We start from the raw sequence: 230686 nt of genomic DNA, 5'->3' as shown, positions 1-230686 counted from the left end.
GGCGGAGCGTTCGCCAGGTCTCATGATCGCGATCTATGCCGTGTTGAAGGCGGGCGGCGCCTACTTGCCGATCTCGCCCGCGCTGCCCGCGGCGCGGATCGCGCACATGCTGGCGGACAGCGGCGCTTGCGCGCTGCTCGCGCACGAGGTGCACGCGGGCCTGACTTCGGATTTTGCAGGAACGATCTTCCTGCTGGACGAGGACATGATGCTTGAGGGGGCGGAGCAGGTTGGCCTAGCGGATGCAACGGAACGGGTCACCGATTCGCGCGGCTTGGCTTATGTCATCTACACGTCCGGTTCGACCGGCCAGCCGAAGGGCGTCATGGTCGAGCACCGCTCGATCGTCAACCGGCTGAACTGGATGCAGTCCCGGTACCCGATCGGACCTTCCGACGTCATCTTGCAGAAGACGCCGATCACCTTCGACGTCTCTGTATGGGAGCTGCTCTGGTGGAGCATGGCGGGTGCATCGGTGTACCTGCTCGAGCCCGGCGGCGAGAAGGATCCTTCGCAGCTGCTGGACGCCATCGAATCGGCGCACGTAACGACGCTGCACTTCGTTCCGTCCATGCTGACGATGTTCGCGGAATACGCGGAGCGGGCGGATGCGGCCGAACGGCTTCGCTCGGTGAAGCAGGCGTTCGCTAGCGGCGAGGCGCTGCAGCCCGCGCAGGCGGAGGCGTTCTACCGGTTATTCCCGCATGCGCGTCTGGCGAATTTGTACGGCCCGACCGAAGCGGCGGTCGACGTGACCTATTACGATTGCGAACCGGGAGCGCAAGCGAGCTCCATTCCGATCGGGAAGCCGATCGATAATATTCGGCTGTACATTCTCGGTCCCCACGGCGAGCTTCGGCCGATCGGCGTGCCGGGGGAGCTGTGCATCGCGGGGGTTGGCGTGGCCCGCGGATATGCGAATCGTCCGGAGCTGACGCAAGCGAAGTTCGCATCGCATCCGATCGCGGGCGACGGGCAGCTGTACAGGACCGGAGATTTGGCGAAATGGCGTCCGGATGGGAATATCGACTATTTGGGACGCATCGACAATCAGGTGAAAATCCGCGGCCAGCGGCTGGAGTTGGGCGAGATCGAATATCGCCTCCTGCAGCATCCGCGCGTTCGGGAAGCGGTCGTGCTGGCGCGACCGGACCGCGAAGGCGGCTTATGCTTATGCGGCTATTACGCATCGGACCAAGATTTCTCCGTACAGGAGCTGCGCGCGCAATTGGCAACTGATATGCCCGACTATATGGTGCCATCGTACTTCGTTCGCGTGCCGTATATGCCCGTGACGGCGAACGGGAAGCTGGACCGCGCCGCGCTCCCGGCGCCGGAGACGAATTCGGCGCCGTCCGGCCGGCATGTCGAGCCGGGCAGCGAGCTGGAGAAGCGGCTGGCCGCAATCTGGGGCGAGCTGCTGAATATTTCGCGCGTCGGCGTGCATGATCAGTTCTTCGAGATCGGCGGCAATTCGCTGCTGCTCATCCGGGCGCATGCCCGAATCGACGAGCTGTATCCGAAGCTCGTCAAAGTGACGGATCTGTTCGCCTATCCGACGATCGCCGAGCTGGCGGCTTTCATGGAGATGACCCTATCCAAGACGGCGCTGCGGGAGCTGCCGCTGCTGTCGGTGCCGGCGGCGTTCATGGCGGCAGCCGGCGGCGCGCGGCAGCAGGAACGCGCTTTCCGGTTCTCGCTCGAAGCCGAATTGGCCGAAGGGCTAAGGCGGATGGCGGCAGCGGAAGAGACGGAAGAAGAGACCGTGCTGCTCGCGCTGTTCGCGTACGTGCTGGCCAGCCTGAGCAAGCAGCCGGCCGTGCCGGTTCAGGCGGCGCTCGGAAGCGACGGCTCGGCCGTTTCGCTGCAGCTGGATATTCGCCAAGCGGCGGATTTCGGCGCGCTCGTCCGCTTGACGCGCGGGGCGCTTCGAGACGACTCGGGCAGCCATCCGCGTTACCAGCTGGCCGCGCTCGAGTCGCTCCATATCGACAAGGCGGAAAGCGAGGTGCTGCCGCTATTTCTCCGGAGAAACGGCGGCGACAACGATGCGCTCCGTCAATTCGACCTGCGGCTCTCCTATGAAGCGGCGTCTGCGAACGGTCAGCTCGCCTTTACGCTGGCGTTCAACGACAAGCGGCTGCATCAAGACGGCGTTCGCGCGATGATCGACAATTACGTGAAGCTGGCGCGAATCGTCACGCAGGCGGCGCTCGCACGGAGCGAGACCGGCAGCTCGTCCGAACGGGACTGATTGCAACACAGTATTGTTTACAGGATTGTGTCTTAGGACGGACTTCAATACCCACTGAAGCTTTGTCCGTCAGGACAAAAGCGTGCCCCGCTCAAGCCCAATCCGCCGACCGCGCACAAGTGAGACGGCACGAAAAAGGGAGTCCAGAGGGCAAAGCCCTTTGGTTCCCCTCAGCGGAGGGGGAAGGGGGGAGGGAGCAACAAAAGTCGGATCAAAAGGGCGGAGCCCTCTTAACCTGGCGGAGAGGGAAGGGGGAGGCAGCAACAAGTCATCTTGTATTTCTACGGAGCGAAACTACTATCGCCGCTAAAAACGGCGCAGCCGATTCGCCTTGCCTGACAGCATTGACTTAGAGGGGGGAGTTCGGATCGCGGCGCATCCGCGGCCGGACGCACGTCCTCCTCCATCCAAAGGAGCGGACGCACGTGAAAAAATATGTCCAGCTATTCGGCAATTTGCTTGTTTATTTCGGGGTCTATACGGCGGTCTCGCTCATTCACAACCTGGTCATCGTTCCGATGTTCCCGGCCTATAACGACATCTTGTGGCGCAACGTCCCGGTATGGATCACGATCAACTTCGCGATTACGGCGGCGCTGCTGCTCGGTTTTATCGGCATCAAGAAGGCGGTTCGCAAGGATGGCCGAACGGACAACGTCATCGCGATGAGCCGGTTCGCCAATCTGTCGCGGGAGAATTGGATCGCGCTCACGATTCTGGGCCTCGCGATCGGCATCTTCTATTTGTCGATCTTGAAGCTGTCGTTCGTCGCCTCGGCCTTCCCGGGCTTCGAGGAATACGTCACGCTGTTCATGCGTTCGGATAGTTTCGTGCTGACGTTTCTCGCGCTCGTCGTCATCGGCCCGCTGTTCGAGGAGGTGCTTTTCCGCGGCGTCATCTTCAACCTGCTGCGGCGGACGCTGCCGATCTGGGCGACGTTCCTCGCGCAGGCCGTGCTTTACGCGTACGCGCAGCCGAATCCGTCGGTGCAGGCGATCGCTTTTTTTCTGGCCATCATCTACAGCTTCGTCTACTTGCGGACCGGGTCGATCTGGTCGACGATCTGGGTGTCCGCGGTCATGAACGCATTTATTTTCACGACGAAGCAGTTCGGACTGCATGAGGTGTTCGGGGACTTCCGCGACGCGACGCTGTTCTTCAGCGCGCTGCTCAGCCTGTTCTTCATGGTGTACACGGTGTACGTCATCTGGAGAGGGCATGGCGCGATGCGCTACAACGTCATGGTCGGCAATCTCGTCCTGTGGGTGTTCCTCTACTTCATCATCTACATCCCTTCGCTGCTGTTGTGGAACAACCAGCTGCTGTCCATCAAGTCGATCGAGCCGTTCCTGCGGGAGAACAACGTGCTCGGCTTCGTCATCTACGATCTGATCGCGCTCGCGGTCTACTATATCGTGATGCGCGCCCTGCACAAGGAAAGCTTGATTAAAGTAAGCAACTTCAGCGCGATTTCCGTCAAATCCGGAGTGTTGATCGGCCTGCTCGGTATCGCGATGGGCGTTTGGGTGCAAAGTTTCTTCAAAATCCCTTACATTGCGGAGGCATTCCCGCAGTTCGAGGGGCTGTTCTCGTATTTGACGACCGCGACGTTCGTCATTCTCGTCATCTTCCTGCTCATCCACTCCGTGTACAAAGAGGTGTTCTTCCGCGCCCTCGTCTACAACGTGCTGCGCACGGAGATGAACATGACGCTGTCGATCCTCATGTGCGGCGTTATCTACGGCGGACTGTTCTTTAACTGGGACATCCCGATGACCGTCTACGCGCTGGCCGGCGCGCTCATCTTCAGCGCGATGTTCGAATGGTACCGCTCGATTTGGGCGCCGATCATCAACGAGTTTCTGCTGTTCTTCACGTACTACTGGTTCCGCAAATTGGATATTCCGTACGGCACGCTGCTCATCGTTCTGCTTGTCGTCAGCTCGGTCGCGATTATCGGCTTGGTGGCGTATTTGTACCGGCATCGGGAGCGCGGCACGGGCGCGTCGACGGACGAGGCGAAGAAGAGCCGTGGGAGAGCCGCGGAGCAGAAAGCGGCAGTATCGATGGAAATGGGGGGCTGACCGATGCTCGACCTGGATATGTTGTCGTGGGACCGCGAACAGAACGAAGCCGCCCGGATCGAGGAGGTCTCGCTCAAGGACATCGCGATTATCGGCATCTCCGCGCAGCTGCCGGAAGCCGAGGACGCGGAGCGGTTTTGGGAAAAGCTGCGGGAGGGCAAAGACTGCATCGCCCCTTTCCCGGCCTCGCGGAGACAAGATGCGGAGGCCTACCTTAGACGCGCAGGCTTGTCGGAAGAAAAGGTCTCGTATTATGACGGCGCGTTCCTGGGCGAGATCGATAAATTCGACCATGCCTTCTTCCGGCTGTCGCCGAAGGAAGCGAGCCTGATGACGCCGAACCAGCGGCTCTTCCTGGAACAAGCATGGCGGGCGATCGAGGACGCGGGGTACGGCGGCGGACTGCTGGACGGCAGCCGCACGGGCGTGTACGTCGGCTTCAACAACGACACGATGCACGATTACAAAAGCCTCATCGCCGACGTCGATCCCGAGCTGCTATCGCTGGCGGTGCCCGGCAATCTCTCTTCGGTCATCGCGGGACGGATTTCGTACCTGCTCAACCTAAGAGGGCCGGCCGTCTGCATCGACACCGCTTGTTCCTCCTCGCTCGTCGCGCTTCATGCGGCCTGTCAGGCGCTGCGCGGCGGCGAATGCGACATGGCGATCGCCGGCAGCGTGAAGATCGCGCTGCTGCCTTTCGCTCACGAGGTCAAGATCGGCATCGAGGCGTCCGATTGGCGGGCGCGGACATTCGACGACCGCGCGGACGGCACCGGCGCCGGTGAAGGCGTCGTGGCGATGATGCTCAAGCCGCTCGCCCGCGCGCTTGAGGATGGCGACGCGGTGTACGCGGTGATCAAAGGGAGCGCCGTCAATCAGGACGGCAGTTCGGTCGGCTTGACCGCGCCGAACGTCCGCGCGCAGGAGGACGTCATCGTCCGGGCGTGGGAGGATGCGAACGTCGATCCGCTGACGATCTCCTACATCGAAGCCCATGGCACGGGCACCAAGCTGGGCGATCCGATCGAGGTCGAGGGCATTAACCGGGCGTTCGGCCGGTACACCGACCGGAGGCAGTTCGTGGCCGTCGGTTCGTTGAAGACGAACATCGGCCATCTCGACCACGCCGCGGGCATCGCGGGCGTGCTCAAGGCGGTGCTCGCGATGCGCCATCGGCAGATCCCCGCCTCGCTTCATTTCGTCACGCCGAATAAACAGATCGACTTCGCCGATTCGCCGGTATACGTGAACGCGGAGCTCGCCGACTGGGAGACGAACGGTCAGCCGCGCCGCTGCGGCGTGAGCGCGTTCGGGATGAGCGGCACGAACTGCCACGTGGTGCTGGAGGAGGCTCCGGATCGGGAAGACCGCCGGGAAGGGCTGACCCGAACGGAGTCGTCAGCCGAGCGGGAGACTCGCGAGGGAGTACGGTTCGTCTTTCCCCTCTCGGCCAAGAGCGAGGCGGCGCTCGACGGCCTGATCCGCGCCTATTTGGAACCGTCTGCTCGGCTTGAAGGCGTGTCAATCGCGGATGCGGCACATACGGCGCAGACCGGACGCTGGCACTACCGGTTCCGTGTGGCGATCGTGTGCGACTCGATCGAGACGCTGCTTACGAAGCTGCGCCGCTTGACCCAAACGGGGCTGCGAACGGATAAATCGGCTGGCCTCTATTATGGCGCTTCCGAGACGAGGGAGAGCGAGATCCGTCAGGCGGAAGGGTTGCTGCCGGATGAACTGGCGGCGCAATATGCGGACGGGATGCGGATCGATTGGAAGCGGCTGAACGCGGACGTGAAGCGGAATCGGGTGCATCTGCCGGCCTATGCGTTCGAACGGACGCGCTGTTGGCTGGATCTGGCCCCTTCGGCGTCGACCGGCGTGCTCGCGTTGGCGGACGGACAGGAAGATCGTTATACGCAGACCGAACGTGTCATCGCGGCCGTCTGGGCGGAGACGCTCGGAATTGAGACGCTCGATGTGCAGGAAAGCTATTTCGCGCTGGGCGGCGATTCGATTCTGGCGATCAAAATCGTCAACCGGCTGCGGCAGGAGCATGGAATGACAATGCTCGAGGCCGCGCATCTGATGCAGTACGACACGGTGGCCGATTTGGCGAAGTACGTGGAAATCCGCGGCGGCGGTAAGCCGATTCGCGCGGCAGACGGACGGCAGACGGGCATCGCCGCTCGTCAAATCGACGGCACGTCAACCGACGCCCGCGCCGTCGTGACCATACCTGAGCAGGCCAAGCGGCTCTACTATCCGCTGACTCCTTCGCAGCGAAGGGTGTTCGTGCAGGAACAGCGCGGCGCGTCCGGCACCGGCTACAATATGCCGCTCGCGTTCGCGATTACCGGCGAACTCGAGCCCGAACGGCTGCTACAGGCGGCCAGCCTTCTCGTGCGCCGGCACGAAGCGTTCCGTACCCGGTTCGATTGGCACGACGGGGAACCGGTTCAAATCGTCCAGGAAGCGGCCGAGGCGGACCTGCTGAAGGCGCAGGCGGGCAGCGCGGAAGAAGCGGACGGGATTGCGCGAGGCTGGATCCGGCCGTTCGACATCGGCCGCGCGCCGCTGCTGCGGGTTGGATTAATTCAGCTTCCGGAGGGGGAGCAGCTGCTGTTCCTCGATCTGCACCATCTGATCGGCGACGGCGCTTCGATCGGCATCGTCATGAACGATTTGCTGCGACTGTACCAAGGCAATGAGCTGGAGTCCAATCCGCTGCCGGTCCGTTATACCGACTTTGCCGTTTGGTATCAGGGCTGGATGGCGAGCGAGGAGGCGAAGCGGCGGGCCGACTATTGGCGGGAGAGCCTGGAAGCTCCCTTGCCCTTGCTTCGGCTGCCGCTCGACCGCAATCGGCATGTCGTCACGCGCGCCTATGCGGGCGATACGATCCCATTCGCGGTATCGGCGGAGTTGACGCAGGCGCTCGCAGGGCTGGCGGGCGGACAGCAGCTAACGCTTAATTCGCTTCTGTTCGGACTCTTCTCGCTGCTCGTCAGCCAATACGCGGGCCAGACGGAGGCGATGATCGGCACGGTCGCGGCCGGACGGCCGCTGCCGGAGCTCGAAGGGCTCGTCGGCATGTTCATTCATTATTTGCCGGTGCGCGTCCGAACCGGAGACCGCGAGACGCTGGCAGATTACTTGCAGGCGACGAACCGGTCGCTGCGGGAGGCGCTCGCGCACGAATACCCGTACGACGCGATGATTCGCCAGCTCGCCGGGAAGACGGACCCTACTCGCAACCCGTTCTATGACGCGATGTTTATCTATCACAACGAGAGCGGATTGAATGCGCTGCAGACCGGCAGTCTCGAGGCAGCCGGGCTGCGCGTCGCCGACTATCCGCTGCCGCAGGAAGTGTCGCCGCTGGATGTGAAACTGGATGCCTATCCGCAGCCGGACGGCTCGATCAAGTTCGCGTTCAACTACAGCACGGAGCTGTTCGACCGCGGTACGATGGAGCGTTTCGGCCGCCTTTGGATGACGCTGCTCTGGCGTCTGGCGGAGGAGCGGGACGCGCTGCTTGCCTTCCCGTTGTCCGAACTCGCGTTGTGGTCCTCGGAAGAAGAGGAGGCCCTGCGCGCCAAACGCGACAACAACGATGTGCCGACCGCAGGGATTGCGCCTGCGCTAGAGCCGGAATCGAAGCCTCTGCGCCTACTCATCGGCGCGACTTTCACGGCTGATGGCATCGGCAGGCATATCGAGGAATGGACGGAGCGCTTCGGCATTGATCTGCACGCGGAGTATGCGCCTTACAATCAGGTGTTCCAGCAGCTGTTGGACGGCGGGAGCGAATTGGCCGCCAACGATGGGGTGAATGTGATTTTCGTCCGGTTCGAGGATTGGCTGGGCGAAGCCCGGACGAGCGCGGCGGCGGGCATTCGGAAGCTCCAATCGCTGTATGACGAACTGATCGAAGCCATTGGCCGGGCGCCGAAACGGGTGCCGATCGGCGTGGCCGTCTTCCCGGTTACGCCGCACTTGGGCATCCCGGGCGAGCTGGCCGTCGCCATTCGGGAGACGCAAGCGAGGCTGCTGCTCGAAGTCGAAGGGATGGAGCGCGTGTTCGCCGTCGACTGCACGCGGGCGGCCGATGACTATGGCATCGCGGAACCGTTCGACGCGGTGAAGGAAGCGGCTGCGCACATGCCGTTCAGCGAAGCGTTCGAGGCGGCGATCGGCGCGACCGTCGCGCGCCGCATCGTCGCTTGGCGTCGCCCGCCGTTCAAGGTGCTCGCGCTAGACTGCGACAATACGATTTGGAAAGGCGTGTGCGGCGAGGACGGCGCGCTCGGCGTGGCGATTACGGAACCATTCCAGGCGGTGCAGCGCCAGGCGCTCGCGCTTCATGATGCCGGCGTGCTGATCGCGCTGTGCAGCAAGAACAACGAAGCCGACGTCTGGGAAGTGTTCGACCGCCATCCGGATATGCTGCTGCGGAGGGAGCATATCGTGCACGCGGCCGTGAACTGGCGGCCGAAGCCGGATAATATCCGGGCGCTGGCCAAGCAGCTTAATCTCGGGCTAGACAGCTTCATTTTCCTCGACGATAGTCCGGTCGAATGCGCGGCCATGATAAGCGAGCTGCCGGAAGTGCTGACGCTCCGGCTGCCGGATGACCCGGCGCGCATCCCTTCTTATCTACGGCACGTCTGGGCGTTCGACCGCTGGAAGACGTCCGAAGAGGATCGGATGCGGACACGGTTGTACAGATCGGAGTCGCAGAGGCAGGAAGCGAAGGAGCAGGCTTCTTCGGTGGATGATTTCCTGAGGAGCTTGAGTCTCGAGATGAGCGTAAGCCCGATCGTGCCGGCACAGCTCGGCCGAATCGCGCAGCTGACGCAGCGTACGAACCAATTCAACTTGAATCCGGTCCGACGTACGGAAGCGGAGCTCGCGCGGTGGCTGAGCGAGCCGAAAGTCGCAGGCTGGGCGATCGAAGCGCGCGACCGGTTCGGCGATTATGGACTTGTCGGCGCGCTGGTCGCGGAGTCGCGGGACGAGACGCTGCGCATCCAGGCGTTCATGCTAAGCTGCCGCGTGCTGGGACGCCGCGCGGAAGACGCGGCTATCGCGAGCGTGGCGCAGTATGCCGCGGATAAAGGACTTCGCCGTCTAGAGGCGTGGTTTGCCCGGAGCGCGAAGAACGATCCGATGCTGGCCTACTTGGAGCGCGGGGGATGGACTCGCGGGCGCGAAGAAGGCGGCATGACGGTGTTCGCTTACGCGATCGACGACGTCCCGGCTGCGCCGGCGTTCATCGCGCTGTCCGAAGCATCGCTCTCGGTAAGCGGCGGCCTGGCTCGGTCTGAGCGACCTTCGCAAGGGCGAGGAGACCATTCCGCCGATTCCACGAGCGCTGCCGACTCGGCGGCATCGGCTGCCTTGCTTGAGTTAGCCGCAACGCAGGTCGATCCGCGTGTCTTCGGGGAACCGGGACCGTGGCATGCCGAGCCTATCGACTCGGCAGGACTGCTGCACGCAGCCTATTATGGGCCGCTGCGTCATCATACGGAGCGCTCGCTGCTAGAGCTAGCCGCGGCGCGTCCGTCGGCGTCATCGGCCGGCGTTCGAGGCGAAGATGCGCCAACCGCCGATTACGCATCGCCCATAGGGGAGACGGAGGGAACGCTCGCGGAGCTATGCCGAGAGCTGCTCGGCCGCCCGTTCGTCGGCGCGACCGACGATTTCTTCGCGCTTGGAGCCAGCTCGCTGGATGCGGCGGCATATATGTCCCGCATTTACAAGCGGCTTGGCGTCCAAGTGTCGTTCAAGGAGCTGTTCGAATTCCCGACGGTGCGAGAGCTGGCTCGACGGCTCGACGGCCGGGCCGAAGAGGCGGGGACGGAGTCGGCAGTCGAGCCGACGCCGGCGGTTGTAATGGACCTCTACCCGGTTAATTCCGCGCAGAAACGGTTGATGATGATCACGCAGCAGCCCGGCGGGGAGAAGGCGCTCTATAATGTGCCTGGCGCCGTGAAGCTGACCGGGCCGCTCGATTGGCTTCGTCTGGACGAAGCGCTGCGGGGTCTGGTCGCCCGGCATGAGGCGCTGCGTACCGTCTTCGAGTGGAAGGACGGAGCGCCCGTCCAGCGGGTGCGTCCGGAAGCGCAGCTCGACATCGAGCTGTACGAGGCGGAAGACGAGGAGGCGATCGCGGATATCGCGCGCGAATTCGTCCGTTCTTTCGATCTCGGGCAAGCGCCGCTCGCCAGATCCGGCGTCGTGCGCTTAGGCAGCGGAGGGACTCGCCACTTGCTGCTATTCGATCTTCACCATCTGATCGCCGACGGCGCTTCGATGCAGGTCATCATCGAAGATTTCGCGGCGCTCTATGCGGGCGTGCGTTTGCCGGAGCTTGCGCTTCATGCGAAGGAATTCGCCGCGCGCGAGCAAACATCGCTCACGGCCGCGCGGAAGCGGGATCTGGAGCGGTACTGGTCGGAGACGGTCTACGCCGAGGAGCCGCCGGCGCTTCAGCTGCCGACGGACTATCCGCGCCCCGCACTCCAGCGTTATGAAGGCGCGCGTCATTACGAGATGTGGGATGCGGATCTGGTCGCGCTGGCGAGAGGACTTGCCGCCGAGACCGGAGCGACGCTCTTCATGGTGCTGCTAGCCGCGTTCAACGTATTATTGGCCAAATACGCGGGCCAAGAAGATATCGTCGTCGGCACGCCGGCCGCGGGACGGACGCATCCAGGCGCGGAGCGCGTCGTCGGCATGTTCGCCGGCACGCTCGCGCTTCGGAACCGGCCGCGCGGAGACCTATCGTTCAAGGCATTCGTCGCCGCTGTTAAGGCGCATACGATCGAAGCCTTCGAGCATCAGGACTATCCATTCGAGGAGCTGGTCCGGCAGCTGGATCTGCCGCCCGATTCGAGCCGGCATCCGCTCTTCTCGGTCATGTTCGTGCTGCAACGCAGGCAGCGCGCCTCCCTTCTGGAAGGGAACCTGTTCGCCGAGCCGCACGATCTGCCGCAGCGGCTCTCCCGCTTCGATCTGACGCTCGATGCGGCGGAACGCGAGGAAGGGCTGCTGCTGGGCTGGGAGTATGCCGCGAGCTTATTCCGCCCGGAAACGGTGAAGCGCATGGCGGGGCACTTCGCTCATATTATCCGGCAAGCTGCCGCCGATCCCGGGCTGCCGATCGCCCGTCTTGAACTGCTGACCGAGGCGGAATCGCGGCAGCTGCGTAGTTTCCAGCCGGCGGAGCCGGATTATGATCGGACGCTCACGCTCTCTCGCGCCTTCGAGCGGCAGGCCGCGTTAACGCCGGACCGTATTGCAGTCGTCAGCGGCGGCCGCGAGGTCCGCTATGCCGAGCTGAACGCTTGCGCGAATGAGCTGGCCGCGCGATTAGGGGCCATGGATGTGCAGGTTGGCAGCAGCCGCGTCGCCATCCTGATGGACCGTTCCTGGCAAATGGTCGCGACGGTTCTGGCCGTCTTGAAAGCCGGCGCCGCCTATGTCGCGATCGATCCGGAATATCCGCAGGATCGCGTTCGCTACATGTTGGAAGACAGCGAGGCCATACTGCTCGTCGCGGAGGAACGGTATTGGGCGCGCTTCGGTTGGAGCGGCAAACGGTTGTCTGCCGAGGATTTCTTCGGCGAAGGCGACCCGGGTTCACGCCCAGATCCGGGTAATCCGGAAGCTGTCGGCAGTCCGCAGGATCTCGCCTACATCATCTATACGTCCGGGTCGACAGGCGCGCCGAAAGGCGTCATGGTCCCGCACCTGGGCATGCTCAACCTGGAACAGTTCTTCAAGCATGACTTGGGTATTCGCCCTGAGGACCGCATCGTTCAATTCGCGAGCGCATCGTTCGACGCATCGGTATGGGAGACGTTCATGGCGCTGCTGACGGGCGCCTCGTTATCCATCGCGGCCAAAGAAACGATCGCGAGCTTCTCGCGGTTCGAGCGCTTCCTGAACGAGCAAGGCATCACGGTCGCGACGCTGCCGCCTACTTATGCGATCGGCCTTACGCCTTCGCGGCTGCCATCGCTTCGCCTGATCGTGACGGCAGGGTCGGCCGCTTCGCCGGAGCAGGTTCGCAAGTGGACGCCTCATGCGGCGTACGTTAATGCTTACGGGCCGACGGAGACGACGATCTGCGCGACGTGGTGGCAGGCGGACGCTCGCGTCGTCCAGCAGGAGGGAAAGGTGTCCGGCGCCGAGTCAGGCATTAGCGCCGAGGCTTCAGGCGAAGCTTCGGTGCCGATTGGCCGGGCGCTGCCAAATATGCGGGCTTATATCGTGAACGCATCGGGGCAGCTTCAACCGATCGGCGTGCCGGGAGAGTTGTGGATCGGCGGCGACGGCATCGCGCGGGGCTATCACGGGAAGCCGGAGCTGACGGCCGAGAAGTTCATCGCGAGCCCGTTCCGCGCAGGCGAACGGGTGTACAAGACGGGTGATCTGGCCAAGTGGCTCCCGAGCGGCCACATCGAATATTTGGGCCGAGCCGATCATCAGATCAAGCTGCGCGGCTTCCGTATCGAGCTCGGCGAGATCGAACAGGCGCTTCGCGCCTATCCGGGCGTACGCGAGGCCGCGGTTATCGTGCGGCGCAGCGAAGCGTTGGGCGAGCATCTATGCGCTTACTATACGGCGGAAGCAGATGCTGTCCTTAAGCCAGCCGAGATCCAGTCATACGCGGCGGCGAAGCTGCCGGCGTACATGGTGCCGGCATTCGCCGTGCCGCTCGCGGCCATGCCGCTGACGCCGAACGGCAAGGTGGACGCCAAGTCGCTGCCGGAGCCTGACGCGGGAACGGAAGTCAATGAGCAGCCGCATCTTCCGCCATCAACGGAGACCGAAGCCGTGCTCGCGTCGATGTGGGAGACGTTGCTGGGCGTATCGAGCCCGGGCGTCGACCGGTCCTTCTTCGAGCTCGGCGGTCATTCGCTGAAGGCGGCGGAGCTGCTCGCCGCCATTCATGAGCGATTCGGCGCCGACCTGGCATACAGGCAAATTTTCGAATCGCCTACGATTCGGGAGCTTGCGGCTGTTATCGATCGGCAGGAAAGCCGCGGAGGGCCGGAGCAGATCACTTCCGTTCCTCGCGGCGACCTGCATCCGCTCTCGGCAGGGCAACGCCGGATCTATCTGGAGAGTCAGCTGCCGGGCGCCGAATATGCGAGCCATATGCCGAGCGCGCTTCTCGCGGAAGGCAAGTTGGATGCGGAGCGGGCGGAAGCGGCGCTGGCCGCGGTCATCGGCCGCCACGAAACGCTGCGAACGAGCTTCGTCATGCACGAAGGGATGCCCGCTCAGCGCGTTTCGGCGGCGGTCGATTTCCGGCTGGAACGCCTGGAATCCGCGCATGACGCGATGGACGTCGATGACTGGATGAGCCGGTTCGTGAGGCCTTTCGACCTGACGGCCGCGCCGCTGCTGCGCGCCGGCATCGTCCGGCTTGCGCCGGAGCGCCATCTCCTGCTCTTCGACATGCATCATATCGTATCGGACGGCTTGTCGATCGGGAATCTCGTTCGCGAGTTCGCGCTACTATACGAAGGCGGGGAGCTTCCGAAGCTTCGCATTCAATATATCGACTACGCGGCATGGCAAGAGGAGCGGTTCGCCGCGCGCCGGGAGAAGCTCGAGAGATACTGGCTCGAAGCGTTGGCCGGAGAGCTTCCGGTGCTGCGGCTGCCGGAGGATTACGCGCGCCGCTCGTCCCGGAGCCGAGACGGCGGTTCGGTCGCCTTTGAGCTGGGCCGAGATTTGGGAGATCGGCTGAGCATCCTTGCCGCCGAGCGCGGCTGCACTGTGTACATGGTTCTCCTTGCCGGGTTCGCCGCGCTCCTCACCCGGTATTCGGGCCAAGAGGATCTCGTCATCGGCACGCCGGTGTCCGGACGGGAACATCGGGATGCCGCGTCGCTGATCGGCATGTTCGCCGGCACGGTGCCGCTGCGCTGCCGCCCGTCCGGCGGAATCGCGTTCGCGCGTTTCTTGGACGATACGAGAACCCGGGTGCTGGAAGCGTTCGAGCACGGAGACTATCCGTTCGAGCTGCTCGCCGAACGGCTGGCGGTCCGCCGCGAACCGGGGCGTCACCCGATTTTCGACGTCATGTTCGCCATGCAGGATCCGGACCTGCTCGCCTCGTCCATGTCGGACTTGACGCTCAAGCCTTGCGAGCTTGCGCGGCGAGGCGCCAGGTTCGACGTCACGCTCGACTTTTATAAAGAAGACGGCGTCTGGAAAGGCGCGTTCGTCTATGCAGAAGCGCTGTATGCGCAAGGCACGATCGAGAAGATGAAAAACCGGTATCTCGCTTTGCTCGGCTCCGTCGCCGAATCGCCGGACCTTCCGCTCCAAGATATTCCGCTTGGCGGGAATGAGCCGGATGATGCCGGCCAAGCGTGGGAGTCGCTTGATTTTGCGTTCTAGAGACAATTCCTATCAATCGGGGTGTGATGTTCATGAGAACGGTATTCGAGAAAGAACGCGCGTATTGGAGCGGACGGTTTACGGAGGCGGATTCGCTGGCGGCGCTGCCTTGGGGCAAGCCGGCGGCGAGCTTGACGGACGGGGCAGGCGGCGGAAACTCGGCAGGCTCGCAGATCGTCCGGACGTTTCCGCGGGAGACGGGGGAGCGGCTGACGGCCATTGCCAAGGGCTCGCCTTCGGCGCTCTATCTGCTGCTTCTAACCGGCCTCCAAAGCTTATTCTACAAATATACGCACGACGAGACCGTTATACTGGGCGTCCCCGCAACCGCCGGACCGGACTTCGATCGCGCGGATAACGGCATCCTGCTCGTGAAGACGATGTCGACCGGTTCCAGCACGCTCCGGACGCTGCTGCATGCGACGAAACAGGCTGTCGGCGAGGCAATGGCGCATCGCGGCATACCGTTCCGGGAAATGGCGGAAGGATTGGCTTACCGATCGGATGAGAGCGGCCGGCCGATTATTCCGACGATCGCCTCGCTGGGCGAGCTCCATCCGTCCGCTGCGGCGGCCGAATTCGGCTTCGACCTTCATTTCCGGTTCGAACGCAGCGGCGAGGACCTGAAAGTTCGGCTTACGTACAATGAACGGCGCTATGAGAAAGATCAGCTGTCGACGGCGCTGGGCCATCTGTTTCACTTGTATGACGCGCTCGCCCGGAACCCGGACCAAGCGCTTGACGCGATCGAAGCGATGCCGCCGGCGGAAGTCGCGATGATGCGCATCGGCTGGAACGACACGGATACGCCTTACGAGCGCGGTCATACGATCCATCGGCTGTTCGAACGGCAGGCGGAACGAACGCCCGATGCGACGGCGGTGGCTTTCGGCGGCGCGCGGTTGACGTACCGCGAGCTGAACGAGCGGGCCAATCGCCTTGCCCGGACGCTCCTTCAAGCGGGCGCGGGACCCGACAAGCTCGTCTTGGTCATGGCGGACCGCGGCCTTGATCTCGTGGTCGGCTTGCTCGCCGTCTTGAAGTCGGGCGGCGCCTATGTGCCGATCGATCCGGAATTTCCCGAGGCGCGCATCCGTCACATGATCGAGGACTCCGGCGCGGAGCTGCTCGTGGCGCATCGGGAGCTTGCTTCAACCGTCGCGTTCGACGGCGCCTGTATCCTGCTGGATGATCCGGATGCATACGCTGCGGACGGCGCCGATCCGGAGGCGATGTCCGGCGCCGATGACCTCGCGTACGTCATCTACACGTCCGGCTCCACGGGCAAGCCGAAGGGCGTCATGATCGAACATCGGGCCGTCCATAATTTCTTCGTCGGCATGGCGGACCGCATCCCGTTCGAGCCGGGCGCCGCGATATTGTCGGTCACGACCTATTCGTTCGATATCTTCGTGCTGGAGACGCTGCTGCCGTTGACGCTGGGCATGACGGTCGCCATCGCGGACAAGGAGCAGCAGGCCGACCCCGGCTTGCTCGCGGCGTGGATCGCGTCGCAGAACGTCCGCATCGCGCAAATGACCCCTTCTCGCATGAGTTTGCTGTTGGCGGACTCTCAAGGACGCGGGGCGGTCGCCGGGCTGGGCTGCATCCTGCTCGGCGGCGAAGCGCTTCCCGCGCCGCTGCTGGCCGAGCTGCGAGAATCGACGCAAGCCCGCGTCTTCAACATGTACGGGCCGACGGAGACGACCGTATGGTCTGCCTTGCATGAGGCTGAGGGCGATGACGATACCCGCATCGGGAAACCGATCGCGAATACGCAGATCTATATTATAGGGCCGACCGGGCAGCTGATGCCGACCGGGACGGCCGGCGAGCTGTGCATTGCCGGCGACGGGCTGGCGCGAGGCTATTGGCGGCGGGAAGACTTGACGGCCGAGAAATTCGTGCCGCATCCGTTCGCGATCGGCGAGCGGATGTACCGCACCGGCGATTTGGCAAGATGGAAGCCGGACGGCACGCTCGAATGCCTGGGCCGGCTGGATCAGCAGGTCAAAATCCGGGGATACCGGGTGGAGCCGGGCGACATCGAAGCCCAGCTTCTCGCGTTGGACGGAGTACGCGAAGCGGCTGTCGTCGCCCGCGCGGACGAGGGGGGGACGAACTCGCTGTACGCCTACTACGCGTCGGCGACCGACATTCCCCTCGCGCGGCTTCGGGCGCATCTAGGCGAACGGCTGCCATCGTATATGGTGCCGTCCGGGTTCATGCGGCTGGATCGGCTGCCGCACACGCCGAACGGCAAGCTGGACCGCAAAGCGCTGCCGGCGATCGAGGCGTCCGCGCCATCGCATCCGGCATCTGTCCCGTTAACCGCCGAGCAAGCGCGGCTTGCGGACATCTGGAGAGACATTCTGCGCGTGCCGAACGTCGCGGCCACGGATCATTTCTTCGAGATCGGCGGCCATTCGTTACGCGCAGCGGCACTGCTGCAGCGCATCTACGAGCAGACGGGCGCGGCGCTGACGTTCCGCGACGTGTTCGACCATCCGACGCTCGCGGAGATGGCGGACGTCATTGCCAAGGCCTCGCGCGGCGGAGGAACCGTTATTCCGGCCGCGGAGCCGGCTGACTATTATCCTTCCACATCCGCGCAGCGACGGCTATACGTACTCAGCCATCTGGACGGGGCCGCGGCCGGTTATAACATCCCGATGGCGCTGCGCATTAATGGGCCGCTGAAGCGGGAACGGCTGGAGTACGCGTTCGGCGAGCTAATCCGGCGGCACGAGGCGCTGCGCACGAGCTTCGATACCGTGCAGGGAGAACTCGTGCAGCGGATCCAGCCGGAGGCCCGGCTGATCGTTGAATATGCCGCTGCGAGCGAGGAAGAAGCCAGAGAGCGGGCGCTCGCGTTCGTCCGGCCGTTCGACTTGCGCCGCGCGCCGCTGCTGCGCGTCGGCGTCGTCGAGCTTGCGAGCGAGCGGCATCTGCTGCTCATCGACGTGCATCACATGGTGGCGGACGGCGTATCGATCAATCTGCTGGTAGAAGAGTTTACGCGTATCTATGCGGGGGAACCGCTGGCGCCGCTCCGCGTGCAATATAAGGATTACGCCGTATGGCGGCAACGGCAGGAGCAGACCGAAGCGTATGCGGCGCACGAGCGGTTCTGGCTCGAGACGTTCGCGGGGGAGCTGCCTGTGCTGGATTTGCCCACCGATTACGCCAGGCCTGCGCTGCAACGGTTCGAGGGCGATCTGATCCGGTTCGAGATCGGGGAAGCGTTGACCGCGCGCCTGGTGACCTTCGCGGCCGAGAGGCAGGCGACGCTGTATATGGTCATGCTGGCAGCATTCTCCGCGCTGCTTGCCCGCTACAGCGGAGCGGAGGACGTCGTCGTCGGCTCGCCGGTCTCGGGACGGACGAGCGGCGACACGCAGCGCGTCATCGGCATGTTCGTCAATACGCTGGCGATGCGCAGCTATCCGGCCGCGCGCAAGCCGTTCGCCGACTACTTGCAGGAAGTGAAGGCGATGGCGCTCGGCGCTTACGAGCATCAGCACTATCCGTTCGAGGAGCTGGTCGGCCGGCTTCGGCTGGCGCGCGACTTCAGCCGCAATCCGCTGTTCGACACGGCGTTCGCGCTGCAGAACATGGAGGGCCCGCTGCCGGCGTGGAGCGGGTTCGAGGCCGAAGATTACCCGTTGTCCCACGCGGTGGCGAAGTTCGATCTGGCCTTGACCGCGATTCCGACGGAAGGGCGCCTCGCCTGTATGCTCGAGTACAGCCGTTCCTTGTTCGAATCCGAGACGGCGGAACGGCTGGCGGCCCATTACGCGAACCTGCTGCAGGCGATCGTCGACAATCCGGAACAGGCGATCGGCTCGCTTAATTATATGAGCGAGGCCGAGACAAGGCGGATCGTGGAGACGTTCAACGCGACGGAAGCCGATTATGACCGGGCGCAGACGTTGGCGGGCTTGTTCGAGCGGCGTGCGCGGCTCGAGCCGGAGGCGGTCGCGGTCGTATGCGAGGGTCGAGAGTGGACGTACGGGAAGGTGAATGAGCGGGCGAACCAATTGGCCCGCCTGCTGCAGATAAGAGGCGTCGGAGCGGAGACGCTTGTCGCGGTCATCCTCGAACGTTCCGTCGACATGATCGTCGGCGTGCTTGGCATTTCGAAGGCGGGCGGCGCTTACGTGCCGTTCGAGCCGCAATTCCCGAGGGAGCGGATCGAAGGCATCATGCGCCGTTCGAGCATCGCGTATGTCATTTCGCAGACCGAAGCCTTCCGCCCGTTCGAGGCGTTCAAATGGACGCTTCCGCAGCTGCGCGACATTATCTTGTTGGATGAAGAAAAGCCGCACGCGGAGCCTGAGCGAATCGACGCCGAGCAGGTGAGAGCGTTATGGGATTACGTCGCCCGCAGCGCGGAAGGCCGGGTGCAGGAAGGCGGTTTCGTTAGCAGCTATACGGGCGAGGCGTTCCGCGAGGAAGAGGTCGATCGCTATGTCCGTCACGTGACCGGCTTGATTAAGCCGCATCTTGACGCTTCGTCCCGCGTGCTCGAAATCGGCTGCGGGGCGGGTCTCATCATGTTCGAGCTGGCCGGAGGCGTCGCCTCGTATGTGGGCATGGATCCTTCCCCGCATACGCAGCAGCGCAACCGCGAGCGTTTGGCGAGCGGCGGATATCCATCCGTTTCGCTGATAGAAGGGTTCGCGCACGAGACGCAAGGCTTGACGGACGCCAGCTTCGACGCGATCGTCATCGCCAGCGCGGCGCAATTTTTCCCGGGGTACAGGTATTTGGAGGCGGTCATCGCGGAATGCCGGCGTATGTTGGCGCCCGGCGGGCTGCTCGTCATCGCTGACGTGCCGGACGAGGAGCGCAAGGAGACGTTCCGGCAGTCGCTCGCGGATTTCGCGCGCGAGCATCATGGGACGTACGAGCCGACGTACAACATGGATAAATTGTTGTACGCAAGCCGCGGCTTCTTCGAATACGCGGCAAGCGCGGCAGGGGGACTGAGCGTAGAGCCGGCCATTGAACGCCGGACGGACGATTTCCCGAACGAGCTGCAGTATCGGTTTGATATTATCATGCAAAGAACAGACTTGGCGGTCGCACAGCCGGCGCCAAACGTGCGGGAATGGACGGGTTGGCATCTTGGCGGATACGAAACGGCCGATCCCGCCTGCCCGTCGACGGCGGATCAGCTTGCCTACGTCATCTTCACCTCCGGTTCGACGGGGACGCCGAAAGGCGTCATGGTGAAGCACCGGCCGGTCGTCAACCTGATCGAATGGGTCAACAACACGTACGGCGTCGACGGCCGGGACCGGGTACTGTTTATGACGTCGCTCTGCTTCGACCTGTCGGTATACGATATTTTCGGCTTCCTGGCCGCCGGGGCGTCGGTCCGGATCGCCACGAGGGCGGAAATTCGCAATCCGAACGCGCTTGCCGCCATCTTGCGGGATGAGCCGGTCACGTTCTGGGATTCCGCGCCGGCTGCGCTCCAGCAGCTCATGCCGACGCTTGCGGCGATGGGCGAGGCGGCAGGCGCTTCCCGTCTGCGGCTCGTCTTCCTGAGCGGCGACTGGATTCCCGTCACGCTGCCGGAACGGCTTCGGCAGGTCATTCCGTCCGCGCGCGTCATCGCCCTTGGCGGCGCGACGGAGGCGACGGTCTGGTCGAATTATTACCCCGTCGGCGACGTGCAGCCTCATTGGGCGAGCATCCCGTACGGGAAACCGATCCAGAACGCGCGCTACTACATTCTGAACGACGCGCTTATGCCTTGTCCGATCGGCGTCAAAGGCGCGTTGTATATCGGAGGCGAAGTGCTCGCATCCGGCTACATGCACCAGCCGGAGCTGACGGCGGAGCGGTTCATCGACAACCCGTTCCACGACGGGAAGCTGTATTGGACGGGGGACATGGCCCGCTGGCTGGACGACGGGAACATCGAATTCATGGGCCGGGTGGATCATCAAGTCAAAATTCGCGGCTATCGCATCGAGCTTGGCGAGATTCACGCGCAGCTGATCAAGCATGCGGCCGTCCGCGAGGCGGTCGTGCTCGACCGGCCCGATCCGCACGGCGCGAAATGCATCTGCGCTTACTACGTTTCGGAGTCCGGCCTATCGCCGGCAGAGCTTCGCGCTTATGCGGCCAGATGGCTGCCTTCCTATATGCTGCCGTCGTATTTCGTGCCGATTGAAGGCATCCCGCTGACCGCCAACGGCAAGGTCGATCGCGCCGCACTCCCCGAGCCGAACGCGGCGGTCTTGCTTGCCGCGGCGGACTACGCGGAGCCGCGCACGGACGCCGAGCGGGCGCTCGCCGACATCTGGGCGGAGCTGCTGGGCATAGAGCGGATCGGCATTCACGACGACTTCATGGCGCTCGGCGGCGATTCGATGAAGGCGATCCAGGCTGCCGCCAAGCTGGAGGAGCGCGGCTATCGGATCGATATCGAGCATCTGTTCCGCTACACCCGGATCGCGGAGGCGGGCGCCTACGCGCAGCCGATCGCGGAAGCGCCGGCCGAGCCGGCCGAGCTACCGTCGCTCCTGCCGGTACAGCCGCGTTACATCGATTTCCTGTATTGCACCGAGATGGAGGTCGTCGCCGTCGCCGACTGGCACGGCCGGGGATCGGCCGGCATGTTCGCCGATACGTGGACGTTCGGCTATACGCCGAATGCTTCGCCTCGGCTTGGCGCATGCCTAAGCGAGCTTCAACGCTTCGATCCGCTGCTGCTCGAGCGGTATCACGGTCTGGCGCTGGAGGATCGTACGATCGCCGATTTCGAGCTAGCCGCCGCGGACGTACTGGAGCAAATCCGCCAAGGCAATCCCGTACTGACAGCGGTCAAGGCGAACGCCATTCCTTGGGACGGCGGCTTCGGCAACCCGGACAATACGCGCATCCATGCGGCGACGATCGTCGGCGCGAGCGACGACGGCGAGACGTTCTACTGCTCGGACAGCTGGTATAGCAAATACGCGCATCCGCTGCCTAAGGCGGATTTGCGGGCGGCCTATTTGAACCATGCTATCATGCGCAAGACGCGGGAAGCGGCGGAGATGGCGGATTGGCGCGCCGTCGTGTTGACGCACGCGCCTCGCCCGAAGGGCGAACGATCGCCTTTTGGCCACATGCGCGCCTTTGCGAAGGCCGTTCGAACCGGTCTTGATTTGGCCGTCGAATGGGGCGATTCGGGCACATGGCACGACGCGCCGCTCATCCGCACCATCTTCGATCTGAGCACCGGACGAATGATGTTCGCGGGCTTGCTGAGGGAACTGGCGGCGCGGGATCGCGTCCCGGCGCTCGTGCGCATCGCCGACGGATTGGAAGAAGCGAGCAACCGGTGGCGTTCGATCAACAAAATTCTCGTGCGAGCCAGCGTGAATCCGACCGATGAGCGTCACGGCGAACGGCTGGCCGCCAAGCTGGAGGAAATCGCGGCGTTCGAGGAGCAGCTCGCGGCCGAATTACGGAATATCGCCGAGACCCGCGAAGCACCTCAAGCGTTAGGGGTTGAGGAGAGCGGCCGCGGAGCGGAAGCCGGCGTGCCGACGCAAGGGGCAGAAGATTACGCGTACGCGGTTGTGCCGCTGGAAGCATACATGAACGACCAAGGCTTCGGCAGTCTCGCCAGCGGCCGGGCCAACCTGACCGGCATGGGGACGTATTTCCTGCCGGATGATGCGATTACGGTCGAAGGCTTCCGGGTGGACGATCGTCCGTTCGGCATCGCCGACCTTATCGACGGACAGAACGACAACATCTCCTGTCACGGTCAGATCATCCGCCTGCCGCAAGGCCGCTACGACGAGATCGCGCTGCTCGGCTGCAGCGAATGGGGCAATTACATCGAGCCGTGCACGGCGGTGTACAAGGATGGGACGAAGGAAGTATTCCGGCTCCGATTCACCGACTGGACGGGTACGCCGCGTTTCGGCGAGCAGATCGCATGGGAAGGACGGATCGCCGAGCGCAACGAGATCCGCACCTTCGTCATCGATCAGCCCGGACGCATCTTCATGCAGACGTACGCGCTCGACGGGCGGAAGGAAGCGGCGACGCTGCAGCTGCCGTACAGCCCGGGGATGCACATCTTCGCGATCACGCTGCGCCAGTCGCAGGCCGCGCTTCTTCCGGATGCGGATCCAAGCCTGCCGGAGGGCATGCGCGCGTAAGGACGTCAATGTGCGCCCGCAACATTCGCTATATACAACAACGGCCCGGCCTTCGCATCGCTGCGAAAGCCGGGCCGTTCAATCGTTATCGGGGTTTGCCGGAGCGTGGATGGCCGCGCATGCCGACGAGTCAATTCGAGTGCGGCGACAAGGCGGCAAACGGCCTACTCCTTCTTCGGATCAGCATCAGCATCTTCGGTATCCGTCCGATCGCGCTGTCGATCCAGACTCGCTTCCCGGTCTCTCCGGTAGCCGCTGAACGCCAAATATTCCGCGATGAACGCGCGCTCCTTCTCCGGCAGCTCGCTGAGCCGGCAATCGAGTTGCCAGTTTGGCGCAAAAAAATAAGGCTCGCGGCTCTCGCTCACGCGTCCGTGGCGCGCCCGGAATTCCGCTCCGGTCATGAGCCAATCGAGGCTGACGTCGAAGAAAGCGGCGATCTCGATCAGCTTGCGGGCCGATGGGGCGGAGGCATTGCGTTTCCAATCTCCGAAATTGCCCGTCGAGATATTCAACTGCTCGCAAAACGCTTTCTTCGACATGCCTCGTCGCGCGATGAGCGATTCGATTCGTTCGTAAATAGTCTGCATAGGCCGCAATCCCTCCAAAAATAGGGCGAAACACGTATTTAAGTAAAATTTAGGTTGAATGATGACGTAACTACGTTATAATGAGAAAAACCGATTATGAAAAGTATAGCATATCCGGCAAGCGTGCATAAGCAGGGAGGGATCGGCGGTGAAGCGAACGAGACCGATTACGCCGTTCGGCTGGGCGATCAAGCGGCGGCTGGCCGAGCTCGAATTGGATCAGAAGGAGTTCTGCCGCCGTTACGATATCCCCGCCTACCGGTTGTCGAATTTGATCAGCGGCACGCGCAAGGCCGAGCAGTATAGGAAGTTGGTAATGGAGGTATTGGACATTGCAGACCAATAAGCGGGCGGGCCGGACGTGCCGGCCATGATTTCGCCGAGAAGAGGAAGAGACTTGCTGCTCGGCCGGTTCTCGAACGAGGCGGTGCTGGAGACGTATCGGGAAGCGAAGGCCCTTCGGCTGGATCGGGATTTCATCGGCATGCTCGCAAGGGAGATTCGGCGCAGGCGGCTGGCGCTCCCGGTAAGCGTAGAGAAGCATGTCGTACGCGAGAACGACAGTTCCAACTAGCGGTGTTGCGCCGCGCGATCGCCGAGCCGCGCGTCATGACGATGATTAGAGAATTGCTGCAAGCTCGATACGTATATTCGGCTTGCCTCACCTATAGGGCGCGCATCCGATTGTTTCTCGGGTTGTGCTCGACCTCGGCGAGGCCGAGCGCCTCCATCAGCGGCGGGATGTACATGCCGAACCGGCCGCGGAATCCCTTCTTCAGCCCGTACCACCCCCCGTTCGGATTGTCCGCCGCGCGCCCCCACGCCTCGACGGTGCCTTCCTTGGCGGGCTTCTGCTCATCCGCGCTACCGAGCTCCATCCAGTCGCCGTGCTGCTTTAGCATCGCGTGCAGGTCCGCCAGACAGCGGTAGTCGTAATGGAGCACGGTTTTTCCGACCGTACAGACCAAGATCTCGCGTCCGTCTTTCTCGTCCTTATACATGTCGTATTCGGACGTTTGGGGCGGCGTTTTTAATTTCCACGGGTTTTCTTTCGTTCCTTCAGCTGCGGTCATGGGCGATTCTCCTTCGTTCAAATGTATAGGTTCGTGAATAGTAAATGCGCGCAGGCATCAACGGCTTAGTCTGTACAATTATCGCGACCTTATACTTCATTCGTGCTTCGCGAACCGTTACCTTCCTACTACGCGTCGGCGTCAATGAATTCTCAGGGCGATTACATTAGGAGGGACCATAAATTCCCTTGTCAGGTTGTTGTCTGTAAGCGATTTTAATCGCGATTTGATTAGACGTTTTCGAATTCTTTCACCGGGTGAAAATTAGGGGAGGATGTCAAATATTACAGCTAAACTTTTAACCTATGGAAGCCGATAATGGGGGGATAGGGTGGTTCTATTTTCCTATGCCAATCGACTTACATAGGGGTGTCATAATGAAAGAATGGACAAAATGGATGCTGACGACGACGATATTGAGCATGTCGTTGGCACCGGCCGGCGCATATGCCCAGGAGGTGGCGGCCAACGCTCAAGCAACGCCGAATGCATCGTTTACGGATATCTCGAAAGTATCGCCGGATCGGCTGCAGGCGGTGCAGGATGCGGTCGCCAAAGGATTGCTCAACGGTTTCCCGAATGGTCAGTTTCAACCGGACAAACAACTCACTCGACAGGAACTTGCCGTTATTCTGGCGAGAGCGCTTAACCTGATGCCGAGCGCGACCGCGAGCACCACTACGAGCTCGACATTCACGGATACCGCAAGCCTATGGTCTGCGCCGTATATTGAAGCGGTACGCCAGGCAGGGTTAATGGGCGGCTCAAGCGACGGACATTTCCGGCCGACGGATATCTTGACGCGTGAAGAACTGGCGACTGTATTCGTTCGCTCGGTTGGCGGCGCGAACGCGCAAGGCGGAGAGGCGTCTGGCACTGGCACAGCGAAAGGCGCGAGCAAGTGGGCGGCTGACATGGTCGAGAAGTCTAATCAGCTCGGACTGATGGAGGACGAACAAGGAACGACGCCGAAGAGTCCGGTGAACCGCGAAGACGTCGCCGCTTATTTGGTAGAAATCTTCAATGCGAAGGAGCAAACGGCGGTCATCGAGAAGATCGACGGCGATTACGTCACGATCGATGGCGAGACGGTATTGGTCACGAAAGAGTTAAAGGCACTCTTCGCGGGTCAAAATCTCGATGCGCTGAAGGGCGCGAAGCTGACTTATTCGCAGCAGAACAAAAATATCGAAGGCTTGGCAAAACTGGAAATTGCGGCAAGCGGCACCGATGCGAAGTCTGTGACGTTCGACGCTACGGGCAGCAATTTTGATGGCGACATTGTCATCGCAGGCGATAAGGTTGCGATTAAAGGCGAGAAGCTGACGCAGGTCACGCTCGGCGAGAAAGCAAGCCGCATCGAGCTGAATGCCAAGGTCGACGAGCTGGCGGTTTCGGCGGGGCAATCCGTCACGATCAGCGGCGCCGCCGCGATCGAGAAGATCAAAGTCGGCAGCGACAAGACGAAAATTACGCTGGGCAAGGACGTCGCCATCGAGAAAGTCGAGCTGCCGACAGGCGTGAAGATGTCCGATGTCATCGCCAACTACGATGCGGTCAAAGTGCAGATCAAGATCCGGGAAGCCGATCCGGCGCCGGTGTATTCGGGCGGGGGAAGCGTTAACCAAGCGCCGGTTCTGACAGGTACAAGTCTCGGCTTAACCGACGGGTTAGTTGGAACTCCGATAACGAAGGAGGTTAGCGCGGCGTTCAACGACGAAGACAAAACATCGCTGATCTACAGCCCGCAATCGAGCAATACGGCTGTAGCTACCGTATCCGTAACTGGTAGTACACTGACGATTACGCCGCTTGCGGTAGGCACGACGACGATCACCGTGAAGGCGACGGATGCACAAGGTCAGCACGTGAATTATACGTTCGAATTCGCGGTCGCCGTGCCTGTCCTGTCGGGGACGCCGATCGTCATCGACCAAGGATATCTGGGAGACCCCGCGGTTACCACCGATGTCAGCGTTGCCTTCAACGATGAGATCTACACGTCGCTGACTTACTCAGTCTCATCCAGTGCCCTGTCTGTGGCGACGGCTGAGATCACGGCCGATAAGACATTGACGGTAACGCCTATCGCAGCAGGAACGACAACGATCACCGTTACGGCGAAAGATGAAACAGGGAAGCTTACGGACTATTCTTTCACGTATACGGTTATGCCGGCACTGACGATAGAACGCAAAGACGAAACGCCGTTCTATATCAACGGTACCAATACCTCGATTGCGCTAAATACGACCAATGTGACGCCTTTCGGTTATACGTACGGCAAACGCACCCTGAAAGATTATGTAAAGATTATGTATAAAGGCAAAGAGGTTAGCAGCTTAGAGTACGACATTACCGAAAATGATTTTAATGTGAAGGACGAGCAGGCGATGGAAATCGCGGAACTCAAGCTAAGCTCGAATTCGGATAAAATCGCTTTCACGTCCAATGCCCCGGCGGGGATGCTGATTACGCCTAATGCGCTTGAGGAGAATTTGGACGCGGACATGATCTTTAGCCTGCAGACAACGGACAGCGCACCTCAAGTGATTGAAGTTCCGATTACGGTGGATAAGACGGCTCCGGTTTCCGTCGTCGAGCCGTCTGACGACTTCAAGACATTCACCTTTACCGTGAACGAGAAGTTGACTGTGCATCCAATAGTGGGGATGCAAATAATTCCGAACATAATTGTGAATGACAATGCGCTGCAATTAAATCTAACCAATGACTATACGGCAAATTATGATTCGATGACGAACAAGATCACACTCATCCTAACTTCGGGCGGTTTCGACAAGATTAAAAATACCGACGGCATTATCCCGAACGACACGAAATTCAGCTTCACCATTATGATGACCGACTTCTCCGATAATTTGGTTGCTCCGGTCACGTACACGGTCTCGCGCACTCCTAACTAATTCATGCACACTGTCAACGGGTTGGAGGGATGTAGCTTGAACATGGTTGAACTCAGCGTCGCCGAGCTCGCCGGCAGACCGGATCTTGTGTTACCTGGCGTGGCGGATTTGTTCCAGCCAGATCAGCCAGATCCCCCTCGACGGCTCGCCATCGGCGCTTCCGATGGCGACGGCTATCAAGGCGCCGTTGTCATCGAACTTTCACAAGACCACGGCACGGCCCACCTCCGCTCGATCATGGTTCGTCCCGGCTCCAGACGGCAAGGCATCGGTCGTCGCCTGCTGGAGGCTGCCGCCGAACGGTTGAAGTCGCGCGGTTACGCCCAGCTGCTCGCCGAGTTTATGACCGAGACAGGAGGGGAGCTGACGACGGCAGGCTTCCTGCAAGCATGCGGATTCATCTCCCCCCAGCCTGGAATTCATATCCGGACGGGACCGTTCACCTCGCTGCAAGGGCAACGCTGGCTGTCGCTGCGGCTCCCGGACGAGTTCGTGGTCGCGCCGTGGGGCAATCTCGCGCCATCGGAGCGGGTGCTGCTGCTGGAGGCGGCATCGTACGAATATCCCGACATCCTCTCGCCGTTCGAAGACGACGCGGAGGTGGATCCTTCCCGAAGCCTGCTGCTGCGGTACCGAGGTCAGCCTGTCGGCTGGATGCTGCTGGAGGAGCTGGAACCTCGTACGGTGCTGTTCAAGACGATGTACGTCTTCAAGCGGCATCAGCGCATGGCGCGCGGCGTGGCGCTGTTCGCCGAAGCGATCCGGCGGCTCATGGCCGAGGGGCATTATCCGAACGGCATGTTCTTCGTCGAACACGAGAATGAGCCGATGCGCAGGTTCATGGAACGCTATTTCTTCTCGCCCGACCTCAGGCAAGAGACGATGTGGCGCAGTTACCGCACGCTACCGTAGACATCATCGAGATACTTCATTTCGTATCTAGCATCACGTATCAAGCCCTCTCATCCCGAGCCATCTCGTACTACGCGCCGCGCGCGTTTTGCGAGATGGCTCGTTTTCGTTTAAACTCCGTTTACATAGACGTTATACATTAATCACGACTCATCGATGCGATTAGCAATAAAGGAGCGGATAACATGAAGCAAAATATAAGAAGGTTCTGGCGGCTCGTGCTGGAGACGAACCCGCCGAAGGCGCTGCTGGCGATCGCCGTGGCGCTGAGCGTCGTCAATACGCTCGTCGGCCTGACGATCCCGTTGTTTACGAAGAATTTAGTGAACGGCTTCTCGCTCGATTCGCTCGGCGCGGGACAGATCATCGGCCTGGCCGGCGCGTTCATCGCGCAGGTCATCGCCGGCGGCGCGGCGGTCTACATGCTGCATTACGGCGGCAACAAGATCGTATCCGCCATTCGCGAGCGGCTGTGGCGCAAGCTGCTTCGGCTGCCGGTGCCTTATTACGACAGCAAGGAGACCGGGGAGACGGTCAGCCGGCTGACCAATGATACCGCGGTGATGAAAGGACTCATTACCGAGCATATTACGGGCTTCTTCTCCGGCGTACTCTCCATCATCGGTTCGCTCTCGGTCATGTTGTACATGAACTGGAAAATGACGCTCGTCATCTTCACGGTATTCCCGCTCGCCGCGCTCATCATGATGCCGATCGGCCAGCGCATGTACAAGATCGCCAAAGCCGCGCAGGAAGAGAACGCGCGCTTCGCGTCGGTCGCCACGCGCGCCGTATCGGAAATTCGCCTCGTCAAGGCATCGGGCTCGGAAGCGGCCGAGTTCGAGCAAGGGAGCAACGGCATCCGCAAGCTGTTCGGACTCGGACTGAAGGAAGCGAAGATGCAGGCGTTGATCAGCCCGACCGTGTCGTTCCTCATGCTCGTCATCCTCGTGGCGCTGATCGGCTTCGGGGGCGTGCAGGTGTCGTCCGGCGCGATGACCGCCGGCGAATTGGTTGCCTTTATAATGTACCTGTTCCAAATCATCATGCCGATCACGCAGATTACCCAGTTCTTCACGCAATTCCAGAAGACCATGGGCGCGACCGAGAGCATTATCGGCATTCTGGAAGCGGACGAGGAAGCGTTGGAAGCCGGACTTACGGTTCCGCGCCGTACCGAGCCGATTCACGTGCGCGACGTCTCGTTCGCCTACAATGCCGAAGAGCCGATTCTCGACAGGTTGAACTTCACGATCGAAGGCGGCAAAGTCACGGCGATCGTCGGGCCGAGCGGCGGAGGCAAAACAACGCTGTTCTCGCTGCTGGAGCGATTCTACCTGCCTTCGGCAGGGGCCATTCGCCACGGGGAGCGGGACATCGCGGACTATTCGCTGCAATCGTGGCGGAGTCAGATCGGCTACGTCTCGCAGGACAGTCCGGTTATCGCGGGAACGATCCAGGACAATTTAACCTATGGGTTGGATCGCGTGGCGACGCCGGAGGAAATCGAGCAGGCGGCACGAATGGCTTACGCGGACGGTTTCATCCGGGATTTGCCGGACGGCTACGAGACGGCGGTCGGCGAGCGCGGCGTGAAGCTGTCCGGCGGCCAGCGCCAGCGGATCGCGATTGCCCGGGCGCTGCTGCGCGACCCGCACATTCTCATGCTCGACGAAGCGACGTCGAATCTCGACAGCCAATCGGAAGAGGCGGTTCAGCTTGCGCTTGCGAATTTGATGCAAGGGCGAACGACGGTCGTCATCGCGCACCGTCTGTCGACGGTCGTCGATGCCGATTCGATTATTTTCATCGAGAAGGGACGCATCACCGGACAGGGGACGCATGAGCAGTTGTACGACGGACACGAACTGTACCGCAGCTTCGCGGACGGCCAACTTCGCATGCATATGATGGCCTAACAAGCCCGACGAGAGGAGAGCAATCATGGCGCAAATACTCGTAGTGGACGACGACCCTCATATTCGCGAGCTGGTGCGCGTTATTATGCAGCGGGAAGGATATGCCGTTGCCGAAGCGGCCGACGGGATGGAGGCGCTGGAGCGGATGAAAGCGTCCGCGGCGGACTTGGTTATTCTGGATATTATGATGCCTCGCATGGACGGCTGGGCGCTGTGCAAGGAGCTTCAGCGGCTGTATGAAGTCCCGCTGCTCATGCTGACGGCCAAAGGCGAGACGGGCGATAAAGTGCGCGGCTTCGAGCTGGGGACGGACGATTATCTGGTGAAGCCGTTCGATCCGCCCGAGCTTGCCGTTCGGGTCAAGGCGCTGCTGAAGCGGTACCGGATTAACAGCTCTCAGCAAGTGTCCGCCGCCGGACTGACGCTTGACCGAGCGGCGAACCGGGCCCAGGCGCACGGCGAAGAGCTCGCGCTCCCGCCGAAGGAATTCGAGCTGCTGTTCATGCTGCTCGGCAACCAAGGCCGGACCTTGACGCGGGATCAACTTATCGAGTCGATCTGGGGCTACGATTTCGACGGGAACGAACGGACGCTCGACGTGCACATCAACCGGCTGCGGGAGCGTCTTGCCCAGCGGGACGTGCCGCTTGCGATCCGCACCGTGCGCGGGCTCGGCTACCGGATGGAGAATGCGACATGAGGGCCGGGCGGACCGAACGCCGCAGACGCCGCTTGGGCAAGGAATCGGTCTGGGATGCTCTGGCGAAGCGCCGATCGCGCCCGCGCATCGCGGCCCGCATTGTCGGCGTCGTCGTCATGCTGTTCCTCTCGGCGGGCGTGGCGTTCTCGATCGCGTATTGGTTAACCGGCGGCCTGTTGGACCGGATCGATCGGCAGTGGACGCCGTATTGGACGCAGCTGGCCACCGCGCTTATCGGCATGCTCATCATGATGCTGTCGGCGATCGTCATCGGGCTCGTGACCGGACCGAAGCAGCGGCTAATCTGGGGCGAAATCATCGACGCATTGCGAAGAATCGCCAAGGGGGATTTCAATGTAACGCTGGACAAAGATCGGCGGATGGACGGCCAGTGGGGCGATTTCGTGCAGACGATCAACCATATGGCCTCCGAGTTGAAACAGATGGAGCAGCTTCGTCAGGAATTCATCTCCAACGTCTCGCACGAGATCGGATCGCCGCTTACCTCGATCCGCGGATTCGCCCATGCGCTTCAGAACGAATCGCTCACGCCCGAAGAGCGCAAGCATTACCTCTCGATTATCGAGACCGAGAGTATGCGGCTCTCCAAGTTAAGCGACAATCTGCTCAAGCTGACATCGCTCGAATCGGCGCACCAGCCCTTCGAACCGCGCGTTTATCGGCTGGACGCGCAGCTGCGCAACGTCGTGCTGGCGTGCGAGCCGCAGTGGCTGGAGAAGGAGCTGGAGCTTGCGCTCGAGCTGTCTCCCGTCACGATTGAAGCGGATGAAGAGACGCTCAGCCAAGTATGGAACAATTTGATCGTCAATGCCGTGAAATTCTCGGAGCGCGGAGGGGAGCTTACCGTACGCCTCGCGCAGAGCGGCGACGAAGCCGTCGTCGAGGTGAGGGACACCGGTTGCGGCATCGCGGAAGAGGATCGGAAGCGCATCTTCGAGCGGTTCTTCAAAGGGGACAAGTCGCGGACGAGAACGGCCGGCGGAAGCGGGCTGGGCTTATCGATCGCGAGCAAAATCGTCGAGCTGCACGGCGGGACGATCGGCGTGCGAAGCCGCCCGGGCGAAGGCGCAACGTTCACGGTGCGTCTGCCGATCAAGGCGAAAGGCGCCGGCTTCCCGGCTTCGGGCGAAGCGCCCGCGTAACCGGATCTAGCAGCACCGACAAGCACGCCGCGATAGGCGTGCTTTTGTTTTCCCTTACCTTGCATCCGTGGCCATAAATTCCTTGATCCAACCGCTTGACTCTCCTCTTAGAGGAGACCTTAGAGTAAAGTTCGAAAGGAGCGTGACGCTATGAACTATACGGTAAAGGAAGTGTCGGCGGTGTCCGGCGTAACCGTGAAGACGCTGCATCACTATCACAAGCTCGGTCTGCTCGTGCCGGCCGAGGTCAGCGATGCGGGGTATCGTCTGTACGGCGACGAAGAGCTGAAGCGGTTGCAGCACATATTGTTCTATAAGGAACTGGACTTTCCGCTGGCGCAAATCAAGACGCTAATGGATGGCGGTCAGGAGAGATTAACGCAGCTTACCGAACAAGAGCAATTGCTGAGAACGCGGCGAGAGCGGCTTGATGAGGTCATGAAGACGTTGCAGGCGACAATAAATCACGAGAAAGCAGGGGAAGCTATGGCAAAGGAAGAGATGTTCCGCGGATTCGGTCTCGACAGCGAGGAAGCATGGCGAGAAGCGTTGGGAGAACAGCATGTTCATCTGAACGAAACCTATGGCGTCGATCTACTCGAAGATCAACCGATTAATCCAGCCGCCATGAACGAGTTGGCCGAGGAAGCGGCGCAATTCATGGGCGCGATGGCCGAAGCGCTGCGCGGCGGCATCATGCACAAGGATGAGCGGGTTCGCAAGCTGCTCGTCGATCACGCGGCGTTCCTGACGGCGCGCATGCATCCGACGGGAGCGGCCGAGCTGGCGGCTCAGACGAAATTTTTCTTAACCGACGCGTTCCATCTGCAGATGCTCGAGAGCCAACAGGTGGGGCTGGCCTACTATTTGGCGGCAGCTGCAGATGCATGGGCGTCGGAATCGGCGTCGAACGCGTGACGAACCAAACTTATTACCGTCAAATGCGGGATCTGCGCGGCATGTTGAACGTCATCTCCGTCCGCTCTTCCCGCTCGAACCACAGCTGGAACAGATAGACGCCGGTGCTCAGACCGGTCAAGATGAGCAGGATCGTCGTACTGGTCAGCGTCCCTTCGGTGATGCCCGCTCTGGACAGCCAAGGCGCGAGCTCGAAGGCGAACAAGCCGTTCACGGCCAAGTTCAGCATCAGATACAGCCAGAACCGCCGGAAGGATAGCGCGAAAATCCAGATCGTCACGACCCAATAAGCGCTGAAAATGAGCGGCGCCGGCGTAATCGTATCCCACGCGAACAGCGATTGCTTATAGTGCCACCAGCCGTATTCCCACGCGACCTCGTACAGAATCACGTTGACGATCGTAACGAACATGGCGGCGGGCAAATATTGGCGTATCAAATCGCGGCGAAGCAGCAGCAGGGTGAGGAATGGCAGTATGAACACCGCCCATAAGCCGATACGAAGAATCATAAGTACGTCACTCCTTTTCAAGTTAACCGACGGATGATTGCGGTGGTTACGCTTGTTATCTCCTTCATCTACGATGCTCATGCGTTCTATATACAGCCAAAACAGCCTGAGCTTGGCCGCGTTCGCGGCTAAAGCCCAGGCTGTTTGGCTTATGACAAGTCAGTTGCTACTCCGCTTCCGCGCCATCGGACGGATATTTCACGACAGGCCACTTGACTTTGCGAAGCGACGCCATCAGCTCGGGCGACGCATTCAAATTCGCCGCGACCAATGCGCTAGGGGTCAGCGCCATCCATTGGTTCAGCGAGACGTCCGAGAAGCGCGCGGCTTTGAAAATTTCCAAATACCAGATCGTTTCGTTGCCCGTGTTCTGAATATAGTGACCCAGCGCGCGCGGCACGTAACCGACGTCGCCCGCCCGGTAGTCGAACGTGCGCGCCGTCCCATTGCCGGCGAACACGGTCATCCGGCCTTTGCCGGTCAAGTAATACTGCCACTCGTCGCTGTTCGGATGCCAATGCAGCTCGCGCATCGCCCCGGGCTTGATTTCGACGAGCGCCGCCGCGATCGCGACCGAGGCGGGGAAGTTGGACGAATCGACGATGCGGACGCTGCCGCCCGGCGTCACGAGCGGTTCCTGCGCGAGTAGGCGATGCTTAAACGAATGCGGAATGGTGCCGTATGGGGAGGAGACGGCTTGGCTGTCGATCGAGCCGGGTACCTGAGCCGGGAAGATGTACACCTGATCGTCGGGTATAGATTCGAACGCGCGCTCGGGTACGCCGAAATTGGCGGCTAGCACGTCTTTGGGCGTGCGGGCGAACCAGTCCGAGATCGAGAGCGTGTTCAGATCCGAGAAGGCGCCGTCGTCGAACACGAGCAGAAACTCGCAGCCTTCCTCCAGCGCCTGAATGGAGTGGGGAAGTCCCGGAGGGAAATACCACAGATCGCCGGGACCGACATCGGCGATGAAGTTGCGTCCGTCCTGGTCGATCGCGGTTATGCGAGCGCAGCCCCAGATCATATAGGACCATTCCGCCTGCTGGTGCCAATGAAGCTCGCGGACGCCGCCGGGCGTCAGACTCATGTTAACCCCGGCCATCTCCTTGGCGACCGGCAGCTCGCGCACGGTAATTTCGCGGGACCAGCCGCCATGATTGAGCTGCATGTGCGTGTCGGAGAACGACATTCTCAAATTGGGCAACAGCCCTGCGTCGGTGACGGGCGGCACGAGCAGATCGGGGTTTTCGATATCGCGCATAATGTCCCGCGGACCTTTGTCCGGCCCGCCGGCGCCGTCCGGGCGAATCGGCTGCGGAACGCGCCAGTCTTTGCCTTTCGGTTCATTCGATGGATGCATTCTTCTTACCTCCTGTCCATTTGCGCGCATAAGCGCACCCTTTGCTGCTAGCTATGTAGACAAATATGAGAGACGGCGTGGCCAATATGTGCCTTGGAAATATTGACATGCGGGAAGGCGAAATGATATAAAATTAGTGGACTGGCACTCGGCGCATTAGAGTGCTAACGAATGTGGAACGATCCATTACGATGAACCATGGAGGAGAAGCAAGGTATGGAGAAAAAACAGTTTCAGGCCGAGTCCAAACGTTTGTTGGACATGATGATTCACTCCATCTACACGCAGAAGGAAATTTTCCTTCGCGAACTGATTTCCAACGCAAGCGATGCCATTGACAAAATTTACTATTTGGCGCTGACCGATTCGAACCTGACGTTCGACAAGGACAGCTATTACATTCAAATTACGGCGGACAAAGAGAACCGCACGCTGACGATCCGCGATACGGGCATCGGCATGACGCAGGAAGAGATGGAGAACAATCTGGGCGTCATCGCCAAGAGCGGCTCGCTTGCGTTCAAGAAGGAGAACGAATCGAAGGACGGCCACGACATTATCGGCCAATTCGGCGTCGGCTTCTACTCGGCGTTCATGGTCGCGGACGTCGTCACCGTCGTCAGCAAGTCGCTGACCGGCGGACAAGCGTACAAGTGGGAGTCCGCTGGCGCGGACGGCTACACGATCGAGCCGTGGGAGAAGGACGCCGTCGGCACGGAGATTACGCTTAAGATCAAAGCCAACACCGAAGACGAGAGCTACGACGAATTCCTCGAGGAATACCGACTCAAGGCGATCATCAAGAAATACTCCGACTTCATCCGCTACCCGATCAAGATGAACGTCACGAGCCGCCGTCCGAAGGAAGGCAGCGAGAACGAATACGAGGATTTCACGGAAGAGCAGCGCGTCAACAGCATGGTTCCGATCTGGCGCAAGAACAAGAACGAGCTGACGAACGAAGATTACGAGTCGTTCTATAACGAGAAGCGCTACGGCTTCGACAAGCCGCTCAAGCATCTTCACCTGCACGTGGACGGCGCGGTCGTCTATCAAGCGATTTTGTATATTCCGGAGAACACGCCGTTCGATTTCTACACGAAGGAATACGAGAAGGGGCTGGAGCTATACGCGAACGGCGTCCTGATCATGAACAAATGCGGCGACCTGCTCCCGGACCATTTCAGCTTTGTTAAAGGCATGGTCGACTCCGAGAGCCTGTCGCTCAACATCTCGCGCGAGATGTTGCAGCATGACCGCCAGTTGAAGCTGATCGCCAAGAATATCGCGAGCAAAATCAAGAGCGCGCTCCAAAGCCTGCTCAAGGACGAGCGCGAGAACTACGAGCAGTTCTACAAGTCATTCGGCCGCCAGCTGAAATTCGGCGTGTACAACGACTACGGCGCCAACAAGGAGGCGCTGCAAGATCTGCTCCTGTTCACCTCCTCCAAGGAGAAGAAACTTGTCACGCTGGACGAGTACGTCTCCCGCATGCCGGAAGAGCAGAAGTATATCTACTACGCGACCGGCGAGACGAACGAGCGGATCGAGAAGCTGCCGCAGACCGAGCTGGTGGCGGACAAAGGGTATGAAATTCTCTACTTCACCGACGATATCGACGAATTCGCGATCAAGATGCTCATGGCATATAAAGACAAGGAATTCCGCAGCGTCTCGAGCGGCGACCTCGGCATCGAGGAAGAGAACAAGCAGGAGGACGAAGAGCTGGCGAAGGCTAACGCCGATCTGTTCGACTACATGAAATCCCAACTGTCGGGCAAAGTGTCGAACGTGCGCGCATCCAAGCGGCTGCGCAGTCATCCGGTCTGTCTGACGTCCCAGGGCGAAGTATCGATCGAGATGGAGAAAATCCTGCGCGCCATGCCGAACAGCGGCGGCGTCTCGGCCGAGAAGGTGCTGGAGATCAACGTGAACCACGAGGTGTTCCAGTCGCTCAAGTCCGCGTTCGAGCAAGACAAGGAGAAGTTAAGCCTGTATACGGCGCTCCTCTATAACCAAGCGCTGCTCATCGAAGGACTTCCGCTTCAAGATCCGGTCGAGTTTACGAACGATATTTGCAAAATCATGGTGTAACCGCCTAGCGCATGATATAGAGGCAACGCCCCTGTCGCGGCCAATTTGGCCATGACAGGGGCGTTGTCGTTCTTGCTATCCCAAACCTCCGGTGCGTTCGCCGTAAACGGGACTATAATGGACGGGAAATACATGTTAAGATGTCCATATTTGCAGAATCGGGAGCGATACGGACGGGTGGAGACGGATTTAGAGCGCTTGTCGGTCGGATAGCGGCGGCGCTTCGGGCATTCGTTGAACGTTCGCCTGCGCGCTGCGAGTCGCCTCGAGGAAAGCTTGCGTGCTGCGGATTCGGTCGTTGGCCTGATTGATTTGGTGGTGATGTTTGCCGATCGCGATCCGGTTGCGTTGAAGCAGTTCGTCCACCTTTTGCGACGTCGCCGCGATCTTCAAGATCGAAGGACTGACTTGTTCGCGTTCCGTAAGTCCAAGCTGCACAGCGTGTTGATCTGCCATCTTCTAAACCTCCCAAAATACGAATCTTGGCGGCGGCGGGCGTCGGGTTGTCGGTCCATTATGGATTCGGGGCTGCATGGTTGGCGCTATGTTTGTGAAGTGTATATACCCATTGCTGATAGGCCTGAAACAAGGGGCTAGTACGAAAAGAAAATAAAACGCGAAGGAAGGAAGCCTATGAACAACGGATTATGGATCATCCTGCTGCTGCTCGTGGCGGCCGTGTGGTTCGCGCGCGCCGCATATCGGAAGCGAAGCGGAATTTCGGGCGCGGTAATAGGGCTGCGAATGTTGGTTGACAAAGAGCGGCGGGGGACGAGCGAAGCGTCGGATTTGCCCGAATGGGAGAGCAGCCTGTCGCTGCTCAACCGGCACCCGAGCGAATATAATCAATTGAATATGGAAATCGGCGTCGTGGAAGCGTTCGTGTTCTACTTGATGCGGCATTATCCCGAGGATGAGCGAATTAGCCAACTTCGGGAAGAAGCGGCATTCCGGAAGGATACGGTCATGGGGTTTAAAGTAAACCGTCCCTAGCAGCTTCCGCGCGCCCGAGGCGAAACGGTTACCTTAGTCTTTTGAGGCATCCCGCCCATTTGTATTTGAACGAAAGCCGCGGACTCGCGGCTTTTTTCGTATCCTAAGCAAGAATGGAACGGAATATCGATTCGGTCTTGCACGCTGGCGAATTTTTGCATTATACTATATATGAGCATTTGTTCATATATAATGACGAGCGGTACTTGGAAAACTAAGGGGTATCCGGTTGGAGGTAGCTGCATGAAACATACGAATCGAGGCGCGAGCGATCATAAGGCGCGCGGGCAAGAGGCTAACGGCACAGAGGCTCCGCATGAGCACAAGCACGACCATACGTGCGACGGACATGGACACGATCATGACCACGATCACGGCAATGAAGGTCATGGCCATGACGAGGGCCACAGCCATGACGATGGTCACGACCACGGACATCATCACGGCCACGGTCATCATGGTCACGATCACCATCATGGACCGGGCCATCATCATCACGGACCCAATAATAAAGCTGGCCTTACGATCGCGTTCGGCATTACTTCGGCGATCATGCTGCTTGAATTTGCGGGAGGGCTGCTGACGAACAGCCTCGCGCTGTTGTCCGATTCCGGTCACATGCTGAGCGATGCGGCGGCTTTGCTGCTCAGCCTCACGGCATTATGGATGGCGGCGCGGCCCGCGACGGCCCGTCGTTCGTTCGGCTACTACCGCTTCGAGATTTTGGCGGCCCTCTTTAACGGGGCGGCGCTGTTCTTCATCGCCGGCATTATCATCTGGGAAGCGGCAGGCCGCTTCCTCTCGCCTCCGGAGGTGCAGAGCGGCTCGATGATGCTGATCGCTTTGATCGGGCTGCTCGCGAATCTCGTAAGCGCGTGGTTCCTGATGCGCAAGGGCGACGTGAAGGACAACATTAATGTCCGCAGCGCGTACCTGCACGTACTGGGCGATGCGCTCGGATCGGTCGGCGCGATCGTCGCCGGCTTGCTGATGTACTTCTACTCCTGGTACGCCGCCGACCCGATCATTAGCGTCGTCGTCGCGCTTCTTATCCTCAAGAGCGCTTGGGGCGTGATCAAGTGGGCCCTCCATATTCTGATGGAAGGCACGCCGCCGGCCGTCGACGCGGAGCAAGTCAAGAGCGCGCTGCTGACCATCGAAGGGGTCCAAGACGTGCACGATTTGCATATTTGGACCATTACCTCGGGCATGGATTCGCTCAGCTGCCATCTTCGCGTGCTGGATGCCGCGGACGAGCAGCGCGTCCTGCAGCAGGCGATCAACCGAATATCCAAGCAGTTCCGGATCGACCATACCGCGATTCAAATCGAGAAATCCGGCATTGCCCATCCCGCCTGCAAAATTTAACGTCATTCAGAAACGAACAAAGCCGCATGCCTCAAGGGCCTGCGGCTTTGCTGCGCTTCCCGGCGCCGAGCGCGAGGGAAGTCATCGAACGGAGGAGGGCTAACCGCCGAGCAGCTTGAGCATGAGGATGCCCCCGAAGGTCGTGACCACTCCGGCCGTCTCGAGCCTCGTGAACCGTTCGCGCACGTAGAATCGGGTGTACGCGAGCACGAACAGGACGTTGCTCGCGACAACGGCGGAAACAAGGCCGGCTTTCCCGAGATCGAAGGCGGTTAAAATCAGCACCATGCCGACCGCGTTCGTAATGCCGATGAGCATCCCGACCAGAAAGGCGCGGCGGTCGGACCAAGACTTGACGGCTGCGCCGGTTCCATTGACGCCGATTGAGCGTTCTCCGCCGCGCGAATCGGAGGCGGGACGATCGCTCCCGGCACCATAACCCGCGACCGCGGCCTCCTTGCGGGGAAGGCGAGCTTGGCGTCGTTCGATCCATCGCCAGGCGCCGAAACAAAACGTCCCCGTAAAGAACATCAGGAAGAGCGTCGGGAAGAGCGGCGCCTCCAAGAGCTGAGACCATTTGCCGGAAAGATCGTTGGCCGCGAACATCGCGAGCGCCAGCAGCCCCCACTGCGCGCCTTGCAGATTGCCCAACGTAATATCGTTGGAATACCGGACGAGCAGCACGCCCGCGATAATGACGAGAAAAGCAGCCGACTGCGCCGTATCGAGCGTTTCGCCCCAGATGACCAGCGCGCCGATGACGACGAGCACGGCCGGGAGAGCGGTAATGATCGCCACGACGGAAGCTTTGCCGACTTTGAAGCCTTGGAACATGCTGGCATTGGCCACGAAGGAGAAGAGTCCCATTTGCACCCCGATCCAGGCGCTCGCGTTCCATGATTGACCGAGGAGAAGCGCGCATGCCCCGCTGATGACGGCTCCCATGAAGAACGTCCCGGAGAGCAGCGCGTTGCGGCTTAGAGGCTGCTGGCTCGTCCAGTGGTAGAAAATGCCCCGTAGACCGAAGCTGATGGATGCTAGTATGGAGAATAGAAGCCACATGAACGGATAAGGTCCTCGCTTTCGTTATTTTGACGCCGGTATTATCTGAACCAGCCTTTCCTGCGGAACCAGCCGTACATGCCGATGCCGAGAGCGGCCATGACGATCAGCACGGCGCCATACCCCCAACGCCACTCAAGCTCCGGCATATGGACGAAATTCATGCCGTACAGGCCGGCGATGAACGTCAGCGGCATGAAGATCGTCGTAATGACGGTCAGCGTCTTCATGATCGCGTTCATGCGGTGGGCGTTCAGCGAGATGTAGCTGTCGCGCAGATCGGCCGTGATTTCCCGGTTCGCATCCAGCATATCGGCGAGCTTGAGCAAATGATCGTGGATATCTTTGAAATAAACGAGCTGGTCCTTCAGCTCGTCGATCCGCTCGGTATTGAGCAGCCGATAGAGCAGATCGCGCATCGGCAGAATCGTCCGCCTTAATTTCAGCAGCTTGTTGCGGATGTCGAACACCTGGTTCATCCACTGCTCGTTCCCGAGGGAGCTGGCCGATTCCAACTCGACCAGCTGGTCCTCGAGCGTATACATGCCGGGGAAATATTCGTCCACCAGTTTATCCATGACCACGTAAGCGGCATAGAGATGGCCGCGATCCTTCCCCTTCTGCTGGCCGCCGATCTTCGTCCATGCTTCGTCGATCTCGCGAAGCGGACGGTGGTGGAACGTGACGATATACCGGGGACCGATAAACAGGTTCACCTCGTGAGCGGCCAGCGTCTCGGGCTGGATCGCGTGCATGACGAGAAAATGGACATCGTCATAGTGGTCCATCTTCGGGCGCTGCAGCAAATGCATGCAGTCTTCGATCGCCAGAGGATGGAAGCGAAAATGGCTGCCGAGCAGCTTCGCCTCCCGCTCGGTCGGTTCGCTGAAATCGACCCAATACCAAAGAATGGCGTCGTCCGCAAGCTCGCTCAAGGCGAGGTCGCGCAGCACTTCGAGCGTCTTGGTAACGGCTAACGTACGAATCATGAAAGAAGACTCCTTGCAAGCGGGAATGGTTCCCATTATACCATAGGCACGGCAATCGGTAAGCGCGCCGGCAAGGTCAAATTCTCATATATTCTTGTCTAAATATAAGGTTGCGGACCCGGCGGCTTTCTGTGAAGATAACGATAGCGGCAAAATCGACAGCTTGCGCTTAATCCCGAAGAATCGTGGTGCATCTCGCCTATGAAATCCAAAACGCCGATCGTCAAACTCGGCTTGACCATGAGCCCCCGCGTTTGGCTGAACGCCAAAATCGATCTGGGGGCGACTTGCTTATTCAGCTTGTTCAACGTCGTGCTCAACCAATTCTATGTGGCCTTCGCCATCCAGCAGGGCGCCAGCCACGCCCAGGTCGGCATTTTGACGGCCGCGCCGGCCGTCGGCTTGATTTTCTCCCCGCTCTGGGCGAACTGGATCGAGAAGCGCAACCGGCCGCTGCCCTTCGTCATCATCCCGAATATAATCGGACGGTTATTATTGTTCTTCCCCGCGTTGTTCGCGTCGCCTTCGGTCTACGTGGCGGTCGCGATCGCCTTTCAATTGCTGATGGGCATCCAAGCGCCGGCATATGCGTCGCTAGTCTCGCGCATGTACCCGGCCGAAGTGCGCGGCCGGCTGATGGGTTACGTGCGGGTCGCCATGGGGCTATTCATGATTCCGCTCGCGTACGTTGTCGGCAGCTGGGCGGATGCTTCGGGTCCGTCGGGTCCGTTGATCGCGGCATCGATCGCCGGGACGGCGTCGATCATCCTGTTCCGCGGATTGAAGATTCAGAAGCAGAAGCCGAAGCCGCAGGCGGATATTCGCAAATTTTCGCTGCGGGATCAATGGGCGCTCGTGAAGGGCAACCGGCAGCTGGCCGTCTTCTTGGGGGCGACGACGTTCGCGGGGTTCGGCAATATGATGGCCAGTCCCCTGTACCAGATTATTCAGGTCGATGCGCTCGACTTGTCGAACGTGCAGATCGGGTTCGCCCGAATGGCGTACTATTGCGGCTTGCTCGTCACGTTCCTCGTGGCGGGTTACATGATCGACCGGTTCGACATCAAATACACGCTCATGTGCGGGATCGGCGCTTATGCGGTCGTGCCCGCCCTCTATGGATTATGGGGCACTTACCCGGCCGTCATTATCGGCAACGGCATTCAAGGCGTCGGCGAAGCGATCTGGGACATCGGCATTCTGTCCTTCATCTTCCGGCTCGCGCCTGGCCGCGAGGCCGCCGTCTTCGGCGTCCATCTCATGCTCTTCGGCTTCCGTGGTTCCATCGGCCCGCTGCTGAGCACGACGGTGCTGCAGGACGTCCCGATGGGCGCGCTGCTTCTCTCGGCGGCGGCATGCGGCGCGATCGGCACGGCGATGTTCGTGCTCGGCAACCGGAAGCAGGCCGTCATGCCGCGCACGCCGGATTTATCGGCCTAACCGGCAATAGTATCCATACGTTCGGCATAGCGCCGGTGGACGTCGACAAGACGCGCCTCCGGCGCTATTGGCGTTGGCGCCCCGCCTTCGCATCCCGCGGCCTCGCTGTGGTATTCTAAGGCGGAGTTACGTGCGGGGCACGAACCTTGGGAGTAATGCTGTCAGGTTAAGGAAAAACGTAGGGTGAAGTACCGGTAGCCAGTGGCTAACAGGTTTCAACACGCTTATGTCTAAGAATGCCTTAGAACAACTGAAGCTTTGTCCGTCAGGACAAAAGCGTGCCCCCCTCAGGCCCAATCGCCGACCACGAACAAGCGCGCCAGCACGAAAAGGGAGTCCAGAGGGCAAAGTCCTCTGGAGCCTCCTCGGCGGAGGAGGTGGGAGGAGGGAGCAACAAAACGTCGGGTCAAAAGGGCGGAGCACTCTTAACCTGACAGCACGAACCTTGGGAGGGTTGGAACGGATGAAACATCTATTGATCGCGGATGACGACGCGCACGTTCGCGCCTTGCTGCGCCGCGTGCTGACGCGCGAAGGCTACCGGTTGACGGAGGCTCGAGACGGGGAGGAAGCGGCGTCGATGCTACGGCAGCAGCGTTTCGATCTGGCCGTTCTCGACGTCATGATGCCGAGAATGGACGGGCTTGCGCTGTGCGAGCACATTCGGGAGCTGTACGATCTGCCCATTATCATGCTGACGGCCAAAGATCAGCTATCGGACAAGGAGCAGGCATTCCTGCGCGGGACGGACGATTACGTGACGAAGCCGTTCGAACCGGAGGAGCTGCTGTTCCGCATAAAGGCGCTGTTCAGGCGTTATTCGCGCGCGTCCAGCGACCGGATCCAGCTCGGCCAAGTCGTTATCGATCGCCAGAATTACGAAGTGACGGCAGCGGGCGAGACGCTGCTGCTGCCGATGAAAGAATTCGAGCTGCTTGCGCAGCTGGCGCAATACCCGGGGAGACTGTTCGCCCGGGAGGAGCTAATCCGCCTCATATGGGGCGCCGATTACGAAGGAGACGAGCGGACCGTCGACGTGCATATCAAGCGGCTGCGGCAGCGCTTCGCGGGCTACGCGGACGAATTCGCGATCCAGACGGTGCGGGGCATCGGCTACAAGGCCGAGGTGAAGAGCCGTTGAGGTCGCTATATGCCCGCGTGTTACTTATTACTTTGGCCACCATCCTGGTTAGCAGTTTTCTAGGCTTCTTCGTGTCCAATATGTATTACCATGCGAAGCTGAAGCCTTATAACGACCGTAAGCTGGTCGGAATCGCCGAGCAGATGGCGTCGTTCATCGAGGTCAGCCCGGAGACGATGGAGTCTTACTTGCATAATGCGGCTTCCCTTGGCTATGAGATTTTGGTAGTGGACGAGCAGGGGGGTGAACGTTATTACGGCAGCTCGTTCCGGGAACGCGATTTGACGACGGAAGCGAAGCAGGCCGTCTTGGCGGGCGAAATCTATCACGGCGTCGCGCGATTCCCGAATCAGCCGTTCGTTTCGGGATTTTCTGATAACGCTTCCAGCAATACGGTGGGCGTTCCGCTTGCGAAGGGGACGTCTCGCCATGCCTTGTTCGTGCGCCCGGACGTACTGCTGCAGTTCGGTGAGCTGCGCAGTTTCTTTGCCATGATCGGCCTGCTCGCCGTCGCCTTCAGCGTCCTCATTTTACTTGCGAGCACCCGTTATCTGGTCGGGCCGATTACCCGTCTTAGCGAGGCGACCAAACGAATCGCGCAAGGCCAGTACCAATTGAAGCTGCCGACGAAGCGGCGCGACGAGATCGGGCGGCTGGCCGCGCATTTCATGACGATGAGCCGGGAGCTCGAGCGGGTGGATCAGGCGAGACAGCAGTTCGTCGCGAACGTCTCGCATGAGATTCAATCGCCTCTGACCTCGATTCAAGGGTTCGCGCAGGAGCTGGCGCATCCGGATTTGCCGCCGGACGAACGGGAACGCTTTGCCGACATTATCGCCCGGGAGAGCCGTCAGCTGTCCCGTCTGAGCAAGCAGCTGCTGCTGCTTGCTTCCTTAGAGCAGGGCGGGGAAGCGATGCGGCGCGAGAAATTCAACCTGCGGGCGCAGCTCCGGCAGACGGCGCAGCTGCTGGAGTGGCAACTGGAAGAGAAGGAACTCGCGCTGAAGCTGGCCGTGGCGGATGACATCGAGATCGAAGGGGACCAGGTGCTGTTGATGCAGGTGTGGACGAATCTGATCGGCAACGCGATCCGACATATCCCGGCCGGTCGTTCGATCGAGGTTCGCGCGGAGCGGGAGGGCGGCCGGGTTGCCGTGCGCGTCTCCGACACGGGCGACGGCATCGACGCGGCGCACCTGCCGTTTTTGTTCGACCGCTTCTATCGGGCCGATCGCGCGCGGGAACGCGAATCCGGCAGCGTCGGACTCGGATTGTCGATCGCCCAAAGAATCGTTCAGCTTCACGGCGGGACGATCGAGGCGGAGAGCAGCCCGGGACAAGGGACGACGTTCACGGTCGAATTGTAACGCGTTATTCATACGCCGTTCATGTTCGCTTCCTACACTAGGGACAGCAAGCGAGGAGGGATGACGAACATGTTTTTGGCGTTAAGAGAAATTCGGCATGCGAAGGCGAGATACGCGCTGATCGCCCTGATCATGCTGCTGGTGTCGTTCCTGGTGCTGTTCGTGACAGGACTGGCGCGCGGGCTGGCGTATGACAACGCGGCTTCGATCCAAAATATGGCAGCCACGCATTTCGTCCTGCAGGAGCAATCGGAGCATCGGCTGGCGAGGTCCGCGGTCGGAAACAAGGAGCTGGCGGCCGCGCGGGAGGCGGTCGGCGACGCGCAGGCGACCCCGCTGGGGATGCGGATGTCCGCGGTCATGGTTGAAGGCTCGTCCGGAAAGCTCGACGCGGCGCTGCTGGCCGTCGATATGAACGGCTGGCTGTCGCCGAGCGTGGCGGCAGGCCGCACGATCACAGGCGGTGCGGTCATGACGATCCTAGCGGACCGCAAGTTGGCGGAGTCAGGGGCGCAGGTCGGCGGGGTAATCGTGGACGTCGCGACCGGCATACGGCTGACGATCGCGGGCTTCGTGGACGACGAATCGTTCAGCCACGCGCCGGCCGTGTTCATCAGTCTGGACGATTGGTCGGCCATGCAGGCGCGAACGGAGCTTGCGGCCGGTCCTTCGGCGGACGCCTCGTACAACGCGATCGCGGTCCAAGCGAGCGGCGACCGGCTAGAGGCGCTTCGGGAGGCGCTGCCGGAGGCGGAGATCATTACAAAGGCGGATGCGGTCTCGGCGATTCCGGGCTACAAGGAGGAGCAGGGCTCGCTGCTCATGATGATCGTCTTCTTGTTTGTTATTTCGGCTTTCGTGCTGGCGGTCTTCTTCTATGTCATCACGCTGCAGAAGGCGGGCCAGTTCGGCATTCTGAAAGCGATCGGGACGCGCACGTCTTATCTCGCCGGCAGCGTGATCGGCCAGGTGCTGCTGCTCTCGACCGGGAGCCTGGCGGCAAGCAGCTTGCTGATTCTGTTGGCGCAAACGGCGCTTCCCGCGAGCCTGCCGTTCCGGCTGGAGACGGACACGCTGCTGCTGACCTGCGCGCTATTCCTTGGCATGTCCGCGGCCGGCTCGCTGCTGTCCGTCGCGCAAGTCGCGCGGACGAACGCGCTGGACGCGATCGGGAGGGCTGCGGGATGAGCATGCGATCTGGATTTGCCATGAGAGGCGTTACGCACTCCTTTGCGGACGGCGGGACGGTCCTTCAGGTGTTGGACGATCTATCGCTCGAGGTTGGCGCGGGCGAGCTGGTCGCCGTCATGGGACCTTCGGGTTCGGGCAAGAGCACGTTCCTGTCCATTGGGGGCGCGCTGCTCGCGCCGACGGGCGGCGAGGTGCTGATAGACGGCGAATCGTTCGCGGGGAAGAGTCCGCTCGAACTGGCCGACCTGCGGCTGAACAAGATCGGGTTTGTTTTTCAGAGCGCGAATTTAATTCCTTACTTATACGTTCGTGAGCAGCTGATGCTCGTGGCCAAATTGGCAGGTATGGAGAAGGGGCAGGCGCGTCGCCGGGCGTCGGCGCTGTTGGAGCAGCTCGGGCTGTCGCATAGAGCGAATGCCTATCCATCGAAGCTATCCGGCGGGGAACGGCAGCGCGTTGCGATCGCGCGGGCGTGGATGAACGACCCGGCCGTGCTCTTCGCGGACGAGCCGACGGCAAGTCTAGATGCGTCGCGCGGCAGAGACGTCGTGGGGATGATCGCCGAGCGGACGAAGGCGGAACGCAAAAGCGCCGTCATGGTCACGCATGACGATCGCGTCCTGTCATTTTGCGATCGCGTGCTCTATATGAAGGACGGTCGGTTGGTCCCTATCTAGCTTCTTTCAGTCTGGTATACTATGGGCGGGATCTATTGGCAGGACATGATCCGACCGACAACGGACAAGGAGTGGAACAGGTTGAGCAAAGTCACGCCGTTTCTGATGTTTCAAGGCCAGGCGGAGGAAGCGATGAATTGTTATGTCTCGCTCGTCGAAGGCAGCGAAATCAAGCGCATCGTCCGGTACGGACCGAACGAAGCGGGCGCGGAGGGAAGCGTCATGCAAGCATCCTTCTCGCTGAAAGGCCAGGAAATCTTGTGCATCGACAGCAGCATGAAGCATGAGTTCACGTTTACGCCCTCCTTCTCGCTCTTCGTCGACTGCGATACGGAGGAGGAGCTGGACAAGCTGTACGCCGGCTTGTCGGAAGGCGGTCACGATTTGATGCCGCTTGGCGATTACGGCTTCAGCAAGAAATTCGGCTGGTTCGTCGACCGTTTCGGGGTCTCTTGGCAGCTGACTTTGCCGCACGTCTAAGCGCCGCATACGAGATTGTCGCGCGACGCGCGCGTGCGATTCTCCGCTTGGCAGGCAAGCTGACGGCGCCAGCCGCATATGCTCTGGGAGGACGAACTCACGTAAGGGGGGCAATTGCGGATGGCGTTGAGAATCTATACGCTGCAAACGCTGCAGGAGACGGCGCTCTGGCGGGAGGCGTTCGCGAAAGGCGGCCTCGATCGGCCGATCGGCTATTACGCCGATTGCTTCGAAGCCAATCGAGGCGGCACGCGGATCACCGTGTTGGCAGAAGCGGACGGTGCGATTGCCGGATGCGGACATGTGTTGAAGGCGTCCGGCTATGCGCTGTTCCGGGAAGCGGGCATTGCGGAAGTGAACGATCTGAACGTCTTGCCGGAGTTCCGTCGCCGCGGAGTCGGCGGCCGGCTGCTCGACGAGCTGGAAGCGATCGCATCGCGCAGGTATGCGCCGATCGGTCTTGGCGTCGGATTAGATGCGAGTTACGTACCGGCGCAGCGGATGTATGCCAATCGGGGTTACGGGCCGGATGACAGGGGGCTGCGCTTGGTGAGAGCGCCGGTCGAACCGGGCGGGCTCGACCGGACGGCCGATCGGCTGTTGTATTGGGCGAAGGCTCTGAGCGCGAAGTGAACTTCGGCGCGGCGCGGCGAATAGCCCGGAGGCTCGCAATCGAGTTATCGGGCTATTCGCGTTTGCCCACACTTTTTCAAGCGAATGTAACATTTTTCCTTTCTATCTCGTTTAAGTAGAGTCGTCGGTTGACGGGAAAGGAGAATGCTATGTTTTCGAGTCGGTTTACGCTGGTCGCGGCCAGCTTCATCGTCGGCTTATCGTTTATCGTCGGATGCTTCGTGCTCAGAACGGGGGAATCCCCGCTCGTGCAGACGACCGGCGGGGAGAAGGCGGTGATGACGCTCGGCGAAGCGGCGGCGGCGCTGAATATGACCGAGGCGCAGGTCAAGCTGATTATCAGCTCGGAGGAGCGCGATCCGGGAGACGAGCGGATGAAGCTGCCCTACTTCAATATTAATAGCGATCTCTATATAAGCCGGGCGGGCCTCCTGGCCTGGATCGAAGCGGCGGCGGCCGAGCGGCGGCACTATACGGGGGAGACGATCCGATAATCTCGCTGCTAGTTCATGTCTTAGCTTAGATGTTTAATCGCCGATACGCCCAGCGCGGTGTTGTTCCACAGCAGTTCCACGATTGTTTCCCTGTCGCGCTCCTCGCACCGGATCATGAGCACGACCTCGCTCGTGATCGCTCTCGCGCCGTTTTTCGTTTTGCGCAGAAGGAGCATTTTAAGCCCGAACCCGACCCCCGCGCCCGACAAGAGCCCGATCAAGCCCCACCAGATTGGGCCCCAGGCCAGCTCGTAACCATAAATCGCGCCAAGCAGCATGAGGCAGGTGCCGAGGATGGCGGCCGCGTCCATCGTGCTGAAGCCGTCCGCGCTGTGGATCGTATCGAATAGCTTGCGCGGCTCCGTCCGTTTATCCAGCGGTACGGCTAAGATTTGCTCATTCGTCAGCCCTTTTTGCGTAAGCGCGGAGAGCGCCAGCTCCAGGAAGATGGATTGCTCGAAGGTTGCGATAATATACATCGGATGGGCACCTCATTTGAACGGCATTTTGAAAGCGGCCGATTGAAAATGGTTGCGAAGATAGTAGGACTGCTCCTTCTCGAACAGCTTGTTCTGCTCGACAGAGGAGACGTATGCATCGTAGAAAATAAAGCAATAGATGGACGGCAGATACATGAGCCACTGCATGTCGATCATTCTCGTAGCCTCCTCCGTGTGTCCGGTCAAGCTAAGATGTATGGCCGGAAGCAGATGGGAGAAATAAATGACCGCGGTCGTGTAACCGAAGAAAAACAAGCCGGAGATGACCTTGTGGACATACAGGTGGCCGAGTCCCGGCATGATGGCCGACCAGGCGAGCGCGACCCAAGGCTTGCGCTTGTCCAGATAGTTCATGTCCCAAGGACCGATTCGCGTCGCGATCATGGGCGCGTCTTCGCGGTCGGCGAGCAGGTAGAGTTTGTTGATGTCGACGGTGGAGCGGTACGCATCCCAGATCGCGTACACATAGATGCCGAGATACGCGATCAGCCAATTTTGGTCCAGCGATTGCTTGGCCAATTCGAACTTCCCTTGCAGCGAATACATAATGCCGGTGTTCACGCGTGCCTTGTTGTTGATGAAGATTTCCCAGAGTATAAGGATGAACGCCTTCGTATACCGCTGCAGCAGCAAATTGCCGAAGCCGGGATAAGAGAAAGCGAAGAAAGCCACGACCCACGGATTGCGCAGGTGAAGCTGGTTGGTCGTGAAGGGAGATAAGTGCGCTCGCGGGCGTCTGGCGGTCGTGGGGGGCACGTCTTGTTCTCCTTTCGGCATCGGGTCAATGATACAAAGGTTTCTCATAATTGCCCGGCGATATTCCAGAAGCGCCAATCGTTCCCAACCTTCTTGTCCGGCGGATAAGCGAGATTGTACAATAAAGGGAATGAAGGGGGCTGATGCGAGTGGAACGGATGGAGCGAATCAGGCAAGCGGAGAAGCAATATCACGACGAATTGTTCAATGCGCATCGGCTGTTCGAACCGGGATCATGGATGAGCAAGCCTGTCGGCGCCGTCATGGAGCACATCGATGAGCTGCTCCCGCGCGATGGTTTGCAGGTGCTGGACCTGGGCTGCGGTCCCGGCCGGCACAGCATACCGATCGCGCGGCGAATCGGCGAGGGCGGAGGTCTGGTCACGGGCGTCGATTTGCTGGAATCCGCGGTAGCCAAACTGGGGGAGTACAGCCGGGAATACGGCGTCGAGCGATGGGTTCGCGGCGTGCGGTGCGACATCGAGTCCTATCGGATCGAGGAGGGAGCCTACGACTATATCATCGCGGTATCTTCGCTTGAACATCTTCCGTCCGAAGAAGCGCTAACTCGTAAATTGGCGGAGATGGCGGTCGGCACGAAGTCGGGCGGCATCAACGTGCTTCTCGTCAATGCGTCGATCAAGGAAACGGCGGTCGGCACCGGGGAGCGGCTCGCGCCGATGTTCGAACTGAATTTGACGAAGGAGCGGCTGCGCGAACTTCTAACCGGTGCTTATGCGGGCTGGGAGGTACTGTCGGACGACAGCAAACAGCTTGTATTCCCGATCGACCGAGACGGTCGGCAGGTCGAGCTGGCATCCGACTGCGTGACGTTTGCGGCACGCAAGCCGTGATTCTCGAGGTTTCAAAGGTTTCATTCGAAGGTGAAGAGAAGACCGGAACCGTTATGGTTTCGGTCTTGTTTTTGTTGGCGTAATACAATAAATTTCCAGATATTCGTATATGGTTATGCGAATATGGAATACTATCACAGAATTTAACGGTTGCAACTCGTAACTCAAGTTGAATCTACCGAGTTGACGGCATATACTAATAGATGTTACGATGTTCGATATCTTATTAATCTAGTAGGGATAGAGGGGTAACACCCGTAGACAGAAGGAGAGAATCGCATGATGAAGAAACGCAATTACGTGCTGCTGATGCTGGCGGTCGTCTTGACGATGGCGCTTGCCGCTTGCGGCGCGAAGAACGAGTCCAATAATTCCGGGACTGGCAACGGTACGACGGCCGGCACGGCGAATAACGGCGGCGAGAGCGCGGAGGCGACGCTGCTCGATACGATCAAGAAGGAAGGCAAAATTCGTTTCGGCACGGAAGGCACGTACGCGCCGTTCACGTTCCATGACAACAACGGCGATCTGACGGGCTTCGACGTCGAGCTTGCGCGCGAAGTGGCCAAGCGTCTCGGCGTGGAAGCGGAATTCGTCGAAACCAAGTGGGACGGCATGTTCGCGGGCATCGATGCCAAGCGCTTCGACGTAATCGCGAACCAAGTGTCCATTAACGAAGATCGCCTGGCGAAATACGACTTCTCCGATCCGTACATCGTCTCAAAGGCGGTGCTGATCGTCCATGAAGACAACGCCGACATCAAGGCGCTCCCCGATCTGAAAGGCAAGAAATCCGGCCAGTCGCTTACGAGCAACCTGACGCAGATCGCCAAAGACAACGGCGCGGAAATCGTGCAGGTCGACGGGTTCAACCAAGCGATCGAGATGCTCATCTCCAAGCGGATCGACGCGACGATCAACGACGGTCTGTCGTTCCTGGACTTTAAGAAGCAGAAGCCGAACGCCCCGATCAAAATCGTGGCGGAGACGGAGGACGCTTCGCAAAGCGCGTTCCTGTTCAACAAAGGCAACACCGAGCTCGTGCAAGCGGTCAACGAAGCGCTGAAGGCGATGAAGGACGACGGCACGTACTTGTCCATCTCCGAGAAATATTTCGGCGCCGACGTCTCCAAATAACAGGCGTTCGATATGAGTGATCAATCGACCAGACTGTGGAACATCTTCGTGGATTCGTTCCTGCCCCTGCTGAAAGCAGGGGTCCTTTTTACGATTCCGCTTACGCTGATTTCGTTCGCGCTCGGATTGATCGTCGCCCTGCTGACCGCGCTGGCGAGGCTGTCCGATATCCGGGTTTTATCCGGCATTGCGCGCTTCTACGTGTGGATTTTCCGGGGAACGCCGCTGCTCGTGCAGTTGTTCATCATTTTCTTTGGGCTAGCCCATGTCGGCATCATTATCGATCCATTCCCGGCGGCGGTCATCGGCTTCACGCTGAACGTCGGCGCCTACAATTCGGAAGTGATTCGCGCCGCGATTCTGTCGGTGCATAAGGGGCAATGGGAAGCGGGCTTCTCGCTTGGCATGACGCGCATGCAGGCGCTGCGCCGGATCGTGCTGCCGCAGGCGGCTCGCGTCGCCGTCCCGCCGCTGTCCAATTCGTTCATCAGTCTCGTCAAAGATACGTCCTTGGCGGCAAGCATCGCGCTTACGGAGCTGTTCGGCAAAGCGCAGCAATTTACGGCGACTTATTACGAGCCGCTCTTGCTCTACACGGAGGCCGCGCTCATCTATCTGATGTTCAGCACGGTGCTTTCATTCTTGCAAGCGAGGCTGGAGCGGCGGTTCGACCGTTACTCGGCCAGATAGAGGTAGACTATGATACTGCAAATGACGAATGTGAAGAAGGCGTTCGGACGCCACGAAGTGCTGAAGGGCATCGATCTGACGCTGAACAAAGGGAAAGTGCTCGTCATCATCGGCCCTTCCGGTTCGGGCAAATCGACCTTGCTGCGCTGCATGAACCTGCTCGAGACGCCGACGGACGGGCAGCTTAGCCTCGGAGGCGTGTCGTTGGATTTCGCGGGCGGCCGCAAGTCGGCGAAGAACGCGGTATTGGAGATCCGGAAGCGGACCGGCATGGTGTTCCAAAGCTATAATCTGTTCCCGCACCGCACCGTGCTGGAGAATATTATCGAAGGACCGGTCATCGTGCAGCGCAAACCGGTGGAGGTGGCCAAGCTTCGCGCCATCGAGCTGCTGCGCAAAGTGGGACTTGCGGACAAGGCGGACGCTTATCCCCACCAGCTCTCCGGCGGCCAGCAGCAGCGCGTCGGCATCGCGCGGGCGGTGGCCATGGATCCGGAGCTGCTATTGTTCGACGAGCCGACATCGGCGCTCGATCCGGAGCTGGTCGGCGAGGTGCTGAAGGTTATACGCGAGCTGGCGGCGGAAGGGATGACGATGGCGGTCGTCACGCACGAGATGAAATTCGCGGGCGAGGTCGCCGATCAGGTCGTATTCATGGACAACGGTTTGATCGTGGAATCGGGATCGCCGGATCAAGTACTGAAGCGACCGGCGAACGAGCGGACGAGGATGTTTTTGTCGAGGTTGACGGACACGAAATAAGGATAGACCCAAGGGGGAGCCAAGGCTCCTCTTTTTTGTTTTTTGCATGGGCCAAACACGGACGCGAACTCTTGCCTATATACTGTAGCAGAATATTGGCAAAAGGAGCTAACGACGCGCATGTACGGATATTATCAAGCCTATCCTTATTATAATTTCAGAGTTCAACCGCCTATGGCATGGACGCCTTCGCAAGTGGAGCTGGATCGGAAGTTGAGAGCGTTATGGGAGCAGCACGTAAATTGGACCCGACTGACCGTGAATAGCATTATCGACCGTCTACCGGACGAGAGCGCCACAACCGCGAGACTGCTGCGCAATGCCGATGATTTCGGCGCGGCGCTTGAGCTGCTGTACGGTCCTGCGATCGCTTCGGGATTCGCCGGACTGCTCAGGGATCATCTGACGATAGCGGCTGAGCTGGTGAAGGCGCTCCAAGCTGGCAATACGGCGGCGGCTGAGAATGCGCAGAAGCGCTGGTACGAGAATGCGGACGATATCGCGCTGTTCCTGAGCCGCATCAATCCGTACTGGTCGCAAGCGGAATGGCAGAAGATGATGCACGAGCACCTGAGGCTGTTAACAAGCGAAGTCTCCACCCGGCTGATGAAGAATTATGAGGAGAACGTCGCGCTTGGCGACAGGATCGAGACGCAGGCGCTCGAGATGGCCGATATGATGACAACAGGCATCATCCAGCAGTTCCCGGCTCATTTTAACGCGTAACGAGAAACGGAATTTGTTCGGATCGTACGGCTGTTCGCAGCGTGCAATAGCGAGAACGTTAGCGGGAGGCGCAGCGATACCAGTATCGGTATGCCTCCCGGTAACCAAGCTTCGCATACAGACGTAGCGCGGGCGCATTATTCAGCACGACCGCCAAATAGCCGAAGCGTGCGCCTTCCTTCTTGCCCCAATGCAGCAGATGAAGGATCATCTGCTCGGCGAATCCCCGGTTCCGATAGGCCGGGTCGGTTACGATATCGTAGAGGCCGATATAGCCTCGCTCGATGACGCCGAAGCCGCAAGCAACCGCTTTTCCTTCCGCATGGAACGTGATGAAGCCCGTTCCCGTTCTAATCTTACCGAGCATGCGGGTCATAATAGCTTGGTGATGAGCGGACGTGCCGGTCAGTCTGCAGAAGTCCGCGACCCAGCTGTCGGATGGGTGCGTCTCGATGCGGCATTCGGCGGGCATCGGTTCTCGGAGACGAATAAGCTCCAATGTTTGCACGCTGGTCATATCCACCTGCTCATAGCCGCGATCCGACAACAGGCGATCCAACCCGTCCGGCGCGGATGCAGTCAGTTTGAAGACGGGGCGCAGCCCGTTCTCCCGGTAAATCCGCTCGCAGGCGTCGATCTTCGGCGCCAAGTCGCGCTTCCCGCCATAGATCGGACTGACCGAGTTGGCGCGTTTGGTGTAGCCCTCGGCAAAGCGAAGCACCCAACCGTCATAGAGCACGGTGGAGAGAGCCGGCCAATTGTTCAGCGACAGCTCTTCGATAAACGTCATATCCATCGGATAACCTCCTTTACATATTTTGAATTATTATACGTCTGTATGAATAAAAATACAATATAGTTGAATGGTTATACACGAATGCGGGATATTGAATAGTAATAATTACATTTGACTACCTGCTTGGTTGTGTGCTAGGATTCTATAAGTAAAAATTACGAATTAAACAAACCGTTGTAAGCTGGTCAATTATGGACATGAACAGGTCGTATGTGATTCGTGTTTGCGCGTTGGATCATGAGCAAGTCGTAAAGGTGGATGATGAGATAGGTTTCAAGCGGGGGCCGGTTCCCAGAATCCCAGGAGAGTTTTTTATTGCATGTTGTTTGATCGTAAAAATTACATAATGGAGGCTGCCGATAGATGCGTACATTAGAATCCGAACACCAAATGGAAAAAATAAAGGATCATGCGCCGCATACGAAGCCGATTCCGGTCACGGTATTGAGCGGCTATCTCGGCGCGGGGAAGACGACGATCTTGAACCATGTGCTGAACAATCGGCAGGGACTGCGCGTCGCGGTCATCGTCAACGATTTGAGCGAAGTGAACATCGACGCCGAGCTGATCCGCGACGGCGGCGGACTGTCGCGCACGACCGAGACGCTCGTGGAGATGTCCAATGGCTGCATCTGCTGCACGCTGCGCGAGGATTTGCTGCGCGAGACGCAGCGGCTTGCGATGGAAGGAAGGTTCGATTACATCTTGATCGAATCGACCGGCGTCGGCGAGCCGGTCCCCGTCGCCCAGACCTTCACGTATGTGGACGAAGAGCTCGGCATTGATTTGAGCGCCGTATGCAGGCTCGACACGATGGTAACCGTCGTCGATGCCTACCGCTTCTGGCACGATTTCGCGTCGGGCGAGACGCTCATGGACCGCAGTCAAGAAGCGCATGAGCATGATACGCGCGAGGTAGTGGATCTGCTGATCGACCAAATCGAATTTTGCGACGTGCTGGTGCTGAACAAATGCGATCTCGTCGGCGAAGCCGAACTCGCGCATTTGGAAGGCGTGCTGCGGAAGCTGCAACCGAGGGCGAGGCTGATCCGCGCGGAGAGCGGCAAGGTGAATCCATCCGATATTATGGGCACGAGCCTGTTCGATTTCGAGACCGCGAGCGCTTCGGCGGGCTGGCAGCGCGAGCTGGACAAGCCGTCGCATACCCCGGAGACGGAAGAGTACGGCATCGGCTCCTTCGTCTATGAGCGCGTAAGGCCCTTTCATCCGTCGCGTCTGATGGATTGGATGTCGTCGTGGCCGGAGGAGGTCGTGCGGGCGAAAGGCATCATGTGGCTCGCGACGCGGAACGATTTCGGACAATCGATTAGCCAGGCGGGGCCGTCCATTCAATTCGGTCCTTCGGGATACTGGGTGGCGGCGCTGCCGGAAGCCGAGAAGAACGAGATCTTGAGCGAGGAGCCGGAGCTGCGCGAAGTCTGGCACCCGCGCCATGGCGACCGGATCAACAAAGTCGTCTTCATCGGGATCGAATTGGACCGGCAGCGGCTGACGGACAGCTTGGATGCGTGCCTGCTGACGGAAGAGGAGATGGCGCTCGATTGGCAATCGTTCGAGGATGATCTTCCGAACGCGGAGGCGGTATAGAGCGAATAGAGTCCGTTGGCCTTCGCGCCTCGTTCCGAGACAAAAAAAAGCGACCCGCACGAATGCGGGTCCAAGTGTTTATATGAATGGGGGGTCGTTGATTCTTATTACCCCCGGTAACAGGAGAATAAACAGGCAATCGAAATATATTTATAAAAGTTTTTCCGACGTAGCGAAGAGACGCGCGCAGACGGGCTTTCAAGGCCTGATCCGGCTCAATATGCTTTTGCTCTGGATCGATCTGGAAGCCTCGTGCGATCAGGTAGAAATTTGTCGAAAACAACTTTACAGCTTTCCTCGTCCGATCGTAAGATAGCTCTTAGAGGCCGTATCGGCTGAAGAGAGGATATGGGGATATGTCGAAGAAAAAGGTATTGGCGGGCCTAATCATTCCGCAAATCATTTATGTGCTGTTCATTCTTGTCTGGATTTTCGTCTCGATCGCGTCGGTGATGATGTTCGATTCGCCGGGATCGGAGAACCACCTTGGCGTGTGGGCGATGTTCCTGCTCATTATCGCGTACCCGGTCGGCCTGCTTGCCGGACTTATTATGAGCTGGGTGTCATTCATCCGCAGAAAGTATCGGGCCGCGCTCTTGTGGAACGGCATTCCGCTGCTGTGGGTGCTGCCGATCGGCGGATTCCTGGTGTATGCGAATTTCAGCTAATAAAACCAATACCCCCGCTCTCATTACTGCTAGGGACAGTGTTGAGGCGGGGGATTTTTGATGCCTGTTGAATTAAAAAGTGACTAGTCGTTGTCCCGAATCATGATATAAGTCCGGTTGTTTTCCACGGTGTTCAACACTTCGACAGGGCCGTCGAGCTTAAGGAGGAACGACTCCGTCGTTTCCTTTACTGCATCGTCAACGACTTGAATAAGGATCGTCTTCTTCGTCTCGCCATTCGCGAACGTCAGCGTGCCGCTTGCCGGGATAAAGTCGCTTTGCTTAGCAGCCGTGTCCGCTGCCGTGCTGTAGTTCACCATCAGCTTTCCTCCGGAACCGCCTACCCGATACACCTCCACGGTCACCGTACCGGCATTCTCATTCACCCATTTCACCTGCGATTGCGGATCGAACTGGAGCTTGCCTTGCGGCGCTTCGTGGACGGTGACGACGATGCTTGCTTCGTAATACTTGTAATAATTCCTCCATACGACGACTGTTATCGTTGCCGTACCTGGCGCGATTGCCGTGACTTTGCCGCTCCATTCTTCTACTTCGGCGACTGCGGGATTGGAGGAGTACCAGCCCATACTCTCGTATTCTGTTGCTTCCACAGGCTGCAGAATCGCCTTCAATTGCGCGGTTTCATTCAACGAATGAAACTCCAGCTTGTCCTTATCTATGGTGACGCCGCTAACGGGATGGAACTCGATGAGACTCAATTCATATATGGTGCTGCCTTCCGCCCGGTAAAGCTTGCCGTCGCTTCCCGACTTGAAAGGCAACAGGCCGTTTAGATCTTTGAGCCGGATCGAATCCCCATTCAGCTTCGGGTTCGTGTAGAAGTAGCCGTCGGTGAAGGGGTCTATATTGCCGGAGTATACGAGGTCTCCGTTTTCGCTTAAATAGTTAAACGAAACGATACTGCCCATCTGCTGTTTAATCGGGATTACGACGCCGGTAGGAGAAGTGAGATCGAAGCGCCGAACATCCCAGTCGGTTCTTAGCGCCATCCACCCGTTATTAAGGTCAAAATCAAAATATTCGCGCATGTAGCCCACCTTATTGGCTTGGCCTTCCTCATAGGCAAACATAGCCCAATAAATGTCCGATGTATGTTCGCGTTCCATGTCAAGCATTCGTTGGCCATCAATGGCGTTAGGTGAATAGCGATCGCCTCCATGGAGATTCGTCCGCACGGAGCGGCCGTTATAATACTGGGTATAATAATCGGCTTCATCCCGGTACGTGACATGGCCGTTGCTAGTTAGAATAGCGTAGTCCACGCGGGAGTAGATCCCCGTCTCCGCGGTAATATCCTTGGTGCTGTTCGCGGGCAAGTTCGCCAGCCAAACATGATACTGCCCGTTTTCCGCGTCCTTCGTGGTATAAACCGCGTAGCTGCCGGCAACCGTAAAGGTTTGCTCTAGGCTGACAGCAAATAGTTGCGGCTCCACTTGACCGTCCCACGTATACAGCTCATTGCCGGCTTTATAGACAAGGCCACCTGGAAATAAGTGAATCTTGGAGATGCCGGCAGCGGGGACAGAGGTCTCCTGAAGTGTGCTGCGGTCGTGAATGAACCAGCTGCTTCCGTTTGAATAGAGAATACGGGTGTCGTCCCATTCCTGGATCGTGCCTGGGACTGTTGCCACTGGGGTTTTCGTCACGGCTTGGGCGTTCGCCGAAGTGGCGAGACCTAGTATTCCCAGTAGAAAGAACAGGGTGAAAAGTAGGCGGCGGGGGATGCGGGGACTTGCGAGCTTCACGAAATTGACCTCCCTTAAATTAAAAAAGTCGCTGGATGCAGTGGGTAACCAGATAATAACAATTATAGATGCGATTATGAGGTTTAAAAATAGTACTCCGGTCAGCATGGATAGTAGAAAACTGTCGATTCCAAGAGAATTAGCTAAAAAAGCTTTAAAGCTTCAAGAAAAAAGCTGCTCGTGGTCCTCGTTTGCGATTTGCAATCCGTTTTTCCTTCACCTAAAAAAATGTCACCATAACCAAAATCGCAAGCCTATTATTGTCGGGTGCCGCATTCTACAATGAGAACACAGAAAGGGCTTACATGATAGAGAGAGAGGAAGGTGCTGCCGATGGGCGCAAAGGCGCGAACCGGCGCGGAGTTGGAGAGCAATACCGCAGGAAAGGCGAGAACGACTAGCATATGGCGCAAAATTTACGGGCAGCGCTACCTGCAAGTGATGGCTTTGCTCGGCGTAGCGTGGATGCTCGTGTTCAATTACATCCCGATGTACGGGATTATCATCGCGTTCAAGGAATACGACATTATTTATTCGATCTCCGAAGCGCCGTGGGTTGGCTTGGAGCATTTCAAGGCCTTTCTCGAGGACGACAGCCTGCCGTACGTCATCAAGAATACGCTCGGCATGAGCTTGTTCAAGTTACTGATCGGGTTTCCGCTGCCGATTATTTTCGCCCTGCTGCTGAACGAGCTTCGCTCGGCGATTTTCAAACGGTGGGTGCAGACGATCTCGTATTTGCCGCACTTCTTGTCCTGGGTTATTCTGGGCGGCATCATGGCGACGTTCCTCGCCGACGTCGGGATCATCAACAAGCTGCTGCTTGCGCTCGGGTGGATCGACGAGCCGATCATGTATTTGGCGGAACCGCAATACTTCTGGTCCATCGTCGTCTCCTCCGACATCTGGAAGGAGCTCGGATGGTCCGCGATCATCTATCTGGCCGCCATATCGAGCGTCTCGCCCGAACTATATGAAGCGGCGACGATCGACGGCGCCGGACGATTCCAGAAGATCTGGAATATTACGCTTCCTTCGATCAAAGGGACGATCTCGATTCTGTTCATCCTGGCGATCAGCGGCATTCTCAATTCCAACTTCGATCAAATTCTCGTCCTGCGCAACGCGCTGAACGAAACGTCCAGCAACGTCATCGACGTCTATGTGTACCAGACCGGTTTGGCTTCGGGACGGTATTCGTACGCGACGGCCGTCGGTCTCATCAAATCGCTAATCGCGCTTGTCCTGCTGCTCGCCGCCAACCGGGTGACGAAGCGGCTGAGCGATACGTCCTTATTCTAGTCAAAGGCGGTGCAGCCCATGTTATCCTTCAAGCGGCAAACCGTCTCCGAGACGGTGTTCGAAATCGTTAACGCCATCATTATGCTGCTCATATGTTTCCTCATGCTCTATCCGATCTGGTATGTCGTCATCAATGCCTTCAACGACGGAGAGGACGCGATGCGCGGCGGCATCTATTGGTGGCCCAGAGAGTTTAGTTTATCGAGTTTCAATGCGGTGTTCCGCAGCGAAGGCATCATGACGGCGATGGGCATTACGATCGCCAAGACGCTGATCGGCGTCCCGGTGCACGTGTTTTTCACGGCGATGGTCGCCTACGCCTTCTCCCGCAAGGAGCTGGTCGGCCGCAAGCTGTACATGCTGATCGGCACGATCACGATGTTCTTCGGCGGCGGGCTGATTCCGTACTATCTGCTCATCCGCGACCTGCATTTGCTGGATAATTTCCTTGTGTACATAATTCCCGCGGCATTCAGCTTCTTCGACCTCATCATCTTCCTGTCGTTCTTCCGAGAAATCCCGCAAGGACTGGAGGAGGCGGCGAAGATCGACGGCGCGAACGACTTCAAGATTTTCTACAAAGTCATCCTGTTCGTCTCGCTGCCGGTCGTCGCGACGATCGCCCTGTTCCATGGCGTCTATCAATGGAACGATTACTTCACCGGCATGATCTACATGAACGATCAGAATTTGCAGCCGATCCAGACCTACCTGTACCGGGTCGTGGCCCAATCGAGCTCGAACCAGATGCTCGCGGCCATGCCGAGCGGCGTATCCGTTAGCGTCACGAGCCAATCGCTCAAGCTCGCCACGATGGTCGTGACGACGGCGCCGATCGTCGTTGTCTATCCGTTCCTGCAGAAGTATTTCGTCAAAGGCTTCATGATCGGTTCGATCAAAGGCTAGGGCGCGATTGCGGTTACCAACTCCGCCTTAACCGGCGGGGGTTGCTAATAGATTTCATTCCACTCATGCATAGAAAAGGGGTTAGTGTAGATGAGCAAAGCGCGCAAAATGATGACATCCCTTACGGCGCTCACCGTCGTCTGTTCGATGGCGTTCTCGCTGGCGGCTTGTTCCGGCGGCAACAACGGCGGCAGCAACAACGGCGGCGCCAAGACGAACAACGGGGCTGCGCCGTCGAACACGGCGGAAGGCGGTAACAACGCGGCGCCGGCGGAGGAACAGAAGCCGAGCGCGGACACGCCGGGCTGGCAGGGCAACACCGAACCGATCACCTTCGATTGGTACATGAACTTCTCCTGGTTCAACAAGAAATGGGGCGGAGACGCGACGGCCGACTACATCACGAAGAAGACGGGCGTCGACATCAACTTCATCGTGCCGGCGGGCAACGAGAACGAGAAGCTGAACACGATGATCGCCTCGGGCAAGCTGCCGGACTTCATCACGCTCGGCTGGTACGAGGAAGGCGTGCGCAAGATGATCAACGGCAAGCTCGTGCTGCCGCTGAATGAATTGGCGGACGAGTACGATCCGTACTTCTTTAAAGTCGCCGATCCTGCTAAACTGGGATGGTACACGCAGCCGGACGGCAACGTGTACGGTTATCCGAACGCGTCCTCGTCGCCGGCGGATTACGAGAAATACGGCTCCAAATTCACGTCGAACCAGACGTTCGCGGTTCGCAAAGACATGTACGAGGCGCTCGGCAAGCCGGATATGAGCACGCCGGAAGGCTTCTTGAACGCGCTGAAAGCCGCGAAGGAGAAATTCCCGGACGTGAACGGCCAGCCGCTCATTCCGCTCGGCCTGCATGAATTCACGGAGACGGGCAACTACTCGCTCGAAGGTTACCTGCAGAACTTCCTGGCGATTCCGCAGCAGAAGGACGGCAAGCTGTATGACCGCCGTCTCGACCAGGAATACATCAGCTGGCTGAAGACGTTCCGCCAAGCGAACGAGATGGGCCTGCTCGCCAAAGATATTTTCATCGACAAACGTCCGCAGATGGAGGAGAAAATCGCGCAAGGCCGTTACTTCGCGATGCTGTACCAGCGCTCCGACTTCGCGACGCAGAACACGGCGCTCTATCAGAAAGACCCGAACATGGTGTATATCGCGGTGAACGGTCCGGCCAACTCGAAGAAAGAAGCGCCGACGCTCTCCGGCCCGGGTATCTCCGGCTGGACGCTCACGCTCATCTCGAAGGACGTCAAAGACAAGAAGCGCGCCATCCAGTTCCTCAGCTACTTGATCAGCGAAGAGGGCAACCGAGACATGTTCCTCGGCGAGAAAGGCGTCACGTACGACACGATCGACGGCAAAGACCAGTTCAAGCCGGAAGTGCTCGACCTGCTGAACAAAGACCGCACCGGATTCGACCAGAAGTACGGCGCTTCGTACACGTATTGGATGCTCATGGACACGAACATGAACCTGCAGTGGGCGCCGCCGTCCGCGGAGCCGGGCAAGAGCATGGAAGAGTGGACGCTCGGCAAGTCGATCAGCATGTCCGAATACGACAATCTGAACGCGCCGCCGACGTCCGAAGAAGGCATCGCCGACGCCAAGAACGGTCGCACGTGGGGCAAGGCGCTGCCGAAGCTGCTGCTCGCCAAATCCGATGCGGAGTTCGACGAGATCTGGAACGACTACGTCGCGGATCGCACGAAGAACAAGCAGGACAAAGTCGACGCGTACCGTCAGAAGATGTACGAAGAGAACGTGAAGAAATTGGAAGCGCTGAACAAGTAATACGCGCATCCTGCATCGCGCAAGGCAATCTTAAGACAGCCTGGAAGCTGCTCCCAGCGAGCAGCCTCCGGGCTATTACTACCTGAAGGGCAAGGAAGGTGTTGGCAGGATGGGGAAGCTTGCCCGGAACGGAAAGTTGAGCCCGATGCAGATGATCGGCCGCATGTCGATTCAACTGAAGCTGATTCTCTCGTTTATTTGCATTATATTGATCCCGATCATCCTCGTCTCCTGGTATTTGTTCAACGACGCGTACCGCAAGACGATCGAGGATCTGAAACGCACGAACCAATTCATGCTGGAGGTCGAGAAGTCCGGCATCGCCAGCAATATGGCGCTCATGGAGCGGACGGCCCAGCTGGCCATTAACCCGAACGGCAAGATTCAAGAGTATCTCGGCGCGGCGGAAGAATTGGAGACCGGCGATTTGTTCGATTTCAAAATGGAAGCGTTCGCGAATTTCCAGCAGTTTCTGTTCAATAATCCGAGCATCGCGAACATCCGGGTGTACACCGAGAATCCGAACGTGATGGAGATGTATCCGGTCATTTTCAACGAGAGTCGAATTATGGATAAGCCGTGGTACGGGCAGGTGTTGGAGCGCGACGGCCGCGTATGGTGGGATATCGGCATCAGCCGGAAGGAGATCGTCAACAACAGCACGGGCGGCAGTCAGGAGCTGCTATACGTCTCTCTATTGCGGGAGACCGATTACGACGATGGCCGGCATAACGGGGTGCTGGAGGTGAAGATGGAGGCGAGCACGTTCTTCGCGAAGACGTTCAGCAGCATGCAGGACAGCCAGTCGCAGATGATCGTCGTCAACCGGGAAAGGCGCGCCTACACGAACGAGCGGGCGGCGATTTTCGGCGAACTGCCATTGAGCGAAATTTTGCGCCAGTTCCAGCTTCGCTCATCAGACGTCCCGGACAGCTTCTCCTTCACGTACAAGGGGCATCCGTTCTTGTGCATCCCGGGTCAACTGGAGGGGCTGGACAGCTATCTGCTCAACGTCGTCTCGCTCAAGGAGCCGCTGGAGCAGGTTAGTCAGAATCGGAATACGATTATTTTCGCGACGCTCTTCCTCATCGTGCTGTTGTCGATCAGCTCCTACGTCATGCATTCGCTCATCTTGAAGAAGCTGACGATTTTGCGGGAGTCGATGAAGCAGGTGCGCAAAGGCAATTTCAACGTCGACATCGCGATTACGAGCATGGACGAGGTCGGGGAGCTGGCCTACCATTTTCGCCAAATGCTCAAGAAAATGAACGAGCTGATCGTCGAGGCGGTCGGCCGACAGGCGGCGACGAAGGAAGCGGAGCTGAATTCGCTCAAGAACCAGATCGACGCCCATTTTCTGTACAACACGCTCGAGAATTTGAAAATGATGGCGGAGATCGAAGGCCAGTTCGCCATATCCGATTCGCTGACGTCGCTCGGCGGCATGATGCGCTACAACCTCCAGTGGACCAGCAACCATGTTCGGCTCAAAGACGAGCTGACGCATATTCAGAACTACATCGCGATCATGAATATTCGTTACGATAACCATCTCGAGCTGCACGTCGATGTGCCGCCGGCTTATATGGACCAGGAAGTGCTGAAAATGTCGCTGCAGCCGGTCGTCGAGAACGCGGTGAAGCACGGGATGGGCGCGCGTCATGCTTCCCGAGAGAAGCTGGCCATCACGATCAAAGCTTACCAGTTGAACGATTGCTTGGCGATCGAGGTGAGCGATAACGGGGACGGCATCGAGGAGGGCAAGCTGCGTGAAGTGAACCTGATGATTCGGCTGGAAGACGGCGAATACCGACAGCTGCGCAGCGCGGCCGCGCGCGGCGAACGCGAAGGGAGCGGGATCGGCCTGCGCAACGTGGACCAGCGGATCGTCATGAATTACGGCAAGCCGCACGGCATTCGGGTCGAGAGCGTCCAAGGCAGTTATACCCGCGTGACGCTGACGCTGCCGTATCTAATCTTAACCGGAGGTGCGACCGCCCATGCGCAAGCTATTGATCGTGGATGACGAGAAGAACATTCGCGCCGGCTTAAAGGCGATGATCGAACGCGAATTTCCCGGCGGCTACGACTTCGGCTTCGCGGCCGACGGCGAGGAGGCGCTAACCCGGATCGGCGAGACGGGCGCCGATCTGGTCATTACGGATATCCGGATGCCGGTTATGGACGGCATCGCGCTGATCGACGCGCTGCATGCGCGGGAAGAGCGGCCGGACGTCATCATCTTAAGCGGACATGACGATTTTCAGTACGCCAAGGCGGCTATCCGCTACGAGGTCAAGGAATATTTGCTCAAACCGATCGTGCGGGAAGAGCTGTTCGGCGTTCTGCGCCGGATGGAGGCCGAGCGTCAGCGGAAGGAGACGGCCGCCTTTGCTGCGCGCGACTCGGTCGCGATGCAGGCGGAATTGGCGGCGACGCAGCTGAACCTGCTGTTCATGGAGCGGCACGCGAATCCGGCGGACGCCCGCGAGCGCTTGGCCAAAGCCGGCTTGGACTGGTTGGACGAAGGCTTCTATGTCGGCGTCCTCAAGTCGGTGGAGGAGCTGCAGCAGGGCGACCGGGCCAAATGGATCGCGCGCGTCGAGGAGCTGACCGGGTTGGGCGAAGAAGAGCGAAGTCTCCGCTTCTACGACAAAGACGGCAAGCTCGTCTTGATCTGCGGCCGCAGCGAGCCTCTGGAGCGCCTGGCGGGACCAAGCCGTCCGCAGAACCGGTTCCGCGCCGGTCGCAGCGGACGGCTGACGGGCATGGAGACGGTCCAGACCGGCTATGAGCAAGCGTCGCGGGCGCTGAAGTACAGCCTGCTGCATAACGGCAGCGGCGTCGTGCATTATTCGGATATCGGCGGGAAAGAGGTAATGGCGAAGCTTCCGCTGCAGGACATTCAGAAAATCGCCAACATGCTCGGCAGCGGCCGGGATGCGGAGATGAACCGGCTGCTGCAGCACGTGCTCGATATCCGGCATGTCATGCGCTACGACATCGGCTACCTCGAAGGCATTAGCCAGGCGCTGAACGAGCATGTTTTCGACCGCGTCTTCAGGCAGTACGGCGAAGAGTCGGTCGATATTCTGAAGCTGCACAAGCAGGTCGGCGACCTGTACAGCTTCGAGCAATTCCATGATTATTACCGCAGCGTGGAGAGTCTGCTTCAATTGCTCAGCGATTACGTCGGCCGGATGCGTCACGTCCACCACGAACGCGGCGATCTGCAGCGGGCGATCAACTACATTCACGAACATTACCAGCGCGATCTAAACATGGCGATGGTGTCGAATCACGTGTCGCTCAATTACTCGTATTTCAGCCAGGCGTTCAAGGATTACACGGGCGAGACGTTCGTCAGCTACCTGCGCAAGCTGCGTCTGCAGAAGGCGAAGGAGCTGCTCGCGGGCACGAATTTGAAGGTGTACGAGATCAGCGAGCAGGCGGGCTTCGATAACGTGAAGCATTTTACCCGGGTGTTCCGCGAGACGGAGGGCGTCACTCCGCTTGAATACCGGTCTGTGCGCGAGCCTACGCAGCATTGATGCGCGGGAGGTTGATTGCCGTAGCGTTCTCGAATCGCAATCGGGAAGAAACATGCCGTGCGCCGTTATGGTAAAGTCGACGTATAGCTTGCGCGGACGCGGGCGAGGCTGGAGTACGCAGGCGCTCGTTGCTTAAGGGGCAGTCTCCCCGCCGGCGCGCGGGCAATTATCGCGAGAGAGGTGCCAGGCGGCATGCAAAAAATCACCCCGTTCCTTTGGTATAACGACAATGCGGAAGAAGCCATACGTCACTACATTTCGATTTTCGAAGGGGGGCGCATCGTGAGCGAGAGCCGGTATGGCGAGCATGGGCCGGGGCCGGCGGGTTCGCTGATGTCGGCTACCTTCGAGCTGGAAGGCCAGACGTTCATGGCGCTGAACGGCGGACCGATGTATGCGTTCACGCCGGCGATCTCGCTCTTCGTCGATTGCCAGACGCAGGAGGAGGTCGACCGCCTATGGGAGAAACTGCTCGAAGGCGGCGGGGAGCCAAGCCGATGCGGCTGGCTGACGGATCGGTTCGGCGTCTCCTGGCAGATCATTCCTCGCAGGCTGGGCGAGCTGCTTGGCGGCGACCCGGCGCGTTCGGCGCGCGCCATGCAAGCGATGCTCGGCATGAGCAAGCTCGACGTAGCGGAGCTGCAGCGGGCATACGACGGCGAGGCTGCGGAATAAGCGCATCGATTTGGCTATGCACAAGTTTGAACGATAGATCCCTTCCGGCATGCTGGAAGGGATTTTGCCCGTTCGCGCAAGAAAAGAATGTACAGCTTCCATATTCAGGGATTAAGATGGAGGAATCACGGACAAACCGGGGGATCTGCATGAAACATAACCTATTCATTCCACCCGAGCCCCGGTCGTCAGCGATTTCTTACTGGCTGCCGGCTCTTGTTTTTCTAGCCGTGGTCATCACGGTACAACTGATGCCCTTGCCGGCGTGGCAGGTGACGATCGGCCTGTTGCCCGCGCTCTTGGCGCTGTGTTCGCCCAAGCCACACGCCTATATCTACTGGCTGCTCGCCGCCTATGTCATAGGCTTTGGGGCGCATGACGCGCTCTTGGAGTGGATCCGGCGGCAGGACCTGCGCGCGGAGACGGTCGTCATTCTAAATCGCGCGCTGCTGGCGTGTTATGTGATCCCGATGCTTGTTATGGCTCGGCTCGCCGGCTTCCGGCCGATGATATATCGGTGGATCGGCAGCTTGAAGCAGCGTTTTGTGTTCCCTAACCTTTGGAGCGATTCCGGCGGACAGCCGATATGGAAGGTGGTCCTGATCGCGAGCGCGATCAATTGCTTCATTTGGGCTTTCTTTGTACGTACGGAGCAATGGCAGCAGGATGGGCTTGCCTATGTTATTGGCATGGCGCTTCTATTCGCGTTGTTTAACGCATTTTTCGAGGAATGGATCTGGCGGGGGCTAGTGCTCAGCCGCTTCGTCGAGGCTGTCGGGGAGCAGCCGGCGCTGCTGTTCGTCAGCGCATGCTTCGGCGCTTATCATTATTCGCTTGGTTTCTCTTGGATCATGTGCGCCGTGCTCGGCGCAGGCGGGCTGTTTTTCGGCGGCTTGACGCTCAGGTCGAAAGGGCTGCTGGCAGGATTTTTGTTTCATGGCGTCGTGAATTTCTGGATGTTCATGTCGGGCATGATCGTTGAACTGTGAAAACGCAAAAATGGCAAACCCCGCCGGTATCGCGCTTCGCGCGAAAACCGGCGGGGTTTGCCATTTCGTCGAGACTTTCGTTTAGTACAGCGTCTTCGTCGCTTCCATCGTGAACGGCACGAGTTCGTCGTTGCGTCCTTCGCGGATTTTCGCCGCCCAGGCCGGATCGGCGAGCAGAGCCCGGCCGACGGCGACCAAGTCGAACTCGCCGGCCTCCAGCCGTTCGAGCAGGCCGTCGATGCGTTCAACCTCCGAGCTTGCGCCTTTGCGGAAGTAATCCATGAAGTCGCCGTCCAGGCCGACGGAGCCGACGGAGATGACCGGCTTGCCCGTCAGCTTCTTCGTCCAGCCGGCGAGGTTCAGGTCCGAGCCCTCGAACTCCGGCTCCCAGAACCGGCGGGTGGAGCAGTGGAAGACGTCGACGCCCGCGTCGACGAGCGGCGCCAGGAACTGCCCGAGCTCCTCCGGCGTGGCTGCCAGCTTGGCGGTATAATCCGAGCTCTTCCATTGCGAGAATCGCAGCACGATCGGGAAGTCCGGTCCGACGGCCGCGCGGCAGGCGCGAATGACTTCGGCCGCGAACGAAGTGCGGCCGACCAGATCGCCGCCGTAGCGGTCGTCGCGGCGGTTGGTGCGTTCCCAGAAGAACTGGTCGATCAGGTAGCCGTGCGCGCCGTGCAGCTCAATGCCGTCGAAGCCGACGCGCTTCGCGTCGGCCGCCGCCTGCGCGAACGCGGCTACGAGCGCGCCGATTTCCTCCTCCGTGAGCGGTTCGTTCACGGGGTTGCCTTCCAAGTCCAAGCCGGACGGGCCGACCGGCGGCGCCTCCGGATTCGGCTCGCTGCCGACCGGCCGCGCCATCCCGACATGCCACAACTGAGGGATGATCCGGCCGCCGGCGTCGTGCACCGCCTGCACGACGTTCGCCCACCCTTGGAGCGCCTCTTCGCCGTGGAAATTCGGCCAATTCGGGCTGGCGCCCGCGGCCGGATGGTTGATCAGCGTGCCCTCCGTCACGATCAGGCCGACGCCGTTCGCGGCGCGACGGCTATAATAGTCCGCGACGTCTTGCCCGGGAACGCCTTTCGGCGAGAAGCCGCGCGTCATCGGCGCCATGACGATCCGGTTGGCAAGCTGGAAGCCGGCCGATTCGAACGGCTCGAACAACGGAGCGACGGATACTTCTTGTTTGGCGTTTTCTTGAAGGGACATGTTTGATTCCTCCTCGTATTGGGAACTGACTGAATTGGATATCATTGGGTTACCGTTGCTTCGCTCATCTTCTCACATTTGCTTACCAAAATAAAGTAAGTACGGTTTAGTGTCGATAAAATGAGTCGCGAGACCTACGATCCCTTTTGGCTTGCCGCTATTGACAGAAGGGGGGCAATTTCGGTAAAGTTGTGTCAGCTTGAATATGAAGCTTGGAAGGGAACAAGTAGCGTGAACGAACGCGATCGCAGAGAGCCGGCGGGTGGTGCAAGCCGGTACGCGCGTGAACGCGAATTACATCCTGGAGCTCCGTGATCCGAAACTGACCTGCAGGCAGAAGGACATGGCGGCCGCCGACCGTTAGCCGGCATGAGTGGAACGTGCGCATACGTGCGTATGTTCAATTAGGGTGGTACCGCGATGACTCGTCCCTGTCGATGACAGAGACGGGTCTTTTTTGTTTCGATAGACGATGCAGATGGAGGAGTTTACATGACAACGAACGTAACGAGTCAAGATCTATTAGAGGATTTGGAATACCGCGGACTGGTGTACCAAGTCACGGACCGCGAGAACCTGGACAAGAAGCTGAAGAGCGAGCGCGTCACGCTGTACTGCGGCTTCGACCCGACGGCGGACAGTCTGCACATCGGCAGCCTGCTCCCGATTCTGACCCTTCGCCGGTTCCAGCTGGCGGGCCACATCTCGCTCGCGCTGGTCGGCGGCGGCACCGGCTTGATCGGCGATCCGAGCGGACGCTCTTCCGAGCGTTCCTTGAATACAGCGGACACGGTGGCGAGCTGGACGGACAGCCTGAAGAAGCAGCTGTCGCGATTCCTCGATTTCGAGAGCACGGACAATGCGGCGAAGCTGGTCAGCAACTACGACTGGATCGCGCCGCTCGACGTCATTACGTTCCTGCGCGACGTAGGCAAGAATTTCACCGTCAACTACATGCTGGCGAAGGATTCGGTCGACTCGCGCCTCGCGAACGGTATCTCCTTCACGGAGTTCAGCTACATGATTTTGCAGGCATACGACTTCCACAGGCTGCATCAGGAGCAGAACTGCTCCCTTCAGCTCGGCGGCAGCGATCAATGGGGCAACATCACGGCCGGTCTTGACCTGATCGGCAAAATGGGCGGCGGCGACGCGTTCGGCCTAACGATGCCCCTCGTGACGAAGAGCGACGGTAAGAAATTCGGCAAGTCCGAATCCGGCGCGGTCTGGCTCGACCGGAGCAAGACGAGCGCGTACCAGTTCTACCAGTTCTGGATTAACACGGACGACAGCGACGTGATCAAATTCCTGAAATACTTCACGTTCCTCACGCGCGAGCAGATCGAGGCGCTCGAAGCCGAGCTTGCGGCGCATCCGGAGAAACGCGCGGCGCAGCGCGAGCTGGCCCGCGAGGTAACGCGCATCGTGCACGGCGATGAGGCGGTGGAGAGCGCCGAGAAAATCACGCAGGCGCTCTTCTCCGGCGACGTGACGAAGCTGAGCGAGTCCGAGCTCGTCGAAGCGCTATCCGACATGCCGACGACCGTCATTAGCGGCGGCGAAGATCGCGGTCTCATCGACCTGCTCATCGAGATCGGCGCGGCCCCGTCCCGCCGCCAAGCGAAGCAGGATATCGAGAGCGGCGCGGTGTCGGTTAACGGCGAGAAGCTGACGACCATCGACGCGCAGATCGGCGACGCGCATAAACTGCACGGCCAATACGCGGTGATCAAGCGCGGCAAGAAGAACTACTACCTGGCGAAATTCGAATAGAAAATAACGACCGCCGCCCGTAATGCTGCATGCGGCATGGGCGGCGGCGGACATCAAGACATGGCGTGCGAATTGAATTTCAATTTGGCACGCTATTTTTTTGATCGCGAACGACTAACCTATAGGAGGAATCAGGATGAAACCGCTCAAAATGCCGCAGGAACAAAAGCTCGCGTTGGCCGAGAAGGTCCAGTCTTACGTCTACGACGAATTCGATAAGGAGATCGGGCAGCTGGCCGCCGAGAATCTCGTCGATTTTATGCTGAAGGAGCTCACGCCGTTCATCTATAACCAAGCGCTTGGCGACGCCAGAGCGGTCATACGCGACAAGGTGGCTTCGCTCGAAGAAGAATTGTACGCGATCGAGAAGCCGATGACGGATGCGAGAAGGCGCTAACGGCTGTCGAGTAGTGGCATTGGGCGCCGCAATGACACGAGGCAGGTGACAAAATGAAAATAAAATAAAAAAGAATCCTCCCAGATTTCAGCCTTTAAGAATTTCTTCATGCTGGGAGGTGTCCTACAATTCATTTCTGGAACTCGATCCTAAGGAATTAGGAGCTGAAATGAACGAAAGGTGGTTCAACTTTACCGAAGATTTATTACAGCTATGCCATACTAAATACGATATATTGTTAGACGTGGGTTGGTACCCAGAGGCAGATCCAACTGGCCATTATGGATTGGAACTAATCAAAGGTCGTGATTGGCAATCTCCACTTGTTTCATTCGGTACGAACGATAAGGCAGAAATAGTAGAAAAAATTGAATTGTTAGTTTGGCAAGTTGGGGAAGGGTTTTTCAATTAAATTACTAACAGAGGTATATTCAGGACATGTGGAACAAAACAAAAACCTTCATCCCGCCTTGCGGTGGAATGAAGGTTTTTCGCATTTACTGCCCTAACTGACTTAGCTGTCCAAGCGTATCGGTGATGTTGCCCAGCGTCTGAATAATCGGCGACTGCTGGAGCGCTTCGAGATCGATGACGTTGTTTTGGATTTGCTCCAAATACGTGTTGACCTGCGTGAGCAGCGTTTCGTTGTAACCGACCAGCGTCTGATGCACATCCTCCGCGAAGCCGGGGGCCGTTAGTTCATTGAATTGCGTAATCTCGGTCTTCATCGTCTCGAACGACTGCTGCAGGCTGTCGCGCGCGGCCGGATCGAGCAGGGCTTGCTCGGCCAGCGTAGGCAGGTTGTTCGCGAATTCGGTGGCGTTATTGACATAGGACGTCGCCTCATTGACATAATCCAGGGAACTGTTCACGGTATCGAGTACCGAACATCCGGCGGTGAAGACGACGCTGAAGACGAGGAGCAGCAGGAGTAGAGGTCGTTTTAGTTTCATAGGTGAGTGGCCTCCAATCGTTTTTTAACCTTACCCCTTACTACTGCGCTCGATGCGGGAAGGTTCCGGTTTTTTCGGCGCTCGGGGAACCAAGCGGCGATAGAGACGGATGAGCGACAATGCGGCGACGAGCAGCAGGCTGACGGTTAGCAGCGTGGTTTTGAACAAGGTGAGGCTGGAAGCGGCCAGCAGCATCGAGTTGGAAAGTCGCGGATACAGGCCTAAAATCGTCAGCAGAATGCCGTTCTCCGCATAATCGGCCAAGGCCGCGGCGGCCGGCAGGAGCGCGAGCAGCTTCAGGCGATGCGCCTCCCCGGCAGGAGCCTTCAATAATTTGAACATAAGGAGCGACGACGATAATCCGTAAAAAGCTGGAAGCGCAAGGTCGATGCCGAGCAGAATTCGTACATGGTAGGCTCTGCCTTCTTCCCCATATCGATCCAGCAGCGCGGATGCTTCCGCCGGCGAATAAAGCGGCATCAAGTCGAGGAGCGTGTTGCCGCCCGTCAAGGATTGGAAGCGTACGACGGTGAGCGGCGCATCGACAAGATTCATGAATGCGAGAACGGCAAGGGTAAGCAGAAACAGGAGGACTGGAAGCGGGCTGGCGATCAAGCGAGCGAAACGAGGGGAGGAGAGACTTAACATAAGACAATCACGCTCCTTCGGATATCAATACGGATCTAGCGGACAAAACCTGTAAGCCATATGTTTGCGCGAATCGCTGCCGGCTGCTACACAGGGTCACCTCCTTGATTATGAATAATGAATATTCTTATATAATATTCATTATGCATTCTACGCGAATCCCAACTTTTGTCAACAAAGAAGCGACCCTTCACAGGATCGCTTCTTTCGATTGGATCGCGGCCAACAGCATATCGACGTAAGCGCCGATATGCCCCCGCAGCTCGTCCTCGCTGGAAATGCCCTTGTAGGGCGGATCGAACGCCTGCGTGACGAAGCAGACGTGATAGACGAGCGCGTTCACGTCGCCTATGCGGTAAAGTCCGTCGCGCGTGCCGGCTTCGAACGCTTCGCGCAGCAGCTCTGCATGGCGTCCGAAGTACGTCTCCCCGCCTTGCTCGCGGATTTCTTCCTTCCGCAGCATGGCCAGTATTTCGAGCGCGTCGGGATAACGCTGCGTGAAGCGGAACAAGTCCAGCGCTTTGCGCTCGATGGCGCTTCGAATCCGCCGGTCCGGTTCGGACTCGCCCGACAGCTCCTCCGCGGCGCCGTGCTGGGCATCCAGCAGCGTACGCATGACGAGCCGGACGAGAATTTGCTTTTTGTTTTTGAAATACAGATAGATCGTGCCTTTGGCGATTTCGGCGGCGCCGGCGATTTCTTCGATCGTCGTTTTGCCGAAGCCATAATGCGCGAACAGCTCGTCGGCCGCCTCCAATATTCGCGTTTCTTTGTTAGGGTCCAGCTTCTGGGGCATCGCAATCACCTGGGAATTCAGTTTGGCCTTGGCCGGGCAAGGCGTCGATAGTTCCCATGATAGCACCGTTACCGCTTCCCGAACAGCCGTGTTCATATGGGGCCGCCGCCCATATTGCGAATCTTGCCCTTCTAACGCGGCTTTCCGCGCATGCACGATTTCTGGTATGATAGGAACAAATGATCGTTTTTTAAATACAAGCTTGTATTAGTTTCACGCTTATTCATCCACCTTGTATTTCTCCGGAATGAAACGCGCATCGCCGCAAATAGGCGAAGCCGTTTCACCTTGCGCGGAAAGGGAAAGGACGTTAACGATGGCTTTTCAATATACGGATGACGATGTCAGGCTGCTGTGCGGCCGGTTCGCGTTCGAGGAGGGCGAAGCGATCCGGCAGGCAGGCGCGGTGACCGTGCTGCGGTATGATCCCGATGAACCGTGCTGCGACGCGAACGTCCGCACGCACAAGGATTGGAGCGTCAGCGTCTCGCTCGACCGGCGCGGCGATATCGCGGCCGATTGCAGTTGTCCGGACTTCGATCCGGAGGACAAATATTGCGAGCACGTCGCGGCGATGCTGCTTCATCTGCTGGACGAACCGGACATTCCGGCCGAGGCGCTACGCGCCGGGGGCGGAGCGGCGGGCGATTCCCAGCTGACGAACGGCATTCTCGAGCTGTTCCGGCATAAGCCGCGCGCCTATAGCGGGACCGCGCTCGTCGTGCGGGATACGCGCGAGCCGGTCGAAGCGGAATTTAGCTGCGTCATTTTCTCGTCCGGCTTCCGCAACTACCGAATCGGTCTCGAGCTGAAGGTAGGCACGGGCAAACGGTTGTACGTCGTGCCGGATATCGGGTTGTTCCTGGATGCGATCGCGCTGCGCGCGGCCCAACCGTTCTCGAAGAGCTTCGTCTACGACCCGGCGCGTCACCGGTTCAAGCCCGAGGACGACGCGGTGCTGACGGAGCTGCGGCGCATTATCGCCAGCGAGGCGCTGTATCGGGAGCAGGCCCAGGCGACATCAGCATCCGCCAAACAACGGGGCAAGCAAGCGGGCCGCATGGTGCTCATTCCGCCCGCCGACTGGCAGATCGTGCTGCCGTTGCTGGCGCGCTGCGAATCCGTCCTGATCGACCGGGAAGGCGAGTTCTCCGCCGGACTTCAAGTCAGCGAGGAGCCGCCGCCGGTCCGATTCGAATTCGCCGAGCAAGAAGACGCGGGTTTTCTGCTGGAGGCGCAGGGGCTGGACGAGGTCGTCGTGCTCGCCGATTATGGCATGGTGCTGAGCGAAGGGAAGATGCATAAGCTTCCGCTTGACGCTTGCAAGCAGTTGGCCGAACTGAAAAATATGCTGGACGCCTCGCGCAAGCGGCAGGTCGCAATCCCGCCCGCGCACATCGAGCCGTTCATGGAGAAAGTCGTGCCCGGCCTCATGAAGATCGGCCACGTGCATGTCGCGCGCAGCGTAACCGAGCGAATCGTGCAGACGCCGCTTGTAGCGAAGCTGTATCTGGACCGGATTCGCGACCGGCTGCTGGCAGAGTTGGAATTCGTCTACGGAGATATTGTGTTCAATCCGCTGGCCGGACTTGCCGAACAACCGGGTGAGCAGCAGCGGATTCTGCTTCGCGACGGCGACAAGGAGAACCAGATTCTCGACTTGATGGACCAGAGCGGCTTCGTGAAGACGGAGCTCGGTTATTTCATGCACGAAGAAGAAGCGGAATACGAGTTTCTGCACCACGTCGTGCCGAAGCTCGAGAAACTGCTGCGGGTGTACGCCACGGCGGCGGTCAAGACGCGCGTGTTCGTGCCGAACGCGCCTCCCGGCATCCGGGCAGAGGTCGACGAGCGGACGGACTGGCTCGAATTCAAGTTCGAGCTGACCGGCATATCCGATGGCGAGATCCGGGGCGTGCTGAAGGCGGTTGTGGAGAAGCGGCGCTACCATCGGCTCCCGGACGGGGCGCTTATGCCGCTCGAAGGCAAGGAATACGAGGACATTCTCCGCTTCATGAACGAGATGGGCATTAGCGCGACCGAGCTGTCCCGCGCGCAAATTCGCGTGCCCGTCGCTAGGGCGCTGCATATCGCGGATAACGGGGAATACGGCCGATCCGTCACGCTCGGCAAAGCGTTCCGTCAGCTGCTGGCGCATGTGCGCAATCCGGATCACCTGGAATTCGAGCTGCCGCCGAGCCTTGCGCCGGTGCTGCGGGATTACCAGAAGTACGGGTTCCAATGGATGCGAACGCTGGCGCACTATCGCTTCGGCGGCATATTGGCGGACGACATGGGCCTTGGCAAAACGATCCAAAGCATCGCGTTCCTGCTCTCCATGCTGCCGGAGATGCGGGAACACGGCCAGCCCGCGCTTATCGTCGCGCCGGCGTCGCTCATGTATAACTGGCTGAGCGAACTGAAGAAATTCGCGCCGGACATTCGGACGGTCATCGCGGATGGCACCAGCCTAGAGCGCTCCGGCAAGCTAAACGCTCTAGGTAATGTCGATGCGGTCATCACCTCGTATCCGCTCATCCGCAGAGACGTCGCGATGTATGCAGGCACCGCGTTTCATACGGTCATCCTGGACGAAGCGCAGTTCGTGAAGAACTTCACGACGCAGACGGCGCAAGCGGTCAAGTCGCTGCAGGCGAAGCACCGGTTCGCGCTGACGGGCACGCCGCTCGAGAACGCGGTGGAAGAGCTGTGGTCGGTATTCGGCGCGGTGTTCCCGGACTTGTTCCCTACCCGCAAGGCATTCACCGATCTGACGCGGGAGAGCGTCGCGCGCCGCGCAAGGCCGTTCCTGCTGCGCCGATTGAAGACGGACGTGCTGAAGGAACTGCCGGAGAAGATCGAGTCGCTGCAATCGTCCCAGCTGCTGCCGGAGCAGAAGAAGCTCTACGTTTCCTACCTGGCCAAACTGCGGGCGGAGACGGCAAAGCATCTCGACGATAACCGGGGTTTCCAGCAGCATCGAATCAAAATATTGGCCGGGATCACCAGGTTACGCCAAATTTGCTGCCATCCGGCGCTGTTCGTCGAAGGTTACGAGGGAAGCTCGGCAAAGTTCGAACAACTGCTCGCAATCGTGGACGAGTGCCGCAGCACGGGCAAACGAATGCTCATATTCTCCCAGTTCACCGAGATGCTAAGGCTCATTGCCAAGGACCTCGTTAAAGAAGGCATCCCGTATTTCTACCTGGACGGCAGCACGAAGGCGTCCGAACGCGTGGAGCTGTGCAACCGGTTCAACGACGGGGAGCGGGACGTGTTCCTCGCTTCGCTCAAGGCCGGCGGCACGGGGCTGAATCTGACCGGGGCCGACACGGTCGTGCTGTACGATCTGTGGTGGAATCCCGCCGTCGAGCAGCAGGCGATGGACCGGGCGCACCGGATCGGGCAGACGAAGATCGTGCAGGTCATCCGGCTCGTCTCCCATGGCACGGTGGAGGACAAAATGTTCGACCTCCAGCAGCGCAAGCGGAACTTGATCGATTCGATTATCCAGCCGGGCGAAGAGCAGCTGTCTTCCCTGAGCGAAGCGGACATCCGCGAGATTCTGGCGATCGGCGCCGAGGAACGGGAACTAGAGGCGGAAGCAAGGCCGTAAGCCGTAAGCCGCTCGAAGGGAAGCATTCGTATCGCGCCAGCGGTCGCAGCAAACAGGAGACGGTTTGACGCTATGCCGGGGATGGCAACGCGCGCCAATAGAGAAGGACCTCGCAGCTTAGGTGGCCGCGAGGTCCTTTTTGTTTTTTTCAATCGAAGCGGGAGCGCTTCAAACCTCCATAATAATCGGCAGAATCATCGGCCGCCGCTTCGTCTGCGCGTACAGGAATTTGCCGATCGCGTCCTTGATCCCCGTCTTCATCGCGTTCCACTGGCCGGCTTGCTCGCCTTTCATCTGATTCAGCGTCGAGACGGCGATCCGCCCGGCTTCCTCCAACAGACCTTCGGACTCTCGCACGTAGACGAAGCCTCGCGAGATGAGATCCGGCCCCGAGAGCACCGCGCCGTCATGCTTGCTGAGCGTGACGACGACGATAAGCAGGCCGTCCTCGGACAGCAGTTTCCGGTCGCGCAGGACGATGTTGCCGACGTCGCCAATGCCAAGACCGTCGACGAGCGTGCTGCCTGCCGGGAATTTGCCCGCCTTGCGCGCCGAGCCGGCCGAGAATTCGACGACATCGCCGTTGCCGACGAGGAAAATATTGGCCGGCTCCACGCCGACCTGCTCGGCCAGTTGCCCGTGTAAATAGAGCATGCGGTATTCGCCGTGAATCGGAATGAAATACCGCGGCTTCATCAGCGTGAGCATCAACTTCAACTCCTCCTGGCTGGCATGGCCGGAGACGTGCATGCCGGTGACGGAGCCTGAGCCATAGATGACTTTGGCGCCGAGCTGGTACAGATGGTCGACGATGCGCGAGACGTTCCGCTCGTTGCCCGGGATCGGAGTCGCCGACAGGATGACCGTATCTCCCGCTTCGACGGATAGTTGGCGGTAGTCGGAGCGGGACAGACGGGAGAGGGCGGCCATCGGCTCGCCTTGGCTGCCCGTGCACAGCACCGCGATTTGATGCGACGCGTACCGATGGGTATCGCCGGGCTCGATAAGAATGCCGTCCGGCACGTTCAAATAGCCGAGTTCGGCGGCAATCGTCACGACGTTGATCATGCTGCGTCCGAGCAGCACGAGCCGACGGTTCGTCTTGTGCGTCGCGTCGATGACCTGCTGGAGCCGGTGCACGTTCGAGGCGAAGGTGGCGATAAATATTTTCTGCCGCGCCTTGAAGAACGCTTCTTCGATCGACTCGCCGACGAGCCGCTCGGAAGGCGTGAAGCCCGGACGTTCCGCGTTCGTGCTCTCGGACAGGAGGGCGAGGACGCCGCTTTGGCCGATTTCGGCCATTTTGTGCAAATCGGCATACTGTTGGTTCACCGGCGTGAGATCAAACTTGAAGTCCCCGGTATGGACGACTCTTCCTTCCGGCGTATCGAAGACGACGCCGAGGCAATCGGGAATGCTGTGGTTCGTCTTGAAGAACGAGACGATAATCGATCCGAGTTTCACGCTCGATTTCGAATCGACCGGAATCCGCTTCGTGCTGCCAAGCAGGCCGTGTTCCCGAAGCTTGCCTTCGATGAGGCCGAGCGTCAGCCGCGATGCATAGATCGGGATGTTCAGCTGCTTCAGGATATACGGAATGCCGCCGATATGGTCTTCATGGCCGTGCGTGACGATCATGCCGCGAATATGATCCCGGTTGTCCAGCAGATACGTAATATCCGGGACGATCAAATCGATCCCGAGCAGGCTTTCGTCCGGGAATTTGGAGCCGCAGTCGACAACGACGATATCGTTGCCGTATTGGATTACATACATGTTCTTGCCAATTTCTTGCACGCCGCCTAGGGCGAAGATCGACAAGGTAGGTTCGTTCGATGGTTGCATGTCTGGCGCCTCCGTTCATGGATTCATATACATTAAGGATGCACGTTTTCCAGACGATTTATAAAATGGAAATGCGCGCATAACAAATTATTCCGCGGCGCACCTTATTCGGGTCGAACGCCAAGCGTCGCGAAAGGAGGATGAGAAGCATGCCGCATCAGAAAGAAATCGAGACCGACGGCGATCCGCGCACGCTGTATGAAGATGTGAGCGCCCACGAGCGCACCGGTTTTTTCGTCAGCGATGCCCTTGCCGAGGATCAAGTACCGGAAGAAACGCGCGTCGAGATGGCCAATCCGAGTTTCTGAAACGGCCGCGGGCGGAAAAGACGGGGGAGACGAATCGCCCGTCTTTTCCGCGCGCTCGCCGTTTGCGTAAAATGGCTGCCGTTTCTTACGCTTTACCCGCCCGTCCGAAGGCTCAACCGGAAGGTATGGCGCGGAACAAAATGGCTTTACTTCGCTTTTCTTCGCTTATCTCCGATAGGTTGTTACTCTCGAATAGGCCAAACACCCGCGCATAAGTCTCGCTTATCAAAACCATTGTAAACGATTACAGTCCGCTCTATAATAGGGGTATCCTAGAAATGGAGCGATCTTCCTTATGAAAGAACCGACAATTATGGACGTGGCGCGCCAGGCCGGCGTCTCGGTGGCGACGGTATCGCGCGTCTTGAACGGCAGTACGTTAGTGAACGCTTCCACGCAAGAGAAGGTGATGGAGGTGATCCGCTCGATGCAGTATACGCCGAACGCGATCGGCAAACAGCTTCGTTCCCAGAAGACGATGACGATCGCCGTCGTCGTGCCGGACATCAGCATTACCTATTGCGTCGAAATCATCAAAGGGATCGAGAATACGGCGAACCCGCTTCACTATAAAATCATCATTTGCGACGCGCAGAACAAGCCGGAGAAGGAACGGGAATTCATGACGCTGCTCGTGAGCCGCACGGTGGACGCGCTCGTTCTGGTCACGCCGAGCCAGACGGACGCCGAGTTGGCGGCCTACGCGGACAACGGCTATACGCTCGGGGTTATCGGCCGCGACGCGGGCCATGACGCGATTCCGTGCGCGCTGACGGACAACGTGAAGCTGACCCGGCAGGTCATGAGTCATCTGATCGGACATGGCCATACCCGAATCGCCTTCCTGAGCGGCTTCGCAACCGCGATCGACAGTTACGAGCGGCTCGAGGGATACATGAAGGGATTGCAGGAGGCGAGGCTGCCGTTCGTGCCGGAGCTGGTCGACAACGGCGACTTTACGGAAGATGGCGGCTATGCGGCGTTCATGCGGTTGCGCGAACGCAATCCCGGCTTGACGGCGGTGTTCGCGGCGAACGACGAGATGGCGCTCGGGGTGCACAAAGCATGCGGCGAGTTGGGCATTCCGATCCCGGGAGGCATGGCCATCGTCGGCGTGGACAACAGCCGGATAACGAACTACGTACGTCCGCCGATCAGCTCGGTGGAACAGCCGCTGCAGACGATGGGCGTGCTGCTGGCCGGCAAGCTGATCGATCAGATGAATGCCAACGAGCAGGCCGGCCGGCGCGTCTTCAAGATCGATTCGACGCTGATCGTCAAGGGCTCATCATCGCTTAAGGAGGCAGAGGAGGGACAGAGATGAAGCGCGCGGGTGCGGACAATCGTTACTATGGCAAGTTTTTCTTGGCGATGACGGTGTCGATCGTTCTAACGATCGCGGTGTTGTCGGTCATACTGTACGTCCATTTCGAACGGATCTCGCTCAAGCAAGCCTACGACGGCACGATGGAACGGCTGGAGCAGACGACGCAGGAAGCATCCGTCATGTCGGTCACCGCGGCGACGTTCGCCAAGCAGATCTACAGCGATCCGCATGTCGCCAACCTGCTCAACTTCCCGGATGCCGACGCCATCGAGGTGAGCACGGCGGTGAAGCAGTTGAACAACTACCGCGAAACCTCCCCTTTCATCGACTCCATCTATGTGTATAACGCGAAAGCCCGCGCGTTCTACGTCAGCTCGGACATGTCCGTGCCCGCGGTATTCGCCGAAGCCGAGTTCTATGATCAGGAGATGGCGGACATGGCGACGCGGCTGAACGAGTTCGAGACGCTCATGCCGATTCCGCGCAAGCTGATGATCGAAGGTCTGGCCGGCAATATCGCCGAGAAGGAGCGGGATACGTACACCTTCTTGTTGTACGATACGCTCACGCGCAGCGGACGGAAGAACGTCGTCGTCGTCAATATTAAGGAGACGCAACTGCACAAGCTGATCGACGGCTCGCTGACGAACGACGCGACGAATTCCTTCGTGATCGACGCAGACGGGAAGCTCGTCTCCAGCAGCTGGAAATATCCGATGTTATCGGACATGCGAACGACCCCTTACATCCGCCGGGTGCTGCAAGCGCCTGAGGGATCGGGCTATTTCGCCGAGCAGGTGGACGGGGTCAAATCGCTCGTTACTTATACCGAGCAGGATTATTTGGGCTGGCGCTATATCCGCATCGTCCCTTATAGCCAGATCACCGCACAAATTACGGATATGCGCAACAAGACGATCGTCATCGCAGGTTCGATCCTACTGGCCGGTCTCGCGCTTTCGTATCTCGTCTCTCGGCGCCTGTACGCCGGGATTAGCCATAAGCTGACGCGATTGGGCAGGCTGGAGGCGGAGAACCGGGAAGCGCTAGCAACCCGAAGAGCGGAGTGGTTGAAAAGTCTGTTGAAGGATGGCGGCGACACGGACGCGCTGCGGGTGAAACGGAACTTCGAGCGGTACGGCATCCCCTTAGAACCGCAGGGCGGCTTTCGGGTCGTGCTTCTCGCGATCGACGACTACGGCGGATTCTCGGAACAGTACGCCGCTCGCGATCGCAGGCTCATTCGTTTCGGACTGCAAAATATTGCGCAGGAAATAATGCTCGCTTCCGGATTGTCCGCGGTGGCGGTAGATATGAGCGAAGACCATGCGGCATGCCTCATTCAGGAAGGGCAGCCAGGGTCGATGGACGATGAACGACTATCCGTAATTTGGCCGGAAATCCAATCTTCGGCGCTTGCCTACCTGAAGCTCTCCGTGACGCTATCCGTCAGCGAAGAGGGAGAAGGCATCGCGGTCGTCAACGCGTTGTACGATAGCGCGCTGGAGGCCTCGTATTACCGATTGTTCGAAGGTTATGGAGCGGTCATTCGCGCAGAGGATGTCGAGGCGAAGAAAGCGAAGACGTACGACTATCCGGCAGGAATGGAGAAGCAACTGATCGAAGAGCTCATGCTCGGCCGAATGTCGCAGGTGAAACAGCTGTTCGCGGATATCATCGACGACGCGACGAATTATTCCTATATGTCTTTCCAGCTCGCCATTACCCGGCTGTCGTTCGCGCTGCAGAACACGCTGCGCGCCATGAACCAGCATCACGCGGCGGATGGCGAGCTTGCCGTACCGTCTCTGCATCTGTATACGAATGATCGCGTGCAGTCGCTGGAAGAATTGAAGGCGAACTACATGACGTTATTCGCGGCCGTAGGCAAGCGGCTCGAGGACCGGAAGCGGAGCCGGAACGACGACCTCCCGGATCGGATCAAGGCGCTCATCGAGTCCCGTTATGCCGACCCGGATTTGTCGCTCGACATGCTGTCGGAGGAGCTGGGGCTGTCGGCGACGTATCTCGGGCGGATTTTCAAGCAGCATACATATCAGACGATTCTGGGCTACATTAACGAAGTGCGGATGAACCGGGTCAGAACGTTGCTTGAGGAGACGAACGATCCCGTAGGCGAGATCGCCGAGCGGGCGGGCTTCGCGAATAACCCTTACTTCTATAAGGCGTTCAAGAAGTATAATGGCGTCACGCCGGCGGAATACCGGAAGAACAGCAGGCAGCGGCAGGAGGAGGGCGAGGATTCGATCCTGGCTTAGGCGGGGATACGCGGGCAACGATCGCATGCTTCGTCGCCGGTCAAGACGCTGCGATTCTGATGCCCGACGTCGTCGGTTCAGGCTCTCTATTTACGTTCCGAAAAGTTCTTGCCGCCTCGGCAAGGACTTTTTTATCTTTTGGAAAATGTTGAGAGTTTAAGGTTAGGGTGCAAGGTAAAGCGTGTCCGCGCAAGCGGACGAAAGCGAAGGTCAGCACGCAGCTGCGTCAATCGAGCAATCCGGCATGATACCACCCCAAGGCAAACCGTAACGTACGAAGCTCGAACAATAGCCAGTCCGGAAGGTCTAGCGGGCTAAGCACGAAAGGACACATCGAAGACGGCCGCGCAACGCGTCTCGCTCATTAGCGGTGTCCAGAGGGTGCTCAACCCTCTGGTTCCCCTCTAAGAGGAGGGGGAAGGGGGAGGTAGATACCAGCAGGGGGAGGAAATAAGTGACTCTATTCGCAAAAGGATAGCCGCAATTTCGCGCCAAAAGTGAACGATGTCGCGGATGATCAGTTGTCGCGGATCCCGCCGCTCTCTAATATGGGCATTGCAGACGAAATCGCTTCCGATCACGGTCAGAATCTCCGGTTCGAGAGGCGGACGTCCGCGAAATATGCACAAGAAGGAGGGCACATCGACATGACCGGCAAACATGGCCTGATGCGCGAACTCAGCCGCAATAAAACGATGTTTCTCATGATCGCGCCGACGCTGATCTTTTTCATCGTCTTCAGCTATGTCCCGATGGTCGGCATCTATTACGCGTTTACGAAGTTCGATTTCGAGGGGGGCTTGTTCGGCAGCGAGTTCATCGGGTTCGAGAATTTCAGATTTCTGTTCGAATCCGGCTTGCTGTGGAATTTGACCAAAAACACGGTGCTCTACAACTTGGCGTTCCTTATAATCGGCAACGTCATGCAGCTGGTCTGCGCGATTTTCCTGTCGCAGCTTCCCGGTAAGCTGTTCAAGAAATCGGCGCAGTCCGTCATGTTTCTGCCTTATTTTCTCTCATGGGTACTGGTCGGCGCGTTCGTCTTCAATCTGTTCTCGGATCTGGGCGTTGTCAACACGGTGCTAAAGCAGCTCGGCATGCAGCCGTACGATTTCTACATCCAGACCGCGCCATGGAAGTACATCATCGTTTTCTTCAGCGTGTGGAAAGGGCTCGGCTACGGCACCGTCATCTACCTGGCGGCGATCATGAGCATCTCCGACGAGCTGTACGAGGCGGCGCGAATCGACGGGGCGAACATTTTCCAGCAGATCCGTCGCATTACGCTGCCGCTGCTCAAGCCGACGTTCATCCTGCTCATCCTGTTCAGCTTAGGCGGGATTCTTAAGGGACAGTTCGACTTGTTCTACCAGATCATCGGCAGCAACGGCATGCTCTACGACGCGACGGACATTATCGATACGTACGTGTTCCGCTCGCTCACCGTCAACTTCGATATCGGGATGGGCACCGCGGCCGGCTTGTATCAATCGTTCTTCGGCTTCATTCTCATTATGTCGGTCAACACCATTATCAAGAAAACGCGCGAAGACTACGCGTTGTTCTAGAAGGGGGAACGCTCCATGCGGATGAAAGCCGAACCGGCCACGCGGGTGTTCAACCTTGTCGGCTACGCGCTGCTCATCGTCATTTCGCTGCTATGCCTCATCCCGTTCTGGCTGATCGTCGCCGGATCGTTCACGGATGAGCTGGAGATCGTCTCCGACGGCTTTAAGCTGTTCCCGGTCACGGTCTCGTTCGAGGCGTACAAATCCGTCTTCCAGACGCCGGAGCAAATCATCCGGGCTTACGGCGTGACGATCGGCGTGACGGCCGTCGGTTCGGCGCTCGGCCTGCTGCTGACGTCGATGGCGGGGTACGTGCTCTCGCGCAAAGATTTTACGTACCGCAACCCGCTCTCGTTCTTCATCTACTTCACGACGCTGTTCAGCGGGGGTCTCATTCCGTGGTACATCATGATGACGAAGCATCTCGGGCTGAAAGACAGTTACTGGGCGATGATTCTGCCACCGCTCATCAGCGCGTGGAACATCATTCTGATGAAGAACTTCATGAAGTCGATTCCCGATTCGATCGTCGAGTCGGCCAAAATCGACGGCGCCGGCGATTTCCGCATCTACCGGCAGCTCATCCTGCCGCTGTCCACGCCGGGACTCGCCACGATCGGCCTGTTCCTGGCGCTCGGCTATTGGAACGACTGGTTCAACGCGAACGTGTTCATCACGGACGACGGCAAATATCCGCTGCAGTTTCTGCTGTACAAAATTTTATCGAGCGCGGCGGTGTTGCAAACCGACAACGGCGCCTACCTCGCCGCGAACATCGTGCCGCCGACGGAGACGCTCAAGATGGCGGTGGCGGTCGTCGCGACCGGGCCGATCATATTGCTCTATCCATTCGTGCAGCGGTATTTCGTGAAAGGGCTGACGATCGGCGCGGTCAAAGGGTAAGCGAAAGGCAACGAGGACTTCATTTTTACGTGTTAGACAAGAAAAGGGAGGCGTCAAAGAGATGAGCATGAAACAAAAACGGGCATCGCTCTTCGTCGTGCTGACGATGCTGACGAGCTTGCTTGCCGCATGCGGCGGCAACAACAATAACGGCGGCAATGCGCCGGCACCCGCGAACGACGGGGCAGCGTCCAATAACGGAGCGGCAGTCAATGGAGAAGCGGCAGCAGACGGGGAGAAGAAGCTCGAGAAGGTCGAGCTGACGTGGTATCTGCTCGGGGACGCGCACAAGGATCAGGACAAGGTCGTCGCCGAATTCAACAAAATGCTGTCCAAAGACTTGAACGCGACGATCAAGCTCAACTTCACGACGTGGAACGACTGGCAGACCAAATACAACCTGCTGCTCACCTCCGGCGAGAAAGTGGACATGATCTTCGCCTCCAGCTGGTCGGATTACTATAAGCTCGCGAAGCAAGGCGCGTTCCTGGATCTGAAAGACCTGCTGCCGCAATATGCGCCTACGACGTGGGGTAACGTGCCGAAGCAGGATTGGGAGTCCGTCACGGTCGCAGGCGGCATCTACGCGGTGCCGAACACGAATGCCGAGTATACGCCGGACGGCTTCGTCTACCGTGAAGACTGGCGCAAAGAGCTGAATCTGCCGGAGTTCACCGACGTCAATTCGATCGAAGCCTACCTCGACGCGGTGAAGACGCAGAAGAAGGTGACGCCGATCAACGGCGCGGCGTACGAGAACGTGCAGCGGCTGTTCCGCACGTGGTATGACTTCCAGCCGATCGGCTCGGACGTCATCGGCGCCACGTCGTACGACGCCCCGCGCGATATTCAGGTCATTCCGTTCACGGCGCAGTTCGAAGAGTGGGTGAAACGGATGAAGACGTGGGCGGATAAAGGCTATTGGAACAAGAACGCCCTGTCCTCCAAGCAGGAAGCCGGCGACTTCATCAAGACCGGCCAAGGCGCGTACTACTGGCGCAACCCGTCCAGCGCGGGCGGTTTCATCAATGAGATAACGGCCAAGCAGCTGAAAATGGAGATCGGCTACTTCCCGTTCACGCGCTTCCATAATTACGTCATCCCGACGCTGCCGATCGCCAACGGCATGGCTATTCCGAAGAGTTCCAAAAATCCGGAGCGGTCGCTTATGGTGCTCGATAAGCTCCGCAATGATTCGGCGTACTTCAACTTGCTTACGTACGGCATCGAAGGCACCCACTGGGCGAAAGGCGAAGACGACAAGACGATCGTCATCCCGGCGCCGGGCGTCGATCTGAACAAGACGCCGCGCTACGACATCGCGAGCTGGGGGTGGCGCTACGAGCCGAACATGAAGGGCGAGAAAGGCGGCTGGGCCGGCCTCGACAAGCTGAAGGAAGAGTTCAAACCGATCAGCAAGCCGGATATATTCGGTCCGATCTACATGGATTACGAGCCGGTCAAAGCCGAGCTCGCGGCGGTCAATCAAGTGTTCGAGCAGTACGGCAAGCCGCTCATGCTCGGCCTGACGAGCAACGTCGACGCGTCGCTCATGACGTACCGCGACAAATTGAAGGCCGCGGGCATCGAGAAGGTGCTCGAGTACGTGAAGACGGAAGCGAACAAGTATTACGACGAGAAGGGCATTCAGTAGAAAAGCTAGCGTGAAGGAAAAAGCAGCGCGTCGGCATTTGCCGATGAGCTGCTTTTTGTCGCTTGAGATTGGTAGATTGTGGTAAGGCGAAGCGGAGAGAATAGTATCGCGCGAATTGTCGCGATATTAGAGAGGCGATGAAAGATGATTCAACTGTTGCCCTTTACCCGGCGCTCGTTCGTCATCGGCGCTTGCGCGCTGGCTGCTCTGCTTGGCGTCGTTATATGGTTTGATCGCGCGGACCCGATGAGGAATGACGGATTGACGACTTACACCGATCCGGTCGGTCGCTTCAAGATCTATACGATTATGTTGATGAACGAGAGCCGCCATGACATCAAGCTGCAAAGCGTGCAGGTCAACGACGGCGAAATGCCCATGATCGCGCAGCTGGGCGTTACATATGGATCCGGACATCAGGTTCAGTACATTGGCGATCAGACCGATCCCGCGATCCGATTCATGGAACTCAGGGCATTACCGATCCGGCCGAAGGCGTCGGAAGAAGAAATCCGGGCTATCATCGCCGATCGCTCGCCTACGCCGACGTATTACGGCGTGATGTTTCGGTATGATCGAGAGCCCGTCCGTCAGGTAACGATCCGCTATACGTATTATGGCCTGCCCAAAGTAAAGCATATCCGCAGCTGGTTTGAGTTCGAGGTTCCTTTTTAATTTTAAGGTCGCACGAACTAAATAAAAATGTTCCCCGCCACCCGGCAGGGAACATCTATATTCTTGCTACCGCAAATTCACAATCGCCACATCCGGATTCACATCCGCCTCGTAATCGACGCCGTCCGTCTCGAAGCCGAACAGCTGGAAGAACTCGCGCCGGTAGCCTTCCAGGTCGGATAGCTCGTACACGTTCTCGGTCGTCAGCGCCGCCCATAGACGCGCCACCTCGGCTTGCACGTCTTCGCGCATTTCCCAATCGTCCACGCGAATGCGGCCTTTTTCGTCCACGGCCGCGGAATCCGCGCCGTACAGACGCTCCGCGAACAGCCGGTACATTTGCTCGATGCAGCCCTCGTGGCTGCCTTTTTCTTTCATCACCTTGTAGAGCGCCGAGATATAGAGCGGCACGACCGGGATCGCCGAGCTCGATTGCGTGACGAGCGCCTTGTTGACGGAGACGAAGGCTCGTCCGCCCGATGCGCCGAGCTGCTCGTTCAAGCGGATCGCGGTCGTTTCCAAGTCATCCTTCGCGCGCCCAATCGTCCCTTCGCGGTATACCGCATGCGTGATTGCCGGCCCGATGTAGGAGAAAGCGACCGTTGTCGCGCCATCGGCCAATACGCCCGCTTCCTGCAATTCGTCGATCCACATCTGCCAATCTTCTCCGCCCATGACCGCGATCGTCTGGCGGATCTCGTCATCCGTCGCCGGTTCGATCGTCGCAAGCGAGACGTCGCCGGAATGGAAGTTAACGGTCTTGTTCGTGTAGATGTCGCCGATCGGCTTAATGACCGAGGTGAACGTCTCGCCCGACTTCGGATGCGTCCGGCGCGGCGACGCGACGCTGTAGACGACGAGATCGATTTTGCCCAGCTCGGCGCGAATGAGGTCGATCGTCTTCGTCTTGATCTCATCGGAGAAGGCGTCGCCGACGACGCTGAACGAACGGCGTCCGGCTTCGGCGGCCGCTTGCTCGAACGCCGCGGAATTGTACCAACCGGCCGATGCGGTGCGGGCGCCTTCGGCGGCCTTGTCGAAATATACGCCGATCGTATCCGCTCCGGCCGCGAAGGAGGCGACGATGCGGGATGCGAGTCCGTAACCGGTCGACGCGCCGATGACGAGCACGCTGCGCGGGCCTTCGATCGCGGGTTGTCCTTGGATATACTCGATTTGGCGCTGGACTTGGCGGGCGCAGCCCTCCGGATGCGCGGTCGTGCAGATGAAGCCGCGTGTCTTCGGTTGGATGATCAATTGGAACAATCCCTTCTATACAGGAGTGGAAGCGGGGTTTCCAAGATGACGGGGTCTATCGTTATTGTACCGATTCGGAGTTGGTAATGGAAGCCTTTCCATTTCGACGCTGATCGGCATGGATACGCAAAAACCCTCCCGCGAGCGGGAGGGCGACAGCATTTCCGATATAAGAAATCGTATTATTGCAGGCTTTGGTGGAGCGCGCCGAGCAGCTCGCCGTTCGTCGTATCGTAGCCGAGCGACCAAATCATGGCACCGGCGAGATTTTGACTCTTAATGTATGCCGCTTTGTGGCCGATCGATTCCGCGTCGTCGTAACTGATGAACGTACTGCCGTTCCATAGGTAAGGTACCTTGGAGTCCGCATTGAAATAGCGCGTGTAGCCGTTCAGTCCGATAAAGGACGATTTCAGGTCCGCATACGTGACGGAACCGCCGCCGGAGTACGTTTGGTAGAGGCCGCTGCCGGCGCTCGCGACGTTCGTGTACTTCGTGCCATAGAACGGGATGCCCATGACGATTTTGTCCGCGGGGACGGCGGCCTTCAAGTAGAGCGCGATCGCGTCGCTCACGCTCGTTTCCCATGTGAATTTGCTGGCGGGGTCGCGGTAGAGCGGCGCGTTAAATCCGGTCATCGTCTCCCACGTGCCGTGGATGTCGTAGCTCATCAGGTTAATGTAGTCCGAGATGGCGGCCAGCTTGGCGATTTCGACGTTGTTCAGGTAGGATCCGCCGACGGCGGAAGCGAACGTCAGCAAATAGGTTTTGCCGTCTTTGAGGCTTTGGGCGTTCAACTTCTCGCGCAGCTTCTGCATGAGGAGCGTGAAATTCGTCTTGTCTTCCGGGCGGTTGATATTGCCCGCGGCGCCGCCGGCAACCGGATATTCCCAGTCGATGTCGATGCCGTCGAAGCCGTACTGGACGATGAACTGGACCGCGCTCGCGGCGAAAATTTCCCGATTCGTTTCGTTCAGCGCGGCATTCGAGAACTGGGCAGATCCGCCCCAGCCGCCGACCGAGATCAGCGTCTTCAGATGCGGGTACTTTTGTTTGAGTTTCAACAGCTGATTGAAATTGCCGTAGAACGGATCGGTGGTCAGTTCGTTCGGGAAACGCTTCTGAATATCCGCGTACGGATCGCTCGGCACGACTTTTAAATCGGCGCCGACGTTCGCGAACGCGTAGTTGATGTGCGTCAGCTTACTGCCGTCGATCGAGGCGATCTGCAAGCCGTTATACGTCGACCAACCGGTGTAATACCCGACGACGCGTTTGCCGGTCGCTGCGACGGATGGGGATGCCGTGGTTGTCGCGGTCGGCGCCGCTGATGTCGTTGTTTCAATAGCCGTTCCTGTCGTTGTTGTTGTTGCTGCCGCATCCGTGGAGACGGTCGTCGTGGTCGTCGCGGCGACCGCTGTCGTGACGGTCAGCGTCGCGCTTGCCGCGGACACGTTCCCAGCGGCGTCAGCAGCTTTTACGATAAACGAATATTTCGTCCCCGCTAGCAGGTTGTTCACGACGTAAGCGGTCGTCGTGGCCGATCCAATCTGGACCGTTCCGCGATAAACAAGGTACTTGGCAATGCCGACATTGTCGGTCGACGGCTTCCAGCTCAGCTGGAGGTTGGACGAAGTAACATTAAGCGCGGTCAGGCTCATCGGCGCGGTTGGCGCCAGTCGATCCTTCGGAGCGGCCGACACGTGGGTGCCGGCGAGCGCGAACACGAATGAGAGCAGAAGCAAAGCGAGGAAACGGGCATAGCGGCGTGTCGGCATGATCTGTGGCTGACTTGACATGATGTCCCTCCGATAGGTGGCGTGGGGCGTTGCTAGATTGATAGAGTCAGTATAGCAGCAGAAATCCAATGTAAATATATATCGGAGTACCCTTGGCAAAATGAATAGAGGGGAATATCAGAAAGGTTTCAAGCTTCCGAGGTACTAGTTCGCGAGAAGGGATGTCTGCCAAAATCGCGGTATCGCCGTTGCTTCCTGCATTTCCCGGTTTGTCGAAAATGCGGGGTTTCGCGTATAAGACAACAATTGGCAGCGGACACTACAGGGTGAGCATTGGGAATTGAAAGCGAAAGGAGGTTGGGGCGGTGGTAGACAAGGCGACTCTCTTCGGCGACAACCCGGAAATGGATGAATTCGGCATGCTTCATGCCGGCATCGCGGATACGCACCGTACGCGAGCGTCGGAACAGCCGACAGAGGCGCGGCAGCATGTTGCCCCTGGCGACGCCGACGAGCTGGAATTGAAATAGGATGGCACATAATGGCATGCATGGGAGCCGCAGACGGCGGTGTCTGCGGCTTCTTCGCGCTAGCTGGGGCATGTTCGTAATAAGGCGGAGGCATCTGTCTGGAAAATTGGCGGCATAGCATACCGTGATATTCATATTTTGGGCTGGTCAAGCAGGACGTTTGTCCTGTACAATGTGGTTAAGAAGACTTACTCGATAAATGGCAAACCTGGCGAAAGCCAGCGACGCAAAGCTAGAGGGACTTGCGCGGCATGTAACAGCGCGCGTGTCAGCCAGCTGCCGAAGGGAAGCGATCCGCGTTCTTCCTTTTCCGGGCTAACATGGAAGAGTGGTTTTCGAACCAGAACGAGGAGGAATCGGAATGAACGAACAATTAATGCAAGAAGCGCCAATGGTCACGTTAAGCGAGCTGGTAGGGGACGCGAACGTCCGGGAACTGCTGGACAACATGCAGGCGATGACGAGGCAGGAGCTTGAAGATTTGATGGATTCGTTGGAAGTGCTTGCGCTGCATGCGTATTGAACGTTGCGAACCATGTCATAGATGAATCGAGGAACAGCCGCATTCGCGGCTGTTTTTTGTTGTGGCATAGGCCGGTTAGCTGAAACCGTACATAAAACAAGCGCGTCCTCTGCCGGAAGCGAATAACGCGCTTGATTGATCATCGTTTGTATTGTCGGTTCACCCGCGACGCCGCGCTACTGCACGAGCACGAGCGCGGGCCGGCTATCTGCGGTCGCATGTTCTTTGGAGCCGTAGTTCGCCCATCCGTTCGCCCCTTGGTTGGATGCGCCTGCAATGCGGATCGACACCTTCTTGTCGCCCGCGATGGCGGCGTTCACCTCGGCGGTGATGTCGATCATGGCGGAAGTGCCCGCCGCCGGGACGGTCCAGGATCCGAGCAGCGCGCCCGAAGCGGGCTTGTTGCTCCACGTGATCGTGCTCTCGCCCCAACTGTCGCTAGCTGCCAGATAGGCATGATGGGCGATGCCGCTCATGCCGACGCTCGTCGGCGTCAGCTGCAGCTTGGCGCTCGTAACGGGATCGCTTACGCCCGCGAGATTGAACCGGATGTAGGATTCGCGCGCATAGCCGGTGCCGTCGTTCTTGACGACGAGCGACGCATCGGCGCCGTAATTCACGCTTGCGCTCGCCCCGTCGCGAACGTAGGCATCCGCTTCGGCGGCAATATTCGTCACGACCGCGCTGCCCAGCGCAAGCTTCGCCGCGTACGATCGGCCGAGGGAGCCAGAGACGTTCACGTCCAGCTTGATCGTCGGCGCGAGCGAAACGACCATGACGCCGGGATCAAGCGACAGCGCGGACGTGGCCGTGCGGTTGATCTCGATACGGATCGTGCCTGTATTGGCCTGCGTCGGATCGGAAGCGGCGATGGCTAGTTCGCCGCCCGATTCCGTGACGGTGACGGATGCTTTCTTGTTGCTCGTCAAATAGGCCGATCCGTTCACGTTCACCGTCTTGACCGCGTCGTTCCAGAAATTCGCGCCGACTGTTCCCGACGAGACATCGCGGACGGCGTGCGCGGCCGTGGAATTTTCCAACACGGCGATATCCGGGTTCGCCGCGTACGCTGCCATGGCGGATGCGGACTTACCGGGAAGAACGGCGTACGCATATGTCGCGCCGCTTGGGTTGTTCCCGTGATTGAAGGAAAGGCTTAAGAACCGGTTCGTCACCTGCGCCGCGCTCTGTCCCGTATTGACCTGGCTCCACGAACCGGTGCGCGTCTCGCGCAGGCCGCTGACCGCAGAAGGCGTCGGGAAATAGTATCCGATATCCGACCCGGCCGCGCTGCCGGCGAGATGGGCCCAGCTGACGTTCGTCATTGCCTCGCTCCAGCCGGATGCGATCGATTTGGCGGTGCCGTTCACCGTGAGGGCGTTCGTGCCTGCGCCGTTCAGCTTGCGGTTCTCGATGATCGTCTCCACCTTCTTGTTGTCGGTGCTCGCGATGCCCGAGCCGAGCGCCACGATTCGATCGCCGAAGAGGAACCACGATTTCTTGCCCGCGAGCGTCGTGCCCGTCACCGGCGTCATCGAGAAGTCCATGCCGACGGACGCCTGGTTACCCAGCTCGGAGCCGCCGACCCAATTGCGGTTGCCGGTGTAATGCTTCGAATTGACCGGCGTCGCGCTAACGGCGCCATCCGTCGTCGTGCCCGGGAGCCGGTACATATCGACGGTCGCCCAGTAATTGCCGCTGAATTGGCTCAAATCGCCGTTATAGAGCGAGGTCATGCCGGCGCCCGTATACCAGCCTTTGCCGTTCTCGCTGTTAATGTATTCGAAGGCCGAGATGCGGCTGGAGAACAGGGAGAGGCCAAGGGCGAACGCGGGCCGCAGCTGCACGGCGCGGTCCATGCCGGCGAAGACGTGCGTCTTCACGAGATCGTTGCCGGCCGTGATTTGGCTATCCGACATGAGCGCCTTGACGCGAACGATATCCGATACGCTCATCTCCGCATAGTAGTTGGCGAACGTCGTATCCTGCGCGATCCAGCCTTTGGCGATCTGTCGAATTTGCAGCGCCTTGTCGGCCGGAGCGCCTTCCGCCAGACGCACGAGCGAGATGATGATCGAACGTCCGGCTTCATGGTCCTCGGACTCCTCGCGGGAGATCGCGCGCCCGCGCACCATGTCCATGATCGCGCCCTTATACATGACCGGCTGGAACGATTCCGTAACCCACTTGTAGACGTTGCCAAGGTTGGCGTCCGTTACCTGCCAGGTGGAGCCCTGAAGCAGATAGAGCAGCTTGGCCATGTCGGAGATGAGCACGCTGCCATAGCTGCCCGTATACGCCACGTCCGTATGCTGGACGAACGAACCATCCGTATAGAACCCGTCGCCATCCGTCACATAGAGCAGCGTGTGGCTGATCGCGTCGCGCCCGGCGGCCAGCTTGGCGGAATCTTTGCCGACGACGCCCGCGACCGCGACGATCAGCGCCTTGTCGAGCCGGTTGGCGCCCGTCTCCGTGATGGTCGGGGAGATCGTCCGCTTCGTAGGATCGGGGCAGAACTTCTGGATCGCGTTCAAGTAATTCGTCCGCTGCGCCGCGGACAGGTCGTCGTACATCAACGTCATAATGTCGTTCAAAATGAGCGGCGTGCCGATTTCCCAATCCCACCAGTTGCCCGTCTCGCTCTTGGTCGCATTGTATTTGTTCGCATACAGCCAGTCCAAGCCGGCAATGATGTCGCTCTTGAGCGTCGCGTTATTCTGGAGGGAAGAGCCGCTTGTCGCATACGCGATCGCCATCGTCTTCAGCCGGTTATAGCTGCCGGTAATCGTACTGGAAGCCGACCAGTTGGCCAGGTCGCTCCATAATGCCGTGCGGCCGGCGGAGGTGTCGAGCGACGTCCAGAAGCCGCTTGCCTTGGCCGTCGTGGATTGAATCGAAGCGGCGATGTCCGGATCGGACGTATTCGCGTTAGCGCCGACGAGAAGCGCCTTCCATTTGGCCCGCAGTCCGTCGTATTCATCCGCCGCATGGGCGGACGGCGCGAACGAACCGAAGGTACCTCCAAGCATAAGCATGAACGCAAGCACCACAACCAATAACCGCCTTTCCGATTGACGAGGAAGCATGATCAAAACCCCTTCCTGATAATGTAAGCGCTTCCGTTCTGTTGTTCGCCAAACGCTTTCACCACTGGCGAGAAAGCCGGAAGGAAGCCGCTTATTTGTAAGATAGCATCTTCTCGAAGGGCGAGACATGCCCATTTTGCGCGAAATGTTGACCTTTTGCGCGAGATGCGGCGGCGGGAGAACGAATCGATCCCCTGATCGAATGAGCGGGGAGGAGCGAAGGCTCCAAGTCGGTCTTCTACGACGAAAGTCGGAGGCGGGCTCAGGCGAAAGTCGAAGAGGAGGTCTGACGTAAATCCGTCCTTCCGGCGATGTCTGACGGCGTATGCAGCGCTACAATTAACGTAACGATATGAACGAGTTATGGAGGAGATTGATATGGAACGATTATGGACGGGGCCGTTCGTGACGCTCACAATCGGGATGCTTGCGCTGTTTACCGGGTTTTATTTTTTGCTGCCGACGCTGCCGTTGTTTATTCAAGATTTGGGCGGCTCGCAAACGCAGGTCGGGCTCGTTAGCGGCGTATTCACGCTCACGGCCGTCTTATTCCGTCCCCTCGTGGGCGGACTGCTGGACCGGTACGGGCGTAGACCGTTCATTATAGGGGGGCTGTTGTTGTTCGCGGTGGCCATGTACGCCTACGACTGGATCGGCGGCATCGCGGCGCTGCTCGCGCTCCGCTTCCTGCATGGCGTAAGCTGGGCGATGTCGACGACGGCGGTGGGCACGGCGATAACGGACATTATTCCGCCGGCGCGACGCGGCGAAGGCATGGGCTGGTATGGCATGGCCATGACGATCGCGATGGCGATCGGGCCGATGGCAGGCTTGTGGCTGATCGAGGAAGGGTCGTTCCGTGCCGTCGTGCTCGTCGCGACCGGATTGTCCGTCCTGGCGTTTGCGCTCGCGTTCGCCGCGAAGACGCCTTTCGAGCGCTCGGCGGGACGCCAGCCGATGAAGCTGTTCGAGAAATCGCTGCTGCCGGTCACGATCGCGATTCTGTTCCTAGCGGTCGCCTACGGCGGCATCACGACGTTCCTGTCGTTGTTCGCCGTCTCGATCGGCGTGAACGCCGGACTATTCTTCCTCGTATATGCGATTGCGCTTACGCTAATCCGGCCGATGGCCGGCAAACTGTCGGACCGATACGGGGAGGCGGGGGTCATTATCCCGTCGCTGGTTGTCACGGTTGCGGCCTTGATCGTGCTAAGCTTGGCCTCGGGCGTCGCCGGCGTGGTGACGGCAGCCGTTCTCTACGGGATCGGCTTCGGCTCCGCGCAGCCGGCTCTCCAGGCTTGCGCGCTCCGGATGGCGCGTCCGGACCAGAAAGGCGTGGCGAACGCCTCGTTCTTCACGGCGTTCGACCTTGGCATCGGACTGGGCTCGATCGCGCTCGGCGGCGTGTCGCAGTTCGCCGGTTACCCGGCGCTGTTCGTCGTCTGCGCGGCCTCGGCGGGACTCTCGCTCGTCGTCTTCGTAGTCGCCGTGCGCGCGAGGCTTCCGCGCAGCCGGCAAGCCGCGGGCGAAGAGGCTGCCGTATAATCCCTATTCCTGAGCTCGACAAGCGGCGCGTCCATGCCAATCATGGATGGGCTGCTTAAAAGTTTTCCTTAAAATCGTTCGCTTTGGAAGGGAATGGAAGATAGCTGTCAAATACCATAACGTCCGGAATCGGCGCATATCGTTTCATCTGGCGTTCGGAGAATACATGGTAACGGGAGCTGTAGCATGAGTTGGTCGACTGTCGTGCGTATGAGTGTCGGGGTGCTGGCGGTGATGGTGATCGGCCTGGTCGCGTTTATCGGCTTGATCATGACGTCGCTTGGCGGCGAGCTGCCGAAGCTGGACGGGGCCACGGCGTTATACCCGCTGTACGCGGCGTTCGCGCAGGCGGTATATCTAACCGGGCGTATCCGGCCTACGGCGGCGACCGCCTTGTCACGAGCAGCGGCACCGCATCCGCCTACGAAAGTCTGATGGACGGCGAAGTCGACATGATCTTCGCCGCGGCGCCGTCCGAGCAGCAGCTTGCCATGGCGAAGCGGAAGGGCGTCAAGCTCGAGCTGACGCCGATCGGCCGCGAGACGTTCGTTTTCTTCGTGCAGGCGGACAATCCGGTTAAGGGACTGAAGTTGGCCGACATCCGGCGCATTTATAGCGGGGAAGTGAAGAACTGGCAAGAGGTCGGTGGCAAAAGCGAGGCTATTCGCGCGTTTCAGCGGCCGGAGAACAGCGGCAGCCAGACGATGCTGCAGAGCATGATGGCCGACTACCGGCTGATGACGCCGCCGAAGGAGACGGTTGCCGAAGCGATGGCGGGCATTATCGAGCAGACGGCGGATTATCGCAATTATCCGAACGCGCTCGGGTTTTCGTTCCTGTTCTATGCGACGCAGATAGTCGGGAACGGGGAGATCCGGCTATTGGAAGTGGACGGCGTGAAGCCGGACCGGGATTCGATACGCGATGGCACGTACCCGCTGTAGGCCGACTTCTATGCGGTGACGGCGGGGATAAGCAATCCGAACGCGAAGGCGCTTCTCGAATGGATCCGCTCGGAGCAGGGACAAGAGTTAGTGGAGGCGACGGGTTATACCCGCACGGCGGAACTGCCGTAAACCGGAGCATGCGCGCGTATAATATGATTATTGAAGCAACATGCCATAGCCTCCATCAGCCTTGGGCATAAATGGTGGCAAAGCGACCGGAAGGAGCGAGGATAAGCGCCATGCAAGAACGCGATACAAACAGCTGCGTCGTGCGCCGCATCGGCGTCGTCCAGGCGATAGGGCCGGCGGAAGCGTCGCTGCTTGTGAACGGGAAGACGATCTCCATAGCAGCGGCCAAGCTGGCGGCCGGAACGAACGTAGGAGCCGCCGTAAGCTGGGACGGGAAGTATTGGAAACCCGAACCGGCGGAGCGTGGAAGCTAACGGCAACGAGGCAAGAGGCCCTCTGCTCTAGCGAAGGGCCCCTTGCTGTGGGTTGCTATTGGGCGAGTATGGACTCGACCACGAGCTTAAGTACCGGCGTTTAATACATCCGATGTTTCCAGCCGTTCAGTTTGGCGAACGCTTCGGCGTAATAATAATCGCCGTAGATGAGCGAGCCGTCGACGAACTGATTTTGCGGCTTGTGGCCGGTGCCGTGACGCAGAATCGCTTCGTGTTCCGGCGCATCCCACGTCGCATATTGTTCCGTCAGCGAGCGCAAGATCCGATGCGCGGCCGCAAGGTAGGTCTGCTTCTCCTTGCCGGGCACGGCGTCCGCGATCTCGAGCAAGCCGGAGGCCGCGATGGCGGCGGCGGAGCTGTCCCGCGGCTCTCCTTCGAAGCCGTCGAGCCGGAAGTCCCAATAGGGGACATGATCGTCCGGCAGCGAAGCGACGAAATAATGGGCGATCCGTTTGGCCGCGTCCAGGAAGCGCTCGTCCCCGCTATGGCGGTACGTATTGGCGAAGCCGTGCAGCGCCCATGCCGTGCCGCGGCTCCACGAGGAGTCGGCGGCGGCGCCTTGCCCGCCGAGATTCTCCAGGTATTCGCCGCTGCTCGGATCGAACGACAGTATATGCTTGACCGAGCCATCCTCCCGAACGCCATGCCGGAGCGTCGTCTCGGCATGACGGATCGCGATATGCCGGTAACGCGGATCGCCCGTCGTCTCGCTGGCCCAGAACAGCAGCGAGATGTTCATCATGCAGTCGACGATCGCCCAGCCGTAATGATCGCCGTTCCAGGCGCGGATGAAGCCGCCGGCCGGATTGTATCGGGCCGCGAGATAATTGGCGGCGACGAGGCCGCGCCGCTGCCCTTCCTCATCTCCGGTCAGCTTATGTTTCATCACGGCCGTCGCAAGGAACTGGAAGCCGACGTCGTGATGAATATTGCCGCTCGTGCCGGAGAACCACCGCTCCAGCGTCTCGTCCCACTGCCAGGCGGCGTCCCGGTACTGCGGGCCGCCCGTCATGTCGTGCATGAGCCAAAGCAATCCCGGCCAGAAGCCGCTCGTCCACCAATCGGTGCCTGTGCTGTCATACTTGCCGTCCTTGCCTGCAAAATGCGGACATTTCTCGCCGATCTGGCCGATCATTCGCGTTACTTTATGATCCAGCCGTTCCATTACGTTAGCAATATAAGCGCTATCCATCATCGTATTCTCCTCCTTTAAATGAAGTTCAAAAAGCCGACCATTCAGCACCGAGAAGGTTAATGCGCACCGGACTTCGAGCCTGAACGCAAGATTCGATGCCGCGTTACACCTTGATCCGCTTCGTGATCAATTGGCGACTTTTAGAACGACCTTTCATGGTTCCTATTGTAGCGGGAGAAGGGTAACGGAAGTTATACTAGAATGTAGTAAAATGTTGTGCGATTGCGCATTGTGGGGGCCAACGATGAAAAGGCTTTTCGATCCGATCCTCTTCGACGGGAAACGGGACACGTGGTTTTACCGGTCGTACAACGACCGGGATTTTAACGGATTCTACCACTGGCACCAATGCTGCGAGCTGCTGTTCGTCCATGAAGGCCATGGCCGCGTCGTGCTGAACCGCCAGAGCTACGAGATTCGCCGAGGCATGCTGTTCTTCTTCCAGCCTTACCGGCTTCATCACGTGCATGCCAACGTCGGCGAAGACGCGCCTTATGTTAGGTCGGTGCTCTATGTGGATCCGGCGGCGCTAGCGGCCGCGCTTCAGGCGCTCCCGCGACGTTCGGCTTTCTTCGGGGAGTTGGTCCAAGGCCGGGACGCGCAGGCTGTCTATGACTTAAGCGGAATTGCATCGCTGGTCGAATGGATGTTCGAGCGTTATGAGCAGGGAAGGAGACTTCAGGCCGGGGACGCGGGGCAAGCCGAGGAGCTGACGGTGCTGATGCTTCAGCTGCTGCAAGCGATGGAGGACGCAGCGGAGAAGGCGCCTGAAGGCCTCTCGCAAGCCGGGCAGCTGGAGCCGCTGCGAACGCCTCGGTATTCGGAACGCGTCATGCAGTGGATCGAGCAGCATTACGCGGAAGAATTTTCGCTCGGGCGGATGGCGGAGGAGCTGCATCTGTCGAAGTTCTACGTCTCTCGGCTGTTCCGCCAGGAGACCGGCAGCAGCATTACGGATTACTTGACGGCGCGCAGGATCAAGCACGCCTGCCGGCTGCTCCGGACGACCGCGCTGCCGGTGGAGCGGATCGGCGCGGAGGTGGGATTGCCGAATCCGTCGTATTTCATCCAGCTGTTCAAACGGGAGGTCGGGCGGACGCCGCTCAAGTACAGGAACGGTTGAACGCCGCGCCTTCCAATAAAAAAAAGCGACCCGCCAAGGCGGCGGGTCCAGTGCCCTTGCTATCTCATCGCCAGCGGGATTGTGCGGCTTGTGATCGAGTGTAGCGCCGATTCCTTAAACCAACCTGAACGCCAGATGAGAAATGGATAAAAAAAGCCGCGCGGCCTGAAGAAGGCCGCGCGGCTTTTTGCAAATACAAGAAATGATGTGTTTCACAAATATAAGTCATCTTGTATTTCACTGTCGCGGAATGCTGCATTCCCAATCTTCCGATGGTGAACGCAAACCAATCCGCTTATCCGGAACGAAACGTACCTCGCCGCAAAAGAAGGCGACAGCCGTTTGGCCTTGCGTTATTCGCTTGCGTTCTTATCCTCGAACCAAATCGCGTCCTCGCTGTCGACCTCGCCGCCGTAATTGATGTAAATCTCGTCGTCGGCCGCGATGTCGCCATATGCGTAGAACTCGACCGTGTGGTTGTCGAAGTTGAGCTCGTAATAGGCATTGGGCTTGTAGGAATGGTTGAACAGCATCCCGTAGCCGAGCAGCAAGGCGGTATGATTCTCGCCATAGGAGAACATGTAGTCGGCAAGCAGCGTTTTCTCGATGTGTTCATGCTGCTCGTTCGGATAAGGGATGACCGGCGCGGCGTGAAACATCGTGCCTTTGGCGATCGGTTCGGTCGCGAATACGCCGCGGTTAAACTCGCCGTCATCGATTTTGGACGTTCTTACTTCGATCATATGGTCACCTGCGCGCTTTTCGTAGTTTGTGCTTTGCGGCTTGCTAAGCATTAACAACTCATTCTAGCCTACCTTGGGCAATAAGGCAAATGGAAGGGACGATGTCCGAAGGCGACCGGTCGTTTGCCAACCCCGCGGAGACAGGCGAACAATTTCGGATGAACAGGCCAACGAACGTACCTTTTCATGCTCCTTTTCATAGTTTGTAAGGATCTCCCTTCATGTTCATAGAGAAGCGAGGATAGGAGGAAGCGATGAAAATAATTATGGACGAAAAAGAGCTGAAGGCGCTATTCGACGGCCTTGCGCGCGTCCTGCGCGCGCTATACGGAAGTCCGGAACCTAGCGGAGGCAGCGAACAAGAGACGCCGCCGAGAGCCGGACTGCGGCGGCTGCTGCGATCGCTGATCCGCAGAGGCGATGCGCAAGGCGTCCCGGAGTCGGGAGCGGGCGGTTTCGACCCGGGATTGGAGCGGATGAAGGAGATGATGAGCCGTTACCAGGGCAGGCGCGCGGAGCTGACGACGCAGGCCGGGCTTGTGGCGGGCGAGATCGCGACGGTAGGCGGGGATTACGTCAAAATCGCCGAGAGCGGGGGGTCATACGTGTTGATCCCGCTGGAGCAAATCGTTAGCTTTCATCTTCCGGGGAAGCAGGTGATGGAACGATGAACGGAGAGCTGCAAGCTTTGATCGGCAAGCAGGTTCAGGTGGCAAGCGCGCTGGATACGACGACGGGCGTCGTCGTATCTGCGGACGGCTCCGCCTTGACGCTGCGCACGTCCGAGCTGTCCGGATACGAGATGGGCAGTTACGCGATTTTTCAGCTGCGCCTGATTGCCTATATTCGGGTGCTTTAATACGTAAGAAACCGGAAGGAGGCGAGTAGCATGACCTATGCGCGCATACCGGGCTTGGTCAGCATTGTGATGACGGTCTATAACAAACGGGCTTATTTGATGGAGTGTCTGGATAGCATTCGGCGGCAGACGTATCCGCATTGGGAGTTGATTCTGGTCGACGACGCGTCGACCGACGGTTCCTATGAACTGGCCGCGCGCTGGCTTGGCGAGAACGAACCGCTCCTCTCCGGGGGCAAGTGCGTCTATGCGCTGCGCCTGCCGCGCAATTCCGGTTATGCGGGGGCGATAACCGCGGGCATGTATTTGTCCAAAGGGGAATATATCGCCATTCACGATGCCGACGATCTATCGCATCCGGAGCGTCTGGAGAAGCAGGTCGCGTATTTGGACGCTCATTCGCACATCGACCTCGTCGGCACGAATTACGAAGTATTCGAGGACGGTTATCCGGAGCGGAGGATGAGAGCCAATTGGCTGCGCTATGGCGAACAGATCGGCAAAGTGTACGCCGCCGGCGGGCACTGCATTTGCCACGGGACGGCCATGCTGCGGGGAGAATTGTTCGATCGGATCGGCGGACATACGCGAAGGATCGAAGGCGCGGAGGATTACGAATTCATCGCCAAAGCCATCAAGCCGGGCGCCCGCAACGTCGAGAATTTGCCGGAGGTGCTGTACTATTACCGCAAGCATGTGCAGCAGCGCTCCCGCCAATATTTCGGCAAGCCCCATACGGAGCAAACCGATGAGTGACCGCATGCGGGTGCTCATGGTCATGGATAGTTTGTCCGTCGGGGGGACGGAGACGTACGTGCTTAGTCTGGTGAAGGCATTCCCGCGCATCGGCGTCCAGCCGGTCTACGCCGGCGCGGGCGGCGTCATGTACGAGCCGTATGCGAGGGCGGGCTGCCCGATTCATATCGTGGAATTGGCCGCGGGTTCGCTGCTGGCCCCGGAGTGGCAAGAACCGGTCGAACGCGCGCTTGTCCAAATTATGCGCCGGCGCCGCATCGACGTCGTGCACGTACATCAGACGCCTTCGGGCTTGTATGCGGCCAAGGCGGCCGCCAAACTGGGCATCCCCGTCGTTATGACCGTGCACGGAGCTTATTACCCGGCGGACCAACTGCGCGGTTTAGCGGAGGTTGGCGCCGTCTTCATCAGCGTGAGCAAGCCGGTCGAGGCCTATCTGGCTCGTCAGGGCATCGCTTCGCGGTTGATTCCCAATGGCGTGGATGCCGCCGACTTTTATCCGGAATCGTCCGCGAAGTCTCGAGAATCGCTCGGCATCGCGCCGGATTCGCAGGTCATCGTGTACGCCAGCCGGCTGGCATGGGATAAGGCAAGCGCTTGTCTGATGCTCATTCGGGCTGCCCATGCGCTCCGCCAAGCGGGACGGGAGCGGCTGCGCGTCGTCATCGCCGGCGACGGGAACCAGTTCGCCGCCGTCAAGGAGCTGGCGGAGGCGGTCAACGCGGAGGCGGGGGAGGCTTTCGTTCAGCTGGCGGGCAATCAGACGGAGATGAGGCGGATCTTTAATGCGGGAGATCTCGTCGTCGGCACGGGGCGCGTGGCGCTGGAAGCGATGGCTTGCGGCAAGCCGGTGCTCGCGGTAGGCAATCATGGTTATTTCGGTCTCGTGCGAGCCGAGAACCGGGAGGAAGCCTGGCAATGTTACTTTGGCGACCACGATTCCCGGGAACGCCCGGACGAGCGCCGAATGGCCGAGGAGCTGGATGCCGCGCTGAACGACCCGCGCGGGCTTGCCGCGATCGGCGAGGAGAGCCGGGCGTGGACGTTGTCGCGATTCGATATTCAAGACAAAGCCGTTCGGCTTGCGGCTCTGTATCGTTCGCTAAGCCGGAATGCGCCGAAGGAGCGTGGATAAACGATGAGAAACGTGCTGTATCTGGGATGGATCGGATTTAACAATCTAGGCGACGAATGGATGTGGGAGATGTTCCGGGATATGGCGGCCGCCGAGCTGGATCCGGCAGAATACCGCATCGTTCCTTCGCTGCCGTCGGTGGATTGGAAGAACGTCGCCGCGTACGATTCGGTCGTGCTCGGCGGCGGGTCGCTCATCATCCCGGGGTACGTGGAGCTGCTCCACCGGGCGATGGAGCTCGGGAAGAAGACGGTCATATGGGGGAGCGGCCATGACCGGTTGAACCGTCTGCTTCCGGGCGAAGGCGGAGCGGTCGTCTCCGACGCGGCCAAGGAATCGGACGACTACCGGCGCAAGCTTGACGAGATCGTCGCCTACTCGGGGTATACGGGTGTCAGGGGGCCGTGGACGCTCCGGTACTTGAGCGAGTTAGGCGTGCGGACGGAAGGCGTAGACATATCCGGCGATTCCGCGATGCTGATGGCGGCGCCGGAACCGCTCTTGCCGGAAGCGGCCGAGGCGAATGCGACGCAGGCGGCGGTTCGCCGGATCGGCATCAACTGGGGGACGTCGTACAACCGGATTTATGGCGGCAGCGAGGCCTATGTCGAGGACGCGCTGGCCGAGGCGGCCAAAGCGCTCATCGCGCAAGGCTTCGATATCTACTTGTACTCGGTATGGGGGCCGGACCGCGAAGCGCTGCTACGGCTATACGGCAAGATCGGCATACCGGAGAAGACGGTGCTCGATACGAACGTCTACGGCGCGGAACAGTACGTCAAACTGCTGCAGACGTTCGAGGCGACGCTCAACTTCAAGCTGCACGCCAACCTGCTCTCCGCGGTCGCCGGCGTGCCGTTCGGGTGCATCGGCTACCGGTTCAAGTCCTTCGACCTGCTCTGCGGGCTCGGGCTGCCGGAGCGAATCGTGGCCGCCGACGATTCGAAGCTCGCCGCTCGGCTTGCGGAGCTAGCGCTCGTGTCCTCGCAGGAGCGCGCGCGTCTGGCGGGCTTGCTCGCAGGGAAGAAGCAGGAGACGCGGGATTCGCTCATTCGACCGTTCCGCGAGGGGCTGCTGTAACCATCTTGAGAACGAGAGGTCCAAACTGAAACAGGCAGTGTCTCCCGCCGTCTGCAACCGGCCGTGAGGCACTGCCTGTTCTCTTCTTGCGCGATGAACACTGGGGAGAGCGGGTCTTGCGCAGGTCAAGCATAACGCGACAACCTTAAGCGAAGCTGAAAGATAGCCGAGGGCGAGGAAGGGGGCCGGCCGTGCGCCGCCGCTTCAGTCCTTCGGCGAACGGTCCGTATCCGTCGCGTCCGGGAGCAGGACCGAGAAGGTCGAGCCCAAGCCGGGTTCGCTCGCGACCTCGATCGCGCCGCCGTGCGCTTCGGCTATCGAGCGGCTGATCGCAAGGCCGAGGCCGGCGCCGCCGTACTTGCGCGTGCGGGAGGAATCGCTCCGGTAGAACCGCTCGAACAAGCGGGCTTGATGCTCGGGCGTTATGCCGGGACCATTATCGGACACCGACAGCTCGGTCGGCCATCCGGCCCCCCTGGCGCGGATCGACAGGCGGATCGCGCCCCTTGCGACATCGGTATGCTGCACGGCGTTATGGAACAGATTGAGCACGACTTGTTTGATTTTATCCGCATCGGCCATGATGTCGGCCGGCTCATCCAGGTCCAGCCGAACGTCGCGCTCGCCGGCTAGAAGCCGCAGCTGCGGTTCCATCTCCCGGATCAGGCCGGAGAGGCTGCAGCGGGATAGGGCAAGCTGCGGCTGCTGATCGAGCTTCGCCAGCAAGAGCAGATCTTCGACGAGTTTATTGATTCGTTTGGATTCGGTATGCATGCTGCCGAGCGCCGAACGAAGCTGCTCCGGCTTCGTGACCGTCCCGCGCAGCAGCACCTCGAGAAAGCCGTGAATGGAGGTCAGCGGCGTACGCAGCTCGTGCGAGGCGTCGGCGATGAATTGGCGCATGCGCTCCTTGGCCGCCCGTTCCGCTTCGAACGCGTGGTCGAGCCGACCAAGCATGCCGTTGAACGACACGGACAGCCGGTCGATTTCCTCCTGGCCTTGATGGTCGGGCAGCCGCTCCGTCAGATTGCCGGCGTCGGTCTTCTCCACCGCGGCCACGACCGTGGAGAGCGGAATCAGCGTACGCCGCAGCAGCGGCAAGAACAGCGCAGCGCCGACGAGCAGCGCAAGCGTCGATAATGTGGCGAAGATGACGAGCTGTTGAATGATGACGTCCGAGAGCGGCGACGTACGGACGCCCATCTGGACGATGCCGCCATGCCCCCGTCCCGGCGGTCCGTCGAGCCGGAACACGACGAGCTGCTCCGTTCCTTCGGCATTGGCGGCGAGCCGGTAATCCGCCTTGCCGCGCTTGCTCTCGAGCGCGGCGCGAACGGTCTCGTATTGCTCCGCGGTCAGCCTCGGCGACGACAGGCCGTCCTCGGCGGACAGATCGGTGTATTGCCCGTCTTTGCTCACGTATGCAAGTGAAGCATCCGTCAGGAAGAATCGGGGGCGGTTAGGGCGCGGATCCGCGGTTCTTGGCGCGCTCGAATCGCTTTCGCCGTCCGCCGCGACGGCTTGCGCGGCGACCACGGAAGCAGCAGGCGGCTTGACCGTGCCGGATGCGCCTTCGCGCCGCTGCCAGTCGCCGGATGCGCCGAGCGCGTTATTGATCGGCGCCGTCAACAGTTGGGCTTCGAGCGACTCGGCTTTATTTCGATACAGAAACTCTTTCATGAACACATATTGCATCACGCCGATGACGATGAGAATGCCGGCAATTAATAAGATGGAACGCAACAGCAGCTGATAGCGGAGCGACCTCGGCCCAAGCGACCTCGGCCCAAGCGACCTGGGCCCAAGCGACCTGGGCCCAAGCGACCGCCGGCTCATGGAAGATCGACCCGGTAGCCGACGCCGCGCAGCGTCCGGATGAGGCGATGCTCCTTGTCGCCGAGCTTCTCGCGAAGGGAGCGGATATACACCTCGACGATGTTGTTTTCGCCTCCGAAGTCGTACGACCACACTTTATCGAGAATCGTCGTCTTGCCGAGCACCGCGCCGTGGTTGATCACGAGAAACTTGAGCAGGTCGTATTCCGTCGGCGACAGCTCTAGCACGCGTTCCATATACATAATCTCGTTCTTGCGGTCATCGATCCGGAACGGACCGTACGTGACGGCCCCGAGCAGATCCGGGAATTGGTTGCGCAGTCGCGCTTGGATACGGGCTAGCAGCTCGTCGAAGCTGAACGGCTTGGCCATGTAATCGTCCGCGCCGAGCGTCAGGCCCCGAATTCGGTCGGTGACCTCGTCTTTGGCGGTCAGCATGATGACGGCGATCTTGTCGCCGGATTCTTTGAGCGATTTGCATACCTCGAAGCCGCTCTTCTCCGGCATCATGACGTCTAGTATCGCCACGTGCGGCTTGAATTCGCGAGCGGCTTGCAGCGCTTCCTCGCCATCCTGCGCGGTGTGAACGTCGTAGCCTTCGCCAAGGAGACCCAGCTCGAGAAATTGCAATATATTCGGTTCGTCGTCGGCAAGCAGAATACGAATGCGTTTATCGGGATGCATGAATCGATTCCTCCACTTCATCGCTTGAAGATCAGTTCGGTTTGTCCATTCTAAGCGGTTTCCGCGCCGCAGGTCCAGTGGGTTCAGCAAACGTTCAGCTTGTCGCGCCATGTTTCGACTCATTCGCTGTCTAGCCTTCTGCTTCTGCTGGCACTATTGTTTGGTTCTTGCGTTCCGTTTATATTGCCTACTTGGGGGACGTCTCGATGTAGTTGGATATCCATTCCAAAGTTGGGTCATTCTAACGTATGGTTATCTAATCCATAGCGAAGGTGAGCAGATCCATGAGCAGCGACAACAATCTGACGTTAACGACGCGCCAGGGGCATCCGGTCAGCGACAACCAGAATGTCCGCACGGTCGGCAGCCGCGGCCCGACGACGCTGGAGAACTATCCATTCATCGAGAAAATCACCCATTTCGACCGCGAGCGCATCCCGGAGCGGGTCGTGCATGCGCGAGGCGCGGGCGCGCATGGCATATTCGAAGCCTATGGCAAGGTCGGAGAGGAGCCGGTCGCCAAATATACGCGAGCGAAGCTGTTCCAGGAAGCGGGCAAGCAAACGCCGGTGTTCGTGCGGTTCTCGACCGTCGTGCACGGCGGCCATTCCCCCGAGACGCTGCGCGACCCGCGCGGCTTCGCGGTGAAATTTTACACCGAGGACGGCAACTGGGATTTGGTCGGCAACAACCTGAAAATTTTCTTCATCCGCGATCCCCTCAAGTTTCCGGACATGGTCCACTCCTTCAAGCCGGACCCGGTCAACAATTTGAACGATCCCGAGCGGATGTTCGACTTCCTCTCGCTCTCGCCGGAAGCGACGCATATGGTGACGTTCGTGTTCTCGCCTTGGGGCATTCCGGCGAACTACCGGCAGATGCAGGGCTCCGGGGTCAATACCTATAAATGGGTGAATAGCGATGGCGTCGGCGTGCTGGTCAAATACCACTGGGAGCCGCTGAAGCAGGGCATCAAAAACCTGCTGCAAAAGGATGCCGAGACGATCCAAGCGACGCATACCGAGCATGCGACCCAGGATCTGTACGATTCGATCGAGCGCGGCGACTTTCCGGAGTGGGAATTGTGCGTGCAAATCATGAGCGACGACGAGCATCCGGAGTTGGACTTCGATCCGCTCGATCCGACGAAGCTGTGGCCGCCGGATAAATTCCCTTTCCTTAAAGTGGGCAAAATGACGCTGAACCGCAACCCGCAAAATTATTTCAACGAGGTGGAACAGGCGGCGTTCGGCACGGGCGTTCTCGTCGACGGCTTGGACTTCTCGGATGACAAGATGCTGCAGGGCCGCACGCTCTCGTATTCGGATACGCAGCGTTACCGCGTCGGCGCGAACTATTTGCAACTGCCGATCAACGCGCCGAAGACGCATGTCGCGACCAATCAGCGCGACGGCCAGATGGAATACAAGGTGGATTTGGCGCCGGGACAAAATCCGCACGTCAACTATGAGCCTTCCTCTCTAGGCGGCTTGAAAGAAGCGCCGAAGACCGGCAAGGACCACGAGCCGCATTATAACGCGAACCTGGTTCGCCAGCGCATCGAGCGGACGAACGACTTCGGGCAAGCCGGCGATACGTACCGGGCGTTCGAAGATTGGGAGCGCGACGAGCTGATCGAGAATCTCGTCGGCGCGCTCAAGGTATGCAAGGCGGATATCCGGGAGCGAATGATCGGCTACTTTACGCAGGCGGATGCCGATTACGGGCGCCGCGTCGCGGAAGGACTCAAGCACGCGGATGCGGCAGGCGGCAGCGGCTCGGCGGACGAGGCGCAGGCTTCGCGATACGCGAAGGACAATGCGCGCGGGACGGATGGGTATTAAATTTTTGGATAGGGTTCACAAGCTCACGCACGAGCGCAACTGTCCGGACAGGCATGATTCCATTAGGAATTGTGCCTGTTTTCGCGTATTTTAGGCCGCTAAGCGGCGCATGCTCATTTGTGACGGAATTGTGACATCTTCATAAACCCTTCATAATGCCTTCATCAACTCTTCATGAAGCTTCCGGTATGCGGTGGTATTCTGAGTAGCATAGAGAGAAACAACGGCGATTTGGAGCCGCTCGGAGGGAAACGACTATGGATGCAATGACGTTTGTACTATTCGGCGCCACTGGCGATTTGGCGAAACGCAAAATTTTCCCCGCGATTTATAATTTATACGTGGACCGGAAGTTACCGGAGTCCTTTCAACTTATCGGTCTTGGCCGGCGCAAGCTGAGCGAAGACGAATTCCGCGGCCAGGTCGCGCAATCGCTGCGCGCCTTCTCCAGAAGGACGACGTCGGATGAAGCCACGGTGCGCGACTTCTTGGAGCATATCGGCTACACCGAGCTGAACGTGAACGAGCTGTCCGATTACGCGAAGCTGGCGTCGCGCATCGAGGAGCGCGAACAGCGTTTCGTGCTGCCGGAGAATCGGGTCTTCTATATGTCCGTCGCGCCGGAGCTGTTCGGCACGATCGTGGCGAATTTGCAAGAGAGCGGCTTAAGCCGCGTGTCCGGCTGGAAGCGGCTCGTCATCGAGAAGCCGTTCGGCCATGACCTTGAATCCGCGCGCGTCCTGAACGCAAGCTTGGCGCAAGCGTTCGAGGAGAAGGAAATTTTCCGCATCGATCACTACCTCGGCAAGCCGATGGTGCAGAACTTGGAGGTGCTCGAATACTCCAATCCGGTGCTGCAAGCGCTGTGGCGCAACCGGTACGTGGCCAACGTGCAAATCACGGCGGCCGAGACGGTCGGCGTAGAGACCCGGGCGGAGTATTACGATCATTCCGGCGCGGTCCGCGACATGTTCCAGAACCATATGCTTCAGATGCTGATGATGCTGGCGATGCAGCTGCCGAAGCACAGCACCGCCGAGGAAGTCGGCTTCAAGAAGCGCAAGGTAATGGAAGCGCTGCGCCCGCTTCAACAAGAGGGCGTCGAGGCGAACATCGTGCGCGGGCAATATACAGCCGGCCAGATCGGCGGGCAACAGGTCGCGGGTTATACGGAGGAGCCTGGGGTGAACCCGGCTTCGACCACCGACACGTACATCGCGGCGAGATTGTGGATCGACGATTATTTCTGGAGCGAAGTGCCGTTCTACATTCGCACCGGCAAGCGGCTCGCGGGCAAGTCGACCCGGATCGTCATCGAGTTCAAGGACCCGGCGGACAAATTCTCGCGCACGAACGAGGCGACCGCGCCGAATCTGCTTACGATCGATATCGGACCGGAAGCGGGCATGACGTTCCAGCTCAATATGAAGAATCCGCTGAACGGCAAAATCGAACCGGTTCAAATTCACACGGCCGTGGACGAGAAGGATATTCCGGAAGCGTACGAAACGCTTATTGCCGATATGATGCGCGGCGATGCCACGTTCTTCGCCCATTGGGACGAAGTGGAGCTCGCTTGGCAGTGGGTGCAGCCAATCTTGAACGCGTTCGAGCGTAACGAACTCCCGCTCCACGCCTATCCGGCAGGTTCGAACGGTCCGGAAGCGGCCGACCGTCTCTTGGAGCAGGACGGCTTCCATTGGTGGCATGACGAGCCCCAGGCGAAGTCGCAGGAGGAACGCAAGCTGGCCGAGACGGCTGGCGTTCAAGTTTAACCGGCATTGGCCCCTTACGAGCGTGATGAACGACGTAAGGGGCTTTTCTTTTCCTAATTATTCTTGTCGATGGAGATTATTAGGAAGTTGTTGATCATTTAATGTTACGATTTCCACTTATTACTATAAAAATTATTGGTTTGCCCTTGAAGGAATCCGCGCCCGACATGTCGAACATGTAGACTACAAATAAAAACGGACATGGATGCGATGATCAATCTTCTTTACCTGGGCACTTGGGAGATTGGGAGCGAGTAGTGCAACCGACCAGTGGCGACTGCGTCGGTTTTTTTTGTTACGCTATTAACGGGGAGCAAGCACAATGAACGTAGGCATGGTTGGAACGGTGGGCGCGCGATGAGCGGACTACGGATGTCGATGGAAGTCGTTGACCCGGAAATCTTATCCTTGCTGGCCAGGCTGGAACAACACGACACCGGAACTTACGCGCATTCGATGCGGGTGGCGGAATATTGCGATTGGTTTGCGGGTCATCTGAACATGCGGCGGACGGATCGCGCGCGGTTCGTGTATTCCGCGCTGCTGCACGATATCGGCAAGCTTAGGATTCCAAGCGAAATGTTGAACAAGAATTCACGGCTGACGGACGAGGAATGGCACGAAATTCGCAATCATCCGCTGTACGGAATGGAGTTCGTCCGCGAGCTCGCGGACCGGAATATCGTGCTGCCCGACGTCATCACGATGCATCACGAGAATACGGATGGCACGGGATACCCATTCAATTCGCGAACGCTGGAGCTGCCGGCGCAAGTCCGCATCATCCGGGTGATCGATAGTTTCGACGCGATGACGAGCAACCGGAATTATCAGCTCGTGAAGACCGTCGACGAGGCGCTGGATGAATTGATTCGCTGCGAAGGCACGCTGTACGATCCCGAGATTGTCCGGTTGTTCTGCGCCCAAATTCAGAACGGCACTCATTCTTCATCCCAATGAAAGGAAGCCCCTTCGATAAGCCGATCGCCGCCGGCTGCAGAAGGGGCTTCTTTTCATTTGCGCGTTATAGCCGGGAGAGCCGTACCAGCTTGGCGCCGTGCGCGGGAATCGTGAACGAGATCGCCTCATGCGCGACGTCCTCGTCCTGGCGCGCCCATAGATCGCGAACGCGCCGCGGGCCGTCGATGCCGAGCTGTCCGAAGCTGGCGGTGACGAGCGCCGGCTCGTCGGTCGCGTTGAACAGCGCGGCATAAGCGTTGCCGTGCTCGTCCGCAGCGCTCCATACGATCCGGTCCTGCTCGCGCGAAACTTGTCTCGCGCCGCGGCTATGGCGATGCAGCTCCAGCACCTCGTCGTTCGTCAGCAGACCAAGCGTCCACTCGTCGTTGTCGCGCATCTCGCCGCCCATCATGAGCGGAGAGCGGAAGATCGCCCATAGCGACATCATCGTCAGCTGCTCGTCCTTCGTGAACCGCGTCCAGCGGTCGGCGCCGCCGCCGTCGACGGAGCGGATCCCGAGATGGCCGAGCGGGAGCATGTCGCAATCCGGCCAACAGCCTTCCCGGACATGAGGAGCCCATTGCTCGCAGCGCTCGAACATGTTGTACAGCAGCGGCCATAGGTCCCAGAAGTCGTCCGTCATCCGCCACATGTTGGCATTCCCCGCGAAATGGTCCGCATATTCAAGCGGCGCAGGACCAGGAGAAAGGCTGAGCACCATCTCTCGTCCGCAGCGGTCGATCGCCCGGCGGATCATCGCGATTTCTTCGGCATGGATGCCGTACAGGCGCGAAGCGGCAATGTCGTCAACCTTGACGAAGTCGACCTCCCACTCCGCGTACAATTGGAATAATGAATCGTAGTAGGCCTGCGCGCCGGCTTTGGCCGGATCGAGTCCGTACATGTCCGTATTCCACGGACAGATGGAATTCGGGTGGGCGATATCGCGGGCGCCTTCATCCGAGCCGAGTATCGGCGTATTCGCGTGGACCGCTTGGCGCGGTATGCCTCGCATAATATGAATGCCGAACTTCAGTCCAAGCCCGTGGACATAATCGGCGAGCGGCTTGAAGCCTTTGCCGCCGGCGGAGGAGGGGAAGCGGTTCGCGGCGGGAATCAACCGGGAATATTCGTCCGTCTCGAGCGGCACGAACGGCCGATAGGCGGAAGAGACGGCGCCGGGCTCGGACCATTGGATGTCGACGACGATGTATTCCCAACCGTGCGGCTTGAGGTAACGAGCCATATAGTCCGCGTTGGCACGGATTTCTTCCTCCCGCACGGCGGCGCCGTAACAGTCCCAGCTGTTCCATCCCATTGGCGGCGTCTGCGCGATGCGATGATGATTCATGATTGCTAACAGCTCCTTCTATCGATAATGTTGCGCTTATGTTGTAAGCGTAATCGATAGCCAATCATTCATCTATCCTAATGATTTGCGCCATTATGTAATATATTGCTCAGTCGAACGTCAGTCGTCTGGCGGCAAGCACGTCGCGTCCCAGACGATATTCGCCGGGCGTGCAGCCGACCCATTGGCGAAATACTTTGCTGAAATAGCTGCCTGAGGCGAAGCCGCACTCCGTCGCGATGCGCTCGAGCACCCAATCGGAGCTCTGCAGCAGTTCGGCCGCGCGCTGAATGCGCAAGCGCGTCAGGTAGTCGAGCGGCGTATAGCGGGTTTCGCGCGCGAACAGCCGGATAAAATGATATTTGGACACGCCTGCCGCCTCGGCTACCTGCGCGATGCTGATCGGGGAACCATAGTTAGCTTGCATAAACGCAATGGCTTGCTGTACGGGAGCAGGCAGAACGTGCCGGGGCTTGTCGCGTTCATGCCGAGCCAATTCCATGAGCAGCCGGTAGACGAGCGAAGAGGCGGAATAAGCGTCGGTAATGCGGCCGGCCGCGGCATCCGCGAAGGCCGCGCTCAGCACGCGCATGGCCGGGCTATCCTTCTCGAAGCGGACGACGCGGCCCAAGCGCGATACGATGCTTGTCCATAACGCATCCGCATGCTTCTGCCGGAACAGAATGAAGTAAAACGTCCATTCTCCGCTTTCCTTGGGCAGCGCGTATCGGTGGTCGCCCGGTATATCGACGAGGAACGCTTCGCCGGGTCCGATTCTGCGCGTCTGTCCCTCCATGTGGAGCTCTCCCCATCCCGAGACGGTATATTGCAGCAGATACAGCGGTCCGTCCAGTCGTTTGCGACCGTCCCACTCGTAGTCTGCCCATGCGCGCTCGAAGCCGAGCGCGTAGAGACCAAGCAGCGGCAGCTGCTCTTTCTCCGCGAACCGAAAGCCGTACGTGCCAAAATCCTGGTTGCCCATCCCGAAGCTCCTTCCATCTGCCTACCGCGACGCCCGTCTATCATCGGTAGACCGCCTTTGCCTAAGCGTACAACATCCTTTTGCGGCGTTCAACGGATAAGACGAAGGGGCGGTTTTCTGTTATCGACGGGGAGTCATCTGAATTTTGATGACGACTTCTCGGATATTCGGCTTCTCCATTGACGGGCTTGGCGCTATGCTGACTAGATAGACGGTCTAAGATTAAGGAGGAACGGAATCCATGAGCAAGAAGAGGCTGAATTTTGATTTTGGCATCGGCGAACCAGAGTCCGGTTATATTAAAGTCGACGCTAGCGCGGCTTACGCCCCGGCAACGGGCTGGGGCTTCGAGCACGCCGATGGCGTCAGCGCGCGCGATCGGTACGAAGGCGGGCCGTTATGCCGCGATTTCTGCATCCCGTACGAAGCGGCATTTCGGGTCGATCTGGCGAACGGAACGTACGTCGTATCGTTCGTCATGGGCGATGCGCTCCACGAAACGTCGACGACGGTGAAATACGGCATGGGCCGCGTGCTGTTCCGGCAGGCGCGCGCGGCCGCGGGCGAATTCGCGCGCGTCTCCGCTGCGGTGAAAGTGGAAGACGGCGTCTTGCGGTTGGCGTTCTCGGGCTTGGCCCCGCGCATTAACGCGCTGACGATCGCGCCGTCGGAAGAGGTGTTCACCCTTTATTTGGCCGGCGACTCGACGGTGGCGGATCAGCCTCCAGAGGGGGATCCGTATGCGGGCTGGGGACAGATGCTGCCGATGTTCTTCAAGGGGGACGCGGCCGTCGCCAATCACGCCGCTTCGGGACGCAGCTCCCGAAGTTTTATCCTCGAAGGGCGGCTGGATGCGCTGCTGGAGGAGGCGCGGGCGAACGATCTGCTGCTGATCCAGTTCGGCCATAACGATCAGAAATACGACGAAACGAGACGGACCGAGCCTTTTACGTCGTACAAAGATCATTTGCGCATCTATATAGAGCGGGCGAAAGAAAAGGGAATGACCCCGATTTTAATCACCTCGGCGCACCGCCGGTATTTCGAGTCCGACGGCACGCTCGTTGATACGCACGGCGATTATCTTGTCGCCGTGAAGGAGCTTGCGGAGGAAGAAGGCGTCCGCTTGATCGATTTGGCGGCCAAGAGCAAGCGGCTGTACGAGGAGCTCGGCGAAGAGGCATCCAAATCGCTTTTCATGTGGGGCGCGCCGGGAGAATTCATTCATTTTCCCGGTGGCATTGAAGACAACACGCACTTTCAAGCGTCGGGAGCGATTCGAATCGCGGAGCTGGTCGCCGAAGGACTTCGGGAGCTGCGTGTTCCCCAACTGCTCGTCGCGTTTCGTTAAGCCCGCCATATTTTTGAGATGCCAAGCGAAGGCGCGAGCGCTTATAATGTAAGGATGACAAGCAATATTGACGTTCATCCCACTTCGCTTGTCGCCAAGGAGTGACGGGCCTTATGAATCTTCCGCTGGAGGAGCTCCCGATGTCCCAGCCTCGTCCGCGCCGGCTTCGCCGATTTGGGCGGTGGCTGCTTAATCGGGCGCTTCATACTTTTCAATATGATACGTTGTTTTGGAGGCGGTCGCTGCTCGGGCTATGGGGCGCCTACGCCGCCGCTCTGATCGTGACGGCTTTCGGCATGACGACCGGATTTGGCACGATGGCCGATATGCTGATCGCCCTGTTTCTTGGTATTCTGGCGATGACGCTGGCTTCGGCCGCTTCGGCTTTTGTGCTGACGCTCGCTTATGTGCCGTTACCTCGGCTTTTCGTATCGGGCTTCATTTATACAGGCGCCGCGATCGCATTCATCCTGTACCATGCGGACATGGGCATGTTCGTCTCGCTGATGTGCGGCGTCATCGCTTCCGCGGCGGGGATGGCGGCTGGCCTGCTGTTCGCGACAATGGCGAGCGAATCGTTCACGTGGAGAGTCAAGGCAATCACGCTCGGTTCGGTCATCGTGCTGACAGCGGCGCTAATCGCGTGGCAGCAGGAAGGCTTTCGTCCGGATTTGGCCGGGAATGCCGACAGGGCTGATTCGGCCGCCGATTCCGCCGACGCGGACGGGGCAACCGCCGATTCCGCATGGGTTGACAGCTCGGCGCCCTTGCCGCTGGCGTTGGATAATCCGGCAACGCCGGGAGATTACCGCGTGAAGACCTTTACCTATGGCAGCGGTACGGACCGCAACCGCGCGGAATATCGGTCGGGGGCGGACCTCATCACCGAGACTGTCGATGCATCCGGGTATATTAAGAAGTGGCCGGGCATTCGCGAATGGTTCTGGGGCTTCGACCAGACGTCGCTGCCGGTGAACGGACGGGTGTGGATGCCGGAGGGAGAAGGCCGATTCCCGCTCGTGCTGATCGTGCACGGCAACCATCTCGCCGAGCAATTCTCCGACGGGGGGTATGCTTATCTGGGCGAGCTGTTGGCCAGCCGAGGGTTCATCACGATATCGGTCGACGAGAACTTCCTGAACTACTCGGTCTGGGGCGGCATTCCGAATCAAGATTTCAAAGTTCGCGCTTGGATGCTGCTCAAGCATCTTCAACAGATCGGCGCGTTCAGCAAGCAGATCGGCAATCCGTTCGCGGGTCACGTCGATTTGGGTCAAGTGGTGCTGATGGGGCATTCCCGCGGCGGACAAGCCGCGCCGATGGCGGCGGATTGGACGCGCTGGTTCAAGGACGACAAGACGCTCGCGGACTTGGGCGAATACCGCATCCAGTCCGTCGTGGCGATCGCGCCGACCGACAAAGCGATCGACAAATCATCGGCCGTGCTCAAGGACGTCAATTACTTGACGATTCAAGGCGCGCTGGATGGGGACGTCAACGACTTCTATGGCGACCGCCAATATGGGCGGGTGTCCTTCTCGAACACGGCAGCGGCCGGCTTCCGGTTCAAATCGTCGATCTATATCGGCGAGGCGAACCATAGCCGGTTCAACACCGATTGGGGCGCGATGGACGACAGCTTGCCCGGCGGGCTGTTTCTCGACCGTTCCGGGATGATGGAAGCGGACGATCAGCGCGAAATCGCCAAAGTGTACATTTCCGCTTTCCTTGAAGCCACGATTCACGGCAAGGACGAGTACCGGCCGCTGTTTCAGGATTATCGCTACGGCAGTGCCTGGCTGCCCCAATCGACGTATTTCAATCGCTACGAGAGCAGCTCATTCGTACCGGCCGGGACCTTCGACGAAGACCGCGACAAGACGAAGTTGCTCCGTCAGAACTCGGCCGAGGCGCAGGGATTGAGATGGACGGAGGAGGAAGCAAAGGACCGCCAGCGGCACAATCGCGGCACGCGCGGCGTCGTGCTCGAGTGGGACGAGGGGCGCGGAGGCTCGTATACGGTGACCTTCTCGGACGACTTCCGTCGCCAATTGGCCGCCTCGCGCAGTCTCGATTCTTTCGTCTTCTCGTTTACTAATCTGGAGCGCGATCTGAGGCAAGAGGACGAGACGGTCATTGTGCCGCTGCCGGATATCGAGGTGGAGCTGACGCACCGGGGCGGCGCCGGCGTGACGCGGCCATTATCGGCCTTCATGCCCGTGCTGCAGCCGGTTCGATCGACGTTTACGATCGCCTCTTGGATGGAGGAGCGGATTAAGGACGAGAAGTATAAAGAAGAGACGGAGCCGGTCTTTCAATCGTATCGGCTGCCGCTCTCGTCGTTCGAGGTGAACAGCGTATCCTACGCGGCATCCGAGCTGGCGTCGGTGACGTTCCGGTTCCAAGGCGGGCCGGGCAAGGTGATGTTGGACGATATCGGGTTCGATGCGCAATAACGAGGACGACCGGCTGCAGCCAAGATTGCGGCCGGTTTTTTTGTTGATTGAATCTTGTGGAAAAAGTAAAGCGTGTCCGCGAGGCGGACGAAAGCGAAGGTCAGCACGATGGCCGGCTATGTGCTCGAAGGGACAGGTTTTCGCCCCAAGGCAAGCCGTCTCGAACGAAGCTCGAACAAGAGCCAGTCCGAAGGACTAGCGGGTTCTCCCTCGAAAGGACACATCGAAGATGGCCGCGAACCGAGTCACGCTTATTAGCGGAGTCCAGAGGGGCGCTAACCCCTCTGGTTCCCCTCGGCGGAGGGGGAAGGGGGAGCGACATATATTTACCAGCCGAATAACCTAACATGGTGTTGATTAAATACCGATCTTATCTCTATGAACGCTTACGAAATTGCGAGGCGATAGGATTGACGAACCCATTCATCACAGAGCAAATGGTCGAAATGTTCATCTACGAGACCACGCAAAATATTGAAATGCTGGAGCAAACGATCGTCCATTGCGAGACGGAAGGCTTCGACCCGGCAGCGGTGAACGAAATCTTGCGCAATATGCATACGATCAAAGGCTCGTCGGCGATGATGTGCTACACCAACGTCGCCACGCTTTCTCACTCGCTTGAGGATCTGTTCTTCTTCCTGCGGGAGCAAAAGCCGACGGAAGTCGATTATACGCTGCTGTCGGACATGGTGCTCGAGGGCATCGATTTCATCAAAGTGGAGCTGCACAAAATCAAATCGGGCGATCAGCCGGACGGCGAAGCCCATGCGCTGATCGGTTCGATACAACAGTTCCTCGCGCAGTTGAAAGAGGCGAATAACGCGGCCGCTCCCGTCTCGAAGGCTTCATCCGCAGGCAACCCGGTTGCCGCAAGCAAGCCGGCTGCAATGCCACCTCACGCTCCGTCTGCGGCAGCAATGCCGTCTATGACGGCCGAGCCGGCGATTTGGGATGATGGCGGAATGATCGGCTACGAGGCGGTGCTTCATTTTATCGAAGGCTGCGAAATGGAGAATGTCCGGGCGTTCGGCGTCGTGCACGCGCTGCAGCAGCACGTCGCAGGCTTAACCTGCTTCCCGGCGGACTATTTGGAGAATGAAGAAAGCATTCGGCTCATTAGGGAACAGGGTTTCATTATGCGGTTCCAATCCGCCGAATCGTACGAGAAGCTGCATGCGCTGCTGGAGGATACGCTGTTCCTGAAGAGCGTTCGTCTGACGATACCGGGTCAGTCGCAGCGGAGCGAATTCCGCGCGCATATCCGCTTCCAGGCCGATTGCGAGATGGAGAATATCCGGGCGTTCGGCATCGTCCACGCGATGAAAGACCAGGCGAGGAACATCGTATGCGATCCGGCGGATTATCTGGAGAACGAAGCCGCAGCGGAGCTGATTCGAGCCGAAGGGTTCACGATGCGCTTCCGAAGCGACGTTCCGTACGCCCGCTTTCGTCAGATTTTGGACGAGACGCTGTTCCTCAGCCATTATGAATTGCACATGATCGGAGATCCGGCCGCTTCATCGGATACCCAAGCAACGAATCAAGAAATGCCGGTTCAGGCGAATGCGGCTTCGGCGGCATCGGTTCCCTTACCGGCGCCGGAGAAGAAGAACAAGCCGGCGAAGAAGGAGCATGGGGAAGGCGGCGCGGCCGGACACGGCGGCCAGAGTCTGATTAGCGTCAATGTGGACAAGCTCGACCGATTAATGGATCTGGTCGGCGAGATGGTCATCGCCGAGGCGATGGTGACCCAGAACCCGGACTTGCACGGACTGCAGCTGGACCGGTTCCATAAAGCGTCGCAATTGCTGCACAAAATTACGAGCGAGCTCCAAGACGTCGTCATGTCGATCCGGATGGTGCCGCTGACGGCCACCTTCCAAAAGATGCACCGCATCGTGCGCGATATGTGCAAGAACCTCGGCAAGGAAGTGCAGCTGAAGCTGGTCGGCGAAGAGACGGAGGTCGACAAGAACGTCATTCAACATATTTCGGACCCGCTGATGCACCTGATCCGCAATTCGGTCGATCACGGCATCGAGCTGCCGGAAGACCGGTCGGCGGCCGGCAAGGCGCGCGCGGGAACCGTGACGCTGGAAGCGCGTAATTCGGGCGGCGACGTGTACGTGTTTATCAAGGACGACGGCAAAGGGCTGTCGAAAGAGAAGCTGCTCGAGAAAGCCAGGAAGAACGGCCTGTTGACGAAGCCGGAGCATGAGATGACGGACAAAGAAATTTTCGGTCTCATTTTCTTGCCGGGTTTCTCCACGAAGGAGAATATTTCGGAATACAGCGGCCGCGGCGTCGGCATGGACGTGGTGTCGCAGAACATCAGCGCGATCGGCGGCACGATCTCCGTGGACAGCGCGGAGGGCGCGGGCACGACGATCACGCTGAAGATTCCGCTCACACTAGCTATCATCGATGGCATGACAATTCGGGTTGGCTCCTCACGATATACGATTCCGACGGTCTCGATCGTCGAATCGTTCCGTCCAAGGGAAGCGGATATCATCCGCGACCCGGACGACCGCGAGATGATTATGGTTCGCGGGCAGTGTTACCCGATCCTGCGGCTGCATGAACGCTACGGCGTGAAGCCGGATACGACGCTGTTCTCGGAAGGTATTCTGATTATGGTCGAGCATGACGGCAGGTCGTTCTGTCTGTTCGCCGACGAATTGCTCGGCCAGCAGCAGGTCGTCGTCAAGGCGCTGCCGGACTATATTAAGCGTATGCGCAATATTCAAGGCTTGGCGGGCTGCACGCTGCTAGGAGACGGAAGTATTAGTCTCATTCTCGATCCGGGCGCATTGTCCGCATCCGGATAAAGGGAGAAGCCATCAAGGAGGGAGACGAACGAATGATGGAACAAGACCATATGCAACATGAGTTTGAAGAAGACACTCAGCGAGGCAAGTATTTGACGTTCAAGCTTGTTAATGAACATTACGGCATCGAAATCAAATATGTGATCGAAATTATCGGTCTCCAGCCGATTACGATCGTGCCGGAGCTGCCCGACTATATGCAAGGCATTATCAATTTGCGCGGCAAGATCATTCCCGTCATGGATGTGCGCCTTCGCTTCAAGAAGCCGTTCCGCGAATACAACGACCGCACATGCGTCGTCGTCGTCGATATCGACGACATCACGATCGGGCTGATCGTGGACAGCGTCTCCGAGGTGTTGGAGATTCCGGAAACTGAGATCGTGAGTCCCACGGAGTTAAACAAAGGCTATAGCAGCAAATATATCAAGGGCATCGGTAAGTCCGGCGGCGACGTGAAGCTCATTCTCGACTGCGCCACGCTCATGCAAGAGCAAGACATGGGCAGCTTGTCCATGAACGTCTAATCAATCCCATCATCCAGATCGACATCTTAGGAGGATTACGATGAATTTGACTATTAAAAATCGGCTGCTCGCCAGCTTTGGCTTCATGCTGGCCCTTCTCATCGCCGTTGGCATCTATTCCACGATGTCGCTTAGCAACGTTAATGACCAGTCCTCTATAATCAGCGATATTTGGCTGCCCGGCGTGAAAGAAGCCAATGCGATGAACACCATGACATCCGACTACCGTATTTTGGAATTTCAGCATGTGATCGCGACGAACAAGCAAGAGATGGCCGAGCTGGATAAAGCCATCGCGCAAAAGAAGAACGAAATTAATGCCATATTGGGTTCTTACGAAAAAACGATCATCGAGGATATCGACGCCAAAAACTTCCAAGCCGTCAAAAGCGAATGGGACAGCTATCTGGGCATTAGCGGCGAAGTGTTGTCGCTTAGCCGTCAGCTGCAAACCAACCAAGCCTTGCTTCGCATGAACGGTGATTCGGCGGATACGTTCAACAGCGTCTCCGATAAGCTGCTCGAGCTGGTCAAGTACAACGAGACCAATGCGCTGAAAGCAAACGAGCTCGGCGATAAAGAGTATGCGAATACGCGTCTGATCTTTATCATCGTCATTACGATCGCCGTTATCATCGGACTCGCGCTCAGCATCGTGATCATTAACAGCATCGTGCGTCCGCTTCGTTCCTTGACGCACGCGGCCGACAAGCTGGCGGTTGGCGACGTTAGCGTCAACGTCCGCGCGACGACGAAGGATGAAGTCGGCCAGCTGATGGCCGCGTTCGAGAACATGATCGCCAACATCCGCGAACAAGCCCAAGCGGCCGAGCGTATCGCGGCCGGCGACTTGACCGTGAACATCAATGTCCGTTCGGAGCAGGATCTGCTCGGACGCAAGCTCCAGGAATTGGTCGACAATATGAACGATGTCATGTCGAATATGAATTCTTCGGCGGAGCAGGTCGCTTCCGGCTCCGGCCAAGTATCGGCCTCCAGCGTCGCGCTGTCGCAGGGCGCAACCGAGCAGGCAAGCGCCGTCGAAGAGCTGTCCGCATCGCTCGAAGAGATCTCGTCCCAGACGAACCTGAACGCGCAGAACGCGGGCCATGCGAACGAGCTGGCGGAGACGTTGAAGGCGAACGCGATTAACGGCAACCGACAAATGGGCGAGATGCTGAGCGCAATGGAGCAGATCAACGACGCGTCGGCCAACATTTCCAAAATCATTAAAGTGATCGACGAGATCGCGTTCCAAACGAATATTCTCGCGCTCAACGCAGCGGTAGAGGCGGCACGCGCCGGCCAGCATGGCAAAGGTTTCGCGGTCGTGGCGGAGGAGGTCCGCAACCTGGCTGCCCGTTCCGCGGGCGCGGCGAAAGAGACGACGGACATGATCGAAGGCTCGATCAAGAAAGCCGAGATCGGGACGAAGATCGCACGCGATACGGCGGCCGAGTTGGTACAGATCGTAAGCGGCATCGAGCGGGTGGCTACGCTTGTCGGGGATATCGCGATTTCTTCCAACGAGCAGGCATCCGGCATTTCTCAGATCAACCAAGGCATTATGCAGGTTTCGCAAGTCGTGCAGACGAACTCGGCTACGAGCGAAGAAAGCGCGGCGGCGAGCGAGGAACTCTCGAGCCAAGCTTCGATGCTCAAGGAGATGGTCGGCCGCTTCACGCTGAAGCATAGCCAGCGCCAATATGGCGGCAAGTTCGACGAGTTCAGCCCGGCCGTGCTGCGTATGCTGGAATCTATGGGCGAGAAGCGCGCGAAAACCGCTCCGGCGGCGCGCGACCATCAAGACGGCGGTTCCGCCTGGAACAACATCGCCTTGTCCGATAACGAATTCGGCAAGTATTAAGAGGGGCGCGCCATGGTTGCCATTACGGACAAAGAGTTCAAGCAGCTGAGCGAATACGTCAAACAGCATTTCGGCATTCACTTGAAGGAAGAGAAGCGGCCGCTCGTCATCGGCCGGCTGCAGCAGGTGCTGTCGGAGAAGCGGCTCGCTTCCTTTACCGAGTTCATGAACGATGTCGTGAGCGACCGTACGGGCCGCGCAGCCAAGCTGTTGGTCGACAAAATCACAACGAATCACACGTTTTTCATGCGCGAGGTGGATCACTTCCAGCATTTCAAGAACGAGGTGCTTCCTTATTTGGCGCAGACGGTCAAGGACAAAGACCTGCGCATCTGGAGCGCCGGATGTTCATCGGGCGAAGAGCCGTATACGCTGGCCATGATGATGGATGAATTTTTCGGCGCGGAGAAATCGGGTTGGAACACGAAGCTGCTGGCCACGGACATTTCCGGACGCGTGCTGGAGAAGGCGCAGCAGGGCATTTACAGCACGGAGTCGGTGCAGGCGATCCCGCCGGCATGGCGCAGCCGTTATTTTCAGCAGATTGATCCCCACCAGACGATGGTCAAGCCGGAGATTCAGCGCGAAATTATTTTTCGTAAATTCAATCTCATGGAGCCGACGTTTCCGTTCAAGCGGAAGTTTCACGTTATCTTCTGCCGGAACGTCATGATTTATTTCGACGGTCCGACCAAGAACGCGCTGATTAACAAATACTACGAGATGACCGAGCCGGGCGGCTATCTCTACATCGGACATTCCGAATCGCTGGATCGGGATTCGACGCGGTATCAATATGTTAAGCCGGCGGTGTACCGGAAGTTATGATCGATTGGAATACGGAACAAGCAGGATCGTGGAGAAAGGAGCGCGAATCGCTCGTGACGCGCAAAATCAGAGTGCTAGTAGTCGATGATTCGCTCATGTTCCGCGAGGTGATGGCGCGCGCGTTATCCGCCGACGACGCCATCGAGATCGTGGGGACGGCGGGAGACCCGTTCGATGCCAGGGATAAATTAATAGCGCTTCGGCCGGATGTCATGACATGCGACGTCGAGATGCCGAAGATGAACGGCATCGAATTTCTGCGCAGACTGCTGCCCCAAGTGCCACTTCCGGTCGTCGTCGTCAGCGGCGCGAACGATGCAGTCGGCGAAGCGATGATGGTGGGCGCGGTGGATTTCGTGCGGAAGCCGGATCCGCATTCCCCCAAGAGCGTGGAGAGTTTCCTGCGGACGTTGGCCGCCACGATCAAATCGGCGGCGCAGGCGAAGATCGTGCCGGGCAACGCGTCCCGACAGACGACGCCGCTTCCGCACGAGGCGGCAACCGCGGCCGAGACGCATTCAGGGCGGAAGCTGATCGCCATCGGCGCGTCCACCGGCGGGACGGAGGCGATCTTCAGCGTGTTGAAGCAGCTGCCGGACACGATCCCCGGCATCGTCATCGTCCAGCATATCCCTGCCGGCTTCTCCCGGATGTTCGCGGAGCGGCTGAATCAGACGACCGGGTTCGAGGTGAAGGAAGCGCAGAGCGGCGACGAGGTTATATCGGGCCGCGTGCTGATCGCGCCGGGCGACCGGCACATGCGCGTGAAGAAGTCTGGAAACGGGTATCGCGTCGAGTGCTTCGAGGGCGAGAAGGTGAACGGACACTGCCCGTCCGTGGACGTCTTGTTCGATTCGGTAGCCAAGTTGTGCGCGCCGGAGAGCGTCGGCGTGATTCTGACCGGCATGGGCTACGACGGAGCCAAAGGATTGCTCGCGATGCGCCGGAAAGGCGCGCGCACGGTCGGCCAGAACGAGCAGTCGTCGGTCGTATACGGCATGCCGCGCGTGGCCTTCGAGCTGGGCGCGGTCGAGAAACAGAGCTCGCTGGAATACATCCCGCAAGCGATCTTGAAGATGCTGTAAGAGGCAACATGGAAAGCCCCGCGTACGATCTCGGTGAACGAGACGTCCGCGGGGCTTTTTGGCATTACGTCCCGCCGCTCGAGCGCCGTAAGTGCACCGTCGGCGGCAGCACGACGCGCCGCCAGTCTTCCGCCGCTTTGCCTTGAATCCGGTCGACGAGCAGACGGATGCCGAGGACGCCGAAGTCGTAGGCCGGCTGGGCGGCGACGGTCATGAACGGATCGAGGACGAACCCGGCCTCCAGCTCGTCGAAGCAGACGACCGCGACGTCCTCGGGGACGCGCAGGCCTTGATCCCGCAGCGCGCGAATCGCGCCGAGCGCCAGGAAGTTATTGGCGGCGAACAGCGCGGTCGGCGGCTCCGGCAGCGCCATCAGCCGCTTGACGTGCCGCGCGATCTCGCCGGCGCGATAGTGGCTTTCGGCCACGTACTCTTCGCGATACGGCAGCCCGCTCAATTGCAGCGTCTCTTCGTAGCCGGCTTGCCTCGCTCTCGCCGTCGAGACGCCGCGCGATCCGCCGAGCAGCGCGATTCGCGCATGACCTTGCTCGATCAGATGCGAGGTCAGCCGCTTCGCGCCTTCCTTGCTGTCGCCAAGCACCATGTCGCATTCGATGCCCGGCACCTCGCGGTCGATCAGCACGAAGGGAAGATTCTGCTTCCGCAGCCGCTTCAAGTTGGGCAGCGACGCATCGCCGGCCGGCGCGAATAGCACGCCGTCCACGCGCGCGGACAAGACGGTATCGATATACTCCTTCTCCTTGGCCAATTCTTCGTCGCTGTTGGCGAGCAGCAGCCGGTACCCGAGCTCGCGGGCGGCGTCCTCCGCGCCCCGGGCAAGCGACGTATAGAACGGATTCGTGATATCGGTGATGAGCAGCGACAGAATACGCGACTCTTGTTTGACGAGGCTGCGCGCCATCGCGTTCGGCACGTAGTTCATTTCTTTCATAATATCCAGCACGCGCTGTCGCGTCTCGTCGCTGATCCGGCCCGTGTTATTGATAACGCGCGAGACGGTCATGGCCGAGCAGCCGGCTTGCTTCGCAATATCGTAGATCGTCACCATCATGTTGCCTAAACTCCCGTTCCATAACGAATTTTCATTGAAATACAGTAATTAATAAGTTTCACCTTTATTCATAATCCTGTATTTCTCCGGAATGAAACGTGCCTTGCTGCAAGACGGCATCAGCCATTTCACCTTGTTTTCACTATAACGGAAATGGTGCTTGACAGCAATCGCAGGCGCTGTTAGTTTAGAGTTATCGATAACCCAATAATAACGCTTTCTAACTTTCACTTCGAGCAGAGAGGATGGTGCCGCATGGCACATGCGATTCAACCGGGCGCGGACGCGCTGGTCGTCGATCCGAAGGACGACGTCGCGACGGCGCTGCGGGATTTGGCCGCAGGCGAGAGCGTGCAGTATCGAAGCGGGGAGGCGCTCGAGCATGTGACGGCGCTTGCCGCGATCCCGTTCGGACACAAGATCGCGATCCGGGATATCGCATCCGGGCAGCCGGTGCGCAAGTATGGGGAGATCATCGGCCAGACGACCGAGCCGGTCAAGGCGGGCGAACATGTCCACGTCCACAACGTGGAAGGCATCCGCGGCCGCGGCGATCAAGCGGGAAGCGCAAAGGAGACGAATACGCATGCAAACTGAACTGCTTGGCTATTTGCGCCCGGACGGCGACTACGGCATCCGCAATCATCTGCTCATCATTCCGACGGTTATTTGCGCCAATCAAGTCTGTACGCGCATTACGCAGCTCGTCCCCGATACCGTCGCGATTCCGCATCAGCACGGCTGCAGCCAGATCGGCGCGGACAAGGACCGCACGTTCGCGACGCTGTCGGGTACGGGACGCAATCCGAACGTAGGCGCGGTGCTCATCGTAAGCCTTGGCTGCGAGGTCGTCGACCCTTACGCATTGGCGGAAGATATCAGGCGTACCGGCAAACGGGCCGAGGTCATCGACATTCAAGAGGTTGGCGGCTCGATCAAAGCGATTCAGCGCGGCGGTGAGCTCGCTCGGGAGATGCGCGCGGAGCTCAACCTGCTGAAGCCTGAACCGATTCCGGCCTCGAAGCTGCGCATCGGCGTCAAGTGCGGCGGTTCGGACGCGACAAGCGGCATGGCGTCCAATCCGGCTCTTGGCGCGGCGTCCGACATGCTGATCGACCAGGGCGGCACGGTCATCATCAGCGAGACGACGGAGATCATCGGAGCGGAGCATGTCCTCGCCGCGCGTTGCGCGACCCCGGAGGTGGCGGATCAACTCTACGCGTTCGTCGCGCGCTTCGAGCGGGAAGTCGAGCGGATGGGCGCGGATATGCGGGGCGGCAATCCGAGCCCGGGCAACATCGCGGGCGGCCTTACGACGATCGAAGAGAAGTCGCTTGGCTGCATTAGCAAATGCGGGACGTCGCCGATGATGGGCGCCTTCGAATACGCCGAGGCGATTCCCGGCACGGGCCTCTATTTCATGGATTCGCCGGGCAACGACATCGAATGCGTCTCCGGCATGGCGGCGAGCGGCGTGCATCTCGTCTGCTTCACGACGGGGCGGGGGACGCCGACCGGTGCGGCGGTCGTGCCGGTCATTAAGATAACGGGCAATAAAGCGATGTATCAGCGGATGACGGACAACATGGACGTGGACGTCAGCGATATATTGGACGGGACGACAGGCGTAGGGCTCGCCGGCGAACGGATCTGGCAGGAGATTGCCGCGGTCGCATCGGGCAAGCTGACGAAAGCCGAGATTCTCGGACACCAGGAATTCAGTATTAACCGGATCGGACCGAGCCTGTAGCCGAAGGCTGCATGGTCATATGGAAGGGGAACGGAAGATGGCAAGATTACAAGGTAAAATCGCGCTGGTCACCGGAGGGAGCCGGGGCATCGGCGAAGCGATCGTCATCCGGCTGGCGGAAGAAGGGGCTCACGTGGCCGTCAATTTCACGTCGGACTCGAGCCGTTCCAAAGCCGAAGCGGTCGCGGAACAAGCGCGCGCTCTAGGCGTGAACGCCATCGTCGTTCAGGCGGACGTAGGCAGCAAGGAACAGGTGGAGCGCATGTTCGCCGAAGTGGAGCATCGGTTCGGTCCCGTCGAAATTCTGGTGAACAACGCCGGGATCGCGCCGTTCGAGCCGTTCATGAAAGTGACGGAGGAGACGTGGGACCGCACCTTCAACACGAACGTGAAGTCGATCTTCATGTGTTCGCAGCGGGCGGCTGCGTCGATGATCGAGCGCCGCGCGGGCAAAATCGTCAACGTGCTCTCGACGGCGAGTCTGGTCGTGACCAGCCCGGTTATCCCGCATTATCAGTCTTCGAAGGCGGCCGCGCATATGCTGACGAAAGGCATGGCGATCGAGCTCGGCAAATTCGGCATCAACATCAATGCGGTCGGACCGAGCACGGTCGATACCGACATGTGCACCGATTTCCTCGCGGATCCGGAGCTGCGGCGCAAGGAAGTGGAGGCCAATCCGATGAAACGGCTTGGCACCGCGCGTCAGATCGGCGACGCGGTCGTCTTCCTCGCCTCGGATGAAGCGATGCAGATTAACGGCCATTTGCTCATGGTCGACGGCGGGTTGACGGTCAAGGCCGCCCAGCCCGACGATCATATGGAACGCTAGACTTCGACTCGCCGCTACGACGGAGACGTTTGCGCCTCTGGCTCCTCTTGGGAGCCGGAGGCTTTTTTGCGTTTACGCACGGCCGCGACGGCCGCGATCAGCAGCACCGGACCGACGCCGCAGACGATGCCCCACACCATATGCGTCGTTGTCAACAGGTACACCCAATGCGCTTCTCCTTCATGCAGCGCGGTGTAGGACAATACCGCCATGAGGAAAGCCAGCGGATAAATGAGCATCGTGTCCTCCTTGCGCCCGAGCAGGTGGATGCACGTCTGATGCGCGACGAAGAGGATGATCGTCGCTTTCATGAAAGCGGCGGCGATCACGCAGTAAGCCATGAGCGCTTCGATGCGCTGGAAGACGTCCGTGATCTCGACCGTCCGGGCAACCTCGTAGAGCGAGTATTTGCGGTCGCCGGCTACCGGTCCGAACACGAGCAGCGCGACGATCGTGGAGAGCATCAGGCAGATTGTGCTGCCTGCGATGGCGACGCTCATTTTGCGGCCGAGCTTCTTGTCCGGATTGCCGATGAACGGCAGGAGCATCCCGAACAGCGACATCTCCGCGAAAGGCAGACCAAACGTGAAGATAGATCCGTGGATAATCGGCCTAATACCGCTTGGTATAATCGGCAGCATGTGCGCGAAGTCGAAATTGGAGGTCGAGAAGAATGCGACGACGACGGTGAACGCGACGACGCTGCCCATGAGCAGCGGGAACAGTCCCGCGAATTTGTCGATGCCGGTGCGCACGGTAATCGCCGCCACGGCGAACAAAGGAAATATGAACCAGTAGGATTCCGTGTTGCGCATCATGGAGCTGCGCATGAACATCGCGACGTCGAGGATGACGGCAGCTCCGATATGCAGCTGGTAATACAAGTAGGCCGCGCCCAGCGCCATCGTTACGGGCAAGCCGAGCGCCTCCTGCCCGCACTGGATCAGACTCTTCCCGGGATAGCGCCGGTTCAGCCACAGGAGGAGGAAGAGCAGCGGCATGCCGGCCAGCGCGCCGGCCATAAGCGAGATCCAGGCGCCTCCGCCGGCGAAACTAATCAGCGGGGCAGGCAAGTTAACGATGGCCGAGCTGGTCAAAAAGATAAATAGCAGCCAGACGGCCTGATTCGATGTGATATAGACGGGCATCCGCTCTCACCCCTTCCAGCCCAGAGATTGAATGACGGCCAGCCCGATTCGGCCGAACAGCGCGGCGGCCAAATCGTAGAAGCCGGGTAAATGGAGCCAACGGAACGTCAGCGCGGCGTGATAGAGCGTGATGGCCAGCAAGATGACGTAGGCGGCTTTGATTCGCGTGGGCCTCGGGCCTTCCCGGCGTCCGTCGCGAAAATCGAGCAGCAGCATAACGGCAAGCCAGGTCAAGACGATGACGATCAGGATAGCGCATCACTCCCTAGTTGTCCGGATGATCCAAGAACGGTTTGCCGCCGGATGTACCGTGCGAGGCGAACAGGACGTCGACTTCGAAGGTGACGTTCAGCTTTGCGAAGCGCTCCGGCCAATCCTTCTCCCATGCCCGCCATAGCGCCGGATGCCGTTGATAGATCGCGTTGCCGATGCCGAGCGCGTCCGCTTGCGAGCGCTGCAGATGCCGGAAGGCGCTCTCCGCGTGCGCTTTAATTCGCTCTGCGACACACTCGCTCAATTCCTTCTCGTGCGTGGACGTAGTAATGTGGCTGCAGGCTAGGCCGAGCGCCGCCGCGTCGGCATGCATGCGGTACGCGACGTCCGCCGTATCGCCTTTGATGTTTATTTTCTTCGCGGTATGGAACTGCAGCAGTTCGACCGACTCGGTTCCTTTCCCCTGCTCGTCTCCCCCGGCCGATCCGCACGGGATCTCGACGACGCCGCCGTGATAGACGTCGTTCAGCATCAACAATCCTTCCGTCTCGGTGCCCGTGAGCTTATCGGTCATGCGGCCATCTCGGATGATCGCGATGCCGGCCATGCTTGGCTTTGTTGTCCCGCTCTCCGAACTTTGCGTCAAATAAGGCACCATGGCGCTGGCGGAGGCGCTGCGAAGCTGGATGGCCAGTTTGAGCAGGCTAGCGTGCACGGACTTGCCGCTATATTTCGCGGCGACGCGTTCGTTCAAATAATATTGCTGGCTGACCGTGTTTTCGATTAACGGCGCGACTTCCAGATAGGGCCCGGCTTTGCCTCGCGTAATGATAACGCTGCAGGTTAGCCTGGGCTCGTTATCCCGGTAGAATATATCGAGCAGCTCGGACATCATGCCTTCGCGGGCGAGTTTCTCGCTGATAAGGATCGAGCGGAGATGGCTAAATTGGGCTTTGCGCCCGATATGGACCGTCAAATCCCGGATCGCTTCCATCACGGTGCTGCCGCTCGTTTTCACGTTGATATAAGGCCGCCCCGTCTTGCCTTTCGCCGCTACCGATTGCGACGGCTTGTAAATCTGGAGCGTCAGCAGCAGCTTGCCGTCTTCGCCGCGGTCGAACGCCATGCCCATGACGAACGCTCGCTCGGTCAGTTCGGCCTGGTCGCCGCAGCCGGCGGCGAGGAGCGGCAATGCGCCGATCAACGCGAAGGTCAAGAGTCGGCGCAGCGTATGGAAGGGGGAGCGGCTATTGAATCGTCCCAAGCGAGTGTTCATGAAGTTCACATCCTTGTGGGAACAGGCGATCAAGATCGTTTCGTCGCATGCTCCCGGTCTGCGTGCGGCTTGAATCGGGAGCTTAGCGGCCTTCGCGCGGCCGAGTCCGCCAGCTGGCCCGCGTTCCAAGGCGCGAGGGGCCGCAAGTAGGGAACGCCGAGCGATTTCAGCCGGGCGAGATGGTTCCAGATGAGCAAATACCCGATCATGAGGCCGAAGCCGCCGAGCATCGTCGCCAGCGCCATCAGCGGAATTTGGAGCAGTCGGAGCGCGATGGCGAAATTATACTGCGGCAGCGAGAAGGACGCGATTCCGGTCAACGCGATGACGACGACCATAATCGGCGAGGCGATGCCCGCATTGATGGCCGCTTCGCCCACGACCAGCGCGCCGACGATGCTGACGGCGGAGCCGACGGGCCGCGGCAGGCGAATGCCGGCTTCGCGCAGCAGCTCGAAGAAGAACACCATAATGAACGCCTCCACGAACGCCGGGAACGGGATGCCTTCCCTGGAATCGAGCACGGCCAGCAGCAGCACGGTCGGGATCAGCTCCGTATGGAACGTGGAGAGCGCGATATACAGGCTCGGCAGCAATAGCGCCATAAGGAATGCGGTCATCCGCATCCAGCGGATCGCGTTGGCGACCAGCGTGCGCTGGTAGTAATCCTCGGGCGACTGAAGCAGCTCGAAGAACAAGCCCGGACAGAGCAGGAGGCTGCCTGTCCCTTCGACCAAGACGACGATCTTGCCGCCGAGCAGCGCGGCCGCGGCCACGTCAGTGCGTTCCGTGTAGCGAAACTGCGGGAACGGCGACCAGGTGTTGTCCTCGATGACGCTCTCGACGTAGGCGGTTTCCAGCACGTCGCCTTCCTTGAGCTGTTCCATACGATCGGCGAACTCCTTCAGCACAGCCGGGTCGACGGAGCCTTCGAGATACGCGTAGGCGACCATCGTACGCGAAGCGCCGCCGCCCCGCATGTAGCGGGTTTTAAGCTTGGGGCTTTGGATGCGCGCGCGAATCATCCCGATATTGATTTTCAGTTTGTCGACGGTCGACTCGCGCGGCCCTTGTACGACGGGCTCCGTGACGGATTCGCTGACCTCTCGGCTCGGAACGTCGGCGGCCATGTAAGCGATCGCCTTTTCCCACCCGTCGATGAAGATGACGAGATAGCCGCCAAGCACGAGGCTGACGGCGTGCTCCATGTCCTCGACCAGGAACGCCGGCTGCTCGGAGGCGACGTTCTGGGCGTAATAGTGGGCGATCATGCCGGGCGTCACGGCTTCCCCGGCGCCGATCGTCTGTTCCAGAACCGACTGCATCGTATGCCGGAAGTAGTTCGCGCTTCGTTCCTGCACGATCGTATCGAAGTAGACGGAGAACGCCCGGCTCTTCATATTCGGGCCGAACTGCCAAGGCAGCATCCGCAGATCGCCGCAGGAGGCGAACGTATGCTGGAGAATGCGGGCATTCGCTTCGATGGAGGTGGCGACCTTCGTTGGCATCGGAATCCTGCCTTTCCGGTTATTGTCTGACTTTCATCGTTCCATGAAACGTTGTCGTTTATGCATGGAAGATGATGCATGACATCTCGGCCGGCAGGGCATCATTTGGGAAAAGCTCCCGGGAGTTGAATGGCGAAATGCGTGTGCAAACGTTCGGGGTATGGCCGTTGTTTTTCATGTTGATGCTGTCCGTCGGACTGGCCAACCATGTCATCTTGCTGCCTTTGATCTTGAATGATGCCGGACGCGATGCGTGGCTATGCGCGCTGATCGCGCTGGCCGCGTCGCTGCCTTGGATTTATTTCGTGATTCACGGAACCTTGAAGCGAACGGGCGGCAAGCCGCTCGCGCGACAGCTGTTCAAGCGGCTGCCGAAGCCGATTGCCTTCCTGCTGCTCTTGCCGATGGGGCTGCAATTAACGATGACCAGCTTTCAGGCGTACGCGGAGACCGCGGCATGGACGACGACGACCTATTTGCCCGCGACGCCGCCGCTCGTGGTCTTGATATGCTTGATCGCCTTAATCGGACTCGGCGTTTGGAGCGGCATCCGGGCGATCGCGATCATGTCCACGATGCTGCTGCCCACCGTCGTCTTTCTCGGCGATTTCGTCATGACCGCCAACATGCCGGATAAGAATTACAGCTATCTGCTGCCGATTATGGAGCATGGGCCGGACGGCGTGCTGCGCGGCAGCCTGTTGGCGCTCGGGAGCCTCTCGGAGTTATTCATCTTGCTTCTGGTCAAGCATCATTTGACCCGTTCGCTGCAAAGCGGGCATTTGATCGGCTTGATCGTCTTTCTGACGCTGCTTACGGTGGGGCCGGCGATCGGCGCCGTAACTGAGTTCGGGCCGGTCGAAGCGGCTAAACTGCGATATCCCGCTTTCGCGCAATGGCGGCTCGTGACCATTGGCCGTTATATCGAACATTTGGATTTCTTCGCCATCTTTCAGTGGGTTGCCGGCTCGTTCGTCCGCATGTCCTTGTCGTTGTACGTCGTGATGGAACTGCTGCCGCTGCGAAGACAGGCATTTCGGGCGGCGGTATTGGCCGTCATCTGCGTGTTGTTCATCGTGGCGGCGAAGGTGATGTCGCATTTCATGTTCGACTATAGGGTGCTGACTCGGATCATCTTTCTGTCGAACTTGCTCGTGACGGCGGGGGTCACGTTCGTGCTTTGGCTGCTGTCGTTCAATAAACTGCGGGAGGAGGGGAACGATGCCGGAAGCGAACATCATGCTTATAACGGTTGACTGGATTCGGGAGAAAGTGCGCGGATGCGGGGACGTGCTCATGACGGAGCTGGACGATCCGAATGACCCGCTAGGGCCGGCGACGATCATCTATTGCGAAGGCATGGTCAGCCGGGAGCTGCTGCAGGACGTGCTGGTCCAGCAAAGAGGCTGGGCGCCAGAGTCGCAGGGTTCTCCGTTCGTAATGGAATTCGTGCCGAGCGAGGAAGGCGAGGAAGTGTTGAAGTTCGTCTTCGACGGCCAGCTCGTAATCTGGCGCAGGGAAAGCGGACGTTTCTTCGCGTACAACATTGCCAGCCAGCCTGGACGGACGCCGGAGGAGTCGACGATGGAGCTGTCGCTCAAAGGGCCGCGCGACGGCTTCGTCGAGTCGATAGACGTCAATACCGCGCTCATTCGCAAACGGCTTCGCACCCCTCGGCTGCAAATCGAGAATTTTCGGATCGGCGAGGCGACTCAGACGCCGGTCAGGTTGCTATATATGAAAGGGATCACGCCGCCAGGCGTCGTCGACGAAGCGCGAAGAAGATTGAAGGGATTGAACATCCAGGCGCTGCACGGAGCGGCCGAGCTGGAGGAGATCATCTCCGATCGCTCCTTGTCGCTGTTCCCGCTCATCAACTATATCGGAAGGCCGGATTTCGTCGTCCAGTCGCTGATGAACGGCCGGTTCGCCATCTTGGTCGACGGCTCGCCGGCGGGTCTCATCGCGCCGGCCAATTTGGCGCATCTGTTCAAATCGCCGGAAGATGCGCATATGCCGTTTTTCTTCGTGGCGTTCGAACGAATACTCCGTTTAATCGGTTTGTCGCTGGCCATCTGTTTACCCGGCTTCTGGATTTCCCTGTTGGCCTTCAATACGGATCAGGTGCCGCTGCCGCTGCTGGCGACCGTCACGATTTCGCGCAACGGGCTCCCGCTCAGCTCGCAGCTCGAACTGTTCCTCATGATGCTCATGTTCGAACTGTTCCGGGAAGCGGGCGTGCGGCTGCCCCGGCCGGTCGGACAGACGGTCAGCGTCGTCGGCGGCTTGATCGTGGGGGATGCGGCGATCCGCGCCGGCCTCACCTCGCCGACGATGCTCGTCGTCTCGGCGGTGACGGCGGTGGCCACCTTTACGCTCGTCAATCAATCGTTGAACGGCAGCGTGCTGATGATGCGACTCTACATCATGCTCATCTCCTCGTTGCTGGGTTTGTTCGGTTTCTTCATCGGCTTGTTCAGCGTGCTGCTCTATATGAGCACGTTGGAATCGTTCGGTATGCCTTATATTAGCTTCGGCGAGGTCAAGAGCGCGCGCGAGCTGCTGACGATATTAATCCAGCTGCCATGGAAATATCGGGCGAAGCGGGTGAACGACCATGAGCGGTAACCAGCGTGCGAGCAAGTGGTGGCGAATGTTCGGCTCTCTATTAGCCTGTTCCTTGATGACGGGTTGCTGGGATTCGACCAATCTAGAGACGATCGATTACGCGACCGCGATCGGGGTCGAGTACAAGGAGGACAAGTTTGTCGTCTATACGCAGCTGGTCGATTTCTCATCCATTGCGAAGAACGAGGGCGGCGAGCATAAAGGTGCGAAAGTGTGGGTAGGCCGAGGCGTCGGCGACACGTTCTACGGCGCCTACAGCGAGTTGCTGCGCACGGCGCAGACGGAGATGAACACCGAACAGCTGAAGACGGTCATCATCCGCGATAGCGCGATCGTGAAGCTGGATGAAATCCTCGACGCGCTGAACCGGGTACGCGTGTCCCGCTATACCTCTTGGGTGTTTGGCACGAACACCCCCGTCGATGAGATCTTGACGACGAGCACGTTCTTCGGCATGCCGCAGACGACGAGTCTGATCTACAGCCCGCGGGATCAGATGAGGCGCGCTAATTTGATCGATCCGCTCAGCATGCAGCATTTCGTCGCCCGGTACAACGAAGGCCCCGCCACGGTATTGCTTCCGGTCGTCGGCGTTAGCACCCGCATGTGGAAGGAAGAGGAGCAGTCGGTCAAAATGCAGGTCGTCCAGGGCATGTTCGCGATTAAGCGGAAAGGCAAGGCGACTTATTTCCCGATCGGCGAAATGGGCGGCGTCAAATGGGTCAACCCGAATTTCACGCGATACCTTATGCCGATCGCCGGCGAAGGCGGGAACAAAGCGACGATCGCGGTGAACGACGTCAAGGCGAAGGTGCGGATCGACGTCTCCAAGAAGGCCCCCTTGTTCACGATCAAATTGAGCGTCGTGGGCGAAGTGGCCGAAATCGGCGGACATATGTCCAAGGAGCAGATCGTCGCGCGGATGAAGCAGGTCATCAAAGAAGAAATGGTCGATACGTATCGGAAAGGGCTCGCGAAGGGAGAGGATCTCTATAATCTAGAGGAGGAGCTGTACCGGCACCACCTCCGCGTCTGGCGCAAGGAGACGAAGGGCCGCGAAGTGTGGCTGCCCGGCAAGGACGACTTGAACGTCGACGTCTCGTTCCGGCTTCGCGGTTCTGGCGTGTTTGGCTTAAGTTGATCGGACAAAATCCTACATTTCTCCATGTCCCGGCTAAAAGCGTCCATACTCACCGGACATTGGCGGGCTCTATACTGAAATCAGAACCTGATTTCGTTCGAATCAGCGCCAGAGCAGTTAACGAGGAGGAATGAAAGGATGCCGATCCTGGTAAATAACGAGCAGCAGGTGTTTCATCTGCAGACGGACTCGACGAGTTACGCGTTTCAAATTATACATGGGTATCCCGTACACCTATACTGGGGCCGCAAGATCCGCAAGGCTGATCCGGCCTTGCTTCACGAACGTAACGGCCGGGTGTCCTTCGACCCGAATCCGGTGGAGACGGACAAGTCGTTCTCGCTGAACACGGTCATGCTGGAGTATCCCGGCTACGGCACGACGGATTTCCGCACGCCGGCGTACGAGGTCGGTCTTCCGAGCGGGAGCAGCGCGGCGGAACTCACCTACCGCTCATATCGGATCGTAGAAGGCAAGCCCGCGCTGGAAGGACTGCCTGCCGTATACGCCGAATCGGACGGCGAGGCGACGACGCTGCTTCTCGAGCTGGCCGACGATCAGACGGGCTTAACGGTAGAACTTTCCTATACGGTCATGGAAGGCTTCGACGTCCTGATTCGTTCCGCGAAGGCGACCAATGCAGGCATGGAGCCCATCCGGCTGAACCGCGCGTTAAGCGCGAGCGTAGACCTGCCGCACGACCGCTTCGATCTGCTGCAGCTGTCTGGCAATTGGAGCCGGGAGCGGCATATCCACAAGCGCGCGCTGGCACCGGGCATGCAATCGGTGGAGAGCCGGCGCGGATCGAGCAGCCATGCGCAGAATCCGTTCTTCGCGCTTCTCGCGCAAGGCGCGGACGAGGAGCACGGCGACGTCTACGGCTTCAACCTCGTCTACAGCGGCAGCTTCGCGGCCGGGGTGGAGGTGGACTCCTATGCCGTCTCGCGCGCCTTCATCGGCATTAATCCGTTCGATTTCTCTTGGCTGCTAGCGCCAGGCGAATCGTTCCAGACGCCGGAGGCGGTCATGGTGTATTCGGGCGAAGGGCTCGGCGCCATGTCGCGCAAGTATCACAAGCTGTATCGGACCCGGTTGTGCCGCGGCGCCCATCGCGACCGCGTCAGACCGATCCTCGTGAATAACTGGGAAGCGACCTACTTTAATTTCAACGCGGACAAGATCGAAGCGATCGCCAAAGCCGGCGGCGAGCTCGGCATCGAGCTGTTCGTGCTCGACGACGGTTGGTTCGGCCATCGCGACGACGATTCGACGTCGCTCGGGGATTGGATCGTCGACCGCAAGAAGCTGCCGAACGGGCTGCCTGACCTGGTCGAGCGCGTCAACCGGCAAGGGCTGTCTTTCGGCCTCTGGTTCGAGCCGGAGATGATCTCGCCGGACAGCGACCTGTATCGGGCGCATCCGGACTGGTGTCTGCACGTCGAAGGGCGCAGACGATCGACCGGCCGCTCGCAGCTCATCTTGGACATGTCGCGCAAGGACGTGCAGGATTACCTCGTGGACGCGCTCGGCGCGATCCTCGGCAGCGCGCCGATCCGCTACGTCAAGTGGGACATGAACCGGAACATGACGGAGATCGGCTCGGCGCAGCTTCCGCCGGAGCGCCAGCGCGAGACGGCGCATCGGTATATGCTGGGGCTATACGACGTGCTGGAGCGGATTACGTCGGCGCATCCGGATATTCTGTTCGAGAGCTGCTCCGGCGGCGGCGGACGGTTCGATCCGGGCATGCTCTACTACATGCCGCAGACCTGGACGAGCGACAACTCGGATGCCATTAGCCGATTATCCATCCAGTACGGCACGAGCATCGTCTACCCGATCAGCTCGATGGGCGCGCACGTGTCCGCCGTTCCGAACCATCAAGTGGGCCGGTTGACGTCGCTTGCTACGCGCGGCGACGTGGCGATGTCCGGCAATTTCGGCTACGAGCTCGATTTGACCGCGTTCACCGAAGCGGAGAAGGAAGAAGTGAAGCGCCAAATCGCGCTCGTGAAAGAAGTGCGCGAACTTACGCTGTTCGGCGACTTCTACCGGCTGCTTAGTCCGTTCGAGGGCAACGAGACGGCGTGGATGTTCGTCTCCGAAGACCGCAAGGAAGCGCTAGTCGTGCATGTGACCGTTCTGGCGCAGCCGAATGCGCCGCTTAGCCGGCTGAAGCTCAAGGGACTTGATCCGTCCGTCGATTATAAGGAACTGGGCAGCGGACTTGTTTCCGGCGGCGACGAGCTCATGAACGCGGGAATCCGGGTTGTTTATCCGCATGGCGATTTCGGCAGCAAGGTATACCGGTTCCAGGCGGAATGACGCCGTTCTTCCAGTAGCCGCGCCGTTCTTCCAGTAGCCGCGCCGGGCAGCTGCCGTTCCTCGTGTTCGATCGCCCGAATTTGGATGTTTTCCGCATTGTCGGTACAGCCGTGGACAACCTGAAGACCCTCTTCTGCATAGGATATAGCAAGTTCATGCAGGGGAGGGGTTCGTGGTGCAATGGGTGTTCTGTACGATTGTGGCTGGACTCGGCGCCGTGGAAGCGTTCGTCTTCGGTATTTGGCAAGAATCGCTAACCGTGCTGCTCGTCGCGATGGGGATCGATATCATCTCCGGCATTGCGGCGGCGGTCAAGCGCAAAACGGGACTGAACAGTCAGATCGGCTCCTGGGGGCTGACCCGTAAAGGGCTTATGTTTCTGGTCATTCTGTTGGCGCACCGGATCGACGTTCTGCTCGGCACGGGGTACGTGACGATGAATGCGGCCATCTATTTCTATTTGGCCAACGAGTTGATCTCGATCATCGAGAACTTCGGCGTGCTCGGCATCCCGCTCCCGCCGAAGCTGCGCGAGCTGATCGAAGTGCTGAAGAATAAGAAATAATCGTGCAAGGGCCGTCTTCGTTCTTGAAGATCGGGCCCTTGTTTATTTGCATGATTTGGTCGGTTTGCGCCACCCGAATTCGGTTGTAATGCGAACGTACATTCGATATAATAAGAACAAACGTTCTTATTGGAGGGGTGTTCATGACGCGAGAGACCGGCAAGGGACCAGCCGTACAGATCGGAAGAGAGCTGGAACTAGTGAAACGTTACGTGCTGCTGGGCGTCACGGTACGCATATTGAATCACGATATCCGAGTCGTCGGCGCCGCGCCCGCGAAGCTGCCGCGCCTGTACGAGTCGATGCTGCGCGGTCTTCAGGACCGCACGCTGCTGGAGCTGGCCGCGCTGCGCAAAGATTTTCGCGAGCACGGCATCCGCATCGTGGAGGAGCTGCAAGGGACCGGCGGCATGACCGCGCGATACATAAGCCGGGGGTATGAGCACTCGTTTACTCTCGGGTGGGGCTATGTCCGCGCCGAATCCGAACGTCTCTTGAAATGCTACGCGACGTCACATAACGTTCAAAGTTTTGTCAAAATCTAAAAAAAGTTTTGGCAGATTCCGGAGTTTAATGTTGAGAAAATCGGACGATCTTATGTAATATAAAGAGTAGACATTTCAGCTAAAGGGGAGCAAGCAGTAATGTATAAGTGGATTATGTTCGTCATTTTCGCAGCTGCATCCGCACTAGGTATTTACCTGATGGCGACCCAATTGCCGGAGAAGCCGGTAGACGAAGCGGCTTCCTTGCCGCCGGGTACCGTAATGGTTAAGATCGAAGCCAATGCAGATTTCACGTTCGACCAGCCGGAATACAAAGTCAAGAAGGGCGACAAAGTCATCCTGAAGCTTGTGAACAAGAGCGGTATTCACGGCGTAGCGATTCCTGACCTGGAAGTCGATCTTCAAGGCGACAAGATGGAACAGGAAATCACGGTGGATCAAGCCGGCAAGTTCGAAATGCACTGCTCGATTATGTGCGGTACGGGCCATGCCGACATGAAATCCTATCTCGTCGTCGAATAGTTTATAGTCGCACAACAAAGAAAAGGAGCCCTGATCGGCTCCTTTTTTTAAAATATCTCTAATAGGAGCGCTTGCGGCGCCTGCCGCGCGCGATCATCCAGTCGCAGACGAATCCTAGGATCGCCCAGCTGACGATCGTCAAGGCGTACATCGTAAAGACGTTGATTTCATGAATATCTTTGAACATGTCCGCGAACCAGCCCGGTATGCTTAACATAAAGAACACCATGTTATGCGGATCATAACCGGTGTAATTGAACAGGCACAAGGCGACGCCGATCAGCGTGGCAATGATGGTAATCCGGTAACGCACCCTGTCATCCCCTTTGCGAGAAGATTGCCGATTATTACGTCAGCTTGGTTTATTATGCGACGCGCATCTTCAACTCATTCGGGAAGCCGCGATCATACCGGCAGCCAAGCACGCAGAAGCTTAAGGCAGGACAACCAGCTACGATAACATTCGGATAAGGAGCGATAATCGCATGATCACGCACATTGTATTGTTTAAGCTGAAGGACCGCAGCCCGGAAGCCATCGCGCAGACCGTGCAGGTATTAAAGGATATGGAAGGCAAGATCGACGAGCTGAAGCATATTGAGGTCGGCGTCGATGTCGTGCATTCGGAACGTTCTTACGATATTGCCCTCTTCACGAAATTCGAATCCATGGAGGCGCTCGGCGCGTACCAGATTCACCCGTTACATCAGAAAGTCATCGAACATATGACGCAGGTGCGCGAAGCGTCCGCCAGCGTCGACTACGAGAGCTAATCGCCATGTATTACGTGAATCGGGAACAAATATCGGTTCGTCTGGCCGTCATACCGGATGTGGCGGGTGCGATGCGCGCGCTGTCCCAGCAGTGGAGAGGGGAGCTGCTTCAAGGCTTGGCTCAGGAGCGGGCGCTTCATTTGGCAATCGAAATCGTAACGGACGTAGGCAGCTATATAATTGACGGCTTCATTATGCGCGATGCGAGCAGCTACGAAGATATTATCGATATTATTGCAGAGGAAGGCGTATTTCCCGGCGAGGTCAAGGAGGCGGTCATGGAGCTGGTCAAGCTTCGCAAGCCGCTCGTACAGGATTATTTCGCCTGGCCGGCCGGGGAACTGCATCCGCTTACGATCGCGCTGCCGGACGTTCTGGAACAGTTCAAACGCAGCGTCGAAGCGTATGTGCTTCAGGAATTGGGATCGTAACAGCTTAACAAGCGGTTGTCCGGTTTGCGGGCAGCCGTTTTATTTTGCGGGACGAGAGCCGGCCGACATTTACGGAAAAGGCAAAATAGGATACAATGTCGCTATCGACAGACGATTTCTAGGCGTAAAGGCGGTGATGAGACATGGAACCATTCGGCGATGCGCTGCCATTGAAGACGCCGTTTCGTCAAGAGGGCGGAACGCGGCAGACCATTCTGGTGCTGCTGAAGACGAGAGCGCATATGAACGCGGGAGATTTCGCCCGAGAGCTGAACATCACGGAGATGGGCGTACGCAGACACTTGAGCGCGCTGGAGCGGGACGGTCTTATTCGCCCGACGCTGGTCCGGCAATCGGTGGGACGTCCGACGCTGCGGTATAGCTTGACGGAGGAAGCCGAGCACGTGTTTCCGAAGACCTATAGCTCGCTTGCGCTCGATTTGTTGGAAGAATTGGAAGGCGACCCGGATGCGGAAGGCATGATCGCCCGCATGTTCGAAGGACGCAAGCGCAAGCTGTTGGAACGTCATGCCGGACGTATGGGCGGCAAGGGTCTCGAGGCTCGGGTGCGGGAGCTGGCCGACATTCAGAACGATGGCGGTTATATGGTCAGTATGGAGAGCGGCGGAGACGAGCTCGTCCTTCATGAATACAACTGTCCGATCGCTCAAGTGGCGGCGCGCTACGAACAGGCCTGTCAATGCGAGCTGGCGCTCTTCCGCGAGCTGCTGGCCGCGGAAGTGGAGCGGACCGAATGCTTGGCCAAGGGCGGGATGAAATGCACATACCGGATCGCGCGAACTTCCGCGCGGGACTCCGATTAGAAGCCGAATTGCGGGCAGCCGCGATTCGGTTTTTTTGTGTTTGTGTCAAGACGAGCCCACGCTGCTTATACTGTCATTAAGAATTGGGCATTCGCCCGATATCCGGGCATAAGGAGGAACGGACGATGATCCATATTTGGTTTCAGGCATGCATCGCCATCGCCTTCGTCGTGCTGGTTGCCGGCGTTCTGCTGTGGCTAAGATCAGCCGATCGCAAGCTTGGAAGGCTGGTGGAATCCGCCAAAGCGATCGAGCGCAGCGCGGCGGAAATTACGGTGAAGGCCGGCGGCGTCGCCGATCCGGCGGCGGAGGCGATCCGTGCGGTCCATCGGCAAATCGACAGCGCGGCGCGATTGTTCGAAGCGGCCCGCATCATCGGCGATTCGGCGGATCAGGCAGCCGCGGCCGTGCGCAAAATGACGGGCGTATTTACCGACCATGCCGCTTCGCAAGTCGAACGCGGCGGCGGCAAGTATAAGCATCAAATCAAGGAAGCGTTGGATTGGGCGGAAGTCGGATACGCGGCATGGCAGTTCGTGCAATCCAAACGCAGCGAAGAGCGGTCTTCTGCATGCTACCCGGGTGAATTTGGGCACGATACCAAAGAACCCAAACCGGAAGCGGCCACTTTATGACGATGAAGGAGAGAGGCAAAATGGCAAAGAACAAAGCAAACAAAGGATTTCTGTACGGCTTGCTCGCAGGCGGCGTCGTGGGCTCGTTAACCGCGCTGTTATTCGCGCCGAAGTCCGGCAAGGAACTGCGCCAGGATATCGCGGACGGCGCGCAGCAAGTCGGCGAGCAAACGGCTCGCATCGCCGGCCAAGTCGGCGAATCGACGACGCGTCTCGCGAAGCAGGTTGGCAGCGGCGCATCGGCCATCGCGGATAAAGCGAAAGAGACGACGAGCAATGTCATCGATTCCGTGCGTAACTGGAAACGCGGCGAGGATCTTCCCGAACGGCTGGAAATCAATGAAGAAGTAGCGGTCGCCAAGGAAGAAGAGAAAGAGCTGACGACGATCGGTTAATGACGCTGGTGTATAGACGAACGCTAGACCGGGCAGGCCATGTCGACGATGACATGGTCTGTTTGGCCTTGTGCGGGAGGTCAAGCGTCCTTGTTCGGCTCCTGGATTGGCGGTGGGCTAACATTGCCGTCCCCTTCCGTATTCCCGCGTTGGCCAAGCCGATAGGCAGTAGGCGAGCAGCCCGCGAATTTGTGGAACAGTCTGGAGAAATAGAGCGGGTCGCTGTATCCGACGGATGCGGCGATCTGATCGATCTGCAGCTCGTGCGGGCCGTCCAACAATTCGCGAGCGCGCTCCATGCGGACCTGCTGCAGAAACTGCTTGGGCGACAGGCCGGTCGTCTGCTTGAACATTTTGGACAGATGGGTGCGATGGTAGCCGAGCGTCCGGGATAAATCGTCGATCGAGACGGATTCCGCGTACTGCAGCGAGAGCCAGCGAATCGCGCGTTTGATTTGGCGCTCGATATCCGTGCCGAGTCCTTGATCCGGCGTACGCAGCCGGTTCCGGTTGGAATCGCCGAACAATTTGAACAATAAGCGCAGCAAGCCGGATGCTTCCAGGTCGGCCAGATCGGCCGAAAGCGTCCGCTCGAACGTCCGCTGCATGGCCTTGTAGAGCCGGAGCGCCCGAGTCAAGGAAGGCAGCTTGAGCACGGGATGATCGATGGTGATGCCGAGCGCCGCCATGGCGTCCGCGCCGCCCTCTCCCTTGAACGCGACCCAGCGATAGGTCCAAGGTTCGGCGCGGTCGGCCGCGTACGAGAACAACGTATCCGGGAAAATGACGAACGTATCGCCGGTTTCCAGTTCAAAGACCCGGCCGTCCATGCGGAAGACGCCGCGCCCGGACGTGACGGTATGCACGAGATAGTAATGATGCACGGCCGGCCCGATCGAATGACCGGGAACCGGCTGGCCGTGGCCGCTGAACAGAACGAACAGATCGCCGCGCGGCTGCAGCGGATTGACGCCGATTGAGAAGTGATAGTGGTCCATGGTCGTGAGCAAGCTCCTTGCGCGTGATGATCCGAATAAGAAAACTACCTCTATTATATAGGAGTTCATCCTTCCCGCGATATTCGTAGAGCATCACGCGAAAAAAATAGCTGCATCGTGCAACATTCTGAGATACGGCTCCGTCTAGAAGGAAGAACCAACGACACCAGCAAACACACCAGGAGGAATATTGATGAAAACTACGAAGAAACTCGGACTAGCGGTACTGACGACGGCAATGATGGTAACGGGCGCAAGCGGCCTGGCATCCGCGCAAGAATACCAGACGGCGGTGCCGATCAACGCGCCAATTAACGCGCCGGTTAACGGCGTATATTCGCTGACCGTGAACGGATCGGCCGTCAGCGGCGCCGGCTATATGAATAAGAATGGCAAGGATGTCATGATTCCGCTGCGCGACTTGGCGGCAGCGCTCGGCTATAACGTGACGTGGAACGGCAAGACGCAATCGGTCGAACTGATGAAAGGCGCGCAGTGGACGAGCGTGAAGCTTGGCGCGGACCAATATTCATTCGCGCGCATGCTCATCAAGCTCGGAGCCGCGCCAGAGCAGAAGAACGGCAAGATTTTCGTACCGGATTCGTTCGCGGCGCAGGTGCTCCAAGCAGACGTGGCGCGCGTCGGCGGCACCGTGGAAGTGACGCTCGCCGAGAAGAAAACGATGACGACGGACGGATTCGTCACCGGCGTCAACGTGAAAGACGGCGAAGGCAGCGTGCGCATCAACGGCACGGGAACGGAAGGGCTTGTGCTCAACGTGGGCAAGGAGACGGTCGTGAAAGCCGAAGACGGAACCGTGCTGCAGTGGACGGACGTACAACTCGGCTATGAGGTAGAAGCGGTGCATTCGCTGGCGCAAACGATGAGCTTGCCGCCTCAAACGGCGCTGTATGAGCTGATTGTCAAGAAACCGGCTGCGGCGATCGAGACGCTCGGCACGGCAGGCGCGATCGAAGAGGTAACGAAGGCCGAAGACGGCACGGTTGCCGTTCGGATTAAAGGCGAAGCGCTCAGCGACGTATCGCAGTCCGAGATCAAATTGATGCTAAGCGAGAACACGCAACTCGTCACGTTGACCGGCGAGAAGGCAACTGCCGATCAATTGGTTAAAGGCGCCCGCATCATCGGATTCTACGGCCCGATGATGACGAAGAGCCTGCCGCCGATCGGCACGGCTTGGAAGCTGGTTGTCCTGCCGGCCGCGCAATAATCGACGGTCTCGCGCTGATTGCTCTCCGATCGAACGAAGCGGCGCGCACGCCGGGTTCCCTAGCGGAACCCGGTTTTTTCTCGTTATAGAAGCCTTGTCCGCGCAATCGGTGCCATCGCAAGGTACGTTTTCCGCGTTCCGTTCATATTCTATTGAAGCTGATAATGAGCTTATACAGACAAAACGTTGAAGAAAGCGGTGTGTTTGTGCAACAACCGATCGCAATATTGGACTCCGGTGTCGGCGGGCTTACCGTGGTCAAAGAAGTGTTGCGCCAGCTGCCGATGGAGAAGGTGATCTATTTCGGCGACACGGCAAGGGCGCCGTACGGGCCTCGCCCGGCCGAAGAGGTGATGCGGTTTACGCGCGAGATCGTCGATTACTTGATCCAATATCAGCCCAAAATGATCGTAATCGCGTGTAATACGGCCACCGCCGTTGCGCTGGAAGATATACGCTCGCGCGTGAACGTGCCCGTCGTGGGAGTGATCCACCCGGGCGCGCGCGCGGCTTTGGGAAGAACGCAGAATGGCATGATCGGCGTCATCGGCACGGAAGGGACGATCCGCAGCGGCGCCTATGAGCTGGCGCTCAAGCAGCTTTCGCCTCATGTCCGGGTCGTCAGCCTGGCTTGTCCGGCGTTCGTCCCGCTCGTCGAGCAGGGCAACTTCCGTTCTCCCGAGACGCAATCGACGGTGGAACAAGGGTTGGCCGCGCTGCGGCCCTATCCGTTCGATACGTTGATTCTGGGCTGCACGCACTACCCGTTTCTGGCGGAGACGATCTCGGAAGTGGCCGGTCAGCAGGTGGCGCTCATCAGCTCCGCGGATGAGACGGCGCGCGAGATTAGCACGATTTTGCACGATCAGAACAAATTGGCCCGCAGCGCACAACAGCCGATTCATCAATTTTGCTGCAGCGGCGACTCGCGGCTGTTTCAACAGATCGCGATCCAATGGCTCGGCGAACAGATCGCGCTCAGTCCGGTCGTCTGGCAAGTGCCACGAATCGGGATGACGTGATCTTCGGGAGCAACATGCAGAGGGAGAAGGAAGTCTCGAACGCCGCGAGCAGCGCCCGCGGATGCGCGAGGCTCTTTTGCCTTGTTCGCAACCTTCGTTTAAACCGACCGGTACGGGCAAGGGCTGCATGCGATCGCGCTGGCATGTGCGCCGTCTACCTTGCATAGCATGTGACATGAGACGTGTTCAGCCGAACAGCTTGGTCAGAGGAGGTTTTGCGCATGCTCCCTTACGTCGTGCAGCCGGGCGACACGCTGCTTCGCATCGCAAGGAGATTCCATATTCATGCCGCCGCGCTGCTGGCGGCCAATCCGAGATTGTCCCCCGCGGCTCCGATCGCGCCGGGGCTGCTCGTGTTTATTCCGGAACAGAACGCATCCTGCTATTGCGTGCAGCCGTGCGATACGGTGCTCGGCGTGGCCGAGCGGTTCTCGCTCTCCGTCCATGCGCTGCTGGCGGCGAACCCCCGCCTGGACCCGAAGCAGCTGGTCCCGGGCCAGCTGGTGACGCTGCCCGAATCGGAAGGGTGTTCGTCGATCGTCGACGCCCGCGGGGAGTATGGGCCGGCCGAGCTGGAGCAGGATTTGGCCGCCTTGGAGAAGAGCTATCCGTTCCTGCACGTGCAGACGATCGGCGCAAGCGTCCTTGGGCTCCCGCTCTATGCGCTACGGCTAGGCGATGGCGGCCGGAAGCTGCATATTAACGCCGCGATGCACGCCAATGAATGGATTACGACGCCGTTGCTCATGCGATTCGTCGAAGAGCTGGCCGCGGCCGGCGCCCGCGGCGGCCGGATGGCGGACCTGGACGTGCGGCAAGCGCTCGGCGAGGTAACGCTATGGGTCGTGCCTCTCGTGAATCCCGACGGCGTCAAGCTGGCGCAGGAAGGGTTGCAGCCGGATCATCCGCTTTATCATGAGCTGCTGCAATGGAACCATGGGTCTCGCCGCTTCCGCCGCTGGAAGGCGAACGCGCGCGGCGTTGATCTGAACGACCAGTTCCCGGCTTTCTGGGAAGAAGAAGTGAAGCGCCGAGCGGCCGACGGGCCGGGCAGACGGGACTATCCGGGACCGGCGCCGCTCAGCGAACCGGAGGCAAGAGCGCTCGTCGACTTGACGGCAGCCGAGCGATTCGACATGGCGATCGCGCTGCACACCCAAGGGCAGGAGATCTACTGGAATTATAGAGGCTACGAGCCGCCGGAGAGCGAAGGTCTGGCCAGAGCGTTCGGTCTAGCCAGCGGGTATAAGTCCGTCAAGCTGACGGGCAGCGACGCCGGCTACAAAGACTGGTTCATTTACGAGTATCGTAAGCCCGGATTTACGGTAGAGTTGGGCAGCGGCGTCAACCCGCTTGCCTTGGATTGTTTCGAGGACGTGTACGACGAATTGAAGCCGATGCTCATGCGCGCGATCCGTTATCTGGCCGGGCAGTAGCCGCCGGAGAAGGGAACTGCCAGAGCTGGCCGACAAGCTGGCATGCGGCGATTGCCACCCTATGTTATAATGACGGCGAAAGGAGGCCGCATGCCATGCGTAAATTGCTTTCGCTCCGTCATTGGCGGCATGTGTTTGTCCGCATTTACCGGCTGCTTGCCGCCAAAGAGGTGAAGCTGCTGGACAAGCTGCTGTATGTCGTTCCGGTGCTGATCTACTGGGTGGCGCCCGATGCGCTGCCATTTCTTCCCGTCGACGATATTGCGGTGACCATGATCGCCGCCGAACTCTATACCCGTTGGATGGAACGGAAATACAGCCGGATTTTGCGCTGAAGGTTGAACTGCGCGTCCGGTTTCTTTACAATAGGAGAGATGGTACGATGAAGGAGATGAAGAGTTCATGAAGTGCAAAATTTCGCGCAACGCGGCTAAAGTGCTGCAGGCCGAATTGGACAAGCCCGAACACGAAGGTAAATTCCTTCGCATCTATGTAACGCATTCCCACGGCGACCATGCCCACTACGGGCTTGGCATCGACGACCAATCGGATAAAGACGTGCTGGTCGACACGGACAGCGGCATCCAAGTGCTGCTCGAGAAGGACAACGAATTTTTGGACGGCGTTCGCGTCGATTATTTCTATTCGCCGGAAGAAGGCTTTGCCGTTACGAACCCGACTAAAGGCAATCACGGCGACCACTAAGCAGTTGGCCGTCGATTAGAGCGGGGAGAACGGATCATGCCGAACGATATACGAATTTGCGACAAATGCAAGCATATTTCCGTGAAGAAAATGCTGCCCAAGCTTCAGAAGCTCGATCCGAGCGCCGAAATTCTCGTCGGCTGCAAGTCCTATTGCGGTCCGTGCGCGAAACGGGCGTTCATCTTTATCAACGGCCGGTACATTACCGCGCCGACCGAGGACGAAGCGATCGAGAAGGCGCGCCCTTACGTGAAATAACGAAGAAACCTCCCCGACTAGCCTGTGCGGCTCGCGGGGAGGTTTCTTCGTTTGTTATTGGACTTCCGGTTGTTTGCGAAACTCGCGGATAAGGTCGTACACGACGACTCGGTCGGACATGACGAGCTCTTTGCGCGCTTCCGAGCTCGCCGGGCAGGCGCTGTTGTCGAGCGTCTCGCCGGTGACCGCATCGAGACAGCGGTTATGCTCGGGCAACCCGTCGGTAGCGGGAAAGAACCAGACGCTGCCGTCCGTATAGGCGCCTTCGCGCATGACGACGCGTTTGCCGGCAAGCGGCTGTTCGGTGACGAGCGGCGTGCCCAGATGATAGGACTCCGCGCTCGGGATGCCGAGCAGATGCAGAATTGTCGGCGTGATGTCCAGCTGGCCGCCGACTTCCTCATGGAGGCCTTTCAGCTTGCCATCCGGTACATGGACGACGAACGGCACTTGCTTCAGCGCGTTGTACCGATCGACCTCGTTCAGCGGTTGGCCGAGGAATTGCTCGAATTGCGTCCAATCCCGGATCGAGTTGTCATGGTCGCCGTAGAACAGGAAGATCGATTTGTCCCACAGCCCTTCCTTCTTCAGCTGCTCGATCATATTCCCCAGCGACGTGTCCACGTAATGCGCGGCCTCGAGGTAATCGCCGAAAATCGTCTCTTCGAACTCGCCGACGTCCAGCGTCTGGTAATCCTTCGGCAGCGGGAACGGGTGGTGGCTGGAGAGCGAAATGAGGAACGAATAGAACGGCTGCTTCGTCTCTTTCATAATGTCCACCGATTGCCGGAAGAACGAGTTGTCCCCAAGCGACCAGCCGAGCGGCTCGTCGATCGTGAAGTCCTTGCGGTTATAGAAGTGGTCATATCCCATGTTGCCGTACATCGTATTGCGGTTCCAGAATCCGCCGTCATACGCGTGGAACACATTCGGCGAGTAGCCTTTCTTCTTCAGAATCGAGGCGAGCGAATCGATCTCGTGCTGGGCGTAGCGGATGAAGACGGAACCGGTGATCATCGGCTGCAGCGACGCATTAGCGGCCAGGTCGGCATCCGACGTGCGGCCTTGGGACGTCTGGTGATAGAAGCGATTGAAATAAAGGCTTTCTTCGATCAGTTTGTTCATGTTCGGCGTCACTTCCTGACCGCCGATCGTTCGGCCGATCATGAAGTTCTGGAACGCCTCCAGCTGGATGAGGATGACGTTGCTGCCTTTGTAGGCGCCGAACAGCGGATCGCTCTCCAACTGTCGGCGCGTCTCGCCCCGTTCGTCGAAGAACTGCTTCGCTTCGGCGATTTCCGTTGCCGTCAAGGTGTTCTCGTGCAAAATGTTGTCGCGCGCGTAACGATAGGCGTCATACCCGTGAAAACCGAGAACGCCCGTCACGTTATACAACGATAGATTCCACCAGTTGCCGACGAACAGCCCGATCGCCCACGTTTGCTTGGCGATATTGATCGGCACGAAGACGAGCGTCATGCCGGCCGCGAAGATGATGAGGCTGCTGGATACCCGGAAGACGACGTTGAACCAACGGCGCTTGATCCGCTCGGCGGCGCTGACCGCCGCCTTGGCCGCGGTTCCCCTCCTGCGCCGCTGCGCGAACGCATAGACGCCGAAGGCGATAATGAACGGCCATTCGACGATGAACCACAAATCCGCGGGACCGATCAACGTCCAAATACTGTCCCCGAGCTCCCCGACTTGGCCGGCCTGCAGCAGAACCGGGATGGAGATGAGATCTTGGAAGTATCGGAAATAGACGAGGTCGGCATAGATGACGAAGGTGAGAATAAGATTCAGGGCGAGCAGCGCGACCGTCCGCGCGCGGGGGGCGAGCCACATCGTCCAGAACGAAACAAGCGCAAGCGTGCCGAGGCCGACCAGTACGTCGTCCCAGCTCATGGCCATGTTCGGCACGTGGACGAAGCGGTCGAACAGGACAAGCTTCATCATCATGACGACGAAGAAAATTACGATATCAATGGCTTTGATTCTTTCCAACCCTTCCAGCGAGGCCCGCACGCTCCGTTTCATTTTAGTTTGCAAAGTATTGCGCATGAATCGATTTCGTTCCTTTCCTACGCAGAGCCGAAGAGCTCGAAATTGCTTAACCGACGCGCACGGTTGCGAACGCTCGAATGACGCGTTCGTGCTCGTGCGCCATGCGGTTGCGAACGCTCGAATGACGCGTTCGTGCTCGTGCGCCATGCGGTTGCGAACGCTCGAATGACGCGTTCGTATTCGTGCGCCATGCGGTTGCGAACGCTCGAATGACGCGTTCGTGCTCGTGCGCCATGCGGTTGCGAACGCTCGAATGGCGCGTTCGTGTTCGTGCGCCATGCGGTTGCGAACGCTCCGATGAAGCGCCTCGCGCCCTTGCCGCACGGCAAGGGCATGGCGAATCCATCATGGTTGGCGCGCCCGCGCCGGCTTGACTTGTTACCTCCGAACGGAGCTAGTCCTTCTGCCGCGGCGGCAGCGGACCGAAATATTGATAGAGCGCGCATTCGATGCGGCCGTTGAACAGCTTGCGCTTTTTGTCCGCGTTCTGGCCGAAATTTTGCTCGAACGTCTTCGTCGGACTAAGCGCGAAGAACGACCACGTCGGCAAATACTGCCTGATTAAGCCGAGCTGGCGAATCGCTTTCTCCGCTTCCGCGTCGTCCCCGAGACGCTCGCCGTACGGCGGGTTCGTCACGATGACGCCGTAATCGCCTTGCGGCTTCAGCTTCGCCACCGGCAGGACGCTGAGTTTGATATCGCGGGCGAAGCCGGCCTTCTTCACGGCGGCTTCGGCGATCTCGATCGCGCCCGGATCGATATCGGAACCGCTGATCATAAGCGGAATATCGTCTTGGACAGCGTCGTAGGCTTCTTCGCGCGCCCGTTCCCAGATTTCCTCCCCGACGAGCGGCCAGCTCTCGCTGTTGAACGTGCGGCGCAGACCCGGCGCGATGTTCCAGGCGATCATCGCTGCTTCCACCGGGATCGTGCCGGAGCCGCAGAATGGATCCACGAGCGGACGATCCGGCTTCCATCGGCTGAGCATCACCATCGCGGCAGCCATCGTTTCTTTGATCGGCGCCTCGGTGACCAGCTTGCGGTAGCCGCGCTTATGCAGTCCGGGGCCCGTCGTATCGAGCGTAATCGTGGCGATATCGTTCAGCAGAATAACTTCGATGACGAAGCGCGCGCCGTCTTCCGGGAACCATTCGGTGCCGTAGGTCATTTTCATCTTCTCGACGACCGCTTTCTTGACGATCTTCTGGCAGGCCGGCACGCTGGTGAGTTGGGACTTGTGCGAGCGGCCTTCCACCGGGAATTCGCCGTCGCCGGGAATGAAGGCTGGCCAGTCGATCGCTTTCGCGCCTTCGAACAACTCCTCGAACGTCGTAGCCGGGTACTCGGCCATCTTGATCAGCACGCGGTCGCTCGTCCGCAACCACAGATTGGCGCGCGCGATGTCTTCCGGTCCACCCTCGAAGACGACCCGGCCGTTCTCGACCTTCTGATCTTCGTAGCCGAGGTCTTTCAATTCGCGCGCGACGATTGCCTCCAGCCCCATCGGCGCGGTGGCGATCAATTGCAATTTACTCATCGTTACTATCACTCCGTATTCATGCCGGTTGTATCCAGCCGGTCAAAATCATACAATCAAGTATAGGACAAACTCGGCCCGAATTACAATTCCGGCCTTATGGGAGCGATAGACCGCAATGGAAGCAGGAAATTACGTACATGATTTGCTCGGCGGCGATGCCGACCTCGAGCGGGTGATCGAGTCGATCAAGGCGCTCGGGATGCCGGAGATTTCCGTAGCGCCCGGCTATGGACGATTGCTGACGATGCTTGTGCGCATGTCCGGCGCGAAGCAGGCGCTGGAAATCGGCGCGCTTGGCGGTTATAGCGGCATATGCTTGGCTCGGGGACTCGGCGAAGGCGGCAGACTGATGTCGCTCGAACTGTTGCCGCATTTTGCGGACGCGGCGAGAACTAATATGGAAGCGGCCGGATTCGGCGAACGCGTCGAATATCGGATCGGCGACGCGAAGGACAATTTGGCCAAGTTGGCGGGAGAGGGAAGACGCTTCGATTTCTTCTTCATCGACGCCGACAAGGAAGGCTACCCTGTTTATTTGGACTGGGCGCTTGCGCTGGCGAATCCCGGCGCGGTCATCGTAGGGGACAATACGCTGCTGCGCGGGCGGGTATGGAATCCGGAGAAGAACGGGCCGTCCGTGGCGGCGATGCGGGCGTTCAACGAACGGATGCTGAACGATGAACGGTTGACGGGGACGATATTACCTGGCTATGACGGGTTGACCGTTGCGATGGTGAAGTAGATCGGCGCGACGCGCTAGATACGGGAAAAGCCTTCGGCTCTGCATGTTGCAGAAAGCCGAAGGCTTTTTACTTGGTAAATTATACAACCGCTCATGTCGAGGATAAAAACGTAAAGCGTGTCCGTGGGAGCGGACGAAAGCGAAGGTCAGCAGGATTTCCCACCAAGTGCTCGAAGTGACAGGTTTAAACCACAAGGCAAACCGTCTGGAACGAAGCTCGAACAAAAGCTTTGTACGATAGGACAACGCGGGCTTCCGCCGAAAGGACACATCAAGGACGGCCGCGAAACGAGTCACGCTTATTAGCAGAGTCCAGAGGGTGCTAACCTTCTGGTTCCCCTCGGCGGAGGGGGAAGGGGGAGCGAAATTTTACCCGCCGCCGGGGGCCGACCCGGTTCGGCGAATCAAGCTCCATCTCACCCACGCCGCGTTCACGGCGAATAAGACGGCCGATACGATGAAGACGCCCTCGATGCCGATCCATCCGGAGATTAACCCGCCCGCGACGGGACCGATCATATTGCCAAGCGACAGCGTGCTCGAGTTCAAGCTGAACGAACGAGATTCCATGCCGTCCGGCGTATGCTTACGGATGAGCGCGTTGACCGAGGGAATGAGCCCGCCCAGAAACATCCCTTGCACGAATCGGAGCGCGAGCAGCTGCCAGACCGTGGACGCGAACGCCTGCGGCACGAACAATAACGCCGCGCCGACGAGCGATACGCCCAGCACCCGTTCCTGCCCGATCCGATCGCTCAGCCGGCCGAGCAGCGGCGAGGCGACCATGTTGGACAAGCCGGTCGCCGAGCCCACGAGCCCCGACCAGAACGCGAGATTGACGGCGGTGCCCTGCAGCTCCTGCACGTAGAGCGGCATGAGCGGCATCGGGCCGATCATGGCGAACTGAATGAGGAACGTGACGGCGAACAGCGAGGCGAGCTGCGGAATGCGGCCCAGCTTGCGAAAGCCCGCCATGACCGAGATGTTCGGCTTGGCCGCCGCCTTGGTCCGGTCGAACGACTCCTTGACGACGAACATCGCCAGCATCGAGGCGAGGAACAAGAGCAGTCCCGTGACGTAGAAGATCGGCCGGAAACCGATCGCGTCGGCCATGAGTCCGCCGATGAACGGGCCTAGAATGGTTCCCGCGATGCCGCCCGACTGCAGCGTTCCCATCGCGAAGCCCATTTTCTCTTTCGGCGTGGTGGCCGATACGAGCGACACCGAGGCGGGGTTGAAGCCGGATATCGTGCCGTTCACCATTCGCAGCAGCAGCAGATGCCACGGATTTTGCGCGAACCCCATCAGCACCATGACGATCGCCATGCCGAAGCCGGAGCGCAGCAGCATCATTTTGCGCCCGTATCGATCGGACAGCTTGCCCCACAGCGGCTGGAACAAGAACGACGTGACGAAGTTGCCGGCGAAAATGATGCCGGCCCACGTCGCCGTCTCGTGCGCGTCGGTTAGCCCGAGATCCGACTGCAAGTACAGGGACAGGAACGGGATGATCATCGTCATGCCGGCCATGACGAGAAATTGCCCGACCCACAGCACGGCCAAGTTTTTCTTCCACTGTTCCAAATGCGGTGCCTCCTTCCCGACGAAAGCCTTGTGAACACAGCAGGAACAGTATAGCACAACGGCGAGCGAATACAGCGAAGAGGGGGGAGGCGCTTGGCGGTGGAGGGGCGCAATGCTGAATCCGGATAGCAAAAAACCGCCATGTTCGCCTTTTTCGGCGCTAATGGCGGTTTGATCGTACGTCTAATGCGAGGGAGTCCGAGGTCGCGCTCTTCGCTGCTACGACGAAGCCTCGGCTTGCCATTCCGTCTGCGCGCGCAGCTGGTTGCGGTAGACGAATTTCGAGATCGCGATGCTTATCTCGTACAACAAGAAGAGCGGCACGATGACGAGAATGTCCGACACGATGTCCGGCGGCGTGATCGAGATCGCGACGATCGCAAGCGCGAAGTACGCAACCTTGCGCGCCTTGGCTAGACGGTTCGGATTCAAGATCCCGATCTTCGTCAGGAACATGACGATGGCGGGCATCTCGAACAGCAGGCCGAACGGTACGGTCATATGGATCATGAAGGAGAAATATTTCTGCGCCGTGTACATCGCCAGAAACTCATCTCCGGCCATCTCCTCCATGAACGAGAGCACCATCGGGAACAGGATGAAATACCCGAAGCTGATGCCGGCCGCGAATAGCGCGCTGATCGCGGGAATGAACGCGTATACCGTCCGGTTCGCGATCGGCGGCAGCGCGGGTTGGACGAACCGCCACGTTTGATAAGCGGCGATCGGCAGCGTAACGGTAATGGCGACGACCGCCGAGATGACCAAGTACACCCAGAGCACGTCCGACGGCCCGAGGACGACCAGCTTATGATCAATGCCGCGGACGAGCCAGTCGTAGATGTCCCGGACATAAATAAAGGCGGCCGCCATGGAGACGAGGAACGCCGACAGCGTCCGAATGATTCGGGTGCGCAGCTCGCCCAGGTGGCCGACCAGGTTCAAGTCGTTCGGATTCGCCATCTTACGACTTGGTGACCGCCGTCTGCGCGGCTTTGTCCTTCTTCGCTTCTTCGTCTTCGTCTCCGCCGACGAGACCGCGGGTCGAGCTCTTGAACTCGCTCAGCGTGCGGCCGAACGCGCGGCCGAGTTCCGGCAATTTCGCCGGCCCGAAAATAATAAGCGCGATGATGAGAATCAAAATAAGTCCCGGAATGCCAATGCTGCCGAAGGGCATGTCTGTCCATCTCCTTTAATGGTCGGACGCGCCGCTAGTCCGATCGGACGAAAGCCGGCGCATCCGCGTTCTGGTGAATTTGTCTTACAGCTTGAAGCCGCTGATCGCCACGACGCCGCAGCGCGCGATTTTGTCGCCTTGGCGGTGCGGCCACAGGCTGGTCGGCTTGCTCAGATCGGACGTATTCTCGCCCGGATGCTGCACGGAGAGGAAGAGCGTGCTCTCGTCCGGCGTGAAGAACGGGCCGGTCAGCTCGCTGTCGGTCGGCGCGGACGCGAACTGAAGCGCTTTGCCTTTGGCGCTGCCGCTCGTCGGGATGACGAACAAGCCGTTGTTCATGAACGATTTGTGCACGCCTTTGTTCTGGCTGCTGCTCGAGATGTCCGTGACGACCCACAGGTTGCCGTTCGAATCGAAGGCCAGGTTGTCCGGGGAGCTGAAGCCGGATTGGCGGCCGCCCGCGGCGAAGATTTCGAAATCGAATTCCAGCGCGCCCAGATCGTTATTCGCTTCGAAAATCCGGGTAATATGCCCGTGGATGTTGCCGTGGTTATCGTTGTTCGTATGCGCGATGAACACGGTGTTGTCGAACGGCGAGATTTCGATATCTTCCGGACGGTCCGTCGGCGTGCCGCCTACGAGTAGCGCGGCTTCCTGGCAGTAGGTCACGACGTCGCCGAGCGATGCGAATTTCTTCTGCACGTCGGATTTCTCCGCGTACGTCTTGGACTTCTTCACTTCGTCCAACGTCACCGGCGCCCATTTGCCCGACTTCAAGTTGGCGACGTACAGCGTGCCTTCTTCGAGCAGCGCGGAATTGAAGCGGCCGGCGGAAGCGTTATATTTGCCTTTGCTGATGAATTTGTAGACGCAGGCGTCTTTCTTGTCATCGCCCATGTAGACGACGACGCGGCCGTCTGCGGCCAGGCCCATTGCCGTGTTTTCATGGTTGAAGCGGCCGAGCGCCGTGTGTTTCTTGAGGTAGGTTTTGTCGAACGGATCGACTTCGACGACCCAGCCGTAGTGCGTGTCCGTGAGCTTGGAGGCCGCGGCCGTCTCGGCGAAGTTCTCCTCGCAGGAGAGCACCGTATTCCACAGCGTTACGCCGCCGGAGCAATTGGCGAACGTGCCTTGGGCGGTCGTCGCGTTCTTCAGCGCAGGGATGCCTTTCGCCGGTCCCGTCAATTGGAACGTCGTGTAGCCGTTAATGCGGCGGGCGTAAGCCGAAGTCGGGTCCAGCTTCCACGTGCCGTCTTCGTCGCGGTACACTTCCGTTACGGACATGCCTTGATTATAGAGGTTGCTATGTAATTGCTCGGCGGTCATGGCGTCGCCAACCGGACCCAATTGGAAAATGGTCGTATACTCATGGTTCGTGACAAGCAAGCCGCGCGTGCTGGAATCTTTAATCGGGAAGAAGGCGTTGTAGTCGGCACCGGAACCGAATTTCTCGCCAGCCGGGTTGATGACGTCGCCGTACGCCGCCACCACGTCATACTTGAAGTTTTTCGGGACGATCAGCTTGTCCTCTTTGGAAGGGGTGATCGGATCGAAATAACCGCTGACTTTGTTCGTCTTGAAGCCGAACAGGTGGTTGGCGTTGCCGGTCGCGGCGGATGCTTTGCCTTCCAGCGTGCCCAGACCCGCGGATGCGACGGCTAGCGCGGCTGCGCCCGTGCCCAGGTAGGATAGAAACGTTTTACGGTCCATGTTGTTGCTCAAGAAATTCACTCCTTAGCGTATTAGTAGCCTCGTGAACAAGCGTACAAGCCCATTGTTAATGGAGCGTCACGCATTGTTAAATGAACGTCATGTAAACTTGGATAATTTGTAAATAGCTTCCGAAGCGGTCGAAAAGGTGGCGAAGGCGAACATCTATTTGTCATACGATTGTCAACGAAAGCAAGGCGGCGGCGGTTGTTACGTCCAAATAAAAAGGGCATAATGGAAACGAAGGGAATACGAGAGAAATGGGGAACGACAATGAGCTACAACGACCGTTTCATCCGGGCGTGCCGGAAGGAATCCGTCGATCGCTTGCCCGTCTGGTACATGCGACAAGCGGGGCGGTATGACCCCGACTACCGAAAAATAAAAGAGAAATATTCGCTGCTCGAAATTTGCCGCCAGCCCGAGTTGGCCGCGGAAGTGACGATGATGCCGATCCGCAAGCTCGGGGTCGACGCGGCGATTTTGTATTCCGATATTATGAACCCGGTCGCTTCGATCGGCATCGACTTCGACATCGTGCCGAACATCGGCCCCGTGATCGACAATCCGATCCGCTCGGCGGCCGACGTGGAGCGGCTGAAGCCGATCGACGTCGAAGGCGATCTTGGCCACGTGCTGGAGACGATCCGCATTCTGGACCGCGAGCTGGACGTGCCGCTCATTACGTTCGCCGGCGCGCCGTTCACGATCGCGTCGTATCTGATTGAAGGCCGACCGTCCAAGTCGTATATCCGGACGAAGTCGCTTATGTACGGGGATCCGAAAGTATGGTTCCAGCTTATGGACAAGCTCGGCGACATGGTTATCGCTTATCTGCGCGCGCATATGGCCGCGGGCGGCAAGGCGTTCCAGCTGTTCGACAGCTGGGTCGGCGCGCTGTCTCCTGCGGATTTTCAGAAATTCGTGCTGCCGACGATCGAGCGTATTTTCGACGAGCTGTCCGATCTGCCGCAGCCGAAGATTTATTTCCCGGGCGTCGCATCAGGCGAGCTGCTTCCGACGCTCGGCCGCTTGAAGGCCGACGTGATCGGACTGGACTGGCGCGTGCCGATCGCGGAAGGCAGACGTCGCCTTGGCGGCAAGTACGCCGTGCAGGGCAACCTGGATCCTTACGTGCTGACCGCGCCGATGGACGTCGTTGAGTCCTATGCCCGAGCGATTATCGATGAAGGCATCCAGGAGCCTGGCTATGTGTTCAACCTGGGACACGGCTTGTTCCCGGAAGCTTCGCTGGACAAGCTCCGCGAGCTGACCGCATTCATCCACCGTTATTCGGCCGAGGCGATCGCCGCGAGCCGACAGAAGGAGGCATCATCCCATGTCTAATGAACGAATCGCCGTCCTCGTCATGTCGTACGGAACGCCGGAGAATATGGACGACGTCGAGGCGTATTACACCCATATCCGCCGCGGTCATCCTCCGACGCCGGAGCTGCTCGCCGAGCTGAAAGGCCGCTACGAAGCGGTAACAGGCGGCGTGTTCCCGCTGCGGGAGAACACGGACCGTCAGGTCGAAGCGCTTCAGCAGACGCTGGATGAGCTTGCGCCTGGCCGTTACGTCTGTTATCAAGGCTTGAAGCATGCGCGCCCCTACATCGAGGACGGCGTGGAAGCGATCGCGAAGGACGGCTTCAAGCAAGCGGTCGGCATCGTGCTGGCGCCGCATTATTCCGTCATGAGCGTCGGCGGCTACAACAAGCGCGCCAAGGAGAAAGCAACCGAGCTTGGCGTCGAGATGACGTGCGTGGACAGCTATCACCTGCATCCGAAGCTTGTCGACGCGCTCGTCGACCGCGTCGTGACGAAGCTGGCCGCTTTCGACCGCAGCCGTCCGCTTAAGGTGTTGTTCAGCGCGCACAGCTTGCCGGTTCGCATTCGCGAGTTGGGCGATCCGTACGAGCAGCAGCTGCTGGAGACGTCCGACGCGGTAGCCAAGAAGGCTGGCGTGCAGGATTGGGAGTTTACGTGGCAGAGCGCCGGACGCACGCACGAGCCGTGGCTGGGCCCCGATATTCTCGACACGATGAAAGAGCTGTCGGAGAAGGGCTACAAGCAGGTGCTCTCCGCGCCGATCGGATTCGTATCCGATCATCTGGAAGTGCTGTACGATCTGGATATCGAGGCGAAGGCGTTGGCGGAGGAGATCGGCGTTCATTTCGAGCGCATCGCGATGCTGAACACGGACCGCTTCTACATGGAGACGCTGGCGGAGACGATCATCGCGCAGCGCGAGACGCCGCAAGCGGAATAACGAATCGCTCGCCGTCATCATGAGGCGACATATAGAGAGAGTCATAGTGCGGGTTTAATAAGTCGACCATTCTGCACCGAGAAGGCGACTTTTTGAACAACCTCATATAGTTAAAGTTTAATATGTCGACCATTCAGCACCGAGAAGGTGGCGCGAAGGCGAAGAAGGAGGAGCGGAGTTTAGGCCAACCTAAATGAGCACCGGACTTCAAGGCTGAACGCCAGATTCGATGCCGAGCTACGTCTTGATCTGCTTCGTGATCAATGGGCGACTTATTAAACAACCTCTTATAGGAGATGAAGTTGTATGCGGAGAAACGGAGAACCTGATCGGATTGTCGTCATCGGCGGCGGGATCAGCGGACTGAGCTCCGCTTTTTATTTGCTGAGGGAAGCGAAACGCCGGGGCCGCGACGTCCGCGTGACGATCGTGGAAGCGATGGATCGCGTAGGCGGCAAGATCAACACCTTGCGACGCGACGGATTCGTCATCGAGCGGGGACCGGACTCCTTCCTGGCACGTAAAAAGCCGATTATCGATTTGGCGATGGATTTGGGCATCGAGCAGCAGTTGACCGGTACGAACCCGGCGGCGAAGAAAACCTACATTCTGCACCGGCGCAAGCTCCATCCGATGCCGCAGGGACTCGTGCTGGGCATCCCGACGGAGATTGCTCCGTTCGCCAAAACGGGTTTGCTTTCCTTCGGAGCGAAGATGAGAGCGATGCTCGATTTCGTCATGCCCGCGCGCGCGGCCGAAGGCGACGAGTCGCTAGGCAGCTTTCTGTCGCGCCGGCTGGGGCCTGAAGTGATGGAGAGAGTTGCGGAGCCGCTGCTCGCGGGCATTTATGCCGGCGACTTGAGCAAGCTGAGCTTGCAGGCGACGTTCCCGCAGTTCGGCGCGGCAGAGCGCAAGCATGGCAGTCTCATCCGCGGCATGCGGGCGAACAGAGGCAAGACGCCGGCGATCGCGGCTAATGCATCGGAGCTCCCATCCTCCGCGCGCACGCCTTTCCTGACGTTCAAAGGAGGCCTAGCGACGATGGTCGGAGAGCTGGAGCGCGCGCTTACGGGCTACGAAGTCGAATTCAGGTTGGGCACGAAGGTCGAGGGAATCGAGAAGGTCGAGGATGGCGCCAAGGGACAAGAGCAAGGCGCTTACCGCGTCATGTTGGACGGCGGGGTGACGATCGAGGCGGATGGCGTCGTGATCACCACGCCGGCATTCCACGCCGCGTCGCTGCTGGAGCCGTACGTGAAAGTCGATGCGATTCGAGCGGTCAACTATGTGTCGGTCGCCAACGTCGTCATGGCGTTCGATAAAGCATCGTTAGGCGGTTATCAGTTTGACGGATCGGGCTTCGTCATTCCCCGCTCCGAAGGAACGACGATTACGGCCTGCACGTGGACGTCGTCCAAGTGGCTGCATTCGAGTCCCGATGACAAAGTGCTGCTTCGCTGCTACGTCGGACGCGCGGGCGACGAGGCGGTCGTTGATTTGCCGGATGCGCAGCTGAAGGAAGCGGTTCGGGCGGATGTACGTTCCATCATGGGCATTACGGCCGAACCGCTGTTCACGGAGATTACGCGGCTGCATCATTCCATGCCGCAGTATCCGGTCGGCCATCTGGAGCGGACGGCGCAGCTGCGCGCAGAGATGGCGAAGGCGCTGCCGGGCGTATGGGTGACGGGGGCGGCCTTCGACGGCGTAGGGTTGCCGGATTGCATCCGCCAAGGCAAACAGGCAGCGGTCAGTTTGCTGGACGGCCTGGAAGGATAAGCAATACTTGGTTTTATAACAAAGAGGGCAGAGAAGAAAGTCGATCGCAATCGACTTTCGCTCTGCCCTCTTCTACTTAAACAGCGTTTAGTCCAGCGGCGGCGTCGTGCGGCCTTCGCGCTCGGCTTGTTTGCGGTGAGCGATGCGGCTGCTCGCGGAAGCGGCGATTGCGCCTACGATGTCGTCGAGGAAGGTGTGGCACTGCGCGTCCTCTTTGTCGTTGAGCTTCTTAAGGATGCCTGGTTTCAGTTTGTCGACATAGCCGAAATTCGTGAAGCCAATGCTGCCGTATACGTTGACGATCGACAGCGCGAGAATTTCATCGCACCCGTACAGGCCTTCGTCGTTCTCGATCATCTCCTGCAGCGGCGGGAGCAGTTTCCCCTCCTCGGCAAGCAGGTCGAGTTGAATGCCGGTCAGGACGGCGTTTTGAACCTCGCGTTTGGAGAGCACCGCATCGACGTTATGGCCGCATTCTTCGATCGTCAGATCGGGGAAGTAATCCTTCTGGAGGAACAACACCAGCTCGGCGATCTGCTCGCGCGTTACGCCGCGTTTGGCCAGCCAGTCTTTCGTCGCCGCCGCGACGCTTTCGCTATTTAAGCTGTACAGTTTGGACTTGGACATCGATTGCACCTCTTGGCTCGAATTAGTGGGACAAAACTGGTCTAATTGCTCGGACGGGCTCGTATACATAGTACTACAAAAGGAGACTTGTACCAAATATGGCCAATTTAATCCGCAACATCAAAAAAGGGAGGAACTATCGACATGACTCACTATCGCGTACTTCGCAAGGCGGCGCTCGCCGGCGTGCTGGCGCTGCCGATCCTGACTACCGGCTGCGGGCTGTTCTCCGAGCAAGCCAGCCAGCAGATCGACCCGCCGCAGAATGCCGAGCAGACGAGCAGTACGGGCGCGACCAACGCGACCGGCGGGGCAGCGCCGACGGCGCAGAACGAAACGACGGCAGGCCAGTCGGCGGACGCGGGCGGCGAGGCGGTTGCGGAAGGGCAGACGCAGATGACGGTCTACCTGCGCGACCAGAACCGGCTGCTGGCTCCGGTCACCGTGCTGGCGACGCTCGGCGCGGAAGAATCGGCAGGACAGCGGGCGCTCGAGCTGATGGTGCAGGGCGGTCCGAACGAGAGCGAGCTGCCGGGAGGCTTCGAAGCGGTGCTGCCGGCCGGGACGAGCGTAAACAAGCTGGAGATCATCGCAGACCAGAAGAAAGCGATCGTCGACTTCTCTAAGGCATTCGGCAATTACGCCGCGGCGGATGAGAGACGCATCGTGGAGGCGGTCACGTGGACGCTGACCAGCCTGCCGGGCATCGAGAAGGTCGAGCTGTCGATGGACGGCGCGAAGCTGGGCGAAATGCCGGTGGACGGTCTGCCGCTCGACGAGGCGCTGACCCGCGCGGTCGGCATTAACCTCGAGACGGCCGAAGGCGTAGATTACAGCCAGTCGACGCCGGTCACGCTCTATTTCTCGGCCATGACGCCGAACGATGAAAGCTACTACGTGCCGGTGACGCGCCTCATTAACCGGACTGACAATAAAGCGAAGGCTGCGATTCAGGAACTCATCGCGGGTCCTTCGGATCTGAAGAGTCTGACGCCGGTCGCAACGCCGGATATTCAAGTCACGGACGTGAAGAAGGAGAAAGATTTCGTCACGATCGATTTGAAGGACGAGGCCTATCAGGAAGGCCAGGCGATGCCGGCTCAAATGCTGAAAGCGGTCGTGCTTGCCCTGGCGGAGAATACCGGATATGCCAAAGTGAAAATCACCGTCAACGGCAGCGCCTCGGTTATCGACAACGAGAACAATTCCTATAGCGAACCGGTAGACAAACCGGTCTACGTGAACGCCATTAAGTCCTAATTGTGACAAAGAAATGGCAAAGCCCGCACTTCCTCGCGAAGTGGGGCTTTTTTTGTTACAACTGTTATTTTTTGTTATTGACGTAATGATGGGAGGTTGTTAAAATTGCTCATATCCGTGTAAAATGATAGGAATAATGTGGAAAATCCTGCGAACTTTTAGTTAATAAGGCCCCCGGTTGCAAACACCGGGTTTCATAGAGCAATTCTTTTAAAAGAGGCACAAGAGGGTATTATACGTGGTATCGGGACTTTTCGCAATATTTATGGGCAGGAGGGCTTTAAACTGATAGAACTAGCAAGTATTACCAAAAAGTATCGCGTCGGCAAGCAATCCGTCGAAGCGATCAGCGGCGTGGATCTGACCGTTCGCAAGGGCGAGATCTTCGGGATCATCGGCCATTCCGGCGCAGGCAAAAGCACGCTGCTGCGCTGCGTCAATTTGCTGGAACGTCCGACTTCCGGATCGGTCAAGGTCGCCGGCGTCGAGCTGACGAAGCTGAGCGACCGGCAGCTGCAGCAGGAACGCCGTAAGATCGGCATGATCTTCCAGCACTTCAATCTGCTCTCGATGGCGACGGTGCGGGAGAACATCGCATTCCCGTTGAAGCTCGCGAAGCTGTCGAAGGCGGAGGTGGCCAATCGCGTGAATGAGCTGCTTCAACTGGTCGGCCTCGAGCAGCATGGGGACAAGTACCCGGCTCAGCTCTCCGGCGGACAGAAGCAGCGGGTCGGCATCGCGCGTGCGCTCGCGAACAACCCGGACGTGCTGCTCTGCGACGAAGCGACATCGGCGCTCGATCCGCAGACGACGAGCGCGATTTTGGCGCTCCTGCTCGACATTAATCAGAAGCTCGGGATTACGATTCTGCTGATCACCCACGAGATGCAGGTCATCCGCTCGATCTGCGACCGCGTCGCGGTCATCGACGGCGGCACGATCGTCGAGATCGGCGACGTCATCGACGTCTTCCTGAAGCCGCAGCATCCGGTAACGCAGGACTTTGTCGACGAGGTGGCCGAATCGCAGTCGGACATGAGACAGCTGATGAGCGCGCGTCAAGGCCGCATCTTCCGCGTTCACTATGTAGGCAACGTCACGTACGAACCGATTCTATACAACGCGGTGAAGGCATCCGGCGTTCAGGTGGCGATTTTGCAGGGAACGATTTCGCGGATGAAGCAGACGCCATACGGCGAACTTATCGTGGAATTCATCGGCGGCAGCGCGGAGATTGACGGCATTCTGGCCCAGCTTCGCCAGGACGGCTTGAATGTGGAGGAATTGACATGACCTTTGAAAATGTACGCCCGGACGAAATCTGGGAGGCGACCAAAGATACGCTGACGATGACGGCGTGGTCGCTCGTCTTTACGATCGTCCTCGGCTTCTTCCTTGGCCTTGTGTTATTCCTGACGTCGCGCCGGCAGCTGCTTCAGCAGTCGGCCGTATATGGCGTGCTCTCGTTCATCGTTAATATCGTTCGTTCCGTCCCGTTCGTTATCCTGATGATTTCGATCATGCCATTCACCAAGGCGATTACAGGCACGACGTTCGGCGTGGCGGGCACGATTCCGCCGCTCATCGTCGGCGCGGCGCCGTTCTTCGCCCGGCTGGTCGAGACCGCGCTGCGCGAAGTCGACAGAGGCGTAATCGAAGCGGCGGTGGCCATGGGCGCTTCGAAGTCCGACATCGTATTCCGCGTGCTCATGCGCGAGGCGCGTCCGGGCTTGTTCGCGGCGGTCACCGTGACGGCGGTCACGCTCGTCTCCTATACAGCGATGTCGGGCGTTATCGGCGGGGGCGGTCTCGGCGACTTGGCGCTCCGGTATGGTTACCAGCGTTTCCAGACCGACGTCATGCTCGTCACGGTGGCGCTGCTCGTTATTTTGGTTCAACTCCTTCAGATGGCTGGCGACCTGCTCGTGCGACGCTATAGCCGCAAGTAGGATTTATGGACATAGAGAAGCAATGATTAATAGGAGGGATTTGGAATGAGAAAGATTAGCTTGATTCTGCTCACGCTGGTACTTGCGGTCGTCGTATCGGCATGCGGCGCCAAAAACAACGAGGGCGGCAACAACGCCGCGACCGGCAACGGAGGCGCGACGAACAACGCGGCGACCAATGATGCCGAAGGCAATGCGGCTGGCGAGACGACGGAAGAAGTGACGTTGAAAGTCGGCGCTTCCCCGGTGCCGCACGCGGAAATTTTGAAACATATCGCGCCTGCGCTCAAAGAGCAAGGCATTAACCTCGAGGTCACCGAGTTCACGGACTACGTGCAGCCGAACGTACAGCTGTACGAGAAAGCGATCGACGCGAACTTCTTCCAGCACGTGCCTTACCTGGATCAATTCAACACAGACAAAGGCTATGACCTCGTCAGCGTAGGTACCGTGCACGTCGAGCCGTTCGGCGGCTATTCGAAGAAAGTGAAAAGCGTGGACGAGCTGAAGGAAGGCGCGAAAGTCGTCATCCCGAACGACCCGTCCAACGCGGGCCGCGCGCTTGCGCTTCTGGAGAAGCAAGGCGTTATCAAGCTGAAGGCGGGCGTAGGCGTTGCCGGCACGGTAGCCGACATCGAAGAGAACGCGAAGAAGCTGGATATCACGGAAGTCGAAGCCGCGATGCTGCCGCGTCTGCTGGACGAAGTCGACCTCGCGCTGATCAACACGAACTACGCGCTCGAAGCGAAGCTCGTGCCGACGACGGACGCGCTGTTCCTCGAGGATAAAGAGTCCCCGTACGCGAACATACTGGCCGCTCGTCCGGACAACAAAGATTCCGACGCGATCAAGAAACTGATGGCCGCGCTTCAATCGGAAGACGTGAAGACGTTCATCAACGATACGTACAAAGGCGCGATCGTGCCGGCATTCTAAGTTAGCCGCATACCGCCATAGGAGAGCATGTCCGAACCGCCCGAGCGGCCGGACCTGCTCTTTTTTCGATTTTCGCCGAGGTCAAGATGATTTTCGCGGACGGCTTTGGTAAAATAGGGTGGATTAGCGGGGCGGCCAAGCCGTTCCCGCTTTAGCATGAAGGACGGAGGATTACGCTTACGATGAGAACCGACGGAAGACAATGGGACGCGCTGCGGCCCGTCACCATGACGATGAACCCCAACAAGTACGCGGAAGGCTCGGTGCTGATCGAATTCGGCGATACGAAGGTGCTGTGCACGGCTTCGGTTGAAGAGCGCGTGCCTCCATTCATGAAAGGACAAGGCAAAGGCTGGATTACCGCCGAATATTCGATGCTGCCGAGGGCGACTCAAGTACGCAACCAGCGGGAATCGGCCAAAGGCAAGTTGACCGGGCGCACGATGGAAATCCAGCGGCTGATCGGCAGGGCGCTCCGCTCCGTCGTCGATTTGCCGGCGCTCGGAGAACGCACGATCACGATCGACTGCGACGTCATTCAGGCGGACGGGGGCACGAGAACGACATCCATTACGGGCGCGTTCGTGGCGCTCGCGCTGGCTGTACATAAACTGAGCAAGAATCATGAGTTTGCCAAATATCCGATTACCGCTTACCTGGCTTCTGTCAGCGTAGGCGTCATCAATGGCAAGACGCTCCTCGACCTGAATTACGAAGAGGATTCCAAGGCGAAGGTCGATATGAACGTCGTTATGACCGGCGACGGCAAATTCGTCGAAATTCAAGGCACGGGCGAAGAGGCGCCATTCTCGCGGACGGAGCTGAACGAATTGCTCGGCGCTGCGGAGAGCGGTATTCTAGAATTGGTCGCCAAGCAGAAGGCCGCGCTCGGACTGTTCGGCAACCGGATCGGAACGGCTAACGCATGAGGCCCGGAGATACGGTCGTCGTCGCGACGAAGAATGCGGGCAAGGTGCGGGAATTCGCGCACGCCTTCGCCAAGCTGGGCATGGAAGTCGTCAGCATGTTCGATTATCCGAATTTGCCGGACGTCGTGGAGGATGGCCGTACATTCGCCGAGAACGCCCGCAAGAAAGCGAAGACGGTCGGCGACGCGCTCGGTCTTCCGGTACTCGCGGACGATTCGGGGCTCGAGGTTGCTCGCCTGCAGGGAGAGCCCGGCGTTTATTCGGCGCGGTACTCGGGCGAAGGCGCGACGGATGGGACGAACAACGCGAAGCTGCTGGAGGAATTGGGAAAGCTCGATGCCAGCGGCGTTGAGCGGTTTCAGACGCTTGAGGACGGCACGGAGCTGCTGAGCGAAGCGCGCTTCGTTTGCGCGCTGGCGCTATATGATCCGAAAGACGACGCGTTCGTCGACTCGGAAGGATTCGTGGAGGGCGATATCATGAGCCGGCCGCGCGGCGAAGGCGGCTTCGGCTACGACCCGCTGTTCTGGCTCGTCTCGCACCACCGTTCCATGGCGGAGCTGACGAAGGACGAGAAGCAGGCGATCAGCCACCGCGGCCGGGCGCTTGCTCGGTTGCTGGAGCAGTTGAACAACAGAGAGTAACTGCTGCGGCGTGCGGCGTTGTCGCATCCGAACGCTGTCGATCTCAGCCAAACAACAATACCCGCAAGCGTGCCCGAATAGGGCGTGCTTGCGGTTTTTTGTTCGGCGCGAGCCGTGAACTTGTGCCGCGGCAGGGGATGCGATTAACGGATCGTCACGTTATATTCGCGCAGCCAAATATCGATTTGCAGCAAATACGCGAACAGCTGCGGACCGCTCATGAGCTGGCCGAACCATGGCAGATTGGAGCTGGCTTCGTCGGAGGCGGCGATTTCGCGGATTTTGGCGACATTAATCAGCGGCAGCAGCGGAGAGGAGCCTTCGTCCAAAATATCGATTACCTTGGAGCGGACCGCGTTCAAGTAATTCGGATTGTGCGTCTTCGGGTACGGGCTCTTCTTCCGGTAGAGCACGTCGTCCGGCAGCACGCCTTCCATCGCCAGGCGAAGGATGCCTTTCTCCCGGTCGCTGGCCGTCTTAATTTCCCACGGAATGTTGAAGACGTAGTCGACGAGGCGGTGGTCGCAGAACGGAACCCGGACCTCGAGTCCCGCTCCCATGCTCATCCGGTCCTTGCGGTCGAGCAGCGTCGGCATGAACCGAGTGATATTCAAGTACGACATGACGCGCATTTTGGCGGCTGTTTCGTCTTCGCCTTTCAATTTCGGCACTTCCGCGATGGCATCGCTGTAGCGGTCGCCGATGTATTCGAGCGGGCGAATCCACGCGGCTACGTCTTCGGAGAGCAGCCCCGCGCGCATTTGGGACGCGAGCGACCATGGGAAGGTGTTGGCGTTCAGCGACTCCTCCCGGTGGAACCACGGGTAGCCGCCGAAAATCTCATCCGCCGCTTCGCCGGAGATCGCGACGGTCACGTTCCGCTTGATCGCTTCGCAGAACAGGAGCAGCGACGAATCTACGTCGGCCATGCCCGGCAAGTCGCGGGCGAGCAAGGCGGCGTGCAGCGCGCCGTAGATGTCCGGCGTATCGAATTTGAACGTGTGATGCTCTGTGCCTAAGTATTGGTTCATCCGTTCGATCCAAGGCGCATCCGCGTTCGGCTGGAACGCGTGGGCTTTGAAGTGCTTGTCGTTGTCTACGAAGTCGACGGAGAAGGTCTTGAACTTCCCTTTGCCGCTTTGCTCGTAATGCCGGACCGCGAGCGTCGTCAGGATGCTCGAGTCTAGTCCGCCGGAGAGCAGCGTGCCGAGCGGCACGTCGGAGATGAGCTGGCGTTCGACCGTATCGGTCAGCAGGTCGCGGACGGACTTGGCCGTCTCCTGCACCGTTTCCGTATGCGGGCGGCTCTCCAGCTTCCAGTAATGCGATACCGAGACGCCCGAGCGCGTGACGGTCGCGCATTGGCCGGGCAGCAGCTCGCTCAGATCGCGGTACACCCCTTGGCCGGGGGTCCGCGCGGGACCGACGATGAAAATTTCGGCCAACCCTTCCGGGCCGACCTCGGGCCGGATCGCCGGGTGGGCGAGGAGCGCCTTCGGCTCGGAGCCGAATATGAATCGGCCGAGCTGCTTGGCAATGAACAGCGGCTTGACGCCGAGGCGGTCGCGGGCCAGGAACAGATGCTGTTCCCGCGTATCCCAGATGGCGAACGCGAAGATGCCGTTGAACCGTTCCACGCAAGCGCGTCCCCATTCCATGTAGGCGACCAGGAGCACCTCGGTGTCGCAGGTGGTCGTGAAGGACCGACCGCGGCCTTCGAGCTCCCGCTTCAGCTCGGGAGCGTTGTACAGCTCGCCGTTATATACAATGACGTACGTATCGTCGCCGGAAGCGCGGACCATGGGCTGCGCGCCGTTGGCCGGGTCCATGACGGACAGGCGGCGATGGCCCAGCGCCACATGCGGGGAAATCCACGTGCCGGAGGCGTCGGGACCGCGCAGGGCGAGCGTCTCGGTCATTTTCTCCAGCGTTGCGGATTGTAAAGTCAAATCCTCGTTCCAATCGATCCAGCCCGTAAATCCACACATTGGTTCTCATTCCTCTCTCGCCTTTGGCTTCTGCCTTGGAAATGGGCGTTAGAAACAGCGGTATTAGAATGGGTATGCGACAAAAAAGGATAAAATGTCTGTCCCCCGGGGGATGCTAAACGAGGATGAAGATGCCAGGCATGAAGGAGCGTGGATGACGATGTACGATCGTCAGGAGAACAATATCCAAGACGAACAAGCGGTCATGCCGCATGCGGACCGAACGCTGGAGCGCAAAACGTATTATGTGTCCGTACAGGCGGGGTCCGTGTTGGAAGACCCGGCGGTGGCGGCTTTCGAGCTGGAAATCCGCGCGAACGAGGAGGAGCTCGACCAATTGGAGGAGCTCTTCGACGACCTGGCGACGGAGGACGAGGCGGAAGTGGTCCATTTTCACAAGCATCCTTTCGGATCCGCGGATACGGATCATCTGAGCGACGGCGTCGATTCGATACTCGTCGAGATTTACAAACTACTATATGATTTGGGGACGCCGGAAACCCGCGTGCATATCGCCAAAATGGGGTTATTCGACGTGTCCGAAGGTTATTTGTCATGATTGATTCGCTCCAGGTCAAGGGCGCTCGCGTCAGAGGCGTTATTGACAGGGACGGCATGCGTTGCGCGCTGGTGGAAGTCGACACGGAGGCGTACGGCGCCGGCGGGCTCCTCGCCTACTTCGGGCCGTCGGCAGACGAGGCGTTCGAGATGACCGCGATCGTGCACAACGACGCTTCGCGGGATATCGACTGGTTCGATAACAGCAGCCATCTCGCTTATGAAGACGTGAGCATCGGGCTGTTCGAGACGGCCTCGATGACGACGGACTGGGGACAGCGTGAAGCGTTTAAGGAGCAGGTGCTGTCCGCAGAGGGAGTTCGCGAAGGAATCGCGCGTTTGTACATAGGGTGATTGTCATCTTGTTATTGCAAAAGAGCCAACCCGGATGGGCTGGCTCTTTTATCGTTCTTCGCCGGTGACTGCGCTGTACGGCATACTCGGCTTCCGCGATTCGAAATGCGTAACTAGAAGCTGGATTATCCGTTCACGACTTCTCCGCCGTTAATATGGAGCACTTGTCCGCTCATATAGGAAGAGTCGCCGCAGCCGAGGTACACGTACGCAGGAGCAAGCTCGTCCGGCTGGCCGACGCGGCCGAGCGGGGTGTCCGCGCCGAACTTGGCAACCTGCTGCTCGTCGAACGTCGACGGAATGAGCGGCGTCCAGATCGGGCCGGGCGCCACCGCGTTGACGCGGATGCCTTGCGCGGCGATGTTCTGGGACAGCGCGCGGGTGAAGGATACGACCGCGCCTTTCGTCGACGAGTAATCGAGCAGCGTCGGATTCCCCTTATAAGCGGTAATGGAAGCAGTATTAATAATAGAAGCGCCTGCCTGCAGATGCGGGATTGCAGCCTGCGTGATATAGAACATGCCGAAGACGTTCGTTCGGAACGTGCGCTCGAGCTGTTCGGGCGTGATTTGCTCCAGTTTCTGCTGCGGATGCTGTTCGGCCGCGTTATTGACGACGATGTCGAGCTTGCCGAACTGATTGATTGTCTCCGCCACGGCTTGCTTGGCGAAGGCCGGGTCGCCGATATCGCCCGGGAGAAGCAGACATTGGACGCCGTGCGCCTCGACGATTCGTTTCGTCTCCTCGGCATCGCCGTGTTCGTTTAGATAGACGATCGAGACATTGGCGCCTTCCTTCGCATACGCAACCGCGACGGCTCGTCCGATGCCGCTGTCGCCGCCGGTAATGATCGCCGCTTTCCCTTTGAGCTTGTCGGCTGCCTTATATGCGGAGGATTCGAAGAGCGGTTTAGGCGTCATTTCGGACTCTAGTCCCGGTTGCTGATTCTGGTGTTGAGGAGGAAGCGTGGTCGGGCGTTGAGGACCGTCCGCCGGTTGCGGTGCGGGCTGCTTTTGGTTTTGTTCGGTCATGGCCAAACACTCCTTTCAATGCCATAGCATTTCGAGTTCGCGCGTTTTTTACGCATGGGCGTTCAAGGTCATATAACCGCGAGGACGGCGGTTGTAACCGATCTCCGGGAAGTTGGTGGTTAGAATTCCCTTCTTGAAAGCGCTATACTATAGAAGAATGCGCGTTAGGAACAGGAGGAGATGGAGATGAAAATCGCGATTACGGGCGCGAGCAGAGGGCTGGGGTACGAACTTGCGCGAGCCGCTGCCAAGAAAGGGCATACGGTGTACGCCGGCATGCGAGACCCGGGAGACTTCGCCAGATACGGGAAGCTCGATCCGCAAGTCGGCGAACGAATTATTCCGATCGAGCTGGATGTCGCCAGCCGGGAATCGATTCGCTCGTTCGCCGATACGCTCGCCGCGCGCGAAGCGTCGATCGACGGGTTAGTGAACAATGCGGCGATCCTGCTCGGCCGGGAGGACGGGATCGAATCGCTCGATCCGGATGCGTTGACAGCTTCCTTAACGACGAATCTCGTCGGTCCCGTGCTCGTTGCGCAGGCGCTGCTGCCTCTGCTACGCGGCGCTAAGCTGCCGTCGATTCTGAACATTTCTTCGGAGGCGGGTGCGTATGCCTCGGTCTACGCCGGCGATTATCCATATGGACTATCTAAGGCGGCGCTTACTTATTTCAACGAGAAGCTTCGAATGGAGTTGGCGCCGCAAGGCTTTCAGGTGCTCGCGATTCATCCGGGTTGGATCCGGACGGATATGGGCGGAGAACAAGCGCCCGGCGATCCGGCCGCGACGGCGGAGGCGATCATTAGTCTTCTGGAACGGGCCAGGCCGCTTCAAGTGGGGCGGGGGTTCGTCGATGCACGAGGACAAGAATTGCCCATATAAGCAAACGGTCATTATTTTACAATCTCTTTACTTTACGACCGCCGGAGCGGATGGTACGATCGGTCGAAGTCCGGAAGCGAGCTTGTCCGGGTTGGAATCGATAAGGAGCGAACTGCTTTGAATACCAATATAGAACGTACCGAGCCGCGATCAGGGTCGATTTGGGAAATATTCCGCGTCGCGCTGCGGCTTGGACTCACGTCATTCGGCGGACCCGTCGCCCACCTGGGGTATTTTCGAGCTGAATACGTCGAGCGGCGGCAGTGGTTGAATGACCGTGCCTATGCGGAACTTGTATCGCTCTGTCAGCTGCTTCCCGGTCCGGCTAGCAGTCAAGTCGGCATCGCGATCGGCATGCTGCGCGGCGGGTGGTTGGGAGGGCTTGCCGCTTGGAGCGGCTTCACGCTTCCTTCGGCACTGGCGCTCGCGGCGCTCGCTTTCGTCCTGGAAGAAACGGGCTCAGCCGACGGCTCGTGGGCAAAGTGGCTTCTGCTTGTTGCGGTGGCGGTCGTCGCCCAGGCGGTGCAGGGCATGGCGAGAACGCTTGCCCCCGAGCGAAAGACGGGGACGGTCGCGCTCGCGGCGGCCGTCGCCTCGCTGTTATGGCCATCGGCGTGGATGCAGCTGATCGTGTTGTCGGTCGCGGCGATTGTCGGTTTGTTGTTATTCCATCGCGCCGGGCAAGCAGGGGACTTGAGCAGTCCGCTTCCGTCCCCGGTAAGTGCCAGGGCAGCTGTTTGGCTGCTGGGACTATTTACGCTTCTGCTGATCGGCTTGCCGTTTGCCGCGGCTGTTATGGATAACAAGTGGGTCCAGCTCGCGGATATCTTCTACCGCGCAGGTTCGCTCGTCTTCGGGGGCGGACATGTGGTGCTCCCGATGCTGGAGCCGGCGATGGCGGAGCAAGCTTGGATGAGCGGCGACCGGTTCATGGCTGGTTACGGGGCAGCTCAAGCCGTCCCCGGACCGTTATTTACGATATCCGCATATATCGGGATGGCGGCAGACGGCTGGCTCGGCGCGTTGATCGCCCTGCTCGCGATGTTCCTGCCTTCGTTCCTGCTGGTAGGCGGCGCGCTTCCGTTCTGGAACGCGATTCGCGGTCAGGCGCGGCTGCAAGCGGCATTAACGGGCGTCAACGCCGCTGTCGTGGGCATTCTGCTCGCTGCTTTGTATAATCCGGTATTTACGGGGGCCGTGCATAACGAGTTCGATCTGTGCGTCGTTTTGGCGGCATACGCCTTACTGGTCTTGTGGAAGGTGCCGGCTTGGCTATTGGCTGGAGCGGCGTTGGCCGCGGGAATCGCGACAACCTGGTGGATGTAGGTGATGCGAGCTTGAGATTGACGATGGCATCCAAGATGCCGTGCACGAAGGAATTTCTTTGGGAGCAGCTTGCGGATACGTCGACGTTTCGAAGGGTATCCGCGCCGTTCATGGTATTTCGAAGCCGGGACTCCGGCGGTTTCCCGCATCGGTGGATGGCGGGGAATACATACGGTCTGTCCATGTATTTGCTTGGATACATCCCGTTGGGAAGGCATGAGATAACGGTCCTTGACGTTGATCGCGAAGCTCGCCGTTTATCTACATCCGAACGGGGGCAGTTAATCCGCGAATGGCGCCATACAATGCAGGTCGCAGAAGATGCTCGGGGGGACGTCGTGTTCCGGGATGAGCTCAACGTGCGAAGCGGGCTCGCGACGCCGCTCATCATCGCCGGTGCCTATTTCTTCTTCGTCTATCGCCATTGGCGTATTAAGCGGCTTCTCCGAGATGGGAAATTGTCTGCGGATCGTTGAACAAGCATGAAAAAAAGCTCCTCATGACAAGTCATGAGGAGCTTTGTTTGTAATGGGAATGGCGTCCCGGAAGGGATTCGAACCCCCGACCGTGCGCTTAGAAGGCGCATGCTCTATCCAACTGAGCTACCGGGACAACGGAAGTTAATATACCATATCGGACAAGGCGCATGCAACCAATATTTCTGCATTTCGAGAAAAAAAGTTAAGATGTGACGAAACGCGGAATTGTAACCAAGTGGATGGCACAATTTATTAACACGAGCGTAGTGAGGTGTGTAATCTTTGTGACTGACCGTTCGTTAAATTGACATTTGAACTCCGGTCAAATATCATCAGTGATAGATTGACCGTCGTTCAAATCGGACGTCGGAAACACGAGACAAAGGGACAAGGAGTGGGAAAGTGAAGGGTATTATCCGATTTTCGTTAAACAACAAATTCGCTTTGTGGCTCATGACGATCATCGTCGTCGTTGCCGGGTTGTATTCCGGGTTGAACATGAAGCAAGAAACGATCCCCAACATCAACGTTCCGATTTTGACCGTGAACACCGTCTTCCCCGGCGCGGCGCCGGAGGAAGTGGGCGACCAGATTACGGTTCCGCTCGAGCAGCGCATTCAGAACTTGAACGGCGTCGACGCCGTCAACTCGACCTCGAGCGAGAATGTATCCATCATCACGGTTCAGTACGGCTACGACAAAGACATGAAGGAAGCGGAGAGCGAGCTTCGCGAGGCGATTAACGGATTCGAAGCGCCGTCTGGCGCCCAGGATACGCAAATTTCCAAAATCAGCTTGAACGATTTCCCGGTCGTATCGCTGAGCATCTCGTCCGCAGAACGCGATCTTGAAGAAGTAACGAAGCTGGTCGAGACGGAGCTTACGCCGTCGCTCGAAGGCATTGACGGCATCGGCTCGGTAGCGATTTCCGGACAGAACATCAAAGAAGCGCAGCTGACGTTCAATAAAGAAAAAATGGCGCAGCTCGGCTTGAGCGAAGACACCGTCAAAGGCATCGTGCAAGGCTCGGCCCTAAAAGTGCCGCTCGGCTTGTTCGAATTGGACAAGTCCGAGAAGACGATCGTCGTCGACGGCAACGTTGCTACGATCGAGCAGCTTCGCAACATCGCGATTCCGGTCATCCCTGCGGGCGTGGGGACTGGCGCCGGCGCTGGAGCCGGTGCAGGCGGCACGGCTGCTGGTGCTCAGGCTCCTGGCGCGGCTGCCGGCATTCCAACGGTGAAGCTTTCTGATATCGCCACGATCGAAATGATCAACAAGGCGGAATCGATTTCCCGCACGAACGGCGAGCTGTCTATCGGCATCAACGCGACGAAGGCATCCGACGCGAACACGGTGGACGTGGTCAACGCGGTGAAGGAACGAGCAGAGGAATTCAAAGCCGAGCATGCGGATATCAACACCGTCGTATTGCTCGACCAAGGCAAGCCGATCGAGCAATCGGTCACCACGATGATCGACAAAGCGCTGTTCGGCGCCCTGTTCGCGGTCGTCGTCATCCTGCTCTTCCTGCGCAACATTCGCACGACGATCATATCGGTCGTCTCGATCCCGTTGTCGCTCGTTATTGCGCTTCTCATTTTGAAGCAAATGGATATCACGCTGAATATCATGACGCTCGGCGCCATGACCGTCGCGATCGGACGGGTCGTGGACGACTCGATCGTCGTCATCGAGAACAATTACCGCCGGATGGCGCTTCGCGGCGAGAGACTGCGGGGCAAGGAGCTCGTCACCGAAGCGACGCGGGAGATGTTCATCCCGATTCTCTCGTCGACGCTCGTCACGATCGCGGTATTCCTGCCGCTTGGCACCGTCAGCGGACCGATCGGCGAAATGTTCATGCCGTTCGCGCTTACGATGGTATTCGCGCTCCTGGCGTCGCTGCTTGTCGCCATTACGATCGTGCCGATGATGACGCACATGATGTTCCGCAAAGGACTCAAGGCAAACCAAACGCACGAAGAGAAACCGGGCGCGCTCGGTCTTGGTTATCGCCGAATTTTGAACTGGTCGCTTAATCACAAGCTGATCACCTTTATCGGAGCGGTCGCGCTTCTTGTGGCAAGCTTTTTCCTAGTCCCGTTGATCGGGTCCAGCTTCTTGCCGGAGGAAGAAGAGAAATACACGATGATCACGTATTCCCCGGGTCCTGGCAAGCTCATCTCCGACGTGGAGAAGACCGCGCTCGAGGCGGAGAAGCTCATCATGAGCCAAGATGGGATGGAGAATCTGCAATATTCGGTCGGCGGCCAGAGCCCGATGAGCTTCGGACCGAACAAAAGCGCGTTGTTCTATATTCAATACAACGACGATACCGAGAATTTCGGCGACGTGAAGAAGAAGCTGGTCGAAGACTTGACGAAGATCGAACCGACCGGCAAGTGGGGCGAGATGGACTTCTCCGGCGGCATGGGCGGCAGCAAAATCAGTCTGAACGTCTATGGCGAATCGTTCGACGAGATCAAACCCGTCGTCGAGCAGATCCAGCAGATCATGGAGAAGAACGAATCGCTCGAGAAAGTCGAGACGTCGCTCTCCAAACAATACGAGCAGTATACGCTCGTGGCCGATCAAGAAAAGTTGAGCAAGCTTGGCCTGACGGCTGGTCAAATCGCGATGAAACTATCTCCAGTCCGGGAAACGCCGGTGTTGACGACTGTTCAAGAGGACGGTAAAGTCTACAATGTCAATATCCAGGTAGACGCGAAAACGTACACGACGATCGCGGATATCGAGAATGAAACGATTCAATCGCCGCTTGGCATGTCGGTCCCGTTGAAGGACGTGGTGAAAGTCGAAGAAGGCACGTCCGCCAATTCGGTTACGCGCATCGACGGCAAACTGTACGTGGAAGTTTCGGCGGAAGCGGTCGGCAAAGACGTCGGCAGCGTCTCGACAAGCTTGCAGGAAGAAGTCGACAAGCTCGATTTGCCGCCGACCGTATCGGTCGATTTCGGCGGCGTAACGGAACAAATCAATGAAACGTTCACGCAGCTCGGCCTTGCGATGGCCGCGGCGATCGCGATCGTCTACTTGCTGCTCGTGATCACGTTCGGCGGCGCGATTACGCCATTTGCGATTCTGTTCTCGCTGCCGTTCACGATTATCGGCGCATTGGTCGGCTTGTTCCTGGCCGGCGAGACGATCAGCGCGACCGCGATGATGGGCATGCTGATGCTGATCGGCATCGTCGTTACGAACGCGATCGTTCTGCTCGACCGCGTCCTCCATATGGAGAAGGAAGGTATGACGACGCGCGAAGCGTTGATCGAAGCGGCGGGTACGCGTCTTCGTCCGATTCTGATGACCGCTCTTGCGACGGTCGGCGCGCTGCTTCCGCTCGTGCTCGGCTTCGAAGGCGGCAGCGGCGGCTTGATTTCCAAAGGGCTCGGCGTTACCGTAATCGGCGGTCTTATCAGTTCGACGCTGCTCACGCTGCTCATCGTGCCGGTCGTATACGAATTCTTGGCGCGTTTCAGAAGAAAACATGCCGATGACGAGGTGCGCGAAACGGTGCATTAAGTCGTTGGCGCGAAAGCGGGTGCAAGGCAGTTGGAAGGCAAGAAACAGCAGATTATCCGGGCGGCGATCCAATGCTTCTCGGAGAAGGGCTACAGGGGCACGTCCATTCAAGATATAGCGGACGTGCTCGGCATCGCCAAGGGCTCGCTCTACTTTTATTTCAAATCGAAGAGCGACCTTCTGCAGTTCATTATAAAAAATTATTTGGATCGCATCATGGCGGAGTACGTGGATCTCAACAGCAGGGAAGATCTGAAGCCGCGCGATTTGCTGCGGCGCCATGTTCTTACCGGACACCGAATGTACGAAGAGAATCAAGCGTTCTTCTCAATGCTGCTGCGCGAGCGCTTCGAAGTGCATGACGAGCTGCACGAGTTGATGATGAATGCCCGACGCCAAGGGTTGGTCATGACGCATGAATTGATTTCCAAGACATACGGAGATCGCGCCCATGCTTACGCGCGCGATCTGACGATAATCTTCCAATCGATGACCGAGGGATTTCTGGCGCTGGTCGTATTCGAGCAGCAGCGGATCGATCCCGAGCGGTTGGCGGACTACATCATCGCGCGTCTCGATGCCATGGTTGCCGACTTAAGTCAAGGCGGAACCGATCCGATTATCGATTCGAACGTGCTGGAGGGCTGGCTTGCTTCCGTTCGCGGCGGCGAGACCGGCAAGGCGGAACTACTAGCCGAGATTCAAACGCTTCGGGAGGCGGTTGCGGCAGGCGCGCTGGACTCGGCGGACAACGCCGACGAGCTGCAATCGACGCTGGATGTGTTGTCCGCGGAGCTGGATAAGAACGAGCCGCAGCCGGTCGTGCTTAAGGGCATGCTCGCGCTGCTGAAGGCGGTTAAGACGCCGGAAATTCGCAAGAGAGCACTGAAGTTGGAATCCGGTATCTTAGACCGGCTGCAAAGCTAGAGAGGCGACAACAGGCCGCTGCGGCGAACGCAGCGGCCTGATTATGTTAAAATATAAGAAATGATAAGTTTCACGTATATAATTAGGCTTCTATTTCTCCGGAACGTGACGCGCCTCTCCGCAAAGGACGGCGATAGCCGTTTCGCCTTAAGATTGCGTCTTGCGGTTTTAAGCTACCCCTTTGCGTTAATAATAAGAGGCGTGAATGCAAATAACTGGATGCGAGCGCAGAGCGGTTCGGACAAATAAAAAACGCCCCTCGATAGGGGCGTATGTATAGTGTGCGTAAAACTGCTTAGATGATGCTCGGCCTTATGAATACGCTCGTCAAAAGCGAGCCATATTGGAGCGGGTGAAGGGAATCGAACCCTCGCCTCAAGCTTGGGAAGCTGGCGTTCTACCATTGAACTACACCCGCGTGAAGTCAGTGATAAAAGGATAGCATACGCGCGAATGGAAATCAAGGCACGGGAGTGTTATAATACAACGGCATATACGGGGCGCGTCCACATCGACGCGCGTATTACAGTATAGGCGTGCAAATAAGGCGGTGATCTCATTACGACTTCCAAAACGCCGCAAGGCGAGCATAAAGACAATGTGTATTTGTTTCCCAAAATGCTGGATCAATACCAGGTGCAGCTGACACGCATGCTGGAATCCGAACGTTACGGCGAAGCGAAAAGCCTGCTGCGGTTTCTGATGCAGTGCCAAGGGGAAGACAAACGGCACTATGAAGAATGGAGCAATCTGTTATCTTGGTTGGAAATGGCTTTTCCGGGTCCGGACAGCGGATATGGCGCGCTGCAAGGCGATGCTTGGCAGGAGGGTGAAGCGGAAGAAGAAACCGAGGATTCGTTCCGACGGCAGACGATCACGCCCGTGCAGCAGGATAAGGCTTACGTCGAGCAAGTGCTATATATCATGCAGCATCACCCGGTCGTGGATCAACAAATTCTCGCGTTGGAAAGGGCCGTTCATTTGGAACATCCCGACGTGGACGAGACGATCATCAACTGGTTGACCAAGCAAGAGCTGCACCCCGCGCTGCAATTCAAGGCGCTTCAATGTTTGCGCCGGCGGGGCGTGACGGGTCGGGTCATGCTGGAGCGACTGGGCGAAACGGTTGAGGTGGAGATCGAGCGTACGCCGTTATCGATGGAGGATTTCCCGGACGTGGCGGCCCGAATCGTGGAGCGCGTCGAATCGGTAACCGAAGTCATGGATTCGACCATGCCGCATTTTGCCCGAGAATTGTGGAAAGAGACGCTGCAATGCTTATACGGTACGTCCGCCTATGAGCGAATGGCCGCGGACGATGACGAGACGGTCGACTGTTATGCGGGGGCCCTGCACCAGACGCTGGAACTGTCGCTTTACGGGCGAAGCGAGGACGATCAGGTGCGGGATACATATGGGATTACGGATACGCTGCGGTTCCGATACGAACAAGCTTGCCGCACGCTTCGGCATGCTTCGCACTTTCATCGCGGCAGAGACTGGAACGAGCCTTGATATTCAGGTAGATTTTGATTATAATGTAGTGGTTTATGATCGCGAAACCTGTACGCTTGATGCGTGATTTTATCTGGAGGGGAAAGCATAACATGAAAGCAACATGGGAAAAAATAGACAAGAATCTTGTCGCCATCGACGTTGAAGTCGACGCGGCTCAAGTTTCGGAAGCACTTGACAAAGCCTTTAAGAAAGTCGTTCAAAAAGTGAACGTACCTGGCTTCCGCAAAGGCAAAGTGCCTCGCGCGATGTTCGAGAAGCGTTTCGGCGTGGAGAGCCTCTACCAAGACGCAATCGACATTCTGCTTCCGACGGCTTACTCGGCGGCGCTGCAAGAGACGGGCGTGGAAGCGGTAGACCGTCCTGAGGTCGACGTGGAGCAATTCGCGAAAGGCGAATCTTTCAAGTTCAAAGCGAAAGTAACGGTTAAACCTGAAGTGAAACTCGGCGAGTACAAAGGCCTTGAGCTTCCTGCGGCGGACGCCAACGTTGGCGAAGAAGAAGTTGCGGCAGAGCTGGAGCGTCTGCAACAGCGTCATGCCGAGCTGTCGGTCCTCGACGAAGGCGAAGCGCAGAACGGCGACACGGCCGTCATCGATTTCGAAGGTTTCGTGGACGGCGTCGCCTTCGAAGGCGGCAAAGGCGAGCGTTATTCCCTGGAGCTTGGTTCCAATTCGTTCATTCCGGGTTTCGAAGACCAAGTCGTAGGTTTGGCGACCGGCGACTTCAAGGACGTTGTCGTCACGTTCCCTGAGAATTACCACGCGGACAACCTGGCCGGCAAAGAAGCGGTCTTCAAAGTGAAGCTTCATGAGATTAAGCGCAAGAACCTTCCAGCGCTCGACGACGAGTTCGCCAAAGACGTGAGCGAATTCGACACGCTGGACGAGTTTAAACAAGATCTCGCGAAGAAGCTGGCCGACCGCAAAGAGAAAGAAAACGAGCAGGCGCGCGAAGTCGCAGTCGTCGAGAAAGCTGCCGAAACGGCTGAGATCGACGTGCCGCAAGCGATGATCGACACCGAAGTCGACTACATGCTGCGCGACTTCGAGCAACGTCTGCGCATGCAAGGCATGAACCTGGATCTGTACTACCAGTTCTCCGGCCAAGACGAGTCCGTGCTTCGCGCTCAGATGGCAACGGATGCCGAGAAACGCGTTCGCAACAACCTCGTGCTGGAGCAAATCTCCAAGAACGAAGGCATCGGCGCTTCCGAAGAAGAGCTGACGGAAGAGCTCGAGAAGCTCTCCGGCATGTACAACCGTCCGGTGGACGAGCTTCGCACGCTGTTCGCAACGAACGGCAACCTCGAGAACCTCAAATCGGATATCGTCATTCGCAAAACGATCAAGTTCCTGCTCGACAACAGCAAAGTCGCTACAGAAGTAGCTTAAGGTTCGAGGCCGTCCCCGGTGGGCGGCTCGTTCTATCAAGTGGGGAGGCACGTGCAAACGTGCCTTCTTTCGACTAAAGGCTTCAATCCTTTCCTTTCGCGAGAGGGAAGGAACATAACGTTTGATGGGGGCTTGCCCCGTACATAACCATAACCTTTCGTCGTATACTGTAACATTCGGCGAAGCCGCCCGATCGAAGAGCGAAGCGGACTCCATTCCTTCCGGATGGAAAAATGACTTTGCCATCGGAACGTGGTAAAATAGCATAGATACCCGGTTACTTACTTGAAGAGGCACCTTGAATCAACCGCGCAGTGGGGGGACCACGAGGGTAAGCGGCCTATAAGGACCGCATTAAATTTAAGGAGGTTGGTCGCATGAATCTCGTACCAGTCGTCGTTGAACAAACGAACAGAGGAGAACGTTCTTACGACATTTACTCCCGTCTGCTGAAGGATCGGATCATTTTCCTGGGAAGTGCGATCGACGATGATGTCGCGAACTCGGTCATCGCGCAGCTGCTGTTCTTAGCCGCGGACGACCCGGAGAAGGATATCCATTTGTACATCAACTCGCCAGGCGGTTCGGTTACCGCGGGGATGGGTATTTATGATACGATGCAATTCATTAAACCGGACGTCTCCACGATTTGCATGGGACTTGCCGCAAGCATGGGTTCGTTGCTGCTGACGGCCGGCGCCAAAGGCAAGCGCTTCGCGCTGCCGAACGCGGAAGTGATGATTCACCAGCCGCTGGGCGGCGTTCGCGGTCAAGCATCGGATATCAAGATCCATGCCGATTGGATTTTGAAGACCAAAGAGAAGCTGAACAATATTTATGTTGAACGTACCGGACAGCCATATGAGAAAATTGAACGCGATACCGACCGCGACAATTTCATGAGCGCCGAGGAAGCGCTCAATTACGGGTTGATCGATAAGATCGTCACGTCTGCCGTTAACCTGTAACCATCGATACGAAGGGGTGATCCCATGTTTAAATTCAACGACGAGAAGGGCCAGTTGAAGTGCTCGTTCTGCGGCAAATCCCAGGATCAAGTGCGCAAACTTGTTGCTGGACCTGGCGTTTATATATGCGATGAATGTATCGAACTGTGCACGGAGATCGTGGAAGAGGAGCTCGGCCACGAGGAAGAACTCGATCTGAAGGATATCCCGAAACCGAAAGATATTCGCAATATTTTGGATTCGTACGTCATCGGCCAAGAGCAAGCGAAGAAATCGCTGTCCGTCGCCGTGTACAACCACTACAAGCGGATTAACTCGGGCAGCAAGATCGAAGACGTCGAGCTGCAGAAATCCAACATTCTTCTTGTCGGTCCTACGGGCTCCGGCAAGACGCTGCTCGCGCAGACGATGGCGAAGATTCTCAACGTGCCGTTCGCGATCGCGGACGCGACATCGCTAACGGAAGCCGGCTATGTCGGCGAAGACGTCGAGAACATCTTGCTCAAGCTGATTCAAGCGGCGGATTATGACGTGGAGAAAGCCGAACGCGGCATTATCTACATCGACGAAATCGACAAAGTGGCGCGCAAATCCGAGAACCCGTCCATTACGCGCGACGTATCGGGCGAAGGCGTACAGCAGGCGTTGCTGAAGATTTTGGAAGGCACGGTGGCATCCGTTCCTCCGCAAGGCGGCCGGAAGCATCCGCATCAAGAATTTATCCAAATCGACACGACGAACATTCTGTTCATTTGCGGCGGCGCGTTCGACGGATTGGAGCAATACATCAAGCGTCGGATCGGCAAGAAGGTCATCGGCTTCAATACCGCGGGCGAAGGTCAGAAGGATCTGAAGCCTGGCGAATACTTAAGCATGGTATTGCCGGAAGATCTGCTCAAATTCGGGCTTATCCCTGAATTCGTTGGTCGTCTGCCGGTAATCTCGACGCTCGAGCCGCTGGATGAAGCTGCGCTCGTACGCATTCTGTCCGAACCGAAGAATGCGCTCGTTAAGCAGTACCAGAAGCTGCTCGAGATGGACAACGTGAAGCTTGATTTCGACCAACCGGCTTTGGAGGCGATTGCCAAAGAAGCGATCAAGCGGAACACGGGCGCACGCGGTCTTCGCGCGATTATCGAGGGTATCATGCTCGACGTCATGTACGAAGTGCCTTCTCGCGATGATGTGCAGACATGCCTCATCACGGAGAAGGTCGTACAAGACAAGATCATGCCGGAGCTGACGAGCAAGAAGGGCAAGAAGAAGGAAGAAAGCGCCTAACATAGAAAGATAACCGTCATTTCCACCCTTGTACGGCGGCGATTTTGTCGCCCGTTTCAGGGGTGGACTTTGACGTTATAGGAAGATTTTTGCTTCGATGGGAGAGGAAACCAAACATGTATTTACGTCAAGACACCGTGCCTGTCAAAGTAGGTCCCCTTACGATTGGCGGGAGCAACGAAGTCATCATCCAGAGCATGTGCACGACGAAGACGGCAGACGTGGAAGCGACCGTGGCCGAAATTTTGCGTCTTGAGGAAGCGGGCTGTCAAATTGTCCGCGTAACGGTGAACAATAAGGAAGCGGCTGAAGCCATCAAAGAAATCAAGAAACGCATTCATATTCCGCTCGTCGCGGACATTCACTTCGACTACCGTCTGGCGCTTGCGGCGATCGAGAACGGCATCGACAAGGTCCGGATCAACCCCGGTAACATCGGTCGCCGCGAGAAGGTCGAAGCGGTCGTCAAAGCGTGCAAGGAGAGAGGGATTCCGATCCGGATCGGCGTCAACGCGGGTTCGCTCGAGAACCATCTGCTCGAGAAGTACGGCTATCCGACGCCGGAAGCGATGGTGGAGAGCGCGCTCTTCCACATCGGCATTTTGGAAGAACTCGATTTCCACGATATCATCGTATCCCTCAAAGCGTCGGATGTGCCGATGGCCATCGCGGCCTATCGAATGGCGGCGGAGAGAATCAAATACCCGCTGCATCTGGGCATTACGGAAGCGGGTACATTGACGACCGGCACGATCAAGAGCTCGGCAGGTATCGGCGCTTTGTTGGCGATGGGAATCGGCAACACGGTTCGCATCAGCTTGAGCGCAGATCCGGTCGAGGAAGTGAAAGTGGCGCGGGAGATCCTGAAGAGCTTCGGTCTAATCACGAACGCCGCGACGCTGGTATCCTGCCCGACTTGCGGACGCCTCGACATCGACTTATTCTCGATCGCCAACGAGGTGGAAGAGTACATTAGCAAGATCAAGGTTCCGATAAAGGTTTCCGTGCTGGGCTGCGCGGTGAACGGTCCGGGCGAAGCGCGCGAAGCGGATATCGGCATTGCGGGCGCGCGGGGCGAGGGATTGTTGTTCCGTTACGGAGAGATGATCCGCAAAGTGCCGGAAGCCGAGCTGCTCAGCGAGCTGAAGAAAGAAATCGACGAAATCGTGCGCGTGTTCGAAGAGACGGGAGAGATTCCGGGACGGAAGACGCATCACGCGGCATCCCAGTAACGAGCGAGCGAAAACTTTAGATGGCTTCTCACGATTATTACATCCGGCACGGGGCAATACTGACAAGTATGAGCCCGGAATTGCCGGATGTTTTTGTTTGGAGAGGAGTCGATTTGGTAATGAGCAATATCAGTTTAATCGTCATGCTAATTCAAGTTTTTTTCGCGATCGTGATCGGTCTGTACTTCTGGAACTTGCTGCGCAATCAAAAAACGAATCGTACCGCCGTCGATCGGGAATCTCGCAAGGAGATGGATAAGCTGCGGAAGCTGCGTTCGATCTCGCTGACGAAACCGCTCGCAGAGAAAACCCGTCCGCAGACGATGAACGACATTGTCGGACAACGTGACGGCCTGCGGGCGCTGAAGGCCGCGATGTGCAGCGCCAATCCGCAGCACGTCATCATCTATGGTCCTCCCGGCGTAGGCAAGACGGCTGCCGCGCGGGTCGTGTTGGAAGAGGCGAAGAAGAATCCGACCTCGCCTTTCCAGCAGGACGCGAAATTCACGGAGATCGACGCCACGACCGCGAGATTCGACGAACGCGGCATCGCGGACCCGCTGATCGGCTCGGTGCACGATCCGATCTATCAAGGCGCGGGCGCCATGGGGGTAGCGGGTATTCCCCAGCCGAAGCCTGGCGCCGTTACGAAAGCTCACGGCGGCATGCTGTTTATCGATGAAATCGGCGAATTGCATCCGATCCAGATGAATAAATTGTTAAAAGTGCTGGAGGATCGCAAAGTCTATCTGGAGAGCGCTTATTACAACTCGGAAGACTCGAACATTCCGATGTACATTCACGATATTTTTCAAAATGGCCTTCCCGCGGATTTTCGCCTTGTCGGGGCGACGACGAGGTCGCCGCAAGAGCTGCCGCCAGCTTTGCGATCGCGGTGCATGGAGATTTACTTCAGACCGCTACTAGCGGAGGAGATCGCGGAAATCGCGGTGAATGCGTTGAAGAAGATCGGATTGCCGCCTAGTCCGGAAGCGGTCGATGTCGTGAAACGGTATGCGACGAACGGCCGGGAAGCGGTCAACGTCATTCAGTTGGCGGCGGGACTCGCTTTATCGGAGAAGCGCGATTCGATCACGGCGGCCGACATCGAGTGGGTCGTCAACAGTAGTCAGATCCCGCCGCGTCCCGACCGCAAAGTGCCGAACTTGCCGCAGATCGGTTTCGTGAACGGCTTGGCGGTCTACGGCCCCAATATGGGGACGATGCTGGAGATCGAAGTGAGCGCCATTACGGCCAGACCAGGACGGGGCCGCTATACGATTACGGGCGTCGTCGATGAGGAAGAACTCGGCGGCGGCAGCCGGACGCTGCGCCGTAAGAGCATGGCGAAAGGCTCGGTCGAGAATGTCCTTACCGTGCTCAGACGTCTGGGACTTGCGCCGGAGAATTACGACCTGCACATCAACTTTCCGGGCGGTACGCCGATCGACGGTCCTTCGGCGGGCATCGCGATGGCGACGGCGATCGCTTCGGCGATCAAAGGCGAAGCCGTGGACAACAAGCTGGCGATGACCGGCGAGGTGGGCATTCACGGCAACGTGAAACCGGTCGGGGGCGTTCTGGCGAAGGTGGAGGCCGCGTTTCAAGCCGGCGCGAATCGGGTTATTATCCCACGAGAGAATTGGCAGGCCGTTTTCGCGGATTTAGAGGGCTTGCAAGTCATTCCGGTCGATCATGTCGACGAAGTGTTCCGCCACGTGTTCCGCGCGGAAGAATCGCGCATCGGCGCCTCCGCGCCGGCAGCCGCGAACGACGTATTTATCGCATCGAGTCTCCCCTATTTGCAGGCGGATTCCGTAGAGTGATAAAATGGAATAGAAACACGGTAGAAGCTTAAGCGTGTTTTCCGCCTACAATCGTATGGACGGAGAACTTCAGCGATCATGGAGGTGCTGGAATGGGACCTGCAAAATGGAAAGGTCGTCGGCTGCCCCTGCTTCCGCTTCGGGGGCTCCTTGTATACCCCAGCATGGTGCTCCACCTCGATGTGGGCAGGGAAAAGTCCGTCCGCGCGTTAGACCGCGCGATGTTAGACGATCATATGATTCTGCTTTGCTCGCAGTCGGAAGTCAATATCGAAGAACCGACCCAAGAGGATATTTACCGGGTCGGCACAATCGCGCGAGTAAGACAAATGCTCAAACTGCCGAACGGCACAATCCGCGTCTTGGTCGAAGGGGTCGTCCGCGCGGAGGTCGTCGATTATTTGCCGAACGACGATTTCTATGAAGTATCGGTGAAGGAGCTGCCGGAGACCGAATCGAACGATCCGGAGATCGATGCGCTCATGCGCACCGTCCTGAACCAATTCGAGCATTACATCAATCTGTCCAAGAAGGTGACGCCGGAGACGCATGCGGCCGTATCGGATATCGACGAGCCGGGGCGTCTCGCGGACGTCATTACCAGTCACCTGTCCTTGAAGATTAAAGACAAACAGGACATCTTGGAGACGATTGACGTGAAAGCGCGCTTGGAGAAGCTGCTCGATTTGCTGAACAACGAGCGCGAGGTGCTCGAGCTCGAACGCAAGATAAGCCAACGCGTCAAGAAACAGATGGAGAAGACGCAGAAGGAATATTACTTGCGCGAGCAAATGAAGGCGATTCAGAAGGAGTTAGGCGAGAAGGAAGGCCGAGCCGGCGAAGTGGAGGAACTCCGCAATCAGCTTGCGAACGCCAACCTTCCCGAGAAAGTGCAGGAGAAGGTCGAGAAGGAAATCGACCGCCTCGAGAAAATGCCTTCGACATCGGCCGAAGGCGGCGTCATTCGCAATTATATCGATTGGCTGTTATCGCTGCCTTGGAACGATGTCACGGACGATATTCTCGATATCGCCGGCGCCGAAGCGATTCTGAACGAGGATCACTACGGCCTGGAGAAGCCGAAAGAACGCGTGCTCGAGTATTTGGCCGTTCAGCAGCTCGTGAAGAAACTGAAGGGGCCGATCCTGTGTCTGGTCGGACCTCCGGGCGTCGGCAAAACGTCGATGGCGCGCTCTATCGCCAAGTCCCTTGGCCGACAATTCGTGCGCATCTCGCTTGGCGGCGTGCGGGACGAAGCGGAGATCCGCGGTCATCGCCGGACGTACGTAGGCGCTATGCCGGGACGGATCATTCAAGGCATGAAGACGGCCGGCTCGCTCAATCCGGTGTTCCTGCTGGACGAGATCGACAAGATGGCGATGGATTTCAGAGGCGACCCGGCTTCCGCGCTGCTCGAAGTGCTCGACCCGGAGCAGAACAGCACGTTCAGCGACCACTTCATCGAGACGCCGTTCGATCTGTCCAACGTCATGTTCGTGACGACGGCCAATGCGATTCATAATATCCCAAGACCGTTGTTGGACCGGATGGAAGTGTTGTACATTCCAGGTTACACGGAATTGGAGAAACTGCAGATCGCGACTCGTTACCTTCTGCCGAAGCAGAAGAAAGACCATGGCTTGGAGCCGGAACAGCTGACGGTAACGGAAGATGCGCTCCAAATGGTAGTTCGCGAATATACGCGGGAGTCCGGCGTACGGAATTTGGAGCAGCAAGTTGCGTCCATTTGCCGGAAGGCGGCCAAAACGATCGTGTCGGATGCGGAACGCAAGCCGATCGAAGCCGATTCGGCGACGATCAAGGAATGGCTCGGACCTCCGAAATTCCGCTACGGCATGGCGGAACAGTCCGATCAAATCGGTGCCGTGACCGGTCTGGCTTGGACGGAAGTCGGCGGAGATACGCTGGTTATCGAAGTGACCGTGCTTCCCGGCACCGGCAAATTGACGCTGACGGGTAAGCTTGGCGACGTCATGAAGGAGTCGGCGCAAGCGGCGTTCAGCTTTACGAGGTCGCGCGCGGCCGAATTGAACATCGCGCCGGACTTCCACGAGAAGAACGATATCCATATTCACATTCCGGAAGGCGCGATTCCGAAAGACGGTCCTTCCGCGGGCATTACGATGGCCACGGCGCTTATTTCGGCGCTGACGGGCCGCAAAGTATCCCGCGATGTGGCAATGACCGGCGAGATCACGCTCCGCGGACGCGTGCTTCCGATCGGCGGCTTGAAGGAAAAGTCCCTCGCCGCGCATCGGGCCGGTATTCGCAAGGTGCTGTTGCCGAAGGATAACGAGCGCGATCTACGCGATATACCGGAGAGTATCCGTGCCGACATGGAGTTCATTCCGGTCGCGCATATGGACGAAGTGCTTAGCCATGCATTGGTGAGCCAGGCGCCCGTAGAAGCGCACTAGCGGCTTGTACGGCAGCGCACTAGTGATTAATAGAAAGCAGGTTTGCGATTAGCATGAAAATTACGGAAGCTGAGTTTATCATCAGCGCGGTCCGGCCGAATCAATATCCAGAAGACGCCTTGCCAGAGTTTGCTCTGGCAGGGCGTTCCAATGTTGGCAAGTCGTCGCTGATCAACCGAATGATCCAACGCAAGAATCTGGCCCGCACCAGTTCGCAGCCAGGCAAGACGCAGCAATTGAACTACTACCGGGTCAATCAGAAATTGTACTTTGTTGACTTCCCGGGTTACGGTTACGCGAAAGTGTCCAAAGTACAGCGGGAACAGTTCGGCCAAATGATCGAAACGTTCCTTGGCGATCGAGAACCGCTTAAGATGGTGCTGCTCATCATCGATATTCGGCATGCCCCGAGCAAGGACGATTGCTTGATGTACAAGTGGCTGCGCCACTATAATATTCCGCGCACCATCGTCACGACGAAAGCCGACAAAATCCCCAAAAGCCAATGGCAGAAGCAGATTAAGCTGATTAAAGAGACGCTGGAAGCCGATCCGAGCGACCGCGTGGTGCTTTTCTCGTCCGAAATCGGGCTTGGCCGCGACGAGCTGTGGGAGGTTATTATGAGCAAGGTGGAGGATACGGTAGCATCCGAGTGAGTTTATGGTTGAAAAGCGAGAATAACGGGTAAAAACGTGATACGATCGCCGATTTCTCCGGGATTTTTCAGAAATATGCGAGAATATCGAGAACAGATGGCAGGAATAAACCTTTTGGATCGGGTATAATATACGTAAGCAGTACAATCGGTTTGAACGAACCCCGAGTAAGGGGATCGTGCAAGTTAAAGAATTGAGGAGATTTTTATGGCTCAGCGGATAGCCACGGAGTATGTCAAAGCTTCTCTGCAATTAACGGCTGATGAGATGGCGGGATTTGTCCGGTTTTTTGAAGAACAGCATGTGAGACAGCAGGTGCGCGTGCTCGACAACGGCAATCACGAAATGGTTCTCGAAGACGAGGCAGGTCGGGAAGAGGTCCGCTTGATATTTGAACGAATGCAGGATCAGTATGTATGCTCATTATCCTGCCGGCTGATGCATCCCAAGCTAACGAATGCTATGCGTAAAGCCGTAGCGGCGTTCCGGGGAGATGCCATTGTTAACCGCATTTATCCAACCTATACGATGACGTATCATTATGTGCAAGGCTCCGTAAGACGAATCGTCGAGCATAAGCATGGCGAGGTCCGGATCGTGTTCGAATATAAGGACACGGTTGGCCAACTCGAGAAACAATTCAGAAGCAACGAAGTCGAACAATCCATCGTTTTGCTGCATAATGCCGTGAACGAGCTGCTCGATCTTCGCAACATGTGCACGGACGCTTCGCAAATTGCCTTAATCGATGAGAAACTGCGGCTTGCAACCCACCAACTGTTCATTCTAGAAGCTTAATCTGTACGTATAGCATGCTCTAGAACCGCTGCCCAGCAGCGGTTCTTTTCATTATTGCGTTTTTCGTAAAATCCCCGCTTTAGGCGCGCGAAGAGGCTTTTATTTGCATACGATAAATTCGGGCTGGGAGACTGCGGGGGGAGACGAGTAATAATTTAGAAAAAAAACAGTTGCAATTCTCCCGGATAGATGTTATTTTTATTTTCGTTGAAAATAATCAGCTTCAAATTAGGAACCAGGATTCACTCAGGACATGGTTATGTTGCGAGAGATTATTCCCTCGGGCAGTGAATGACGTAGGTCCTAGCGGATGAAATTTTTAAAACATTTTATTCCTAGGAAGGGGGAACCGAAAGATGGAATATTCAACTTTCGGAAGACACGTTGCTGTAGACACTTGGGGTGTAGATTTTGAGTTGCTCAACAACGCGGAATTTTTGCAAGCCCAAATGGTGGAGGCTGCAGAAGCGTGCGGCGCTACCGTACTCTCTGTGCAAGCCAAACAATTCGAGCCACAAGGAGCAACGGTGCTCGTATTGCTGTCTGAAAGTCATCTCTCGATTCACACGTATCCTGAGAAAGGTTTCGCGGCGCTGGACTGTTACACTTGCGGCGAGACTGTTGATCCACAGCTGGCGATCGACTACATGATCTCCGTGCTGAAGCCGACAACGACACATGCGAAGAAGCTTGTTCGCGGTATGGGTGAATTGCAAGTCGTAGAACCAGAAATGAAACAAGCGCAATTCGTGTAATATAACTTGATGATTAACGGCTATGGAGTCTAACTCCGTAGCCGTTTTTATATGCGGTTTTTCGTGTAAGAAGGAGGTGCGTATCTTCAAACTTTTTTCATAATTGCGGGCGTATAGGTTGTCGAACTGTGCTATAATAACTAATGTCAAATTTACTGGAGGGCAGGTGAACGCGCATGCACATTGTCGTTGTCGGGCTGAATTACCGGACGGCTCCCGTTGAAGTTCGCGAACGGTTTACGTTTGCCGAGCAGGAACTGCCGGAAGCGCTCAAGCAACTGCAGCAGACGAAGAGCATCATGGAATGTGTCATTGTAGCGACCTGCAACCGCACCGAGCTATATGCCGTCGTAGACCGTCCGCAGTTGTGCGGCCATTACATTCGGAACTTTATGGAGCAATGGTTCGGACTGCCGCGCGAACAGTTTACGAGTCATCTATATATGTACGAAGACGATGGGGCCATTAAACATTTGTTCCGAGTTGCAAGCGGCTTGGACTCGATGGTAATCGGCGAGACGCAAATTCTCGGCCAAGTCCGTAGCGCCTTCTTCCTGGCCCAAGAGCACAAGGCGACGGGGACGGTTTTCAATATGTTATTCAAACAAGCGGTGACGCTTGCCAAACGAGCCCATACGGAGACGAGCATCGGCGAGTCGGCCGTATCGGTCAGCTACGCGGCCGTCGAACTCGGGAAGCGGATTTTCGGTCATTTCGCCGGCAAGACCGTCATGATTCTCGGCGCGGGCAAGATGAGCGAATTGACCGCCAAACATCTGCACGCCAATGGCGTGAAACAGATCATTGTCGTCAATCGCACCTACGAACGCGCGGTACAGCTTGCGGAGAAATTCGGCGGCGTACCGTGCGCGATAGAAGATACCGTTCGGCGGCTGCATGAAACCGACATTTTGATCAGCTCGACGGGCAGCGACGGATACGTGCTGAACCGGGATCAGGTTGCCGGCGCCATGAAGAAGAGGAAGTCCAAGCCGCTCTTCATGATCGATATCGCGGTCCCCCGCGATTTGGATCCGCGCATCGCGACGATCGAGAATGTGTTCTTGTACGATATCGACGACTTGGAAGGCATCGTCGAGAGCAATATGGAGCTGCGCCGCCAGGAAGCGGCCAAGATCGAGTCGTTCATCGCGATCGAACTCGGCGTCTTCCAGAACTGGTACCGCACGCTTGGCGTCGTGCCGCTCATCCGCGCGCTGCAGGACAAGGCGGCCGCCATTCACGAGGAGACGATGGAGAGCTTAACGAACAAGCTGCCGGATTTGGATGAACGCGAATTGAAGGTCATCCGGAAGCTGACGAAGAGCATCGTCAATCAGATGATGCAAGATCCGATCGTGCGGATTAAAGAAATGGCAAGCGAGAAACGCGGCGATGAAGCAATGGATTTGTTTGTGAAATTGTTCGCACTTGAGGAATCGGTTGCGCACGAGGAAGAACGTTCGAAATCCGCGGCCGTCATGAAGGAGCTCCAATCGTCCGCGGCGGAGAACGGTTCGAAAGTGGCGAAAGGCAAGCAAGCCCGGAAGATGCCGGGCATCGCGGCTGCCGTAACGCCATAACCACGCAGGGAGGCAGGCCGCATAAGCGCGGCCTGCCTCTCACGCAATAGCCGAACCTGTAGGGCGTGGAGGCGCGTATGATTACAGAGAACTGGTTATATGATGCAATGTTGTACATATACGCCCTGAGCCTGCTGTTTTACTTCTCCGATTTCGTGGATCGCAACCGGAGAGCGAAGCAGATGGGTACAGGGCTGCTTGTTTTCGTCTGGGTGCTCCAGACCGCTTATTTGATCCAGCGTATCGTATCGCACTTGAATATGTCCTTTTTTAGCTTATTCGAATATTTACTCTTATTCTCCTGGCTGCTGGTGACCATTTCGCTTGTGATGAATCGGTTTTTCCGAATTGAATTTATCGTATTTTTCGTCAATGTAATCGGATTTGCGGTGCTGGCGCTAAATATGTTCGGTATCGGCAGCGGGACGTCGCTCGAACGGTGGGAGATAGCGCGCAAGCTGCTTTACGTGCACGTCAGTCTTATGATCTGCGCATACGCCGCGCTTACGATCGCGACGATTTTCGCGGGCATGTATTTGTTCTTGCACAGTAGGCTCAAAGGCAAGCAGTGGACCAAATCGGTCCGGCGGCTCCCAAGCTTGGAACTGATCGATATCTACATGTACAGGTGCACGCTGATCGGCGCGCCGCTGCTCGCGATGTCGCTAGCCGTAGCGGTTACGTCGATTTTGACCGAAGGCGAATACTCGCTGCTGCTCGATCTGAAAGTAATCGCGTCGTTCATCTCGCTTGGCCTGTACATATGGACGGTGCTGAAGCGCCGCTGGTTGGACGGTCCGGGCTGGAAAATGGCGCGCTGGATTTTGTACAGCTATGCCCTGCTGTTCCTGAACGTATTTCTCAATCAGGCGTCCTCCTTCCATGGGTGGTCGTAATGGGGCGCGAGTCAAGAACGAAAACCTATTATGCGCTGCACCTTGATTTGCGAGGTAAACGGTGCGTAGTGGTTGGAGGGGGCCGGATCGCGGAGCGCAAGACGCGGGGGTTGCTAGAAGGCGGGGCGGATCATGTCACGTTGATCAGTCCGGATGCGACATCCGCGCTAGCTTCATTGGCAGAGCAAGGGTCTATCCAATGGTTGCGCAGGGAATACCAAGATAAGGATGCCGATGGAGCGGCGCTCGTCTTCGCGGCGACGGATAGCCGGATCGTCAACGATATCGTCTTGCGAGAAGCGCGTGCGGCTGGCGCCTTGGTTAATCAGACGGATGAAGCGGCGGAAGGCGATTTTATCGCGCCATCCGCGGTACGCAGAGGCCCGTTGCTGTTGTCGGTGTCCACATCCGGGGCGAGCCCGGCGTTTGCGAAGCGAATCCGAAACGAGCTTGAAGGCCGCTATGGAGAGCCGTATGCGTGGTGGGCCGAGCGACTAGGCGAACTGCGCGCGTCCATGGTGAACGAAGAGGGATTTGCAACGGCGACTAAACGCGCCATGCTGCGAGAAGCCGCGGAAGAAGCAGAGCTTGATCTGCAAGGCGAACGGCGTTCCCCGCAGCGAGGCGACGAAACGATAGAGGCATGGATAAGCCGTCTTGCATCGGCATACCTGTCTTGATGGAGGCGTAGTCTGAATATGAATGAAACGAAAGCAGAACGCAAAACGATAATCGTCGGCACGCGTCAAAGCGCGCTTGCGCTGACTCAAACTGGGCAGGTCATCGACCAGCTGCGAGGCTTGTGCGAGAAGCACGGCCTTCCGTACGAGTTCGAAATTCGCAAAATCATTACGAAAGGCGATCGCATTCTTGATGTCACGTTGTCCAAAGTCGGCGGCAAAGGGCTGTTCGTGAAAGAAATCGAGGAAGCGCTCCTAAGCGGAGAGATCGACCTGGCGGTACATAGTATGAAAGACATGCCGTACGAGCTTCCGGAAGGGCTTATGAATGGCGCGATTCCTCGCCGGGTCGATCCGCGGGATGCGATCATCGCGCGCGATGGGTTGACGTTCGAGACGCTGCCGCAGGGCGCCAAAGTCGGGACGAGCAGTCTCCGCCGCGCAAGCCAGTTGAAGAACGCCCGTCCGGATCTCGTGCTGGAGTCGATACGCGGCAATATCGATACGCGAATCCGCAAGCTGGAGACGGAAGGCTTCGACGCGGTCGTACTGGCGGCAGCCGGTCTGAAGCGGATGGGCTGGGAAGACAAAATCTCGTCCTACGTGCCCGAAGATGTATCGGTGCCGGCCGTTGGACAAGGCGCGCTCGGCATCGAATGCCGAGCGAACGACGAGGCGGTCCGCGAGCTGCTGGCGCTGTTGAACGACCGAGAGACCGAATTAGCCGTCCAGGCCGAGAGGACTTTCCTGGGTGCATTGAACGGCGGCTGCCAAATTCCGATCGGCGCATATGCTACGCTCGCGGAAGGCGCGGGCGGAGAAGCGCCCCTTTTGACGATGACGGGCATCGTAGGAACGCCTGACGGCTCGGTGCTGCTCAAGGAGATTCGCCAAGGCCGTGATCCAGAACAACTTGGTCTCGAGATCGCGGAAGCGCTTCGGACCAAAGGGGCGGATCGTATACTGGCTGAACTCGGAGGTTAACGCGAATGGGCGAGGAGAGAGGCAGAGTATATCTGGTCGGCGCGGGACCGGGCCATCCGAAGCTAATTACGGTTCGCGGGATGGAATGCCTTCGAGAGTCGGACGCCGTCGTGTATGATCGGCTAGCCAGTCCTAGACTGCTTGCCAACCTGAAACCGGGCGCGCAGAAGATTTATGTAGGTAAGCTTCCGGATCGCAACACGCTGGAACAAGAAGAAATCAACCAGCTGCTCGTCGATTTGGCCTTGGAGGGCAAAGTCGTCACGCGATTGAAGGGCGGGGATCCTTCGATATTCGCCCGCGTAGCGGAGGAGGCAGAACTGCTGGCGGAGAACGGTATCGAATTCGAGATCGTGCCGGGCATTACATCGGCGATCGCCGCCCCCGTCTATGCAGGCATTCCGGTGACCCACCGGGAGTTGGCGGCATCGGTGTCAATCATCACGGGCCACGAGAATCCGGACAAGCAAGACCGTTCGGTGCAGTGGGAGCGGATCGCCCAGATGGATGGCACGCTTGTACTGCTCATGAGCGTGGCGAACATCGGCTTTATTGCCGGGGAACTCATTCGCCACGGTCGGAGCCCGGACATGCCGGTTGCGGTCATACAGTGGGGGACGACGACGGATCAGCGCACGGTTACCGGGACGCTGGCAACGATCGAGTCGATCGTACGGGCGGAGCGGATCCGCCCGCCGGCCGTCATCGTGGTCGGAGAAGTCGTCCGCCATCGGGAGAAAATGCAATGGGCGGAACGCCGCCCGTTGTTCGGCACGCGGGTGCTCATTACCCGTTCGCGCGCGCAGAGCAGCGACCTGGCCGAACGCATCGAGGCGCTTGGCGGAGAGCCTTGCGAATTCCCTGTCATCGAGACGCGGGAACCCGCAGACCCGGCCGTCATGGCGCAGGTGGAAGCCGCGCTGCGCAGCGGGAATGACTTTGACTGGATTCTGTTTACGAGCGTGAACGGCGTGGACTATTTCTTCCGTTATTTGCAGCGTTATCGGATCGATATCAGACAGTTCCATCGAGCCCGCATCGCCGCGGTCGGACCGAAGACGGCGGAAGCGCTGCAGAGGCGCGGATTGGTCGTGGAGGCGCTGCCCGCCCAATATCAGGCCGAAGGTCTTCTCGATCATTTGGCCGACGAGCTCCTCCCCGGACAACGAGTCCTGCTGCCCAGAGGCGATTTAGCGAGAGACATTTTGCCAAGAACGCTCCAAGCGCAAGGCTTAACGGTCGTAGGAATCGACGTCTACGAGACGGTCGCGGCTGATCAACAGGACGAAGAAGTGCTTGAGCTGCTCCAGTCCGGGGCGGTCGACGTCATTACGTTCGCAAGCTCTTCGACGGTTACGAATTTGATTGCCGTACTGCGTCGGATGGGCGTGGAGAACCCTATTGAACTGTTGGGGAAGGCGAGAGTCGCTTGCATCGGTCCGGTGACGGCCCGAACGGCTGAGGAAGCCGGGCTTACGGTTGACATTCTGCCGCCTGATTCAACGATCGATGCGCTCGTCGCGGCGATCGCGGCCGAGTGTCTATCCGCTCATAACGTTTAATCCATGAAGGAGGGACTTGCTTCAGATGAGCTACCCAATTACAAGATTACGTCGTCTGCGTCGTACGCCGGCGCTCCGTCAGCTGGTTAAAGAAACGATTTTGACGGCGAACGACTTTATTTATCCGATATTCGTGACGCACGGGACGGACATCAAGGCGGAGATTCCGTCGATGCCGGGCGTACATCATTTCTCCTTGGACCGGCTGAAGCCGGAGATCGACGCGGTCGTCGCGAGCGGCGTTCAATCCGTTCTGCTGTTCGGCGTGCCCGCGACGAAGGATGCCGTCGGGACATCCGCCTATGACCATAACGGCATCGTACAGGAAGCCACTCGCAAGGTGAAAGAATGGGCGCCGGATCTCGTCGTCATTGCCGACACCTGTCTTTGCGCTTACACCGACCATGGCCACTGCGGCGTCATTCATCACGATCCGAAGACCGGCTATGCCGAGATCGACAACGATCCTTCGCTCGCGCTGCTGGTGAAGACGGCAATCTCGCAAGCGGAAGCGGGCGCGGATATCATTGCCCCGTCGAACATGATGGACGGCTTCGTCCACGCGATCCGCGCGGGACTTGACGAGGCAGGGTACGAGAACATTCCGATTATGTCCTATTCGGTCAAATACGCTTCCGCGTTCTATGGACCGTTCCGCGACGCCGCGCATTCGACGCCGCAATTCGGCGATCGGAAGACGTATCAGATGGACCCGGCCAACATTCGCGAAGCGATGCGCGAAGCGGAAGCCGACGTGCTTGAAGGCGCCGACATGCTCATGGTTAAACCGGCGCTCGCCTATCTGGACGTGCTGCGCATGGTGAAGGAGAATTTCGATCTGCCTCTCGTCGCATATAACGTCAGCGCGGAATATTCGATGGTGAAGGCGGCGGCCGCGAACGGCTGGATCGACGAGCGCGCCGTCGTGCTGGAGACGTTGACGGGCATGAAACGCGCGGGCGCGGATTTGATCATTACGTACCACGCGCTGGACGCGGCCAAGTGGCTGCGCTGCGAATAACGCAATTTAAAGCCGACGAGGAGAACTCCGACGGCATACTATGAAACAGGCAGGTGTCTACTATGAGCGAGCAAGGTCGCGCTAGATTGGACGAGCGTTCCAAAGAAGCTTTCGCCTCCGCCAAAGAGGTCATTCCGGGCGGGGTCAATTCGCCGGTACGGGCATTTCGCTCCGTCGGTTTGACGCCGGTATACATGGAGCGCGGAGAGGGTTACCGCGTCTATGATATCGATGGCAACAGCTACATCGACTACGTAGGTTCGTGGGGACCGCTGATCATGGGGCATGCCCATCCGGAAGTAATCGAAGCAATCAAGAAGACGGCGGAGAAAGGGACGAGCTTCGGCGCGCCGACAGAGCTGGAGACGACGATGGCGAAGCTGGTGGCTGAACGCGTGCCTTCAATCGATCTGGTGCGGATGGTCAACTCCGGAACGGAAGCGACGATGAGCGCGCTGCGCCTGGCGCGCGGGTATACGAAGCGTAGCATGATTTTGAAATTCGAAGGCTCGTATCACGGACATGCGGATAGCTTGCTCATTAAAGCGGGTTCCGGCGTCGCGACACTCGGCCTGCCCGACAGTCCCGGCGTGCCGGAGAGCGTCGCTTCCCACACGCTCACGGTGCCCTATAACGATATCGAATCGGTCAAGCTGGCCTTCGAGAAGTTCGGCGAACAAATCGCCTGCGTCATCGTGGAACCGGTGGCGGGCAATATGGGCGTCGTGCCGCCGTTGCCGGGCTTCCTGCAAGGTTTGCGCGACATTACCGAGCAATACGGCAGCCTGCTAATCTTCGACGAAGTGATGACCGGCTTCCGCGTTCACTATAACTGCGCGCAAGGGTTGTACGGCATCACGCCGGATTTGACCTGCCTCGGTAAAGTCATCGGCGGCGGCTTGCCTGTGGGCGCCTACGGTGGCAAACGCGAAATTATGGAGATGATGGCACCGTCCGGACCGATCTACCAGGCGGGGACGTTATCCGGCAACCCGCTCGCGATGGCGGCGGGCTACACGACGCTTAGTCTCTTGAAACCGGAGACATACGAACATTTGGAACGCATGGCCGTGCGCCTGCAGCGCGGACTAATCTCGAACGCGCAGAAGCACGGCGTCGCGATGACGATCAACCGCGTCGGCTCCATGGTGTGTCCGTTCTTCACGGACAAGCACGTCATTAATTACGAAATTGCGAAGACGGCCGATCTGGAGCGCTTTAAAGCGTATTTCGCCGGCATGCTGGATAACGGCATCAGCATTCCGCCATCGCAGTTCGAAGGCATGTTCGTTTCGGCCGTTCACGACGAAACGGCGATCGACGCGACGATCGCGGCGCACGACGAAGCGCTGCGTCGTCTATAGCAAGGAGCGAGAGCAGAACCCATGGACATGGCGATATTTACGCGTCAAGGGGAGTGGCTGGCCGTGAGCATCGATGCCCTGAACGTTTGGGGCGACTCGATCGATCCGGAACGCTACCCTTCTCTTCGGGCCGGCAGCCATCCGCACATCGTGCGCCAGCGGCTGCTGGCTCTTGCTTTGTTTCCTGAGAAATGGATCAACCGGCTGTTCTCCGTAGGCGAAATTCAGTGCACGGAGACTTCCATCCTGCTGAAGGCATTCGAGTTGGCCGATATTCGGAAAGAATTGGCTTATCGGTTAGCGCAGCTGCCGTCCGCCGAGCCGCTCCCGACCGTGCCGATCCTGTATGAAGACGATTGGTGCGTCGTCTTCGACAAGCCGTCCGGCATGCCGGTTCACCCGAACGGTCCCGGACACCGGGGAACGCTCGACGAAGCGGCCGCCCGGCTTGGATTGCTCCGCGAAGATCCGCTGCCGATGAAGCACATCCATCGCCTTGATGACGACACGTCCGGACCGGTGCTGTATGCCAAGAACGAGCTGGCTCAGCTAAGATTAGACGCGGCGATGCGAGAGAAAAGGGTCGATCGCGAATATGAGGCTATCGTGCAAGGCCGGCCGCGCCAAGCTTCCGGCATCGTTGACGCCCCGATCGGCAAGGATCGTCACCATGGCTCGCGACGCCGCGTGTCGCCGGGCGGCGATCAAGCTCGCACCCATTATGAAGTCGTCCGGCAGAATGCCGGATGGGCAAGGTTGCGCCTGCGGCTCGAGACGGGCCGCACGCATCAGATCCGCGTCCATATGTGCCATATCGGCCATCCGCTTGCGGGAGACGCGCTGTACGGCGGGCGAACGGAGGCGATCGGGCATCAGGCGCTTCGCGGCGCTCGGCTTACGTTCCCGCATCCTTTGACCGGCGAGCCGGTACGAGTCGAGTGCCCCGAACCGCCGTGGTTCTCCGCGCTTGCGGCCAAGCTCTCGTTATAGTTAAAGTTCAATACGTCGCCTTCACCGGACTTCAAGCCTGAACGACAGGTTCGATGCCGAGCTGCGTCTTGATCTGCTTCGCGATCAATTGTCGACTTCTTGAACAACCTCTCTTATAGCGTCAAAATCGTAGTCATGCCCGCCTCCTCCTAACCATATAGTGAATAGGGAAGATAGCTGTATCCAAGCTGTTTAGGAGGGGAAAGGAGGACGAAACGCTTGTCTAACCAAACGAACGGACTACGTTTTGACGTCTACGAGCGCGTGCATTTGCCGGATGATGTACTGGGCATCGACGAGTTGGAAGAGATTGAACTCGTGCCGCGCATACAAGTGATTCAACAAGGTGAACAGGTGCTGCTTAAAGGGCATCTGCTGCTCTCGGGCGTATACCGCTCGGCGAACGGGAGGGCGGACGCGCAGACGCTCGAGCATTGGATTCCGGTCGAGATTACGCTGCCGCTCAATCGGGTGAGCCGTCTGGACGATATTTCGGTCGAAATCGATAATTTCGACGTCGACTTGCTTTCGGCCCGGACGTTGAATATTACGGGCGTGCTATCGCTGCTCGGGATCGAGCTGGAACCGTCCAAGCAACCGGAATCGTGGCGTGAAGAGCCGTTTACGGTCGTGCACGAACGGTCGCTGCAGGAGCAAGGCGAAGCGGAGCCGGATAATAGTTACTACGAGAATTGGTCGGCTTCCCAGCAGGCCGAGCAGTTAAGGGCAGTCGCAGCCCAAGAAGCGGCCGAACGCGAAGCACAGGAAGCCGCTCTTCGGGCAGCGGCGGAAGAAGAGGAGCGGCAGCAGGAGCTCTGGCGTCAACAGGAAGCGTTGATCGCGCAGCAACGCGAGCTGGAAGAACGGCAGGCGAGGGAGGCGATCGCCCAGATCGAGCGGGAAGCTGCCGAGCAACGGGAGCGCGAAGCCGCGCAGGCGGAACGGAACGCTCGGGAACAACGCCAGCGGGAAGAGGCGGCCATACAGGAATTCGAGCGGGCGCAGGCGGCTAGTGAGGACGAGCAACCGGATGAGGAACAAAGCCGCACCGCCGAGACGATCTTCACGCCATTTCTGTCCGAGGAGGTCGAGCAGGCGGAAGCGCTGCGGGACGAAGCTCAGGCAGCCGGCGGACAACCGGTCGAAGAATACGAGCGCGCGGCGGAGGAAGCCGACCAAACTCGCAAAGAATTGCGAGTGGCGGTTAATGCGAAGCCGCTGCAGGACGGGACGGAGCAGCAGGAGGGCGCAAGCGGGATCGGGTTCCGCTCGATCTTGCACTCGAGTCAGCGAGAGCAGGAAGCACGGGCGGCAGCGGAACTGATCGCGAAGCGCGCGGCGGAAGATGCCAGACGCGCGGCCGCGGACGAGATCGAGTGGAAGAGCTTGTTCTTGAACCGGGCGAACGATGAGAATTCGTTCCGCAAAGTGCGGATGGCCATCGTGCAGCGCGAGGATACGCTGGATTCGATTGCCGACCGCTATCAGCTGCAAGCACGCGAAATCGCGCTCTACAACCGATTGAACGATCAAAGCGTAACCGAGGGCCAAGTGCTCTATATTCCATAAAATCGACCACCCCTTGCGGAGAGCGGCGCTTTCTGCAAGGTTTTTTATACATAGAGGAAAGGACAAGTTTCACGCTTATACTTTGGCCTCTATGTCTCCATCGCGGAATGCTGCATTCCCGAAACTCACCTCGCCTCGCCTCAAAAGACGGCGATAGCCGTTTTGCCTTGTTTCGGAGATTGACGGTGGCCGGAAGACTTCTGCCCGGGTTGACTGTTGGATTTAAAAACGTGTATGATAAAGGGTATACGGAAATACTTTCTTCTAAAGACGTTGAAGGGGAAGAGTGACAGCAACACTTCCAGAGAGCGGAACCGTTAGTCGCTGCGAGGTTCTGCAAGAGGCTTGATGTTACAGGTCGCCCCGGAGTTGCCCTTATGAGAGTTGAGCCGCAAGGTTCTGGTTAGTTTGGGCCGGACGCAGCCGTTATCTGCATGAAGTGTCGCGAGCGGGAGTATGATACCGCGCGCGAAACAAAGGTGGTACCGCGGAAGCAAAACCTTTCGTCCTTTGCAACAAGGACGGAAGGTTTATTTTATTTTCGGCAAGGGCGGCTAGATCGATAAGCTGGACGCATTGCAACACTACTGGAGGTAGAATCTTATGTCTGACAAAGCAACGGGCACATCGATGCCGACGACCTATGATCCGAAGTCGGCCGAAGCGAAGTGGTACGATTTTTGGATGAAGGGTAATTTCTTCGAAGCGGGCAAAAGACCGGACGCGCCGGCGTACACGATCGTCATACCGCCGCCGAACGTAACCGGGATGCTGCATATCGGCCACGCGCTGGACTGCACGCTGCAGGATATTTTGATCCGAACGAAGCGCATGCAGGGTTATGACGCGCTCTGGCTGCCAGGCAGCGACCACGCGGGCATCGCCACGCAGACGAAGGTGGAGCAGAAGCTGCGGGAGGACGGCGTGTCCCGTTACGATCTGGGCCGCGAGAAGTTCCTGGAACGCGTCTGGGAGTGGAAGGAACTATACAACGACAAGATCCATGCGCAATGGGCGAAGATGGGATTCTCGCTGGACTATTCCCGCGAGCGTTTCACGCTCGACGAAGGGCTGTCGAAAGCGGTTCGCGAAGTATTCGTCCAACTATATGACAAGGGATTGATCTACCGCGGCAAGAAAATCATCAACTGGGATCCGGCCGCGCGCACCGCGCTATCGGATATCGAGGTTGAATATAAAGAAGTGAACGGCAGCCTCTATCATCTTCAATATCCGCTTAAAGACGGAGGCGGTTACCTGACGGTCGCCACGACCCGTCCGGAGACGATGCTGGGCGATACGGCGGTAGCGGTGCATCCGGAAGATGAGCGCTACAAGCATTTGATCGGCCAAATGCTCGTGCTGCCGATCGTCGGACGCGAAATTCCGATTATCGGCGACGAATATGTCGAGAAGGATTTCGGCTCGGGCGCGGTCAAGATCACGCCGGCTCATGACCCGAACGACTTCGAGGTTGGACTGCGTCATCACCTTCCGCAGATCGTCGTCATGGACGAGAGTGGCATTATGAACGATGAAGCAGGGCCGTACAACGGCATGGACCGGGCCGATTGCCGCAAGCAAATCGTGGCTGATCTAAAGGCGCAGGGGGTCTGTACCAAGATCGAGGAGCATGTGCATCAGGTGGGTCACAGCGAGCGCAGCGGCGCCGTTGTCGAGCCGTACTTGTCCACGCAGTGGTTCGTCGCGATGAAGCCGCTCGCGGATCGGGCCATTGAAGCGCAGCGTACGGACAAAGGCGCGAACTTCGTGCCGGATCGTTTCGGACGCAGTTACCTGCAGTGGATGGAGAACGTGCGGGACTGGTGTATCTCCCGTCAGCTGTGGTGGGGACATCGGATCCCGGCATGGTACTGCGACTCCTGCGGCGAAATGCATGTGTCCCGCGAAGATTTGACGGTCTGCGGCAAATGCGGCGGTTCGAATCTGCGTCAGGACGAAGACGTGCTGGATACGTGGTTCAGCTCGGCGCTGTGGCCGTTCTCCACGCTCGGCTGGCCGGAACTAACCGCGGATTTGAAGCGTTACTATCCGACGTCGGTGCTCGTGACGGGTTACGACATCATCCCGTTCTGGGTGTCTCGCATGATATTCCAAGGACTCGAATTTACCGGCGAAATGCCGTTTAAGGACGTCTTGATTCACGGTCTCGTTCGCGACGAGCAAGGCCGCAAAATGTCTAAATCGCTCGGCAACGGCGTCGATCCGTTCGACGTTATCGAGAAATATGGCGCGGATGCAATGCGCTTTATGCTGGCGACCGGCAGCACGCCGGGTCAAGATCTGCGCTTCCGCTGGGAGCGGGTCGAGCAGGCTCGCAACTTCGCGAACAAGATTTGGAACGCGTCTCGCTTCGCGCTGATGAACTTGGAAGGCGTGGCGGCAGCCGACATCGACATTACCGTGAAGCTCGGCACGGCGGACAAATGGATTTTGCATCGTCTGAACGAGACGTCCCGCGAAGTGACTCGCCTGATCGATAGCTACGAATTCGGCGAGACGGGCCGCCAGCTGTACAATTTCATTTGGGATGATCTGTGCGACTGGTATATCGAGTTCGCGAAGCTGAATCTATACGGCGCCGACGAAGAGGCCAGACGCGCGACGCAATCGGTGCTGGCTTATGTATTGGACCGCACGCAACGCCTCATCCATCCGTTCATGCCGTTCATCTCCGAGGAAATCTGGCAGCATCTGCCGCATGAAGGCGAATCGATTACGGTCGCTGCTTGGCCGACGTACGACGAAGCGCTGGAAGCGCCGGAAGCCGTTCGGGAGATGGAGCTGCTGATGGAGCTGATCCGCGCCGTACGCAACATTCGCGCCGAAGTGAACGTGCCGATGAGCAAGAAGATCGAGCTGATGATCAAGCCGAAGAGCGAGGCGGAAGCCGCGATTCTCGGAAGGAACGAAGAATTCGTCGGCCGTTTCTGCGGCACGTCGAAACTGGCGATCGATCTTGCCTTAAGCGCGCCGGATAAAGCGATGACCGCGGTCGTCACGGGCGCGGAGCTGTACTTCCCGCTTGCGGGTCTGATCGATATTTCGCAGGAAATCGCCCGTCTGGAGAAAGAAATCCAGTCGCTGAACGCCGAAGTCGAGCGCGTCGAGAAGAAGCTCGCCAACGAAGGCTTCGTGGCGAAGGCGCCGGCTAAAGTCATCGAAGAAGAGAAGGCGAAGATGGCCGATTACGCGGAGAAGCGCGGCGTCGTCCAGGCGCGTCTGGATGAACTGCGCGCGTAAGCGCGCACCGTCAGACGCCCGACGTTCGAATCGAGAGCAGGAAGAAGGATAAGCGATGAGTAATCAAGAGATGCAATTCGCCGAAGGAGCACTCGCCTCCTATGAGGAGGCTCGGGACTGGATCGAAGGATTGGTGGCGTTCGGGATCCGTCCAGGGCTGGAGCGCATCGAACGCATGATGGACGCGTTCGGCAACCCGCATCGGCGGCTTAAATTCATACATGTCGCGGGCACGAACGGCAAAGGATCGGTTTGCTCGTATTTAACAAGCGTCCTGCGGCAAAGCGGGTACGACGTGGGGACGTTCACGTCTCCTTATATCACGAAGTTCACGAACCGATTCCAATATAACGGCGTCGATATTCCGGAAGAGACGCTGCTGGAGCTGGCCAATAAGCTGAAACCGCAGGTGGAAGCGATCGCCGCGACCGAACTGGGTTCGCCCTCGATGTTCGAGGTGGCGACGGCGCTCGCGATTCTGTATTACGGTACCGTCGCCTATCCGGATTACATCGTCTGGGAGACGGGACTTGGCGGAAGACTCGACGTGACGAATATCGTCGTGCCGGTCGTATCCGTCATCACGAACGTCGGCCATGACCATATGGATATTCTTGGCGACACGTTAACGGATGTTGCGCGGGAGAAGGCGGGTATAATCAAGCCTGGCGTGCCGGTTATCTCGGCCGTCGGTCAACCGGAAGCGGTTGAAGTCGTCCGAGAGACGGTCAAGGCCCGCAACAGCACGCTTTATCTGCTTGGCGAACAGTTCCATGAGCGTAACGGGCATGCGGCGGACGACGAGCAGTCGTTCCGGTTCGAAGGCCCGTTCCGCGCGATCGACCAGCTGGCGATTACGCTGCGGGGCGCGCATCAGCGGACGAACGCGGCGGTCGCCGTCATGGCGCTGGAAGTGCTACGTCAGTACTATGCGCTGATCGTGGAGGACGAGGACTTGCGGGAAGGTCTCCATAAGGCGGCGTGGCCGGGAAGGCTCGAGCTCGTGCAGCAATCGCCGAGACTGCTGCTGGACGGCGCGCATAATCCGGAGGGGGCCGAAGCGCTGGGGGACGCGCTTAAGAGCGGATATGCGAATGATCGGCTGCATTTGATGATGGGCATGATGGCAAATAAGAATCATCGTGACACCTTGCGGCATATACTACCTCTAGTGGATACGCTTGTCGTGACCGAGCCTGATTTTCGCAAAGCGATGCCTGCACAGGAGCTGGCTGAGCTCGCGCAGCGGTTGAAGGAAGAGAACGGTTATACGTTCGAACTGATCATCGAACCGGACTGGAAGGCCGCGCTGGAACGGCTTCAATCCGTGACGGGCGATTCCGACCTCGCGGTGGTCACCGGAACGCTTTACCTGATAGCCGATGTCCGTTCCCGGCTGCTCTACAATATGGAATCTGAAAAAGGTTGGTGAACCGTCTTTGAATACGGCAGAACACGTACATTTCATCGGTATCGGCGGTTACGGCATGAGCGCCATCGCGCGGGTCATGCTGGAAATGGGGTACAAGGTTACCGGCTCCGACGTAGCGAGAGCGGAACTAACGGAGAAGCTGGCAGCCAAGGGCGCGAGCATTTATATCGGTCATGAAGCGGAGCATGTGAAAGGCGCGGATCTGGTCGTCTATTCGACCGCCCTCTCGCGCGACAACGTGGAACGCAAAGCGGCGGAAGACCTGAACATTCCGATTCTTCACCGGGCGCAAATGCTGGCCAGGCTGATGAACAACGGCAAAGGAGTGGCGGTCGCCGGCGCGCACGGCAAGACGACGACGTCTTCCATGATCGCGCTCGTGATGGAGAACTGCAAATTGGACCCTACCTATATCATCGGCGGTGAAATCGTCAACGTCGGCACGAACGCAAAGGCGGGCAAAGGCGATTATGTGGTCGCGGAAGCGGATGAGAGCGACGGTTCTTTCCTTCAATATCATCCCGCGGTCGCGATCGTGACGAACATCGAGCCGGATCACCTGGAGAATTACGACGGCGATTTCGGCAAGTTGAAGGCGGCTTATGTTCAGTTCCTAACTCAAGTGAAGCCGGATGGCCAGGCGATCGTCTGTCTGGATGACGAGACGATCCAGGAACTGCTTCCTCAATTCGAGAGCGGGACGCTTGGCAAGAGCGGACTGCTTACTTACGCGATCGACCGGACGGACGCGCTGTATACGGCATCCAATTTGACGCTAGGCGACCGGAAGGTGTCCTTCGACATGAGCCATAACGGCGAATTGCTAGGTACCATTCGTCTATCTGTCCCCGGACGCCATAACGTGTATAACGCCATGGCAACCATCATTACCTGTCTGGAAGCGGGCGTGCCGTTCGCTCAGATCGCGGAGGCGATCGTGGAGTTCCGCGGGGCGAAGCGCAGGTTCCAGGTGCTTGGCGAAGTGAACGATATCCTCGTCATCGACGACTACGCGCACCATCCGACGGAAATCCAAGCGACGATCAGCGCAGCCAAGGCGACGGGTAAACGGATTATCGCCGTATTCCAACCACAGCGCTATACGCGCACGTATTTCCTGCTGGAGCAATTCAGCCGCGCGTTTCCGGAGGCGGACGAGGTCATCATCACCGATATATACTCGCCGGCGGGCGAGAAGCAGATCGAAGGCGTGACCTCGCAGAAGCTCGTTGAGCTGATTTTGAAGAACAGCAATGCGAATACGTCGTACATCCCGACCAAGGAAGAAGTTCAGCGCGTGCTTGCGGAACGGATTAAGCCGGGCGATCTCGTCATTACGATGGGGGCCGGGGATATCTGGAAAGCAGCCGATGGCTTAGCCAAACAGCTTCGCGCCCAATACGGCGCATAATGAAAACCGGTTCAGTTCGCTTAGGCGGACGGACCGGTTTTTTTGCGCGCGAAGACGTTCTTGCAAAACGAAACAAGCGCGTCCCTCGTTATAAGGTATGCGGCACGATTTTAGCATACGGGCGAAGGACGAACGGTACGGTTCTAAATCTCTTAAATTCCCCATACTCTAGCAATAGAAGAACGTGGACAAGGAGAGAGGAACATGAATACGAAAGCACGCATCACGTACCGATTCGACAAAGATCACGGAGCGCTCCAGCAGCGCCAGCCGCTGCCGACGGAAACCCCTCCGCCGACCGTAGTGCCGTTCTTTCAGGAAGAAATATCGTTTACACAGCCGCAAGCGGAATGGAAAAGTCCGTTTCAAGATGATGCTTCCGCGCTAGAGCAGCTGATCCGAGATGCGGATAAACCGGCTCCGAAGCGAGCGATTCATCGGCCGAGCATGAAGACCGAAGCGTATGACGCAGAATCGAGTCCACTTCATCCTTCGGCGTATTCGAACGAGTCGGATTTGCCATTAGAGCTGCATGATCAACTCGATGCGGGCTCGATGACCATAGAGCTAGGGGACGAGCAGGACGAGCAGGACGAGCATCTTGTCGAAGCAATTCCGGACAAGACGGACGATAAATTGCCGGCGGCTTCGAATGTAATAGAGGTTCCGGATGGACCGTTCATTGATCCTCGCTTATTACTGGAGGACGAGAAGCGGCGCAGCGCCTTCACGGCGACGCGGGCAACCGTATATCGTTCGAATCAGGGTCCCTCTTGGCTGAAAGTGTTCGCTTCGGTAGCCGGAGCGATCGCAACCGGAGCGTTGTTCGGTTACATGGCGTTGTCCCTCTTCACGGGCGGCGAGCCGGCCGCGCCTGCGGAGGCGCCGTCACAGACGCAGCAAACCGGGCAATCGAGCTTAGGAGACGCGGCAGCGGATCAGCAGGCGAATACTCCGTCGACATCCAAAGCTGGTTCGGGAAGCACGGCTGGCAACGCGAGCGGCGGGATTGCGGGAGAAACCGCCAAGACTGGCAAGCTGACCGCGCTGGAAGTGCCGTCTGCCACGTACATGATGCTGCAGTTTGGCGTATTCAGCGGCAAGGAAGGCATGGAGGCGGCCGTATCGGAGCTGAAAGGCAAAGGGTTGGCGGCCGCTGCGGTAGCGACGGGCAAAGATTACCGCGTTTATGCCGGCATGTCGGGCGATCGCGGCCAGGCCGAAGCGCTGCAAGCAGTGCTGCCGGATCTACAGCTGTATGTCAAGCCGATTGAAGTTCCGGCCCTAACGCAGCTTCCTTTTAAAGGCAAAGCGGAGGCGGCGCAAACATTCTTCGCGCTGCAAACCGATCTGCTGGAACAGCTTGATCGATATGCGTCGGGCAAGTTGGAAGGCGCCGAAGCGGACGGGGGCGCGTGGAGAGTCTCCTACGAGAAATGGGCGAAAGCCGTACCCGGCATAGAAGCATCGCTCACGGATCAGATGGGACAAACCGCGATGAAAGAACTGAAAAAAGCGCTCTCCCAAGCGGCATCCGCGGCTAGTAATTACGATAGCCGGCAGGACGAAAAGCAGCTGTGGGCGGTTCAATCGTCGCTCATGGACGCGGTCTTCATCCTTCAAGCTTGGTTTGCGTCCACGAATGCATTGTAAGCGGTAGGTTCATCGCGTATAATGGTGGGTGTGTCAAATTATGGCGAGGGACGTAAGAAGATGAAGAAAAATATATGGATGTTCCTGTTGTTTATCTTGATTGGACTGCTGACCGGCGCACTCGTCTCGCGGTGGCTGCAAGCTGTGCCCGGACTCGACTTTCTGACGAAATCCTATCCGATTACATGGTCGCCGGCGGCCGACCTGCTTATTCTTAGTTATGATTTAACGATTAAGTTAGATGTTAGTCTCATCAGCATTATCGGACTTATTGCGTCGATTTGGTTATACCGGAAAATGTAGGGAAGCATAATGAATATACAGCTGTCCAAGGAGTGCTTGATAGATGGTCGCGTACGATCACACGAATGATACAGCCGTAAGCCGGCTTGTGCTGGCGTCTTCTTCACCGCGCCGGCGGGAACTGGTCGCATCTCTCGACCTCTCCCTGCCGGTTCTCATTTTGTCGCCCGATACGGATGAATCAACGCCGGCTTCCTGGACGCCCGTGCAGATCGTCGAACAGCTTGCGCTGCGCAAAGCGAGCGCGGCCCGATCCCTGCTGGCGAAGGACGAGGACCGGAACGCCGTTATTGTCGGCGCCGATACGATCGTCGTGCTGAACGGAGAGGTCATGGGCAAGCCGAAGGACGAAGACGATGCTTATCGGATGTTGAATCTACTCCAGTCGCGGGAGCATGAAGTTTATTCGGGCGTCGCTTGCGTGCATGCCGAGGACGAATCGCGCGAGGCTGTCGCGCATCGGATGACGCGGGTTCGCATGAAGCCGCTCGAGGCGGATCGCATTCGCAGGTATATCGCAAGCGGCGAACCGATGGACAAGGCGGGCAGCTACGCCATACAAGGGCTAGGCGCAACGTTAGTCGAGCGGATCGACGGCTGTTATTTCAACGTGGTAGGTTTGCCGCTGTCGTTGCTGTCGGATATGCTGGCCGAATTCGGCATCGAGGTATTCTAGCGCGGACAAGCATTTCACTGAAGGTGGGAGAGGACATGGAAGCGCATAGCTACGTGCTGCGCGATGTCCCCAGCGAAGAACGGCCTAGAGAGCGCATGATGACGGTTGGGGCAGAAGCATTGAGCCATGCGGAATTGCTGGCGATATTGCTGCGAACGGGAACGAAACGGGAGTCGGCCGTGCTGCTGGCGGCTCGTATCTTGAAGGAATGCGGCAACCTGCGGGGGCTTGTCGATATGACGGTCGAAGAACTCACCGCGATACGGGGCATCGGGCCGGCGAAGGCGGTGCAACTGTTGGCCGGCATCGAGCTTGGCCGACGGCTGGCGAAGAGCCGCCAGAGCGATATGCCGGTAATCCGCAAGCCGCAGGACGCCGCCGATCTGGTCATGGACGAGATGCGGTATTTGAAGAAAGAACATTTCGTATGTCTCTTCCTGAATACGAAGAACCAGGTGATCGTGAAGGAAACGCTGTCGGTCGGCACGCTGAACGCGTCGCTCGTCCATCCCCGCGAAGTGTTTCGCGCGGCGATCAAGTGCAGCAGCGCATCGATTGTCTGCGTACATAACCATCCGAGCGGCGATCCGTCGCCGAGTCCCGAGGATATCGTGTTAACGCGCCGATTGAAGGAAGCGGGCGAGCTTGTCGGCATCGACGTGCTCGATCACCTGGTTATCGGAGACAACCGCTTCGTTAGTTTGAAGGAGCAGGGTTTGATGTAATATAATAAGAATGATTGTCTGTCTATAGAAAGGAAGAGTTGATTATGTTTGGTGGCTCCAAAGATCTCGGGATTGACTTGGGTACGGCGAATACGCTCGTATACGTAAGAGGAAAAGGCATTGTCGTCAGAGAACCATCCGTGGTTGCGCTGCGTACGGATACAAAAACGATCGAAGCGGTAGGCGAATCCGCCAAGAAGATGATTGGCCGCACGCCGGGTAACATTCGCGCGGTGCGTCCGATGAAAGACGGCGTTATCGCCGACTTCGAGACAACCGCGACGATGATCAAATATTTCATCCGCCAGGCGCAGAAATCGCGCTCGGTATTCCCGCGCCATCCGAACGTCATGGTATGCGTACCGTCGGGCATTACGGCCGTGGAGCAGCGCGCGGTGAAGGACGCGACGGAGCAAGCCGGGGCGAAAGAAGCCTTCACGATCGAAGAGCCTTTCGCGGCGGCGATCGGCGCCGACTTGCCGGTATGGGAGCCAACCGGAAGCATGGTCGTCGATATCGGCGGCGGTACGACCGAAGTAGCCGTTATTTCGCTCGGGGGCATCGTGACGAGCCGTTCGATCCGCGTCGCCGGCGACGAAATGGATGAAGCGATCATTCAATATATCAAACGGATGTACAATCTAATGATAGGCGAACGCACGGCGGAGCAGCTGAAGATGGAGATCGGTTCGGCGCTGACGTTGGATCAGCCGCATTCGATCGAAATTCGCGGGCGCGATCTGGTATCCGGCCTGCCGAAGACGCTGCCGATCTCGTCGGAGGAGATAGCCGAAGCGTTGGCGGATACGGTGAATTCCATCGTCGAAGCCGTGAAGGTGACGCTCGAGAAGTGCCCGCCAGAGCTGTCGGCCGACATTATGGACCGCGGCATCGTGCTGACGGGCGGCGGTGCGCTGCTGCGCAACTTGGACCGCCTGTTGTCTCGCGAGACGGGCATGCCGGTCATCGTTGCCGAGAACCCGCTTGATTGCGTCGCAATCGGCACGGGCCGGGCACTTGACAATATTGATTTGTTCAAGACGCGCGGAGGCCCGGTCTCCCGCTCCAAACGCTAACATCCGAGGCTAGAGCGGCTTACTGGGTGGAAGATAAGATATATGGGCGGGTGAAAAGGGAAATTGTTTAATTGGATGCGCAACAGACGAATTATCGTGTTAATGATCGTCGTCGTTCTGTTCGTGGCGGTGATGGGATTTTCGATCGGAGAGCGGAAGAAGCTGACCTGGCCCGAAAATTTCATCATGGACGCATCCGGCGCTGTGCAGCAATGGTTCTACAAGCCCGCTGGCTATATAGCGGGCTTCTTTGAAGATTTAGCGAATCTCCGCGGAATCTACGAGGAGAACGAAGAGCTGCGCAAGACGGCCGCGGCCTATGCTAGGGACAAGAGCAAGTTTAATTTAATGGAAGAGAAGATAGAACAGCTCCAAAAAGCGCTCGATTTCACCAAGCGTCAAGAAAAGATGAATGATTACGAGTATATGATCGCGCACGTTATCGCGGTCAGCAACGACCCGTATAACCAGACGATACGCATCGACTTGGGGTCGAAGGACGGCATCAAGCTGAACATGGTCGTCGTTACGACCGAGGGGCTCGTCGGATTGGTTAACCGCGTAGATCCGCTATATTCCAACGTCATGCCACTGACCGAATTGGACGAGAAATCGCCCGATACGAAGTTGATCGCCGCCACCGTGCTCGGTCATGAGAAAGACGCCTTCGGCATTATCGACGGATACAACCCGGAGACCGGCATGCTGTCGATGTCGCGGATATCCGAAAGCTACAGACCGGTCAAGGGCGACACGATTATTACGTCCGGCCTGGTAAACGTGTTCCCGCAAGGGATGGTCATCGGAACGGTCGAGTCCGCGCAGGTCGGCGATTTCGGCCTGACGTATACAGCCACGATCAAGCCTGCGGCGGATTTCGAGCACCTGACCGAGGTGCTGGTCGTGAAGGTGCCGGACATTGAGGAACTGGCCCAATGAGCATGACGCGCATCGTAATCGTTATGCTGCTGTTTTTTTACGCGGAAGGGACGATTTTTTATTGGTTGCTCCCCGACGCGTGGACGAGCCGGCTCGTTCCGCATTTTGCGCTTGCTTTTGCGCTGTATGCCGCTTTGTACAAGAATCGGTATGCGGCTCTATTCCTCGGCTTCGGTTTTGGTCTGCTGCAGGATATCGTGTTCTACAATAATATTTTGGGCGTGCACGCCTTTGCCGGCGCGGCCGTCGGCTACTTGACGGGGCTGTTGATGGAACGGAGGCGCAGCACGCTGTTGATGGCGCTCGTCGTCGTTGGATTTGCGACTTATGTTTACGATACGATCGTGTTTTTCATCTACCAGGTGTTCCGACTGAATCATATGGCCTACGATTGGGCGCTTATCAATCATATCTTGCCGAGTTTGTTCCTCCAATTCGGCTTCGCGCTTCTTATGTACATCCCGGCACGGCGCTGGTTCGAGTGGAGCGGCGCGAAGAAATCCGAGGATGAAGAAGAATAGAAGCGATGCAAGCAGGAATCGCCGCATCTTGGAAAGAATCGTATACTAGAGAGAGGGGGAGGGACGGGCGTGACCGAGAAGCAGCATATTACGATCAAAGGCGTAAAGGAAGGGCTCGTGTTCCTTCTGGATGACGCCTGCGATTTTTCCGTACTGCTAGCAGAACTTCAATATAAACTGGAAAAGTCGCATCAACAGCTGCTGACAGGTCCGATCGTTCACGTCCATGTCAAGCTAGGCGCGCGCATCGTGACGGATGAGGAGAAGGAACAGATTCGTTCGCTGATCCGAGCAAGAGGCAATCTGCTCGTGCAATCGATCGAGGGCGAAGCCCCTCAGCAGCAGGAAGTTACAACGAGCGAGAATCTCAAAATTTTGACCGGCATCGTACGTTCCGGCCAAACGATCGAGCATGACGGCAATCTGCTCTTGATGGGCGATTTAAATCCGGGCGGTTCTCTGCTGTGCACGGGGGATATCTACGTGCTGGGCGCCCTTCGCGGATTGGCCCATGCCGGCAAGGACGGTAGGAACGACGCCGTTATCGCCGCTTCCATGCTGAGACCGACCCAGCTGCGCATTGCCGACGTCATTAGCCGTCCGCCGGACGAATGGATGTCGGGCGAAGCGATGATGGAATTCGCATACTTAAACGAAGGCGTCATGCAGATCGACAAAATGACGCATTTAAACAGGCTGCGCAAGGAACCGATTCTGTTCAAGGTTTAAGTATAATACGGAAGCGGCGCGTTTCACCTTGCGGGATTGAATAAGGCAAGTGGGGAGTGTCTGTCATGGGAGAGGCAATAGTAGTGACATCAGGCAAAGGCGGCGTCGGCAAAACGACGACTTCTGCTAATTTAGGTACAGCGCTGGCTCTGCTGGGCAAGAAAGTGTGCATGGTGGATACCGATATCGGTCTCCGCAACCTTGACGTGGTCATGGGACTGGAGAACCGAATTATTTATGACCTGATTGACGTGGCGGAAGGACGCTGCAGGTTGAATCAGGCGCTAGTCAAGGACAAGCGGTTCGACGAACTGTATATGCTTCCCGCGGCGCAAACGAAGGACAAGCACGATATTTCCCCAGAGCAGGTGCGGGATATCGTGCTTGAACTGAAGAAGGAGTACGATTTCGTCATCATCGATTGCCCGGCCGGCATTGAACAGGGTTTTCGCAACGCCATCGCCGGCGCGGACAAAGCCATCATCGTCACGACGCCGGAGAATGCAGCCGTTCGCGACGCAGACCGCGTAATCGGATTGCTGGAGCAGAGCGGCATCCAAGCGCGACTGATCATCAATCGCATACGCGCGAACATGGTGCGCTCCGGCGAAATGCTCGATATCGACGAAATTTGCCAAGTGCTGGCTATCGATTTGCTCGGCATCGTGCCCGATGACGAACGTGTCATCAAAGCGGCGAATGCCGGCGAGCCGACGGTCATGGATCCTTCTTCCCGCGCCGCGATCGCCTATCGCAATATCGCTCGCCGAATACTCGGCGATATGGTGCCGCTGATGCCGCTCGAGGACAAGTCCAGCGCCTTGAAGCGGTTCAGGAAGTTTCTCGGAATGGGATGATCGGATTTGCTCGATAAATTCAAAAAAATGGACTGGGGAATCGTCCTGCTCCTTCTGGTGCTCATGGTCGTCAGCACGCTGCTCGTAAGAAGCGCGACTTATGGCGACCCCCAGTTCAAAAGCTATGACGTCAAGACGCTAATCTTTTACGGTATCGGCTTTGTGGTCATGGCTTTGGTCACATTGTTCGATTACCGCATCCTCTTGAAGATATGGGTTTACCTGTACGTGCTCGGCATTATCTTGCTCGTGGTCGTTTATTTGACGGCTCCCGAGATTAACGGCGCGAGAAGTTGGTTCCAGCTTCCGGGCGGACTGCAGTTTCAGCCGGCGGAGATGGAGAAGGTTATCTTGATTATCACGATCGCCTTCTTAATGGGACGCAGGCAGGGTGATCCGCTTCGGGTTCGGCAAGACCTGCTGCTAATCGCGGCGTTCTCGTTCGTGCCCTTCGTGCTCGTCATGATTCAGCCGGATCTCGGGAACGCGATCATTTACCTGGTCATCGTGCTCGGCATGCTCTGGATCGGGAACGTACGGTATGCGCATGTGTTGTTGGGGCTGACGATCGTAATTGGGAGCTTGGTGCTGTTCGTCTTCATGTTCAACCAGTACAACACGGAAATCAAAGATTTCCTCGTCGATAAGGAAAAGACGCACTGGTACGAACGGATTAACGGTTTCATTAACCCGGACAAGGCGTCGGACAAGGAAGTGTACCAGGCCAACAAGGCAAAAATCGCGATCGGTTCGGGCGGATTAACCGGCGACGGGTATATGAAAGGCGATTCCAAAAACCGGAAGTTTATCCCCTATCCGTATTCGGACGCGATTTTCGTCGTGGTGGGCGAGGAATTCGGCTTCCAAGGCGCCGCGATCGTCCTGTTGCTGTATTTTTTACTCATATACAGGATGATCCTCATATCCTTCCAATGTTACGACTTGCGAGGATCGTTCATCATCATCGGGATCGTATCCATGTATGTGTTCCAGATTTTCCAGAACATCGGCATGATGATCGGCTTGATGCCAATCACTGGAATTACGCTGCCCTTCATTAGTTATGGCGGTACCTCGCTGCTGCTGAATATGATGTGCATCGGGCTGGTATTTAGCGTCAAAGCCCATCAGGAAAAATTCGAGCTCGACCATGTTGCCGTTCAGCGGAAAGCCCGCTGAACGGTTTTTTTTGCGCGTACTCGAGCGACGGTTAACGAGGGCATCGTGCTTCGCGCAACCGCTGTCCGAACATATCTCGTCCAATTCGGTCATATATATGATGCGAACAAGCTTGTGCATGGCGATAGTAAGCTGCGCAGCCGTGCGGGCGACTCCGCGTATGCCGAGCTAATGGGGGGATGGAAACATGGATACGAGGAACGGCGTGAAACAACGTCGTCAAGAGCGGATACGGCGCATTATGGAACAGGAAGCGCTTGAAGCTCGGCCGACACAGCACGACGAGATCGCAAGCAGTCCATTCGACTCGCTGCCGGAGGCTGCCTGGTCGGGAAAGACCTCTAGTGCAGCCGGCGAGAAAACGTCGCAAGCGAACCTGGACCCCGAGCTTGCATGGAAGAAGCGGCCGAATCCGTGGGAATCGGAGCCTTCGTGGGGATCCTTCTCGGCGCTTAAGCCGGCGCGAGGCGGCGCGGAGGCGCAACCTCCGGCGTCCGGGGGCGGTTCTGGGCCGTTAATGCGGGCTTTTTTTATACAAAGCATGATGGCGGGCGTGCTGTTCGCGATTATATTCGCCATGTCCCAATCGGACCATCCGGCGGCCCAGCGGGGCAAGGCTATCGTAACGGCGGCGCTGACGGATACAATTGACTTCCAGGGCGCCGCCTCCTGGTATGAGCGCACGTTCGCCGGGGCGCCTTCGTTTATTCCGATTTTCCGCGCCAAAGACGGCGGAGCGGTCCAATATACGGAAGGGGCGATTCAACTGCCGGTAGTGGCGCCGATTACGGGCGGGACGATCGTGCAGTCGTTCGCCCAGACGCTGTCCGGCATCGACATTGCGGTTAAGGACGGCGGGAACGTCATCGCGTCGGAGACGGGGCGCGTCTCGCTCGTGACGGATAACGGGGAGAACGGGAAGACGGTCGTCATTCAGCACGCCAACGGACGGGAGACAATTTACGGCAAGCTCGCCGAGGCTCAAGTGGCCGAGAGCGACTGGGTGGAAGCGGGGCAGGACATCGGCACCCTGCGGGCGGCGAGCGACGACGGTACAACCTTGCTGTTTTTCGCCGTCAAGGAGAAAGGCCGGTACGTCGATCCCGTCGACGTAGTTCCGTTTGATTAAGTGGAAAGGGACCGTCTGGACCGTTCATCCGTTATTCGTGTTAATCATGCTAGCTTCGGTGGCCACGGGTTATTTTACCGAACTGCTGACGCTCTTCGCGCTCGTATTCGTCCATGAGCTCGGTCATGTGGCCGTGGCCAAAGGGTTCGGCTGGACGGTACGCGAGGTCAAGCTGCTTCCGTTCGGCGGCGTGGCGGAAGTGGAAGACGGCAGCGGCGTGCCGGCGAAGGAAGAGGCGCTCGTCGCGATAGCAGGACCGCTCCAGAACGTCTGGATGGCCGCGGCGGCTTGGGGACTGGGGCAAACCGGGCTTTGGAGCGAGGAATGGTCGCAGTACGTCATTTCGGCGAATGCGATTATCGCGCTGTTCAATTTGCTGCCCATCCTGCCGCTTGACGGCGGCAAGCTGATGAACGCGCTGCTCAGCCGAACGACGACGTTCCACCGGACGCTGCGCATCGGGGCGCGCGTAAGTCTTGCGCTTAGCGGAGCGATGGTCGTGTTCGCGATTATGCCGTGGCTGCATGGCGGTCAGAGCGGTATTCAACCAAACTTGCTCATCGTCGGCCTATTTCTACTTATGACGAACTGGACGTATAACCGTCATATCCCGTTTCTGTTTCTCCGCTTCCTGACTAGCAGGGGACTGACAGCGTCGCGTCACTTGACCAGAGGCGCTTGGGCCCTTCCGATTATCGTATCGAAGGCCCATACGATCGCCGCGGCGCTGAGATTGTTCAAACGGGACAGCTATCATCTCATCGTCGTCATGGAAGAGTCGGGACAAATTCTCGCCGTCTTACCCGAACAACGGCTCGTGAACGGTTACTTGGAGGATGGGAAGCCCGATCGTGCAGTTTTGGAGCTTTTCATGTAAAATAGGAGTAACAATGGGCATGACAGGTGGTTGGATATCATGAAGCAAATGCTCGTGCACGGCAGTCAGGACGCGCTGCAGACGGCTATCGTGCAGAATGGTCATCTTGTCGAATTCGACATGGAGAAGGGCGATGCGACCGGCAGATTGGTCGGGAGCATCTACAAAGGGAAAGTCATGAACGTGTTGCCCGGCATGCAGGCGGCTTTCGTGGATATTGGGCTGGCCAAGAACGCGTTCTTGTATATCGACGACGTGCTGCACCCGCATCTGGAACGGCAACCTAAGGAGAAACCGCCGATAACGGACTTGCTGTCGCATGGACAGGAGTTGATCGTGCAAATCGTGAAGGAGCCGTTAGGCGGTAAAGGGGCGCGCGTCACGACGCATTACTCGCTGCCGGGTCGATTCCTGGTATACATGCCGCACGCGGATTATATCGGGGTTTCCAAGAAAGTCGGTAGCGAGAGCGAGCGGACGAGACTGCGGATGACCGGCGACGCAATCCGCGAAGAGGGTGAAGGCGTTATTCTGCGCACGGCCGCCGAAGGCGAGGCGCATGCGGCGCTGGAAGCGGACATCGCGTTGCTTCGGGAGCGCTGGCGCGATATCGAGCGTCGGACAGCCGACTGCGCGGCGCCTTGCGAGCTGCACAGGGAAGCCAGCCTACCGCAGCGGATTGTCCGCGATTTCTTGTCCGCGGAGACGGACGAGATATGGATCGACGACCGGAGGCGGTACGCGGAGATAGAGCAGCTCATGAAAGAGATGGCGCCTGCGATGCTGACCAGATTGAAGCAATACCGCCACGCAGAGCCGATGTTTGACCGGTACCGGATCAAGTCGCAGCTGAACGAGGCGTTCGAACGGAGAATCCGGCTTGGAAGCGGCGGCGATCTCGTGTGGGATACGACGGAGGCGTTGACCGTCATCGACGTCAATACGGGCAAGTATGTCGGGACAAGCGATCTGGAGGACACCGTATTCCGAACGAACATGGAAGCGGCCGAGCAGATCGCGAGATTGCTTCGTCTCCGCGATACGGGCGGGATCATCATCATCGACTTCATCGATATGGAGTTGGACAGCCATCGCGAAGAAGTGCTGAAGCGGCTCGAGACGTTAATCAAGCAGGATCGGACGAAATGCCAGGTCGTCGGATGGACGAAGCTCGGCCTGCTCGAGCTGACGCGCAAGAAGGTGCGGGAGACGGCGCATACCCAGCGCATCGAAGCGTGCAGCGCGTGCAAAGGCAAGGGGAAAGTGCCTGCCGCGCCATTGCTCACTTAGCGAATATTATGGTTGCGGCCTGGGCGCCGATTATGCTACAATATTATGGTGCGCATGAGAGCTGGTCTTTTCATCCACATATACCGCGCAGACCAGGTTATAAGCTTGCGGATTTTGATCCGCTACACCTGTATCAGGCGAGTCTTCGAGAATAAGGAGGTGCACCCATGTACGCAATTATCGAAACTGGTGGCAAGCAATACAAAGTCCAAGAGGGCGATGTGCTTTACATCGAGAAACTTGACGCAACAGAAGGCGGCAGCATCACGTTTGACCGCGTCCTCGCGGTTTCCGGCGAGAACGGTCTGGTGACAGGTACTCCGGTTGTTTCCGGCGCATCCGTAATCGCAACTGTTGAGAAGCACGGCAAAGGTCAGAAAATTATCGTCTACAAATACAAGGCGAAGAAAAACTACCGCCGTAAGCAAGGTCATCGTCAACCGTACTCCAAAGTAACGATCGGCAAAATCCAAGCTTAATCGCGGGATTTGGCATGATAACCGCTACTTTCGTCCGGTCGGCCGAGGACAACCGAATCGTTTCGTTCGCGATTTCCGGACATGCTGATTACGCGAAGCGCGGCAAGGACATAATCTGCGCAGGCGTTTCTACCGTTTCGGTAGGCACCGTGAATGCGATCGAAGAATTAACCGGCGTCGAGCTGCCGGCTTCCATGCGAAGCGGATGGCTGCAGTCGGAGATTCCGCTCCAAGCGGACGATACGGTTAACGAGCGAATCCAACTATTACTGGAATCGATGCGAGTGATGCTTGCTTCGATTGCGGTTTCCTACGGAAAATATGTTGAAGTTCGTGAACTAATCGACACATAAAGGAGGGAATACCATGTTGAAACTGAATCTTCAGCTCTTCGCCTCGAAGAAAGGCGTAGGTTCCACGAAGAACGGACGCGACTCGCACTCCAAGCGCCTTGGCGCTAAGCGCGCAGACGGCCAAACGGTAACGGGCGGCAGCATTCTCGTTCGTCAACGCGGAACGAAAATTCACCCGGGCAATAACGTGGGCATCGGTAAAGATGACACGCTGTTCGCGCTGGTGAATGGCGTCGTGAAGTTTGAACGTTGGGGACGCGACCGCAAAAAAGTGAGCGTGTATCCAATCGAAGTTGCTCCAGTTGCAGCAGCAGTGGAGTAATATCGCCCTAACCGCCCCGGTCCTGCTTGCAGGGCCGGGGTTTTTTGCCCATATCCGGGCGATGCGCGGCGAGGCGCAAATCGCACTCCGAACGACGTGCGGGAGTGAACTTTGCGCCTCGTCGTGCTATACTGTTTAAGCTAAGGAAAAGACAGGAAAGTAGGACAGTGTGCATGAGTCGCTTATCATCGATTAAGCTATATGCGGCTGCATCCGTGTTGCTACCTGCAGCAGCCGTACTGATTTGGCGGTCCGAGCATTGGCTTCTGGCCGTATTCGTAGCGTGGTCCATGCTGGCTGCGGCCGTTTGGATCAAGGCAGAACGCAAGGAACAGGAGCAGCGGCACGCGAGAATGACGCATGCGCTGCAATCGGCATCGGTGCGAACGCTTAATCATCATCGGCATGACTGGATGAACGACTTGCAAGTGCTATATGGGTACATACGGATGGGGAAGACGGATAGAATGGTGCAATATGTGGAACAAATAAGAGAAAGAATGAATGAAGAGAGTAAAATTGCCAGACTCGGCGTCCCTTCGCTGATCGCGTTCATTCAATCCTTCCGCACGCTGACGCATTCCCTCCAGCTGGATGTACGCATAGAAGGCGAACTGAACTTGACTGAACTGCCGATCGATAGCGAACGGTTTGCGGAAGCTATTATGGAGCTTATTAACTTATACCGGTTTGCCATTAAACCGTCTAGCGGAGAGGCGGCGAAGCTATCGCTTGCGTTTGAGCGCGAAGAGAAAGCGTTGCTCGTCACTTTTCGGTTAAACGGGGAATTGAACGACCCCGCCCAGTGGCAGCAGGGATGGAAACAGCGGGTCAGAGGTTCGGGTCTGTCGGCGGCCGGCGCGGAGCAAAGCCCGGCTTGCTTGCACCTGCAGGCGAAGCTCGCACATTGAACGGAGGACATACATGTTTGTAGATAAGGCCAAAGTATTTGTAAAAGGCGGCGACGGCGGCAACGGAATCGTTTCCTATCGCAGAGAGCTTTACGTCCCGAACGGAGGACCTGCGGGCGGCGACGGCGGCCGAGGCGGCGACGTCATTTTCGTCGTGGACGAAGGACTGCGCACGCTAATGGATTTTCGCTATCAGCGCCATTTTAAAGGCGAACGCGGCGAACGCGGGAAAGTAAAAGGGATGCACGGCGCGGGAGCGGAGGATATGTACGTTCGAATCCCGCCGGGCACGATTATCATTGATGAAGATACGCAGGAAGTTATCGCCGACATGACGCGCAACGGACAGAAGGTCGTCGTAGCGAAGGGCGGACGCGGCGGACGCGGGAATATGCGTTTCGCAACGGCGAAGAACCCGGCGCCGGATTTCGCCGAGAACGGCGAAGAAGGCCAGGAACGCTGGATCACGATGGAGCTGAAGGTCATGGCGGACGTCGGTCTGGTCGGCTTCCCAAGCGTGGGCAAATCGACGCTTCTTTCTGTCGTCTCCGGCGCGAAGCCGAAGATCGGCGCGTATCACTTCACGACATTGACGCCGAATCTCGGCGTCGTGGACGTGGGCGACGGCCGTTCGTTCGTCATGGCGGATTTGCCGGGCTTGATCGAAGGCGCGCATGAAGGCATCGGCCTTGGACACGAGTTTCTGCGCCACGTTGAGCGCACGCGCGTCATTTTGCACGTTATCGATATGTCGGGCTCGGAAGGACGCGACCCGTTCGAGGATTGGGTCAAGATCAACGAAGAGCTGAAGCTGTATAACCCGGTGTTGGCGGAGCGTCCGCAAATCATCGTGGCGAACAAAATGGACATGCCGGATGCCGAAGCCCAACTGGAGCTATTCAAGGAGCAGCTGAAGGAATTCGGCGGCGAGATCGAATACGACATTATGCCGGCCTCCTCGCTGACGAAGCAAGGCGTGCAGGAGCTGCTGTACAAGGCGGCCGACGTGCTGGCAACCGTACCGGAAGCGCCGCTCATCGAAGAGGTTAAAGAAGTCGCCGAGCGTAAAGTGTACACGATGGAGAAGAAGGAAGAGGATACGTTCACCGTACGCCGCGAGAACGATTGGTTCGTCGTCGAAAGTCCGGCGGTGGAGCGGATGATGAAACGGATCAACCTCAATACGTACGACGCGGTCATGCGGTTTGCGCGCACGCTGCGCAAGATGGGCGTCGACGAAGCGTTGCGTAAGATCGGCGCGAAAGACGGCGATCTCGTTCATATCGGCGAATTCTCCTTCGAGTTCTTCGAAGGCACCGATTATTTCTACGAATAAGCTCGTTGCGGCTGGTAGGCTGCTGCGCAAGGCTCCATGCACGGATGGGCCGGGCGCAGCAGCCTTTGCTTTGTCATTGATCGGGGAATTCCTGCGTTTATCGAAGCGAATATTCTGCGGGCATATCCGACTGTTTTGTCGAGGCCTATTGCCGTTGCCTCGTTTATCCGCTATAATGTCCACTATAAGTGAACAGTTGTCTTTATTGGGAGGACGAAACATGCCGGAACGCTTTTTTGTCGTCCGCGAGGATATTTTGCCCGAGGGGATCGTGAAGACGATTCACGTCAAGGAGATGCTGCAGCGCGGCGAAGCGGCTACCGTCCATGAAGCGGTGGAGCGGGCGGGACTAAGCCGCAGCGCTTTTTACAAATATAAAGACGGCGTATTTCCGCTCAATCAGCTGGACCGAGAGCGGATCGTGACCATATCGGTCGACCTGGAGCACCGCGCCGGCATTCTCTCCAAGGTGCTGGGACTTGTGGCCGGCTCGGAGGGCAACATTCTGACCATTCATCAGTCCATTCCGCTTCAGGGCTTCGCGAATGTCGTCGTGACCGTCGATACGTCGCCCATGAGCAGCACGCCGATCGAGTTGGTCGATGCGCTGCGAAAGCTGCCCGGCGTGCGCAAGGCATCAATCATCGGACAAGGATAGAGCGAGTGACAATTTTGAATCAGATGGAGGAGAACCCTATGAAACCTGTTAAAGTAGGCCTGCTTGGGCTAGGTACCGTCGGAACGGGCGTCGTTCGCATCGTGGAAGGACATCAGGAGGATTTGCAAAGCCAAGTCGGGTCTCCGATCGTGATCGAGAAAGTGCTTGTACAGAACAAAAGCAAAGCGCGCAACATTAGCGTAAGCGCGGATAAACTGACCGAAGATCCATGGGAGATCGTCAACAACCCGGAGATCGACGTCATCGTCGAAGTGATGGGCGGCATTGAGACGACAAAGACTTACATTCTCGAAGCGCTCTCGCGCGGCAAGCACATCGTCACGGCGAACAAAGATCTAATGGCGCTGCATGGTCCCGAAATTCTGGCTAAGGCGCATCAGCACGGTTGCGATGTGCTCTACGAAGCGAGCGTCGCAGGCGGCATCCCGATCATTCGGACGCTTATTGAAGGGTTCTCCTCCGATCGGATTACGAAAATCATGGGCATTGTGAACGGAACGACGAACTACATCCTGACCAAAATGAGCCAGGAAGGCGCGGACTACGCGGACGTCTTGAAAGAAGCGCAAGCGCTTGGCTATGCGGAAGCGGATCCGACCTCGGACGTGGAGGGGCTTGATGCCGCGCGCAAAATGACCATTCTCTCGACGCTTGGTTTCCGCGCGAACGTGGCGCTGGAAGATGTGGATGTCAAAGGCATCTCTTCGGTCAGCCGCGAAGACATCGCCTACGCGAAACGGCTCGGCTATGAAGTGAAGCTGCTCGGCATCGCGGAGCGCCAGGACGATTATATGAGCGTTAGCGTCCAACCGACGATGGTGAAGAAGACGCATCCGATCGCATCGGTGAACGGCGTGTTCAACGCGGTGTACGTACACGGCGAAGCGGTAGGCGAGACGATGTTCTACGGACCGGGCGCGGGCGAACTGCCAACGGCGACTTCGGTCGTGGCGGACTTGGTCGCGGTCGTGAAGAACCTGAAGCTCGGCGTGAACGGCAAGCAGCTCGGTTTGACGTACAAGGAGAAGAAGCTGAAGACCGATGAGCAGATCGCCTCCAAGTATTACCTGCTGCTTCATGTCGACGATCGCGCCGGCGTGCTGGCCCGGATTACGCAAGCGTTCGCCGAGTATGAGGTGAGCCTCGAATCGGTCGTCCAGCACCCGAACCCGAATCATCCGGAAGCCGAAATCATTATCATTACGCATGACGCCAGCAAGGCATCGGTCAACAAAGTGCTCGCCGCGTTCGAATCCATGGACGTCGTGAAAAGCGTGAAGAGCGTTTACCGCGTCGAAGGCTAGCATGGAGGATGGAAGGTGAAGCACACGATGAGCGAACGACACGTATTGGTTAGAATACCCGCCAGCACGGCGAACTTGGGACCTGGCTTCGATACGCTCGGCATGGCCTTATCCTTATATGCTTGGTTGGAGTTGTCTGTGCCCTCCGGCGGCCAGACGGTCATCGATCTGTACGGAGACGGGCTGGAAGGCGTGCCTCTGAATAAGACGAACTTGATCTATAAAGTCGCGCAGCGCGTCTTCGACGAAGCGGGCGTTCAAGTGCCGGAGCTTCATATCTCGATGTACAGCGAAATCCCGCTTACGAGGGGGCTCGGCAGCAGCGCATCCGCAATCGTCGGCGCGCTCGTGGCAGCCAATGCGCTGATCGGCAGTCCGCTGTCCGATGACCGGCTCTTCCAGATTGCGACCGAGCTCGAAGGCCACCCGGACAATGTAGGCGCTTCGCTGTTCGGCGGTATCGTTGTATCGGCATGGGACGGCGACCGCGCGGAGCATGTGCGCCTCGAGCCGCACGCGGATATGGACGTGCTGGTCGCGATCCCGGATTTCCAACTGTCCACCGAGAAGGCGCGGCACGCGCTGCCGACGGAAATTTCCATGAAGGACGCCGTTTTCAACGTTGGCGCAAGCTCCCTGCTCGTGGCCGCGTTCGCGAGCGGCAGGCTAGAGCTCATTCGTCATGCCATGCGAGACCGACTGCACCAGCCTTACCGCGCCGGGCTCATTCCGGGCATGGCGGAGATTTTGGATCGAGCCTGCGAACACGGGGCGCTCGGCGCCGCGCTTAGCGGAGCAGGACCGACGCTGCTCGCGTTAGTCGAAGCGGGGAGTCCGACCAAACGCGAGCTGGAGCGTTTTTTGCAAGAGACGCTCAGCGCACAGGGGATCAAGTCCGAATTGAGATGGCTGCGTCCGGACGCGCAAGGACCGATCGTGGCGACGAGCGAAGGTGCGCCTGCGCTGACATTCATGGACCGGATTAAAGGAGAATGAACGGCATGACGAAAATCGCACTGCTGCCGTCTGGCTCCGTGTCTGACGAGGCAGCGAGATATTTGTTCGAGGGACAGGAGGCGCGGTACGAGTACCACAAGCTGATCGCGAACGTCTTTCTGTCTACGGCGAACGGTACGACAGATTACAGCATCATTCCGATCGAGAATACGATCGAAGGCTCGGTCACGTTACATACGGATTGGCTCGTGCACGAAGTGGACTTGCCGATTCAGGCAGAGTGGGTTTACCCTTCCATTCAGAACCTCATCAGCCGCAAGGAAGAAGTGACGGATGAGGACAACAAACTTGACTACGGGCGTATCGTGAAGGTACTCAGCCACCCGGTCGCGATGGCGCAGTGCTTGCAGTATTTGCGGGAGCATCTGCCTCACGCGGAACAGGAGCACGTGAGCAGCACGGCGGAGGCCGTTCGGATCGTTCGCGACAACCCCGGTAAGGGTTGGGCGGCGATCGGGACGACCATCGCGGCTGGGAACAACGGGCTGGATATTCTAGAGCAGGGCGTGACCGATCACGACAACAATTACACGAGGTTCCTGCTCGTCGGCAACCGTCCGTTCACCGAGCGGCAATCGGACGTGCAGAAGACGAGCATTCTCGTGACGCTGCCGGAGGATTTTCCGGGCGCGCTCTCCCAGGTGCTGTCCGCATTCGCTTGGCGCCGAATCAATCTCACCCGTATCGAGTCGCGCCCAACGAAGAAGAAACTTGGAACGTATTATTTCTTTATCGACATTAACATGTCGCTCGACTCGGTGCTGCTGCCGGCGGCCATTGAAGAGATCGAGGCGCTGGGTTGCCAGGTTCGCGTGCTCGGCAGCTATCCAAGCTTTACGTATCCGATCGTCGAAGGCTAGCTGGCGTTGCATCGAGTAATGCGTTTGCTGAACCCCTTCATTGCAACGCGCGTAATCGACCACACTTATGAGAGGTTCGCCTGTTATCAGGCCGGGCCTCCATTTTTTTTTGCGCCGATAGGGAGACACTTGCCTATCTCCTGCATAGGATGTAGGGATAAACAACGGGCGCTCGCCTGTTGCGAACGTATGAGAATGCGTCAGGAGGTAAGCGTCGAGTGAAAATCCATATCGTTAAAAAGGGTGACTCCCTGTACTTAATCGCAAAAAAGTACAACGTCTCGCTAGATGAGGTCGTAAAGCTGAATCCGAGCATTACGAACCCCGACGTGCTGGAGGTTGGGACGAAAGTGAAGGTTCCGACATGGAAACCGGTGCAAGTCGACGTCATGCATCAGCATGTCGTCAAGCAAGGCGATACGCTGTGGAAGCTGTCGAAGGCGTGGGGAATTCCGCTGAGCGACATGATTAAAGCCAATCCGCATCTGAAAAATCCGAACGTGCTGCTGACCGGCGAAGTCGTTAACGTGCCTAAGCCGGGCACGCCGATCGTCGTGCCGGAGAACGTGGAGCACTCCCATGGGGGGAACGGACACCATCCGCTTCATCCGCTGTCGGTCGTACATGGCGTGACGGACTTGGTGGGCAAAGTAGGCAAACTTCCGGCTGAAATACTGCCGTCGATTCCGTTCTTGGGAGGCAAAAAATCGACGGCGCCGATCGAAGGCAAGGCCAATACGGCGCCAATCGAAGGAAAAGTCGACACTGCGCCGATGCCGACGCCCGTGCCGGAACCTATTCCCGAGGAACCCCCCGTCGCGGAACTGCCAGCCGAGGAAGCGCCTGTCGCTGAGCTGCCTCCGGTCGTCGAAGAGCCGCCCGTCGCGGAGGAGCTGCCGGTCGAGATGCCGCCTGTCGTTGTCGTCGAGAAGCCTGTCGTGAAGCCGGGCTATTCGATCAACATCGAATACGAGAAAAGCACGGATTTGTTCGAACAATACGGCATTCCGGCAACGGAAGTCATGTCGCTATACGATATGCCGGCTCTGCCAGAGTCGATCCACCATACGAAACATGAGCATCACCACGGCTACGGCGTCGCGCAGCCCGTGCAAGGGGGCTATGGCTACGGCGGGCAGCCTGAGCTGTTCAGTCCTGCCGAGGAAGCCGATTGCCCACCGGGGCACGTAGGCGGCGCTAATGATCTGCCATGGGGCGCGCCAGTGCCGATCACGCCGCCGAGCCCGTATGGCGCAAGCCCATCCGATCATGGCGGCCCGGGATATGGGTATGGCGCCACGCCGGCCGGAATCGGGCCTTTCGGCTACGAACCTGCCGAAATTTCGCCGCACGTCGCGCCGCAAGCAGGCTATGGATACGGCCATGAGGCGGCGCAGACGCTACCGGCGCACCTTGGCCCGCAGGGCGGCTATGGATACGGCCATGAAGCGCCGCAGACGCTTCCTTCGCACCTTGGCCCGCAGGGCGGCTATGGATACGGCCATGAAGCGCCGCAGACGCTACCGGCGCACCTTGGCCCGCAGGGCGGCTATGGTTACGGCCATGAAGCGGCGCAGACGCTACCGGCGG

Annotated in this window: 194 protein-coding genes, 2 tRNA genes, 2 riboswitches and 2 other annotated features (2 of these 200 cut by a window edge); of the genes, 153 read left to right on the top strand and 43 right to left on the bottom strand. The window is 58.5% G+C overall.

Annotated features, from left to right (window positions below; all coding sequences use genetic code 11):
- From BCM02_RS17715 to BCM02_RS17700, 4 genes are all read left to right on the top strand, one after another.
- Positions 1-2254 carry the 3' portion of a non-ribosomal peptide synthetase gene (locus BCM02_RS17715; RefSeq protein WP_148930444.1) on the top strand. Its footprint begins 6659 nt before the window's first position, so only the last 2254 of its 8913 coding nucleotides appear in the window; its start codon lies beyond the left edge, outside the window; the stop codon is at positions 2252-2254.
- Between the two features lie 425 nt (positions 2255-2679).
- Positions 2680-4338 (top strand): type II CAAX endopeptidase family protein, encoded by a 1659-nt coding sequence (locus BCM02_RS17710; protein WP_148930443.1) that lies wholly within the window; start codon positions 2680-2682, stop codon positions 4336-4338.
- 3 nt (positions 4339-4341) lie between these two features.
- Entirely contained in the window at positions 4342-14766 is a 10425-nt protein-coding gene (locus BCM02_RS17705) for a non-ribosomal peptide synthetase (protein WP_148930442.1), read from the top strand.
- Between the two features lie 32 nt (positions 14767-14798).
- Positions 14799-22940 carry a non-ribosomal peptide synthetase gene (locus BCM02_RS17700; protein ID WP_187434276.1) on the top strand — a complete coding sequence of 2714 codons (8142 nt, stop codon included), beginning with the start codon at positions 14799-14801 and terminating at the stop codon, positions 22938-22940.
- Positions 22941-23104: 164 nt separating this feature from the next.
- Here the strand turns inward: BCM02_RS17700 and BCM02_RS17695 are convergent, their stop codons facing one another.
- Complete coding sequence (locus BCM02_RS17695; RefSeq protein ID WP_148930440.1) at positions 23105-23530, bottom strand: helix-turn-helix domain-containing protein; 426 nt, start codon at positions 23528-23530, stop codon at positions 23105-23107.
- Between the two features lie 148 nt (positions 23531-23678).
- Here BCM02_RS17695 and BCM02_RS17690 point away from each other — a divergent pair, with 148 nt between their 5' ends.
- Together BCM02_RS17690 and sda are read left to right on the top strand one after the other, a co-directional pair.
- Positions 23679-23876 (top strand): XRE family transcriptional regulator, encoded by a 198-nt coding sequence (locus BCM02_RS17690; RefSeq protein ID WP_148930439.1) that lies wholly within the window; start codon positions 23679-23681, stop codon positions 23874-23876.
- A gap of 24 nt (positions 23877-23900) precedes the next feature.
- Positions 23901-24104: a sporulation histidine kinase inhibitor Sda gene (gene sda / locus BCM02_RS17685; RefSeq protein ID WP_246183441.1), complete on the top strand. Its 204-nt coding sequence runs from the start codon at positions 23901-23903 to the stop codon at positions 24102-24104.
- 91 nt (positions 24105-24195) lie between these two features.
- On the opposite strand, the gene BCM02_RS17680 is transcribed toward sda, so the two are convergent.
- Positions 24196-24603, bottom strand: coding sequence for a DUF6855 family protein (locus tag BCM02_RS17680; RefSeq protein ID WP_148930437.1), 408 nt, complete (start codon positions 24601-24603; stop codon positions 24196-24198).
- A 377-nt stretch (positions 24604-24980) separates the two neighbouring features.
- Between BCM02_RS17680 and BCM02_RS17675 the strand changes: the two genes are divergently transcribed.
- From BCM02_RS17675 to BCM02_RS17650, 6 genes are all read left to right on the top strand, one after another.
- Positions 24981-27530 carry an S-layer homology domain-containing protein gene (locus tag BCM02_RS17675; RefSeq protein WP_187434275.1) on the top strand — a complete coding sequence of 850 codons (2550 nt, stop codon included), beginning with the start codon at positions 24981-24983 and terminating at the stop codon, positions 27528-27530.
- 42 nt (positions 27531-27572) lie between these two features.
- Entirely contained in the window at positions 27573-28442 is an 870-nt protein-coding gene (locus tag BCM02_RS17670) for a GNAT family N-acetyltransferase (protein WP_246183440.1), read from the top strand.
- Between the two features lie 185 nt (positions 28443-28627).
- Positions 28628-30361: an ABC transporter ATP-binding protein gene (locus tag BCM02_RS17665; RefSeq protein ID WP_148930434.1), complete on the top strand. Its 1734-nt coding sequence runs from the start codon at positions 28628-28630 to the stop codon at positions 30359-30361.
- A 25-nt stretch (positions 30362-30386) separates the two neighbouring features.
- Positions 30387-31061 (top strand): response regulator transcription factor, encoded by a 675-nt coding sequence (locus BCM02_RS17660; RefSeq protein WP_148930433.1) that lies wholly within the window; start codon positions 30387-30389, stop codon positions 31059-31061.
- Positions 31058-32224: a sensor histidine kinase gene (locus tag BCM02_RS17655; protein ID WP_246183428.1), complete on the top strand. Its 1167-nt coding sequence runs from the start codon at positions 31058-31060 to the stop codon at positions 32222-32224. Before BCM02_RS17660 ends, BCM02_RS17655 begins: the two co-directional genes overlap by 4 nt.
- A gap of 150 nt (positions 32225-32374) precedes the next feature.
- Positions 32375-33142: a MerR family transcriptional regulator gene (locus tag BCM02_RS17650; protein ID WP_148930432.1), complete on the top strand. Its 768-nt coding sequence runs from the start codon at positions 32375-32377 to the stop codon at positions 33140-33142.
- Positions 33143-33161: 19 nt separating this feature from the next.
- Here BCM02_RS17650 and BCM02_RS17645 read toward each other — a convergent pair whose 3' ends face one another.
- Positions 33162-33653, bottom strand: a complete 492-nt coding sequence (locus BCM02_RS17645; protein WP_148930431.1) for a hypothetical protein — start codon at positions 33651-33653, stop codon at positions 33162-33164.
- Positions 33654-33819: 166 nt separating this feature from the next.
- A complete protein-coding gene (locus BCM02_RS17640; protein ID WP_148930430.1) occupies positions 33820-35013 on the bottom strand; it encodes an oxalate decarboxylase family bicupin in 1194 nt (397 codons plus the stop codon).
- A 216-nt stretch (positions 35014-35229) separates the two neighbouring features.
- Between BCM02_RS17640 and htpG the strand changes: the two genes are divergently transcribed.
- Entirely contained in the window at positions 35230-37107 is a 1878-nt protein-coding gene (htpG, locus tag BCM02_RS17635) for a molecular chaperone HtpG (RefSeq protein ID WP_148930429.1), read from the top strand.
- A gap of 189 nt (positions 37108-37296) precedes the next feature.
- On the opposite strand, the gene BCM02_RS17630 is transcribed toward htpG, so the two are convergent.
- Complete coding sequence (locus tag BCM02_RS17630; RefSeq protein ID WP_148930428.1) at positions 37297-37563, bottom strand: hypothetical protein; 267 nt, start codon at positions 37561-37563, stop codon at positions 37297-37299.
- Positions 37564-37740: 177 nt separating this feature from the next.
- Between BCM02_RS17630 and BCM02_RS17625 the strand changes: the two genes are divergently transcribed.
- The gene (locus tag BCM02_RS17625; RefSeq protein WP_148930427.1) at positions 37741-38100 is read left to right on the top strand and encodes a hypothetical protein; all 360 of its coding nucleotides are present in this window, start codon (positions 37741-37743) and stop codon (positions 38098-38100) included.
- A gap of 243 nt (positions 38101-38343) precedes the next feature.
- A complete protein-coding gene (locus BCM02_RS17620; RefSeq protein WP_148930426.1) occupies positions 38344-39468 on the top strand; it encodes a cation diffusion facilitator family transporter in 1125 nt (374 codons plus the stop codon).
- A gap of 99 nt (positions 39469-39567) precedes the next feature.
- Here the strand turns inward: BCM02_RS17620 and BCM02_RS17615 are convergent, their stop codons facing one another.
- Positions 39568-40530, bottom strand: coding sequence for a DMT family transporter (locus BCM02_RS17615; protein WP_148930425.1), 963 nt, complete (start codon positions 40528-40530; stop codon positions 39568-39570).
- A gap of 41 nt (positions 40531-40571) precedes the next feature.
- Positions 40572-41519, bottom strand: a complete 948-nt coding sequence (gene corA, locus BCM02_RS17610) for a magnesium/cobalt transporter CorA (protein WP_148930424.1) — start codon at positions 41517-41519, stop codon at positions 40572-40574.
- Between the two features lie 201 nt (positions 41520-41720).
- On the opposite strand from corA, the gene BCM02_RS17605 reads away from it, so the two are divergent.
- From BCM02_RS17605 to BCM02_RS17570, 8 genes are all read left to right on the top strand, one after another.
- On the top strand, positions 41721-42959 hold the full coding sequence (locus BCM02_RS17605) for an MFS transporter (protein WP_148930423.1): 1239 nt from the start codon (positions 41721-41723) through the stop codon (positions 42957-42959).
- Positions 42960-43422: 463 nt separating this feature from the next.
- Entirely contained in the window at positions 43423-44100 is a 678-nt protein-coding gene (locus BCM02_RS17600; RefSeq protein WP_148930422.1) for a response regulator transcription factor, read from the top strand.
- A 17-nt stretch (positions 44101-44117) separates the two neighbouring features.
- Complete coding sequence (locus tag BCM02_RS17595; RefSeq protein WP_246183427.1) at positions 44118-45467, top strand: sensor histidine kinase; 1350 nt, start codon at positions 44118-44120, stop codon at positions 45465-45467.
- Positions 45468-45536: 69 nt separating this feature from the next.
- Complete coding sequence (locus BCM02_RS17590) at positions 45537-46655, top strand: FtsX-like permease family protein (protein WP_148930420.1); 1119 nt, start codon at positions 45537-45539, stop codon at positions 46653-46655.
- 2 nt (positions 46656-46657) lie between these two features.
- Positions 46658-47335, top strand: coding sequence for an ABC transporter ATP-binding protein (locus BCM02_RS17585; protein ID WP_148930582.1), 678 nt, complete (start codon positions 46658-46660; stop codon positions 47333-47335).
- A gap of 81 nt (positions 47336-47416) precedes the next feature.
- The gene (locus BCM02_RS17580; RefSeq protein ID WP_148930419.1) at positions 47417-47815 is read left to right on the top strand and encodes a VOC family protein; all 399 of its coding nucleotides are present in this window, start codon (positions 47417-47419) and stop codon (positions 47813-47815) included.
- A 120-nt stretch (positions 47816-47935) separates the two neighbouring features.
- A complete protein-coding gene (locus BCM02_RS17575) occupies positions 47936-48448 on the top strand; it encodes a GNAT family N-acetyltransferase (protein ID WP_148930418.1) in 513 nt (170 codons plus the stop codon).
- Positions 48449-48597: 149 nt separating this feature from the next.
- On the top strand, positions 48598-48942 hold the full coding sequence (locus BCM02_RS17570; protein ID WP_148930417.1) for a hypothetical protein: 345 nt from the start codon (positions 48598-48600) through the stop codon (positions 48940-48942).
- Positions 48943-48962: 20 nt separating this feature from the next.
- On the opposite strand, the gene BCM02_RS17565 is transcribed toward BCM02_RS17570, so the two are convergent.
- Positions 48963-49421: a hypothetical protein gene (locus BCM02_RS17565; RefSeq protein ID WP_148930416.1), complete on the bottom strand. Its 459-nt coding sequence runs from the start codon at positions 49419-49421 to the stop codon at positions 48963-48965.
- A 12-nt stretch (positions 49422-49433) separates the two neighbouring features.
- Complete coding sequence (locus tag BCM02_RS17560) at positions 49434-50198, bottom strand: hypothetical protein (protein WP_246183426.1); 765 nt, start codon at positions 50196-50198, stop codon at positions 49434-49436.
- A 158-nt stretch (positions 50199-50356) separates the two neighbouring features.
- On the opposite strand from BCM02_RS17560, the gene BCM02_RS17555 reads away from it, so the two are divergent.
- The 5 genes from BCM02_RS17555 to BCM02_RS17535 all read left to right on the top strand — a co-directional run bounded on the left by BCM02_RS17555 (position 50357) and on the right by BCM02_RS17535 (position 54367).
- A complete protein-coding gene (locus BCM02_RS17555) occupies positions 50357-51052 on the top strand; it encodes a class I SAM-dependent methyltransferase (protein WP_246183439.1) in 696 nt (231 codons plus the stop codon).
- Between the two features lie 282 nt (positions 51053-51334).
- Positions 51335-52189, top strand: a complete 855-nt coding sequence (locus tag BCM02_RS17550) for an amino acid ABC transporter substrate-binding protein (RefSeq protein WP_148930580.1) — start codon at positions 51335-51337, stop codon at positions 52187-52189.
- Between the two features lie 12 nt (positions 52190-52201).
- On the top strand, positions 52202-52879 hold the full coding sequence (locus BCM02_RS17545; RefSeq protein ID WP_148930414.1) for an amino acid ABC transporter permease: 678 nt from the start codon (positions 52202-52204) through the stop codon (positions 52877-52879).
- Between the two features lie 12 nt (positions 52880-52891).
- Entirely contained in the window at positions 52892-53641 is a 750-nt protein-coding gene (locus BCM02_RS17540; RefSeq protein ID WP_187434289.1) for an amino acid ABC transporter ATP-binding protein, read from the top strand.
- Positions 53642-53761: 120 nt separating this feature from the next.
- Positions 53762-54367: an acetylglutamate kinase gene (locus tag BCM02_RS17535; protein WP_148930412.1), complete on the top strand. Its 606-nt coding sequence runs from the start codon at positions 53762-53764 to the stop codon at positions 54365-54367.
- A 58-nt stretch (positions 54368-54425) separates the two neighbouring features.
- On the opposite strand, the gene BCM02_RS17530 is transcribed toward BCM02_RS17535, so the two are convergent.
- Positions 54426-55163 carry a GNAT family N-acetyltransferase gene (locus tag BCM02_RS17530; RefSeq protein ID WP_148930411.1) on the bottom strand — a complete coding sequence of 246 codons (738 nt, stop codon included), beginning with the start codon at positions 55161-55163 and terminating at the stop codon, positions 54426-54428.
- A gap of 390 nt (positions 55164-55553) precedes the next feature.
- Here BCM02_RS17530 and BCM02_RS17525 point away from each other — a divergent pair, with 390 nt between their 5' ends.
- Both BCM02_RS17525 and BCM02_RS17520 read left to right on the top strand, forming a co-directional pair.
- Positions 55554-56771: a GTP-binding protein gene (locus tag BCM02_RS17525; protein ID WP_148930579.1), complete on the top strand. Its 1218-nt coding sequence runs from the start codon at positions 55554-55556 to the stop codon at positions 56769-56771.
- Positions 56772-57127: 356 nt separating this feature from the next.
- A complete protein-coding gene (locus BCM02_RS17520) occupies positions 57128-57439 on the top strand; it encodes a hypothetical protein (protein WP_148930410.1) in 312 nt (103 codons plus the stop codon).
- An 83-nt stretch (positions 57440-57522) separates the two neighbouring features.
- On the opposite strand, the gene BCM02_RS17515 is transcribed toward BCM02_RS17520, so the two are convergent.
- A complete protein-coding gene (locus tag BCM02_RS17515) occupies positions 57523-59094 on the bottom strand; it encodes a Calx-beta domain-containing protein (RefSeq protein ID WP_187434272.1) in 1572 nt (523 codons plus the stop codon).
- 447 nt (positions 59095-59541) lie between these two features.
- Here BCM02_RS17515 and BCM02_RS17510 point away from each other — a divergent pair, with 447 nt between their 5' ends.
- From BCM02_RS17510 to BCM02_RS17480, 7 genes are all read left to right on the top strand, one after another.
- Positions 59542-60510 carry an ABC transporter permease gene (locus BCM02_RS17510; protein ID WP_148930408.1) on the top strand — a complete coding sequence of 323 codons (969 nt, stop codon included), beginning with the start codon at positions 59542-59544 and terminating at the stop codon, positions 60508-60510.
- An 18-nt stretch (positions 60511-60528) separates the two neighbouring features.
- Entirely contained in the window at positions 60529-61416 is an 888-nt protein-coding gene (locus BCM02_RS17505) for a carbohydrate ABC transporter permease (protein WP_148930407.1), read from the top strand.
- 90 nt (positions 61417-61506) lie between these two features.
- Positions 61507-63228 carry a type 2 periplasmic-binding domain-containing protein gene (locus tag BCM02_RS17500; protein ID WP_246183425.1) on the top strand — a complete coding sequence of 574 codons (1722 nt, stop codon included), beginning with the start codon at positions 61507-61509 and terminating at the stop codon, positions 63226-63228.
- Between the two features lie 109 nt (positions 63229-63337).
- Entirely contained in the window at positions 63338-65254 is a 1917-nt protein-coding gene (locus tag BCM02_RS17495) for a sensor histidine kinase (protein WP_148930406.1), read from the top strand.
- Positions 65229-66779 carry a response regulator gene (locus BCM02_RS17490; RefSeq protein ID WP_148930405.1) on the top strand — a complete coding sequence of 517 codons (1551 nt, stop codon included), beginning with the start codon at positions 65229-65231 and terminating at the stop codon, positions 66777-66779. The genes BCM02_RS17495 and BCM02_RS17490 overlap by 26 nt, the downstream gene beginning before the upstream one ends.
- Before the next feature lie 192 nt (positions 66780-66971).
- Positions 66972-67454, top strand: a complete 483-nt coding sequence (locus BCM02_RS17485) for a VOC family protein (protein ID WP_148930404.1) — start codon at positions 66972-66974, stop codon at positions 67452-67454.
- Positions 67455-67603: 149 nt separating this feature from the next.
- Positions 67604-68443 (top strand): CPBP family intramembrane glutamic endopeptidase, encoded by an 840-nt coding sequence (locus tag BCM02_RS17480; protein WP_187434271.1) that lies wholly within the window; start codon positions 67604-67606, stop codon positions 68441-68443.
- Between the two features lie 81 nt (positions 68444-68524).
- Here the strand turns inward: BCM02_RS17480 and BCM02_RS17475 are convergent, their stop codons facing one another.
- The gene (locus BCM02_RS17475) at positions 68525-69655 is read right to left on the bottom strand and encodes an NADH:flavin oxidoreductase (RefSeq protein ID WP_148930402.1); all 1131 of its coding nucleotides are present in this window, start codon (positions 69653-69655) and stop codon (positions 68525-68527) included.
- Between the two features lie 204 nt (positions 69656-69859).
- Positions 69860-70091, top strand: a binding site (T-box leader).
- 56 nt (positions 70092-70147) lie between these two features.
- Here BCM02_RS17475 and tyrS point away from each other — a divergent pair.
- The 3 genes from tyrS (at position 70148) to BCM02_RS17460 (ending at position 72237) form a co-directional block, all read left to right on the top strand.
- Positions 70148-71428, top strand: coding sequence for a tyrosine--tRNA ligase (tyrS, locus tag BCM02_RS17470; RefSeq protein WP_148930401.1), 1281 nt, complete (start codon positions 70148-70150; stop codon positions 71426-71428).
- Positions 71429-71564: 136 nt separating this feature from the next.
- Complete coding sequence (locus BCM02_RS17465) at positions 71565-71825, top strand: DUF2164 domain-containing protein (protein WP_148930400.1); 261 nt, start codon at positions 71565-71567, stop codon at positions 71823-71825.
- Positions 71826-71994: 169 nt separating this feature from the next.
- The gene (locus BCM02_RS17460; RefSeq protein ID WP_246183424.1) at positions 71995-72237 is read left to right on the top strand and encodes a hypothetical protein; all 243 of its coding nucleotides are present in this window, start codon (positions 71995-71997) and stop codon (positions 72235-72237) included.
- Positions 72238-72322: 85 nt separating this feature from the next.
- Here the strand turns inward: BCM02_RS17460 and BCM02_RS17455 are convergent, their stop codons facing one another.
- The 3 genes from BCM02_RS17455 to BCM02_RS17445 all read right to left on the bottom strand — a co-directional run bounded on the left by BCM02_RS17455 (position 72323) and on the right by BCM02_RS17445 (position 74318).
- Positions 72323-72778, bottom strand: a complete 456-nt coding sequence (locus BCM02_RS17455) for a DUF6376 family protein (RefSeq protein ID WP_148930398.1) — start codon at positions 72776-72778, stop codon at positions 72323-72325.
- Positions 72779-72808: 30 nt separating this feature from the next.
- Positions 72809-73426: a hypothetical protein gene (locus tag BCM02_RS17450; protein ID WP_148930397.1), complete on the bottom strand. Its 618-nt coding sequence runs from the start codon at positions 73424-73426 to the stop codon at positions 72809-72811.
- Positions 73427-73616: 190 nt separating this feature from the next.
- A complete protein-coding gene (locus BCM02_RS17445) occupies positions 73617-74318 on the bottom strand; it encodes a TetR/AcrR family transcriptional regulator (RefSeq protein WP_148930396.1) in 702 nt (233 codons plus the stop codon).
- A gap of 220 nt (positions 74319-74538) precedes the next feature.
- On the opposite strand from BCM02_RS17445, the gene BCM02_RS17440 reads away from it, so the two are divergent.
- Positions 74539-77838, top strand: coding sequence for a DEAD/DEAH box helicase (locus BCM02_RS17440; RefSeq protein ID WP_148930395.1), 3300 nt, complete (start codon positions 74539-74541; stop codon positions 77836-77838).
- 168 nt (positions 77839-78006) lie between these two features.
- Here BCM02_RS17440 and BCM02_RS17435 read toward each other — a convergent pair whose 3' ends face one another.
- Complete coding sequence (locus BCM02_RS17435; protein ID WP_148930394.1) at positions 78007-79683, bottom strand: ribonuclease J; 1677 nt, start codon at positions 79681-79683, stop codon at positions 78007-78009.
- 149 nt (positions 79684-79832) lie between these two features.
- On the opposite strand from BCM02_RS17435, the gene BCM02_RS35325 reads away from it, so the two are divergent.
- The 7 genes from BCM02_RS35325 (at position 79833) to BCM02_RS17405 (ending at position 88397) form a co-directional block, all read left to right on the top strand.
- Entirely contained in the window at positions 79833-79991 is a 159-nt protein-coding gene (locus BCM02_RS35325) for a hypothetical protein (protein ID WP_187434270.1), read from the top strand.
- 295 nt (positions 79992-80286) lie between these two features.
- Positions 80287-81315, top strand: coding sequence for a LacI family DNA-binding transcriptional regulator (locus tag BCM02_RS17430; protein WP_148930393.1), 1029 nt, complete (start codon positions 80287-80289; stop codon positions 81313-81315).
- Positions 81312-83597 (top strand): AraC family transcriptional regulator, encoded by a 2286-nt coding sequence (locus BCM02_RS17425; protein WP_148930392.1) that lies wholly within the window; start codon positions 81312-81314, stop codon positions 83595-83597. The genes BCM02_RS17430 and BCM02_RS17425 overlap by 4 nt, the downstream gene beginning before the upstream one ends.
- Before the next feature lie 647 nt (positions 83598-84244).
- Positions 84245-85165, top strand: coding sequence for an ABC transporter permease (locus BCM02_RS17420; RefSeq protein ID WP_148930391.1), 921 nt, complete (start codon positions 84245-84247; stop codon positions 85163-85165).
- Positions 85166-85180: 15 nt separating this feature from the next.
- Positions 85181-86068 carry a carbohydrate ABC transporter permease gene (locus BCM02_RS17415; protein WP_148930390.1) on the top strand — a complete coding sequence of 296 codons (888 nt, stop codon included), beginning with the start codon at positions 85181-85183 and terminating at the stop codon, positions 86066-86068.
- Between the two features lie 61 nt (positions 86069-86129).
- Positions 86130-87722 carry an extracellular solute-binding protein gene (locus tag BCM02_RS17410; protein ID WP_148930389.1) on the top strand — a complete coding sequence of 531 codons (1593 nt, stop codon included), beginning with the start codon at positions 86130-86132 and terminating at the stop codon, positions 87720-87722.
- Between the two features lie 144 nt (positions 87723-87866).
- Positions 87867-88397 carry a hypothetical protein gene (locus BCM02_RS17405; RefSeq protein WP_148930388.1) on the top strand — a complete coding sequence of 177 codons (531 nt, stop codon included), beginning with the start codon at positions 87867-87869 and terminating at the stop codon, positions 88395-88397.
- Positions 88398-88463: 66 nt separating this feature from the next.
- Here BCM02_RS17405 and fabV read toward each other — a convergent pair whose 3' ends face one another.
- A complete protein-coding gene (gene fabV / locus BCM02_RS17400) occupies positions 88464-89654 on the bottom strand; it encodes an enoyl-ACP reductase FabV (protein ID WP_148930387.1) in 1191 nt (396 codons plus the stop codon).
- Positions 89655-89836: 182 nt separating this feature from the next.
- Positions 89837-91453 carry a glycosyl hydrolase family 18 protein gene (locus BCM02_RS17395; protein WP_148930386.1) on the bottom strand — a complete coding sequence of 539 codons (1617 nt, stop codon included), beginning with the start codon at positions 91451-91453 and terminating at the stop codon, positions 89837-89839.
- Positions 91454-91758: 305 nt separating this feature from the next.
- Between BCM02_RS17395 and BCM02_RS35320 the strand changes: the two genes are divergently transcribed.
- Together BCM02_RS35320 and BCM02_RS35315 are read left to right on the top strand one after the other, a co-directional pair.
- A complete protein-coding gene (locus tag BCM02_RS35320) occupies positions 91759-91923 on the top strand; it encodes a hypothetical protein (RefSeq protein WP_187434269.1) in 165 nt (54 codons plus the stop codon).
- Between the two features lie 191 nt (positions 91924-92114).
- Positions 92115-92207: riboswitch (cyclic di-GMP riboswitch) on the top strand.
- 77 nt (positions 92208-92284) lie between these two features.
- Positions 92285-92446, top strand: a complete 162-nt coding sequence (locus BCM02_RS35315; RefSeq protein ID WP_187434268.1) for a hypothetical protein — start codon at positions 92285-92287, stop codon at positions 92444-92446.
- A 176-nt stretch (positions 92447-92622) separates the two neighbouring features.
- On the opposite strand, the gene BCM02_RS17390 is transcribed toward BCM02_RS35315, so the two are convergent.
- Positions 92623-95484 carry a polysaccharide lyase family 8 super-sandwich domain-containing protein gene (locus BCM02_RS17390; RefSeq protein WP_246183423.1) on the bottom strand — a complete coding sequence of 954 codons (2862 nt, stop codon included), beginning with the start codon at positions 95482-95484 and terminating at the stop codon, positions 92623-92625.
- A 429-nt stretch (positions 95485-95913) separates the two neighbouring features.
- On the opposite strand from BCM02_RS17390, the gene BCM02_RS17385 reads away from it, so the two are divergent.
- The 4 genes from BCM02_RS17385 (at position 95914) to BCM02_RS17375 (ending at position 98470) form a co-directional block, all read left to right on the top strand.
- Complete coding sequence (locus tag BCM02_RS17385) at positions 95914-97080, top strand: MFS transporter (RefSeq protein ID WP_148930384.1); 1167 nt, start codon at positions 95914-95916, stop codon at positions 97078-97080.
- A gap of 186 nt (positions 97081-97266) precedes the next feature.
- A complete protein-coding gene (locus BCM02_RS36000; RefSeq protein WP_246183422.1) occupies positions 97267-97515 on the top strand; it encodes a hypothetical protein in 249 nt (82 codons plus the stop codon).
- Positions 97515-98024, top strand: coding sequence for a PstS family phosphate ABC transporter substrate-binding protein (locus BCM02_RS35995; RefSeq protein WP_246183421.1), 510 nt, complete (start codon positions 97515-97517; stop codon positions 98022-98024). Before BCM02_RS36000 ends, BCM02_RS35995 begins: the two co-directional genes overlap by 1 nt.
- A gap of 242 nt (positions 98025-98266) precedes the next feature.
- Complete coding sequence (locus BCM02_RS17375) at positions 98267-98470, top strand: hypothetical protein (RefSeq protein ID WP_148930383.1); 204 nt, start codon at positions 98267-98269, stop codon at positions 98468-98470.
- 100 nt (positions 98471-98570) lie between these two features.
- Here the strand turns inward: BCM02_RS17375 and BCM02_RS17370 are convergent, their stop codons facing one another.
- Positions 98571-99683, bottom strand: a complete 1113-nt coding sequence (locus tag BCM02_RS17370; RefSeq protein ID WP_148930577.1) for a glycoside hydrolase family 88 protein — start codon at positions 99681-99683, stop codon at positions 98571-98573.
- 247 nt (positions 99684-99930) lie between these two features.
- Here BCM02_RS17370 and BCM02_RS17365 point away from each other — a divergent pair, with 247 nt between their 5' ends.
- The gene (locus tag BCM02_RS17365) at positions 99931-100809 is read left to right on the top strand and encodes an AraC family transcriptional regulator (RefSeq protein WP_187434267.1); all 879 of its coding nucleotides are present in this window, start codon (positions 99931-99933) and stop codon (positions 100807-100809) included.
- Between the two features lie 353 nt (positions 100810-101162).
- Here BCM02_RS17365 and BCM02_RS17360 read toward each other — a convergent pair whose 3' ends face one another.
- A complete protein-coding gene (locus tag BCM02_RS17360) occupies positions 101163-101552 on the bottom strand; it encodes an SET domain-containing protein (RefSeq protein WP_148930381.1) in 390 nt (129 codons plus the stop codon).
- A 254-nt stretch (positions 101553-101806) separates the two neighbouring features.
- Between BCM02_RS17360 and BCM02_RS17355 the strand changes: the two genes are divergently transcribed.
- Genes BCM02_RS17355 through BCM02_RS17335 form a run of 5 tightly spaced genes read left to right on the top strand, consistent with a single transcriptional unit; the run spans position 101807 to position 105382 of the window.
- Positions 101807-102223, top strand: coding sequence for a hypothetical protein (locus tag BCM02_RS17355; RefSeq protein WP_148930380.1), 417 nt, complete (start codon positions 101807-101809; stop codon positions 102221-102223).
- A complete protein-coding gene (locus tag BCM02_RS17350; protein ID WP_148930379.1) occupies positions 102220-102411 on the top strand; it encodes a hypothetical protein in 192 nt (63 codons plus the stop codon). The genes BCM02_RS17355 and BCM02_RS17350 overlap by 4 nt, the downstream gene beginning before the upstream one ends.
- 30 nt (positions 102412-102441) lie before the next feature.
- Positions 102442-103167, top strand: coding sequence for a glycosyltransferase family 2 protein (locus BCM02_RS17345; RefSeq protein WP_148930378.1), 726 nt, complete (start codon positions 102442-102444; stop codon positions 103165-103167).
- Positions 103160-104302 carry a glycosyltransferase gene (locus BCM02_RS17340; protein ID WP_148930377.1) on the top strand — a complete coding sequence of 381 codons (1143 nt, stop codon included), beginning with the start codon at positions 103160-103162 and terminating at the stop codon, positions 104300-104302. Before BCM02_RS17345 ends, BCM02_RS17340 begins: the two co-directional genes overlap by 8 nt.
- A 3-nt stretch (positions 104303-104305) precedes the next feature.
- Positions 104306-105382 carry a polysaccharide pyruvyl transferase family protein gene (locus BCM02_RS17335; protein WP_148930376.1) on the top strand — a complete coding sequence of 359 codons (1077 nt, stop codon included), beginning with the start codon at positions 104306-104308 and terminating at the stop codon, positions 105380-105382.
- 204 nt (positions 105383-105586) lie between these two features.
- Here BCM02_RS17335 and BCM02_RS17330 read toward each other — a convergent pair whose 3' ends face one another.
- Complete coding sequence (locus tag BCM02_RS17330; protein ID WP_148930375.1) at positions 105587-107218, bottom strand: sensor histidine kinase; 1632 nt, start codon at positions 107216-107218, stop codon at positions 105587-105589.
- Complete coding sequence (locus BCM02_RS17325; RefSeq protein WP_148930374.1) at positions 107215-107901, bottom strand: response regulator transcription factor; 687 nt, start codon at positions 107899-107901, stop codon at positions 107215-107217. Before BCM02_RS17325 ends, BCM02_RS17330 begins: the two co-directional genes overlap by 4 nt.
- 284 nt (positions 107902-108185) lie before the next feature.
- Between BCM02_RS17325 and BCM02_RS17320 the strand changes: the two genes are divergently transcribed.
- The 3 genes from BCM02_RS17320 (at position 108186) to BCM02_RS17310 (ending at position 112480) form a co-directional block, all read left to right on the top strand.
- Complete coding sequence (locus BCM02_RS17320; protein ID WP_148930373.1) at positions 108186-109745, top strand: catalase; 1560 nt, start codon at positions 108186-108188, stop codon at positions 109743-109745.
- 257 nt (positions 109746-110002) lie between these two features.
- A complete protein-coding gene (zwf, locus tag BCM02_RS17315) occupies positions 110003-111520 on the top strand; it encodes a glucose-6-phosphate dehydrogenase (protein ID WP_148930372.1) in 1518 nt (505 codons plus the stop codon).
- 195 nt (positions 111521-111715) lie between these two features.
- Positions 111716-111798: riboswitch (cyclic di-GMP riboswitch) on the top strand.
- A gap of 79 nt (positions 111799-111877) precedes the next feature.
- Positions 111878-112480, top strand: coding sequence for an HD-GYP domain-containing protein (locus BCM02_RS17310; protein ID WP_148930371.1), 603 nt, complete (start codon positions 111878-111880; stop codon positions 112478-112480).
- A 64-nt stretch (positions 112481-112544) separates the two neighbouring features.
- Here BCM02_RS17310 and BCM02_RS17305 read toward each other — a convergent pair whose 3' ends face one another.
- A complete protein-coding gene (locus BCM02_RS17305) occupies positions 112545-113831 on the bottom strand; it encodes a glycoside hydrolase family 27 protein (RefSeq protein ID WP_148930370.1) in 1287 nt (428 codons plus the stop codon).
- Between the two features lie 109 nt (positions 113832-113940).
- Complete coding sequence (locus tag BCM02_RS17300; protein WP_148930369.1) at positions 113941-114813, bottom strand: AraC family transcriptional regulator; 873 nt, start codon at positions 114811-114813, stop codon at positions 113941-113943.
- A gap of 241 nt (positions 114814-115054) precedes the next feature.
- Between BCM02_RS17300 and BCM02_RS17295 the strand changes: the two genes are divergently transcribed.
- From BCM02_RS17295 to BCM02_RS17265, 7 genes are all read left to right on the top strand, one after another.
- On the top strand, positions 115055-116164 hold the full coding sequence (locus BCM02_RS17295; RefSeq protein WP_148930368.1) for a rhamnogalacturonan acetylesterase: 1110 nt from the start codon (positions 115055-115057) through the stop codon (positions 116162-116164).
- Positions 116165-116277: 113 nt separating this feature from the next.
- A complete protein-coding gene (locus BCM02_RS17290) occupies positions 116278-118620 on the top strand; it encodes an alpha/beta hydrolase (protein ID WP_148930367.1) in 2343 nt (780 codons plus the stop codon).
- Positions 118621-119030: 410 nt separating this feature from the next.
- Positions 119031-121454 (top strand): chemotaxis protein CheW, encoded by a 2424-nt coding sequence (locus BCM02_RS17285; protein ID WP_187434266.1) that lies wholly within the window; start codon positions 119031-119033, stop codon positions 121452-121454.
- Between the two features lie 32 nt (positions 121455-121486).
- Positions 121487-121981, top strand: a complete 495-nt coding sequence (locus tag BCM02_RS17280; protein ID WP_246183420.1) for a chemotaxis protein CheW — start codon at positions 121487-121489, stop codon at positions 121979-121981.
- 40 nt (positions 121982-122021) lie between these two features.
- Positions 122022-123848, top strand: coding sequence for a methyl-accepting chemotaxis protein (locus BCM02_RS17275; RefSeq protein ID WP_148930365.1), 1827 nt, complete (start codon positions 122022-122024; stop codon positions 123846-123848).
- 12 nt (positions 123849-123860) lie between these two features.
- The gene (locus BCM02_RS17270; protein ID WP_148930364.1) at positions 123861-124676 is read left to right on the top strand and encodes a CheR family methyltransferase; all 816 of its coding nucleotides are present in this window, start codon (positions 123861-123863) and stop codon (positions 124674-124676) included.
- Entirely contained in the window at positions 124673-125761 is a 1089-nt protein-coding gene (locus BCM02_RS17265) for a protein-glutamate methylesterase/protein-glutamine glutaminase (protein WP_148930363.1), read from the top strand. The genes BCM02_RS17270 and BCM02_RS17265 overlap by 4 nt, the downstream gene beginning before the upstream one ends.
- A 64-nt stretch (positions 125762-125825) precedes the next feature.
- On the opposite strand, the gene BCM02_RS17260 is transcribed toward BCM02_RS17265, so the two are convergent.
- Positions 125826-126833, bottom strand: coding sequence for a LacI family DNA-binding transcriptional regulator (locus BCM02_RS17260; protein ID WP_342791315.1), 1008 nt, complete (start codon positions 126831-126833; stop codon positions 125826-125828).
- A gap of 255 nt (positions 126834-127088) precedes the next feature.
- On the opposite strand from BCM02_RS17260, the gene BCM02_RS17255 reads away from it, so the two are divergent.
- Genes BCM02_RS17255 through BCM02_RS17245 form a run of 3 tightly spaced genes read left to right on the top strand, consistent with a single transcriptional unit; the run spans position 127089 to position 129415 of the window.
- Positions 127089-127430 carry a UxaA family hydrolase gene (locus tag BCM02_RS17255; protein WP_148930362.1) on the top strand — a complete coding sequence of 114 codons (342 nt, stop codon included), beginning with the start codon at positions 127089-127091 and terminating at the stop codon, positions 127428-127430.
- Positions 127420-128583, top strand: a complete 1164-nt coding sequence (locus BCM02_RS17250; RefSeq protein ID WP_148930361.1) for a UxaA family hydrolase — start codon at positions 127420-127422, stop codon at positions 128581-128583. The genes BCM02_RS17255 and BCM02_RS17250 overlap by 11 nt, the downstream gene beginning before the upstream one ends.
- 37 nt (positions 128584-128620) lie before the next feature.
- The gene (locus BCM02_RS17245) at positions 128621-129415 is read left to right on the top strand and encodes an SDR family NAD(P)-dependent oxidoreductase (protein ID WP_148930360.1); all 795 of its coding nucleotides are present in this window, start codon (positions 128621-128623) and stop codon (positions 129413-129415) included.
- Positions 129416-129429: 14 nt separating this feature from the next.
- Here the strand turns inward: BCM02_RS17245 and BCM02_RS17240 are convergent, their stop codons facing one another.
- The 4 genes from BCM02_RS17240 to BCM02_RS17225 are packed head-to-tail and all read right to left on the bottom strand — an operon-like array spanning position 129430 to position 133560.
- A complete protein-coding gene (locus BCM02_RS17240) occupies positions 129430-130563 on the bottom strand; it encodes a GerAB/ArcD/ProY family transporter (RefSeq protein ID WP_148930359.1) in 1134 nt (377 codons plus the stop codon).
- Between the two features lie 6 nt (positions 130564-130569).
- The gene (locus tag BCM02_RS17235; protein WP_148930358.1) at positions 130570-130797 is read right to left on the bottom strand and encodes a hypothetical protein; all 228 of its coding nucleotides are present in this window, start codon (positions 130795-130797) and stop codon (positions 130570-130572) included.
- Between the two features lie 31 nt (positions 130798-130828).
- The gene (locus BCM02_RS17230) at positions 130829-132052 is read right to left on the bottom strand and encodes a Ger(x)C family spore germination protein (RefSeq protein WP_148930357.1); all 1224 of its coding nucleotides are present in this window, start codon (positions 132050-132052) and stop codon (positions 130829-130831) included.
- A gap of 29 nt (positions 132053-132081) precedes the next feature.
- The gene (locus BCM02_RS17225) at positions 132082-133560 is read right to left on the bottom strand and encodes a spore germination protein (protein WP_148930356.1); all 1479 of its coding nucleotides are present in this window, start codon (positions 133558-133560) and stop codon (positions 132082-132084) included.
- Between the two features lie 137 nt (positions 133561-133697).
- Between BCM02_RS17225 and BCM02_RS17220 the strand changes: the two genes are divergently transcribed.
- The 7 genes from BCM02_RS17220 (at position 133698) to BCM02_RS17190 (ending at position 141247) form a co-directional block, all read left to right on the top strand.
- On the top strand, positions 133698-134816 hold the full coding sequence (locus BCM02_RS17220; RefSeq protein ID WP_187434265.1) for a GerAB/ArcD/ProY family transporter: 1119 nt from the start codon (positions 133698-133700) through the stop codon (positions 134814-134816).
- On the top strand, positions 134782-136188 hold the full coding sequence (locus BCM02_RS17215; RefSeq protein WP_148930354.1) for a spore germination protein: 1407 nt from the start codon (positions 134782-134784) through the stop codon (positions 136186-136188). Before BCM02_RS17220 ends, BCM02_RS17215 begins: the two co-directional genes overlap by 35 nt.
- Positions 136178-137329 carry a Ger(x)C family spore germination protein gene (locus BCM02_RS17210; RefSeq protein WP_148930353.1) on the top strand — a complete coding sequence of 384 codons (1152 nt, stop codon included), beginning with the start codon at positions 136178-136180 and terminating at the stop codon, positions 137327-137329. Before BCM02_RS17215 ends, BCM02_RS17210 begins: the two co-directional genes overlap by 11 nt.
- Before the next feature lie 138 nt (positions 137330-137467).
- Entirely contained in the window at positions 137468-139654 is a 2187-nt protein-coding gene (locus BCM02_RS17205; protein ID WP_148930352.1) for an alpha-galactosidase, read from the top strand.
- A 172-nt stretch (positions 139655-139826) separates the two neighbouring features.
- Positions 139827-140219: a phage holin family protein gene (locus BCM02_RS17200; RefSeq protein WP_425466184.1), complete on the top strand. Its 393-nt coding sequence runs from the start codon at positions 139827-139829 to the stop codon at positions 140217-140219.
- A 143-nt stretch (positions 140220-140362) separates the two neighbouring features.
- Positions 140363-140764 (top strand): YhjD family protein, encoded by a 402-nt coding sequence (locus tag BCM02_RS17195; RefSeq protein WP_148930351.1) that lies wholly within the window; start codon positions 140363-140365, stop codon positions 140762-140764.
- A gap of 99 nt (positions 140765-140863) precedes the next feature.
- The gene (locus BCM02_RS17190) at positions 140864-141247 is read left to right on the top strand and encodes a cupredoxin domain-containing protein (RefSeq protein WP_148930350.1); all 384 of its coding nucleotides are present in this window, start codon (positions 140864-140866) and stop codon (positions 141245-141247) included.
- A gap of 58 nt (positions 141248-141305) precedes the next feature.
- Here BCM02_RS17190 and BCM02_RS17185 read toward each other — a convergent pair whose 3' ends face one another.
- Positions 141306-141560, bottom strand: coding sequence for a hypothetical protein (locus tag BCM02_RS17185; RefSeq protein ID WP_148930349.1), 255 nt, complete (start codon positions 141558-141560; stop codon positions 141306-141308).
- Between the two features lie 172 nt (positions 141561-141732).
- Here BCM02_RS17185 and BCM02_RS17180 point away from each other — a divergent pair, with 172 nt between their 5' ends.
- From BCM02_RS17180 to BCM02_RS17160, 5 genes are all read left to right on the top strand, one after another.
- On the top strand, positions 141733-142020 hold the full coding sequence (locus BCM02_RS17180; RefSeq protein ID WP_148930348.1) for a Dabb family protein: 288 nt from the start codon (positions 141733-141735) through the stop codon (positions 142018-142020).
- Between the two features lie 5 nt (positions 142021-142025).
- Entirely contained in the window at positions 142026-142451 is a 426-nt protein-coding gene (locus tag BCM02_RS17175) for a DUF86 domain-containing protein (RefSeq protein WP_148930347.1), read from the top strand.
- Between the two features lie 143 nt (positions 142452-142594).
- Positions 142595-143275 carry a helix-turn-helix transcriptional regulator gene (locus BCM02_RS17170; RefSeq protein WP_148930346.1) on the top strand — a complete coding sequence of 227 codons (681 nt, stop codon included), beginning with the start codon at positions 142595-142597 and terminating at the stop codon, positions 143273-143275.
- 125 nt (positions 143276-143400) lie between these two features.
- A complete protein-coding gene (locus tag BCM02_RS17165) occupies positions 143401-143910 on the top strand; it encodes a DUF948 domain-containing protein (RefSeq protein WP_148930345.1) in 510 nt (169 codons plus the stop codon).
- Between the two features lie 20 nt (positions 143911-143930).
- Positions 143931-144305: a YtxH domain-containing protein gene (locus BCM02_RS17160; protein ID WP_148930344.1), complete on the top strand. Its 375-nt coding sequence runs from the start codon at positions 143931-143933 to the stop codon at positions 144303-144305.
- An 80-nt stretch (positions 144306-144385) separates the two neighbouring features.
- Here the strand turns inward: BCM02_RS17160 and BCM02_RS17155 are convergent, their stop codons facing one another.
- Positions 144386-145303, bottom strand: coding sequence for an AraC family transcriptional regulator (locus BCM02_RS17155; protein ID WP_246183419.1), 918 nt, complete (start codon positions 145301-145303; stop codon positions 144386-144388).
- Positions 145304-145496: 193 nt separating this feature from the next.
- Here BCM02_RS17155 and BCM02_RS17150 point away from each other — a divergent pair, with 193 nt between their 5' ends.
- From BCM02_RS17150 to BCM02_RS17125, 6 genes are all read left to right on the top strand, one after another.
- Positions 145497-146534 (top strand): copper amine oxidase N-terminal domain-containing protein, encoded by a 1038-nt coding sequence (locus BCM02_RS17150; protein ID WP_148930342.1) that lies wholly within the window; start codon positions 145497-145499, stop codon positions 146532-146534.
- Positions 146535-146740: 206 nt separating this feature from the next.
- Positions 146741-147556: a glutamate racemase gene (racE, locus tag BCM02_RS17145; protein WP_148930341.1), complete on the top strand. Its 816-nt coding sequence runs from the start codon at positions 146741-146743 to the stop codon at positions 147554-147556.
- A 221-nt stretch (positions 147557-147777) separates the two neighbouring features.
- A complete protein-coding gene (locus tag BCM02_RS17140) occupies positions 147778-148992 on the top strand; it encodes a M14 family metallopeptidase (RefSeq protein ID WP_148930340.1) in 1215 nt (404 codons plus the stop codon).
- A gap of 95 nt (positions 148993-149087) precedes the next feature.
- Positions 149088-149327 carry a hypothetical protein gene (locus tag BCM02_RS17135; protein WP_148930339.1) on the top strand — a complete coding sequence of 80 codons (240 nt, stop codon included), beginning with the start codon at positions 149088-149090 and terminating at the stop codon, positions 149325-149327.
- A 67-nt stretch (positions 149328-149394) separates the two neighbouring features.
- Positions 149395-149697, top strand: a complete 303-nt coding sequence (locus BCM02_RS17130) for an iron-sulfur cluster assembly accessory protein (RefSeq protein WP_148930338.1) — start codon at positions 149395-149397, stop codon at positions 149695-149697.
- Positions 149698-149733: 36 nt separating this feature from the next.
- The gene (locus BCM02_RS17125) at positions 149734-149955 is read left to right on the top strand and encodes a YuzB family protein (RefSeq protein ID WP_148930337.1); all 222 of its coding nucleotides are present in this window, start codon (positions 149734-149736) and stop codon (positions 149953-149955) included.
- 54 nt (positions 149956-150009) lie between these two features.
- Here the strand turns inward: BCM02_RS17125 and BCM02_RS17120 are convergent, their stop codons facing one another.
- Together BCM02_RS17120 and BCM02_RS17115 are read right to left on the bottom strand one after the other, a co-directional pair.
- Positions 150010-152016 carry an LTA synthase family protein gene (locus tag BCM02_RS17120; RefSeq protein WP_148930336.1) on the bottom strand — a complete coding sequence of 669 codons (2007 nt, stop codon included), beginning with the start codon at positions 152014-152016 and terminating at the stop codon, positions 150010-150012.
- 397 nt (positions 152017-152413) lie between these two features.
- The gene (locus BCM02_RS17115; protein WP_148930335.1) at positions 152414-153556 is read right to left on the bottom strand and encodes a THUMP domain-containing class I SAM-dependent RNA methyltransferase; all 1143 of its coding nucleotides are present in this window, start codon (positions 153554-153556) and stop codon (positions 152414-152416) included.
- A gap of 118 nt (positions 153557-153674) precedes the next feature.
- Between BCM02_RS17115 and BCM02_RS17110 the strand changes: the two genes are divergently transcribed.
- Positions 153675-154301: an O-methyltransferase gene (locus BCM02_RS17110; protein ID WP_148930334.1), complete on the top strand. Its 627-nt coding sequence runs from the start codon at positions 153675-153677 to the stop codon at positions 154299-154301.
- A 369-nt stretch (positions 154302-154670) separates the two neighbouring features.
- Here the strand turns inward: BCM02_RS17110 and BCM02_RS17105 are convergent, their stop codons facing one another.
- The 4 genes from BCM02_RS17105 to BCM02_RS17090 form a co-directional block, all read right to left on the bottom strand.
- Entirely contained in the window at positions 154671-155885 is a 1215-nt protein-coding gene (locus BCM02_RS17105; RefSeq protein WP_148930333.1) for an MFS transporter, read from the bottom strand.
- Positions 155886-156104: 219 nt separating this feature from the next.
- Positions 156105-156848 (bottom strand): twin-arginine translocase subunit TatC, encoded by a 744-nt coding sequence (gene tatC, locus BCM02_RS17100; RefSeq protein WP_148930332.1) that lies wholly within the window; start codon positions 156846-156848, stop codon positions 156105-156107.
- Position 156849: 1 nt separating this feature from the next.
- On the bottom strand, positions 156850-157062 hold the full coding sequence (gene tatA / locus BCM02_RS17095; protein WP_148930331.1) for a twin-arginine translocase TatA/TatE family subunit: 213 nt from the start codon (positions 157060-157062) through the stop codon (positions 156850-156852).
- A gap of 84 nt (positions 157063-157146) precedes the next feature.
- A complete protein-coding gene (locus BCM02_RS17090; protein ID WP_148930573.1) occupies positions 157147-158772 on the bottom strand; it encodes a PhoX family protein in 1626 nt (541 codons plus the stop codon).
- A 273-nt stretch (positions 158773-159045) separates the two neighbouring features.
- Here BCM02_RS17090 and hemE point away from each other — a divergent pair, with 273 nt between their 5' ends.
- The 3 genes from hemE to hemG all read left to right on the top strand — a co-directional run bounded on the left by hemE (position 159046) and on the right by hemG (position 162823).
- The gene (hemE, locus tag BCM02_RS17085; protein ID WP_148930330.1) at positions 159046-160119 is read left to right on the top strand and encodes a uroporphyrinogen decarboxylase; all 1074 of its coding nucleotides are present in this window, start codon (positions 159046-159048) and stop codon (positions 160117-160119) included.
- A complete protein-coding gene (hemH, locus tag BCM02_RS17080) occupies positions 160112-161044 on the top strand; it encodes a ferrochelatase (protein WP_148930329.1) in 933 nt (310 codons plus the stop codon). The genes hemE and hemH overlap by 8 nt, the downstream gene beginning before the upstream one ends.
- 306 nt (positions 161045-161350) lie before the next feature.
- Positions 161351-162823, top strand: a complete 1473-nt coding sequence (gene hemG / locus BCM02_RS17075) for a protoporphyrinogen oxidase (protein ID WP_148930328.1) — start codon at positions 161351-161353, stop codon at positions 162821-162823.
- An 87-nt stretch (positions 162824-162910) separates the two neighbouring features.
- Here hemG and BCM02_RS17070 read toward each other — a convergent pair whose 3' ends face one another.
- The gene (locus BCM02_RS17070) at positions 162911-163450 is read right to left on the bottom strand and encodes a phosphatidylglycerophosphatase A family protein (RefSeq protein ID WP_148930327.1); all 540 of its coding nucleotides are present in this window, start codon (positions 163448-163450) and stop codon (positions 162911-162913) included.
- 144 nt (positions 163451-163594) lie between these two features.
- On the opposite strand from BCM02_RS17070, the gene BCM02_RS17065 reads away from it, so the two are divergent.
- From BCM02_RS17065 to rdgB, 6 genes are all read left to right on the top strand, one after another.
- Positions 163595-164710 (top strand): GerMN domain-containing protein, encoded by a 1116-nt coding sequence (locus tag BCM02_RS17065; RefSeq protein ID WP_148930326.1) that lies wholly within the window; start codon positions 163595-163597, stop codon positions 164708-164710.
- A 285-nt stretch (positions 164711-164995) separates the two neighbouring features.
- Positions 164996-166003, top strand: coding sequence for a methionine ABC transporter ATP-binding protein (locus tag BCM02_RS17060; protein ID WP_148930325.1), 1008 nt, complete (start codon positions 164996-164998; stop codon positions 166001-166003).
- Positions 165994-166659, top strand: a complete 666-nt coding sequence (locus BCM02_RS17055; protein WP_281288203.1) for a methionine ABC transporter permease — start codon at positions 165994-165996, stop codon at positions 166657-166659. The genes BCM02_RS17060 and BCM02_RS17055 overlap by 10 nt, the downstream gene beginning before the upstream one ends.
- 45 nt (positions 166660-166704) lie before the next feature.
- Complete coding sequence (locus tag BCM02_RS17050) at positions 166705-167595, top strand: MetQ/NlpA family ABC transporter substrate-binding protein (protein WP_148930323.1); 891 nt, start codon at positions 166705-166707, stop codon at positions 167593-167595.
- A 182-nt stretch (positions 167596-167777) separates the two neighbouring features.
- Positions 167778-168524 carry a ribonuclease PH gene (gene rph, locus BCM02_RS17045; RefSeq protein ID WP_148930322.1) on the top strand — a complete coding sequence of 249 codons (747 nt, stop codon included), beginning with the start codon at positions 167778-167780 and terminating at the stop codon, positions 168522-168524.
- Complete coding sequence (gene rdgB, locus BCM02_RS17040; RefSeq protein ID WP_148930321.1) at positions 168521-169168, top strand: RdgB/HAM1 family non-canonical purine NTP pyrophosphatase; 648 nt, start codon at positions 168521-168523, stop codon at positions 169166-169168. The genes rph and rdgB overlap by 4 nt, the downstream gene beginning before the upstream one ends.
- A gap of 143 nt (positions 169169-169311) precedes the next feature.
- Here rdgB and asnB read toward each other — a convergent pair whose 3' ends face one another.
- A complete protein-coding gene (asnB, locus tag BCM02_RS17035) occupies positions 169312-171156 on the bottom strand; it encodes an asparagine synthase (glutamine-hydrolyzing) (protein WP_148930320.1) in 1845 nt (614 codons plus the stop codon).
- Positions 171157-171316: 160 nt separating this feature from the next.
- Between asnB and BCM02_RS17030 the strand changes: the two genes are divergently transcribed.
- Together BCM02_RS17030 and BCM02_RS17025 are read left to right on the top strand one after the other, a co-directional pair.
- Entirely contained in the window at positions 171317-171715 is a 399-nt protein-coding gene (locus BCM02_RS17030) for a hypothetical protein (RefSeq protein WP_148930319.1), read from the top strand.
- Positions 171712-172068: a hypothetical protein gene (locus BCM02_RS17025; RefSeq protein WP_148930318.1), complete on the top strand. Its 357-nt coding sequence runs from the start codon at positions 171712-171714 to the stop codon at positions 172066-172068. Before BCM02_RS17030 ends, BCM02_RS17025 begins: the two co-directional genes overlap by 4 nt.
- 125 nt (positions 172069-172193) lie before the next feature.
- Here BCM02_RS17025 and BCM02_RS17020 read toward each other — a convergent pair whose 3' ends face one another.
- Entirely contained in the window at positions 172194-173099 is a 906-nt protein-coding gene (locus BCM02_RS17020) for an SDR family oxidoreductase (protein ID WP_148930317.1), read from the bottom strand.
- Between the two features lie 186 nt (positions 173100-173285).
- On the opposite strand from BCM02_RS17020, the gene BCM02_RS17015 reads away from it, so the two are divergent.
- From BCM02_RS17015 to BCM02_RS17005, 3 genes are all read left to right on the top strand, one after another.
- Entirely contained in the window at positions 173286-173984 is a 699-nt protein-coding gene (locus BCM02_RS17015; protein ID WP_187434263.1) for an SDR family NAD(P)-dependent oxidoreductase, read from the top strand.
- A 117-nt stretch (positions 173985-174101) separates the two neighbouring features.
- Positions 174102-175310, top strand: a complete 1209-nt coding sequence (chrA, locus tag BCM02_RS17010; protein ID WP_246183418.1) for a chromate efflux transporter — start codon at positions 174102-174104, stop codon at positions 175308-175310.
- Positions 175311-175321: 11 nt separating this feature from the next.
- Positions 175322-175786 (top strand): ParB N-terminal domain-containing protein, encoded by a 465-nt coding sequence (locus BCM02_RS17005; protein WP_148930315.1) that lies wholly within the window; start codon positions 175322-175324, stop codon positions 175784-175786.
- Between the two features lie 59 nt (positions 175787-175845).
- Here the strand turns inward: BCM02_RS17005 and BCM02_RS17000 are convergent.
- A tRNA-Arg gene (locus BCM02_RS17000) sits at positions 175846-175922 on the bottom strand.
- A 269-nt stretch (positions 175923-176191) separates the two neighbouring features.
- Here BCM02_RS17000 and BCM02_RS16995 point away from each other — a divergent pair.
- A complete protein-coding gene (locus BCM02_RS16995; RefSeq protein WP_148930314.1) occupies positions 176192-179335 on the top strand; it encodes an efflux RND transporter permease subunit in 3144 nt (1047 codons plus the stop codon).
- A gap of 30 nt (positions 179336-179365) precedes the next feature.
- Positions 179366-180262, top strand: a complete 897-nt coding sequence (locus BCM02_RS16990) for a TetR/AcrR family transcriptional regulator (RefSeq protein WP_148930313.1) — start codon at positions 179366-179368, stop codon at positions 180260-180262.
- A 344-nt stretch (positions 180263-180606) separates the two neighbouring features.
- On the opposite strand, the gene BCM02_RS16985 is transcribed toward BCM02_RS16990, so the two are convergent.
- Positions 180607-180680: transfer RNA gene (locus tag BCM02_RS16985), tRNA-Gly, on the bottom strand.
- A gap of 233 nt (positions 180681-180913) precedes the next feature.
- Here BCM02_RS16985 and BCM02_RS16980 point away from each other — a divergent pair.
- From BCM02_RS16980 to BCM02_RS35310, 45 genes are all read left to right on the top strand, one after another.
- Positions 180914-181777: a hypothetical protein gene (locus BCM02_RS16980; RefSeq protein WP_246183417.1), complete on the top strand. Its 864-nt coding sequence runs from the start codon at positions 180914-180916 to the stop codon at positions 181775-181777.
- A gap of 92 nt (positions 181778-181869) precedes the next feature.
- Positions 181870-183171 (top strand): trigger factor, encoded by a 1302-nt coding sequence (gene tig, locus BCM02_RS16975; RefSeq protein WP_148930312.1) that lies wholly within the window; start codon positions 181870-181872, stop codon positions 183169-183171.
- A 377-nt stretch (positions 183172-183548) separates the two neighbouring features.
- On the top strand, positions 183549-184139 hold the full coding sequence (gene clpP, locus BCM02_RS16970; protein ID WP_148930311.1) for an ATP-dependent Clp endopeptidase proteolytic subunit ClpP: 591 nt from the start codon (positions 183549-183551) through the stop codon (positions 184137-184139).
- A 24-nt stretch (positions 184140-184163) separates the two neighbouring features.
- The gene (gene clpX / locus BCM02_RS16965) at positions 184164-185420 is read left to right on the top strand and encodes an ATP-dependent protease ATP-binding subunit ClpX (RefSeq protein WP_148930310.1); all 1257 of its coding nucleotides are present in this window, start codon (positions 184164-184166) and stop codon (positions 185418-185420) included.
- A gap of 116 nt (positions 185421-185536) precedes the next feature.
- Positions 185537-186652, top strand: coding sequence for a flavodoxin-dependent (E)-4-hydroxy-3-methylbut-2-enyl-diphosphate synthase (ispG, locus tag BCM02_RS16960; protein WP_148930309.1), 1116 nt, complete (start codon positions 185537-185539; stop codon positions 186650-186652).
- A gap of 119 nt (positions 186653-186771) precedes the next feature.
- Entirely contained in the window at positions 186772-188478 is a 1707-nt protein-coding gene (gene lonB / locus BCM02_RS16955) for an ATP-dependent protease LonB (RefSeq protein WP_148930308.1), read from the top strand.
- Positions 188479-188570: 92 nt separating this feature from the next.
- On the top strand, positions 188571-190916 hold the full coding sequence (lon, locus tag BCM02_RS16950) for an endopeptidase La (RefSeq protein ID WP_148930307.1): 2346 nt from the start codon (positions 188571-188573) through the stop codon (positions 190914-190916).
- 53 nt (positions 190917-190969) lie between these two features.
- Complete coding sequence (yihA, locus tag BCM02_RS16945) at positions 190970-191572, top strand: ribosome biogenesis GTP-binding protein YihA/YsxC (RefSeq protein ID WP_148930306.1); 603 nt, start codon at positions 190970-190972, stop codon at positions 191570-191572.
- Between the two features lie 207 nt (positions 191573-191779).
- Positions 191780-192370, top strand: coding sequence for a non-ribosomal peptide synthetase module (locus BCM02_RS16940; RefSeq protein ID WP_148930305.1), 591 nt, complete (start codon positions 191780-191782; stop codon positions 192368-192370).
- A 356-nt stretch (positions 192371-192726) separates the two neighbouring features.
- Entirely contained in the window at positions 192727-193125 is a 399-nt protein-coding gene (gene speD, locus BCM02_RS16935; RefSeq protein WP_148930304.1) for an adenosylmethionine decarboxylase, read from the top strand.
- A 176-nt stretch (positions 193126-193301) separates the two neighbouring features.
- Positions 193302-194708 carry a glutamyl-tRNA reductase gene (gene hemA / locus BCM02_RS16930; protein ID WP_148930303.1) on the top strand — a complete coding sequence of 469 codons (1407 nt, stop codon included), beginning with the start codon at positions 193302-193304 and terminating at the stop codon, positions 194706-194708.
- Positions 194709-194785: 77 nt separating this feature from the next.
- Complete coding sequence (locus BCM02_RS16925) at positions 194786-195604, top strand: cytochrome C assembly family protein (RefSeq protein ID WP_148930302.1); 819 nt, start codon at positions 194786-194788, stop codon at positions 195602-195604.
- Entirely contained in the window at positions 195604-196284 is a 681-nt protein-coding gene (locus BCM02_RS16920; protein ID WP_148930301.1) for a precorrin-2 dehydrogenase/sirohydrochlorin ferrochelatase family protein, read from the top strand. The genes BCM02_RS16925 and BCM02_RS16920 overlap by 1 nt, the downstream gene beginning before the upstream one ends.
- A gap of 18 nt (positions 196285-196302) precedes the next feature.
- Positions 196303-197268 carry a hydroxymethylbilane synthase gene (hemC, locus tag BCM02_RS16915; protein WP_148930300.1) on the top strand — a complete coding sequence of 322 codons (966 nt, stop codon included), beginning with the start codon at positions 196303-196305 and terminating at the stop codon, positions 197266-197268.
- Positions 197269-197273: 5 nt separating this feature from the next.
- Entirely contained in the window at positions 197274-198830 is a 1557-nt protein-coding gene (gene cobA, locus BCM02_RS16910) for a uroporphyrinogen-III C-methyltransferase (protein WP_148930299.1), read from the top strand.
- 25 nt (positions 198831-198855) lie between these two features.
- On the top strand, positions 198856-199851 hold the full coding sequence (gene hemB, locus BCM02_RS16905; protein WP_148930298.1) for a porphobilinogen synthase: 996 nt from the start codon (positions 198856-198858) through the stop codon (positions 199849-199851).
- Between the two features lie 62 nt (positions 199852-199913).
- Positions 199914-201215: a glutamate-1-semialdehyde 2,1-aminomutase gene (gene hemL, locus BCM02_RS16900; RefSeq protein ID WP_148930297.1), complete on the top strand. Its 1302-nt coding sequence runs from the start codon at positions 199914-199916 to the stop codon at positions 201213-201215.
- A gap of 27 nt (positions 201216-201242) precedes the next feature.
- Entirely contained in the window at positions 201243-202205 is a 963-nt protein-coding gene (locus BCM02_RS16895) for an RluA family pseudouridine synthase (protein ID WP_148930296.1), read from the top strand.
- Between the two features lie 219 nt (positions 202206-202424).
- Positions 202425-203774 (top strand): LysM peptidoglycan-binding domain-containing protein, encoded by a 1350-nt coding sequence (locus BCM02_RS16890; protein ID WP_148930295.1) that lies wholly within the window; start codon positions 202425-202427, stop codon positions 203772-203774.
- Positions 203775-204038: 264 nt separating this feature from the next.
- Positions 204039-204288, top strand: a binding site (T-box leader).
- 89 nt (positions 204289-204377) lie between these two features.
- Positions 204378-207038, top strand: a complete 2661-nt coding sequence (locus BCM02_RS16885) for a valine--tRNA ligase (RefSeq protein WP_148930294.1) — start codon at positions 204378-204380, stop codon at positions 207036-207038.
- Between the two features lie 55 nt (positions 207039-207093).
- On the top strand, positions 207094-208470 hold the full coding sequence (locus tag BCM02_RS16880; protein ID WP_148930293.1) for a bifunctional folylpolyglutamate synthase/dihydrofolate synthase: 1377 nt from the start codon (positions 207094-207096) through the stop codon (positions 208468-208470).
- Between the two features lie 7 nt (positions 208471-208477).
- On the top strand, positions 208478-209881 hold the full coding sequence (murC, locus tag BCM02_RS16875; protein WP_148930292.1) for a UDP-N-acetylmuramate--L-alanine ligase: 1404 nt from the start codon (positions 208478-208480) through the stop codon (positions 209879-209881).
- Positions 209882-210085: 204 nt separating this feature from the next.
- Positions 210086-211534, top strand: a complete 1449-nt coding sequence (locus tag BCM02_RS16870) for an SPOR domain-containing protein (RefSeq protein ID WP_148930291.1) — start codon at positions 210086-210088, stop codon at positions 211532-211534.
- A gap of 60 nt (positions 211535-211594) precedes the next feature.
- Positions 211595-211837 carry a DUF4321 domain-containing protein gene (locus BCM02_RS16865; RefSeq protein WP_148930290.1) on the top strand — a complete coding sequence of 81 codons (243 nt, stop codon included), beginning with the start codon at positions 211595-211597 and terminating at the stop codon, positions 211835-211837.
- A gap of 43 nt (positions 211838-211880) precedes the next feature.
- Positions 211881-212513, top strand: coding sequence for a Maf family protein (locus tag BCM02_RS16860; RefSeq protein ID WP_148930289.1), 633 nt, complete (start codon positions 211881-211883; stop codon positions 212511-212513).
- A 35-nt stretch (positions 212514-212548) separates the two neighbouring features.
- Positions 212549-213238, top strand: a complete 690-nt coding sequence (radC, locus tag BCM02_RS16855) for a RadC family protein (RefSeq protein WP_148930288.1) — start codon at positions 212549-212551, stop codon at positions 213236-213238.
- Between the two features lie 44 nt (positions 213239-213282).
- Complete coding sequence (locus BCM02_RS16850) at positions 213283-214314, top strand: rod shape-determining protein (RefSeq protein WP_148930287.1); 1032 nt, start codon at positions 213283-213285, stop codon at positions 214312-214314.
- A 75-nt stretch (positions 214315-214389) separates the two neighbouring features.
- On the top strand, positions 214390-215253 hold the full coding sequence (mreC, locus tag BCM02_RS16845) for a rod shape-determining protein MreC (RefSeq protein WP_148930286.1): 864 nt from the start codon (positions 214390-214392) through the stop codon (positions 215251-215253).
- A complete protein-coding gene (gene mreD / locus BCM02_RS16840; protein WP_148930285.1) occupies positions 215250-215774 on the top strand; it encodes a rod shape-determining protein MreD in 525 nt (174 codons plus the stop codon). Before mreC ends, mreD begins: the two co-directional genes overlap by 4 nt.
- Positions 215775-215843: 69 nt before the next feature.
- Positions 215844-216503: a septum site-determining protein MinC gene (minC, locus tag BCM02_RS16835; protein ID WP_148930284.1), complete on the top strand. Its 660-nt coding sequence runs from the start codon at positions 215844-215846 to the stop codon at positions 216501-216503.
- Between the two features lie 65 nt (positions 216504-216568).
- On the top strand, positions 216569-217360 hold the full coding sequence (gene minD / locus BCM02_RS16830; protein ID WP_148930283.1) for a septum site-determining protein MinD: 792 nt from the start codon (positions 216569-216571) through the stop codon (positions 217358-217360).
- 6 nt (positions 217361-217366) lie between these two features.
- Positions 217367-218539, top strand: a complete 1173-nt coding sequence (locus BCM02_RS16825; protein ID WP_148930282.1) for an FtsW/RodA/SpoVE family cell cycle protein — start codon at positions 217367-217369, stop codon at positions 218537-218539.
- A 187-nt stretch (positions 218540-218726) separates the two neighbouring features.
- Positions 218727-219668: a M23 family metallopeptidase gene (locus BCM02_RS16820; protein ID WP_148930281.1), complete on the top strand. Its 942-nt coding sequence runs from the start codon at positions 218727-218729 to the stop codon at positions 219666-219668.
- The gene (locus BCM02_RS16815; RefSeq protein WP_148930280.1) at positions 219661-220545 is read left to right on the top strand and encodes a site-2 protease family protein; all 885 of its coding nucleotides are present in this window, start codon (positions 219661-219663) and stop codon (positions 220543-220545) included. The genes BCM02_RS16820 and BCM02_RS16815 overlap by 8 nt, the downstream gene beginning before the upstream one ends.
- A gap of 39 nt (positions 220546-220584) precedes the next feature.
- Positions 220585-221835, top strand: a complete 1251-nt coding sequence (locus BCM02_RS16810) for an Rne/Rng family ribonuclease (protein ID WP_148930279.1) — start codon at positions 220585-220587, stop codon at positions 221833-221835.
- 167 nt (positions 221836-222002) lie between these two features.
- A complete protein-coding gene (rplU, locus tag BCM02_RS16805; RefSeq protein WP_148930278.1) occupies positions 222003-222314 on the top strand; it encodes a 50S ribosomal protein L21 in 312 nt (103 codons plus the stop codon).
- A 14-nt stretch (positions 222315-222328) separates the two neighbouring features.
- The gene (locus tag BCM02_RS16800; RefSeq protein ID WP_148930277.1) at positions 222329-222667 is read left to right on the top strand and encodes a ribosomal-processing cysteine protease Prp; all 339 of its coding nucleotides are present in this window, start codon (positions 222329-222331) and stop codon (positions 222665-222667) included.
- A gap of 13 nt (positions 222668-222680) precedes the next feature.
- A complete protein-coding gene (rpmA, locus tag BCM02_RS16795) occupies positions 222681-222989 on the top strand; it encodes a 50S ribosomal protein L27 (RefSeq protein ID WP_148930276.1) in 309 nt (102 codons plus the stop codon).
- A 173-nt stretch (positions 222990-223162) separates the two neighbouring features.
- Positions 223163-223900, top strand: a complete 738-nt coding sequence (locus BCM02_RS16790; protein WP_148930275.1) for a Spo0B domain-containing protein — start codon at positions 223163-223165, stop codon at positions 223898-223900.
- A 13-nt stretch (positions 223901-223913) separates the two neighbouring features.
- Positions 223914-225236 carry a GTPase ObgE gene (obgE, locus tag BCM02_RS16785; protein ID WP_148930274.1) on the top strand — a complete coding sequence of 441 codons (1323 nt, stop codon included), beginning with the start codon at positions 223914-223916 and terminating at the stop codon, positions 225234-225236.
- Between the two features lie 220 nt (positions 225237-225456).
- Complete coding sequence (locus tag BCM02_RS16780; RefSeq protein ID WP_148930273.1) at positions 225457-225894, top strand: ACT domain-containing protein; 438 nt, start codon at positions 225457-225459, stop codon at positions 225892-225894.
- Between the two features lie 38 nt (positions 225895-225932).
- Entirely contained in the window at positions 225933-227219 is a 1287-nt protein-coding gene (locus tag BCM02_RS16775; RefSeq protein WP_148930272.1) for a homoserine dehydrogenase, read from the top strand.
- 27 nt (positions 227220-227246) lie between these two features.
- Positions 227247-228215 carry a homoserine kinase gene (thrB, locus tag BCM02_RS16770; RefSeq protein ID WP_148930271.1) on the top strand — a complete coding sequence of 323 codons (969 nt, stop codon included), beginning with the start codon at positions 227247-227249 and terminating at the stop codon, positions 228213-228215.
- A gap of 5 nt (positions 228216-228220) precedes the next feature.
- Positions 228221-229096, top strand: a complete 876-nt coding sequence (gene pheA, locus BCM02_RS16765; RefSeq protein ID WP_148930270.1) for a prephenate dehydratase — start codon at positions 228221-228223, stop codon at positions 229094-229096.
- 218 nt (positions 229097-229314) lie between these two features.
- A protein-coding gene (locus BCM02_RS35310) for a LysM peptidoglycan-binding domain-containing protein (protein WP_187434260.1) crosses the window boundary here: on the top strand, positions 229315-230686 show its 5' portion. 749 nt of this gene lie beyond the right edge of the window; 1372 of the gene's 2121 nt are visible here — the first part of the coding sequence; its start codon is at positions 229315-229317; the stop codon falls past the right edge of the window.

It is taken from the genome of Paenibacillus methanolicus, from assembly GCF_008124765.1.
Classification (GTDB): domain Bacteria; phylum Bacillota; class Bacilli; order Paenibacillales; family Paenibacillaceae; genus Paenibacillus_Z; species Paenibacillus_Z methanolicus.
Note: the sequence above shows the minus strand (reverse complement) of the source record. Positions and strands in the feature narration are given on the sequence as shown.

Excerpts from the sequence above, each read along its gene's own strand:
- BCM02_RS17705 (WP_148930442.1), top strand. The coding sequence starts at position 4,342 with ATGCTCGACCTGGATATGTTGTCGTGGGACCGCGAACAGAACGAAGCC.
- BCM02_RS17700 (WP_187434276.1), top strand. The coding sequence starts at position 14,799 with ATGAGAACGGTATTCGAGAAAGAACGCGCGTATTGGAGCGGACGGTTT.
- BCM02_RS17695 (WP_148930440.1), bottom strand. The coding sequence starts at position 23,530 with ATGCAGACTATTTACGAACGAATCGAATCGCTCATCGCGCGACGAGGC.
- sda (WP_246183441.1), top strand. The coding sequence starts at position 23,901 with ATGATTTCGCCGAGAAGAGGAAGAGACTTGCTGCTCGGCCGGTTCTCG.
- BCM02_RS17680 (WP_148930437.1), bottom strand. The coding sequence starts at position 24,603 with ATGACCGCAGCTGAAGGAACGAAAGAAAACCCGTGGAAATTAAAAACG.
- BCM02_RS17675 (WP_187434275.1), top strand. The coding sequence starts at position 24,981 with ATGAAAGAATGGACAAAATGGATGCTGACGACGACGATATTGAGCATG.
- BCM02_RS17670 (WP_246183440.1), top strand. The coding sequence starts at position 27,573 with ATGGTTGAACTCAGCGTCGCCGAGCTCGCCGGCAGACCGGATCTTGTG.
- BCM02_RS17665 (WP_148930434.1), top strand. The coding sequence starts at position 28,628 with ATGAAGCAAAATATAAGAAGGTTCTGGCGGCTCGTGCTGGAGACGAAC.
- BCM02_RS17660 (WP_148930433.1), top strand. The coding sequence starts at position 30,387 with ATGGCGCAAATACTCGTAGTGGACGACGACCCTCATATTCGCGAGCTG.
- BCM02_RS17655 (WP_246183428.1), top strand. The coding sequence starts at position 31,058 with ATGAGGGCCGGGCGGACCGAACGCCGCAGACGCCGCTTGGGCAAGGAA.
- BCM02_RS17650 (WP_148930432.1), top strand. The coding sequence starts at position 32,375 with ATGAACTATACGGTAAAGGAAGTGTCGGCGGTGTCCGGCGTAACCGTG.
- BCM02_RS17645 (WP_148930431.1), bottom strand. The coding sequence starts at position 33,653 with ATGATTCTTCGTATCGGCTTATGGGCGGTGTTCATACTGCCATTCCTC.
- BCM02_RS17640 (WP_148930430.1), bottom strand. The coding sequence starts at position 35,013 with ATGCATCCATCGAATGAACCGAAAGGCAAAGACTGGCGCGTTCCGCAG.
- htpG (WP_148930429.1), top strand. The coding sequence starts at position 35,230 with ATGGAGAAAAAACAGTTTCAGGCCGAGTCCAAACGTTTGTTGGACATG.
- BCM02_RS17630 (WP_148930428.1), bottom strand. The coding sequence starts at position 37,563 with ATGGCAGATCAACACGCTGTGCAGCTTGGACTTACGGAACGCGAACAA.
- BCM02_RS17625 (WP_148930427.1), top strand. The coding sequence starts at position 37,741 with ATGAACAACGGATTATGGATCATCCTGCTGCTGCTCGTGGCGGCCGTG.
- BCM02_RS17620 (WP_148930426.1), top strand. The coding sequence starts at position 38,344 with ATGAAACATACGAATCGAGGCGCGAGCGATCATAAGGCGCGCGGGCAA.
- BCM02_RS17615 (WP_148930425.1), bottom strand. The coding sequence starts at position 40,530 with ATGTGGCTTCTATTCTCCATACTAGCATCCATCAGCTTCGGTCTACGG.
- corA (WP_148930424.1), bottom strand. The coding sequence starts at position 41,519 with ATGATTCGTACGTTAGCCGTTACCAAGACGCTCGAAGTGCTGCGCGAC.
- BCM02_RS17605 (WP_148930423.1), top strand. The coding sequence starts at position 41,721 with ATGAAATCCAAAACGCCGATCGTCAAACTCGGCTTGACCATGAGCCCC.
- BCM02_RS17600 (WP_148930422.1), top strand. The coding sequence starts at position 43,423 with ATGAAACATCTATTGATCGCGGATGACGACGCGCACGTTCGCGCCTTG.
- BCM02_RS17590 (WP_148930420.1), top strand. The coding sequence starts at position 45,537 with ATGTTTTTGGCGTTAAGAGAAATTCGGCATGCGAAGGCGAGATACGCG.
- BCM02_RS17585 (WP_148930582.1), top strand. The coding sequence starts at position 46,658 with ATGCGATCTGGATTTGCCATGAGAGGCGTTACGCACTCCTTTGCGGAC.
- BCM02_RS17575 (WP_148930418.1), top strand. The coding sequence starts at position 47,936 with ATGGCGTTGAGAATCTATACGCTGCAAACGCTGCAGGAGACGGCGCTC.
- BCM02_RS17570 (WP_148930417.1), top strand. The coding sequence starts at position 48,598 with ATGTTTTCGAGTCGGTTTACGCTGGTCGCGGCCAGCTTCATCGTCGGC.
- BCM02_RS17565 (WP_148930416.1), bottom strand. The coding sequence starts at position 49,421 with ATGTATATTATCGCAACCTTCGAGCAATCCATCTTCCTGGAGCTGGCG.
- BCM02_RS17555 (WP_246183439.1), top strand. The coding sequence starts at position 50,357 with ATGGAGCGAATCAGGCAAGCGGAGAAGCAATATCACGACGAATTGTTC.
- BCM02_RS17550 (WP_148930580.1), top strand. The coding sequence starts at position 51,335 with ATGAAGAAACGCAATTACGTGCTGCTGATGCTGGCGGTCGTCTTGACG.
- BCM02_RS17545 (WP_148930414.1), top strand. The coding sequence starts at position 52,202 with ATGAGTGATCAATCGACCAGACTGTGGAACATCTTCGTGGATTCGTTC.
- BCM02_RS17535 (WP_148930412.1), top strand. The coding sequence starts at position 53,762 with ATGTACGGATATTATCAAGCCTATCCTTATTATAATTTCAGAGTTCAA.
- BCM02_RS17530 (WP_148930411.1), bottom strand. The coding sequence starts at position 55,163 with ATGGATATGACGTTTATCGAAGAGCTGTCGCTGAACAATTGGCCGGCT.
- BCM02_RS17525 (WP_148930579.1), top strand. The coding sequence starts at position 55,554 with ATGGAAAAAATAAAGGATCATGCGCCGCATACGAAGCCGATTCCGGTC.
- BCM02_RS17520 (WP_148930410.1), top strand. The coding sequence starts at position 57,128 with ATGTCGAAGAAAAAGGTATTGGCGGGCCTAATCATTCCGCAAATCATT.
- BCM02_RS17510 (WP_148930408.1), top strand. The coding sequence starts at position 59,542 with ATGGGCGCAAAGGCGCGAACCGGCGCGGAGTTGGAGAGCAATACCGCA.
- BCM02_RS17505 (WP_148930407.1), top strand. The coding sequence starts at position 60,529 with ATGTTATCCTTCAAGCGGCAAACCGTCTCCGAGACGGTGTTCGAAATC.
- BCM02_RS17500 (WP_246183425.1), top strand. The coding sequence starts at position 61,507 with ATGAGCAAAGCGCGCAAAATGATGACATCCCTTACGGCGCTCACCGTC.
- BCM02_RS17495 (WP_148930406.1), top strand. The coding sequence starts at position 63,338 with ATGGGGAAGCTTGCCCGGAACGGAAAGTTGAGCCCGATGCAGATGATC.
- BCM02_RS17490 (WP_148930405.1), top strand. The coding sequence starts at position 65,229 with ATGCGCAAGCTATTGATCGTGGATGACGAGAAGAACATTCGCGCCGGC.
- BCM02_RS17485 (WP_148930404.1), top strand. The coding sequence starts at position 66,972 with ATGCAAAAAATCACCCCGTTCCTTTGGTATAACGACAATGCGGAAGAA.
- BCM02_RS17480 (WP_187434271.1), top strand. The coding sequence starts at position 67,604 with ATGAAACATAACCTATTCATTCCACCCGAGCCCCGGTCGTCAGCGATT.
- BCM02_RS17475 (WP_148930402.1), bottom strand. The coding sequence starts at position 69,655 with ATGTCCCTTCAAGAAAACGCCAAACAAGAAGTATCCGTCGCTCCGTTG.
- tyrS (WP_148930401.1), top strand. The coding sequence starts at position 70,148 with ATGACAACGAACGTAACGAGTCAAGATCTATTAGAGGATTTGGAATAC.
- BCM02_RS17465 (WP_148930400.1), top strand. The coding sequence starts at position 71,565 with ATGAAACCGCTCAAAATGCCGCAGGAACAAAAGCTCGCGTTGGCCGAG.
- BCM02_RS17460 (WP_246183424.1), top strand. The coding sequence starts at position 71,995 with ATGAACGAAAGGTGGTTCAACTTTACCGAAGATTTATTACAGCTATGC.
- BCM02_RS17455 (WP_148930398.1), bottom strand. The coding sequence starts at position 72,778 with ATGAAACTAAAACGACCTCTACTCCTGCTGCTCCTCGTCTTCAGCGTC.
- BCM02_RS17450 (WP_148930397.1), bottom strand. The coding sequence starts at position 73,426 with ATGTTAAGTCTCTCCTCCCCTCGTTTCGCTCGCTTGATCGCCAGCCCG.
- BCM02_RS17445 (WP_148930396.1), bottom strand. The coding sequence starts at position 74,318 with ATGAACACGGCTGTTCGGGAAGCGGTAACGGTGCTATCATGGGAACTA.
- BCM02_RS17440 (WP_148930395.1), top strand. The coding sequence starts at position 74,539 with ATGGCTTTTCAATATACGGATGACGATGTCAGGCTGCTGTGCGGCCGG.
- BCM02_RS17435 (WP_148930394.1), bottom strand. The coding sequence starts at position 79,683 with ATGCAACCATCGAACGAACCTACCTTGTCGATCTTCGCCCTAGGCGGC.
- BCM02_RS35325 (WP_187434270.1), top strand. The coding sequence starts at position 79,833 with ATGCCGCATCAGAAAGAAATCGAGACCGACGGCGATCCGCGCACGCTG.
- BCM02_RS17430 (WP_148930393.1), top strand. The coding sequence starts at position 80,287 with ATGAAAGAACCGACAATTATGGACGTGGCGCGCCAGGCCGGCGTCTCG.
- BCM02_RS17425 (WP_148930392.1), top strand. The coding sequence starts at position 81,312 with ATGAAGCGCGCGGGTGCGGACAATCGTTACTATGGCAAGTTTTTCTTG.
- BCM02_RS17420 (WP_148930391.1), top strand. The coding sequence starts at position 84,245 with ATGACCGGCAAACATGGCCTGATGCGCGAACTCAGCCGCAATAAAACG.
- BCM02_RS17415 (WP_148930390.1), top strand. The coding sequence starts at position 85,181 with ATGCGGATGAAAGCCGAACCGGCCACGCGGGTGTTCAACCTTGTCGGC.
- BCM02_RS17410 (WP_148930389.1), top strand. The coding sequence starts at position 86,130 with ATGAGCATGAAACAAAAACGGGCATCGCTCTTCGTCGTGCTGACGATG.
- BCM02_RS17405 (WP_148930388.1), top strand. The coding sequence starts at position 87,867 with ATGATTCAACTGTTGCCCTTTACCCGGCGCTCGTTCGTCATCGGCGCT.
- BCM02_RS17395 (WP_148930386.1), bottom strand. The coding sequence starts at position 91,453 with ATGTCAAGTCAGCCACAGATCATGCCGACACGCCGCTATGCCCGTTTC.
- BCM02_RS35315 (WP_187434268.1), top strand. The coding sequence starts at position 92,285 with ATGAACGAACAATTAATGCAAGAAGCGCCAATGGTCACGTTAAGCGAG.
- BCM02_RS17390 (WP_246183423.1), bottom strand. The coding sequence starts at position 95,484 with ATGCTTATGCTTGGAGGTACCTTCGGTTCGTTCGCGCCGTCCGCCCAT.
- BCM02_RS17385 (WP_148930384.1), top strand. The coding sequence starts at position 95,914 with ATGGAACGATTATGGACGGGGCCGTTCGTGACGCTCACAATCGGGATG.
- BCM02_RS36000 (WP_246183422.1), top strand. The coding sequence starts at position 97,267 with ATGAGTTGGTCGACTGTCGTGCGTATGAGTGTCGGGGTGCTGGCGGTG.
- BCM02_RS35995 (WP_246183421.1), top strand. The coding sequence starts at position 97,515 with ATGGACGGCGAAGTCGACATGATCTTCGCCGCGGCGCCGTCCGAGCAG.
- BCM02_RS17375 (WP_148930383.1), top strand. The coding sequence starts at position 98,267 with ATGCAAGAACGCGATACAAACAGCTGCGTCGTGCGCCGCATCGGCGTC.
- BCM02_RS17370 (WP_148930577.1), bottom strand. The coding sequence starts at position 99,683 with ATGGATAGCGCTTATATTGCTAACGTAATGGAACGGCTGGATCATAAA.
- BCM02_RS17365 (WP_187434267.1), top strand. The coding sequence starts at position 99,931 with ATGAAAAGGCTTTTCGATCCGATCCTCTTCGACGGGAAACGGGACACG.
- BCM02_RS17360 (WP_148930381.1), bottom strand. The coding sequence starts at position 101,552 with ATGATCGAAGTAAGAACGTCCAAAATCGATGACGGCGAGTTTAACCGC.
- BCM02_RS17355 (WP_148930380.1), top strand. The coding sequence starts at position 101,807 with ATGAAAATAATTATGGACGAAAAAGAGCTGAAGGCGCTATTCGACGGC.
- BCM02_RS17350 (WP_148930379.1), top strand. The coding sequence starts at position 102,220 with ATGAACGGAGAGCTGCAAGCTTTGATCGGCAAGCAGGTTCAGGTGGCA.
- BCM02_RS17345 (WP_148930378.1), top strand. The coding sequence starts at position 102,442 with ATGACCTATGCGCGCATACCGGGCTTGGTCAGCATTGTGATGACGGTC.
- BCM02_RS17340 (WP_148930377.1), top strand. The coding sequence starts at position 103,160 with ATGAGTGACCGCATGCGGGTGCTCATGGTCATGGATAGTTTGTCCGTC.
- BCM02_RS17335 (WP_148930376.1), top strand. The coding sequence starts at position 104,306 with ATGAGAAACGTGCTGTATCTGGGATGGATCGGATTTAACAATCTAGGC.
- BCM02_RS17330 (WP_148930375.1), bottom strand. The coding sequence starts at position 107,218 with ATGAGCCGGCGGTCGCTTGGGCCCAGGTCGCTTGGGCCCAGGTCGCTT.
- BCM02_RS17325 (WP_148930374.1), bottom strand. The coding sequence starts at position 107,901 with ATGCATCCCGATAAACGCATTCGTATTCTGCTTGCCGACGACGAACCG.
- BCM02_RS17320 (WP_148930373.1), top strand. The coding sequence starts at position 108,186 with ATGAGCAGCGACAACAATCTGACGTTAACGACGCGCCAGGGGCATCCG.
- zwf (WP_148930372.1), top strand. The coding sequence starts at position 110,003 with ATGGATGCAATGACGTTTGTACTATTCGGCGCCACTGGCGATTTGGCG.
- BCM02_RS17310 (WP_148930371.1), top strand. The coding sequence starts at position 111,878 with ATGAGCGGACTACGGATGTCGATGGAAGTCGTTGACCCGGAAATCTTA.
- BCM02_RS17305 (WP_148930370.1), bottom strand. The coding sequence starts at position 113,831 with ATGAATCATCATCGCATCGCGCAGACGCCGCCAATGGGATGGAACAGC.
- BCM02_RS17300 (WP_148930369.1), bottom strand. The coding sequence starts at position 114,813 with ATGGGCAACCAGGATTTTGGCACGTACGGCTTTCGGTTCGCGGAGAAA.
- BCM02_RS17295 (WP_148930368.1), top strand. The coding sequence starts at position 115,055 with ATGAGCAAGAAGAGGCTGAATTTTGATTTTGGCATCGGCGAACCAGAG.
- BCM02_RS17290 (WP_148930367.1), top strand. The coding sequence starts at position 116,278 with ATGAATCTTCCGCTGGAGGAGCTCCCGATGTCCCAGCCTCGTCCGCGC.
- BCM02_RS17280 (WP_246183420.1), top strand. The coding sequence starts at position 121,487 with ATGATGGAACAAGACCATATGCAACATGAGTTTGAAGAAGACACTCAG.
- BCM02_RS17275 (WP_148930365.1), top strand. The coding sequence starts at position 122,022 with ATGAATTTGACTATTAAAAATCGGCTGCTCGCCAGCTTTGGCTTCATG.
- BCM02_RS17270 (WP_148930364.1), top strand. The coding sequence starts at position 123,861 with ATGGTTGCCATTACGGACAAAGAGTTCAAGCAGCTGAGCGAATACGTC.
- BCM02_RS17265 (WP_148930363.1), top strand. The coding sequence starts at position 124,673 with ATGATCGATTGGAATACGGAACAAGCAGGATCGTGGAGAAAGGAGCGC.
- BCM02_RS17260 (WP_342791315.1), bottom strand. The coding sequence starts at position 126,833 with ATGATGGTGACGATCTACGATATTGCGAAGCAAGCCGGCTGCTCGGCC.
- BCM02_RS17255 (WP_148930362.1), top strand. The coding sequence starts at position 127,089 with ATGGCACATGCGATTCAACCGGGCGCGGACGCGCTGGTCGTCGATCCG.
- BCM02_RS17250 (WP_148930361.1), top strand. The coding sequence starts at position 127,420 with ATGCAAACTGAACTGCTTGGCTATTTGCGCCCGGACGGCGACTACGGC.
- BCM02_RS17245 (WP_148930360.1), top strand. The coding sequence starts at position 128,621 with ATGGCAAGATTACAAGGTAAAATCGCGCTGGTCACCGGAGGGAGCCGG.
- BCM02_RS17240 (WP_148930359.1), bottom strand. The coding sequence starts at position 130,563 with ATGCCCGTCTATATCACATCGAATCAGGCCGTCTGGCTGCTATTTATC.
- BCM02_RS17230 (WP_148930357.1), bottom strand. The coding sequence starts at position 132,052 with ATGAACACTCGCTTGGGACGATTCAATAGCCGCTCCCCCTTCCATACG.
- BCM02_RS17225 (WP_148930356.1), bottom strand. The coding sequence starts at position 133,560 with ATGCCAACGAAGGTCGCCACCTCCATCGAAGCGAATGCCCGCATTCTC.
- BCM02_RS17220 (WP_187434265.1), top strand. The coding sequence starts at position 133,698 with ATGCGTGTGCAAACGTTCGGGGTATGGCCGTTGTTTTTCATGTTGATG.
- BCM02_RS17215 (WP_148930354.1), top strand. The coding sequence starts at position 134,782 with ATGCCGGAAGCGAACATCATGCTTATAACGGTTGACTGGATTCGGGAG.
- BCM02_RS17210 (WP_148930353.1), top strand. The coding sequence starts at position 136,178 with ATGAGCGGTAACCAGCGTGCGAGCAAGTGGTGGCGAATGTTCGGCTCT.
- BCM02_RS17205 (WP_148930352.1), top strand. The coding sequence starts at position 137,468 with ATGCCGATCCTGGTAAATAACGAGCAGCAGGTGTTTCATCTGCAGACG.
- BCM02_RS17195 (WP_148930351.1), top strand. The coding sequence starts at position 140,363 with ATGACGCGAGAGACCGGCAAGGGACCAGCCGTACAGATCGGAAGAGAG.
- BCM02_RS17190 (WP_148930350.1), top strand. The coding sequence starts at position 140,864 with ATGTATAAGTGGATTATGTTCGTCATTTTCGCAGCTGCATCCGCACTA.
- BCM02_RS17180 (WP_148930348.1), top strand. The coding sequence starts at position 141,733 with ATGATCACGCACATTGTATTGTTTAAGCTGAAGGACCGCAGCCCGGAA.
- BCM02_RS17175 (WP_148930347.1), top strand. The coding sequence starts at position 142,026 with ATGTATTACGTGAATCGGGAACAAATATCGGTTCGTCTGGCCGTCATA.
- BCM02_RS17170 (WP_148930346.1), top strand. The coding sequence starts at position 142,595 with ATGGAACCATTCGGCGATGCGCTGCCATTGAAGACGCCGTTTCGTCAA.
- BCM02_RS17165 (WP_148930345.1), top strand. The coding sequence starts at position 143,401 with ATGATCCATATTTGGTTTCAGGCATGCATCGCCATCGCCTTCGTCGTG.
- BCM02_RS17160 (WP_148930344.1), top strand. The coding sequence starts at position 143,931 with ATGGCAAAGAACAAAGCAAACAAAGGATTTCTGTACGGCTTGCTCGCA.
- BCM02_RS17155 (WP_246183419.1), bottom strand. The coding sequence starts at position 145,303 with ATGGACCACTATCACTTCTCAATCGGCGTCAATCCGCTGCAGCCGCGC.
- BCM02_RS17150 (WP_148930342.1), top strand. The coding sequence starts at position 145,497 with ATGAAAACTACGAAGAAACTCGGACTAGCGGTACTGACGACGGCAATG.
- BCM02_RS17140 (WP_148930340.1), top strand. The coding sequence starts at position 147,778 with ATGCTCCCTTACGTCGTGCAGCCGGGCGACACGCTGCTTCGCATCGCA.
- BCM02_RS17135 (WP_148930339.1), top strand. The coding sequence starts at position 149,088 with ATGCGTAAATTGCTTTCGCTCCGTCATTGGCGGCATGTGTTTGTCCGC.
- BCM02_RS17130 (WP_148930338.1), top strand. The coding sequence starts at position 149,395 with ATGAAGTGCAAAATTTCGCGCAACGCGGCTAAAGTGCTGCAGGCCGAA.
- BCM02_RS17125 (WP_148930337.1), top strand. The coding sequence starts at position 149,734 with ATGCCGAACGATATACGAATTTGCGACAAATGCAAGCATATTTCCGTG.
- BCM02_RS17120 (WP_148930336.1), bottom strand. The coding sequence starts at position 152,016 with ATGCGCAATACTTTGCAAACTAAAATGAAACGGAGCGTGCGGGCCTCG.
- BCM02_RS17115 (WP_148930335.1), bottom strand. The coding sequence starts at position 153,556 with ATGAGTAAATTGCAATTGATCGCCACCGCGCCGATGGGGCTGGAGGCA.
- BCM02_RS17110 (WP_148930334.1), top strand. The coding sequence starts at position 153,675 with ATGGAAGCAGGAAATTACGTACATGATTTGCTCGGCGGCGATGCCGAC.
- tatC (WP_148930332.1), bottom strand. The coding sequence starts at position 156,848 with ATGGCGAATCCGAACGACTTGAACCTGGTCGGCCACCTGGGCGAGCTG.
- tatA (WP_148930331.1), bottom strand. The coding sequence starts at position 157,062 with ATGCCCTTCGGCAGCATTGGCATTCCGGGACTTATTTTGATTCTCATC.
- BCM02_RS17090 (WP_148930573.1), bottom strand. The coding sequence starts at position 158,772 with ATGGACCGTAAAACGTTTCTATCCTACCTGGGCACGGGCGCAGCCGCG.
- hemE (WP_148930330.1), top strand. The coding sequence starts at position 159,046 with ATGAGCTACAACGACCGTTTCATCCGGGCGTGCCGGAAGGAATCCGTC.
- hemH (WP_148930329.1), top strand. The coding sequence starts at position 160,112 with ATGTCTAATGAACGAATCGCCGTCCTCGTCATGTCGTACGGAACGCCG.
- hemG (WP_148930328.1), top strand. The coding sequence starts at position 161,351 with ATGCGGAGAAACGGAGAACCTGATCGGATTGTCGTCATCGGCGGCGGG.
- BCM02_RS17070 (WP_148930327.1), bottom strand. The coding sequence starts at position 163,450 with ATGTCCAAGTCCAAACTGTACAGCTTAAATAGCGAAAGCGTCGCGGCG.
- BCM02_RS17065 (WP_148930326.1), top strand. The coding sequence starts at position 163,595 with ATGACTCACTATCGCGTACTTCGCAAGGCGGCGCTCGCCGGCGTGCTG.
- BCM02_RS17050 (WP_148930323.1), top strand. The coding sequence starts at position 166,705 with ATGAGAAAGATTAGCTTGATTCTGCTCACGCTGGTACTTGCGGTCGTC.
- rph (WP_148930322.1), top strand. The coding sequence starts at position 167,778 with ATGAGAACCGACGGAAGACAATGGGACGCGCTGCGGCCCGTCACCATG.
- rdgB (WP_148930321.1), top strand. The coding sequence starts at position 168,521 with ATGAGGCCCGGAGATACGGTCGTCGTCGCGACGAAGAATGCGGGCAAG.
- asnB (WP_148930320.1), bottom strand. The coding sequence starts at position 171,156 with ATGTGTGGATTTACGGGCTGGATCGATTGGAACGAGGATTTGACTTTA.
- BCM02_RS17030 (WP_148930319.1), top strand. The coding sequence starts at position 171,317 with ATGTACGATCGTCAGGAGAACAATATCCAAGACGAACAAGCGGTCATG.
- BCM02_RS17025 (WP_148930318.1), top strand. The coding sequence starts at position 171,712 with ATGATTGATTCGCTCCAGGTCAAGGGCGCTCGCGTCAGAGGCGTTATT.
- BCM02_RS17020 (WP_148930317.1), bottom strand. The coding sequence starts at position 173,099 with ATGACCGAACAAAACCAAAAGCAGCCCGCACCGCAACCGGCGGACGGT.
- BCM02_RS17015 (WP_187434263.1), top strand. The coding sequence starts at position 173,286 with ATGAAAATCGCGATTACGGGCGCGAGCAGAGGGCTGGGGTACGAACTT.
- BCM02_RS16980 (WP_246183417.1), top strand. The coding sequence starts at position 180,914 with ATGCTGGAATCCGAACGTTACGGCGAAGCGAAAAGCCTGCTGCGGTTT.
- tig (WP_148930312.1), top strand. The coding sequence starts at position 181,870 with ATGAAAGCAACATGGGAAAAAATAGACAAGAATCTTGTCGCCATCGAC.
- clpP (WP_148930311.1), top strand. The coding sequence starts at position 183,549 with ATGAATCTCGTACCAGTCGTCGTTGAACAAACGAACAGAGGAGAACGT.
- clpX (WP_148930310.1), top strand. The coding sequence starts at position 184,164 with ATGTTTAAATTCAACGACGAGAAGGGCCAGTTGAAGTGCTCGTTCTGC.
- ispG (WP_148930309.1), top strand. The coding sequence starts at position 185,537 with ATGTATTTACGTCAAGACACCGTGCCTGTCAAAGTAGGTCCCCTTACG.
- lonB (WP_148930308.1), top strand. The coding sequence starts at position 186,772 with ATGAGCAATATCAGTTTAATCGTCATGCTAATTCAAGTTTTTTTCGCG.
- lon (WP_148930307.1), top strand. The coding sequence starts at position 188,571 with ATGGGACCTGCAAAATGGAAAGGTCGTCGGCTGCCCCTGCTTCCGCTT.
- yihA (WP_148930306.1), top strand. The coding sequence starts at position 190,970 with ATGAAAATTACGGAAGCTGAGTTTATCATCAGCGCGGTCCGGCCGAAT.
- BCM02_RS16940 (WP_148930305.1), top strand. The coding sequence starts at position 191,780 with ATGGCTCAGCGGATAGCCACGGAGTATGTCAAAGCTTCTCTGCAATTA.
- speD (WP_148930304.1), top strand. The coding sequence starts at position 192,727 with ATGGAATATTCAACTTTCGGAAGACACGTTGCTGTAGACACTTGGGGT.
- hemA (WP_148930303.1), top strand. The coding sequence starts at position 193,302 with ATGCACATTGTCGTTGTCGGGCTGAATTACCGGACGGCTCCCGTTGAA.
- BCM02_RS16925 (WP_148930302.1), top strand. The coding sequence starts at position 194,786 with ATGATTACAGAGAACTGGTTATATGATGCAATGTTGTACATATACGCC.
- BCM02_RS16920 (WP_148930301.1), top strand. The coding sequence starts at position 195,604 with ATGGGGCGCGAGTCAAGAACGAAAACCTATTATGCGCTGCACCTTGAT.
- hemC (WP_148930300.1), top strand. The coding sequence starts at position 196,303 with ATGAATGAAACGAAAGCAGAACGCAAAACGATAATCGTCGGCACGCGT.
- cobA (WP_148930299.1), top strand. The coding sequence starts at position 197,274 with ATGGGCGAGGAGAGAGGCAGAGTATATCTGGTCGGCGCGGGACCGGGC.
- hemB (WP_148930298.1), top strand. The coding sequence starts at position 198,856 with ATGAGCTACCCAATTACAAGATTACGTCGTCTGCGTCGTACGCCGGCG.
- hemL (WP_148930297.1), top strand. The coding sequence starts at position 199,914 with ATGAGCGAGCAAGGTCGCGCTAGATTGGACGAGCGTTCCAAAGAAGCT.
- BCM02_RS16895 (WP_148930296.1), top strand. The coding sequence starts at position 201,243 with ATGGCGATATTTACGCGTCAAGGGGAGTGGCTGGCCGTGAGCATCGAT.
- BCM02_RS16885 (WP_148930294.1), top strand. The coding sequence starts at position 204,378 with ATGTCTGACAAAGCAACGGGCACATCGATGCCGACGACCTATGATCCG.
- BCM02_RS16880 (WP_148930293.1), top strand. The coding sequence starts at position 207,094 with ATGAGTAATCAAGAGATGCAATTCGCCGAAGGAGCACTCGCCTCCTAT.
- BCM02_RS16870 (WP_148930291.1), top strand. The coding sequence starts at position 210,086 with ATGAATACGAAAGCACGCATCACGTACCGATTCGACAAAGATCACGGA.
- BCM02_RS16865 (WP_148930290.1), top strand. The coding sequence starts at position 211,595 with ATGAAGAAAAATATATGGATGTTCCTGTTGTTTATCTTGATTGGACTG.
- BCM02_RS16860 (WP_148930289.1), top strand. The coding sequence starts at position 211,881 with ATGGTCGCGTACGATCACACGAATGATACAGCCGTAAGCCGGCTTGTG.
- radC (WP_148930288.1), top strand. The coding sequence starts at position 212,549 with ATGGAAGCGCATAGCTACGTGCTGCGCGATGTCCCCAGCGAAGAACGG.
- BCM02_RS16850 (WP_148930287.1), top strand. The coding sequence starts at position 213,283 with ATGTTTGGTGGCTCCAAAGATCTCGGGATTGACTTGGGTACGGCGAAT.
- mreC (WP_148930286.1), top strand. The coding sequence starts at position 214,390 with ATGCGCAACAGACGAATTATCGTGTTAATGATCGTCGTCGTTCTGTTC.
- mreD (WP_148930285.1), top strand. The coding sequence starts at position 215,250 with ATGAGCATGACGCGCATCGTAATCGTTATGCTGCTGTTTTTTTACGCG.
- minD (WP_148930283.1), top strand. The coding sequence starts at position 216,569 with ATGGGAGAGGCAATAGTAGTGACATCAGGCAAAGGCGGCGTCGGCAAA.
- BCM02_RS16820 (WP_148930281.1), top strand. The coding sequence starts at position 218,727 with ATGGATACGAGGAACGGCGTGAAACAACGTCGTCAAGAGCGGATACGG.
- BCM02_RS16810 (WP_148930279.1), top strand. The coding sequence starts at position 220,585 with ATGAAGCAAATGCTCGTGCACGGCAGTCAGGACGCGCTGCAGACGGCT.
- rplU (WP_148930278.1), top strand. The coding sequence starts at position 222,003 with ATGTACGCAATTATCGAAACTGGTGGCAAGCAATACAAAGTCCAAGAG.
- BCM02_RS16800 (WP_148930277.1), top strand. The coding sequence starts at position 222,329 with ATGATAACCGCTACTTTCGTCCGGTCGGCCGAGGACAACCGAATCGTT.
- rpmA (WP_148930276.1), top strand. The coding sequence starts at position 222,681 with ATGTTGAAACTGAATCTTCAGCTCTTCGCCTCGAAGAAAGGCGTAGGT.
- BCM02_RS16790 (WP_148930275.1), top strand. The coding sequence starts at position 223,163 with ATGAGTCGCTTATCATCGATTAAGCTATATGCGGCTGCATCCGTGTTG.
- obgE (WP_148930274.1), top strand. The coding sequence starts at position 223,914 with ATGTTTGTAGATAAGGCCAAAGTATTTGTAAAAGGCGGCGACGGCGGC.
- BCM02_RS16780 (WP_148930273.1), top strand. The coding sequence starts at position 225,457 with ATGCCGGAACGCTTTTTTGTCGTCCGCGAGGATATTTTGCCCGAGGGG.
- BCM02_RS16775 (WP_148930272.1), top strand. The coding sequence starts at position 225,933 with ATGAAACCTGTTAAAGTAGGCCTGCTTGGGCTAGGTACCGTCGGAACG.
- thrB (WP_148930271.1), top strand. The coding sequence starts at position 227,247 with ATGAGCGAACGACACGTATTGGTTAGAATACCCGCCAGCACGGCGAAC.
- pheA (WP_148930270.1), top strand. The coding sequence starts at position 228,221 with ATGACGAAAATCGCACTGCTGCCGTCTGGCTCCGTGTCTGACGAGGCA.